Origin of the sequence: Flavobacterium arcticum (assembly GCF_003344925.1) — a bacterium.
Classification (GTDB): domain Bacteria; phylum Bacteroidota; class Bacteroidia; order Flavobacteriales; family Flavobacteriaceae; genus Flavobacterium; species Flavobacterium arcticum.
This window is the reverse complement of record NZ_CP031188.1, coordinates 1643604-1874289: the sequence shown is the minus strand read 5'-3', so window position 1 is coordinate 1874289 and position 230686 is coordinate 1643604. Positions and strand designations below refer to the sequence as shown.

Below are 230686 nucleotides of genomic sequence, written 5' to 3'. Positions count from 1 at the left end.
AAAGACCCGTATATATTACCCGAAAGAGAGTAATCTTTCTCGATTTCTAGGTTATTATTATAAAATGTACTTGAAACAGTTTCAAAGCCTTTACCATTATTTAAATAATATGCGTAGTTGAAATCTGAAACCCTAATTACTAAGTCAGGAAGTCCATCATTATTGACATCTATAAAAAGTGCAGCTATTCTCGCTGTACTGTAAGAAGCTCCAAAACCCGCAGCAAAAGAAGAATTAGGTGTAAAAGAACCTCCAATTCCCGCACCAACTCCTACATTATTTCTAGTACTAGTAAAAAGGCTATCACCATACCCAGAGCCCCATGTTACCTTTTCACTAAATCCATAACCTGTATTCAGCCAAACTTCAATAGTTCCCTCATTATTAAGTTTAACCTTATCGGGTAGTCCATCTCCGTTCATGTCCACCCATTGATTAGAATCATATGATTTACCATTACTAGTATTTATACCAGAATTCACACTTGTATTTGTGCGATTAACACTCCCATTAACTATTCCATTTTGATTTGTAGGAGCTGTAGAACTTGGTTTAATAGGAAGTGTAATACCCACAGTAAAATCTTCACTTCTATCCCCAGACACAAAATTGTCCTCATTGTCTATCGGAGTCCCCGATAAAGCTCCAAGCATATTGGTAAATTGAATCCTGCCATCAGTAATAAGGTCTGGATGACGATCTCCATTTAAATCCAAATATTGATTCAACACTCTCGAAGTCGCTTTACTCTCAGTAGCAGACCCCACTGAATAACTACCTGATAAAGATGTCCCTTTTGATACGCTCCGTTGTTTTAATGCTATAAAAGTTCCTGTTTCATTAAGTAGTATATCATCTTCATCTACGTATATTTCATGCAAATTCCCTTCACCAAAACGACCAACAGTGGCTGTTAATACATCATTATTATTAAAGCCGTATATAGCATTTATAATACTTTTATTTACATATTTATTATTTTCATTTTCCTCATTATAAAAAGTATAGCGTATAGAAGATGTCCCTCCTGGTGCTGTTACACTACTAGGATCCATTTGAGGATCTATATTTTCAATACCTGAAGTCTGACTTTCATAATCAAACAAACTAACATCAATAGGCAAATCACCAAAAGGAGTTGCCGGATTATTTAAGTTAGTAATTTCTCCTTCATCATCACGTTCAAATTCCATTCCTCCATTATAGAGGAATTGTCCCCACCCACGGTAGGTAGCTCCCAAGAATATAGGTGAAGAAACCATAAAAGGAGCATCTACAGTAATTGGAGTAAAACTATAATTACCTGCATAAGGGTCCAATGCCAGTGTCATTGAAGTATTATTATTCAATGCTACCCTTCTATCGTTAACATAAAAGGTACTATATATTGTACCTGATCCATCTACAATATCTTTCATTTGTGCTCTGTAAAAAAGACAGGTGTAATAAGAAGAGTTAGTAGCCAAGGTGGGGTCTAATACATCATTAATATTTTCCGATTTCGTAAAAATATAATCATTTGTTGGTAATCTATATATATAAAAAACTTTATGATCTCGGAATAGACTAACGGTATTTCCTATTTTCTTTTTAACAACCCAAGTCACTTTTACAGGAAACTCTTCATCATTGAGCCCGTTTAATAAAGAACCTGTATTTTGATCGAAAAAAGTATGCGTTAAACGCATAAATTTTTTATTAGGATCAGCTAATACATCTGCTTCAGTAGGACTTATCAATTCAGAATCATAACTAGAAAACCAATACTTTGACTGATTTACATTATCATCGTAAGTATGATAACTTACAGGTGGGTAAATTATTTCTGAAGGATTTGCGTTACTTATTATAGATGGTCTCCAATTAATAGTACTCCAATCGACATTAGAGTCACTTTCAGCATAAAAAAAGTATACATCTCTATATCCCTCCGATGCATCTAACTGATCCGAAATGCTGTTAAAATCCCATACAAAAGTACCTGAATTATAATTAAGCTTTCTTGTCCATTCGCCTTGTGGTGATTCACTTCCATCACTATAATCAATACGAACTTTTTTTATTATAAATCGTATATCATCTGAGAATTGACCTGGTGCAAAATTACCATTAAGAAGATTAAATTTCAAGGTTACGGATGTACTTCCATCATCTATAGATACTCCTCCGTCATTATTCATCATAAAATCAGCTTCTGCATCAAAAATGCCTATAGCTTTTCCATTTTCATCTATTACAGATGAAGAATTGTCATGTGTATATGGCATTGCTGATGTATCCGTATAAATTACTCTAGGATTCCATTCTATTTCTCCACCATAACCATAATCGAGATTATGTATCCTAAAAAAGATAATATCACCTTTGCTTACTGATATAAAATCACCGTTAAACGTATTAAAGTCAAAACTATTCGTTTGCCCTGCATTTACCAGACTTGATGTATGTAAAATATCAGTCCCGTTGTTATTAGACTTCTCAATTGTTAATCTAAAATTATTTGCATTTTCACCATCGTTATTCTTAGCTATTAATGTTGCCTGATTTTCAAATCTTACAGTACCATCATATGGAGCTCTCCATACTTTAACATGGTCAAACTGTGAGTGCTCTTCTCTTAACTCATCCATTGTCTCAAGATGAAGATCTGGTATTATGGAAGAGTTGATACTTCCTGGAACAATTTTATTCTCTGACAGGCTTACATCATCATCAAATTTTCTATAAGAACTGTTCGTTGATAAGGGAGCAGTTATATTAAATTTTATACGATTTCCTCTCATCATATCTGGCAGACCATCACCATTAAAGTCAGTAAAGTAATTTTCTGTCATAGATGATGTTTTGCTCCAACTTCCACCGATACCAAACCCAAATGCATTAGCATCTACTCCTTTACCATTAGTTTTAGAGTTTGTTTTACTTAATGTATTAATGTCATCAATCAAGTATGAGGTTCCAAACCCTGTGCCTATATTAGGTCTATAATATATTCCCGAACCATCTTCATAAACCTTATCGGGCAGTCCATCACCATTTATATCAATAAAACTAACTTTTGTATCTTGATTGCTCCAGCTATAATCAACAGCCCCCCCTATAGTATTATTAGTACTAAATATATCAAACCCTACACCGAAACCTGCTCGCAGTGCTATAGACCCTCCTGTAGATGTCGAAGTTCCAAGAGGTGATCCATCTGGTATGATAGAAGCCATTTGCTGCAAAGGAGCTGGTATGTTACTACTACTACTATTCGCGTTCCATGCAGTACTGCTCGAATTAATTATAGCATCAGTATTTGGATCAATATCATCATGATACTCAATAGTGTTTGAGTAGAATAATGAGTTGGTTTTATCATACTCTGATATTGTAACGAGTTGGTGCTTTTTAAAGGCTTTTTCTTCATAATCAAATTTATAAGACCGTATCCGTTGAGGACTTTGCCCCGATTCGTTAAAAGATATATGAATTTCTGTAAGTAAGTCATCTACAATATTTAAATAACCATTACGCCCATTAATTATTACATCGCTTCGGTTTATTGTATTACCTCCTAAAGTATATTGATTCCTTTTAAAATCTACCATATAATGGCTTTGACCTGTAATAGAACTCTCTGGGTTGAATAAAGTATATTTAATATTACTTAAATAAAAATATTTTGCCTCAATAGATGAGTTTGAAAAGGGGTTTGAAATAGAAGAAGCGTATTCGTATAGGGTATAATTACCATAAGTATCTAAGGTAGCTTTTAAAGCCCAATGAGTTATATTACTATTACTGTTACCAACCCGTATTACTGAATTATTATCAAATTGATATTGGCTTAATTCGGTATTATACCAGCCGCCATAAAAACTTTTATTCCCTTGTTTATCTGTAACTTCCCACCAATAATTATTTGGATGGTTACCATGACGTATTATGAGATTATAAGCCCCTTCTTTTCGCTGATAAAACCTTCTTTCGTCAACCCTATCTATATCATTATCCCTATGAGGATTAGTATATTCTGTACCATTTTTTAACACTAAATCAGATCCATTTAAAGAATATATTTCAGACTCATTATCAAGATCAAATCTGGGCACACCCCATTTTGTATTTATAGAGATTGCAGGTGTAGCTAAGTTCCAGCCTAGTCCCATCCAACCATTACCTGCTTCACTACTATATGATATATTTAACGAAGGTTGCATACCACCTCGTCCCTGAGGTACTTTTATAGGGAAACCTGTAGTTACAGTACCATTGCTATTTGGGCTTGGTGGGGCAATGCTAACTACGCCAGCAGTAGGATCAGCATACTTCATATCACTAATCATCGTAGGGGCAAAGCTACCTGTTTCGGGAGAATCAGGTACTTTAATTACTCCATTAATATAATCGGTATCACCTTCACTTGTTATAGATGATATAATCTCATTATTTTCATAGTCAAGGCTGTCTACTGCTAAAGCTTTCCAGCTTTTCTGTTTTCTATCAAAATAAAAAGTCTTTACATCTTTTACAGTATAACCATCTGGGATTTCAGTATCATTATATTTCAAATGAATTTGAATAGGCATACTTTCTCCTTTTGAACTTTGCTTAATTCTATAAGCAGAAAAATCACCACCAGTTACTATTTCAATATCATCATTTGCAACCCTTATGTCTTTAAATTGAAGTCCTTGAATTAAAAATTCATTCTCATTAGTTAAGTTAGTTTCTATATTATCTTTTATAGCGATACAAATACTTTCATAAGATAGTGGAGCTGATAGTAAATTTTTGTATAAATAATTTTGCGAGGCATGAATATCAGTATTATTAGCAACAAAAATAGGTTCTACCTTACTTTCAACTACAGAAACAATAAAATTATTATTGTTTTGCGCAACTTTATATGAAATATTCAGTTCTTTTAAATTTTCGGGTATTTCTGAAAAAATATGCTCAAAAACTCCGTCTATAACTGGAATAGAATACCCTGAAACTTCTACAGAATTTATCTCGGAGTTTGAAACTATACCTTGCAAATAATATTTGCCTGCATATTTTGACGCTTTAACTTCACTAATTTGTGAAGTATTGTCAATTGGCTCTAATCCAATCCTGATGTTTTTTATCTTATACTGGTATGTACTGTTTGCTCGTCTATTAAAATATATTTCATTTCTCCCTGATTGAAGTTGACTAACTGGGACTTGTTCCTTAACAGTTACCCATTCATTTGAAAGCTCTACGACTTGTCCGCCATAAGCACTATGGTTATTTATACTTTTAGTAGTCTGAGAGGCATTTTTTACCCCATAAACATCATATAATAATGTAGCTTTATATTTGTCGGTATTAATATCATTGGGCAAATCAATACTAAAGAAATTATCATACGGATTTTCACCTTCTGAAATATTCAGTTTTCCGATTACACCATTTTTTTCTATAGCATAGTAGACTGTGGCCGTTTCACGATATACCTCCGAGTTAGATGTTTTGTTATTATGACTATCGTCATAATTTGGAATAACATTATTAAAAGGCGTTACCTCCTCTTCGTTATATGTTTTATTATATCCGTTACCTTGAGGTAAATAAATTTTTGTAGTATTATAGTTTGCAATTGCACCTTGTAAAGGCTGCGAAAACAAAATCAAATTACTTAAAACAGAACTAAACAATAGTTTTACAAAAGCTGATTTTCTTAGCTTATTGAAATGATTTGTTGGCATGATTGTCAGATGGATTATTTTATAATAACTTGATTAGTAACTGTTCCTTCAGAAGTTGTAGTCCTGATTAGATAATTTCCTGAAGATAATAGTATAAGTGGGAGTTTATAGCTTGATTCACCTTCGATATTCTCCTGATGTAATATGGCACCTGTAGCACTGAAAATTTCTACAGTTCCTGTAAAAATTTTGCTGCAGCTAATTTCATAATAAAAAGTTGTGCTATGTTCTACTGGGTTAGGATATACTTTAGTCTCTAGGGTTACTAATGGAGTGGTTTCTTCAGATACTTCAGGTTCATTATTTTCAGTAGAGGAAAGCCTACTTTCTGTAGGAGATATACCTCTTATATAGGTGTTTTTGACTAAACCAAATATATTACTTGTAGAACAACCGTTATTTAGATTAGTTATAACCAATTCATAGTCTATAACAGCCGTTCCCAAAGGGTATGGGTTACTCTCGTCTGTATAAACTTGGACTGCAGGATCATATAAGCCTATAGATTGCCCGTCTAAGTACCATTCGTAACTAACATTAGGGTTAGTAACCATTAAAGAACCATCTATTATTGCTCCTGGACATTGATAAATTGGGTAGTCAGGACCCGCAGTTGGTGAACACTGGTTGTTAAGCTGAGATATTAAGTCTAGTTCAATACCATCTAATGGACTTACAACATCTACATTTAGTACAATTTCATCTCCATTTCCGTCCTGTATAGTTACAATATTATTACCAAAATTGACTTCATCAATAAAAATATTTTCAGAATTACTTGCTGTAAAAATATCAGTAGTTACATCAGCATTAGCATTATGTATATGCACACTATATGTATTTACTCCTCCACTTAAATTAAGTGTAATTGAACCTGTATTCTCTCCACATGAGCTTTGCGGTAAAGCAGTTGCGGTAAAATCGTAACTAAGCGTAATCTCATCCCAATCTTCACATATATGGTTACCGCTCATTACTTCAACCCTATAGGTACCTGGCTCAGTAGCTAACAATAATGGATCAAAATATTCAAGTAACTCATTATTAAAATACCATTTATATGTTGCATCAGGGTCGCTTTGACTAGCATCAAGTGTTACTTCCTGTAGGTTTTGATTCAATACTATATCATTACCAAAATCAACATCTATTTGCTCTAAATCAACTTCTATTGTTGTATTTGCTTCATTACTATAAGAATCTATTACATGAACGGTATAGGTGTCAGAAGCTATAGCATCAAAAGTCATAGTGTTTTGATTTATATCGAAAGTTTCATCATAACCCGATGTGTTAGTTATATTAACATAATAAGGTGCTAGCCCTCCTGTAATTACTACATTAGATTTGATGATTTTGCCATCACAATCTGGCTCAAACCGAACCTGAACAATCATCTCAGGACCTACCCCAAAAGTAAATTGATCATAAATATTATTGTCAGTGTCAAAAAACACATCTTCAAAGTAACCAATATCAATTCCAGACATACTTGCAGTTTCATAATAATCAACATATTGACTATTAAAGTCAGACACCTGCTGGTTATTGACATCTTTATCGTGCAACATCCAGAGTTTTAATGTAGGATTATCATTTAATGCTTGTTTTAATACACCTAGTCCAACTCCTAAATAAAGTTCAAAATAAACCGGAATATCAGTTGCTTTCTCACCTGTATTTTGAGACAACCACTTTGTGTTGAGTGTACGGACATTAAAATCATTTACAGTCTGTAAACCATCTGTCTGATTATTATCTCCAAAAACAATAAAATTATGATCATCATCAATACTAACAAGTTGTTGTTTATCAGGATTCGATGCTTGCAGTTCACCTACAGATGCAATTAGATAATTTTTAAAATGTGAACTTTCACTTTGTAGTTGATTGAGTCCTGAAATGTCATCTCTTCCGATACCAAAAATGCGGTTCCAAAACAATGTGTTCTCTTTATTCCAGAAAATTATATTTTTAGAATCTCTGTAATTCGTAGCCCCATTTTGTATGAGAGTTACACCATACTTTAGAGCAAGATATGATTCGACTCTATTACGCTGATTATATGTAAGCTCAAAAGGAAAAGATATAAATTCAGGGAAATTTCCTGAAAAATATTCAGCTAATACTGCGGGTATGTTTTCTTCTTGATTAGGAGGATTGACATAGCTCTTTCCAATAGAAAACTCTGTTTCACCTTCCTTACCGTAGCTTTTCAACTTATTGTTAAGTTGGTATAAGTTCCACTTGTAAAAATTTATATACACTTTATTGCGCTCATACGTCAAAACGTTTTTATTAATAAGCCCATTTTTATCAGAAAAATCAAACCGATTACCTACAGGAGGACTTGTTATAGGGGGAGTATATAAATCAGGAGTCCATGCTGTAGTAATATGTGAATACGTTTCTTCATCTTCATTTGGTAAAGGCTCTTTTGGCTCTCCTACAAAAAAGATATTTCTTGCTGTAGTATTTTCTAAAGGTGCTTTATAAAAAAGGCATAGTTGGGTAGTCGTAAGCGAAGGATTAAAATTAAACAAACTGTTTTGTTGATCCTGCATACAGGTTTTTAAAATTATATAATTGTAATCTGTACTATGATTTTTAAAGAGAGAGGTCGCTAAATGATCATGATTTACCATATACCACATCTCTGCACCTGCAACACCTCCTGGGAAACATTCCTGACTCTGAGTTTGAGAAAAAGAGTTTAAGGTAAATAAAAGGAATGTCAGAATTGAATTTGCAAGGTATTGTTTCATAAGTAATAATTTGTTGGAGAATTATAAGTTCGGCAATTCTAATGAATTCCTACGAGCCTCACAAGGTTTAAGTTAAAATTTAATTAGCGGTAACATTATTATAATAATTTGTTAAAAAACATAATAATTATAAATAATAAACACAGAGTATGTTTTAAAAAATACAGAACTTAATAAACTCATAGTAAAACACATAATAAAAACTATGTGTAATATTTTCATACTAATACAAAAATGCAAACGCACTAAATGGTATGTAACTTTTTGTATTTCTAATTCTGTTATAGAAAACCATATAGGGTATAAACGAAAAAAAAAATCATTAATCAATTCTTATAAGGATTTTTCATATTAACTTCCCACTATAATTCATTGGGTAGTTTGTTGCAATAATATGAGTTTGCATAATGTGAGTTTTTTTTAACGCATCCCCCTAAAACAGTAATGGCGTGAAACATACATCTTTTATGATGCAGCTTCACGCCTATATTGTATTCTCGATATGCTATTTGTGACTCCGAAGGGATTCGAACCCCCAACCCTCAGAGCCGAAATCTGATATTCTATCCAGTTGAACTACGGAGCCATTTTTAGATTCTTTTGATAAATATGATTAAATATTTTATATCAATCAACTAGTCTGACAATCTAATATTCTATTTATACTAACGATTTCTTCACTACTGTAGATATCGTTTTACCATCCGCTTTACCAGCAAGATCTTTAGAGGCTATACCCATAACTTTGCCCATATCTGCCATACCAGAGAAACCATTATCAGCAATAATCTTTTTAACAATCGCTTCAACTTCTGCTTCAGACAATTGTGCTGGCAAAAATTTTTCAATAACAACTACTTGTGCCAACTCAGGGTCAGCAAGGTCTTGACGCCCTTGTTCTATATATATAGCAGCACTATCTTTACGCTGTTTTACTAGCTTTTGCAGTAACTTTATTTCATCTTCTTCAGCAATTTCTTCTTTAGAACCACTTTCTGTTTGCGCAAGCAATATGCCCGATTTTATAGCTCTTAATGCCTCTAGTGCCACAGTATCTTTTGCTCTCATAGCATCTTTCATAGCAGCCATGATATCTGTTTGTAAACTCATAGGGTACAGTTTTATAAATTATGCCAGCGAAGATAAAAAAATAACCCGAAAATAACATTATATTTTCGGGTTAAGAATAAGGTTGAGTTAGTTAATCTACGTTATCATGAAGGAACGAATTGTTAGATCGCAACTGTATATCATCGTTACTATCTGTCCCTAATGAAAAGCGTGATTTACTGTTGTCTACTCTCGATTCATTTAAGTCGATACCCATTCGTTTATATGCAGGTTCTTTCTCTATCTCATCGACTTTAGATGAATTGTTATGGAATTTATAATTAAATTCTTTCATCTTTTTCCTGCGCTCTTCTGCTCTTACTCGAAGTGTTTCCTCTATAGTCATTTCTACAGGAGAAATATCCTCTTGTAAAGAAGATTTAGACTCTTCTGGTTGCGCTGTTTTCTTAAGCGTAAAATTCATCTCTTCGCTTACAGGCTCTTCTTTTTTAGCTTCTGGCTTAGATTGTAATAGCTCATTTTCTTTTTCAAGATAATCTTCAAGTGAGTAGCGCACTACCCCTGTTTGATTTACCTCTGTAACAGGAACTACACGCACAGGCTCATTTACCTTTATGTCGCGAGTTTCTTCTGTAAGCTCAAAAAAGTGTTTGTCTTCTTGGTTTGCTTTAGCTGCTACTGGCTCAAAAGGAAGTTGTATTTGATCTTCTTTTTCTACAATTACAAATTCAGGTTCATTTACTTCGATCTCCCTAATATCTTTTACTTCTTGTGCTTCAACCTCTGCTTTTGGAGAAACTATTTCAAAAAACACATCCAAACCATTAATAAACTCCGAAGACGGCATTTCATCTGCTTCCGCCTTCGCTTCAGGCTTTTTTTCGGTTACTTCATCCTCTAGAGAATAAACCACCTTTTCCTGCTCCTTAACAGGTTCTTCTTCTTTAACTTCCTCCTTAACATTTTCAGTAGCTGCTGGTGCAGAAAAATCAAATGAAGGCAATGATGATTTTTTTGATAAATCAGTTACCAACTTTTGCTCTTCTTCAAGCGCATGTATTATTTTTTTAGGCTCAGTATTTACTATCTCATCTTGCTGCTCCACGTTAAAACCTGTAGCAATAATAGTTACAGCAATAGACTCACCCAAGGTTTCGTCTTCACCCACACCCATAATAATGTTAGCATTAAAGCCAGCTTCTACCTGTATGTGGTCATTAATTTCACCTATCTCATCTATTGTAATCTCGTTAGTACCTGAAACAATAAGTAACAATACATTTTTAGCACCTGTTATCTTATTATCGTTAAGTAACGGCGAATCTAGCGCGCTTACTATAGCATCTTTTGCACGACTTTCTCCCGTAGCAACAGCCGACCCCATTATAGCTGTACCACTGTTAGACAGTACTGTTTTAGCATCTTTAAGGTCAATATTCTGCGTATAGTGGTGTGTAATTACTTCGGCAATACCTCGTGAGGCTGTTGCCAATACTTCATCTGCTTTAGAGAACCCTGCTTTAAAACCAAGGTTACCATAAACTTCTCTTAGCTTATTATTATTAATAACAATTAAAGAGTCTACTTGTTTTCTAAGCCTTTCTACTCCGGATAACGCTTGTTCGGAGCGAACTTTGCCTTCAAACTGAAAAGGTATAGTAACAATACCTACAGTAAGGATATCTCTTTCCTTAGCCAGTTGTGCTATTACTGGTGCAGCACCTGTACCAGTACCACCACCCATACCTGCTGTGATAAATACCATTTTGGTATTTGTATCTAGCATTTTCTCTATTTCTTCTATACTTTCTAATGCAGCTTGCTGTCCTACTTCAGGATTGGCACCCGCACCAAGCCCCTCGGTAAGATTTACACCAAGTTGTATTTTATTTGGCACACCTGTGTTTTCTAATGCCTGAGAATCGGTATTACAAACTATAAAGTCTACACCTTTAATTCCCTGCTTAAACATGTGGTTAATTGCGTTACTACCGCCCCCACCTACACCAATTACTTTGATAACGTTTGACTGATTTTTTGGTAAATCAAACGAAATGCTTCCAAAATCTGAATTGCTCATCATATCCATCGGGTTTTTTTATTCTGCGTTATCTAAAAAATCTTTAATCTTATCTATATACTTATCGAAAAACGAACGCTTTACGCGCTTTTCTGTCGACTCTACTTCTTCTTCACGTTCCTGTGCTATTGCCTTTTCAAGCTCCTTTTCTTCAAATACAGGCTCTTCTATAGTAGTAGCCACAGGCTGCTGTGAAGCAGGTTTTTGTAACTCTACAAGAGGTGTTGCACTCCTTGTATTGTTATGAATACTATTCATTACTAAACCTACTGCTGTAGCATAAAGTGGGCTTGATATCTCCTCGTCAGAGTCACCTGCCAAATGCTCATTAGGATAACCTATACGGGTATCCATACCTGTAATGTACTCTACGAGTTGCTTAATGTGCTTTAACTGCGAACCGCCACCAGTAAGCACTATACCCGCTATCAGTTTTTTGCGAGGGTCTTCATGTCCATAAGCTTTTATCTCAGCAAAAACCTGCTCTACAATCTCTACCACACGGGCATGAATTATTTTAGAAAGGTTTTTAAGTGATATTTCTTTTGGCTCACGCCCTCTTAACCCAGGAATAGAAACAATTTCATTATCCTTATTTTCTCCTGGCCATGCTGAACCGAATTTCACTTTTAGCAATTCTGCTTGTTTTTCTATAATAGAACAGCCTTCTTTAATGTCTTCGGTTATTACATTACCTCCAAAAGGTATCACTGCCGTATGACGGATGATACCATCTTTAAAAATTGCCAAATCAGTAGTACCACCACCTATATCGATAAGTGCTACACCAGCTTCTTTCTCTTCTTGACTCAAAACTGCATCTGCCGAAGCAAGTGGCTCAAGTGTAAGTCCCGAAAGGTCTAAACCTGCACTTTTAATACATCTGCCGACATTACGTATAGACGATGCTTGCCCTACTACTACATGAAAGCTAGCCTCTAGCCTACCGCCATACATACCTATAGGCTCTTTTATTTCGGTTTGCCCATCTATTTTAAACTCTTGTGGCAATACATGTATAATTTCTTCTCCTGGCAACATTGCCAATTTGTGTACCTGATTGATAAGCAAATCGATATCTTCTTCACCTATAACTTCTTCTGGGTTATTCCTACTAATGTAGTCGCTATGCTGAATACTACGGATATGCTGTCCCGCGATACCCACTACTACATCGTTTATTTTATAACCTGAGTCTGCCTCAGCTTCTTGTACCGCCTCTTGTATCGACTGTATGGTTTGGGTAATATTATTAACAACACCTCTAGCCACACCAAGGCTTTTAGATTTGCCAACGCCCAAAATTTCCAACTTTCCATATTCATTTTCCTTGCCTATCATTGCAACAATTTTTGTTGTTCCAATATCTAAGCCTACTGCAATGCTGTCTTTTTCCATATCCTATTTTTTGGTGCACACAACCTGTTGTGTAAATTTCAGATTTATTGTTTTGTACTGCCCTATCATACTATCCTTTGTAGCATCTTGTACAAATGCCATATAATTCTTAAACTTTCTTTCAATATTAAGTGGTCGCCCAAACATTATATCATAGTTATACCCCCTGCTCATCATCTTCAGGCTACCATTAGGGTTCACTTGTATACCAATAATGTTTTTCTTTAAGAAATCGTTGTTGAACAAATACAACAAAAGCTCCCGTAGCTTTTTACTTTCTATTTTATCTACCGCACCCGTTACTAACGGAACACGTGCTGTATAGCTTTCAGAAAGTGGCATTTTATCGCCATTACGATCAATATAATATGAATTTGAATTTTCATACACTCTCGCAATCGGCGTTTTTTGCCTTATCACCGCCTTCAATTTCCCGTCTATTGTAGCGTAAACCTCTGCTTTCTCAATCATTGGATTATCGTCAAGAGACTTTTCCAGCTTATTCAAATCTAATTTATCTTTCCTTACATCCGTAACGTTGACATAATTTTGTATCAACAACTTATTAACTTTATCACGGGTTATAAAATACTCCGTTTCTTCAAATGTTATTCCCGCTTCTTTTAGCCATCTTGTCTCGTTTCGTTTTCCCGAAAAAGAGTAAAGGAAAACTACCACAAGTAGCATAACTACAAGCCTTACGTTATTCCAATTAATTTTTTTCATTCAAAACTTTTTTAATTTCAGGTACTAATTCCCCAATATCCCCCGCGCCTATGGTAACAATTACCGAGGCATCGTTTTTTTTCAATAAAAGCAGTAAATCTGCCTTACTCACTAACTTTTTGTTAGGGTTCTCCATCATATCTAACAGCCATTGCGAAGTCACTCCCTCAATAGGCAGTTCGCGTGCTGGATAGATATCCAACAGCACTACATTCTCGAAAGCAGAAAGACTCTTGGCAAACCCTTCTGCAAAATCTCTTGTGCGGCTAAAAAGGTGCGGTTGAAATATTGCTAATATTTTCTCTTCTGGGTATAATTCTGTTACTGCCTGGTGTACCGCATCTATCTCTGTAGGGTGGTGTGCATAATCGTCTATATACACCAACCCTTTTTCTTTTATCTGATATGAAAATCTGCGTTTTACTCCTTTAAATGATGCTAATGCAGCCACAATTGCACTTGTTTCTACCCCATAGGTAGCTGCCATAGCAAATGCCAACAAAGCATTACTAAGATTGTGCCTACCTGGTAAGGCAAATTTCACTTCTTTAACCGTCTCGGTTGGGGTTACTATATCAAATACATACCAACCGTTTTGTATGCTAATGTTGTTAGCAACAAACTGTGCATCATCTTCTATGCCTACTTGTACTGCCTCTAACGGAAGACCCGTAGGCACAAAAAGGTGTTTCTTATTTTCAACTTTAGCAGCAAATTCTCTGAAAGAATCTTCTATTGCTGCTGTATCACCATATATATCTAAATGGTCTGCATCCATACTGGTTACACATGCAATATTTGGGTGTAGGTATAAAAAAGAACGATCAAATTCATCTGCTTCTACTACCGTAACCGTTTTACCGCTACCAATAAGATTAGTATTATATCCTTCTACCACACCGCCTAAAAATGCGGTAACATCTACTCCGCTTTTATACAACACGTGACCTAATATACTGGATGTTGTAGTCTTTCCATGTGTACCTGCTACTGCAAAACAATAAGTCCCCTTAGTTATAACACCCAATACTTCTGCACGCTTTTTTATATTGAAGCTATTAGCAACAAAATAATTCCATTGTATATGGTTTTTAGGCACGGCAGGAGTAACTACTACCAGCGTAGTCGCTGTATCAAGAAAAGCTTTATCAATATGCTCTATTTTATCATCAAAATGAATTGCAATACCCTCTGCCTCTAATGCATTCGTCAACTGCGTTGGGGTACGGTCATAACCTGCTACATTTTTGCCTATGTGCTTAAAATAGCGCGCTATGGCACTCATGCCAATACCGCCAATTCCTATAAAATAGACATTATGTATGTTATCTAATTGCATATTCATTTTTAACTTCTTCGTTGCTAAACTGTTTACTTTTCAAGCAACTTTATTATCTCTTCTACTATATCGTTAGTGGCATTAGGCTTGGCGAGTTCCTTTATACTCTCGCTGAGCTTTTGCCTTTTCTCTTCATTCTTTAACAAATCTTCAAACACAGGTTGAAACTGTGTATCTAACTGGCTTTCTTTCAGCAACAATGCTCCGTCTTTGTTAACTATTGCTTCGGCATTTTTCGTTTGATGATCTTCAGCTACATTTGGCGAGGGTATAAACACTACTGGTTTGCCTACTATGCATAGCTCTGAAACCGACGATGCTCCTGAACGCGATATAACCATATCGGCAGCTGCATACACCAAATCCATTCTATCAATAAATGAAAGCACTTGCACGCTCTCTCTTTCTCCATAATGGCGGTACTCTTCAAAATAGAATTTACCACACTGCCATAGTACCTGTACATTTTGCGCCTCTAGCCATGTTAGCTCTTTGGCGATAAGTTGGTTTATACGCCTTGAGCCAAGACTACCCCCCAATACTAATAAGGTTTTCTTTTCAGGGTCAAGTCCATAAAACGCTATAGCTTCTTTTCGTTTTTCATCTATCGATATAAGGTCTTCGCGTACAGGGTTACCTGTTACAACAATCTTCTCTTTGGGAAAAAATCGTTCGAGACCTTCATAAGCTACACATATTTTTTGAGCCTTTTTAGCCAACCATTTATTAGTAATACCTGGATAGGAATTTTGCTCTTGCACTACCGTTGGCACATTAAGCGATTCGGCTGCCCTTAATAAAGGACCACTTGCAAAACCACCTGTACCTATAACCACATCGGGTTTAAATCCTCTTACTATTTTACGCGATTTAAACAAACTACTTATTAACTTGAAAGGAAACATAGCATTATCTAGCGTCAGCTTTCGCTGAATACCCGCTATCCAAAGTCCTTTAATTTCATAGCCTGCCTGTGGTACTTTTTGCATCTCCATTTTATCTTTCGCACCTACAAAAAGTATCTCGCAGTCAGGAAAACGACGCTTCAATTCATTTGCAATAGCTATAGCAGGATAGATATGTCCTCCTGTACCACCACCACTTAATATGAATTTTTTATTGCTCATTTTCTATTCTTCTTCTATTATATATTTACCAAAACCTACTTACCCATTACGGCACTCATAGGGTTTTTACCTTTATCTTTTATACTGTAAGATGGTTCTTCAACATCCGTTGCTTGCGCTTCCTCTTCTTGTTTTTCTCTCAGTATATGTTCATCTATTATTTGTTTCAAGGCTGCATCACGCTCTTCTTTCTCGGCTAATTCTTGAGCAACCTCTTCTTCTTTCTTCGTTACACTTATAATGATTCCTATAGCGATACAAGTCATCCAGATAGAGCTACCTCCACTACTTATCAATGGCAGCGTTTGTCCTGTTACAGGCAACAACTCTACGGCTACACCCATGTTAATAAGTGCCTGAAATATTATTGGGAAACCAAGTCCTACTATGAGCAGTTTACCAAACAGACTATTTGTTTTGTGTGCAGATACTAAAAATCTAAAGAAGAGCATTAAGTATAATAGTAACACCGCAAGACCTCCTACTAAACCATATTCTTCTACAATTATGGCAAATATAAAATCGGATGATGACTGTGGCAGAAAGTTCTTCTGTACACTTTTACCGGGCCCTAAGCCATATACTTGACCTGTAGCAATGGCTATTTTTGCTTTTTCTATTTGATAGTCATCTTCATTGGGCACATCGGTAGTAAAGCGTTCTATACGGCTCATCCAAGTATCTACCCTATTAGGCATTGCTTTTGGAAAAGCTATAGCAAACAGTACAAATAATGTAAGCCCTGTTACCCCTATACCTATTATCATTGCCAAATAACGCATAGGATATTTACCAACAAAAACCAACATACATACCATAGCAAACATAAGTGCTGCCGTAGAAAAGTTAGCTGGTAATATTAATGCTAGTATTATAAATACTGGAATCCATAGCTCAAAAAATGATGATTTGAAGGTAAATGGTTTATCTTCAATCTTAGCTAGGTAACGCGCTACATATACCATGAGCACTATCATAGCTAATGCCGATGTTTGGAAGGTTACCCCTATAAACGGAACTTTTATCCAACGGCTGGCATTTGCCCCGCCTATAACTGTACCTTGCATGAAGGTAAATAGCAGTAACAAAGCGACTATAGGCATTGCTATTTTAGACAACGCCCTGTAGTAATGATAGGGTACTTTGTGCACAAAATATATTAATGCAAAACCAATAAATATATGAACAAGGTGTTTAACCAAATAACCAATGGTAGAGCCCTTGCCTATTACGTACACAAGATTAGTACTTGCGCTAAAAACAGGCATGAACGATATAAGAGCTAGTAGCATTACAAACGACCAGATCCCTTTATCTCCCTTTAAGTTATTGATTAATTCTTTCATTTTAACTTTAGCTTATCGCTTATTGTATAGTAAAGCTATCTTTACCGATTGCTTCGTCGTACCTACTCGCAATGACGGTACTTATAAGTTTTGTACAGCAGCTTTAAACTGTCTGCCTCTATCTTCATAATTTTCAAACAAGTCAAAACTTGCACATGCTGGCGATAACAATACTGTATCGCCTTTTTCGGCAATCTTTTGAGCAATTTTCACTGCCTCGCTCATACTTGTAGTTTCTACCATTACATCTACCACATTGCCAAATGCATTAATTATTTTTTGGTTATCTACCCCAAGGCATATTATTGCTTTTACCTTTTCATTAACCAACTGCATTAATTCGTCATAGTCGTTACCTTTATCTACACCACCTACAATCCATACAGTAGGAGTTGTCATACTGTCTAGCGCAAAAAACGTAGCATTTGTATTTGTTGCTTTACTATCATTTATGTATTGTACATTTTGTATTTTAAGCACTTTTTCTAAACGGTGCTCTACACCCTGAAAATCAGAAAGACTTTCCCTTATGGTTTGTTTCCTGACACGCATAAGTTTTGCAATTGCAGATGTTGCCATAGCATTCTTTACGTTATGATTTCCTTCTAATGATAATTCGTTTATTGGCATCTTAAATTCCTCCTCGTTTATATTGCTTAAAATTGTATTCTGTTCTATATATACCCCTTCTTTATTGTTGCCCGAAAGCGAAAAGGGTATTTTTTTTGCTTTAACTGTATTTTGTTTTAACCACTTTGTTATTGCTTCATCATCGGCATCATATATCAAATAATCATCTTCTGTCTGGTTCTTTGTTATCCTGAATTTTGCCGCGATATACAATTCATAATTATATTCATATCGGTCAAGATGATCAGGACTTATATTTGTTATTACCGCTATATGTGGCTTATAATTGACAATACCATCTAATTGAAAACTGCTCAACTCTAACACATAAGCATCATGCTTATCATCGGCAACTTGCCAAGCAAAACTCTTACCTATATTACCTGCTAGTCCTACGTTTAACCCAGCTTGTTTTAGCACATGGTACGTTAACATGGTGGTCGTCGTTTTACCGTTACTACCTGTAATACCTATAGTTGTTGCTGTTGTAAATTGAGCTGCAAATTCTATTTCAGAAATTACAGGTACACCCTTCTCTTCTAACAACTTTACTATAGGTGACTTATCTGGTATGCCTGGGCTTTTCATCACTACATTAGCATTTAATATCAGTGCCTCGGTATGCTTTCCTTCTTCCCAGTCTAGTTTATTAAGTGCAAGAACTTCTTTATAACTTTCTTTTATCTTTCCAAAATCAGATACAAAAACTTCATATCCTTTTTTCTTACCGAGTATCGCAGTACCCACACCGCTTTCTCCGCCTCCTAGTACTACCAGTCGTTTTGCCATACTATCTTAGTTTTAATGACACTAGCGAAAATATGGCTAGCATTATGGCTATAATCCAAAAACGGGTAACAATTTTGCTTTCGTGATACCCCTTCTTTTGGTAATGGTGATGCAAAGGCGCCATCAAGAAAATCCGTCGCCCTTCACCAAATTTTTTCCTTGTATATTTAAAATAACTTACCTGTAGTACTACCGATAAATTCTCTGCTAGGAATACTCCACATAATATTGGAATAAGCAATTCTTTTCGTACTGCTATTGCCAGTACTGCTATTATACCACCTATGGTAAGACTACCTGTATCGCCCATAAAAACCGATGCGGGATAGGTGTTATACCAAAGAAACCCTACTAGTGCCCCTACAAAAGCCGATATATAGACCGTCATTTCTCCCGAGTTAGGTATATACATTATATTCAAATAATTAGAGAATATAATATTACCCGAGACAAAGGCGAATATACCCAGCGTGAGTACTGCTATTGCAGATGTTCCTGCTGCGAGCCCATCTATACCATCTGTAAGGTTAGCACCGTTAGATACTGCTGTTATAATGAATATTACAACAGGTATGAATATTAGCCATGCAAAATCTTTATAATTATCGCCCGCCCATGAAAGCAGCTCGGCATAATCAAACTCATTATCTTTAAAGAACGGAATAGTTGTGGCGGTAGATTTTTCTTCTGTTGGCATTGACGAAAAAGTAGTTTGTTCTGTTGCAGCATAAATATCTACTTTAGAGGTATCTGTACGCACTGTAACACCTGGGTGAAAATAAAGCACATAGCCTACTATAAGCCCTAGACCTACTTGACCAATAACCTTAAACTTCCCTTTAAGCCCTTCTTTATCTTTTTTAAATATTTTTATATAATCGTCTATAAAACCTATTGTTCCCATCCATAGTGTGGTAACAATAAGTAGCATTACATATATATTATCTAGCTTAGCGAGCAATAGTACTGGTATAAGCGTAGCTACTATAATAATAAGCCCTCCCATAGTGGGTGTACCTGCTTTTTGTGTTTGCCCGTCAAGACCCAAATCTCTTACAGTTTCACCTATTTGTTGTCTGCGTAAAAAGTTGATTATTTTTTTACCAAAAACAGTAGAAATTAGCAACGATAGTATAACCGCCATACCCGAACGAAACGTAATGTATTGAAAAACACCCGCCCCTGGAATATCTAATTGTTTGTCTAAGTATTCAAATAAATAGTATAGCATACGCTTATTTGTTTAGTTGTGCTAATAGCTCTGTTACAGTTTCCATATCATCAAAATGATTGCGGATACCTTTAATCTCTTGATAGGTTTCATGCCCTTTACCTGCAATGAGTATAATATCATTAGGGCTTGCCAGTTGACAGGCTGTTTTTATAGCTTGTTTCCTATCTACAACTGCTATTGTTTTTTTATAATTTTGAGGTTCTACCCCTTTTTCCATATCTTCTATAATCGTCTCAGGCACTTCATTTCTAGGATTGTCTGATGTAAAAATCACCTTATCACTCATAGACGATGCTACATGCGCCATAATAGGGCGTTTGGTTGTATCTCTATTACCCCCGCAACCTACTACCGTAATAAGTTGTTCATTTCTAGTACGTATAGCATCTATAGTTTTTAATACATTTTCTAACGCATCGGGTGTGTGAGCATAATCGACTATGGCTGTTACTTTGTTTTCTGAAACAATAAATTGAAAACGTCCTGAAACACTTTCTAGCTCACTCATTAACCGTAATACTTCTTGACTTTCTAAGCCTAAGTTTACCGCAGCACCATATATTGCTAACAGGTTATAGGCATTAAATGTACCTATAAGCTTTACCCACACTTCCTGCTCGTTTATTTTTAACAACAACCCTGATAGTTGGTTTTCTAATATCTGAGCCTTATAATCGGCATAGGTTTTTAATGCATAGGTTAACTTTTTTGCTTTTGTGTTTTGCAACATCACCATACCGTTCTTGTCATCACCATTAATCAATGCAAAAGCAGTAGTAGGTAACTCATCAAAAAATCGCTTCTTTACATCTCTATACTCTGCAAAACTGTTATGATAGTCTAAATGATCGTGCGAAAGATTTGTAAATATTCCGCCCACAAAGTGCAACCCTGCTGTCCTGCTTTGATGTATGCCGTGCGAACTCACTTCCATAAAACAGTACTCTACACCCACATCTGTCATTTCTTTCAAATACTTGTTTATAGTAAGCGAATCGGGGGTGGTGTGTGTGGCTTTATATTCAGTATCACCCACCATTATTTTAACAGTAGATAATAAACCTGTTTTATAGCCTGCATTTTTAAATAACTGATATAGTAACGAAGCTATGGTAGTTTTACCATTAGTTCCCGTTACCCCTACTAGCTTTAAGTTTTTAGATGGCGTATCATAATAGTTAGAAGCCATAAATGCTAATGCTTCTTTTGAGTTCTTAACTCTTACATACGTAACCCCTTCAACTTCGTTTTCAGGTAATGTTTCGCACACGATGGCAACAGCACCTAGGCTTATTGCTTTTTCTATATAATCATGCCCGTTAGACTGTGTCCCTACTATAGCCACGAAAGCATCTCCAAATGATACCGTTCTAGAATCAAAAGTTATGGCATTAACCATTACATCGGTAGTGCCTTTTACGGCTTCGATAGCAGTTTTATATAATATGTCTTTTAATACCATCATAATAAATTCAGCACTATAGTTTGACCTTTTCTAAGTGGCTCTCCTGACCTTACAGATTGTTTTTTTACCTTACCCATACCTGTTACTTGCACATTAACTCCCATATTACCTAATAAGGCAACGGCATCCATACCACTCATCCCTGCAAGGTTAGGCATAACGTCTTCTGTGTTTTGAGCCTTTTCGTAATAAGAAGCATATAATTGCTCTTGTGCTTCTATTTCTTTGTCTAGCTTTTTTATCTGGTTGGTAGACGGCACATCTGTAAATATCTTTTGGGCTATTCTTTTAAATACAGGTCCCGATACATCGGCACCATAATATCCTTTTCTAATACTAGGCTTATGTATAACTACTATACAAGAATACCGAGGTTCATCGGCAGGAAAATAACCTACAAATGATGATGAATAATACATATTATCGCCTTTACCTCTACCATAATTAACCTGTGCTGTACCCGTTTTACCTGCCATTGAAAAGTTAGGCGAATATAATTTTGCACCTGTTCCGCGTTTTACCACGTTTGCCAGCACATCTTTTACTTTATCTATTGTTTCCTGCGAGCATATTTTTGGGTTTATTACCTCTTTATCAAAGTGCTTTATGGTTTTATTCCACTCTTTAATGTCCTTTACAAATAGGGGGCGCACTAACTCACCATCATTTGCTACAGCATTATAAAATGCTAATGTTTGTAATGGCGTCATCGAAACTCCGTAACCAAAGCCCATCCATGGTAAGGAAAGCTTTGACCATCTTTTATCATCAGGGTTTGGTATATACGGTTTACCCTCTCCTATTATAGAAACCCCTAAAGGTTTATCTAAACCAAAATTGCTAATATGACTTAAAAACTCTTTTGGATTATCTTTATAACTATCATAAACTGCCTGTACTAATACCGTATTAGACGACACCTCGAAACCACGTGCTAAAGATATTTTACCATAACCACCTCTTTTAGAATCTCGTATCTTACGATTAAAATATAGTACCTCTCCATCATGTGTATCATACACCTCGCTGGTATCAACTTTTTTATCTTCTAATAAAGCAATAAGCCCTGCAAGTTTAAATGTTGAACCTGGCTCTTGCGACTCACCTACTGCATAGTTTACCGTTTCGTAATACGAACTATCTTTAGCACGACCAAGATTAGATATCGCTTTTACATACCCTGTTTTGGTTTCCATAACCACTACACAACCATGATCGGCTTCATAATACTCTAACTGCTTCAATAAGGCGTGATGTGCAATATCTTGTATATACACATCTATAGTAGATATTATATCACAACCATCTACAGGTTCTATTTCGTTATCATCACTTATAGGCTTCCATTGGTTTTTAGATATTTTTTGCATCATGCGCTTGCCATTTGTACCATTAAGATACTGTGCAAAAGCTCCCTCTATACCTACCTCTAGGTTTTCTCCCGAATAGCTTAACCTCTCATACCCTATGGTACGCTCGGCAATTTTACCTATTGGGTGCTCTCTTATTGTTTTTTGTTCTGTAATTATTCCGCCTTTATAAGCACCTAACTCAAACAGCGGAAAACTTTTAATACGTATATACTCAGTATAGCTTAATCCTTTTGTAATAAGCAGGTATCTATTTTTAGTATTACGTGCTTTAGTTAATCTATTATAATAGTATAATGAAGGCTTACCCAACATTACCGAAAGTGAATCGGTAAGAGCAGGAAGGTACTCTTCAAAATTTTCTTTCTTTGGTGCAAGCGCATCAAAACGAATAGTGTAATTAGGAATAGAAGTAGCAAGCAAACTACCATCTGCCGAATACACATTACCTCTATTAGCAGGTATAGTAAAGTTGCGCACAGTACGCTCACGAGCAAGCTGACGATAGTAATCGCCCTCTACCCATTGTATGTTGGTGAGTTTTACAGCAACAAGTATAGCCATCACAAAAATTGCGAAGGCTACCAAGTATATCCTGTATGATATTTTTTTATCATCTACTCCCATAACTTACTAAGTGTACTTTTCTGTTCCTCTTTTACTACTTTTATTTTTTTGGGCGGTACCGATGATGGGTATATTTCTCTTTGCTCCATCTTTCGCGCCACAGTCGATTCCATTTTAAGTTCCATTAATTCAGAACGTCTGTCTACAAATTCTGAACGAAGTACTTTTACCTCGTTTTTTAATGCTTCAATACGGTGTATTTTCTGCTCATAATTATGAGCATTAGCTATCATAAGCATGGCTATAAGAACCAAAAACACAATGAAGCCCCAGTTTTTCATTGAGCCTTCATCTACTAGATATTTTGCTTTTAATAAACCGTAAACTCCACCCTTCATAACTATTTTTTTTCTGCCACTCTTAGTCTTGCGCTTCTCGCTCTGTTATTTATCGCTATTTCCTCATCTGTAGGCATAATAAGTTTCTCTATACTTTTAAACGGTACCTCAAAGTTGCCATACAAATCACGTTCGGGCTCTCCTTCAAACATACCGTTACGCATATAGCGTTTTACCAACCTATCCTCTAAAGAGTGGTATGATATAACACTAAGCCTACCTCCAGGCTTTAGCACATCTAACGACTGTAACAAAAATTCTTTCAGCGCATCTATTTCTTGGTTCACCTCTATACGAATAGCCTGATACATTTGTGCTAATATCTTGTTACTCCTATGCGCTGGAAGAAAACGACTCAATACTGATTTTAACTCTTCAGAATTTCTAATTTCTTTCTCCGCTCTTGCGGTAACAATAGTATTTGCTATTGCACCTGCATTTTTAAGCTCTCCGTAATCAAAAAACATTTTTTTCAACTGCGCTTCTTCATATTCATTAATCACACTATAGGCGCTCACATCATTTTTCTTACTCATACGCATATCTAACTCCGCCTCAAATCGAGTAGAGAAACCACGCTCTGCAACATCAAATTGATGCGACGAAACACCAAGGTCTCCCAGTATACCATCAACTGCTTTTACACCATGAAATCGTAAATACCTTTTTAAAAATCTAAAATTCTCAGGTATTAATACAAATCGCTCATCATCTATCACGTTAGCCTGAGCATCCTCATCTTGGTCAAAGGCAAATAGCTTTCCTTTCGTCCCCAAATGTTTCATTATTTCTCGCGAATGCCCACCACCCCCAAAGGTCACATCTACATACACACCATCAGGCTTTATTGCAAGCCCACCTACAGTTTCTTTTAATAAAACAGGATTATGATATTCCATTTTCATCATCATTTATATTCCCCATCACTTCTTCAGCCAGATCTGCAAAATCAACCACTGAATCATCAATAGACTGTTCGTATTTTTCTTTATCCCAAATCTCCACGATATTCACCGCAGAAGACAACACAATTTCTTTATCAATACCCGCAAAAACCACAAGGTCTTTCGGTATCAGTAATCTACCAGCAGCATCAACTTCTATGATTTTTACACCCGCAGTAAATCGCCTTATAAAATCATTGTTCTTTTTAACAAAACGATTAAGTTTGTTGATTTTTTGCATCATTTTCTCCCACTCCGCCATCGGATACAACTCTAAACAAGACTGAAAAACCGAACGCTTTAAAACAAAACCATCATCAATACCCACAGCTAATTGCTTGCGCAAAGGAGCAGGCATCATCAGCCTTCCCTTCGCATCTACCTTACATTCGTATGTTCCTACAATGGTATTCAAGCAGTTAGATTTATCTTGATTATAAAGCAAATATATACATTATTTACCACTTTTCTCCACTTTACCCCACTTTGTTAATAAGTTTTACCACACACCTCCCACCACCTCTAAAAACAAAGCTATATAGCTAACAGGCAGGCATTAAAAAAAATTAAGAGCACGATAAAAAGGGCAAAAAAGCCTTTATTATTCATCAATAATACACCTAGTAAAACACTCACTATTTAAATGCCACATAAGCCAAAAACAACACTCTTTGACGCTGCTCAACAAAAACACATAACAACCTAAAAACAAGATTATTACACAAGGTTATCGACAAAAAAAGAATGCAAGCATACAAAAGACTGTATGTTAAACATTAAAATCATATATTTGTGCTACCTGATATAGTTTATAAACCAAGATGCAAAGCACAAATAAAGAGGGTAAGTACAGCTACTATGAAGTAGGAGAAGGTACACCCATAATAATTTTACACGGCCTAATGGGAGGACTAAGCAACTTTGACGGTGTTGCTGAATATTTCCCTAAACATGGCTACAAAGTAGTTATACCCGAATTACCTATATATACTCAAAGCCTATTAAAAACAAACGTAAAAGCGTTTGCTAAATGGGTTAAAGATTTTATTACCTATAAAGGGTATGATAGAGTTATATTACTAGGAAATTCGCTAGGTGGGCATATTGCGCTATACCACACTAAAATGTATCCTGAAAAAATGCTGGGACTTATTATAACCGGAAGCTCAGGACTATATGAAAGTGCTATGGGAGATAGCTACCCAAGAAGAGGTGATTATGATTACATACAGAAAAAAGCAGAAGCTGTATTTTATGACCCTGCTGTAGCCACTAAAGAAATTGTGGACGAAGTATATGCTATGGCAAACGACAGGCTAAAACTAGTTAAAACCCTTACTATTGCCAAAAGTGCTATACGCCATAATATGGCTAAGGATTTACCAAAAATGCACGTTCCTACCTGTATAATATGGGGTAAAAACGATAATGTTACTCCACCAGAAGTTGCGACAGAATTTCATGAATTATTACCTAACTCTAGCCTCTACTGGATAGATAAATGTGGGCACGCAGCAATGATGGAGCACCCTGACGAGTTTAACACCTTAATGCATGAATGGTTAAAGAAAACCAACTTTACAAAAAAACTACCCACACAAGAAGATACAGACGTATAATTTATTTACACGTCTTATTAACTATAAAATTTTATAATGAAAATTAATACTTCCGAATTTATAATAAGCAATTCTGATGTTAGTAAATGCCCAAAAGAGCCTTTGCCAGAATATGCTTTTATTGGTCGGTCTAACGTTGGTAAATCCTCTCTTATCAATATGCTTACAGGGCGAAATAGTCTTGCTAAAACATCTGGTAAACCAGGAAAAACCCAACTAATAAATCATTTTAAAATAAACGAAAATTGGTTTTTAGTCGATTTGCCTGGCTATGGCTATGCAAGAGTATCTAAAAAAACAAAAGAGGTATTTCAGGGGTTTATTACTGATTATTTCGAAAAACGAGAACAGTTAGTATGTGCTTTTGTATTAATAGATATTAGGCTAGAAGCACAAAAAATAGACCTTGAGTTTATTACCTACCTTGGTGAAACACAAGTTCCTTTTTGCATTATATTTACCAAAGCAGACAAAATAAGTCGTCATAAAATAGCTCAAAATGTAGCTGCTTACCGAAAAGCATTACTTGCTAACAATTGGGAAGAAATGCCACAGCATTTTGTAACATCATCTACTGAAGGTACAGGGCGCGACGAATTATTGCAATATATTGATGATGTAAATCAGGGTATATTCAGCAATCAGGACTTTGTTTAAAAACGTTTTTCCATAAAAAAGTTCGTAAACGTTTGCCCGTTATGTTCTACCTGTTGTTCTCTCACTACAGTATAACCACGTTTTAAGAAAAAAGGTTGTGCCGTAATAGATGCTGCCACAGTTATTATAGTAAAACCTTTTTCCTGAGCATATTCTTCTATAGCAGTAGCAATTTTTGTAGCTACTCCCTGCCCTTGATAGTCTTTATGCACAAACAAGTGGTCGAAATACCCTGTATTATCCATATCGCCAAAACCACAAATAACACCATCACATTCTGCCACCAGCGTATAATGTTGCGATAGTTTTACACCCCATCGTTCAGCATCAATACACTCAGGAGCCCATGCGTTAAGCTGTGCCTTAGTATAATCTTTAGCATTTATGGTATGTACTGTATCTCTAAACAGATTTACAATATGAGATATATCCTCACTTTTGTAATTACGTAATATACTATTCATTATAAAACAGTTCTTTTAAACAAAAAAGCGGCAGTTGCCGCTTTTTTGTTTACTTATTTTTACTCCTTTTTCAGTTCGAGTTTCTCGGCAAAGTAATCGCAAAAATCTTTCATAGTGGCGGTCATTTTTTTATCACCTGTAGCACGCTCAAAAGTATCGGACATAGAAACCAATGTTTGGTGGAAAAATATTTTCATTTCATCCACAGGCATATCCTTAGTCCAAAGATCAATACGCATACTCTCTTTCGCCTTATTATCCCATACTGATAGCATTATTGCTTTCGATTCTTCGTTTTCTACGCCGCCGTCACGAGCTGTCCAATGTAGTTTTTCGGGCACTCTGTTTTCGTCGAGTGTTATATCAAATTTTATTTCCGATTTAAGTTTCTTAGTATCTGGCATTATTTCTTGGGTTTGTATTTAGAATTTTCAAAAATGGTTTTGGCATCCATCGCCAAAAGCTCCTGCAAAGTTACATTTTTATTATTTTCTGCATAGGCACGCACTATTTGCCAACCCAACCAACGCCCCAATCTTCCAGGCGACTCATTATCAAGTTCTAAGTAGAATTTAGAAAAAGGTGCAGGGTTAATAAACCTAGGAGCTAATTTAGAATCGGTATCATAAAGTAAATTTTTATCGACAAAATAACGCCACATTTCCGATTCGTTCTCTTGTGCCCATTGTAAGTGCTCGGGTGTATAGCCTATTTTATCGGCATCGGTAATACCTGGCAGTAACAAATCTTGCATATATAGCTCTTTACCATAATATACCATTAGTGCTAGTAAAGTTCTATCGCGTGGCGGAGCTATTTTACCTGAAACAAATGATGTTGCTACATCGGGCAATATTTGCGAAGGAGTAAATTGTAGAACTTTATAGCGCGGTAACTCTTCATAATCATATAAACTATTATCAGCGCCTAGGTAAAGACTTAAAGGTATAAGCACAAACCCTTGAGCGTATATTGCTTTTGTTTGTAAGTCATCAGAAACAAGCGTTATCACTTTAGGACTTTCAAAATTGGGGTAATAGTATTTTATGTGTTTAAATAATTCTTCAAAATCTTTTTCAAGCCCATTTACAGTGGGGAATTTTCGCTGTACTTCATTATATAACTCCAACTGAAAAGTATCGCGCATCATCTCTAACCACACCGCATCTTCATTACCTTCAGGAAAGAAATATGGGTATTCGCTCTTCAATTGCGGAAGATCATCTGGTGTACCCCCAAAAAACTTTTTTTCAAAACGGTCTATGGTAACTTTCTCAATAGGTATTGCTGCTATTTCACTTTCCTTTTTATCTTCTTCTTTGCATGAAACTGCAATTACCAAAGCGGCAACTATCAACACAAATTTCTTCATCTTTATACTATTATTTTGTAATCTTATTAGGATTGACTCTCTTTAATTTTTGTAATTTTATCACATTAATCGTGCAAATATACATCTCCTAATTTATAAACATATACTTAATATGCATACCGATAACGGATTTAAAGCTGAAGCAATAAACAATTATATAGTAAACTGGTTACGCGACTATGCAACTAACGCAAAAGTAAAAGGTTTTGTTGTGGGCATATCTGGCGGTATCGATTCTGCACTTACCTCTACTCTTTGCGCTCAAACGGGGTTACCTACACTTTGCTTAGAAATGCCCATCCATCAGGCACACAGCCACGTGCAACGCGCCAAAGAACATATAGCACAGCTTAAGGCTAACTATAGCAACGTATCGGAAATAGAAACTGACCTAACCCCTGTTTTTGAAACATTTCGCAAACAAGTACCGGAATCGGAAAATGAACACCTTAATAACCTTACACTCGCCAATACTCGTGCGCGATTAAGAATGACAACGCTATACTACTTTGCAGGAATAAATAATGCCTTAGTAGCAGGAACAGGCAATAAGGTTGAAGATTTTGGAGTTGGTTTTTATACTAAATATGGCGATGGTGGTGTAGACATAAGCCCAATTGCCGACCTAATGAAAAGTGAAGTTAGAGCATTGGCGAAAAATATAGGAGTACCTCAAAACATTATCGAAGCAAAGCCTACAGATGGGTTATTTGGGGATGATCGTACTGATGAAGACCAACTAGGAGCAAGCTATGAAGAGCTAGAATGGGCAATGCTAGAAGTAGAAAAAGGAGCCCAAGCAGATAGCTTTACTGGTAGAAAAAAGGAAGTCTTTAACATTTACATAAGACTTAACACTATTAACCAACACAAAATGAGACCTATACCTGTTTGTGAAATTCCAGAAAATTTGAAATAAAATTCTTTCATTCACAATACTTTAAGATTTAATACAATTTTAATTACTAACTTTACTATCAAGTTTTTAACTAAAAGATTGTAAGCTATGATTAAACTTTGCCTAGCAGATAACCACCCTGTTGTACATCATGGGATGAAATCCTATTTTAAAGAAAATTCAGAATTCAGTTTTGTTGGTGTAGTAAACAATCTGGATAATCTGCTTGATATATTATCTAAAAAAACAATTGATACGGCTATTATAGATTTGGAACTAGAAGGACTTACTAGCATTAGTGATTTAAAATTGATTGTTGAAAAATTCCCTGACACAAAAATCATTCTGTTTACCAATCTTTCAGAGCAAATTTATGCGCCCAATGCATTAAAAGCAGGTATATCTGGTTATGTGCATAAAAGTGCTAAAATGGAAGTGCTTGAAAATGCTATTCGTAAAGCAGTAGAGGGCGAAATAGTATATAGTGATACTGTGAAGAAAAACCTTGAACTACTTAGTAAAGGTAAAAAATCAGAACGATTGTACCGTAAACTTTCGTCACGCGAAATTGAAGTATTGCGTTATTTAAGTGAAGGAAAGAAAAATAAAGAAATTGCCAAACTACTCGACCTTAACGAGAAAACAATAAGTACTTACAAGCTACGATTATTAACTAAACTACACGTAACCAATCTTGTAGACTTGGTAAATAAAGCAAAAACACTAGAGATAGTTTAACCTGAAAATTACGGCATATAGAAAACTACTACTTTAATTTATACTAATAAAAAGAACTTCTTATCCTGCTTATCTTTCTAGATAAATAGTTTATAAGCATATTATAATCTTTTACATTCATTAATATCTCCATATTATCGGCTTCGGGACTTACTTGTAGTTTTAGATCCTGTATTAGTTTACCTAACAATAGCCAACGTAAGTCTATAATATGCTCGGTAGTATAAGTAGCGACCGCCATCGATTTTTCTTTTACAGGTATCTGTTTCTTCTCTTCCCACTCGTGCAGGTAATACTTTTCATCTTGCATATAAACATCTGTTGCTACAAATTGTAATTCTGATGGTAGTGTATTCAAAAAAGTATCTACACTTAGCTCTTGGTGTGTCAAGTAATGATCTACAATTGCTTTATATAAATCTTTAAAAACAGGATTGGTAAACTCTATTTCATCTTCTTGCAGGTTCAGGTAAATACGCTCATACACCTTAACGGTTTTACGCTCTGTTTCTTCATACTCTTTACCAAACTCATCATACTTTATATAAACATCTTCAAAATCCTGCTCTGTACTACCATATAGCAATAATATCTCTATAATTTTGCGTTCTAGCGCATCTTGAATGTTTATAGTTTGGCGTGGTTGCTGAGTGCCTTCATTAACAGGCTGCATGGCTTGTGCCTTTTGCTGTTCTTTCTGTTTTTTTCCTGTATCCGCAATATCCTTTTGTAACAGCTGTGCCAATGTGCTCGCTAACACCTGTTCAGATATATCCATAATACGGGCGCACTCCTGTATATAAACTTCGCGCTGTATCCTATCGGGTATTTTAGCAATACTGGTAACCATATCGCGAATAAGCCCTGCTTTTTTTACAGGATCATTTTTAGCTTCATCTACTAATAAAGACGCTTTAAACTGTATAAAATCTTTAGCGTTAGTATCAAGATATTCAACTAACTCATCATGCGTACTTTTCTTCGCAAAACTATCAGGATCTTCACCTTCAGGAAAAGTACAGACTTTTACATTCATACCTTCTTCGAGTATCAAGTCGATACCCCTAATAGAAGCGCGCAGTCCCGCAGCGTCCCCATCAAAAAGAACGGTTATATTTTTAGTAAGCCTGTTTATTAATCGAATTTGGTCGGGTGTTAATGCCGTTCCTGATGATGACACAACGTTTTCGACACCTGCCTGATGCATCTGTATTACATCGGTATACCCTTCTACTAAGTAACAATTGTCTTGTTTGGCAATAGCTTGTTTGGCGTAGTATATACCATATAGCACTTTACTCTTGTGGTAAATGTCACTCTCGGGCGAGTTTAAGTACTTGGCTGCCTTTTTATCGTTACCCAAAATACGACCACCAAAGCCAAGGACACGACCAGACATACTCTGAATAGGGAACATTACCCGACCTCTAAAACGGTCGATATGCCTGCCGTCTTCTTTAATAATAGTAAGTCCTGTTTTATCTAAAAATTCTTCTTTGTAGCCTTTACCTAACGCCTCTTTAGTGAAAGCATCCCATATCTCGGGAGAATACCCAAGTCCGAATTTTTTAATAGTATCACCTGTAAAGCCACGTTCTTTAAAATAAGAATATCCTATTGCCTGCCCTACATCGGTAGTAAGCATGGTAGTATGAAAATACTTTTGAGCAAATTCAGAGACCAAGTACATACTTTCTTTTTCATTAGCCTGTTCTTTATCTTGATCTGTTTGCTCAGTCTCCTCTATTTCAATATTGTATTTATTAGCAAGATAGCGGATAGCTTCGGGGTATGAAAAGTGTTCGTGCTCCATTAAAAAAGCTACCGAATTACCTCCTTTGCCCGAGCTAAAATCTTTCCATATCTGTTTTACAGGCGATACCATAAACGATGGTGACTTCTCGTTACTAAACGGGCTTAACCCCTTGAGATTACTACCTGCTCTTTTGAGTTGTACAAAATCGCCGATAACCTCCTCTACACGGGCGGTTTCAAATACAGTATCTATGGTGTTTTTAGAAATCAAGACTTTCGGTATTTTTTCTAATAAAGGTTAGCAAAGATACACAGTTTAGCGGAAACAGGGCGTTTAATTTAACCTCATGCACTCTTATGGTTACCTGCCAGATTATCAATCAGTCCGTTAAAAATAAAGTAGTGAAATGGCAGTACCGAGTACCAATAGAGCCTACCCCAAAGCCCCTTGGGACGAAATACAGCACGCTGGTGCAGTATACCATTATCTATTTTAAACTCTAGCCATGCTTCTCCTGGCAACTTCATCTCAGCATATAGTAATAATCGCTTTTCTTCACGATCTGCAAAGAGCACCCTCCAAAAATCGAGGGCATCACCTGCCTGTATTTTAGAAGCGTGCGTACGCCCCCTACGGATGCCTGTACCACCAAATATCTTATCAACAAAGCCTCTTACTTGCCATAAAAAATTACCGTAATACCAACCTGTATTACCTCCCAATGCCCAAATACGGTTAAGTACTTCTTCTTCATTAGTAATACTACGTTGTTTTACATCTTTTAGACAGCCATATTTAGGTATGCTTACATAGTTAGACAACTTACCTTTAAAGTGACTACTTACCATGGCATCTTTCCAGCTCGATGTAATAGTATCGTCTTCTATCTTGGTAAAAGCTTTTTCTACCGCTTTACGATAGGTTATGGGCCGCACCCCTAAAAGTTCAGGTAGGTTATTAGGTCTACCTACAATTTCTATCTTCATACTATCTACAAGCGATACAGCTAGTTTATAGGATGTAGAGGTTACAAAATATAACCAATAGGACGATAAGCGAGGCGTCATAATAGGTAATGTACATATATAACGCTTTAGTCCGCGAACATTAGCAAAAATGAGTAACATTTCTTTATAGGTCAATATATCAGGACCGTATATATCATAGTTTTTATTGTACAGCTCTTCCCTACCTGCTGCCTTAGAAAGGTATGCCAGCACATCGCGTATGGCTATGGGTTGCGACTTCGTATTGAGCCATCTTGGTGTTATCATTACAGGTAACTTCTCTATTAAATCGCGGATTATCTCAAAAGAAGCACTACCACTACCTACTATAATACCTGCACGCAATGTAGTAAGTGCATATTGCCCCGCTTCAAGAGTTTCTTCTACTTGTTTTCTAGATTGTAGGTGTTTGGAGAGTAAATCTTCATTTACAATACCGCTCAAATAAATAACTTGTTTAACATGGGTAGATGCAATGTGTTTTTTAAAATTAGCAGCACAAGTAAGTTCTAAGTCTTCAAAATCGTCAGAAGCTGACATAGAGTGCATAAGATAATAAGCAACATCTATATCTTTCGGGATTTTTATGGCATCGTCACAAGTCAAAAAGTCGATTTCTATAAAACTGATATCAGGATGGTCTTTAAACTCATCAGGAATTCGGTTAAGATCGCGTACACAGCAAACGAGTTCATAATGTAACTCCAACAAAAATGGTATAAGTCGTTTCCCTATATATCCTGTAGTCCCTGTTACTAGAATCTTCATTTACTTAATTTTACCTAAATATAGGCACAAAACAGCAAAGGAGCTATTTAACACTTGTTATAATAAATACAAAATATTATTTATTTTCTAACTCACAAGACTCTTCGTCTAGCTCTACCTCTATGGTATAATGTGAAAAAGGATACTTTTTAAGAATAGTTTTAACAGCATTTTTTATTTTCAACACCTCGCTAAAAGAGGTTGTATTATTTATTTTTACATGGACTGCAAAAACATGATTTTCACCCTCTAACGACCAAATATGCATATGATGTAATGACAAGACATTTTGAACCTGTAATATTTCATTTTTAAGCTTTTCAGGGTCTATATCATAAGGTGTACCCTGTAGCATTATAAATAAGGTTTCTTTAAGACGCTTTATTACATTATATAAAATATACAGTGTAATACCCAGTGAAAGGAGAGGATCGAGATAAGGCGCATCTACAAACATCATGACTATAGAGGCTATAAGTACAGCAACCCACCCCAAAACATCTTCTATTAAATGCAAGCTCACCACACGCTCATTAAGCGTTTTACCTCCGCTTAACTTAAAAGCAGCATAGCCATTTACAACAATGCCTATTATTGCAAAAATAAACATACCTTGTGCATTAGATTCTTCAGGGTTCATTAATCGTTGTATGGCTTCGATAATAATATATACCGAGCCACCAATAAGCACAAGACTATTAACAAAAGCTCCCATTAGGGAAAATCGGTTATAACCAAAGGTAAACTTATTGTTAGGCTTTTTTTTAGAGTATTCGTTAAGATACCAAGACAGCCCTAACGAAAAACTATCGCCCAAATCGTGTAGTGCATCTGAAAGGATTGCAACACTGTTTACATACAACCCACCCACAATTTCTAACAACGTAAAGCTAAGGTTTAAGAAAAAAGCAAGCTTTAGACTTTTACCTGAATTATCATGATGATGAGAGTGGTTATGTGACATTGTAATTTTTACTATAAAAATAAGAAGTTTCAATCACGACACCTATAAACAGAAAGAGAATTTAAGCATTGAATTAATCTTGATATACTTCAAGAACAGGCAGTGCTGTATTATTGAAATCCCAAAAAGCAAGATTCTCAGTCGCCGAACCGTCTGTTGCTGTAGGACCATTAAAAGCAACAAGCTCTGCACCCCAATAACAGAACCCTATACCTTTAGACTCTTGAGCTATTATTTGCTTTATTTTCTGTAAATATTCTTTTTGCCCTGTAGCTGTTGGGGTATACTGCGGTAACAATTGGTCTTCGCTACCTATAATATTATTAGTATAATCATTCCAATCTAATGTAAACGGATAAGCCGTTTCAGCAATAACAATCTCTTTATTATACTGATTAGCAAGGGTTGTTATATTATTTTGAAATTCTGTGAGGTCTTTACCATGCCAAACGGGATAGTAGGATAATCCTATAATATCGTAATCAAGTTCTATTAATTCTGAATAAAAACTTTGCGCTCCCTCATATCCTGCATAATGGAGTATTATTTTGCAATCTTCACTAGTATCCCTCACAGCACTAATACCTTTACTCAACAAAGTTGTAAACTGTGACAAGTTAGTAATGTTGCCTTCTGGAAAAAGAAAACCACTATTAATTTCGTTCCCTATCTGGATATAATCGGGTTGTATTTCTGTAACTATTTGCGCTGTATAGTTATACACTTCTTGTTGCAATGTTGCAAAATCTAGATCTTGCCATACTACGGGTTTTGTTTGACTGCCAGGGTCTGCCCAAGTATCAGAATAGTGCACGGTAAGCCATACTTTCATACCCATACTTTTTACCTCACTAGCAAAAGCTTTCACTTCTTGAAAACTAGAATGGTTATCCTCAGGGTTTTTCCACAGCCGTATTCGTATGGTGTTTACCCCTGCATTTTTTAATGTAGTAAGCATATCTTCGGAGTGTCCTGCTGTATTAAGCATCTCAATACCCGACTGTCTTACTTGTGGTATTGATGAAGCATCGACTCCTTTGATGAAAAAAGAAGTTTCGGGTAGTTGCTCCTGTTGTTGCGTTGCATCATCTGATGAGTTGCAGGAAGTAAACAGTATAAATGCAAGTATATAGGATAAACATCTTTTCATAACTGTAAAGGTATAAAAATAAAAAAGTGCTCCCATTGCGCGGAAGCACCTCTTATTCAAAGTACAAAACTAACCCTTAACTTTTTAATTGAAATCAAATCTTATGCCAAGAGACAAATTATTCTGATCAATATCATTATTTTGGAAAATAGGCTGTAAATCATATTTTGCATATAAACTTATATCTCTATACCCTACATAAGCACTTACACCATATACAAAATCGCTCACATTAAAATCGCCTTTCTCTTTATCCTTTTGTCTATTCCCATTTTCTTTATATTTTAATATCTGTTTCTCTTTTACATTTACTCCAGCATATCCTCCTAGACCTACCCTGAAACTATTATGACTCGGAAAATACACCTTTTCATCGCCTGTGCGCTTTTTAGTAAAATCGAACTCAAGATGTACAGGCACAACAAGGTTTACATAACGTAAGCGTGACACTTTAAGATCAAGCCCTGAATCTTCAAGATATGTTTTCCCTCCTTCACTTACAAATTTCTTATTATCGTCAGGACGAAGGTTATTGTATTGTAATGACAAACCGTATTTAGCACGAAGTAAGTTGTTCTCCTTAAATATTCTTGTATTCCATGCTACACCCCATTCATAAAAATCAGAACGCCATTTGTAATTATCTGTATCTATCTCTCCGTCTACCACTACACGATTAACACCTAAAGCAAATACAAATTGTGATGTAGTTCTTTTTGGTTCGTGCTTTTTATATCTGGTAATAGTATCGGATTTAGAGCCTTTACTATAACTAAATACTCCAAACGTACGTGTAACCCTAGAATCGTCTACTTTACCATCTACTTTATCTTTTACTAATTGTGTAAGTTTTTCTTCTTCTGCCGTTACCCTTACCTCAATATTTTTTGCTCTCTTAGTGGCATATTCCTTTTTGCGAGCATCGGCTTCTTGTTCAGATATTTCATTATTCTCAAGCATTTTATTTACCTGCTCTACTTCCATTTTAAGAGAGTCTTTTTGCTGCTTAGTTACTTCTTCTATATTTTTAGATATTTCATGCGCCCTTTCTTCAAAAGTTTGAGCATTTAATTTGGTTACGAGTAGGCATAATGATGCCACTACATAAAAAATAACTGTTTTCATGTTCTGATGATTTTGGTGTTTTTGATTATTGATTTTGCTGATAGTTTCTATTAGCTACCGAAGTTTTTATTGCATTATAATTTTTAACGGCCGATTGCAATACTTTACTTCTGAAACTCTCATTAAGTTCTCCCTCTACAGATGAAAGCAATGAGTTAGAATCTATTGTTATTGAAGATTTATTCTTTTTAGGTGTTATGCTACTTTTATTATTACTTTTCTCTACCGACGCTAGTAGTTCGTCTGGATTTATAGTTATACCTTTCTTAGCCTTTTTCATTACTACTTTATCTGTAGTAACATTTGATGCTAAAGCAGCTTCAGGAGCTTTATACGCTGTTGCTGCTGTTTCAGGCTCTTCTTTACCAGCTATATTATTTTGATTTGTGTTATAAATAGATTTTTTTTCTATTCTTGAAGCAGGCTGTGTTATTGTAGCTATACTTTTTTGCTGTTTTATAATATTATTATTCACTACATTTCCAACCTCAACATTCGGCTCTGTAATTTCTGTAGATTGTAACGCTCCATTTTCAATATTCGGTTCAGTTGTAGTAGTAACCACAGCATCCTCTATTATTACACCATCATTAGTCTCTTTTTCTTGTTGTAACAAAAATACTCCAATGGTAAAAAACACTATAAATGAAGCAGCCATATACAACCAAGTTCTTTTCTTACGTTTTGGTTTTTTCTCTTCGGCAACAGTAAGCATTGCATCTAACCTATCCCATACCTGCGCCGAGGGCTGTACAGTTCGCTTTGCCAGCTTATTTTTAAATTCTTGTTCTATTTTATTCTGTTCCATTTTCATAACTCTTTAATTTGTCAACCTGCCCTCGCAGCATTTTTCTGGCATGCGATAACTGCGATTTCGATGTTCCCTCGCTAATGCCTAGCATTTTTGCAATTTCTTGATGTTTATACCCTTCTATAGCATACAGGTTAAACACCATTTTATAACCATCTGGCAAACTGTCTATCAAGGTTTGTATTTCATCTACCGAGAAATGACTCTCTATATTGTTAAAACTATCCTCTGTAAAAAACTCATCTTCTAAGAAGCTAACTTTTTTTTGTACTCGTAGGTAAGAGATACATTCGTTTACCATAATCCGTCTTATCCATCCTTCAAAGCTGCCTTTATGTTCAAACTTAGCTAAGTTGGTAAACACTTTCATGAAAGCCGTAATCATGATATCTTCTGCCTGCTGCACATCTTTTATGTACTGCCTGCACACCCCAAGCATCTTGGGAGCATGTTGCGAGTACAGCTTCTGCTGTGCATGCCTGTTGTTACCAATGGCTTGCTTAATAGTATCGCGTTCTTCTTGATGTAATTTTATTACTTTCAAAACTTGCTTGTTAGTTGGTGTCGAAGTATTAATTATAGACTTCTATTAACATAGACGATAATAGGTTTAAAATAGTTGCATTATATGTATAAAAAATAACCATCCACATCATTTATCCTTAATAATCAAAACATTAACTGTTTTTTAATTTTAATTCTTTTTACAATACCATCTCGTTTTATTGTTAAAACTTGTTCTGAATTGTTTGCTAAAAAGTTTAAAAAATATTCCCTGCAATCACAATACTCGTTACAAGGTATTGTTTTGTTATCTATTGTTTTTATTTCATCACCTGGCAACAGTCCTTCTCTGGCTGCACTACTACCCTGATACACCATACGCACTATAAGTTTATCATTCTCAAAAACAGGAAAATAACCAAATGTTTCCCACCCCTCTTTATGTGCTTTCCCTTTAATAGGGGTAAGATACAGTTCGCTATCTGCAAAGTTTAGAGTAACAATATAGTCCTCAATTATCTGACACCCTAACATAGAGGTACGTGTACTGGTAGAAAAAAACACTGGCTTATTTATTAATTCAGCAGCACCTATTTTTATACTACTGCCATTAAAAACATAAGTAGAGTCTTTCCTAACTCCATTTACACTCTCTGATTCCGAGCCGTATACTTCTCTAATTCTTTGAGGGTCTATAAAAATGGCATCTCTAATATTCAACTCTAAAGGGTATCCTGCTCCTAAGTCAAACAACACCTCTCTGTTCTTACCATTTATATCGATTAAAATATAAGGTTGTTTTCTACTATTTAACCTAACCTTACATTTAATAGCACCTTTTAAAGATAATTTATCAAGCTCATCGGTTACTATAATTTTTTGGTTCAAAACATCTATTTGCCATATATATTTCTCTATAATACTAGCCCCTATAAGACCTCCGTTTAAACATGATATTGTTGGCGAGTTACTAACATCCATAACCAGCGTACCAACATCTGTAAATGTAAGTGGTCCTATTTTTAATGTATCTGTCATTACAAGGTTTACAGTACTAGTCAATTTATTACTACTACCTACATTTATTTGTGTTAAGACAGGAAAATTATTTTCTCCCTGCATTTTTGTAGTAATCATATTAAGACCTCCAGTATCAAAAGAGTAGTCGTAAACTTTACCGCCTACATCAACTTTTAAAACAATTCCTGAAGCATTATAATCAAAGGGAATTTCATGATAAAAATCTTTATCAGATATTTCAACAGTGTTTATCCATTTTTTTATTTTCCTATCGGATTGTGAATAGACACTTAACGAAATGACTAGAATTAAAATTGAGTATAATTTATTCATAGTTAGAAATCTTTGTAGATATAAATGTGGGCTTTCAGAAGGTTTAAAACTACAAAAAATAAAAAAAGCTGCTCCGTTAAGAGCAGCTTTAAGAACTATAATTATAACTTTTTAGTTTTTAATCAATTTTTGTGTTGCCACTTTACCATCTATCACAGCATTTATTACATAAATACCATTTTGAAGTTGTGCTACATTTACAGTAGTAGCGTTAGCATTTGGTGTAACTTTCATTACTTCCTGCCCTAACAGGTTGTGTATTGTAACTGTTTCTATATTACTAGCACTATTAAGATTTACCATCTGTGTAGCCGGGTTAGGGTACATAGTAAAATTACTAGCCGTAAAGCTATCTGTTGCCGCTGTAGTTGTAGTGTGGAAATAAACATTATCTATAAATACAGTAGATGTGCCGTTGCTAGAAATAATTAACTGTGCAATATGGTCTTTATTTACAAGCCCTGTAAAATCTGACAATGGGATGCTATAAGACAGCCATTCGCCTTGTGTTGGGTTATCATATACTACTTCATGCTCTGTATCATCGCCACCATCATAAGCTCCATCAGCACCAAAATCTACCAGCTTAATTCGAAGTTGTGTAAAATCTGAAGACCATACATTTAAATTAAAATGTGTCATATCCGTAGCATCTATTTGCATCGCTACTGTTTCTATACCTGCATAGCTCAGATTCGTGTATTTTTTAGTATCGTTACCCTCAATTTGTACCTCTACTAACCCTCCAGATGACCATTCTGTTAACCAAGTATCAACAGTAACATCAGTATACACCCCACTAAACATAGACATTACCTGAGCTTCATCTACTGTTGGGTCGGGTGCTGCAACCATCGGTTCATCAGTACCACCATCATCAACACCAAAAGAGATATTATCAAAATAAGCTACTGTTCCATAAGTTCTTGGGTTGCCCGAAAAATCAGGAAAAACAACAATTTGGTCAAATGGTTCTGCAAAAGCACCTATTAAAAAAGATAAGTCAAACGTTAGCTCTTCCCATTCATTAATAAGCGTGTTAGGTATTTTCATTTCTCCTTGTGCTGCACCCGAAGGTGTTACTAGTTTAATACCTACATCGCTAATAACCGATTTATAAACCATTATTGTTATGGTAGAATTATCGGCAGTTAAAACAAAATCATCCATACCTATATCGTGCGATGTTTCGCATCCTGCCCACGGCATACCTGTTTCTAGCGCAGTAAACTCTGCAACTGTAGACGAAGTATTAATTCCTGACATATTAGGATTAGCTACAAAACCCAATACTGGATTAGTATCGTTTTCAAAAACATTCCAAGTGTAATCTAATCCAGCTCCACTCGTTTCAAAATTAATGGTTTGCTGTGCATTTGTAATTACTGTAGCAAAAAGCAACGGTAATATGGAGTAAATTTTTTTCATATTTATAATTTTATGTTTACGGTTGTCAAATTATAAATAAAAAGACACCATCAATAAAAATTACACAATACAAATACCATACAATAATGAAAAATGTAATTTTTAGATCAAAAAATCACACTATAACCAATAAAAACAGAGGTTTAGAATATATCTAACAATAAGGCAATACTAATATACAACGTTGTTGTTGAGGTTATGTATAGGCAAAAATGGTAATTGTAGAGGTGTGTAAGAGGTGAGATAATTATTTTTTACGCTCTATAACATAATTAACCATCAATACAAGCGCATCCTTATAGGGAGATGAAGGATATTCTGCTAAAAGCAAGAGTGCTTCTTCACGAAATTGAGCCATTTTTTCTTCGGCATAAGTAAGCCCACCTGCTTCTTTTACAAAAGTAATAACTTCCTTTACACGCTTTTTATCTTTATTATGGTTCTTTACCGAATTGATAACCCATTTTTTTTCAGCTTTAGAACAATTATTAAGTGCATAAATAAGCGGAAGTGTCATTTTTTGCTCTTTAATATCAATCCCAGTAGGTTTGCCAATCGCATCATCAGTATAATCAAAAAGGTCATCTTTTATTTGGAATGCCATACCTATAAGTTCTCCAAAACGACGCATTTTTTCGGTATGTTCACTTTCTGGAGCTACAGAGCAAGCCCCAAGTGCACAGCAAGCAGCTATAAGTGTTGCTGTTTTTTGTCGTATTATTTCATAATAAATATCCTCAGTAATATCTAGCCTACGTGCTTTTTCTATTTGTAAAAGCTCGCCTTCGCTCATTTCCCGCACCGCTACTGATATAATTTTAAGCAAGTCAAAATCGCCATTATCTATAGACAGCAATAATCCTTTAGATAAAAGATAATCGCCAACCAATACTGCAATTTTGTTTTTCCATAAAGCATTTATAGAAAAAAATCCTCGTCTTCGGTTACTATCGTCTACTACATCATCATGAACAAGAGTTGCAGTATGTATTAATTCTATTACCGATGCTCCTCTATAAGTACGCTCGTTAACCTTACCATCACTAATCATTTTAGCCGTAAGAAAAACAAACATAGGTCGCATTTGTTTCCCCTTACGATTTACTATATAATACGTTATACGGTTTAGCAATGCTACGTTTGAAGACATAGATTCATGAAACTTTTTTTCAAAAAGTTCCATTTCTCTAACTATGGGGTGCTTTATTTGTTCAACGATTTTCATTGTGCCCAAAGATACTACAATTCAAAAATTATATTTTTTAAAAAACGTAAAAAACTCTGATTTTTTTTTTTTGATAATATCCTATAATGGCTACATTTACAGCTTAACAAAATTTTAACCAATTTAATCATGAAAAAATTCTTGTCTAGGACATTATTAGTAATAATTGCTCCTCTGATATTTACCAGTTGTGCATCTATATTAAACGGTAAATATCAAAAAGTTACAGTAAAAACCTCTTCATCAGACTCTAAAGTATATGTAGATAATGAATTACAAGGCACTGGTAAAAGTGTAGTTACCAAAATGAAGAGAGATAGAGGTGTAAAGCAGATAAAAGTAGAACGTGATGGATATAGAACCGACTACAAAGCCCATTTTCAAGATAGAAAATCAGCTTTATATATAATGTCATGGATTCCATTTGGGGTTCTTTTATACCCTCCTTTCATGGATGTGGGAAATAAAGCATATAATTATCCTAAAGAAGTAAGTGCTGGGAAAGATATGGAAAAAATCCATCAGAGATCTGATGATGAAAAATATGTTTATCTTAAAAATACAGCTTTTGATGTTAAGAAAGATGACATTAAGTTTACTGTTATAAAACACCGTAACTTTAAGAAAAAGAAAGATAAATTTAAAGACAAAGGTACTGGTACAGAAGATATTAAATTTGACAACTCTATTTTTAGCGAAGCTGTAACCGAAGTACTTAAAAATAATAATTATATAGACACAACAAATACTATTTTTAGAAGTAATACTAACTCTCTATACCTATCGGCTAAAGTAACCAAAGTTAAGTTTGAAAATGTATATGCATTTGAGGCTAAAATTTACATGAGATATCTTGTTACTAAATTGGATATCGAATGGGAAATATTTGACCTTTATAGTCAATCTAAATACAAACATACTTATAAAAGCAAATCTGGAGAGTTTGCTATGAACGAGGATGCTATGAGAAATAGTATTGAAGATGCAATATCTGCTTCATTCTATGAATTGATGGACTCTAAAAGTATGAAAGAACTGATAGAGCAAAAAGAAACAAAAGAAATTAAACTCGAAAAACTACAGCTAATTAAACCTAACCCTATCGCTGGTCTTGAAGAAGCTATGGAGGCTACTGTAACTATAAAACACAAAGACGGACATGGTAGCGGATGTTTTGTTACTAATGATGGTTATATTTTAACTAACTTTCATGTAGTATCTACTAACGATAAAATAACAGTTATTACTAAAGACGGTACAGAGTATGATGCAAAGATTATTCGTAAAAATGAGTACTCTGATTTAGCACTTATAAAAATTGACACTAATAACGAGTTTGCGTATACACTGCCTATAGAAAAGAACTATAACATAGGGCAAGATATATTTGCTATTGGTACTCCAAAATCTATAGAACTTGGTCAGTCGTTAAGTAAAGGTATTATATCAGGATTCCGTACTTATGAAGACAACCAAATGATACAAACTGATGCCAGTGTAAACGGTGGTAACAGCGGAGGTGCTCTTGTAAGTAAAGACGGAAGCTTTATAGGAGTTGTAAATGCTAAAGTATTTGGTGTAGGTATAGAAGGACTTGGTTTTTCAATTCCTGCAGAAACAATATTCAAAAATCTTAGTATTACATACTAAGATTTTAAAAAATAAGTATAAAAAAGCGGCTTAAAGCCGCTTTTTTATTTTCTAAAATAACCATTAAATATTAAGAAACAGTACCTTCATTTTTATTAGCAAGTTGCCCACAAGCGGCATCTATATCTTTACCACGACTACGACGCACCTTTACTACAATATCATTTCGTTCTAATGCTTTTATATAATTATCTATTGCCTGGGTATCAGCCTGCTGAAATTCGCCATCATCAATAGGGTTATATTCTATAAGGTTAACTTTACAAGGCACATACTTACAAAACTTTACCAGTGCATCAATATCTTCTTTTCTATCATTAATATCTTTCCACACTACATATTCATAAGTTACACGACTTTTAGTCTTACTATACCAATACTCTAAAGATTCTTTTAAATCTTTTAAAGGGAATTTTTCGCTAAAAGGCATAATGCGCGATCGCACCTCATCTATACCTGAGTGTAATGAAACGGCTAATTTAAACCGTACTTCGTCATCTGCTAGCTTCTTTATCATTTTTGGCACTCCCGATGTAGAAACGGTAATACGCTTTGGCGACATCCCTAAACCTTCGGGCGAGGTTATCATATCAATAGCTTTAACAACATTGTTATAATTCATAAGCGGTTCGCCCATACCCATAAAAACAATGTTAGATAATGGTCTGTCGTGATATAAGCGACTTTCGTTATCTATAGCTACAACTTGATCGTAAATCTCATCAGGGTTAAGATTCCGCATTCTTTTAAGGCGTGCAGTAGCACAAAAGTTGCAATCAAGGCTACAACCTACTTGGCTAGATACACAGGCTGTTGTTCTTGTTTTAGTGGGTATTAATACCGACTCTACAACAAGCCCATCGTGCAATCGTACTGCATTTTTCACAGTACCATCGCTACTCTTCTGCATCTGGTCTACCCGTATGTGGTTAATAACAAAGTTATCTTCTAGTAGTTTGCGGGTGGCTTTGGATACATTGGTCATATCTGTAAAGCTATGCGCCCCTTTGTTCCAAAGCCACTCGTAAACCTGATTACCTCTAAAGGCTTTATCACCTTGAGCAACAAAAAAATCGCGTAATTGTTCTTTTGTTAGTGCTCTAATATCTTTCTTCTCCGTTTGCATGGCGCAAAGGTAGTAACTATTTACTAATTAAACGTTGAGCTTATTTTTACTCTTTAACCAGTTTAAAATTAGCCGCTTTACCCGTAGCATCTGTAACTTGTAGCATATAAATACCATCGGCAGCCGATGCTATATCAAGCTTGCTTTCGCCTGTGGCAAATGTACCACCAGCTACTACCTGACCAAGCATATTATATAACTGGTAATTTATAACAGAGGTATCCTCTACAAGTATATTAAAGATACCCGAAGAAGGGTTAGGATATACTTTAAATGTGTTTTTAAATATAGGTTGAGTTACAGCAAGGTTAGGGTCTAGACTAAAAGTTACCGATTCAGTCTCATCAAAACTACCTCCTTGTACTATAGTATTGCCTCCTGTAGCAAGTGAATAGCTACCATTACCATTAGAACAACATATACCATCGCCAAAAGTATCGTTTATTGTAAACGTATAGCACCCTCCTGTAAGGTTAAAAGTTTGGTTAAATAATTGATTCGAGTTAAGGTTTGTACCACTATACAAAACAGTTCCACTTTCATTAGTAAGCTGCCAAGAAGTCTCATAACCATAATTATCTGTTTGTAATGTAAAATCTACATCAGCTAGTGCATATATGTTTACATCAAATATTTCAGTAGCAACGTCATTTTCAGTATTTTCATCTGTTATGCCATTAGGCTCGCTTAATGTAACTGTAAAAGTATTTTCGCCATTTACTGTTATTATTTCGGGTAGCTCTACATTATCACTTTGCCCTGTACTAAGAGAACCACTCCAGTTATATAGTATAGGTTCGCCATCGTTTAACTGATAAGTTACTTGTACTGTATTAAGTTGATTAGTACCCGAGTTAGTTATTTTTACTATTGGTGTTATAACAGTATTACAAATATTGTCGCCAAGGTTTTCAATAGCTACTTTTGCATCTGTATTATAAATTATTCCTTGCGGATAGTAATCTAACGTTACTGCATTTGTATTACCTGGATCGAGCCACTCTTTAAGTCGTTGTGATGATGTTGAACCTTGATTCCATGAAATACCAAACCTACCATAAATATCCTGTCCCCCATTATCTGTAGTACCACTACAAGCAGCAGTACCAGCATATAGTTGTCCTATAACCCTACCATTATTATCAAATAAAGGCGATCCAGATGACCCTCCTTCGGTTACACCTAAATCCCAATCATTAATTTGCCACATATACTCTCCTCCAGCATTAGTTAATGTAGGAGCATCATAATCTCTACATGTCTTCATAATATCTCCTGAGGGGTGGTGTATCCCGAAAGTAGAAGCAGGAGCTACATCACTCCTGTCCCATCCTGCCCATGTAAGATCCCATTCACTTGGTAAATTTGCTGTAATTTCAACAAGACAAAAATCAGACGCTGCACGTCTTGCCTTTAGAGTTGCTCCACTTGCCGTTTGAAGGTATGAAGTACTATTAGTACTATTAGTATTACTTGCACACACAGGAACAGGGCTTATCCAGTTGAAACGGAATGCCCATTGTGCAGGGTTAGAATAACAGTGATTTGCAGTTAAAAAATAAGGTGTACCATCGTTATTGGTATTATTAACCAAAGCTCCCGAACAAAACCCCGAACCGCCCACAACTATCATTGCCACAGCTTTCTTGTTTATCTCTTTAAGGTCTTGTATATCATTAATAACACAATCTACATCATAATTACAGGCTCCTGAATCATTAAGATCTTGTGTCGATTTTGCATAGCTCTCACCTGTACGGTAACCGTGTATTAATTTAAATATTTCTAGTTTACCTTGCCCTGCAACAGCAGCAGGCTCATAATACTCTAGCCACATATCTTCGCCCTCTACAAGCCAAGTACCTAGTACACGTTGTTCGTTATTTTGGCGAGCATCGTATGCTCCAAGTAAATTTTTATGATCATTACTATATAGGTAAAGATTAGCACCATCGGGCATATAAAAATCACTAAATAAAAAGTTCATAGTTTTTGCTCCTTTAGAGTAAAAACGTATTCTCCATATTCTACTACCATCTTCTAGGGTATACCAGTTACCACTATTTTCAAGATTATAATCTACAATAAATTCATGACCAAACCTCCAAGGTATATCTTTCCTGTTTTCATTAGCTTTATCTTCTTCCTGCAATGCTTTCAGGTCAAAATCGGGCATGTTTATTGGCGCTACTTGCTCCATATTTCGTAATTTCCAACTCATTGGCTTACCTTCATTAGTAACCTGTGCTTGAGCTAAAACTGCTATTAGTAAAAAGTATAGCGTAATTTTAAATTTCATAATAATAATTTATAAAGGGGTAAATATAAAAACGTAAATTTAATATTTTTATAAAGAATACAGGTTCTAACATTAAATTAATGTAATTATTGCCTTAATTATTATTTTTACCTAAAATATTAAAAATATGCACTTTATTTCAGATGATTTAGAAAATTATTCGGCAGAACATAGCCAAAACGAACCTGAGCTTTTAGTACAGCTTAATCGTGAAACACACCAAAAAATATTACAACCCCGAATGCTTAGCGGACATTTTCAGGGTAGGGTACTTAGTATGTTGTCTAAACTAATAAACCCGAAAAACATTCTAGAGATAGGCACTTATACTGGCTATGCCACTCTATGCCTTGCAGAAGGTCTTGCTACAGATGGTACTATTGACACTATTGATATTAACGAGGAGTTATACGATTTTCAGAAGAAGTATTTTGACCGTTCACCATGGAACGAGCAGATAAAACAACATCTAGGCAATGCCTTAGAAATCATCCCTAAACTTGATAAAAAATTTGATTTGGTTTTTATAGATGCCGATAAAGAAAACTACATCAACTATTTTCATTTAATTGTACCCTTTATGAACAAAGGCGGTATTATATTAAGTGATAACGTTTTGTGGAGTGGTAAAGTTCTTGAGCCTGCAAAACCAAAAGATACTAGTACAGCGGTTTTAATAGAATATAACAAACTACTGAAAGATGACCCAAGGGTAGAAACTGTATTACTACCTATTAGAGATGGACTTACCGTGAGCAGGGTTATTTAACCCTGTTTTGCTTGCGTAAAGAACTTGCCTCTTAAATAGCGGTAAAGCACTAATACCAAAGAAGCAGTAAAGATACCCCAAGCAAAACCTGATAAAATATCTAGAGGGTAATGTAAACCCAGATAAATACGGCTATAAGCAAATACTAAAGGCCATAAGAATATAATGTATAACCACTTAGACTTAAAATAAGGCTTCAGTACTTTATATAGGAAAAATGCTGATGCCATAGAGTTAGAAGCGTGCCCAGAAAAGAAACTAAATGAGCTTCTATGTTTTACAATTCTTATTATATCTTTAATATCTGGAGCATTGCATGGTCTAAATCGCTGAAAATAATTTTTAGCTAAATTAGTAGTTTGATCAGTTATCGTTATTAATAATGCTATCATTACAATAGCAAGTATAGCATGACGCCAACCTAAATTTTTAAAAACAAGGTAAAAAATAACAAGGAATAAAGGAATCCAGTTAAACTGTTTGGTAAGAAATAACCATAAACCATCCCAACTTTCTGAACCAAGACTATTTAAGTAAACCAGTACATCACTATCAAATTGCAGTAGCCAATCTAGCATTATCTCATTCTTTTTATAGGTCCAGATATATCTTCGATATCTTCTTTTATTTTATTAACCTCATCGGTCATTTCTTTAGAGATATCATCCGTACCAATATCGTTAAAGGTTTTTTTAATATCCTGTACATCGGCACTTTTATGTATTTCGCTTTTTATATCATTTGTTGCATTTTTAAGCTGTTGCATTCCTTTACCTAATGTACGCGCCATCTCGGGCACTTTATCAGAACCGAAAAGCATTAGTACTACAAGTATTACGAAGAAAAGTTCTCCTCCTCCTATTCCAAACATAACTTAAAAATTTTAATACAAATGTAAATATATTTACGATGTTTTACTGCCCTAATACTTATGTTTTACCTGTATTTTAATTTTATTTAACTATAAACAGGCTAATTATCCCCAAACTGGTCAAATTTAGATTGTACTGCTTGAGCAGGCCATACATTATTATTTATATCAATATCGGCTGTTTTTAGCTCAGGGTCAACTGTTATTTTCTTTATCGGTTTTTCGGTTGCAAACACACGTGAAGCTGTTTGATTGTTTTTCCTCCATATTTGTGCAGGAAAATGATAAGACTCAGTTGTACCATCTTCAAACTGAAGCTCTACCAATATCGGCATAAACATTCCGCCTGGCTTATTAAACGTTACCTCATAAAAATACTTTGGCGACTTTAGTCTTGCTCTTTCGGCAGGTGTAAACTTTTCTTCTACATACTCTTCAAGATCTTTAACATTCTCAACAGTAAAAGGCTTTTTAAGTTTCTTACTTACATCATCACCTTCAGGAATCATATATACATATTTTGTATCAGCATTAGACCTATCAAATCGGCTTCTTTTACCTGTCTTTTTCTTATCGCTATTTGGTTTTTTATCTGATACATAGTATTGCTTTACATCAGCTATACCTATATCTACATAGTCAGTACTATAAAACCATCCACGCCAAAACCAATCTAAATCTACTGCCGAAGCATCTTCCATTGTCCTGAAAAAATCCTCGGGAGTTGGGTGTTTAAACTTCCATCTATTTGCATAGGTTTTAAAAGCATAGTCAAACAACTCCTCGCCCATTATTGTTTCTCTAAGAATATTAAGTCCTGTAGCTGGCTTGGCATAAGCATTAGACCCAAACTGGTGTATTGCCTCAGAGTTGGTCATTATCGGCTCTAAGAAATTTTGATCGCCACTCATATAAGGCACTATCTTAGCAGCAGGACCACGACGCGAAGGGTAGTTTTTTTGAAACTCTTGCTCTGTTAAATATTGTAAAAAAGTATTAAGTCCCTCATCCATCCATGTCCATTGACGCTCATCAGAGTTAACAATCATCGGGAAAAAGTTATGCCCTACTTCGTGAATAATAACACTCATCATACCATACTTTAGCTGCTCGCTTGTAAAACCATCTTTATCAGGACGACCATAGTTCCAGCATATCATAGGGTACTCCATACCTTGTGACTCGGCAGATACCGAAACAGCTTTAGGATAAGGATAATCAAAAGTGTATTTAGAATACGTTTTTAGTGTATGTGCTACTACTCTTGTAGAGTTTTCGCCCCACAACGGGTTACTCTCTTTTGGGTATATCGATATTGCCATTGCCGTTTTACCCGAAAGTTGTACTGCCATAGCATCATATATAAATTTTCTTGAAGTAGAAAAGCCAAAATCGCGAACATTTTCTGCTTTAAACTTCCATGTTTTCTTTTTGGTGCTGTGCGTTTTTTCTGCTTCTATAGCCTCCTCTTGCGTAACTACTACAACAGGCTTATCAAAACTTTTAGTAGCTTGCTCATATCGTTTTAATTGCGCAGCAGTAAACACCTCTTCACGATTTGTTAATAATCCCGTAGCCTCCATAATATGATCGGCAGGAACAGTAATATTTACATCAAAATTTCCGAATGGCAATGCAAATTCACCCCCACCCCAAAACTGCATATTCTGCCAACCTTCTACGTCATTATATACAGCCATACGAGGGTAAAACTGTGCTATAACATACAAGTTATTATTTTCTTCTTCAAAACGTTCGTAACCCGAACGCCCACCTACAACAAAGTAGTTATTTATGTTATACCACCACTTTATAGAAAATGATATTTTTTCGCCCGACTGTAATGGTGCGGGTAAATCAATACGCATCATGGTTTGATTGATGATATAACTCATTGGTTTACCATTAGCATCTTTCACATACTCTATTTTAAAGCCTCCATCAAATGATTCTTCAAGATAGGTACGACTAAAATTTTGCGTACTATAGGCTGTACCTACACCCTGACTATTAGCAAGTGGCGATTTAGAATCGGGTGCTTTGCGGTTTTGGTCGAGCTGTACCCATAAATAATCTAATGCTTCGGGAGCATTATTATGATATGTAATTGTCTCATTTCCGTATAGCTTTGTATTTTCATCATCAAGCTCTATATCTATTTTATAATCGGCTTGTTGCTGATAATAAGCTGGCCCTGGTGCACCCGATGCCGTACGAAACATATTAGGTGTTGCCATTTGGCTGTACATTTGGCTAAACTTGTTATTATCAGTATGCCCTGGTTCGCGTGGTGTTTCTTGTGCAGTTACCTGTATTGCTGCCAATAGCGACAGGAAGTATAAAGTTTTTCTCATCATCAATTTAGTATTCTAATAAGCCTTCAGGTTCTTCAACTGTAAGTAAAAGACTTTTTTTAGTATCGTTTATGTTAGTGTGTATCATGTTTTGCTGCTCTGCATACATATCGAACAGCGTAGTGTTTTTTATATCTAATGTTTGTATACCACTAGGCACTGGTATAGTATAGTAACATACTAAAACATCATCTTCAATTTCTTTACCTAAATATTTTATGGGCTGTAAATCGCCGTTAACTTTTACTTTTATCTTTTCGGCAAAATATATTTTGAGGTATTTTTTAGCTTCAGGAATTTCACGCGATGTACCGAGATAAAACTTTTTGTCGTACTTTTTTTCAAAAGCAAGCTCTAAATCATCTGTAAAAACACGGGAAGTCATTTGGATAACGTTCTTTTCAGGAACATAATCCATTTGAAATATAGCTACGTAAAATTTATGTATATCCGCTGATGAAAGACTAAATAATATAAACATCAGGAAGACGAACCTTGTAATCTGCTTCATTTTCCAAATGTAATAAAAGTTAAACTTTTATTATATCGATTTTTAAATATTCGCTTTTTATGAAATTTAGAATGATTTTAGCACTAAAAACAACTTTTTAGTTTTTACTTGTAAAGCCACTAAAAGTAAGAAAACAATACCGTTTTAATCTTCTTTAGTCAGTTGCACAAGATACTTCTCTGCCAATACATGCATTAAAAATTTTACTTGCTTATCATTCTTAGCTTTTAACGCTCCTGAGAAATCCTCATTTTCAACACAGTAATATAAAAAACCTTTTACATACTCTTTTGGTATTTTATATTCTGCGGTAATTTGTACTTCATCATCATAAAGGTTATCTGTCATTTCTAACACCTGCTCTTTACGTTCGGTTTCCAATTCCTTTTTAAGCATTTTTGTACGCCCATTTATTGCATTTATAATAGGATCTAATGGTAAAGAGCCTCCCAAAATACCAAGCAGATGAATCGGCTTAAAATCTCCCGCTGTTTTAAGCCTACGCTCGGCAGGAGTATATTGTTTCTGACCTTTAGGTACAAGCCCCAAAGACTCCTCATCAATAGCACCATATTTATCAAGCACTACTTCATTAAGCTCATAAGCCTGTAAAGTAACCGTTACTACAAAAGGTTGTTGTTTAAAAGACTCTTCTTTCAATATAAATTCGCGTGTTATAATACTGGGGCTGTAAAAAACAAGCCTATCTCCTACTTGGGCAGTAATACTAAAATTACCAGTAACACCTGTTCGCGTTTCTGTTCCTGTGGTAGCGTTAATAACATATATATTACTAATAGGGTTTTCGCCCACCGCAACCTTGCCATTTAATACACCTCCATCTTGAGAGAAGATTACAAGAGGTAAAAACAGTATGTATAATAACACCCATCTATTCATCTTTAAGTAACTTTAAATATTTAGCAGCAATACCATTTAATAAAAAACGGGCTGCCGCATTATTACCTTCTTTCATAGCCTGAGAAAGCTCGGGGTCTTCTACAGTATAATATAAAAACCCCTCTACATACGCTATAGGTATTTTCATCTCTTTAATAATCTCTTCTTCTGTACATATACCGCGCAAGTTATCTAGCATCTGTTGTTTTCGTTCTGTTTCAAGCTCTTTTTTAAGCATTTTTGTACGTCCCGTTATCGCATTTATTAACGGGTCTAATAAACCGCTTGTTGCTGCAAAAACCCTTCTTTCGGCAACAGTATATTGTTTTTGGTCTTTAGGCACTAGTCCTAAAGAAACCTCATCTATAGACCTGTCCCTGTCCATTACTACCTCATCAAGCTCATAGGCTTGTGCGTTAACTGTTATAACTAAGGGTTGATTATCAAATGACTGTTCGTTTAATTTAAACTTGCGGGTGGTAATATTCGGGCTGTATATTACCAATTCATCTCCAGACTGTGCATCAATAGTAAAATTTCCATTGGCATCTGTCTTTATTTCGATAGCGGCAGTGGTATTAATGACAAAAACACCATTAAGACCCGCATCGCTTACTTGTACACGACCATTAAGCGGTACACGCTCCTGTGCATTTAATACAACGGGACAGACCACAAAAATTACTAATAGAAGAATATTTTTCAAAAAAGTATAATTTTTTAATTGATTGATGCTATAACTAAGGTAAGACAAATAGTGAAATATTACTGTTAATTACTCCTCAAAAAACATACCGCCTACTGCATCAAATCTTTGTAACTTTACCTTTTATTACTTTTACAACAAACGAATGAAAAATTTAATTATTGCAAGCACCTCTACATTACATGGCGGTAGCTACCTAGATTATTTATTACCTACGCTAAAAAAACATTTCGAAAATTGCAGCACATTACTTTTTGTGCCTTATGCTCGCCCAGGGGGCATAACACACGAAGCATATACCGCAAAGGCTGCCGAAGTTTTTGCTAAGTTAAATATTACCGTAAAAGGCATACATGAATATGAAAACCCTATAGAAGCAGTACAACAAGCCGAAGGCATCTTTACAGGTGGAGGCAACACCTTCTTACTCGTAACACAATTGTACAAGACAGGTACAATGGACGCTATTGAAAAAGCAGTAAAACAGGGTACACCTTACCTCGGTACAAGCGCAGGCAGTAACATTTGCGGACTCACTATGAATACCACTAATGATATGCCTATTATTTATCCGCCGAGTTTCCAAACACTAGGATTAGTACCATTTAATATCAATCCACATTATCTTGATCCGTTACCAGACTCTACCCACATGGGCGAAACACGCGAAACACGAATAAAAGAGTTTCATCAGTTTAACACACAACCTGTGCTGGGATTACGTGAAGGGAGTTGGCTGGATGTTAAGGGCAGTACTATAACCCTGAAAGGCGAACTACAGGCAAGACTATTCAAACAAGGGCAAGAACCCGAAGAAATAGAAACTGATACCGACTTATCTTGGTTAAAATAAAAATAATATGGCAAAGAAACTAGACAAAATAGTAGTGGTAGATATAGAAGCTACCTGCTGGGAAAACACAGTACCCAAAGATATGGTGCATGATATTATAGAAGTAGGTATTTGTTTACTAGACATACATACAGGAGAAATTACAGACAATCGCGGAATACTGGTAACACCTGAACGTTCTACCGTAAGCCCTTTTTGTACCGAGCTTACGACTATAACACAAGAAATGCTTGATAAAGAAGCTGTGCCTTTTAAAGAAGCTTGTAGCATATTGAAAAAAGAATACTTAACGCAAAGTAGGGCTTGGGCAAGTTTTGGTGCTTATGACCAAAAACAATTTACTAAGCAATGTGATGCTACAGGAGTAGGCTATCCGTTTGGTCCATCGCATATTAATGTAAAAACACTTTATGCACTAAAACAACGACTAGGACATGAGCTAGGTATGGCAGGTGCTTTAGAACATCTTGACATCCCTTTGGAAGGCACACACCATCGCGGTGTAGATGATGCTAAGAATATAGCTAAAATATTGCGGTGGATACTTAACAACTAATAACCAAAAAACCCGAATCGTTTGATTCGGGTTTTTGCAGAGCGGAAGACGAGGCTCGAACTCGCGACAACCAGCTTGGAAGGCTGGAGCTCTACCAACTGAGCTACTTCCGCATTATTGTGGTGCAAATATAAGCAATATCTTTTTTTAGATGCAAGCTTTTTTTGAAAAAAAATTAATACTCGAAACATCTTTAACGTAAACATTTTATTACTAATTCATTATAAAATTAAAAACCGTAATGCAAAGCATAAAAGAACTAAAATCTATAGAAACTTATGCCGTTAGGCAACCTGTTTTACGTCCTGGACTGCCTGTAACATCATGTGTTTTTCCTAATGACGACCTTAACACTACTATACATTTTGGTATTTATGATAACAATAGCCTTGCAGGCATAGTATCTGTATTCGAAAATTCAAATAAATTGTTCGCAGAGAAAATACAATTCCAGATACGCGGTATGGCAATACTACCAGAACATCAAAAAAAAGGACTGGGCGAAAAACTTGTTAAAAAAGCAGAAGGATATGCAAATAGCAAGAATGGGCAGCTACTATGGTTTAATGCAAGAGAAGTTGCGGTAGGTTTTTATAAAAAAATGGGCTACCATACTACTGGTAACCCGTTTGATATTGAAGGTGTAGGTATACACTATGTGATGCACAAACAGCTATAGGTTTATGACAATAACTTTGATGCTTGTAAGTATTTGTTTGTAGGGTGGTATATAAACAAACAAGATTTACCCGTAATAAGGTTAATAATCTCTTTGTTTAAATGGTTAGGCAACGCTGGGCATCCCAAACTTCTACCAAGTCTTTTGTTTTGAGCAATAAAACTTTTACTAACATAGTCAGCAGCGTGCATTACTATAGCACGAGAACGTGCATTACTATTAATACCAGCCTCAAGCCCGTCAAGACGAAGTGACTCGCCGTGCTTACCTTTATATATTTCGCCAGTAGCATAAAAACCAAGACTACTTTTATAAGAACTAGATGTATTAGAAAAGGTAGTTGCAAACTCATTACCACTATTGCGCCCGTGAGCTACATAAGTATTGTATAGCACCGTTTGGGTTTCCATATCAATTATCCATAATCGTTTATCGTTAGACGATTTACTAAAGTCTATAACCGTAAGTAAGTCTTTCTTTATTTCTCCCAGTGCTTTTAGTTTATTAAAACCATTTAATGCTTTAGCAAAGCAAGTAAAATCAGGTAATGTAAGCGAGTTAGCATCAAGGTTTTTATATATACTTTCTGCACTTAGCACTTTACCTTCAGTAGCTGTTGCAATCACTTTTTTTACATCTAAAGCTGAAATAGTATTTGTAGTAGTTGGACTAGTAACAGAAAAAAATATAAAGAAAATAGAAGTAAAAAAGTTATTAATCATAGCTGTGGGGTATTTTATAAGGTTGCTAAAATAGTAAAGGAATTGTTAAATCAAAACTACAACACCGTTAAAATCAAATATTTAACATTTTAGCGTATCATAACAAATTTCACCATAATCTCTCGTTCAGAAACGTATAAAATTTATTATTATTGTATTCACTTAATAAAATGTTAATTTTACACTTTCAGCCTATATAGAGCAAACACTATACCAAAGATTAATGAACTATTTAAAAATCAGCACTTTAATTATTTTTATGTTAATTTATTCTTGTGTTTTAGCACAAAAAAAAACGACTACAGCGGTAAGAATTACCGAAAAAATAATTATTGAGGGTAAGCTTGATGAAAATGTTTGGAACACAGCACAAGATGCTACTCAGTTTATAATGTATGAGCCTGATAATGGTAAGGTTGAAGATACTGAAAAGAACACTATAGTAAAAGTACTTTATGATGATGAAGCTGTATATTTTGGTGCAATACTACATGAAAAACCTGAAAATATACTTCGTGAAATAGCCCTGCGTGATGATTTTAAAACTGCCGACCATTTTGGTGTATATATTAACGGCTATAATGATGGGCAGCAGGATTTTCGTTTTTTTGTAAGTGCTGCTGGTACACAAATGGATTGTATTGCTACACAAAGCGACGAAGACTACTCATGGGACGGTATATGGTACAGTAGTGTAAAAATAACCGATGAAGGCTGGGTAGTCGAAATGAAGATACCCTACGCAGCTATTCGGTTTTCTGGTGAGGGAGAGCAACTTTGGGGACTCAATTTTTATAGAGAAGTACGCCAAAATCGACAACGATTTTTTTGGAATCCTGTAGATCGTAATATTGGGTCAGCTATCGTGCAAACAGGTCAGCTTGAAGGTATAAAAAATATAAAACCACCTACCCGATTATTTTTCATTCCTTACTCATCGGCATATGTTTCTAATAACGAAAATAAAACCGAGACTACTTTTAAAGCGGGTATGGATATAAAATATGGCATTAACGACTCTTTTACCCTCGATGCTATTTTAGTGCCTGATTTTGGGCAAACGGCATTTGATGAAGTTGTGCTTAACCTTGGACCTTTTGAACAACAGTTTAATGAAAACAGACCTTTTTTTACTGAAGGTGTAGATATATTTACAAAAGGAGATTTACTATACACCCGAAGAATAGGCGGACATCCATCAGGTAATGTTACATTACTAGAAAACGAAGAAGTTATAGAAACACCAAACACCGTAAACCTTATTAATGCCCTTAAAGTCTCAGGGCGCACAACTAAAGGACTTGGTATAGGGGTAATGAATGCCGTTACCGAAAGAACGTATGCCACAGTACGAAACACTACCAAAGGTACTACCCGAAAGGAGCTTGTAGAACCGCTTACTAATTATAGTGTTGTAGTGCTCGACCAGCGTTTCCGTAAAAACTCATCGGTATCATTTGTAAATACTAATGTTACCCGAAATGAAAATTTCAGAGATGCTAATGTGAGTGCTTTGGTTTATAACCTCAACACAAAAGCTAACACCTATAACCTTTCGGGCGATTTTAAATATAGTACCATTAATGATGTGGTTAACAAAAATGGCTACAGCTCTTACGTTAACATAGGGAAAACAAACGGTAAATATAGGTATAGTGCTTCTAGCTACTATGTGTCTAAAGATTTTGACATTAACGACATGGGTATCATTTTTACTACTAATTATTACAATTTTGAAAGCAATGCCAGCTATCGTATAGTAAACCCTACAAAGCATTATAATACATTTCAGTTAAACGGAAACTTATATTCTGAATTCCATAATACCACGGGTAAACTGCAAGATAGCTATGCAGAATTAAGCGTAAGCTCTACCACACGAAAAAATGATTACATAGGCTATGGTATACAAGGAAAACCATTTGACACCTATGATTTTTACGAACCGCGCATCTCGGGGCGTTTTGTAAAAATACCTAAAAGCGTTTATGCTTATGTTTATTTTTCGTCAAACTACAATCGAAAGCTTGCTATCGATATACAGCCTGAAATATGGATTAGTGATGAAGAAAACCGAAATTATTACGGACTAGAGTTTAGCCCTCGTTACCGTTTTAATAATAGACTACAAATGATATACAGTTTTAATTATGGGCTAGATACTAACAATAAAGGGTGGGTAGCTTTTGAGGGTGACGATATTGTATTTACTCGTCGTGATAGAACTGTTATTACCAACAGTCTTTCAGGCAAATACTCTGTGAGCAACAAAATGACTATAAATTTAACTGCAAGACACTACTGGACATATGGAGAAAATTTAGAGTATTTAACACTCGAAAACAACGGTGAACTGACTGAAAACAGTACCTTTAATGAAAATAAAGACTTTACATATAACAACTGGAATTTAGACCTTTCGTACACATGGTGGTTTGCTCCTGGTAGCCAATTATCTTTTTTGTATCGAAACAATGCCGTAGGAAATTTCATGTATGTAAATCGTAATTACACTAAGAATATTGATCATCTATTTAATAACAACCTTAACAGTATTTTTTCGGTAAGCTTGCGCTATTATATCGACTTTAATACTGCTAAAAACTGGATTTAACACACTTACATCATGAACAAAAAAGTAATTTTGATGATACTCGATGGCTGGGGGAAATCGCCCGACCCAAAAGTATCGGCAATAGACAATGCCAACACTCCATTTATTGACAGTTTATATAAAGACTACCCTAGTGCATCACTACGAACGGATGGTCTTAACGTAGGGCTGCCAGAAGGACAAATGGGCAACAGCGAAGTTGGGCACATGAACCTTGGTGCGGGGCGCATTGTATATCAAGATTTGGTTAAAATAAACCTTGCCGTACAAGAAAAAACTTTAATTAAAGAAAAAGCACTAGCCGATGCATTAGCCTACGCTAAAGAAAACAATAAAAAAGTACACCTATTAGGTTTAGTTTCTGATGGCGGAGTACACTCGCACATAGAGCACTTAAAAGGACTTGTAGATGCCACAGAACAATACGGACTAGACAAAGTATACATCCACGCCTTTACCGACGGGCGTGATGTTGACCCGAAATCAGGAATAAGTTTTATTGCCGATTTAGAGAACCATATAAAAGACACCAAAGTACAGCTTGCCTCTGTTATAGGACGCTACTACGCGATGGATCGCGATAAGCGATGGGAACGTGTAAAACTGGCATACGACCTGTTGGTTAACGGGTTGGGCATACCATCTACTAACGCTATAGACAGCATACAAGAAAGCTATAACCAAGACGTTACCGATGAGTTCATTAAACCTATAGTAATGACTACCGATGGCACTAACCCTATAGCAACTATAGAAGAGGATGATGTTGTTATATTCTTTAACTTTAGAACTGACAGAGGAAGACAACTTACTGAGGTATTAACCCAGTTTGACATCCATGAACAGAATATGCATAAAATGAACCTGTACTATGTTACCATGACTAATTATGATGATAACTTTAAAGGTATGCATGTTATATATGATAAAGATAATATTACCGAAACGCTGGGCGAGGTAGTTGCCAAACATGGCAAAAAACAAATACGTATAGCAGAAACTGAAAAATATCCGCATGTTACCTTTTTCTTTTCAGGTGGTCGCGAAGAGCCTTTTGAAGGTGAAAAACGCCTACTTTGTCCATCGCCAAAAGTAGCTACTTATGACCTACAGCCAGAAATGAGTGCTTATGAGCTGAAGGACGCACTTGTACCAGAATTACAAAAAGGCGAGGTAGATTTTGTATGCCTTAATTTTGCCAATGGCGACATGGTGGGACACACAGGAGTAATGGAAGCAGCAATTAAAGCCTGCGAAGCCGTAGATGACTGTACCAAACAAGTTATTGATGCTGCACTTGCTAATGACTATACCACTATTGTTATTGCCGACCACGGTAACTGCGAAACTATGATAAACCCAGATGGTAGCCCTAACACGGCACATACTACTAACCCTGTACCTATTATTTTAGTAGATAAAGAACTAAAAACAATAAACGATGGTGTATTGGGCGACATTGCCCCAACCATATTACAACTTATGGGTATACCACAACCCGAAGCTATGACAAGGCATTCATTGCTGTAATAAACAGCACTTTTTATAAACACAAAAGCCTGTTCACAATAAATGAGCAGGCTTTTGTATTTACATAAGAATCATAAAAAGTATATTATGTTGTTTTTTTATTAAATTTAGAAAACTAAAAAAATTATTATGCCCAACAATAACGAATTCTTAGATCGATTAAATGATGTAAAAAGCATGATTAATAATCTCGATCTCACAATGTTCAGAAACGGAGTTGAAAAAGAACTATTTAAACTTGTTGAGAAAGAATTAACTGAATTTAATAATGAAGTATTAGATTGTATTGATAACATACAAAAATATTATCCAGAGCATCAAAAAGTATTAGAAGAGCTATCTAAAAAAAATAATATTGGTCTATTCTTTTATGAATATGAACAATTCTTGGATAGTTCACAAGATCCATATATGGGTTTAAGCAGGTTTACAGATTCATTTAAAAAATTAAAAGATGTTTATTACAGTAAAGTAAAGAATTTAGTTGAAAAATCTCTAAAAGAAATAGATTTCTCACAAACACAAAAAATTAAAGATAAATTAAGTGAATTAGAAAACGAAAATGAACTATTAAGCAGAAAAATAGCTGAAACAGATATTTTAAAAACAGAACAAATTAGAAATAAATTAAATGAGTTAGAGAATCAAAGTGAATTATTAAACAGAAAAATAGCTGAAACAGATGTTTTAAAAAATTCATTAGAACACCAACTAAATGAGCAGAAAGAAAGATATGAATCTGTTAATACAAAGCTGGAACTGGAAAAACAAGAAGACATTTATGGAAAGATAGCAAATAACTATAACAAAAATGCACGGTGGTGGCTGTTTGGTATTGTAACATCTATAGGGTTTCTTGTAAGTCTCATTTTCTACATTAAAGAAAACTTTTGCTTTGATATTTCTTGCTATGGTAATATAGAATTAAGCACATATAACACAATTTGTTCGGATTGTGGAGAACACATTCTTTGGCTTGAAATTTTCAAATCCATATTTTTTAGGATTTTGATAATATCACTCAATATTTATTTAATCACTTTTTGTGTTAAAAACTATAATGCTTCTATGCATAATAAAACAATTAATGAATTACGTCAAAATTCTTTTGCATCAGCGCTTCATTTTTACAACACAACAACCGGAGACAAAAAAGATGAAATATTACTTAAAGCAGCTGATTCTATTTTTAGTCATAGAGCTACCGGATATCAAGGCAAAAACAGCGAACCGCAAAACTCTTTTATACAGAATATAATTGACAAAGTAACACCTTCAAAATAAAAAAGCCTACAAAGCATGACACTTTGCAGGCTTTTCAACAACCACTATTTTAGGCATCTAAAAAAACAACCTAACTATTAAACGCATCAAAATACTCACGAGCTATGGCTTCTCTATGATCAGGATGCGCTATATTGATAAGCGCTTCGGCGCGCTGTTTTAATGTTTTACCATACAAGTCGGCAATACCATATTCGGTAACGATATACTGCACATGAGAGCGCGTAGTAACTACGCCTGCACCTTGTTTTAAGAAAGGTACAATTCTATTCGCCCCCTTTTTTGTGACAGATGGCAGTGCGATAATTGCTTTACCCCCTTCGCTAAGTGCAGCGCCACGAATAAAATCCATTTGTCCGCCTACACCAGAGTACATTCGGCACCCTATAGAATCGGCACAAACCTGACCCGTCAAGTCAACCTCGATAGCTGAATTAATAGCAACCATTTTTTTATTTTTTCGGATAACAGATGTATCATTTACAAAAGACGATTCACGCATTTCTATAAAAGGGTTATCATCTACAAAATCATACAGTCGTTTAGAACCTATTAAAAATGTAGCAAGTGCCCTACCCCTTACTGTCCCTTTATAATTACAATTAATCACACCGCTTTCTATCAAGTCTATAACCCCATCCGAAAACATCTCGGTATGCAACCCCAAATTTTTATGATTTGTCAGGTTTGCCAAAGCTGCATTAGGTATAGAGCCTATCCCCATTTGTAAAGTGCTTTCATCTTCTATAAGCGAGGCTACATGAATACCTATCTTAGCTTCTTGCTCTGTTATAGCATCGGGCTCATGCCCATATATTGGCATATCTACCTCTACTAAATAATTAATTTCAGATACATGAATTACACCATCGCCAAAGGTGCGTGGCATTTGTGAGTTTACCTGTGCCACTACATAATTAGAATTTTCTATAGCAGCAACAGTAGCCTCTATAGATACCCCGAGAGAACAATACCCGTGATTATCGGGTGGCGACACGTGTATGAAAGCTACATCTAATGGTAATACATTTTTACGGAATAGCCTTGGCAACTCACTCAAAAACACAGGCGTATAAGAACCATTACCTGCTGCCAGTGTATGTCTTACATTTTTCCCGATAAAAAAAGAATTTACATGAAAGCTATTACTAAACTCAGGGTTTGCATACGGCGCTTCACCTTCGGTGTGCAAGTGACATATTTCTACATTATGCAATTCACTAGCCCGTGCTGTCAAAGCTTTTGTTAATACCGTTGGGGTTGCAGCAGCAGCTTGTATATATACCCTATTATTAGATTTTACAATTTGTACGGCTTCTGCCGCAGTAACATATTTACTCATACCTAAAAAATTTATTACAAAATTACAGTCTATTACAAATACAAAACATGATATTTCTCAGTTAAAACCAAGTTCAACAAAATATAATTAAAAGTTAAAATTTCTTTATTAATAGTATTACTATTATATTTGCGTTAAACAATTTCATTCATGAAAACATTCCTTTCAAATATAAAAATTCAGGTTAATGACAAGATTTATGTAAAAGATCCTGAAACCTCAGCATTAGGCAGAAAAATTATAAAGGAAAGCATCCTACTTATTGATGAGTTAGGGTTTGATAATTTTACTTTCAAAAAATTGGGCGAACGAATAGGGTCAAACGAAAGCTCATTGTACCGATATTTTGAAAACAAGCACAAACTATTAGTCTACCTATCATCTTGGTACTGGAGCTGGATGGAATATAAACTTATTTTTACAACAGCTAATATACCTGACCCTTTTGAAAAATTAACAAAAGCCATAACTATAGTTACTGAAAAAATTGAGGATGACGAAAGTACAGCTCATATAAATGAATCTATATTAAATAAAATAATCATTACAGAGTTCTCTAAAACCTTTCTTACTAAGGAGGTCGACGACGAAAACCGCGAAGGCTTCTTTCTTATCTATAAAAGAGTAATTAGAAGAATAGTAGCGATTGTAAAAGAGGTAAACCCAAATTATCCTTACGCCGAGAGTTTAGTTAGCACTACTATAGAGGGTGCATTGCATCAACACTTTTTAAAAGATCATTTTAAAAGTATAACAAACTGTAATGAAGAAATTAGCCCGTGTACATTTTTCTTACACTTGGTTAGTAATATCATAAAAAAATAAATAGTCATGACACCATTAAAACGATTTTTCAACTTACTAAAGTTAGATAAAAAAGACGTTACTCAAATACTCTTTTATGCTGCATTTGCTGGTCTTATAAGCCTCTCATTACCACTAGGCATACAGGCTATTGTAAACTTTATACAAAGTGGTCAAGTAAGTGTGTCTTGGATAGTGCTTATTGTTGTAGTAACAGGAGGGGTGGCCTTTGGCGGTATCTTATCGCTTATGCAACTCCGAATTACCGAAAATTTGCAACAAAAAATATTTGTGCGTTCCTCTTTTGAGTTTGCATGGCGTTTCCCTAAAATGAAATTTAACGAGCTCTATAACCATTACCCACCAGAGCTTGCCAATCGTTTTTTTGACACCTTGTCTATACAAAAAGGAATCTCAAAACTATTGCTGGATTTTTCATCGGCTTTATTACAAATTAGTTTTGGTATAATCTTACTTTCGCTATATCATCCGTTTTTTATACTCTTCGGGATGCTTTTAATAATCTTATTATATTTTATCTTTAAATTCTCATTTGCTACAGGGCTTGACACTAGTATGAAAGAATCTAAATTTAAATATAAAGCCGCTTACTGGATACAGGAAATAGCACGAAACAATAGCAGTTTTAAAAAGCAACTTAATTTTAATTATGCGCTTACCAAAAATGACAACCTAGCAAATGATTATATAAACTACAGAGAAAAACATTTTAATGTTATAAAGAAACAGTATTCACAATTAATCATCTTTAAGGTTATCATCACAGCGGGGTTACTATCCATTGGGGGTTATTTGGTATTACAACAACAAATGAACATTGGGCAGTTTGTTGCTGCAGAGATCATTATTCTTTTAGTAATCAACTCTGTCGAAAAAATAATTATAGGGCTAGAAACTTTTTATGATGTGCTTACCTCAATAGAAAAAATAGGACAAGTAGTAGATCTAGGCATAGAAGAACCATCGAAAATAAAAAATACAACACCACAAAAACACTTAACATTAGAGATGGATAACATTCAGTATCGTTATCCTGATTCTGATAAAAATGCACTTAAAAACATATCGCTTTGCATACATCCTGGCGAAAAGATATGTATTAGTGGCGGGAACGGTTCAGGAAAATCTACATTAGTACGAATGCTATCGGGTTATTTACAACCCGATTATGGAGCATTTTATATTAATGATGGTAGGTTTAATAAAATTGACAAAGACCTATATCGCTCACAAACAGGAATTATAATACAGGGCGAAACCCCATTTGAAGGTACAATATTAGAAAACATAACGTTTAACGACCCTACTATAACCCCCGAAACGCTTCGCTGGGCTTTAGATAGCGTTCGTCTTTCTCCTTTTATAAAAACACTACCACAAGGGCTAGATACCCAAATACATCCTGATGGTAGACAATTATCGGCATCAAATGCACAAAAAATATTACTAGCAAGAAACATAATACATAAACCAAAAATACTATTCTTAGAAGATCCTACAGATAAAATGGATAAGCCTACCGCAAAAGCAATAATTGATTTTCTTTTTGCCAATGAGCACGAATGGACTGTTATTGTATCGTCAGTAAACAATTACTGGAAATCGAAATGTGACAGACAAATTATAATGAGTAACGGAGAAATTGTAGAAGACCTTAAACTTTAAATGCGATGTTAAATATATCTGACAATAACCAAGTATATATAACCAAAGGGAAGTATAAAACGGTAGACAACCTTGTAAACCGACCACATTATAAAATATTAAATAAACTTATAATTGTTTTATCAATTGTAGGGCTTATAGCTCTTTTTTTACCATGGACACAAAACATATCTGGGTCTGGATCTGTAACCACCTTAAAGCCTGACCAACGACCACAAACAATACATAGCGCTATTGCAGGACGTATAGAGAAATGGTATGTGCAAGAAGGCGATTTTGTACAAAAAGGTGATACTATCCTTTTCATATCCGAAACTAAGGATGATTATTTTGACCCTAACCTGATAGCCAATACCAAACAACAGGTAGATGCTAAAAAAATGGCGGTAGATTCTTATAGTGGAAAAGTAGGAGCGCTCGAAACACAAATGGGGTCTTTAGAGAGAGAAAAGAACTTAAAACTAGAACAAGCTCAAAACAAGATAAGACAGTCAGAACTAAAGGTAAAAAGCGACAGTATGGATTTAGAGGCGGTAAAAACACAGCTTCGCATTGCCGAAACACAGTTTAAACGAGCGCAACAACTTAATGGCGAAGGACTAAAACCGCTTACTGATGTAGAAGAAAAAAGATTAAAACTACAAGCATCTGAAGCTAAAATAATTACACAAGAAAATAAATTACTTGCTGCAAAAAATGACCTGATTAATTCGAAGGTAGAAATTAACCGTCTTATGGCTGAGTATGCCGAAAAAATATCTAAAGCAGACAGTGATAAGTTTACTGCACTTAGCAACAAGTATGATACCGAAGCACAAGTAAGTAAACTAGAAAACCAATATGTAAACTACAGTATTCGTAATGGTATGTATTACATAAAAGCCCCACAAACAGGGTATGTAAACCGTGCATTATTAGCAGGACTTGGCGAAACCATTAAAGAAGGTACACCTATAGTAAGTATAATGCCTTCGGGCTATGACATTGCTGTAGAAACCTATGTAAACCCTATGGATTTACCACTTATAAGTAAGGGCGAAAAGGTAAGAGTATGGTTTGATGGATGGCCTACCATTGTATTTTCAGGATGGCCAGGAATGTCTTATGGTACTTTTGGAGGGCGTGTTGTGGCAATAGAAAACTTTATAAGCCCTAACGGGAAATATAGAATACTTATAGCCCCAGATAACGACGAACAAAAGTGGCCCGAACAGCTTAGTATAGGCGCAGGAGCACAAACCATAGCATTACTTGATACCGTACCTGTATGGTATGAAATATGGAGAACCCTAAATGGCTTCCCTCCTAATTATTATAAATCAATAAACGGTAGCGAAAACACTAAAGATAAAAAGTAAAACAATGATAATAAAGAGTTATACCTACTGCTTTTTAGCATTCTTTTTATGCCTAATTACTGTTAATGCGCAAGATTTTGACAGTAACACACTCACGTTTAATGAGTATTTGGGGTATGTGAAAAAATACCATCCTATTGTAAAACAAGCCAACCTAGAGATAGACAAAGCACAAGCAGGACTAATGCAGGCACGTGGTGGTTTTGACCCAAAAATAGAAGTAGATTATAACGAAAAAGACTTTACAGACAAAGAGTATTACTCACTACTTACTAGTAGTTTTAAAATACCAACATGGTATGGCATAGAGGTAAAAGCGGGATTTGATAACAGCGAAGGCATTTACTTAAACCCACAAAACACTACTCCAAACCAAGGACTTACATCGCTAGGCATTACCGTACCACTTGGACAAGGACTTTTTATTAATCAACGTATGGCAGATGTAAGAACAGCAAAAATACAACTGCAACTTAGTGATGCTGACCGAAAACTAAAAGCAATTAATGTACTTTATGATGCCGCAGCAGCTTACTTTGATTGGAAAAAAAGCCATAATGAAACTGTACTGTATGAAAATTATTTAACCTATGCCCGCACGCGCTATAATGGTGTATTGCAACTTATAGAGCAAGGTGACAAGCGGGCTATAGATAGTATAGAAGCAGGCATAACCGTAAAAAACAGAAGATTAAACTTAGAAAATGCAAAGCTAAAACTTGCCAAAGCAAAACTAAAACTTGCTAATTACCTCTGGATTAATGATATACCTATCGAACTAGAAGATACCCTACTACCAGAAGAAAACCTTATGGCTACGGTAAAAGAAACCTTAAAAACCAATAATCTTATTACCGAAACCACAATGGTAGATAATCATCCTAAGATAACCTCACTACAAAGCAAAGCGGCTATATTAGAAGTAGAGCGAAAACTACAGGCAAACATGCTATTACCTAAAATAGATGTGGGCTATCATTACCTATCAGAACCATCAAACTTTGACAATTATCGTTTTAACGATTATAAATTCGGGGTCAACTTTGCCTTTCCTGTTTTTTTGAGAAAAGAAAGAGGAAAACTAAAGCTGGCAAAACTAAAAATACAAGACACAAAACTAGAAATTGATAATGAACGTTTGAACCTAAAAAATAAAATTGAGGCACAACAAACAGAAATTACTTCGCTGCAAAAGCAAAAAAACATAATTGATGAGCTTGTAGAAAGCTACTCGACAATGTTACGTTCAGAAGAACGATTGTTTTCTTTTGGAGAAAGCTCATTGTTTCTCATCAACTCGCGCGAAAATAAACTAGTAAGTTCACGCATAGAGCAAATAGCTCTTGAAAACCGTTATCTACTATCAAATGCCGAACTGTTTAAAATAATGGCTAATCCTGATTAAATAATTTTAATTAGTTACTTTTGCAGACTGAAAATTGATGCAATGATTATACCTAAAACACAAGAAGAAATAGAACTAATGCGCGAAAGTGCATTAATTGTTTCTAAAACACTTGGCATGATAGCCACCGAGATAAAACCTGGAATAACTACACTTCAACTAGATAAACTTGCCGAAACTTTTATAAGAGATAACGGTGCAGTACCTGGTTTTTTAGGACTATACGGTTGCCCATCTACCCTACTTACTAGCGTTAATGAACAAGTAGTACATGGGTTACCAACTAATAGACCTATTGAAGAAGGCGATATTGTATCGGTAGATTGTGGCGCTATTAAAAACGAATATTATGGCGACCATGCCTACACATTTGAGATAGGCGAGGTAGCAGAAGATACTCGAAAACTACTTAAAATAACTAAAGAATCGCTTTATGAAGGGATTCGTGAATTTAAGATAGGAAATCGCGTAGAAGATGTAGGCAATGCTATACAACGATATACTGAGGCTCATGGTTATGGTGTAGTACGCGAACTTGTAGGACATGGTTTAGGTAAAAAAATGCACGAAGACCCAAATATGCCAAACTATGGTAAACGTGGTAAAGGTAAAAAGTTTATAGAAGGTATGGTAGTTGCCATAGAGCCAATGATAAACATGGGTACTAAAAACATAAAAACACTTAAAGACGGCTGGACTATAGTAACCCGCGATGGTAAACCAAGCGCACACTTTGAGCATGATGTAGCCTTAGTAAACGGTAAGCCAGAACTGCTTTCTACTTTTGCTTATGTATATCAGGCATTAGGCATAGAAAGTGATGAAGAAAATGAATTCAGAGCTACACCGCTAGTTATATAATTTTCATGAAAAAATTATTCAGACTAGTACTAAATACTATACCAAGACCACTACTTATAAGGCTTAGCTATGTAGTGCGCCCTGTTTTGGCTTTAGCCTTAAAAGGCAATACCTATACTGACCCTATAGACGGCAAGGGTTTTAAAAACTTCTTGCCTTATGGCTACGGGCATCAACGTAATAATGTATTGTCGCCAAGCACTCTTTCTTTAGAAAGGCATCGCTTGTTATGGTTATATTTAAAAAACGAAACTGATTTTTTTACTGCTCCTAAAAAAGTATTGCATTTTGCACCTGAACAAGCATTTTATAAACGCTTTCGTAATCAGAAAAACCTAGATTATACTACTACCGACCTAAACTCGCCACTCGCAGATGTAAAAGCAGACATTTGTAACCTGCCTTTTAAAGACAATAGTTATGATATGATATTGTGTAACCATGTACTGGAACATATTCCTGACGACACAAAAGCAATGCAGGAACTATATAGAGTATTACGACCTGGCGGTATGGGCATTTTCCAGATACCACAAGATCTAAACCGTGACGTGACTTTTGAGGACGACAGCATTACCGACCCAAAAGAGCGTGCTCGTATTTTCGGGCAATATGACCACGTAAGAGTATACGGTCGTGATTATTTCGATAAATTACGTAGTATAGGCTTTAAGGTCACCGAAGAAGATTATACCAATAAAATACTCCCACAAGATGTAGTGCGTTATTGCCTAGCCAAAGGCGAAATAATACCCGTTTGCTTTAAGGGTTAATATTACTATGCAAAGTATTCTTGTTAAGTGGCTAGTATAATATATTTAGTATATTTACGTTCACGAAAATAAAACGTTGCTGTAATGATTAATCCTTTTTTCCGGTCATTTAAAATAGTGCTGTTGCTGTTAATGCCCTTTATAATTAATGCGCAAGTACAACAAGAAACACCACCACCATATAATATAAAAACGGTTTCGTTTAGGCAAAACGACGAAAATGTTTATCCATTTTTTAAGCTTGGAGAATCTTTCCAGCTTACTTTTGATGATCTTTTTGGTAATGAAGCAAACTATTATTATTCGCTTACACACTGTAATTACAACTGGACACCTTCGTCGCAGCTTTCTATTAACGATTATATAGAAGGATTTGATAATCAAAGAATACAAAATTATCAAAACTCCTTTAATACACTACAAATCTATTCGCGCTATACGCTTTCTTTACCTAATAAATTTACCCGAATACTACTCAGCGGAAACTATATGCTGAAAATACTAAATGAAGACCGAGAGGTTGTATTTACTCGAAAAATCATCATTTATGAAAACCAAGTTTCTGTACCTATGCAGGTAAAAAGGACAAGAAACATGGAGCATAGAGAAGAAAAACACAACCTTGATTTTTCTATAAAAACAGAGGCAATAACCTTCCAGAGTCCATTGCAAAATGTAAAAGTGGCACTTTTTCAAAACGGGCGCTTAGATAATGCTGTATACAACATTAAACCACAATACACCATTGGTAACGACCTTATATATAGGTATGACAAAGAAACACAGTTTTGGGCAGGTAATGAATACCTATATTTTGACAACAAAGATATACGTAATGCTGTAAACAATGTATTGCGAATAACAGCAGGCGAAATTTACAACAATATATTATATACCAACGAGGCAAGAGCCAACAAACCTTACACTTATTTCCCTGACATAAATGGCAATTTTTTTATAAACAACACCAGACTAAATGTAGAAAATGTAAATCTTGAGTCGGATTATGCATGGATGTTCTTTAGTCTAAAAGCTCCTGCTTATTTCGGGAAACAAGATATTTATGTGTGTGGTATGTTTAACAATTATGCCAAAACAGAGGAGTATAGAATGGAATATGATAGGGAGACTGCAACGTATAAGAAAGCCATTATGATGAAACAAGGGTTTAATAATTATATGTATGTAGCTGCCGATAAGCGTGGCGTTATAAATGAAGAAGATGCTATAGATGGTAACTTTTACCAAACAGAGAATGATTATACCATACTTGTATACTACAGACGAAATAGCGAACGTTATGATAGAGTTATCGGTATAGGATCTGCAAATTCTGAAAACATTATTAATTAATTTTCAAAGAGTTAAAACAACATTACTGTTAATTTAATATTTGAAACATTACACTACACTATTTAATTTTGTACCTTTGAGAGGGTAAAGCATTTTTTATGGTATCACAAATAACAAGAGGCATTAAAATATCTGTTTCCACTAGTTTTGAAGGGACATACTTCAAGAATTACAGAATACAGTTTGCCTTCAGCTACGAAATTACTATAGAGAACCAGAGTAAAGACTCTGTACAACTTAACACGCGCCATTGGGAAATATTAGACTCACTTAATGATCTCGAAACTGTAGATGGCGAGGGCGTTATTGGTAAAAAACCAGTATTAAAACCAGGCGAAAAACATATTTATAGCTCTGGTTGTCTTCTTGCCTCACCCTTTGGAGCCATGAGAGGATATTTTAATATGGTTAACTTTACTTCTACCCGTTCTTTTAAGGTTATTGTGCCTACTTTTAGGCTTAGTGCTCCTTTTGCACTAAATTAACAATATCTTTATATTACACCCTTTTCGTTACTGTATTTGCAATTATAAGAACAATAATTTCTTGTATATTTGCGATACGTTAATTTTTTAATACTTTATAAAAACACTATATTATTATGCCAAAAGGAATTTATAATGTACCAGATGCGTTTAACGAACCTGTATTATCTTACGCACCAGGAACTAAAGAGAGAGAGCAAGTACTTGCCACCTTTAAAGAAATGTATGCTACTACTGTAGATGTACCTATGTATATAGGCAGCGAAGAGGTACGTACAGGGAAAACACAAACAATGAACCCTCCTTTTGACCATAAAAAAGTAGTGGGTACTTACCATGAAGCAGAAAAAAAACACGTAGAGCAAGCTATTGATGCTGCACTCGAAGCTCGTAAAAAATGGGCGAGCATGGCATGGGAACAAAGAGCTGCTATATTTCTTAAAGCTGCAGATCTTTTGGCAGGACCATATAGAGCAAAAATAAATGCGTCTACTATGATAGCGCAAGCTAAAACAGTACACCAAGCAGAAATTGATGCTGCGTGTGAGTTTATAGACTTCCTACGTTTTAATGTAGAGTTCATGACGCAAATTTATGCTGAACAACCGATATCATCTGAAGGTATTTGGAATAGACTAGAGCACCGCCCATTAGAAGGTTTTATCTATGCCATTACACCGTTTAACTTTACCGCTATTGCTGGTAACTTACCTGCTGCACCTGCCCTTATGGGTAATGTAGTAGTATGGAAGCCAAGTGCTGCACAAGTATATAGTGCTAACATAATTATGGAAGTATTTAAGCTTGCTGGTGTACCAGATGGCGTTATTAATATGGTGCATGGTGACCCTGTTATGATAACAGATACACTTATGGCAAGTCCAGATTTTGCTGGAGTACATTACACAGGTTCTACAACTGTATTTAATGGTATTTGGGCAAAAATAGGTGCTAATATGGGTAAAGGTATTTACAAAACATACCCTAAAATTGTAGGCGAAACAGGTGGTAAAGATTTTATAATTGCACACCCTTCATCTATCCCGGCGCAAGTAGCCACAGGACTATCAAGAGGCGCTTTTGAGTTTCAAGGACAAAAATGTTCTGCTGCATCAAGAGCTTACATTCCTCAATCAATTTGGGGTGCAGTAAAAGAGCATTTAGTAAACGATGTTAAGTCGATGAAAATGGGCTCTCCAGAAGACCCTTCGAACTTTATTACATCTGTAATACACGAAGCTTCTTTTGATAAATTAGCGAAATATATTGACGCTGCAAAAGCAGCTAACGATGCAGAAATTATAGTAGGTGGTACTTATGACAAATCTGAAGGATATTTTATAGCTCCTACAGTTATTGTAACTACAAACCCACAGTATGAAACAATGTACACAGAGCTTTTTGGCCCTGTACTTACTATATATGTATATGAAGATGCTAAATGGGAAGAGACATTAAAATTAGTTGATGAAACCTCTCCTTATGCATTAACAGGTGCTGTATTTAGCCAAGACCGTTATGCTATAGAACAAGCTACTAAAGCACTAGAGAACTGTGCTGGTAACTTCTATATTAACGATAAGCCGACAGGTGCAGTAGTAGGTCAGCAGCCATTTGGTGGCGCTAGAGCATCAGGTACTAATGATAAAGCTGGTTCTATACTTAACCTATTGCGTTGGGTATCGCCAAGAACTATAAAAGAAACTCTTGTAACCCCTACAGATTACAGATATCCTTTCTTAGGAGAATAATACCATATTAGTCATTGCGAGATAACGAAGCAATCTAACAACTCTAAAAAAAATCCCCAAATTGATTATTTGGGGATTTTTTATTTCACTATATCAAGCACAAATCAATCTAAATAGACTTACAGATTGCTTTATAGTGTAATCCTATTTTCATCGAAAAGGTGTACCACTTTCATTATTTCAAAAAATTCATCGTCAAATTCAAATCTATTTAAACAGAAAGCTCTTACCTGTATAAGTAAGAGCTTTTTATATTTAAATATAATCTAAAAATCTATTTAGAGAAATTAACTTTTCTTCTTTAAGTTTTTAAGAATTTTCCTTTCTAATTTCTTGTCCATATCCTTCATTAGCTCCTCAAGGGCACTCTCACACATAGGCAATATTTCACTCGAGTTCAATATGGGAATACCTCCAACACTTAGTACTTTTTGTTTAGAATTTGCCCCTTCTCTTATTACAAATATTTTTTCCCCTTCTTTATCATATACAGCTATACGCATTCTAGCTCTTATTTTAAGTAATGGACCAACTGTAGTAGGTAAAAGATCGAAGCTAAAGCTTACATATATTATTCTGTCTACTTTATCTTTAAATATTTCAGCCATTCCCTCTTCATTTGCTTTACCAAGCGCACCTTCATAAATAGCTTTATAGTCGCCATAAGTTAAAAGTCTATCGTTTTCTTTTGTTTCTACACCTAACATACTAGGTACAAAATTCACGTACTCCGGATCATTTGTCACCTCATCTTCTGGTAGAAAATCATACTGAAAATCTTTTGCGTACTTAGTAAAAAACTGATCGTGAAACTTGTTTAGCAATGGTTCTAAATTAAAATCAGGATCTTCACTAAGATTTAAAACCTTTTCTAATATAGCGCCTGTACCCACTCCAGAAATTTCAGAAAACCCAACTACTTTATTGGTGTAAAAAGTTACTACTGCTGCTTTCTCTACTTGTGCTTGTACATTCGCACAAATAAAAGACATTACCAATAAAAGAGTAAATTGTTTTATTCCTTTCATAATTTTTGTTTTTTTGTTTTGTTATTTTTTTAACACTTGCCAAAACTAAATAAATACTAATTATAAGCAACTATATGACATGTAAACTTTTAGATAAAAAACCAAACAATAGTTAATCGAAGTTATATTGCCGTAAAATTTAGGATTATTAACCACCTAAATAAAAAAACTACACCTTATACTTCATAGCTAAGTGCACTACTTTTTTGGTTTCAAAAAACTCATCAGTAAATATAGTCTGAAGTATTGCAAGCAGTCGCCTTTAATAATCTTCAATTTTCTTTACTCTCTATTTGGTTGTATCAAATAATTATTTTTATTAAAAAAATAATTAACTTATTATTAACATTTATTATCTAGCAATTTACGTAAGTTGCTGATTATTAACTAAAAAATTATTCATTATGAGAAAATTGTATTTACTCTTATTTATATTTAGCTTTTGGAACATAGCTCATGCAGAAAGATGTGGCTGTGGTGAAAAAAAGGACGGACTAACTATTGAATATAGTGTCTTAGGCTCAGGTCAATTAGAATCAAAGTGTTGTGAACCAGGACTTGTTCTTACCTCACTTGCACAACCTGCTATATCTATGACTTGGAGAGACAATGGTAACGGTACATACACTATTACAAGTACAACCGTATATGAAGACCCAAATGAAGCACAAAACGACTGCTGCCCTGATAATGCAGCTTAAGCACAAAACATTTAAAGTATGAAATATAAGTATTTATACATAGTAATATTTGCAGCAACACTAATTAGCTGCAGTGAAGATAAAGCAACAAATTCGAATGATACTGATTTAAACCAAATATCATTACGAGCTGAAAATGCAGAAAAGGGTTCCGTACCTGAAGGAATGTTTATAAAAAAGGTTCTATCAGGTCAACAAGAAGTCGAAACACTCAGCGATTTGATAACACTATACAAGCAAGATGTAAATTTATCAAAAGGTAGTGATTATGATACCAATCTAAAAAATATGTGGATGATTTTAATTTACAAACCACTAATTAGTGAAGGTACGGAACAACAAAAAACATTCTTTATACACGAGCAATTGACATTAGACCATAATCTACCGCATTTAGAAAAATTTGTTAACCTGTTATTGTCTACGGAAAGTATTGATACAAATGAAAAAGACCTAATATTTGAAAAGTTTTTCAGTATAAATAAAACCGCTATAAATTCAATCATTTGGAAAAATCCCGAAGAGAAAGCAGAAAAAAATCAAGAGTTAGTAATGCTGGGGCGCAATTATGGCTTAATTAATAAAAGTCTTTAAATTTAGATGATAGAGTCGCTATAAGCGACTCTATCATCTAAATAGTGACTTGATAAAACAGTTGCTTTTTAACAAGTTGGCAAAACTACTAACTCACACCTTATATTTCATAGCTAAGTGCACTACTTTTTTGGTTTCAAAAAACTCATCAGTAAAATAATCTGATAAATTGTATAACGTTACTTTCTGGAATACTTGTAACTCCTCTGTAAGGTCGCCCCCTTTCAGGTATAGTACACCGTTTGGCAAATCATGATTTTGCTCTTTTTTCACCTTACCTCTAACCCATTTTACAAAATCGGGCATATTCGTTACAGCACGACTCACAATAAAATCAAATTCTCCTATAACATTTTCAGCGCGTTTTTGTTCCGCTTCTACATTGGTAAGACCAAGTGCAGCGGCAACTTCTTGTACTACCTTAATTTTCTTAGCGATAACATCTATCAAGTAAAAATCAGTTTCAGGATATAGTATTGCCAGCGGTATACCAGGAAAACCACCTCCAGTACCCACATCTAGAACAGTTGCCCCTGGTTTAAACGGCATTACTTTTGCTATACCTAGCGAGTGTAGTACGTGTTTTGTATATAAAGCATCAATATCCTTGCGCGATATTACGTTTATTTTTGCGTTCCAGTCCGTGTATAGTGCTTCGAGTTGTGCAAATTGTTCTAACTGAGTTTCGGTAAGGTTTGGGAATTGCCTGATTATCTCCTGCATTATTTTTAATTTTTAACAAAAGTAAGCATTTCACATAACAAAATTCGATCAATTTACATGCTTAAATACGCATTAATAACTACCTTTGAAAACTATAGAATTTTTTACATTAGATTATGAACATAACCCCTCCCGTATTCTCTAAAAGAGACTCCATAAAATTTTTCAGGACACTTAACAAGCGTGTAAACGAATACTTTAAGGAAAATAACCTTAAAAAAACTGGAAACTGGAAACTACACCTTAAAACCATAATAATGTTTGCTGCGTTACTAGCGCCTTACTTTATATTGCTAACCCTTAGCATACCTGTTTGGGGGCAATTATTGCTCACCATTCTTATGGGTATAGGTATGGCTGGTATAGGTATGAATGTAATGCACGATGCTAACCATGGCTCTTATTCTTCTAAATCGTGGCTAAACGAAATTATGGGTGGTAGTATTTACCTATTGGCAGGTAATGTTTACAACTGGCAAGTACAACACAATGTATTACACCACACCTATACTAACATTCATGGACATGACGAAGATTTAGATGCTGGTAGAGTGATTCGTTTTACGCAACATGCTAAATGGATGAAACTCCACAAGTTTCAGCACTACTACTCTATATTTTTATATGGTTTACTAACCTTTAACTGGGCATTGACTACCGATATTAAACAAATGAGAAACTATATTAAAAGAGGTTTATCTTACGGTAAATTTCGTAGTCCTGTAAAACAATGGACGGTACTTGTAGTAACAAAATTGCTTTATGTACTAGTATGGTTTGTAGTACCAATGTTATTAGGCATAGTATGGTGGAAAGTACTTATAGGCTTTTTTGTAATGCACTATACAGCCGGATTAATATTAAGTGTTGTTTTTCAGTTAGCACACGTAGTAGAAGAAACACAAAACCCTGTCCCTGATGAAAACGGTGAAATGGAAAATACTTGGGCGGTACACCAATTGTATACTACTGCTAACTTTGCTCCTAAAAACAAAATTGTAAACTGGTTTACGGGCGGACTTAACCACCAGATAGAGCACCATATTTTCCCGAATATAAGCCATATACACTATAGCGAAATTGCTAAAATTGTAAAAGAAACGGCGCGCGAACATAACCTGCCATATCATGAGTTTACAACTATGCGCGAAGCTGTAGCAGCCCACTTTAAACATTTAAAAGAACTGGGTATGAAACCAGCTCTTAATTAAAACCTAAATATCTACTATAACAATGAATGTGCTTTCTGACAGAATTAACAACCTATCTACATCACAAACCCTTGCTATGGCTGCCAAAGCCAGAGAATTAAAAGCAGAAGGGAAAGATATTATCAGTTTAAGTTTGGGTGAGCCCGATTTTAACACACCCGACTTTATTAAAGAAGCAGCCAAAAAGGCTATTGACGAAAACTACAGTAGTTACACACCTGTAGATGGTTATGTAGAGCTTAAAGAGGCTATTTGCCGAAAATTTAAACGAGATAATAATCTTGATTATAAATCATCGCAAATTGTAGTATCTACAGGAGCAAAACAATCATTATACAATATTGCTCAAGTAATGCTTAACGATGGTGACGAGGTAATACTACCTGCACCATACTGGGTTAGTTATTACGAAATTATAAAACTATCTGGCGGTGTACCCGTGGTAGTACCTACATCTATAGATACTGATTTTAAAATGACTGCTGAGCAACTGGAAGCAGCCATTACACCAAAAACAAAAATGATGTGGTTTAGCTCGCCATGTAACCCAAGTGGCTCTATATACAGCAAAACAGAGCTTACTGCACTTGCCGAGGTCTTGAAAAAACATGATATCTATGCGGTATCAGATGAAATATATGAGCACATTAATTTCGCAGGAGATTATTGCAGTATCGGTTCAATACCAGGTATGCTCGATAAAACAATAACAGTTAATGGTGTAGCGAAAGCATTTGCGATGACAGGCTGGCGTATTGGTTACATAGGTGCTCCAGAATTTATAGCTAAAGCATGTACAAAAATACAAGGGCAGGTTACTAGTGGTGCTAACAGTATTGCACAGCGCGCTACTATTGCTGCTGTAGATGCCGACCCAAAAGTATTAAAACATATGGTTGATGCTTTCCATAAGCGTCGTGACCTTGTTATTAGTCTGATGAATGATATACCAGGTTTTAAAAACAATGTTCCTGAAGGGGCTTTTTATGTATTCCCAGATATTTCTGCATACTTTGGTAAAACGCTAAAAGGAGTAGAAATTAAAAATGCAGATGACTTCTCGATGTTCTTATTAGAGCATGCCAATGTAGCTACTGTAACAGGTGAAGCTTTTGGTAACCCACACTGTATTCGTTTCTCTTACGCTACCAGCGAAGAATTACTTACAGAGGCTTTACGAAGAATAAAAGAGGCTGTATCTTAAATTAAAGTATATTATAATATAATCCCGCTTCGGCGGGATTTTTTGTTTTTATACCCTTACTACTCTCGAATAAAATCATAACAGCTAAAAACTTTGTATTTTTGCTTCCACACAACAACAACACAATGAACAAAAAGATACTTTTATTAGGCTCGGGCGAACTGGGTAAAGAATTTGTAATTGCTGCACAGCGCATAGGGCAAACCGTTATAGCCGTAGATAGTTATGAAAATGCACCCGCTATGCAGGTAGCACACGGTTTTGAAGTTATTAATATGCTTGACGGAGAAGCTCTGGACGCTATAGTGGCAAAACATCAGCCTGATTTTATTGTTCCTGAAATAGAAGCCATTCGCACTGAACGCTTTTATGACTATGAAAAACAAGGCATAACAGTAGTACCATCGGCTAAGGCAGCCAACTTTACTATGAATCGTAAAGCAATACGCGACCTTGCTGCTAAAGATTTAGGCTTGCGTACAGCTAACTACCGCTACGCAACCTCAGCACAAGAGCTACAAGATGCTGTAGCAACAGTAGGGATGCCATGTGTGGTAAAACCACTAATGTCATCGTCTGGCAAAGGACAATCTACCATTAAGATTGAAGCTGATATTGAAAAAGCATGGAACTATGCTGTAGAGGGTTCGCGTGGTGATGTGGTAGAAGTAATTGTAGAAGCTTTTGTAAACTTCCACTCAGAAATCACACTACTTACCGTTACCCAAAACAACAACCCTACGCTTTTTTGCGCTCCTATTGGACACAGGCAAGAACGTGGAGATTATCAAGAAAGTTGGCAACCTGCAAGAGTATCTGATACAGATATGAAGGAAGCACAAGACATGGCTCGTAAAGTAACCGAAGCCCTTGGTGGTGCAGGTATTTTTGGGGTAGAATTTTTCCTTACAAATGAAGGTGTCTATTTCTCTGAATTATCACCAAGACCACATGATACGGGTATGGTAACGCTTGCCGGTACACAAAATTTTAATGAATTTGAGTTGCACTTACGTGCCATATTGAGCTTACCTATAGCCGAAATTACATTAGAAAAAGTAGGTGCAAGTGCTGTAATAGCAGCATCAGAAAACAGTAACAACCCAAGTTATACAGGTTTTGAAGTCATTGCTGCATTACCTAAAACAGATTTCAGGATATTTGGAAAACCAACATCGCGACCCTACCGACGTATGGGAGTAGCTTTAACTCATGATAGCTTAAACACCCCTATAGAAACCATAGTAGAGAAAGCAAAAAAAGCTGCTGCATTAGTTAAAGTAATAAGCTAATTATTATATTATAAAACCCCAAAAGTATTTACCTTTTGGGGTTTTTATTTAAGAAAGTCAACTTACCGTTTCGATTAACGAAGTAAGTAATCTAATCTTTTAATTATTGACTATTTTTTAATTACCTTAAGACTAGTAGTATTATTTATTTTTATCAAATATATTCCGTTTGAAAAACCTGATAAATCTACCTTAATTGTATTTTGGTTTGAATAATTATTTTGAAACAAGACTTGTCCTTGCATAGTAACTATTTGAACACTTTCTATTAAAAACTTATCGTTAGACACATTAAGTAAACCTGTGGTTGGGTTAGGGTATATTTTTAATTCTGAATTAAAACCATCAAATTGCCCCACACTTAACACCTCTTCATTATTAGCATTAAATGTTGGCGATTGTATGACAAAATCTCCTGTTCCGTTAGGAACTCTAGCATACCCCATATCAGTTGTTTGTTCTCCAAAAGTAACCGAATCTACAATAGTTCCATCAGGGTAAGATAAAACACAGTTTTCTCCCCCTGCAGAGAATTTAAAATCAGCATGTAAACCTTCATCATCTAGATCTTCATCAGCCCAAACAATTAAATAAGAATAAGGTTCAATTGTTGTTCCTGTAGGAAATTGCCATTTCAATAAATTTGTTTCCGAATCAGTTGCATACAAATTGTCTAGACTTAAAGTATTTGCTGTATTGTTATATAATTCAAACCAATCATCATAATCGCCATTATCATCTGCGGCAGTCGTTGAGTTAGATGCCATTATTTCATTTACAACTAGTTCCCCTGCATTAATAGTGGGATATGATGCATTAATACTATAAAATTCATGCTCTGCTCTTTCTGGAGAAAACTTACCTATATTGTCATTTTCGGCGTAGATATAATATTGAAAAGCTGCGTTGCTAACTGTTATAAAAGCACCATATACATTATCTCCAGCAGCACCGTCATCATGCGCCCCGTCATCGTACATTAATACTTTATTAAAAATTTCAAGTGTATTAGAACGATAGCCTAAATATACTACATCAGAATTTGTATTAGTAATTGTTGCAGTTATTGAAACTGTACTACCAACTTGCGGACTAGATTCTGATTCGGTAACATTCGATATACTTGGCTGTGTAGCAGTAAAATCTGACAAGGCTGACAGATAAGTATCTCTACCTCCCATAAGGTTACTTAACCCTGGAGCAGTATTCATGTCTACAGAAACATCTGTTGATAAATTTGTAGTAATATTAGATTGATAATTAAATTTATTAGAATCAGTAGCCACATCAGCACTTATTAAAGCTTGCATTGCTTGTGCGTCTGTTAAATAACTTCCGCTAGAAACTACTTCATTTAAAATAGTTTTATAGTGCGCTAAATATTTTTTCTTATAAGTAGGAACAGCTAATAGTTTTTGTACTAAAGGCCAAGTTGATTCTGTAGAATGTAATAAATGAGATAATTGTTTCTTTTGTGTTGTAGAGTTCAAATTGGTTGTTCCTGTCATACCAAACACTCCAAAACTCATATTTAAATCCCATACTATAGGGTTAAACTGACCATTATCTGATTTATACAGATAGTAATTTTGCTTAAACTGACCTATATAACTATCTATATTTACAATAACATTATCGAAAGCAAGCATCCACAAAGCCCTGTCTACATCTAGAACACTTTCTATCTCTGAAGTATTGGTTGATGTTGTTGTAGACAATATACTTGTTAAATTAATTAAATCATCCCACCCTTCATCAGATTTCATTTCATATGCCGATTCATAACTAGCACTATTAGTACCTAGATATTGTAAAGTAGGTAAATTAGTAGAACTAGGACCAGCTCCACCTGGGGGGCTACAACTAAAAAAAGCATTTGTTTTAGAACCAAAACGATTATCAACAAATTTTTTAGATATAGATTCTACATTAGTGTAAAGCCCTATGTAACTTCCGTTAACATATACTTTTGCAAAATTTGCTAAAGGAGCATCCATGTAATCTTGTAATATTTTATAAGCCAATGCCTCTCTTACAAATGATGGGTCAAAAATAACATTGCTTAATTTTATATCTGTATACCCCTCATAGTCTTGATCTACATAGGTATCTAGCTCAATATGAAAAGGGTTTTTAACTTGATTAGCATTATAAGAGCTATTCCCTTTATATTTCACTCCAACATTTGTAAATGCTGTGCCGTTAATAGATACAGATTCTGCCGAAATATAATCGTCCGAAGGTTCGGCAGCATCTAACAAAGCATCCCAATTACTTTCGGCAAAAGTAATTTCTATCACCTGTATAGTGTTTAAATCATACAAACCTTGCCCAAACATAATGCATGAGCTTAATAATAACAGTAGTAATGTTATTCTTTTCATTTTATTTCATTTTTAAAGTCTAAATAGTTTAGACGAAAAAAAGATAGTATTCCTGCGCGATTAAAAAATAACATTTAAGAAAACATCTAATAATATAGGAAAAAAGCTATACATTTGGTTAAAATTATTTACAGCAAGTATTTGTTTGTTTATAAAAAATACTATTTTTACCCCAAACAGTAACAATTAATTAATTATGAAAAAAAACATTTACAAAAGAAATCCTTTAATGCTATTTGTAGCACTATTATCAATGACTATGCTAGTTTCTTGTTCAGGCAACGGTCCTGAAGGTGTAGCCAAAAAATTTCTAGAACTTACTAATGAAGGCGAGTTTGGTAAAGCAAAAGAGTACTGCGATGATAGTACTGCTGCACTTATAGGCATGGCAGAAAACATGGCTAAAGATAAGGTAGAGGACATGAAAGAACAAAATGTAAAAATTGAAATTCTTTCATCTGAAGTTAATGAAGAAGGTGATAGAGCTACAGTAAAATACAAAAAAATTGAAGAAGGGCAAACAGCCGAAGATACTGCTGAGAAAGAAATCACACTTAAAAAAATAGACGGCGACTGGAAGGTAAGTATCGATAAAGAAAGTATGAAAAAAGAAAACTAATTACAGAGGCAATCTATAAATTAGTACCAACTTATTCTATAAAAGCAATATCAGATGAAAAAACTATTTTTTATTTTGATATTGCTTTTTTGTTTGCTTGCTGGTAGTTATAAACTGTTTTTCTATTTTGATCATCAATCTGAGGTTAGAGGACAAACAAAAAATAAGACTGTAACACGCCTCAATAAAGACGAACTCAAACTTATTAAAGAAGGAGACTTTATATTGCGAAAAGGTTTTGGATTTTTTAGTGACTACATTTCTAAAAACTTAAATGATGGCGATATTGATGTTACTCATGCAGGCATTATTATAAAACAAAACGATTCGCTATTTGTAATACACTCTCTTTCATCTGATGTGAGCGATATCGACGGAGTACAAAAACAACCCTTAAGTGACTTTCTTCTATATTCTGCTCCACATAAAATAATAGTGACACGTATAAAAAGTACAGATACTATTTGTGGTAAAAATATTGCCAAAAGAGCAAATTATTATTTAGAGCGTAAAGTGCCCTTTGACCATCATGGAGATTATGACGACGAAGAGAAACTTTACTGTACAGAAATGATATGGAAAATATTAGAAAAAGATTTACATATTGTTACTATACCTATAGTACCCAAAGCACGAAAAGATTTCTTCTACTCTATGATGCCAATGTATAATACTGAATATTTCGATATTATTATCAATCAGTATAAAACTGACAATTATAAATAAAAAGCGCAACCATCTAGGTTGCGCTTTTATATTAGTTTTTTATCTTTTTTACTTCTTACTCCCTAGATTAAGATTATCAAACGTTGAAACATTAATTACTTGCTCTGCATCAGTATCAAACGAAATATCTATACTATCTCCTACTTGGGTAATAGGTAACTCATTAGAGAGTTGCGACGACCCTATAAATATTTTTGCCGAACCATCAACTGTAAAATAATAAAAGCTATTACCACTTTTAATATCGCTCTGTATACGTTGCACAACAGTAGTAAGCGTGTTTTTATCACTAATGGCATTAGGATCAATACTATTACCCGTCATGTTATATACGTTTTTAAATGCCATCATAGCTTCGTTCATAGTGTTACCCACTCCTACTATAGTATAATCGGTTATAGCTACCATAGCATACATCTTTACTAGCCCGCCACCATCTTTTAATGTCATTACATAAGTAGGAATGTTATTTATAGTATAAGGCACTGGCATAGATGCATTGTAGCCTTTCTCTTGAACTTTGCCTTCTGCAGATCTTCGTGCAGCATATTCCGTTGCACCACCCTGATGATAATAAGTTGTCTCTTTAGTACGGGTATCTACAAGTACAAATCCTACTGCCGACTCATCTTTACCTACCGATGTAAGCCCCGTATACCAATATGGTCGTCCATTTTCGCCATATACTAGTGTAAGTCCTTCGGTAATTTGTAATTTGTTTTCGTTAGCAAAGTTCCAATATCCATGTACATATTCTCCCCAATCGTTTAATTGATCTTCTATAAAATTTTGTGGTTGTATTCTATCTACCCAATCAGGAGTTTCACTTACACTATACTCTTGTATCGCTCCCGTTTGTGCATCCAGCACTACTACTCCCACAGCATTATTACCGCCAAAGCCTATTTCTTTCTTATATTTAGTTACTACCCAGTACGGGTTACCATCGTCATCAATCTCAAAGGTATAATCTTCAAGACCTGTAGTTGCATAGCCATTAAAGTAAAGATAGCGTTCCATTTGGCTCATAAAAAAAGCTTCACTTTGATATTTAATTTTTAATGGTTTTCCGTTAATCGATTGTACTAACTGCACATCACGCTCATTAGTAGCCGAAACAAGCACATAACCATCTGTACCCTCACTATTATTAAGCCATTTAAAAAAACCAGTATGCAATAGTGGTGCAACCCAGTACAGCTCGTCGCCTACTTTTTGAATTGTAAAATGCCCTAAGGTTGCTTTACTACCCAAAGCAGGGTCAGATCCTAATATTTTTTCTCCCAAAAGATAAGCAAGCCTTTCATCTACCACACGCACTTTGTTTATTGCCAATGGTGCAATGTGATTAGATATTTCTTTACCATCTTTTACCTCACCTATAAGCTCTCTATAGGCTTGGTTATGAAACATAGCCGAACTCGTTATTAGTGGTGCTAAAGTAACATATGCTATAAGCAAAAGCACAACAGACCATAACAGACGGTGTATTCTAGTAAATCTAAAATTAGCTTTATTATTTTTGGTCTCTACACGTGTAGTTAAGAAAATACCCGTAATAATAAGCAATAATAAGGCAAACGGAACCCCTATAAAGCCATAGTTAATAACAGGATGACCGAAATAAAATATTAAAAAAGCTAAAGCAGTAAGAATTATTATAGATAAAGATTTTTTCATGAAACTATTGTTTACTTATAGGTATATAAAAGTACCATATTGTTACAAAAAAGTCTAAAAGTTGTTACTGCTATAAAATTAGTTATTTTTGCTACAGCAAATCAAACTGAAACAAAATATGAAAGCATATGTATTTCCTGGGCAAGGAGCCCAATTTACTGGAATGGGCAAAGAACTATATGAGAAATCTGATGAGGCAAAAGCTTTATTTGAAAAAGCGAATGAAATTCTTGGTTTCCGCATTACCGATATTATGTTTGAAGGTACTGCTGATGAATTAAAAGAGACTAAAGTAACCCAACCTGCAGTATTTTTACACTCTGTAATACTCGCAAAAACATTAGGAGCCGATTTTAAACCTGATATGGTAGCAGGACACTCACTAGGAGAATTTTCTGCATTAGTAGCTGCGGGAGCATTAACTTTTGAAGACGGATTAAACCTAGTTTCTAAAAGAGCAATAGCAATGCAAAAAGCTTGTGAAATAGCACCCTCTACCATGGCGGCCGTTTTAGGACTTGAAGATAAGATAGTAGAAGAAATATGTGAAAGAACAGAAGGGATAGTAGTCGCTGCTAACTATAACTGTCCAGGGCAATTAGTAATCTCTGGCGAAACTCCTGCTGTAGAACGTGCCTGCGAAGCCTTAAAAATAGCTGGTGCAAGAAGAGCGTTACTTTTACCTGTAGGTGGCGCCTTCCACTCGCCAATGATGGAGCCTGCACGCGAAAAACTAGCCGATGCTATAGCGGCAACTACTTTTTCAAAACCAATATGCCCTATATATCAAAATGTAACTGCTACAGCGGTAATCAATCCTGAAGAAATTAAAGAAAACTTAATTGTACAACTTACTGCACCAGTACGCTGGACACAAAGTGTACAAAACATGATTGCCGATGGCGCTACACTATTTACAGAAGCAGGACCAGGTAATGTACTGCAAGGTTTAGTCAAAAAAATAAACAAAGAGGCTCAAACGGCTTCGGCATCGTAACAGACTAAATACCATAAAAAACAAAACCCGCATTTATAATGCGAGTTTTGTTTTTCTATATAAGTATATTTTATTTACCTCTTACCTTTTGTTCCCATTTCCATGCCGAAGCTAATGCTTCTTCAATTGGCAACTCAGCTTTCCAGCCCAGTACATCATTGGCTTTGGTAGTATTGGCATAAGCCTCGGTTATATCACCTTCTCTTCTACCTACAATTTTGTAGTTTAGTTTTTTTCCGCTTACTTTCTCAAAAGCATTAATAACTTCAAGTACCGAGTTTCCTTTACCCGTACCTAAATTAAATGTTTCTACTTTATCAACGTTCTCATTATTCACCAATCTTTTTAAGGCTTTAACGTGTGCTTTAGCAAGATCTACCACATGAATATAATCACGAATACACGTACCGTCAGCCGTTGGGTAATCATCTCCAAAAACAGATAACTGCTCTCTTAACCCTATCGCTGTTTGCGTAATAAATGGTATTAAATTTTGTGGTGTCCCTTTTGGCAGCTCCCCAATCTCGGTAGACTCATGCGAGCCTACAGGATTAAAATAACGTAATAATATTGCATTAATACCTGTTACTTTTGTAGTATCAGTAATAATCTCTTCACCTATTTGTTTAGTATTACCATAAGGCGACATCGCTACTTGTATTGGTGCATCCTCTGTTATAGGCATTTTTTCTGCCTGACCATAAACGGTACAAGAAGAGCTAAAAATAAAATGAGCTTTATCTTTATTTTGCAACTCTTGCAAAAGGTAAACTAATGTTCCTAAGTTGTTTTCATAATAAAGTAAAGGGTTCTGAACACTCTCTCCTACTGCTTTTGATGCCGCAAAATGTATTATACCCGAAACATCATTATGTTTTTTAAAGAATTCCTGAACCGATGCTTTCTCGCGAAGGTCTATCTGTTCAAAATCTGGTTTTTTGCCTGTTATAGCTACTATACCATCTAGCACATCTAAAGATGAATTAGAAAGGTCGTCTATAATTACTACTTCAAAACCTTCATTTTGTAGTTCGACTACAGTGTGCGAGCCTATAAAGCCAAGCCCGCCAGTAACAAGTACTTTCATTAATTGATAGTTTTATTGGTTGGTTTAAGTATAAATTTGTTTAATAAAAATTGTAATAATAATACTGCTGGTATGCCCGTTACCCACAGAAACGTAAATATTGAAAATTGATATCCCCCACAATTTATTCCTTCGTTGCCACTCTCGTTCATCCTTTGTGCTGCTATAAACGGATATACCGCCATTAGAATCACAAAAAAAAGATAAGACAAATTTCTAAATAACTGTTTCCAGTAGTTATTAGAAAATGTCTTTATCAAGAGATTTATAGAAAACTGTAACAATAAAAAAGCAACTAAGTCAAACATACTAAACGCTTAAAAACTCAAGAATAGTATCCGTTATAAACTTTATTTGCTCGTCATCTAGCTCGGTATGCATTGGTAACGATAGCACCTCTTTTACCATTTGATTGGTTACTACAAAATCGTCTTCGTTATATTTAGCATCAGCATACGCTTTTTGGCTGTGTAACGGTATTGGGTAGTATATAGCACACGGAATCCCTTTATCTTGCAAGTGTTTCATTAGTGCGTTTCTATCGGCATTTAATATTCTCAATGTATATTGATGAAATGCATGGCTATCATCAGTTCCCTTTATTAATGGTGTCACAATATCGGCATGCCCTGCAAAAGCAGCACTATATTTATGTGCAGCAGCAAGGCGGGCTTTATTATATTCGTCCAGCAAAGGTAACTTAGTGTTTAACACTGCTGCCTGTACACTATCTAGTCTTGAATTTACACCTACCACATCATGATGATAACGCTCATACATACCATGGTTTACTATACCACGTAGTTTGTAGGCTAGTTCATCGTCATTAGTAAATATTGCTCCACCATCACCATAACAGCCTAAATTTTTAGACGGGAAAAATGAAGTTGAAGCTACATGACCAATACCTCCTGCTTTTTTCTTAGTTCCGTCGGCAAATGTATAACTTGCACCAATAGCTTGTGCATTATCTTCTATTACGTAAAGGTTATGTTCTTCGGCAAGCGCCATAATATCCTCCATATCTGCAACCTGCCCAAACAAGTGTACAGGCACGATAGCTTTGGTTTTTGGTGTTATCACATTGCGTATCGCTTCTACCGAGATATTAAACGTATCTGGCTCTACATCTACTAATACAGGGGTAAGTTGTAGTAAAGCAATAACCTCTACAGTAGCTGCAAATGTAAAATCGGCAGTAATAACCTCATCGCCTGGTTTTAAATCTAACCCCATCATAGCTATCTGTAGTGCATCCGTTCCGTTAGCACATGGTATTACGTGCTTTACACCAAGATATTCTTCAAGATTTTTTTGAAATTTATGAACCTCTGGTCCATTAACATAAGCTGTATTATCTAACACTTCCTGAATAGAAGCATTTACAGTATCTTTTATTTTATCATACTGACCTTTAAGGTCAACCATTTGTAGTTTTTTCATATCCCTAAAACAATTATTGTATAGTATAAAATTGCTACTACAAAAATAGGTAACTAAAGTGGTTGACACCTCATAAAAAACAAATGTTTTTTATAGTTTAAAATTTCTAGAAACGGGTATTTGTTCATTATTGGTTAAGATAATACCCTTAGAACTTGTAGTCTTTATATAATTGGTATTAACAATATAAGACCTATGGCATTTTACAAAATTAGGAGGAAGTTCCTCTAACACTTCCGAAATTTTACCTCTTATAAATTGTTTTTTTCCTTCAAAAGGTATAAAATTAAGGTAATGATCCTCCGATTTTATATACATTAAATCACTAACATGAATTTTTACTTTATTCTTTAAAACTATATGTTCTTCAATTACCAGTTGTTTTACTTTTTCTAATTGTTCAATGGTCTTTATATGCTCTGACTCGATGCCTTTCTTTTCCTGCTCTATTTTTTTACGTTTTACATCTACTTTTTTCCAACGAACAAAAGAGTATAGTGCCAACAGAAACACTAAAAACAATATTACACTATAGGTTACCCTATGCTTATTATAACTCAACAATGCTCTTTCTAAAGCAGTTATTTTCTTGTCTTTCTTTTCTACATCATATTTAACCGTAGTTTCATGCATTTTTACATTTTGAAGTCTATCTTTTATAACTCTATCTAGAGAATCATGCAATCTTTGATACTTTCTTCTTTCTATATCATTATCCAGATAGTCATAGGCTTCTTCTAGTTGACTATAAAGCTTTCGTAAAGCCTTACCTTTGTAATACGGCACTACATCTTTAGCTTTTAAAAAATAAGGTATTGCTTTTTGATAGTTCTCCTCTAAAAAATACGAATTCGCATAGTTATGATAATACCCATAGTTTTCGTAGGCATCATCTATTTCATCAATATATATTTTTGATTCATCAAGGTAGAAGCGGGCTGAGTCACATTGATGCATTGTGTTTTTTAATGAACCAATATTGGAATATAGTTTTGCTTTTATTAAATTATTATCAGCTGTATTAGCATATCTTAACGCTTTTCTAAAAAGGGAATATGCCCTATCTAAATATTTAACATCACCCGTTTCATCATAGGTATAGTAATCATCCTTTGCCAACTCAGCAATAACATAAGCTTTGTGTAATGGAGAATTGATACTATCAGCATAGTGTTGATACTCTTCAAAAAGTGTATTCCCATAATTTCCATAATACTCTTGAGCAGATATTATTTTATGCGCTTCAAGTGCAATTTGTTTTGAAAAGTGTACATTACCCAATGCCTCAAAAGCTTTTTTTGATTGTATAAAATATTCAAAACCAACTTCTTCTTGATTTAGATAAGCATGACATTTACCTAATATATAATAGTTTTTTGCAGCCTCATAAGGTGTAACTAAAGTAATCCTAGCAAGACTATCAATGGTCTTACTAGGATTATCAACCATAGGTTGGGTAATAAAACTATCTACTTGCTGCCCATTACTAATGGCACAGAAAAAGAACAATAGTATTATTTTTATATTAGTCAACTATCTTCTAAATTTTAGCGTTAATACCCCACCATCTTTCGTAAAACGAGGACCTGGTATAATAGGTATAATTGGGTTTATAGGGTTATCAAAAAGCACTTCAAAATCCTGATTTCTGCTGTTCCAATAAATATTGAAAATTGTAAAATCAATATCTTGAACCTCTGTATACTCAAACGTATTTAAATAAGTTTGGAAATACTTCTTCATTGCTACAAATTCATCTTTATCTCCTTCATTCATAATCATTATTCTTACCTCTCCCTCTTCCCAATTAGCAAATTTATCATCTTGAATTGTAGTTTTAATATTCATAGAGATAGAAGCTGGCGTCCCTTGTGTATCACTATCGTTTCCACCATCGCCTTTATGATAACCAAAAACAATTCCTTTGAAACCATTTTGTTCAATAATATAACTATGTCCTGAATACTTAAAAGCTGCATCAGTGACATTTATCACCAAATCAACATCAATACTTTTTTTATCTATGCTTAACATTAAATCTTTAGAACTCCCCCTGTTGAGATACTCTTTTGGATTAACTGTAGTAATCGTTGTCATTTTTTTCATAATTATTTAGTTTTTAAAGATTTAAAATTAGTAAATATTTACTTTGGTTTAATTTAATAATTGTATTCCTACCATAACCTTATCAGATAAAAGACTATCATAGTTAGATATAGATTTTGAAGTTATAGAGATAGTAACCTTACTGTTTAGCATAATACCTACAACTACTTTACCCCAAAAAGCAGGTTTATCAAACACTTTTTGCAGCCCAAAATCATCCCTAAAATTATTCGTGCCACTTATCCACCCATATTCAGCATTTACAAAAAAGCCAAACTTTTTCTGGTCGGTAGTAAGTGCTAAATATGCCGATGCATTGACACCATACTTTACATCAGTTGCTTCTACATCACTACCAACACCTTCAATATCAGAAGAAAATCGACCATTTAAACTTATAATCTCTAAGAAATTAGTACTAGTGTAAGCGTGTACTGGTAATTGGGCATTTAAATAGAAATTACCTCCACCGTTTATTATACGCTGCAATTCATCCTGTTGTTCTTCTTTGGTAATTTCTGAAGAATCTTCTTCTGTAGCTTCATCATCTTTATCAGAGTTTGCATTAATTACCGTACCAAATGCTAAACGAAAAGGACCTAAATAATCACTTAGCAACTCACTTTGTACTGTAGTATTATCAAAAAGTAATGAAACGTTATTCAGGTAATTTGTATGAATATTATCTTCATCATAAAACTCTTGAAAGAAATACATCTTGTTATTTTGATCCCATGAAGGAAACAATCTAATCTTTTTATTTTTCTCTTTTCTTAATTTCGAAATATGAGCTCTTAAAGCAATTAGTCTTGCTCGATTAGCCTTAATTGAGTCTGTTAATATAGTTGCACTTTCTTTACCTACTTCAAATCGCTTCTTTTCGTATGCCGAAATAGAATCCCTATACTTATCAACAGTTAACGTATAGCTGTCAATATAGTAAGAATAATCTGCTATTGTATACCCCTTAGTGTCTTGATTAATCAAGTCTTCATCATTTGATATACTATCATCATTAATTTTTTCAATAAAACTTGCTCCATTTGTTTTCAAATTAAAAGGATTGAGTGCTTTATTACCTTTAAAAGTAGGGTTTACACTTGGTATCTGTCCATAAAAGGCACAATAAACAAGTAATAATAATAGTGTAATTTTTGTTTTCATAATTAGGTAGTTTAATTTTTTGTTGTTTTTGAATTACACTCCAAAATTGCTGTATATCAATATTATAAAAAAATAAATGTCGTGAATTGCATGAAAGATGACGCGAAATGCAGTACTCAATAACCCTTATAATCCAAATAAAGTGTAAAGTGTAGTTTTCATTAAACCGTAAGGCAAAAAAAATTGCTGTATTTTAGCACCTCAATACTATACCTATGTTTTTTCTGTATAATTTACTCACCCATATAGCTGCTCCTATACTAAAGATAGCAGCACTTTTCAGTCCGAAAATGAAACTGTTTGTATCGGGCAGGAAAACAGTTTTTTATACCCTCGCCGAAAAAATTCAGCCTAACGATAAAACCGTGTGGTTTCATGCGGCATCATTAGGCGAATATGAGCAGGGACTACCCGTAATGGAAAAAATAAAGGCAAAACATCCTAACCATAAAATAATTGTGACGTTCTTTTCGCCATCGGGGTATGAGGTACGAAAAAACACCAAAGCTGCCGATGTAGTCGTCTATTTACCGCTCGACACCAAAGCCAAAGCAAAAAAGTTTATGGACTTGACACACCCTGAACTGGTATTCTTTATTAAATATGAGTTTTGGCCTAACTACCTCAACGAAATAAAAAAACGTAATATTGAAGCCTACCTTATCAGCGGACTGTTTCGTGAAAAGCAAGTTTTCTTTAAATGGTATGGCGGATTTTACCGTGAAGCATTACAAGCCTTCAACCACTTATTTGTACAATATGACAGCTCTAAAAAGCTACTGCAAAATATAGGCTTTACTAATGTAACCGTAAGTGGCGACACCCGCTATGACCGCGTAAGCGAAATACTGGAACGTGACAACACGCTACCTTTTATCGAAGAATTCATCGACGGGAAAACCACGATAGTGTTTGGGAGTTCGTGGCAAAAAGGCGAAGCTATGTTTGTCGATTTTATAAACAACTCAAAAAACACCAAACTAATAATAGCACCTCATACCATTGGCAACGATCATATTAGCGAATTACAAAACAGCATTACCAAAAAAACAGTACTATTTACCGAAATGGAAGGTAAAAGCTTAGCCGACTATGATGTGTTCATCATTAATATCATTGGTATACTAGGCAAAATATACAGCTATGCCGATGCTGCCTACGTGGGTGGTGGGTTTGGTACAGCGGGACTGCACAATATATTAGAGCCCGCTGCTTTTGGTGTACCTATAATTATAGGACCCAACCACCAAAAATTCCCTGAGGCGGTTGCCTTAGTACAAATGGGTGGTTGTATAGCCGTAAAAGATAAAGCCGAAATGGAAGAAGCACTCAGCTTACTTGCCTATGACGATACTTATCGCACAGAAAAAGGACACATTGCCGGAACGTTTGTAAATATGAATAGAGGGGCTGTTGATACTATAATGAAGAAAATAACAGACTAATGGCTGAATTTAAACCCATAGCACAACAAGACATTGAGGTAGTTACCGGAATGATGCAAGAATTTTACGGTATTGACAATTACCCTATGGATATAGAGAAATCAAAAAGGCTGTTGAAAGAATTTATTGTGAATGATGCACTGGGCAGTGGATGGCTCATAGTCCAAAAAGGGCAACCTGTAGGGTATGTTATACTCACTTTTGTATTTAGTTTCGAGTATGGCGGGCGCATTGCTTTTTTAGATGAGCTGTTTATCGGTTCAGGGGCACGAGGATTTGGGCTGGGTAAAAAAACGCTCGATTTTATTCACAGCGAGACAAAAAAACTGGGGGTTAAAATAATTTACTTAGAAATTGAACCGCACAACGAAACCGCACGCAACCTATACCTTTCTAAAAACTATACTGAACACAACCGTAACTTGATGAAACTGGTAGTGGAATAGTTGGAAAACGTTTAAAAGATTCTTCCTTCGTCAGAATGACAAACTATCTATGTCATTCTGACGAAGGAAGAATTTATAAAAACCATCAACATGTCTTAAAGAAGTACTTATTTAGGCATTATTTTAGTAGTAATGGCAATCCTATTCCAACTATTTATAACAATAATATCCATTAATACTTTTGCAATATATTCTTCTCCTAGCAAGCTAACGGCGTTATTATAAACTTCGTCAGATACTCCGCCGCTAATATTTGTTGCCTCCTCTGTAAGGGCTAAAATAGCTCTTTCTTCTGGTGTAAAAAAAGTAGTATCTCTCCAAGTACTCAAAGTATAAATACGTTGCTCTGTTTCACCATTTTCACGAGCATCTTTAGTGTGCATATCTAAGCAAAAAGCACAACCATTAATTTGTGAAGCCCTTATTTTTATAAGCTCCTTATGTGTTTTTGTAACCCCTGATTTGGCAAAATATCCCTCGAAATCCAATACCGCTTTCCATGCCATTGGATTTACTTCGTGTAATCTAAATCTTGTTTCCATAAAAAATACTTTTGTTATTATTTATAAAGCAAAAGTATCGCACAGTAATGATAAAAAACTTAAACTAGATCAAGAAATAAAACTACTTTTTCTTAGCTCTCAGCCTACTTAAAAACTCAGGTGTCATACCCAAAAATGAAGCTAGCATATACTGTGGTATACGCTTTACAAACTCTGGAAAATCTCTGTTCATTACCCTATACTGTTTTTCTCCTGTATAACTAAAAATATAATGAATACGGGTAAGTTGTGCCGAGTAAGCTCTTTCTAGCACTAGTCTAAAGTAACGTTCTAGCTGTGGTATTTTTACAAACAATTCCTCTTGCACGTCCTTATTAAGCACTACTATCTTAGCGTCTTCTGTGGCTTGCAAGTAAAACCCCGATGGTTTCCCCGCTCTCAAACTCATATAGTCGGTTATCCACCAGTTTTCTATACCAAATTGTATTGTTTGCTCTGCACCCCTACAGGTTATAAGATAAAGCCGAAAACAACCATTGAGAACAAAGTAGTTATCACAGCATACCTCACCTGCTTTTAGCAAGTGTTCTTTCTTTTTTACCTCTTTTATCTCTAATGCAGTAGTAAGCAATGTTACTTCTTCCTCAGTAAGCGTAATATAGTTACGCATATGCGCTATCATTTCAGAAAACATAATACAGGATATTTGTAACGAAAGTAACAATTTCGAAGATAAGAATACTCAAATAATGCTATACACCGTCATTGCGAGTGCAGTGCAACGGAGCGTGGCAGTCTTTGTTAGTCATAAAGTAGAAAGTAGTAAAAGATTCTTCCTGTCGTCAGAATTACAAGCCGTACTAGCATTGCGAGCATAGTGCGACGGAGTAATTCCTCTTAGACTTAAATAACTATTTATTGAAAGACATTAAAAAAGCATTCTTATCCTGTATTTTATTTTCTTTCTTTTTAAAGTCAATTATAAGTCGCTTATAATCCATATTGTCTAATATGTTTACATCTTCCATTATAAAGCTATAACATACCCCTCCATTAAACAAACTCAACCTTACCTTTAAATTATCCCCATATTGATGGAAAAATATATTGTGAGTATCTTCTAACGAATCAATTAGATCATCCTTCCGTTCTATTTCCCCTATTACATGAGTCTCTCCATTTTTCACAAAAGACTTAAACTTATCGAAATTAAAATTAATCGAGTTTGGAAAATAATGTAATAAGCAATTCAATATTATCTTAGCCATTGCTCGTTCAGCTTTCAAAAGATCAAAATTAAACCCTACATATACAATTCCATTATCGTTTACAATTTTGCTATAACTATTAATATTTACTGGTCTAGAGGTGAAAATTAAAAACTTCTTAAGAAACCTAACGGCATCAACCACAGATATAGCTCTGATTATAAGGTTCTTTTCATTATCTAAAAATATGCGAGGTTTTAGATAAGGAGATAGCTCATGACTATCTAAAACATCCAAAATTACAGCCTTATTAATTCTGGAAGAAGATTTTAGAGTTTCAGATGAAATTAGGTTTTCTTTAATTTGAAATTGAACGTATGAGGTACAATCATCATCTTTCTCTGGAAACTTTAAAATCATTTTTAAATTATTCTTTTTCCACTTCTTAACCTTATCAGTTAATTGATAAATATCCTCTTTTAAAGTACCTTCAATATGAAATTTTAACCCTATTTCAATTATTTGAGGTTTTAATTCAATTTTAAAATCATCATATTGATTAACTTCATATACAATTTTATTGAGTTCATCAAAACTTAGTAAAGTCTGAGCTTTAAAATAGTTTCGACTATGCTTTTTCTTTGAAGAAATTCCTGCTACGCTGCGCATTAAATTCGCAATTCCTTTTCTATAAAGTTCACCTTCCAATTTTGAAAAGTCATGATTACATTTCTCACAAACACAGCTCATATAAATATTTTGTCCACCTAAACCATCAGGAAAAACGTGTTCAGTGTTTTTAATATAATTTTCAGAACAGTAAAAACACTTATATTTATTCATTTTTATTTCAATTTAAGATACTAATTTAAGTAAAACTATATCAAATTAAACACATTAAACTACCTGTTTTTACCTCATCTCAAATTTTCCTATCTTGCAGGCTACTTAACTCAACAAACAATGATGAAACTATTACGCTTACTCGTATTACTATTAGCACTACCCGTTGCTGCACAACAGGGCGGTATGTGGATACCTTCCTTACTAAAAGGAATGAACGAAAAAGAAATGAAAAGCCTTGGCATGAAAATGTCGGCTTCAGATATTTATGATGTAAACAACTCTAGCCTAAAAGATGCCGTCCCGCACTTTAACGGAGGTTGTACATCGGAGGTTATATCATCTCAAGGACTATTGCTTACCAACCACCACTGTGGTTATGGCGAAATTCAGGCACACTCTACTATAGACCACGATTACCTTACTGATGGGTTCTGGGCTATGACCATGGAAGAAGAGCTACCTAACCCTGATATGGAGGTTACTTTTATAGTTCGTATAGAAGATGTAACCAACCAAGTGTTAGAAGGTGTACCTGCATTAACCAGCGAAGAAGACAAGCAGAAAAAAATACAAGAAAACATATCTAAACTTAGTAACTCGTTACCTAAAGAGAAGTATCAGGAGAACAAAATCCGTACGTTTTATGAGGGTAACCAGTATATGCTATTTGTAACCGAAACGTATAAAGATGTGCGTTTGGTAGGTGCTCCGCCATCATCAATCGGTAAGTTCGGTTCAGATACCGACAACTGGGTGTGGCCACGCCATACAGGCGATTTTTCGCTATTCCGTATCTATGCTAACAAAGACAACCTGCCTGCTGAATACTCTGAAGACAATGTACCTTATACCCCTAAGCACTTCTTCCCTATCTCATTGGGTGGTGTAAAAGAGGACGATTTTACATTAGTGTTTGGTTACCCTGGGCGTACGCAAGAATATTTACCTGCCGTTGCTGTACAACAAATAGTAGAGGTGCTAAACCCTGCCAAAATAGGAATTAGAGATGCTGCACTAAAAGTAACCGATGGCTTTATGCGTAAAGACAAGCAAATTAAAATACAATATGCTTCTAAATATGCAAGTATTGCCAACTATTGGAAAAAATGGATAGGCGAATCGCAGGGGCTTACAAAAAGTAATGCCGTAGCCGTAAAAAGAGCTTTTGAAAAAGATTTTCTTGCCAAAGCCAAAAAAGCAGGCAAAATGGAAGAGTATGGCAACCTGTTTAACGATTTTGATAAATACTATGCAGAGATAGAGCCATATCAGCTAAGTAGAGATTACTTTATTGAGGTAGCCATCCGTAACACTGAGCTACTTACCATTGGTTACAAACTGTACCAACTAGAGCAAGTATACAACACAAGAGGCGAGCAATCGTTTACTGACAGAAAAAACAACACCATTGCATCGTTAGAAAGCACCTATAAAGATTACAGTAAGCAAGTAGACGAAAAAGTGTTCGAACAGCTTATTGCACTGTATGCCGAGAAATCGCCAGCGCAATTTGTTCCCGAAGAACTAAAAAATAAAGACTATAGCGCATTTACAAAAGAAGTATATACGCAATCGAAAATAACAAGTTACGAAGGGGTTAAAAGCCTACTATCGGGCGACGCAACAACTATTTTAGAGCAACTAAACAACGATAAAGGTTATCAGGTTATAAAAGCCATGATGCAAGCCTATATCGAAAAAGTAGCCCCTAAATATCAAGAAATAAGCCTAAAGATAGATGCACTGCAACGCACCTATATGAAAGGCATACTAGAACTAAGCCCAAAAGATGCCCGTATATTTCCTGATGCAAATAGCACTATGAGAATTACCTATGGACAGGTAAAAGGCTACGAACCAAGAGATGCAGTATATTATGAGCCTGTAACCTATCTTGATGGTGTTATGGAAAAATATGTACCAGGCGATTATGAGTTTGATGTTCCGCAAAAACTTATTGAGCTATATAACAATAAAGATTTTGGCGTTTATGCCGATAAAAACGGAAAAATGCCTGTATGTTTTATAGGTACAAACCATACCACAGGTGGTAACTCGGGTAGTCCTGCTATAGATGCTAAGGGTAACTTAATAGGGCTTAACTTCGACCGTGTTTGGGAAGGCACTATGAGTGATATATATTATGACCCTTCTATTTGTCGTAATATTATGGTAGACATTCGCTACGTATTGTTTGTAATTGACAAATATGCAGGCGATAAACGTCTTATTGATGAGATGAAACTTGTAAATGTTAAAAAAAAGTAAACCCAAAAACAAGACAATAAATCTTTTACGAAATACAAATTGCTAATCGCTAAGAAGATTTAGTGATTAGCAATTTATACTTTACAAAAAAATAGTACCAAAAATTACTAAAAACGCAAGGTAATACGCTGTATTTCAATAACTGAAGATTTTTAAAAAAATTATCAATAAATATTTTGGGATATTAAAAAATTTATATCTTTGTTCCGAATTAATAATTAACCTTTATAATTTAGTAAGATGAAAAAAGTTGTTTTAAGCATGGCTCTAGTTGCTATGATGAGTGTTTCTTTCGTATCATGTAAAGAAAAAGCTAATGAAGCTGAAACTGAAATGGAAGCTGCTGCTGACGATGCTACTGAAGCTGTTGAAGAAACTGCTGAAGATGCTACTGAAGCTGTTGAAGAAACTGCTGATGAAGCTGGTGCAAAAATGGATTCTATCCATGAAGAAGTTACTACTGAAGAGCACGCTCACTAATAACTAGTCAGTTAAAGTATTTAAAAGCTCCGCAATGCGGGGCTTTTTTTATACGCTATATTATCACCTTAAATAGTTTAGCGCAAAAACGACTACTAATAAACATCAAGTAACACATAACCCCTTTTGGCACAACGCAAAAATTTTTGTTTTATAGTCAGCAAATAATAAAAAAGCTCCGCATTGCGGAGCTTTTTTATTATGCCGTGTTATACCTCTAAATTATTCACCCTTGTAGGCTAATGTTTTCCACATGGTATCTATAAGATTTCTACTCGCTTCAGAATACTCCTCAGTAGATATCATTGTTAAGACAAGAATCCCTGCATCCCTACTCCCAATAGAAGCGACTTCATATATACTAGTATCACCTTTATACGTGAGTACTGCTTTACCCACTTCTAGATCTCTACCCGATTTCATTTTAAACACATAATCTTCTCTACGTATTTCATAACCATAATCAACACTTTCTTTAACAACCTCATTCAACATAAGCTCATTAAGCATTTCAGGATTAATGCCATCATATTTTTGTATAATAAAACCCGACCCTTCAGCTGTCATTACCATTACTTGCGAAATTCCGCTTTCAAGATCTACTCTTGATGCTTTAAAATCTTTACTGTATTTAAAACTAAAAAGATCATCATTATAAGTTAAGGTATCTTTAGAGAAAACTTTAAACGCAACTTTTTTACCTCCTACAGTAGTTTCATAATCCCGATCGAGAGCAATAGGCATTACCTTGCCGTTAATCTCAATTAAATAATCTTCTTGTGCACTAACAGCAAAAGAAATGAAAAGTAAAAAGCAGAAAAATGGTAATTTTAGTTTCATAAGAATCGTTATAATTATTAAGGTTTCAAATATAACTCAAAAGTTATAGACTTCACTATTAACTAAACATCAAAAAAATAGGCATAAAAAAAGCCCCGACACTGTCGGAGCTTTTTTGTACTCGAGGCGGGACTTGAACCCGCACGGGCATTACTACCCACTGGATTTTAAGTCCAGCGTGTCTACCAATTCCACCACTCGAGCATAACAGGTAGCTGTTAGAGCGAAAAACGGGATTCGAACCCGCGACCTCAACCTTGGCAAGGTTGCGCTCTACCAACTGAGCTATTTTCGCATTATACAATTGCTGGTTTTTATTTCAGTATTGCGAGTGCAAATGTAGCACATTTATTTATTCTTGCAAGGGTTTTTATAAAAAAAATAAAACAACCACGATAACATTCTGGTAACGTTAGTTTTAAAAAATAACTTTTTTTATTAACAGAAATCATTAATTGTAATACGGTAAAAAAAACACCCTATTTAAAACAGCAACAAATCTATTTATTAATTGCTACAGGTTCTTTATTCTCATTCAGCGCTACAAAAGTAAAATTGCCACTTATTGCTTTCTCTCTCCCTTCAGAGTACATATTCTCTACATAAATCTCTACGTGTACCTGCAAACTGGTATTCCCTATCTTAACCACTTTACCTATAAACTCAGCAAAAGTACCCGCGGGTATAGGCTGCTTAAAGTCAATACGGTCACTACTTACCGTTACCACACGCTGACGACTAAAACGAGTAGCCGTAATAAAGGCAACCTCATCCATTAACTGCATGGCTGTACCTCCAAAGAGGGTATCATAATGGTTAGTGGTATTTGGGAATATTGCTTTAAAAATATGGGTTTCTGATTTCTTGATTCTTTCTTCTAGTGTCATATACTTTTTATTTAAATTATTGTCTGTTTGTAAAGCTCTTACCGAATTTCACAATGCTTTATATAGTATAGGTACAGATAGAAAGGGACACAAAAAGGTATAACATACCCTGTTGTTTTTCAACCAATAACTTCAATCGCGAAAGCATTGTCAAGTTAGTACGGGCAGGTATCCTGACTTGTAACATTTTTACCGTCCTTCCCATCCCATTAAAGACAGTGGACAACACAGGCAAAAACTTTTAGGTTACTTACAGTTGCGCGACAGTTCGTGATTTCCACACGATTCCCTTTTTATTTTGGCTCTCACCAAAAACCTATACTATTTGAAAAGAAATAAAGTAAAGAACTATTTGGCAAAAATAACGAATAATAAAGCTGTTATAGCGTTAATAGATAAATTTATGCTACTTCGTTAGCATTCGTTTTATTTCGTTTAGCTTCATCAATGCCTCTACAGGAGTCAGAGTGTTAATATCGAGGTTTACAATCTCTTCTTTTATCTCTTCCAGTAATGGGTCGTCTAGGTTAAAGAAACTAAGTTGCAGTTCCTCTTTTTCAGATGCTTTCACATTAGATAATGCCTCGCCCGAATGGTCTTTCTCTAGCTTTTTGAGCAGCTTTTGTGCCTTTTGTATTACGGTTTGGGGCATACCCGCCATTTTAGCCACATGAATACCAAAACTGTGTGCCGAACCGCCTTTTACCAATTTACGGATAAACAGCACGGTATCTTTCAGCTCTTTTACCGATACATTATAGTTTTGTACGCGTTCAAAAATATCCTGCATTTCATTTAACTCATGGTAATGTGTCGCAAATAACGTTTTGGGCTGTGCCGGATGCTCATGTAAAAACTCGGCTATAGCCCATGCAATCGAGATACCGTCATAGGTACTTGTACCCCGCCCTATCTCATCGAGCAATATTAGGCTGCGGTCAGATATATTATTCAATATACTTGCCGTTTCGTTCATCTCGACCATAAATGTCGATTCGCCCATCGAAATATTATCCGAAGCCCCTACCCTAGTAAATATTTTATCTACCGTACCCATGCGCACACTTTCGGCAGGCACAAAGCTCCCCATTTGTGCTAGTAGTACAATAAGTGCTGTTTGCCTTAATATCGCCGATTTACCCGACATATTAGGACCTGTAATCATTATTATTTGTTGTGAAGCCCTGTCGAGATAGACATTATTAGTAATATAAGGCGTCCCCACAGGTAACTGTTTTTCTATTACAGGGTGGCGACCTTCTTTAATATCAAGCTCAAAACTATCGTCTATTTCGGGACACACATACTTGTTTTCTATTGCCAGTTGTGCAAATGACATAAGACAATCTACTTGCGCTATTAAACTCGCATTGAGCTGTACAGGTTTTATATAGGTAGCTATCCACACTACAAGCTGATCAAACAATTGTGTTTCTAGTTGGTGTATTTTTTCTTCTGCACCTAATATTTTGGCTTCATATTCTTTTAATTCTTCGGTAATATAACGCTCGGCATTCACGAGTGTCTGCTTACGAATCCATTCTGCAGGCACCTTATCTTTATGCGTATTACGCACCTCTATATAATACCCAAAAACATTATTAAAGGCTATTTTTAATGATGTAATACCTGTGCGCTCGGCTTCTCGTTTTTCTATTCCTTCTAAGTACTCCTTACCTGAATAAGATATACTACGCAACTCGTCTAACTCAGGATGAATACCTTTTGCAATAGCATTACCTTTATTTATAGATACGGGAGCTTCGGGATTTAAGGTTGTTTTTATTTTCTCGCGAAGCAAGTCGCAACTGTGCAGGCTATCACCAATGGCTTTCAGGGCATCATCCTTGCTTTCTAACGCTAGTTGTTTAACGGGTATAATAGCATCGAGTGAGTTTTTAAGATTAACTACTTCACGAGGCGACACCTTGCCTGTAGCAATTTTAGAGATAAGTCTTTCTAAATCGCTTATCTGTTTTACCTGTTGTTGTATTTTTTGTAATACATCGTTATTACCTTTCAAATACGTCACTACCTCATGACGCGCTCTTATCTTATTCCCATCTTTTAAAGGTAAGGCAAGCCAACGCTTTAATAACCTCCCTCCCATTGGCGAAAGCGTCCTATCGATAACGTCCAACAGAGTAACCGCATTAAGATTATTACTATGGTATAGTTCGAGATTACGAATTGTAAAACGATCCATCCATACATAAGCATCTTCGGCAATGCGCTGAATTGCTGTTATATGTTGCACCTTGTTATGCTGCGTTTCGGATAAGTAATACAATACCGCACCCGAAGCAACAACGCCCTCTTGTAAATCTTCTATACCAAAACCTTTAAGGGAATTCGTACCAAAATGAGTAGTCAAGCTCTCAAAAGCATAATCTTCTTTATATACCCAATCTTCTAAATAAAATACATGATAATCGTCGCCAAAGGTTTCACGAAAGTTTGCCTTTTCATTCTTAGCTACCAGTACTTCGCTAGGGCTAAAATTTTGCAGCAATTTATCAATATACTCTTCATTACCCTGCGCGGTAAGAAACTCACCCGTAGAAACATCTAAAAAAGAAATCCCTACATTTTTTCGTCCAAAATATACCGATGCCAGAAAGTTATTCGATTTCGATTGTAACACCTCATCATTCATAGAAACCCCAGGTGTAACTAGTTCAGTAACTCCACGCTTCACGATGGTTTTGGTCATCTTGGGGTCTTCCAGCTGGTCGCATATTGCCACGCGCAACCCTGCTTTTACCAACTTTGGTAAATAAGTATTTAACGAATGGTGCGGAAACCCTGCCAATGCTGTTTCGGTTTCGCTACCTGCACCTCGCTTAGTTAGTACTATACCCAGTATTCCGGCTGCCCTTACAGCATCTTCGCCAAAGGTTTCATAAAAATCGCCCACACGAAACAACAAACAAGCATCAGGATACTTTGCCTTTATGGTGTTGTACTGTTTCATCAACGGGGTTTCTTTCGCTTTTTTTTCTTTGGCTGCCAATGGAATACTTTTTTAATTACTAAAAGGCGAATTTAATCAAAATACCAAAAACTAAACAGTGATGTTTGTAATTGGTGGATAAGTAAACCAAATAGATTGTTTATTTTTGCTTTTTACCGATTTATTACCATGAGAAAACTAGAAAATAGCGAACTGGAAAGGAAGAGTGTTGAAGATTTTAAAAATTCCGAAAAAACACCCCTTATCATAATATTAGATAACATTAGGAGTCTGCACAATATCGGTTCGGTCTTCCGTACGGCAGATGCTTTTCTTATCGAAAAAATATACCTGTGTGGCATTACCGCTGTACCGCCAAATAAAGAAATTCATAAAACAGCATTAGGCGCAACCGAAACTGTTACTTGGGAACATAGCAACGATGTGCTAGATGTTATTACATCACTCCAAAAAGAAGATGTAGAAGTATGGGCAATAGAGCAGGTAGAAAATGCTGTTTACCTTAATGACTTTATGCCCGAAAAAGGTAAAAAGTATGCTGTTGTTTTTGGGAATGAGGTTAAGGGGGTATCGCAAAAAGCAATCGAATTGTGTAGTGGTAGTATCGAAATACCACAATTAGGTACTAAACATTCCCTCAACATATCGGTTAGCGCGGGTATTGTTGTATGGGATATCTTCCAAAAAAACTATACAAAACACAAGGTCTAAGTATAATTGGCTACATTTATACATTCTGTTTTTTATATTTACAAAATGAATAATTTTAGCCACACTTTTTTAAGAATAAATAACTTAAAAGAATTCTTTTTTGCAATATTGTTTTTTATAACGTTTTCGCAGATTACTAATGCGCAAACTAACGAAGCTCCTGTATTAACCGCAACAGGAGATCAAATATATTGCCCTGGTGAAAATTTAAATATAACAACAACTTTTAATATAACTGATACTGATGATACTGCTACCGAAGCAATATACATACAAATATCATCAGGTTATGAAAACGGAGAAGACCTACTTTCGCTTACAGGAACACATCCAAACATTACTAGCTCTTGGAATGTAACTACGGCAAAACTAAGCCTAACAGGAACTACAGGGCAAGATGTATCTTATACAGACCTTATTGCTGCTATAGAGGACGTAGTATATACTAATAGTGCTACTAACCCAACACCTGGCACAAGAACCTTTTCTATAACAGTGGGGCAAGCCAATTATCTTGAATCTACAGATCATTATTACTTATATATTGCCGAACTAGGTATCAACTGGGTAGCTGCCAGAGATGCTGCCGAAGCAACAACTTACTATGGCTTACAAGGATATCTCGCTACTATATTATCTGAAGATGAAGCACTATTAATTGGCGAGCAAGCATTAGGCACAGGATGGATAGGCGGGTCTGACAGCGCAACAGAAGGTGTATGGCAATGGGTTACAGGTCCAGAGGCAGGAACTACTTTTTGGAACGGAGATGTTAACGGTAGCACCCCAAATTATGCTTTTTGGAATACAGGAGAGCCTAATAATCTAGACAATGAAGATTATGCACATATCACAGCTCCCGGTGTAGGAGTACCTGGATCATGGAATGATTTATCTATTGCTGGTGGTCCAAATGAATATATGCCTCAAGGCTATATAGTAGAATATGGCGGTATGCCTGGCGATCCCGTTTTACAATTATCGGCTACTACTACTATTTCTATTCTCGGAATTACCAGTACCGCAGCAAACTCTGAATGTAACAGCGGCTCATTAACACTATTAGCTGGTGCTGGCGTTAATGATGTTTACTGGTATACCAACGCCACAGGAGGCACACCAATACATACAGGAACAAGCTTTAACACGCCTACTATTACCACTACAACTACCTATTATGTATCGGCTTATGACGAAACTTGTACTACAGCACCTAGAACACCTATTGTTGCCACAATATACCCACTACCCACGGTTACCGCAGGAACAACACCTCCTACTATTTGTGGCTCAGGAACATCTACATTGGAAGCAACAGCGTCTAATGGAGTAATAAACTGGTATGATGCTCCAACAGGTGGTACACTTATAGATACAGGCAATAGTATTACAAGTCCATCTATAAGTACAACTACAACTTTTTATGCCGAAGCTGTAAGTAGTGATAACTGTATATCGGCAACACGAACAGCAATAACCATAACAGCAACGCCATTACCCACAATAACAAACTTTACTACACCACCTGCATTGTGTGGTTCAGGCACAGCATCGCTTAGTGCTATACCATCGGGAGGGACTATAAATTGGTATGATGCACCAACAGATGGTACACTTATAGGTACAGGTACCACTATTACCAGTCCTACTGTCACTACTACCACAATATTTTATGCTGAAGTACTAAATAACGATTGTCTTTCAGAAAACCGTACAGCAGTTACAGTAACTGTAAACCCATTACCTACTATTACAGTAGCTACAACCGAAGTATCACTTTGCGAAGAAGGTATTACCACACTCGAAGCAATACCATCTGACGGAGTAATTAACTGGTATGACACTGATACAGGAGTAACTGTACTATTTAGTGGAAATGAATTTGAAACACCCTTTCTAACCGAAAACACCACATATTATGCCGAAGCAGTTAGCACAACCAACTGCATATCGGCAGAACGTATTGCAGTAACTGTAATAATAACATCATTACCAACCGTAACTACTGAAGTCGACATAACAGCTTGTTTTGGGAGTACTGTAACACTAGAAGCCACACCATCGACAGGTACTATAAACTGGTATACCGATGCTACAGGGGGCACACCTATAGCTACAGGAACAGCTTTAACCACAACCACACTAACCGAAGATACTGTATATTATACCGAAGCAGAATATAATGGTTGCCCATCGGCAGAACGAACGGCAATACATATAACGGTAATTCCGCTACCCGAAGCAGGGGACGATGAAACCATTTTGTTTTGTGAAAATGATACTGCTTTATTAGATGCTCAAATCGAAGGTGATGTAACCTACCTATGGGATTCAGGAGAAACTACTCCCCAAATCACTATTGACGAAGCAGGAATTTATACCGTAACCATTACCAATACCTCTGAGTGTATAGATACACAAACCTTTACTACTGATATTATTCTTGCTCCAGATATTGATGTTGTACAAATTCGCAATACTGATGAGGCTACCATTATTATGGAAGACAACACACAAGACTATGAATACTCTATTGATGGTATAAATTATCAATCGTCACCTATATTTAGAGGATTGAAAGATGGCATATATGCTGCTTATGCTCGTTCATTAAACGGTTGTGGTTTAGATATAAAAACATTTAGAGTACTACTGGTACAAAAATATTTCACCCCTAATAACGATGGTATTAATGATGCTTTTACTATAGCAGGTATGGCAACTGCTTATCCGCAGGCTACGGTAACAGTGTTTGATCGTTATGGTAAAATAATTACAGGGTTAAACCGATATAATCGTGAATGGGACGGTACTTATAACGGTAATAAACTACCCGCTACAGATTATTGGTATATTATACAACTAAATAGTACAAGCCCCGAAATTAAAGGTCATGTTAGCCTTGTGCGCTAACTAATTGCTGTATCAGCTCTTGTAACTGCTCAGGTGTATTTACGGTATGGTCAGGTGGTGTTTTGGCTATCGCTTCTGCTGAGTCATAACCCCAGCTTACCCAAACTACAGGAATACCGCATTTGCGACATGCTGTAACATCACGTGCTTCATCACCTATATAAATTACCTCATCGGGCTGTAATTTTCTATCTTTTAAAAGTCTCCTTAGCAATACATCTTTACCAAACACTTTACTTGAGGTGTAAATTTCAGGAGCTATCACTACCTGTATTTCAAAAAACGTTTGAATATTTTTCTTTGCATTGGTAGAAGCTATAGAATAAGTATAATCTTTAGTTTGCAACGACTTTAATAATGTTTTCATCCCTTTGTTAAACTGTAAATTATCTATCGAGGCATGAAATTTTTTAATCAGGTAAGTAGCAACAAAAGGAATTTTATATAATGGTATGCCTAAATAATAGCAACGTTGTTTTATAGTAAGACTACGCAGGTAGTGTATATTTTCAGTATCCAAAAGTATATAGCCTTTTTGGCTAGCCAATTCATTATATAACCCAATAAATATAGCTTTCGAGTCAACGAGTGTGCCATCAAAATCGAATACTATCAATTTTGCTTTCATATCCCTACTGCTTTAACCTTGTCTGTATTTGGTCAAGAACCCAAATATAGTCTTCCTGATTTTTCACAAAATCTCTATCAGACACATCTAGTATCAAAACATTTAATGTGGGTTGTGAGTTAATATAATCAAGGTAACCTCTGTTTATTTTTTCAAGATATTCAGGTTTAATATCCTGCTCATAGTCGCGCCCACGTTGCTGTATGTGTTGCAATAACCTATCGGTATTTTGGTATAGATATACATATAAGTCGGGCTTAGGCATTTCTTTATAAATAATATCAAACAGCTTACGGTATAACCTATATTCGTCTTCATTAAGGGTAACCTTAGCAAAGATGAGCGATTTAAAAATATGATAATCGGCAACTACAAAATCACGAAACAGGTCAAACTGCGCCAAATCATCCGAAAGCTGATGATAACGATCGGCAAGAAAAGCCATTTCTAGCGAAAAGGCATAGCGGTTTTGGTCTTTATAAAACTTGGGTAAAAAAGGATTATCGGCAAAACGTTCTAACACCAATTTAGCATTAAAATCTTCTGCTATTTTACCCGATAGCGTAGTTTTCCCCGCACCAATATTCCCTTCTATAGCAATATAGTTAAGGCTCTCAGGGTTATATTCTTGTAATGGTAAAGGTAATGTTATCAGCTTTTCGCAACGGCTTTCGTCTGGCGAAGTCGTAATGAGTTCCGTTATATTTTTATGACTTACAGGATGCTCCCATTGTGGCGCAACATCGCGTAATGGGTACAGTACAAAATTTCGCTCCTGCATTCTAGGGTGTGGTACAATAAGACTATCTGTGGCCACCACCTCATCATTAAAGGCTACGATATCAATATCTATAACACGAGCAACATATCCCTTACCCTCTTGCCTTATACGCCCTGCATACTCTTCGGCTGCTAGGAGAGCTTCGAGTAATACTTCTGGGGCTTTATGGGTATGTACTACAATAGCACAGTTATAAAAATCATCGCTCTCAAAACCCCAAGCAGGTGTTTCATATACTGCCGAAACTTTTATTACAGTAGCGATATGGTTATGAATATACTGTACACACGAGACAAGATGCTGTTGCCTGTCGCCTTGATTACTACCTATAGATAAAATTGCGTGATTTTGAAACTTCATAAGAAATGCAAAGTAAATAAAACAATTTTAAATGCGAGCAGCATTATGCAACGGTATCAATAATTTTTTAATGATGCAGTCAAATGTAATAATGACTGTAACATAATGTGTATTTTTGCTACTTATACCTAAAATTTAAATAGTATTTATATGCAGTTTTTAAAAAATGTACTGTCAACGGTAGTAGGACTTTTCCTTTTCTGCCTTTTGTTCTTCCTAGTTATAATCATTATTGGCGTTGCCGCAGGTAGTGGTAGTGACGATGTGGTTACTGTAAAAAAGAACTCTGTTATCGAGTTAGACATTAGCGAAGTAACTAATGATTATGCCGGTATTTTTCATAGTGATGATTTTAGTTTTCTAAACTCTGAACCTAAAGAAGGACTTTTTGATGTACTAAAAGCTATTGATGCTGCACAAACAGATGATAAAATAAAAGGTATTACGCTAACCAATAGTACTACTACATTGGGTATGGCACAAAACAAAGCATTGAGAGATCGTCTTGAAGCCTTTAAAAAATCAGGAAAATTTATAGTTGCTTATTCTGACACCTATAGTCAGGCAGATTATTACTTAACGTCTGTAGCCGACACTATTTATTTAAACCCTGTTGGTGAAATGGAATTTAAAGGACTTTCATCTGAAGTTATGTTCTATAAAGACCTACAAGAAAAAACAGGAATTAAAATGGAAGTTATTCGTCACGGTAAGTTTAAAGCTGCTGTAGAACCTTTCCTTAGTAATGAAATGAGTCCTGAAAACAGAGAACAAATAAGTACATTACTCAACTCAGTATGGGGCACTATAGCATCAGAAATTGCTGAAAGCCGTAACATACCGCTAGATAGCATTAACAGCATTGCCGATAATCTTTCGGCACGTACGCCTGATATGGCAAAAGCGAGTAAACTTATTGACAAAATAGGCTATATTGATGAGTTTCAAGATGGCATCCGTCATGCGCTAAAAATAAAGAAAGACGAAGAAATTAACACGGTTAGTATATTAGATTATGTAGAGGCTAATCAGTTTAAAGACCTACTTTCGGGAGCCGAAGATCAAATTGCCATTATATATGCACAAGGTGAAATAGGAAGCGGTAAAGGCAACCTTACTAGCATTGGCGAAATATCAATGCGCAAAGCCCTAAAAGCAGCCGCAGATAACGATGATATAAAAGCTATTGTATTGCGTGTAAACTCTCCTGGTGGTAGTGCCCTTACATCTGACTTAATATGGAGAGATATAGAACTTGCTAAAAAGAAAAAACCAGTAGTAGTATCTATGGGTAACCTTGCTGCATCTGGCGGATATTACATATCATGTAATGCCGATAGAATTTTTACCGAACCTACTACTATAACAGGCTCTATAGGTGTATTTGGTGTATTACCAAACTTTACAGAATTGTCTAAAAACATGGGCATTCATACTGAGCAGGTAAACACCCATAAAAACTCGGCAGGCTACAGCGTGTTTACTCCGCTTGAAGATAACACAAGAGAAATGATACAACAAAGTGTAGAAAGTGTTTATGATACTTTTATTACCCGCGTAGCAAATGGCAGAAAAATGACCAAAGAACAAGTAGATGCTTTGGGACAAGGTAGAGTATGGTCGGGTACAGATGCTGTTAAAAATGGACTTGCCGATGAGCTTGGCGGGCTTGATGATGCCATAGCTTATGCTGCAAAACTAGGTAAAACAGAAAATTACAGCACCAAAAACTATCCTGAATATGAACGTAACCTTGAAGACTTTTTCGCAAATGCATCGGGCTTACCTTTTGCACAAAGCAAAGAAGAGTTTATTAAAGAGGAACTAGGCGAAGAAAACTATCAGGTTATTGAGCGTATAAGACGTGCTAGCCAACTAAGAGGCACACAGGTTATTATGCCTTATGAAATAACCATTCGATAATTTACGTTAGTATCTTTTTAACTTTCTTATATAGGTTTCTTTGTACCTTTATGGCAAAATATAACTAAACTATGGTCAAAAAAATTTTAAAATGGACTGGCATCATTTTGCTAGTACTTATCATCGCATTAATAGCGGCTCCTTTTATATTTAAAGGAAAAATAAAATCGATGGTTGCAAAAGCTATTAACGAACAAGTAGACGCTACCGTTTCCTTTGAAGATGTGAGCCTTAGCTTGTTTAGCGATTTCCCTATGGCAAGTGTAACAGTTGATAAGCTTAGTATTATCAATAAAGCTCCTTTTGAAGGTGACACGCTTGTATATATGGGGCAAATTGACCTTAGTATGTCTATAAAAGAATTATTTAAAGGTGAAGGCGAACCTATTAGTGTAAAATATATACATACAAAAGATGGTATTGTAAATATCCTTTTTAACAAAGACGGTATTGGTAATTTTGATATCGCTCTTAAAAATAACGAAACTGAAGATGATACTACCGAAACATCTGAAAGCACGCCTTTTGCACTAAACATGCAAGACTATAGTGTCGAAAACTTGCGTTTCCGCTACTTTGACGAAAGCTCTAAAATAAACATGGTTATTGATAGCCTATACCATGAGGGGCACGGTAACTTTGAACAAAGTAAACTTGACCTTGATACCAAAACCTCAGCCAAGCTGACTATGGACATGGACAAGACCAACTATATGCGCAATGTATCTTTAAAGCTGGATGCAGTATTAGGTCTTGACCTTGAAAATAGCATTTATACCTTTAAAGAAAACAAAGCACTGATTAACCAATTACCATTAGAGTTTGATGGTAGCGTAGCTATGATAGAAGAAGGGCAAAAAATTGACCTTACATTTAAAACGCCAACCTCATCGTTTAAAAACTTTTTAGGATTAATACCTGAAGCTTATTCAGGCAGCTTAGAATCAGTTAAAACTGAAGGTGATTTTACTATAGATGGAGAAGTAAACGGGCTATATAGTGAAACTACAGTACCTAAATTTAATATTGCTATAGCATCTAACAATGCTTCATTTCAATATCCTGACCTACCAAAATCAGTACAAAACATTGTTATAGACACTAAAATTGTAAACGAAACAGGCTTACTTAACGACACGTATGTAAACCTTGATAAACTTTCGTTTAGAATAGATCAGGATGTATTCGACGCTAAGGCTACAGTTCGTAACATAGTAGAAAATGCTCTTGTAAATGCAGAGCTTAAAGGAACTATTAATTTAGGTAATTTAGGCAAAGCCTACCCTATAGAAATGGATGTACCATTATCTGGTATATTAAAAGCCGATGTTGCTACTAAATTCGACATGAAAGCGGTAGAAAACAGTCAGTATGAAAAAATTGACAATCGTGGTAGCCTAAGCCTTTCAGGCTTTACTTATTCGGGTGATGGTTTACCAAAACCAATAGAAATAACCCAAGCTAGTATGCAGTTTAACCCAAGTCGGGTAACCCTAAGCGCATTTAATGCTAAAACAGGTCAATCGGATATTGCTATTACAGGTACACTAAATAATTTTTATGGATTTATGTTTAAAGACCAAACCTTACAAGGTAACTTCAATATGAATTCTAACCAGTTATTAGTTGCTGACTTTATGGCTCCTGAGCCTGTTGCTACTGCAAAAACAGAGGGAAGTAAAGAAGAATCTAAAGAAGGCGAAGCAGCAAAACCTACAGCTACTACAACATCAGAAGCCGTTAAAATACCTGCTTTCCTAGATTGTACCATAACTGCAAAAGCAAATACTGTAGTATATGATAACCTAAACATGAAAAATGTATCGGGTAAAATGATTATAAAAGATGAAGCCGTTACACTAGAAAACCTTAAAACAAATATGTTTGAAGGACTAATAACAGCAAACGGAAATATATCTACAAAAGGTGCAGTACCTACTTTTAAAATGAATCTTGATCTAAACAAAGTAGATATACCACAAACATTTACGCAGCTAGAAATGCTAAAATCTATAGCGCCAATAGCAGGAGTAATTACAGGTAAACTAAATACTACCATTAATGTTGCAGGTAACCTAGACAGTAAAGAAATGACACCTGACTTAAACTCATTAACAGGTGGGCTTGACGGGCAATTATTTAACACTGCCGTTAAAGCAGAGAACTCTAAAGTATTAAGTACTCTTAGCCAAAATGTAAAATTCTTAGACATGAGTAAGCTAAAGCTAGATAACCTAAAAGCTAATCTTACCTTTGAGAATGGTAAAGTAAACATCAAACCTATAAACTTAAATTATCAGGATATTCCTATTCAGGTAAGCGGGCAACATGGTTTTGATCAATCTATGAACTATGATGTAGTACTAGATGTGCCAGCAAAATACTTGGGCAGCGAAGTAACTAAACTAATAGGCTCTCTTAATGATACTGATGCAAGTAAAATAAGCGTTCCTGTTAATGCCGTTATTACAGGTAACTTTACTAATCCTAAAGTAAGTACCGACTTATCTAAATCGGTTACTAACCTTACCAAGCAGCTAGTTGCACAGCAAAAAGACAAGCTTATTAACCAAGGAAAAGATAAGATAAAAGACATGTTAGGTCTTGGTAGTAATAACTCTGACAGTACTAAAGCGCCAGTTCCTACTACAACAGAAGAAGCTAAAGAACAGGCAAAAGAAAAAGTAGAAGAAACTAAAGAAAAAGCTAAGGATAAAGCAAAAGACATTATTGGCGGATTCCTTAATAAAAATAAAAAAGAATAAGTAATTCACTTATTCTTTAAAATAAAAAAATCCCTGTAGTTACACTACAGGGATTTTTTTATTATCTCTTTACTATAAAGTTACACATTGAGCTGTACTACAAACCCTTCGTAAGTACGTACATTAAATACAGTACCATCTTCAAATATAAGATATTGCCCTTTTACACCTATCAACTTACCACTATAAGCAGGAGTCTTAGTAAGATTTAGGCTTGCTATCTTTTTAGGGTAGTCTAGCACAGGGTAGTCTAATGTATAAAGCTGTTCTTTAGTCTCTTTAAAATAAGGCTTTACTTCATCAGGCAACCATTGTTCTACTTCTGCTCGTTTAGCTGCTAAGTCAGCAGGTACCACATTATTCAACAACATTTTTTTCCAATTAATCTTGTCTCCCATATGGTCTTTTAAAGCAACCTCGGTAATACCCGCTAGGTATCGGTTAGGTACTTCTACAAGGGGCATTGCTTGGCTTGCCCCTTGATCTATCCATCGGGTAGGCACCTGCGATTTTCGGGTTACCCCTACTTTTATATCGCTAGACGAGGCTAAATATACAACATGAGGCTGCAACTGTACTTTCTGTTCAAACGCAAGGTCTCTGTCTGCTATACCCAAATGAGCCGTACTTAATTCGGGCTTCATGATCCAGTCACCCGCAGCAGGAGTGCTATAAAAACAATCATAACAATACCCCATTCTAAAAATTTTCTTTTTCTTACCACAGTTCAAACACTGAAAACCTAAAAAATTTAATTCGATATCGCGCCCTAATAACTGGTTCACATTTAAAAAGCTAGAATCGAAAACCAAATAGTACTGAATAGGGCTGCCAAATTCGGTTTGCATTTTTGTGAGTACACCTTCGTATTGCATAGAAAATTTAGTATTTTTATGGGCACTAAGATACTATAAATATGCCGTTGCCCATAATCAATTCAATAGCGTCGTGGATACTAAAGAAACGCATCCACGATATGGAGTTGTTTCTCAAATACCCCAATGAGGTACAGGAGGAACTACTCATGAACCTTATACGTACGGCAGAAAACACAGCTATAGGTAAGAAACATGGTTTTGCATCAACAAAAAGTTACAACACTTTTTCTGAACGCGTACCTATATCTACTTACGAAGATTTAGAGCCACTTATAGAACAAACAAGACGTGGCGAACAAAATGTTTTTTGGTCAAGTCCCATAAAATGGTTTGCAAAATCGAGTGGTACTACCAATGCTAAAAGTAAATTTATACCCGTAAGCCCTGAATCATTAGAAGATTGCCATTATAAAGCAGCAAAAGACCTGCTTTGTCTCTACCTTAATAATAATGAGGAATCGCAACTCTTTACAGGAAAAAGTCTAAGGCTTGGGGGCAGCAAACAACTCTATGAAGACAATAACACTTTCTTTGGCGACCTTTCGGCAATACTTATAGACAATATGCCTATTTGGGCAGAGTATAGCAGTACACCAAGTAATAAAGTATCGCTAATGAGCGAATGGGAAACGAAACTATCTGCTATAGTAAACGAAACCATAAACGAAAATGTAACCAGCTTTGCAGGCGTACCCTCATGGATGATGGTGCTCATAAACAAAATACTAGAAGAAACAGGCAAGAGCAACCTGCACGAAGTATGGCCTAACGTAGAGGTTTATTTTCATGGTGGTGTAAGCTTTGAACCTTACCGTGAGCAATACAAGAAAATACTGCCAAAAAGCGGCTTTCAATACTACGAGATATATAATGCCTCCGAAGGCTTTTTTGCCATACAGGACGCTAACGATAGTAACGAGCTACTACTAATGTTAGATTATGGCATTTTTTATGAGTTTATCCCTATGGATACTTTTGGGAAGCTCAACCAAAGAGTTATTCGTCTTGCCGAGGTAGAACTAAATAAAAACTATGCCATAGTAATAACTACCAACTCTGGGTTATGGCGCTACCTTATAGGAGATACTGTACGGTTTACATCTATTAGCCCACACCGCATAAAGGTTACAGGACGTACAAAGCATCATATTAATGTATTTGGCGAAGAGTTAATGGTAGAAAATACTGATAAAGCAGTTGCTAAAGCTTGCAAACAAACAGGCGTAGAAGTTATTGATTATACTGTTGCCCCTATATTTATGGAAGGCAGAGAAAAGGGCGCACACGAGTGGTTTATAGAATTTAAAAATGCTCCTGAAAACCCAGAGCAGTTCAGGCAATTACTAGATGAAGCCCTACAAAGTGTAAATTCTGATTATGAGGCGAAGCGCTATAACAACATGACACTGAATCCGCTTGTACTGAATGTAGCACGCCCAAAATTGTTTTACGATTGGCTAAAAGCACAGGGCAAACTAGGCGGACAACATAAAATACCTCGTCTTTCTAACGAAAGACATTATATAGAGGAGCTAAAAGTTTTACAGGAAAACAGTAAAGCATCTACTGGTATGGCATAAATATTGCTTAGCTTTAACAACAAGAATATCAGTTAATTAAATTTATTCTACTACTTTTGTTTTAAAGAAAAATTAAAATAAGCCATATGAAAAAGAATTATGTATTATTAGCAGGCGCCGCACTAATGTTTTTAACAACTGCTTGCGGACCTAAACTACACCGCTACAGTTGTGGCGGAAGAAAACGATGCATTAGTCAAAATAAAAAAATTGACAAAACACAAAAAGCTGAAAAGCAAGTAGCAATTACTCAAAAACAAAACACTGCTGTCAGCAGATAATAAAAAAAAGACCTCTTCCATACGAAGAGGTCTTTTTTTTATTACTGTATAAATATAACTTATTACGAAGCTGCTTTAAGTCGCTTTAATAAGTTTTTATTAAGGTGATGCTCTACATATTCTTTATCTACATATAGCTCTTTATCATCTGAGCTTGGCAGCTCATACATAGCATCGTTTAATATTGCCTCGCAAAGTGAGCGTAACCCCCTTGCCCCAAGCTTATACTCTAATGCTTTCTCTACAATATAATCTAGCGCATCTTCAGATATGGTAAATACTACCTCATCCATAGCAAAAAGCTTTTTATATTGTTTTACTAATGCATTTTTAGGCTCAGTAAGTATAGCTCTTAATGTTGCTTTATCTAAAGGATCCATGTGTGTAAGAACAGGAAGCCTACCTATTATTTCAGGTATTAATCCAAAATCTTTTACATCTTTAGGAATAATATATTGTAATAAATTCTCTTTATCTACATTATCGGTACCTTTTGAAGCGCTATACCCCATAGCTTGGTGGTTTAGCCTTTTAGAGATAACACGATCGATACCATCAAAAGCACCACCTGCTATAAACAATATATTTTGAGTATTTACCTCTATAAACTTTTGGTCAGGGTGTTTACGTCCACCTTTTGGCGGTACATTTACTACCGTACCTTCTAGCAACTTCAGTAATGCCTGCTGCACACCCTCTCCCGAAACATCTCGAGTTATAGATGGATTATCACCTTTACGGGCTATTTTGTCTATTTCATCAATAAATACAATACCGCGTTCGGCTTTGTTTACATCATAGTCGGCAGCTTGCAATAGCCTTGTTAAAATACTCTCTACATCTTCACCCACATAACCTGCTTCGGTAAGTACCGTAGCATCAACTATAGTAAGTGGCACATTAAGCATACGAGCTATTGTTTTGGCTACAAGAGTTTTACCTGTACCTGTTTGCCCTACCATGAGTATATTACTCTTTTCTATCTCAATATCCTCATCATCTTGTTGCTGCATTAATCGCTTGTAGTGATTATATACTGCAACTGCTAGCACCTTTTTGGTTTGGTCTTGCCCTATTACATATTGGTCTAAAAACTCACGTATATCCTTTGGCTTTTTAAGCTCAAGGTCGCCATCAACAAGCGATGCTCCGTTTTGTTTTAGTTCTTCTAACACAATGCCGTGCGCCTGCTCTATACACCTGTCGCATATATGAGCATCAATACCTGCTATAAGCAAGTTGGTTTCGGGCTTTTTCCTGCCACAAAAAGAACATTCTAATACTTCTTTTGCCATATTTTAAAATTCATTATCCAATTAGCAGTGGTTTATACCAACTACCAATTGGATAACGTAAAAAGTTAATCGGTTATTTTCTACTCTCTTATAAGTACTTCATCTATCATTCCGTACTCTTTTGCTTCAGGAGCTTTCATCCAGTAATCGCGCTCGCTGTCTTTATGTACTTTCTCAAAAGTTTGTCCTGAGTGTGTCGAGATAATTTGGTATAATTCCTCTTTCAGCTTCAACATTTCGCGAAGGTTAATTTCCATATCTGTTGCTACACCTTGCGCTCCACCAGATGGCTGGTGTATCATTACTCTTGAGTGTGGTAATGCCGAACGTTTCCCCTCTGCTCCTGCACATAAAAGTACTGCCCCCATAGAAGCTGCCATACCTGTACATATTGTAGCTACATCGGGCTTTATATACTGCATAGTATCATACATACCTAAACCAGCATATACGCTACCTCCTGGTGAGTTAATGTATATCTGAATATCTTTAGACGCATCTACACTTTCTAAAAATAATAGTTGTGCTTGTACGATGTTTGCTACTTGGTCGTCTATACCTGTACCCAAAAAGATAATTCTATCCATCATTAATCGTGAAAAAACATCCATTGCTACCGCATTCATCTGACGTTCTTCTATAATATTTGGAGTAAGCCCCGTTGGTGTTACACGGTTTACCAGTTTATCGTAATATAAGTTATTTATGCCCTGATGTTTGGTGGCATATTTTTTAAATTCTTTACCGTAGTTCATACTTCAGTTTTTTAGCAATTGTTAATTAAAGAAACAAAAAGCGCCAAACCTTAAATAAGGATGACGCTCAAATATACTCAATTTTTACGAAAATTATTCACCATACATTTCTTTAACGAAATCTTGGTAAGTAACTTCTTTTGTTTTGTATTTCACGTTTTCTTTAAACAGGTTAAGCATTTTTTCGCTCATAACCTGATCTGAAAGCCTTTTAACCTCTTCTTGGTCAGAAAGCACTCGTGCTACTATATTTTCAACATCCTCATCAGTAGGGTTCATTTGCCCAAACTGTGCCATTTGCTTTTTAATAATCTCAGTAGCATAAGCTTTAAGGTCTTCAAAATTAATTTGAAGCTTGTTATCGTTTACAATTTTACCCTCAATAAGTTGATAACGTAAACCATTTTCTGATTTTGCATACTCTTCTTCTGCTTGTTCAGCAGTTAAAGGAGTTTCTCCTACAGTTTGTATCCATTTTTTAAGGAACTCAGTAGGAAGATCAAATTTAGTACTACCTAAAAGCGATTCGGTAACATCGTTAAGGAATTTTTGATCTGATTGCTGTACAAATTGTTGTTCAGCATCTTGTTTTATTTTCTCTTTAACTCCTTCTACAGATGTTACATTACCTTCTCCAAAAAGTTTATCAAATAACTCTTGGTTAAGCTCTGCTGGCTCTGTAGTATTTATTTCTTCTATAGTAAAGTTTACATCAATTTCAAGACCATGTACATCGTCATGCTCTACTTTAAGGTGCTCCATTAGTTTATGGTCGTCATCAAAAAGTCCTTTTGTAGAAACAGTAACTACATCACCTACTTTTTTACCAATAAATTTCTTTGCAACGGTTTTAGTTTTAAATGCCGCTGTATTAATAGTTACTTCATTATTAATACCTTTCTCTTCATTAGAGAAAATGCCACGCATATCATCACCTTCTGCTACTTTATCTTTAGGAACAAGTTTACCATATTGTTTCTGTATACGCTCTACTTGCTCATCAAGCATTGCATCATCAGCAACTATAGTATATTTTACAATCTTGTTTTTTGCAGCAAGATCTACAGTAAACTCAGGAACAAGACCAAGCTCAAATTCAAAAGCATAATCATCAGTATCCCAATCAAAATCTTCAGTAACCTTAGGTAACGGGTTACCTAGTATATCTAGTTTCTCTTCAGATATATATTTATTTAATGAAGATTGAAGTACTTTGTTTACTTCCTCAAGCAATACAGCTTTGCCATATTGTTTTTCTATAAGGCTCATAGGTACAGCACCTTTCCTAAAACCAGGAATATTAGCGTTTTTTCTGTAATCCTGTAAAACTTTATCTACTTGTGGCTTATAATCGTCTTTAGTTATAGCTACTGTAACAACTGCGTTTAGTGCATCTATCTGCTCTCTCGTAATGTTCATTATCTAAAATTGTTTAAATACCATAAAATTATGGCTTGCAAAATTATAATATTTTTACAAGCCATCCAAGTTTTTACATTTATTGTATTGTTACTACCGCATTAGTGCATTGCGCTTTAGGATTTTTCTCTATCAGACATCCCTGATACTAATGACTGGCAAAAAGAAAGCACAATACTAAACAGTAGCGCGCTCCAAAAACTGTTTACAGCAAAACCAGGAACTAAAGTATCGCAAAGCATTATGATAATAGCATTTATTACCAGCAAGAATAACCCAAGTGTTAGTATGGTGGCAGGCAATGTAAAAAGCACAAGTATTGGTTTTACAAAAATATTTAGCAAACCTAAAACAAGTGCTACTAATAAAGCTGCCATCCAGCCTGTAACAGCTACACCATGTAATAAATAGGATAATAACAGTACAAAAACAGTAGTAAAAAATATTTTTATAATCGTATTCATTTTTTTATATATAAAAGTGTGTTTTGTAAAATTAAAAAAAGCACCCCAAAATCAGGGTGCTTTTTTTAATTTATTATAGACTTTAACTCTTAATTAGTAGGTAAAACTGTTGCAGAAGGGAAATTACCTGCATTTATTTGTGGCAACTTGGCATTATAATAATCGTTTATAACTTTTATAATTTCGTTAGCCACTAAAGCATACCCTCTCGCATTTGGGTGTACCCCATCAAGTGAAAACAACACTGTACTAATGGTCGAAGTACTAAAATAATCGGCAGTATAAAGCTGCCCATCCTCAGTTCTTAAACCACTAACAAGCTGTGTCATTATAGCATTCATATCGGCAACAGCAAGATCATTAGCTTGTGCTATACCCCTTATAGTTTGATTAAAACTTGCCGTAGCCTCTGCAACCATAGCAGCTTCACTAGCCGTAAGTACATGCTGATCTTGTAACGGATAAGTTATACCAAAAACATTAAACGGAGCAGGAGCACCTGCAGGAGCTGAACCAATAACCGAACGCGTACTTAATAGAACCAAATCACTTGAAGTAGCTTGCCTTGCCTGTCCATATACTGAACCTACAAATTGTGCCAACTCGTTAGAAAAGCCTCCCTGAATTAATGCACCTGTTAACTGTGCAGAAAGATCTGTTAACGACTCATCTACTATAAGTAAAGGACTAGTCCCTACTGTAGATAATAGTGAAATTCTATCAGACTGCCCTAGAGCAGCCAAAATTTGTACTATAGGACCATAAAGTTGAGCATTAAGCCCTTCTATAGTAGCCTGCCCTACAGCAACATCTCCATCACCTAAAAGCGCTGGTGTAACAGGGTTATAGGGCACTGTTGTAAAAAACGGAATAGAAGTAACATCTGGTATTGTAGCAACAACACCTTTTGCACCACCAGACATAAGTGTAGTGGTTATTTGCGAATATACACCCGCAAATACTGTAGGATCGGTAATATCATTAAAGCCATAAGTCGTAGGGTCAAAATTTCCAAGCTGATTAACACCTAAACCACCCGATGTAGCAAAAGCCAAAACATCGTTACTACCTATCCAGTTTGTAAAAAACGTTGGGTTTTTAGACATAGCATCACCTAACACTGTAGCTGTAGCTGATGTAGCATGACGAACAAAATATGGATTAGCCAATCCAAACTCTAAGCCCGCAGCATTACCATAGCCAGGAGCTAAAAGGTGAAATGATTTTGCACCAGGAACCCCCATATTATTATAAGCAGTTGCTTGTGGTGTTAATGTTATGGTAGATGTGCCTGCTATAGGTTCAGGACCACCTGCAGAAGCATCAATAATTAATCTTGTGCTATAAATACCACTTATACCTCCAAGGTTATTTACATCCTCTTCATAAGAGGGTTGTGTAAATGCACCACCACCTGCTACAGCAAACTGCTGCGCCATTAGGTTCGGGAAAGAGTATGACTGCCCTACGCGCGACATACTACCATCCATATAACCTGCAGTAAGCGAATTACCTATTGCAACATAGGACGTAAAATCGGCATCGCCCGAATTATAGCTACCATTGGTTACTTCATTTTCAAATTCTGGTTCGCAACCGGCAAACATAAATGCCAGTACGGATAAGCATATAAATTTATTTTTCATCTTCATCTTTTTTTTAGAAACTGTATGTTAAACCAACGCCCGGAGAGAATACCACATTTTTATACGTACCACCAAAAGAAACATCATCTTGTGTACCCTCTGAGTAGTGATCGTATGAATTGTCAACTTCATCAAAGTGAAGGTAAAGGAACGAAAAGTCAACACCTAATTTTTTATTAATTTGGTATGTTAAACCACCTGTAAAGCCCATAGAATCGTTTCTTGGCGTTTCAGGAGCAAAATAACCATCTTGTACAGGGCTTTCATCAAAGTACCAACCTGCACGAAAAGCAAATTTCTCATTAGGTATATATTGTGTTCCCACTCTATAAGTACTTGCATCTTTATAGTTACGAGGATTTACCGATGTTGGTGTACCATTGCCAAAGCTAACATCTAGTGACTCATAAGCATGCCAGTAAGCACGGTTATAATCTACAGCAACAAGCCATTTATCAGTCAGTTCATAAGAGAATCCTACTGAAACTTCAGCAGGAAGCGGAAGATCGGCATTAAAAGTGGTGTTAGCATATGTACCTTGTGCAAAAGCAGGAAGGTCATTAAAAGTAGCATCGCCATCGCGTGCCTCCATAGTAATTTCAGAACGATAGTTAAATCCAAGCATTAACTTATCTACAGGCTTAAACATAAAACCTGCTGTCCATCCCCAAGCTGTTACACCCGATGCATCAATAGTAAGATCAGATCTTTCTCCCGCTTCGTTAGTAAGGCTTCGTGTAAGATTCCTGTTAAAGTTTACACTACCACTTACATATATAGGACCACCACCTACACTAAGCTTATCGCTTATCTTTACAGATATAGAGGGTTGTACATATATAGCTTGTAAATCTATATTGTTTACTAAGTGTGAACCATCCCAGTCTTCATCCCATTCTACTGAGCTACCATAAGGGGTATATACAGCAATACCTGCCGATAGCCAATCGTTTACTCTGTATGATGCATAGACACTAAATGGTGTTCCGAAGTTCTCGGTAGAAGATTTCCAGTTATACGTTTCGTTCTGGAATTTAGTACGAGCAAAAAGCGCATTGGCACCAACCGATACATTAAAACGGTCTTCAAGGAATGCCATACCCGAAGGGTTAAAGAACAACACTTCGGCACTGTTTACAACAGCTACCCCAGTATGCCCCATGGCCAACTGCTTTTGTCCTTGTAGGGCTACACGATATCCTCCTGCAAAAGCTGAGGAAGCTGTTAAAGCCGCAATTGTTAAAGATAATAGTTTTCTCATTGTCATAAAAATGTGTTAGTTTTTCATTTCATAATCTTATTTCAAAATTAGCATAAAATATGAATTATACAATATTTTTAGACAATTTATTATGCAATCATAATATTTATTATCTAAAACAATAAATCATAAATTACACAATTCACAAGTATTACTGTTAAAATATTGATTTAATCTAACACATTAGTCAAATCTACAAAAACAACAACCTTACATGATTTACTAATAAAAACTTAAATACTAACCAATTGAAGATATAATATGTACCTTTCTGATAGTAAAATACAAAAAATGCATTTTTTAAAGAAAACCGCTATTATAGTAGCCTCTATTACTGTACTATTATTACTTATAAACTTTGGTATAAGTTATTGGGTGACACAAAAATTACCCAAAATTCTACAATCTGAAAAAGATTTCCCATACAACATAAACTATGATGACATCGATGTACGCCTCATTTCAGGAAGTTTCACGATACACAACGCTTACCTTGCACCTAAGGACAGTTTGAGCACAAAGAACAAAGGCACTTTTGGGAAAATAAAACAGATAGAGGTCGAACAATTTAACCTATGGGCACTATTATGGCAAAACCACATTAAAGTTAAAAGCATAACTATAGACAGTCCTGAAGTAATATTATATCATAAACAAAAAAAACACGCTACTCAAGATAGCTTTATAAAACCTTTAAAAAACACCATTACTACTCAAAGAATAACGATAAAAAAAGGAAAACTACGCATACTAGACTCTTTGCAAAATGTTACTGTAACAGCAAGCAATATAAATTTTAAAATAACTAACACTACAATAGACAGCGCCTCTGTTACTAAAGAGATACCCGTAAGGTACAAGAATTACAGCTTTAGCTGCGATAGCCTACTATACAAAGTAAATAAGTTCTACACTATAACCCTTGCGCATATAGAGAATAATGAAGGTGTTTTTTCTGCATCCGATTTTAAACTTATTCCGCAACAAAACAGAACTCAGTTTAACAACAGTATACCTGTAGAGCGTGATCAGTTTACCATAACAGCTGCTAAAATTGATATCCCTGAAAATGACTGGGGTTACAACAGCGACACACTATTTGTACACATCCCTAGACTAAACATTGAAGAGGTAGACGCAAATATATACCGTGGTAAAATGGTAAAAGATGACTTAAAAACAAAAAAACTGTATAGCCAAATGCTTCGTGAGCTTGATTTTGACTTAAAAGTAGATACTCTAACTCTAAAAAAATCAACGATAGTTTATGAAGAGCAACTAAGCTATGACAAACCATCTGGAAAAGTTTCTTTTTCTAATTTTGATGCAAGCATATACAACCTTTATAGCCCTGTGGGTAAAAAAGAAATACCCGATACCACAATAGATGTACAAGCTCTGTTTATGAAACAAGCCCCTTTACAAGTGCATTGGTTTTTTAACATCACCGATGCATCAGATGCTTTTACTATACAAGGAAAACTACAAAAGCTAGATGCTACAAAACTTAATGCTGTAACAAAAGGACTAATGAATGCCAAAACATCGGGCAATATTAATAAAGTAGATTTTACATTTAACGGGAATCGAGAAAAATCAACAGGTACTTTTGCTATACATTATGACAACTTAAAAGTTGAAATACTCAAAAAAGATAGTAATGATAAAAACGAACTACTATCTATATTTGGTAACCTAATTATAAAAAACAACAGCAACAACACTATGAAAAATACTGATGTTGCTGTCGAACGGGTAAAAAACAAATCGGTTTTTAACTTTTTATGGCTCTTTATACAACAAGGGTTAAAAAACACGGCACTCCCCTCTTTATTTACAACCAATAACGACTAACATTAAGCAAGAAACGCCAATGTTGCTGCAAGAAAATCTTTCGGATTTTCGGCATGTAACCAGTGGCTTGCATTTTTTATAGTCACTATCTCGGCATTCGGAAAGTGCTTTTTAATACCATCAATATCTTTATCGCGTATGTAACTTGAGTTTTCCCCTCTCAGGAAAAGTGTATCACCATTATAAACAGCACTCTCGGGTACTGCCTCACCTATAGTGTCAGGGTTTTTGGTAAATACATCAAGGTTAAACCTAAAGGCAAGCTGCCCTTTGGTTTTCCAATACAGGCTTTTCATTAAAAACTGACGTGTACCAAAATCGGGCACATACCCTTTAAGCACCTCCTCTACATCGCTACGCGAAGGTTTTTGAGAAAAATCGACAGCTGCAAGTCCTGCTAATATCTCTTGATGATGTGGTCTGTAATATTTAGTACCAATATCGGCTATTATAAGCTTGTTGAGCTTTTCAGGGTATGCCATGGCAAAAAACATAGCCACCTTACCACCCATAGAGTGCCCCATCAAGTCTATCTTGTCTAAATTATGCCCTTCGCAGTACTCGTACACATCCTGCTTCATAGCATCATAATTAAACTCTTCCGAGTGGAAGCTTTTACCATGATTTCGCATATCTAAAGCATGCACCTCATAACCTTTCTCAGCATAATCGCCTGAAAGAGTTTTCCAATTGTCTGACATTCCTAAAAAACCATGCATTATCACAAATGGTTTTCCTGTTCCTTCTATTCTTGATTCAAGCATATTCTATTTCATTTTTTGCAAATACATATTCACTACATTCTCTAAACCTAAATATAACGATTCGGCTATCAAAGCGTGTCCTATAGAAACCTCTAATAATCCTGGAATATTTGCTGCAAAATATTTTATATTATCAAGACTTAAATCATGCCCTGCATTTATCCCTAACTCAAGCTGATTCGCTATTTTAGATGCTTCAACATACGGCTTAATACCGTCTTTATTACCTAAACCATATTGGTGTGCAAATGCTTCGGTATAAAGCTCTATCCTATCGGCACCTGTAACCTTTGCTCCTTCTACCATTTCTGGCACAGGATCTACAAATATAGAAGTACGTATACCGTTTTGTTTAAACTCCTGTATAACCTCTTGTAAAAAAACTTTATTTTTAATGGTATCCCACCCTGCATTACTTGTTATAGCATCATCTGCATCAGGTACAAGTGTTACTTGTGTTGGCTTAGTTTCAAGCACTAAATCGATAAACTTCTTTACAGGGTTTCCTTCAATATTATATTCAGTATATACTACTGGTACAAGATCGCGCGCATCTTGATAACGAATATGTCTTTCGTCTGGTCTTGGGTGAATCGTTATCCCCTGTGCACCAAACTGCTGTACATCGGCAGCTACTTTTAATAAATCGGGTACATTACCACCTCTAGAGTTACGTAACGTGGCTATTTTATTTATGTTTACACTAAGTTTTGCCATATCTTTGTTAAATGTGTTTTGCCTTACAAAAATACAAACTTAAAAAGGCAGAATATCCTTATTTTTTGATTATTTTGCATAAATAAAATCATTGCCTGCATGATTGATATTACAGATTTTATCAATAACGACATAAAACCTTTGCGCACAAACGATACTATCGCTACTGCGCAAGATTTATTTGCCGAGTATCCATTTTCGCATTTTCCTGTCATAGAGAATAATGTATACATAGGCGCTGCTAATGCAGAGGATACCGAGCTAATGGATATTGAGAAAAAAATAGATGAAAATCGTTTTTCTTTCGGTCGCTTTTTTGTTAGAGACACCACCATTTGGCTCGATGTGCTAGAGGCTTTCGCTAAAAACGAAACCAACATTATGCCTATACTAGATAACAACAATACTTATTTAGGCTATTATGAAATAGGCGACATAATACGTTTCTTTCACGAAACGCCTTTTCTAAAAGAAAATGGTGGCATATTGGTAGTAGAAAAAAACATGCTAGAATATAGCATGAGCGAAGCTGCACAAATTGTAGAAAGCAACAATGGCAAATTACTAGGACTTTTTATCTCTGAAGCTAATCTTGAAAAAGTACAAATAACGCTAAAAATAAACATGGGAGGTCTTAGCGAAATTATACAAACCTTCAGGAGGTATAATTATGAAATTATATCTGAACATCAGGAAGACACCTACCTGAACACATTAAAAGATCGAAGCGACTATTTGGACAAATACCTGAATATTTAATTATCATATATGAAAATTGCTGTTTACGGACAATATTATAAAGATAATACCGAAGATATTATAATAAAGGTGCTAGAGGTTTTAAATAACCACAATGCAGAAATTGCCTTTGAAACTAATTTCTACAATGTACTTATAGAAAACAACTTTCTAAACATTACCTATCCTACTTTTGCATCTCATAAAGAACTAGAATCTGGTTTTGATATGTTTATAAGTATTGGTGGCGATGGCACTATGCTAAGAGCAGCTACCTTTGTGAGAGACAAAAACATACCTATACTGGGTATTAATGCAGGGAGACTCGGTTTTCTTGCCACCGTACAACAAGAAGATATAGAAAAACTACTACCGCTTATTTTTACAAAAGAGTATAAAATATCGTCAAGAACATTACTCTCACTAAATTATGAAGGGAAAGATAAAGAATTAGAAGATCTTGATTATGCCCTTAATGAAGTTACCGTTAGCCGTAAAGATACTACCTCTATGATAACCATAGAAACCCGACTTAATGGTGACTACTTAAACTCCTATTGGGCAGACGGACTTATAATATCTACCCCCACAGGCTCTACAGGCTACTCACTTAGTTGTGGCGGACCAATACTTACACCAGATGTAAATAGCTTAGTAGTTACCCCTATTGCACCCCACAACCTTAATGCGCGTCCGCTTGTAATACCCGACGACACCGATATAGAATTAATAGTCTCTAGCCGAGAAGAACAACATTTAGTATCGCTCGATTCTAGAATAATAGCTATAGATGTAGAAACCAAACTTTGCATCAAAAAAACAGATTTTAAAATTCATTTGGTAGAATTTCCGCAAGAAAAATTCCTCGATACGCTTCGCAAAAAACTTTTATGGGGCGAAGACAAAAGAAATTAAACCAAGATTTTTGCCCTATATATATACTACACCGCCTCTTCTTTCGTTTTCAAGACTGTATTATTTTGCTAAAATATCTATATATGAACGTAAAATGATTAATGTAAGGGATTTTAGAAATCTATATTGTTATATTTGCACCCAATTTTGAACGAATGAACCGGATTTTTTTTGTAATAGTATTAATCTTGATGAGCGTAAAAACGAAAGCTCAAATACACGAGTTTGGTGTATTTGTTGGCGGCAGTAATTACATTGGCGATGTTGGTCCTACAGACTATATTGCTCCAAGTGATGCGGCATTAGGTTTAATGTACAAATGGAACCGAAGCCCAAGACACTCATGGAGAATATCTTATACCTATGGTAAAATAAGCTCTAACGACATCGATTCCGATGTGTCTGGACGAAAACAAAGAGGCTATGAGTTTGAGAATAGTGTAAAAGAATTATCTTTAGGGCTTGAATTTAATTTTTTTGATTTTAACCTGCATGAGCCAGATTTAAAGATGACACCATATGTGTATAGTGGTTTAAGCTATTTCAGGTATGAAGAAAAACGTATAGAAAACGGAAGAGTTTATACCGGAGATGGTGCTGGTGGTATAGCCATACCCATGGTTGTAGGTATTAAAACTAACGTTATTGAAAATTTTATAATAGGATTTGAAGTGGGCGCACGATATACATTTACCGACAATCTAGACGGAAGTAACCATCCAGATTATGAAGAACTTAGTTTCGGTAATCTCGAAAGTAACGACTGGTATGTTTTTACGGGCTTTACACTAACCTATACCTTTGGTAACAAACCTTGCTACTGCGCTAACTAATTTTATGAATCAACCTACAACAATAAATACTGATAAGCTACCAAAGCACCTTGCCATAATTATGGATGGTAATGGGCGATGGGCTAAACAAAAAGGTATGCTTCGTGCTTTTGGGCACGAAAACGGAACTAAAGCCGTTAGAGAAACGGTAGAGGTATGTGCAAAACTAGGTATAGAGAACCTTACACTATATGCTTTCTCTACAGAGAACTGGAATAGACCAAAGCTTGAGGTTGACACGCTTATGAAACTATTGGTAAGCTCATTAAAAAAAGAGCTCTCTACGTTACAAGAAAATAGCATAAAACTAAACACAATAGGTAATACACAACAACTACCCGAATCAGCAAGGAAACAACTTACTGATGTTATGGAACTTACCAAAGACAATAGCAGAATGACACTTACGCTTGCCCTGAGCTACGGCTCTCGAGAAGAAATAGTATCTGCTGTAAAAGCAATAGGCGAAAAAATAAAAACCAATAACCTCGAAATATCAGACATAAGTGAATCTACCATAAACGAGCATTTATACACCAACAACCTGCCAGATGTGGATCTTGTAATAAGAACCAGTGGCGAGCAACGCATTAGTAACTTCTTGCTATGGCAAGTAGCCTATGCAGAGTTTTATTTTACAGACATTTTATGGCCCGATTTTAGGGAAAAAGATTTACATGAAGCAATTATCAGTTATCAAAAAAGAGAACGCAGATTTGGAAAAACCAGTGAACAAATTAAATAAGTCAATGTTTCAAAAGAGCATCCTATTACTTTTTGGCTTTTTATTACTTGCAACAGGCAATATTGCCTTTGCTCAGGAAACTAATGGGCTTGAGCCTGGCAAAGAATATATACTTGCCGATATTACCGTTTCCGGAAAAATAAGTTATAACGAGAATACAGTATTAACCTTTACGGGTCTTGAAAAAGGACAAACAATACACGTTCCTGGCGAAGAGATAAGTGCTGCTATTAAAAAACTATGGCAGTTAAAGCTTTTTAGCGATATTAACTTCTATGCTAATAAAATAGAAGGCGATAGCCTATACTTAGAACTAAGTATAAACGAGCTACCTAAACTTAGTGACGTAAAAATACAAGGTGTAAGAAAAGGAAAGCGCGAATCGCTACTTAAAGACACACAGCTTACTAAAGGTAAAATTGTTAACGAGAACCTTGTTACCAATACTAAAAACTATATAGAGAATAAGTTTAAAAAAGATGGTTTTTACAGAACCAAAGTGGCTATAAATGTTATACCAGACAGTACTAATACTGTAAAAATGGTAGTAAATATAGACAAGGGTAAAAAAGTAAGAATCTCTGATATTAATATAAGCGGAAACGAGCAATTATCTGACCGTAAGATTAAAAAAGCAATGAAGAAAACCAAAGAAAAAGGTTTTCCTAATCCATTGCGTTTATTCTCACCTTCTAAGTTTACCAACGAAAGGTATAAAGAAGATCTTGCTAACGTAATTGAAAAATATAAAGAAAAAGGATATCGCGATGCTCGTATAACCGCAGACACGGTAGTATATAACCCTAAAAACAATAGGGTTGCCATAGACCTTACTATGGAAGAAGGAAATAAATATTACTTTGGTAATATTAAATTCTTAGGTAACTCGGTTTATACCAACCAACAATTAAACCGAATATTAGGTATTAACAAAGGAGATGTATACAATAGTGTACTACTACAAGAAAGAATAGCTAACCCTAATAAGCCTGATGGCGAAGACATTACCAACCTATACCAAAATAATGGTTACCTTTTCTCTAACATAAATGCAGTAGAAGTAAAAACCTACAACGATACCATTGACTTTGAGATAAGAATAACCGAAGGTCCTATAGCTTACTTTAACAACATTACTGTTGTAGGTAATGATAAAACTAACGACCGCGTTATTTATCGAGAACTTACAACAAGACCAGGGCAAAAATGGAATAAAGAAGAGGTAGTAAATACTATAAGAGGGCTTGGTACGCTAGGCTTCTTTGATGCCGAAACTATTCGTCCAGACGTTAAAAACCCAGACCCTGCTAGTGGTACTGTAGATGTAGAATGGCATGTAACAGAGAAAGGTTCGAGCCAAATAGAACTACAAGGTGGTTATGGCGGCGGTGGCTTTATTGGTACACTAGGACTATCGTTTAATAACTTCTCTATAAGAAACATCTTTAATAAAGAAGCTTATAAACCTATACCTATGGGCGATGGGCAAAAGCTATCGCTAAGAGCACAGGGTAGTACTTATTTCCAAACCTATAGTTTCTCTTTTACAGAACCATGGCTTGGCGGAAAAAAACCAATACAGTTATTCAGCTCACTATCTCACAGTAAACAATACCTATACAATTTCCAAACGAGAGATGTAAACAGGTCACAAAGTTTTACCATATCATCTATTACTATGGGGCTTGCAAAAAGGCTTGGTGGTATAAGCGATAGGGTTACGCTTTCGCACTCATTAACATTCCAGTATTACAATCTTAATAATTATAACACTGGGTTATTTACCTTTGGTAATGGATCTTCTCGAAACCTTGCCTATACTATAGAACTTAGTAGAGATAATAGAGGTAACAGCCTTATATACCCTACTTATGGATCATTATTTAGCGTAAGTTTTAGAACAACATTACCATACTCTTTCTTTAACGGTATAGACTATGGCGACCTTGGAAACCAAGAAGCATACAAATCAAAAAACAACGGAGACCCATATCAAATAGAAGCGGCAGATGGTAGTATAGTACAAGTACCTAGTGGAGCATACCTTGATGAAGACGGTTATCCTGTAGGCTCTTACCAAGATGCAGCGGCAGACCCTGCAAAAGTTGACCAAAAGAAATTTAACTGGTTAGAATACTACAAAGTTAAATTTAAGGCAGACTGGTACACGCGTCTATATGATAAATTAGTGTTCCGTTCTCTAGCAGAATTTGGTTTCATGGGTGCTTACAATTCAGATCGTGGTTTAGTACCATTCGAAAGATTCTTCTTAGGAGGTGACGGTCTTGCTAACTATGCACTTGATGGTAGAGAGGTAATTCAGTTAAGAGGTTACCCTAACCAAGCATTATCATCTAATAGTGGTGGTACAGTATATAATAAGTTTTCGTTAGAATTGCGCTACCCAATAACATTAAAGCCACAAGCTTCGATATATGTTCTTACATTTGCAGAAGCAGGAGCATCTTATGATGAATTTGCAGAGTACAACCCGTTTGCACTTAAACGTTCGGCAGGTTTTGGTCTAAGAGTGTTTATGCCTGCATTTGGATTATTAGGTATTGACTTTGGTCATGGTTTCGACCCATTACCAGGTAGTACTCAAAAGAACGGTTGGGAAACCCACTTTATCATTGGGCAACAATTTTAAAAAACTGGCATGATATTTTCTAATACGTAATTGTTACAAGTTATGAAAAAGATATTTTTAGTATTATTTACAATTTTTGCAACAGCAACAGCAACAGCCCAAAGAGGGGTGAAAATTGCCTACATTGACATGGAGTATATTCTGGACAAAGTATCAGATTATGCCGAGGCAAAAAATCAGCTAGAGCAAAAAGCACAAAAATGGAAGCAAGAAATTGAAGTCAAAAGAAATGACATCAATAAACTAAAAGAAGGATTAAAAACTGAAAGAGCATTGCTTACAAAAGAGCTTATTGAAGAGCGCGAAGAAGAAATTGCTTTTCAGGAAAAAGAACTACTAGATTATCAGCTAAAAAGATTTGGCCCTACAGGCGATCTTATCAGCCAAAAATCAGTTCTAGTAAAACCAATACAAGATCAAGTTTTTACCATAATTCAGGATTTAGCCGAGGCTAGAAACTATGATTTTGTTTTTGACAAGTCGTCAGATCTTACTATGCTTTTCGCTGCAAATAGACACGATATAAGCGACCTTATAGTTCGTAGGCTTACTAGAGCTGCAAAACAAAGCCAGCTTACTAGTAAAGAACTTAAAAAACTAGAATCAGAAGAAGCTCAAGAAGATTTAGAAGCTGATCCTGAATACCAAGCAAGACAAAAAAAGCTAGAAGATAGAAAAGCCGAAAGACAACGTATTATAGATGAGCGTAAAGCAGCACAGGAGGCTAAACGAAAAGAATATCAAGAAAGACGTGAAAAGCTGCTACAAGAAAGAGAAGCTAAAAAAAATGAACGAAACGGTGTTAAAACCACAGATACAGAAGATAAAGGCGATGTAAACTCTACCGATGATCCTGCTCCTACAGAGGGAGATGATGCACCACAACCTAAGAGCAATACTACCGAAAATAACGATAAGCAAACTGCTGCCGAAGCAGCACGCGAAGCAAGAGAAAAGAAACTGGAAGATAGAAGAAAAGCTGCTGAAGAGCGAAGAGCAAAAATATTAGCCGACAGAGAAGCTGCTAAAAAAGCACGAGACGAAGAAAGAAATAAGAATAACACACCTGAAACAACCGATACAGAAACAACTGACGAAGAGTAAAAACAAAAATTAATATAAATACCTTAAATGATGAAACAATTAAAATCTTTATTAATCGCTACAATACTTTTTATTGGAACAAGCCAAGCCGTTTCTGCACAAGCTAAAGTAGCACATATCAATGTAACGGAGTTAATGGGCGCTATGCCAGAAATGAAAGCTGCTAATACTCAGCTTGAAAATTATGGTAAAACGTTTGATAACGAGTATAGAATTATGGTAGAAGAGTACCAAACTAAAATAAAAAAATACGACCAAGAAGCTGCTACTGTTAGCGATGCTATAAACGAAACTCGCTCGCAAGAGGTACAAGAAATGGGTAATAGAATACAACAGTATCAACAAACAGCTTCTAAAGATATGCAGAAGAAACAAGAAGATATACTAAAACCTATTCTTGAAAAAGCAAAAGCTGCTATACAAAAAGTTGCTAAAGCAAAAGGGTACCAATATGTGCTTGACTCTACTGTAGGTAGTGGCGTTCTTGTAGCAGACGGACCAGACCTTCTTGCTGATGTTAAAAAAGAACTTGGTTTCTAAAAAAAGATTAAAACATCATATATAACTAACGGCTCTATAACAGAGCCGTTTTTTTATTATTTTTGCTATATGAATAACAGCATGAAACCTATTGGTCTATTCGACTCGGGCATAGGAGGCACATCTATCTGGAAAGAGATACACAGCCTTTTACCTGATGAGAACACCATATACCTTGCTGATAGTAAAAATGCTCCCTATGGGCAAAAAAGTAAAGATGAGATAATAGACCTTAGTATTAAAAACACTGAGTATCTATTAAATCAAAATTGTAAACTTATTGTAATAGCCTGCAATACTGCAACAACCAATGCCATAAAAGAATTAAGAGAAAAATATGATGTCCCTTTTATAGGTATAGAACCAGCAATTAAGCCCGCTGCATTACAAACAAGAACTCGAACTATAGGAATACTTGCCACCAAGGGTACGCTTAACAGTGTGCTTTTTCATAAAACAGTAGCAGCATTTAAAAACCTTACTGTTATAGAACAAGTAGGACATGGCTTGGTGCAGCTTATAGAAGAGGGCAAAATTGGAGGTAATGAAATAGATGAGTTACTACAACTATATCTCAACCCTATGCTAAAAGCCGATATAGACTGCCTAGTGCTTGGTTGCAGCCACTACCCTTACCTTGTTCCACAAATAAAAAAAATACTCCCTAAAAGCGTTAAAATAATAGATTCGGGACTCGCTGTTGCAAAACAAACAAAAACAGTATTAGAAAAATATGAATTGCTAAATACAGGAATACAAAAAAGCAATCAAGTTTTTTACACCAATGCTAATCCCGAGGTTTTAACAACAATAGTTAGTAAAGAATATATCGTACTGAAAAAGGATTTTTAGGCGTTTTACTTAAACCAAGAAGAATACATCACATAATTACCCGAAATACGTTCTATTTCACCTGCAAAATCTGAAGTATTAATATCTTTCACCTTTTTTGCCGGTACACCAGCATAGATAGAACCAGATGCTACAACAGTATTTTGAGTAACAACTGCACCAGCAGCAATTATCGAATTGCTTTCTATAACGCAGTTATCCATAACAATAGCTCCCATACCTATTAATACATTATCTTTTACTGTACACCCGTGCACAATAGCATTATGCCCAATAGATACATTATTACCAATAACAGTTGGATGTTTCTTATAAGTACAATGTATAACAGCACCATCTTGTATGTTTACCTTGTTACCTATATGTATATAATTTACATCGCCACGTAAAACAGCATTAAACCATATACTACACTCTTCGCCCAAAATAACATCGCCAACTATAGTTGCATTTTCTGCAACAAAGCAATCTTTGGGTATTTGCGGATGCTTTCCATTAACTTCTTTTATAACCATAATCTAAAATATAAAAAAAGTCCCGATAGGCTATATCGGGACTGAACTAATAATAATATTACTTTATAATTAATTAACTGCAGGACAGTTACAATCATATTTCTCTCTCTTACAGAATAAATTAACACCTAATGTTAACTGGTGAAAACCACTATTGTCAAATTTAACATCTCCTGTTAAATAAGAGTAAGTATAAGAAATCATGAAGTTGTTATAATTTATGCCTATTATAGGTGTAAAATATTGTAAGTTTTGATCAGCAGCTCCTCCATTACTATCAACATATTGAGCACCATCTAAACTTCTTCTATAAGATAAACCTCCCCATACTCTACCAGAGTCTATCTCCTTATAAAGTTTAAGATTTATATCTATCGTTTTTTCTTTTGTTTCATCTACAGCTTGAAACATTATAGACGGTTCCCATTGCAATGCATCTTGAAAACCAAATACATACCCCATACTAAAGATATACTTCTTAAGGTTATCGCTTTCAATATCAGTATATAAGTCTCTTTTACTTGCAATAGCATTCTTAACCGTAAAATGAGTATAAAAATCTAGATAATGATAAGATGCACCTATATCAATATTAAAGTAAGAATCTTTCTGCTTCATTCCTCCTTCAACAATTGGATCAAAATCTTCAAATTCTGTTTCATCAAGACGGCTCTGTACCAATCCTGCACTCATACCAAAAGATAATTGATTAAGATCATAATCACTTCTTGAAAAACGAATATGGTGAGCATAAGTTAACTTTGCTCCTGTTTGTGAATGATAACCATTTTTATCATTAAAAGCTATAATACCAATACCAGATTGTGGACCCACACTACCATTAAAACTTAATGTTTGTAATTGAGGCGCATCATCCTGCCCAAACCATTGTTGGCGAGCTGTAAGTCGTATTTTAGCACAATTTGCCGCCCCTGCCATTGAAGGGTGTAATAAATAATAGTTGTCTGATAAATAATCGGAATAAACAGCTATACCCTCTTGCGAAAAAGACAGCTGTGCTATTAACAATCCAAAAATTAAATAAAATTTTTTAAAATTCATGTTGACCTTATCGTTTAATGAAAAATGCGCTTTCCTTATATATTGTACTACTTCTATCTGCTACAAACAACATTATTCCTATATCTTTCTAATATCATAACTTACAGGAGGTAATATTTATTGCTACAATTTTTTACATAGCGGTCAAATATATAAATTTTTGCGTTAGGTTGGTAATTTAAAACTAATAATATTAAAAAATGCCGCCAATAATGACAGCATTTTATATTTAAAGCCATTGATTATCTCTTAAGCGCAAAGTGAGCTTTAAACTCTCTAGTTACCATTCGTGTCACTTCACCTGTAACAGGCTCGTCAGCTTGGCTGGTGTAATATACTGCTGTTACATCGGGATCGTTGAAGGTTACTTCTGAATCGCGGGTGGTTAAATCAAAGGTTTCTACGCCTTCAGGATTGTTGTAGTCACATTGGGCATAGTCCGAGAGGATTGGAGTGGTAGGTTCTGGGTATATTGTTACTGTAAAACTACCCTCGCCAGTACAATTGTTAGGCGTACCTGATTCAGCATATACATAAATAGTTTGTGTAGTAGTAATTAGGTCTCCTTCACTTAGCATAGTACCTGTACCTCCCATACCTGTAAAGTAATTACCTAGGGGTAATACTGGAAGAATATAATCATCTGCTGCACAAGCAGAAGCATCTGCTGGAACTTGTACTACAGGTGTTGGTGTTATTGTAATATCAAAAGAAGTAACACCATAACAGTCTGTATTTTCGTTATTTGTAAGACGTACATAAATTGTTGTTGTTCCTACAGTAGCAAGATATGTCTCAGGATCAGTAATTTCTCCTACATTATCCTCTGCATCTTCGAGTGTTAAGTAATAAGTAACTTCATAATCATTAGGATTTAAACCATTTAGAACAGTACCATCCATACTGGTTAAATCAAATAACTCATCACCACTATTATCTGTATCACAAAGTTGGATATCTTCTGGTACAACAGGAATTGGCGCAGGATTTACGATAAGGTCTAATGCAATATATGTTATACAAGTTTCATCTGGAGCATCTTCTTCTACTACTCTAAAGTAAACTGTTTGGTTTTGAGTTTCATCTGTATCATATATAGGATATGTAAGCGGATCAATATTTGCTTCTGCATTTGCTTGTGTTCCGTGCATTGAAATTAACAAATCAAGATCTGGCGACCCATTTACTATTTGATTTACTTGATCTGTAAGATCAAATGTAGCCACATCATCAGGATCTTCTAATTCGCAAATTGAAACAGGGTCAGAAGAAAAATCTATTGAAGTAGGCATAAACGATACTATAATATCAAAAGGCGTTATAGCAAATGCATTAGGATCATTATTATCCTGAACTCTTACATATAATGTTTTTGTATTATCCGTAAAATCAATAGGTGTAGTAGTATAATTTGAAGGATCGGCAATAAACTCACCTCCATCTTCTGCTCCTGTAAGCGTTTCATGATAACTAACAGTATATTCGGCAGGGTCTAACAATGTGCTTAAAATATTACTATTAGCTGCTACAAGGTCAAAAATTTCCTGAGAATCATGTGGCGCCGCTTTACATAGGTATATATCTTCTGGTTGCGTAAGCACATAAAGCTCAAAAGAGGTAATTGTTACACAGTAACTTGCATCATTATTTATTGTAGCATATATGGTTTGACCATCTTCGCCTTCGTATGCATATGGTGGCCATATTGCTATAGCCTCATCTGTACCTAACCCATCAGGAGAATCAAAATAATTCATATAGTAAAACTCAGAGTTTGGAACTCCACTAAGTACTAACTCATCGTTCTCTGTAAGATCAAACAGTATAGGATCTGTACCATTAGTAAAGAAAAGTAAATCAGCAGGCTCATTATATTCTACCTCAGGTATTACTTCTACTATTATAGTATCAGTAAGTTGACAATCAGGGTCTGAAATAAAAGAAGCCAATACTGTATATTCTCCAGGCTCTGTAACTGTAATAGAAGTTTCTGTTACAGGCATTCCGTCATCGCCTAGGATAGTCTCTCCTTCATACTCCCATTGGTATACAAAGTTTGGATTTTCTGCATCAACACTTAACTCATATTCTTCGCCCTCGCAAAGTGCTGTTCCAGCCACTAGTGTTAAATTATCAGGTAATTCTGGTTGCCCAATATCGAAACTACCTGCAGCAAGGAATACAGCAGAGTCAAAAGCGGTATCATTATAATCGCCTATTGCCAGTTTTATTTTATAACTATGTCCTGCAATTACATCTGATGAAGCTGTCATTACAATTGTTTGCCCCAACATATTAATAGCTGAATTCGCAGGACTTGGAGGATTGTACTGACCAAAGTAAGTTACGTTTGCCGAAGTACATCCTGCATTATATAATGAATTTCTAATATTAGTTACCGATACTGGTATAGTAGTACCTGGTATAACAGCAAGATTAACGTTAGTAACACTACCATCAGTTAAATCGGTAAGTAAAAACGCAAATACATCACTAAAGCCACACTGATATGTACCGTATTCATTAGATGCAAAAAGGAAATCGAAACTCATTGTATCAGTAAGCGGTACAAAATCAAACTGTATATAGGTTACATCGTTAATACTACCAAAGTTACCATTAGCTTGACTTACTGCTAAAAGTTCAGCATCTCCCGTGCCTGATGCTACAGATGATGTAGTAGGGTTATTGTATTGTCCCTCACTAAGCTCTGCATTACCACAACGTAAAATAATACCACTCTGTATTGGGAAATTAGAGTTATTTCCTTCAAAATAACCTATACCAAAATTACCATTAAGGTTTCCTGCTGACCAGCTAATGTTAGAAACATTTACACAATCTGCATCTATAAGTATATCTTCTACAAGTTCTGGTACTGTATAAGCAAATTTATCTACGGTAACAAAGTCTTCTGCACGCTCATCAGTATCTACACATGTAGGACAACCTGGCTCAGGATCTGGAGTATCACTATTAACTGTTACTGTATTTACTAAATTAAGACTTTCTTCATAATCATCTGGCACAGCAATAGTAACCACATATTCTAATGATCCGCCTGCCGGAAGTACTGGTACAGATGTAAGAACTTCACCTTCTCCGCTGGTACCCTCTCCTTGCCAAACTAACACGTCTATATCATAAGGTGCTGGGTCATATACTACAACATTATATGCATCACTAGGACCTGGATTAGTTACTGTAATTGTATATGTCACATTTTGTCCCGCAACATATGTATCTTGATTATCTGTCTTTAATGTAACAATATTTGCCTGTGGGTTTGGTGTGGCTGTATGTACACAGTCAGGACAATCTGGTGTAGGGTCAGTCGTGTCACTAGTTACTGTAACCTCATTAGTAATATCTGTAGCTTGATCAAAATCACTTGGCACAGGTATAGTAAACTGATAAGTTACTGTAGTATTAGGCGACATTGTTGCTATAACGTCATTAAGATCTCCAGTACCACTTGTTCCGTTACCATACCATACTGCATCTGTAGCTGTAAGACCAGCAGGAACTATATCTTGAACAGTAACATTTGTTGCTGCTCCTGGTCCTTGGTTTGTAACTGTTATAGTATATACAGCATTTGTACCAGCTGTATAAGTAGTACCTGAAGCTAGTGTTTTTGTAATTAAAAGATCGGCATTTATATTTGTACTATAATCTGTATCAATACATTCATCGCAAGTAGTATCAGGATCAGTAGTATCTGATGTTACTGTTGTCTCGCTACTTAAAGCATCAGTATAACCTACAGGAACATCAAGATTTATAGTATATGTAACTGTTTCGCCAACTGCAAGCACAGGAATAGTATCATCTAAAGCGGTATCTGTTCCCGATGAGCCGTTGCTACCTGTCCATGAAAAAGATGATATTCCTACAGGAATAGCATTTTGCACTACTACGTTATGAGCTTCGGTAGGACCATTATTAGTTACTGTAACCGTATAGATAGATGTTGCACCTTCGGTATAAACATCTTGATTGTTTGTATTAACTACAACAATATCAGCCAACAGCTCTTGGGTGTCAATATCTATACAGTCTGTACAAGAAGTATCAGGGTCATTATCACTTGTTACTGTAGCTTCGGTAACGAGGTCGCCACTAAAACTTTCAGGCACAACAAGAGTAATTGAATAAATGATACTTTCGCCTGCATTAAGTGTAGGGACGTTTAAGTCAAGAGGTACATTATCTCCGTCAGGACCATTACTTGCTATCCATGAATATTCTGTTATGCCATTTGGTATATCATATACTACATTAATATCTTGTGCTGTAGCAGGACCATCATTAGTCACTGTCATTATATATATCACTTCTGTCCCTGCTGTGTATGTTGTTTGGCTATCTGTATTTGTAACAACCAAATCAGCCTCTGTACCTGGACTGAAATCTACATCGCTATATTGATTATTGTATGGGTTAGTATCAGCAGTATCACTACTTACAGATGATTGTACCGTTATTGACGGATTGAAAAAAGGAGTAGGAACACCAAGTGTTATAGTATAAACCACACTTTCGTTTACTGCCATGGTAGCAATAAGATCTTGTAAATCTACATCTGTTCCCGATGAACCGTTATCTCCTACCCATGAAAATGCCACTATGCCCGAAGGGATAGCAACATCTACTGTAACATTATCTGCCACAGCAGGACCATTATTAGTAACTGTAACGGTATATATAGTATTAGAACCTTCAACATACGTTCCTTGTCCGTTAGTAACTATTGTTTCAATATCTGAACTAGTAGCAGATGTATCTATATCTACACATTGCGAACATGAAGGGTCAGGATCTGTACTTCCTGTTGTTACAACAGCTTCGCTAACAAGATCGCCAGGGAAATTTGCTGCTACATCAAAGCTAATAGTATAAGTAACTGTTTCGTTTACACCTAATGTATTGATAACATCAGATAAATCAGATGTACCAGATGTACCGTTATCTCCACTCCATGAATAGGATGAGATAAATCCTGCCGGTACAATGTTATTTACGATTATATTATTCGCCACTTGCGGTCCTACATTGGTTACTGTAAGCGTATAAACCGACTGTGCGCCGGGTGCATAATATTGTTGATTGTTTGTATGTACTACCACTACATTTGCTACTGGTGGTGAATCTACATCTGAACAAGGTGCACAAGATGGAGTTGCATCTATAAAAGAGCCTGTAACGTTTAACTCGTTTGTAAGATCTCCTGTATAAGAAACAGGAACATCAAGCGTTATTGTATAGGTTACTACTTGACCTATAGGTAAATTTTGTATTGTATCAGAAAGATCCACATCTGTACCTGATGTACTATTACTACCTGTCCAAGAAAAAGACGTTATTCCGGCAGGAATAGCATTAAAGACATTTATAGTAGACGCTACCTCGGGACCATTATTTACTACAGATACTGTATAAACAAGTTGCTCTCCAGGCGTATAGTTTTCCTGATTATCAGAGTACATTACCTCAATATCCGATTGGGTATCGTATGTAACCTCTACTTCAGGAAGTGTATTATTATTACCAAAACTACCTGGTATTTTTATATTTATAGTGTATGTAACCGTTTCATTGACACCCAATAAAGGAATAGTATTATTTAAGGCAATGTTGGTACCAGCAGTACCATTACCTTCCCACCAAAAACGATTAATACCCGGTGTGATAACTATACCTGTAGGTATATCATAAGATACATTTACGTTTTGCGCTGGGTCAGGACCATTATTGGTTACCATCACAGAGAACGTAAGGGTTTGCCCCGCAGTATACTCATAGTCTGGGTTAGTATTAAAAACAACAATATCAGATTGTGCATGCAACCCTATTGTTCCTAAGACTAATAGTAGAGTTAGTAGTAATTTTTTCATATAGCGAATTTTTAACGTACAAATGTTTAATACAGTAATAATTTTTTCTTAAATAAAAGTTATTTATATAAAACTTCAAATATAAATATTCAGTAACACTTTAGCTGCTAATTTCATAAAAATCACAAATTCTTTCATTTTTTTTAAAAATAACAACCTTATTACATTTAATAACAAGTGAATATTCAATATCCCTACCTTCTAATTCATTTTTTTTTAGCTTAATTTTGTGGAAAATTAAAAATCATGGAAAAAATAAACATAAAACCTACGCAAAATGCTGATATCATGAAATTTGAGTTCAGTAATTTTATTGCAAAGGGAAATAACTTTGAGTATAAAAATATAGACGAAACAGCTAACTCTCCCTTAGCAAAACAATTATTCTATTTGCCTTTCGTAAAATCGGTATATATATCGGGCAACTTTATAGGTATCGAAAAATACTCTATTGTAGAGTGGGGAGATGTACAAGAAGATGTTGCCCAACAAATAGAAGACTTTGTGAATAACGGAGGTATTATAATTACAGAAGACACTGCGGCTAAGAAAAAACTACCTGTTACTATTTATGTAGAAAGCACTCCTAACCCTGCGGTAATGAAATTTGTTTACAACAAACTACTTACCAAAGTACCTGCAGAGTTTAAAAACATAGACGAGACAGCAGCATCGCCACTAGCTCGCGAGCTATTTAAATTACCTTTTGTAAAGGAAGTGTTTTTTGATGAAAACTATATTTCTATTACTAAATATGACGTTGCTGAATGGGAAGAGATAACTGCTGAAACGCGTTCGTTTATAAAAACATTTATTGAAGAAGGTAACGTGGCAATAGATGAATCGCTTATACAAAAAACGCCTGAAGCTGAAAAACAAGAGGAAGCTTATTTTGATGCGCTCGATGTAACATCGCAACGTATTATAAACATACTAGAAGAATATGTAAAACCAGCCGTAGCTGGCGATGGTGGTAATATTGCTTTTGACTCTTATGATGAGAAAGAAAAACGTGTAAAAGTAATACTGCAAGGTGCTTGTAGCGGATGTCCTTCATCTACCTTTACCCTAAAAAGTGGTATAGAAAATATGCTAAAGGATATGCTTAATGACAATGACATTCAGGTAGAAGCACTAAATGCTTAATTTAAAAAGTTTAGTTCACAAAAAATCCCGCCTTATAGCGGGATTTTTTATTTATACATTCTTTAGGTTTATAACCTCTTGTTCTGTTAGAAAACGCCAGTTGCCTCGCGGTAAGTTTTTCTTAGTAAGCCCTGCATAAGAAACCCTATCTACTCTTAGCACATCATACTTAAAACTTTCAAAAATAGCTCTAACTACCCTTACATTTTGGGTACGTAGTTTTATACCTATTTCATTTTTCGATTCGTTCTCAATATAACTTACCTCATCTATAAAAAGCTTATGACCATCTAGAGTCACACCTTGACTCATTTTCTCCATATCATCATACTTAAAATTCTTATCCAATGAAACTTGGTATATTTTAAATGATTTTTGATTAGGTAATGAAAACTTACGAAGCATATCAGAATCGTTAGTAAATATCAAAAGTCCTGTTGTGTTTTTATCCATCCTACCAATAGGCTGCAACTTTGCTTTGGTAGCATTTCTTACAAGCTCCATTACATTACGCATATCCCTATCTTCATCTCCCGAAGTACTAAAGTTCTTTGGTTTATTTAGTAGTAAATACTCTTTCTTTTCGGGCATAATTGTTGTCCCGTCAAACTCTACTTTATCAGTAAGTTTTACCCTGTGTCCCATCTCGGTTATCACCTGCCCGTTTACCTTTACATTGCCCGATTGTATGTAAATATCGGCATCTCTTCGTGAACACATCCCCGAATTAGAAATATATTTATTAAGCCTTAATTCATCTGGGTTAGAAGCAGTTTTAGGCGCAGAAGGAGTTTCTTTTTTAACAAAAGGCTTTCTACCCTGTAACGGTTTGCTACCGCCAGTTGTTTTCTTTACAAACCCTCCAGGTTTATCTCCCGATGGCTTGCGTGTGCTATTACTTCCAGAACCTGTAGGTCTTCCGGGTTTCTTTCTATCATTACCTCCTCTGCCTGAGGTATTTCCTCTACTGCTATTGTTACTCATTTCCTATTATAATTTTTGCAAAGATAGTATTAAATAACCGATAATAGTTTCCTGCCATGCACTAATACTGAAGGTTCTATGAGTATAATAGAAAATACTCCTGCCACAATGAGCAATTTCAGTATATTATGCAGTTGCAAATATTGTTTTTGGGTTTCGGCTTTCCATAATTGGAATAAAAAATAAATTATAACAATCATACCTGCATAAAAGTAAATATCCATGTAGCCTACACTATATACATCTATAAGTAAGTATACAGGTATAATGGTAAGAAATGTTAGTAATGTAATAATTTGTTTAGATACTTTCTCTCCAAACATTACAGGTATAGTACGATAATTATTAGCCAAGTCACCTGTAAGGTTTTCAAGGTCTTTAATCAGTTCACGGGTAAGTATAAGCAGGTATAAAAAGGTAGCATGAGCAAAAATAACTTCATAGAAATTTTTGAAATACATTAATATTCCAAAAAAAGGTAATACTGCAAGAAATGCAGCGGTAAGATTGCCTATAACAGGATATTTCTTGAGTTTATGCGAGTAAAACCATATCAGGAAAATGTATGTTGAAAAAAATAGCACGGCTCGCCACGAAATTAAAAAAGCAAGTAACGTTACTATAAAATTAAGCACAAAATAAACCTGTAGTTTTGTTTTTTGACTTACCAATCTATCTAACATCGATTTTTTAGGACGATTGATAAGATCTTTTTGTGCATCGTAAAAATTATTGATGATATAACCCGAAGCTATAGTAAGTGATGATGCCAGTACTATAATAAATAAGTTAGGGTCGAGTATAACATCTAATGCTCTACTATCTTTATCTAATATAAATATAGCAGAGAGGTATTGTGCTAAAGCAATAACAGGAATATTGTAACCCCTCACTACAGAAAATAAACTAAGGGTTTTCATCAGGACTAATCGTGTTTTCCTTGATGCCATAAAAGAAACAAATTAAAATTTATTAAAACTGGTAAACTACTTCCAGCTTATGGTCTTTTAATGCTTCTTTTGCTTTTTGTATATCTTGGGTAAAACCTAGTATGTAACCACCACCACCAGAACCGCAAAGTTTCAGGTAATAATCGTTAGTCTCTATACCTTTTTGCCATAGTTCATGAAACTGCTCAGGTATCATTGGCTTAAAGTTGTTAAGTACAACTTTAGATAATTTTTTAGTATTAGCAAACAACGATTTAAAATCGCCATGTAAAAAATCATCTACGCAAGCATCAGTATATTTTACAAACTGTTTTTTAAGCATATCGCGAAAACCTTTCTCTTTAAGGCTTTCCATAAATATAGAAACCATAGGAGCAGTTTCGCCTACAATACCAGAGTCTAGTAAAAACACCGCACCCTTACCATCGGTTATTTGGCTTGGTATGCCAGTAGCCTCTATATTATCTTTCGAGTTTATTAGAATAGGAATACTCAAGTAACTATTTAGTGGATCTAGCCCTGAACTTTTACCATGAAAAAATGACTCCATTTGAGCAAATATTATTTTCAGTGCTAGCAGTTTCTCACGGGTAAGATTTTCAAGAACCGTTATTTTATTTTTAGCATAACGATCGTATATAGCCGCAACAAGCGCACCACTACTACCCACACCATATCCTTGTGGAATGGTAGAGTCAAAATACATCCCATCAGCTATATGCCGATTAAGAGTATCAAGGTCAAATGTTACTAATTGAGGATCTTCATTTTGCAATGCTTCAAGATGATCTGCAAAACGTTTTAAATTGGCGTTTGATTTTACTGCTTCGTCAGATGTATTATCATCTCTCTTAAGCGCACCATTATAAAAATTATACGGTATAGACAATCCTTTGGAATCCTTAATAATTCCGTACTCTCCGAAGAGTAGTATTTTTGAGTAAAACAAAGGTCCTTTCATCGAGGATAATTTTTATTAAAGATAATCAAAAAACGGTTACTACTAAAATTTAATATTTTACCGCACCTGTGCCAACTATATCACAAAGGTACTGACTGTTTTGACAGAATGCAACTAATTCATTCTTAATAAATTCTAAAACTTTCACACTATTACTTTCAGGATAAAGCACATGTACATTAGCACCAGCATCGAGTGTAAAACAAACAGGAATACCTGTAGCGGCTCTAAATGCCCATATCTTGTTTATAATTTCGAGCGTATTAGGCTTCATTAGTATAAAATAAGGCATCGATGTCATCATCATAGCGTGCAGGGTTAGTGCCTCACTTTCTACTACTTCTATAAAGGTTGCTACATCTCCACTAACTAATGCTTCTTTTATTTTAGACAGATTATCGTGTGCTTGTGCAAAACGCTGCTGTGCAAACGGATGCCCATGCATAAGGTCATGCCCTACTGTACTAGAAACTTGCTTTTCGCCTTTATCAACTAACAAAATAGTATCTTGATAATTTTTAAAATTTTCATGAACTATATACGGAAAAGTAACCCCATATAAGTTTGAACTTTCTGAGAAATCGTTATGCTCACCCCAAACTACCACATTACCCTTTACACTTCGGCAAGCACTACCGCTACCCAACCGTGCTAAGAAAGATGCTTTTTTATAAAAACAATCATCTGTCATATCAGGATTAAGCAAGTGCTCTAAGCTCATAAAGTTCATAGCCAACGCTGCCATCCCTGAAGCAGATGAGGCTATCCCCGAACTGTGCGGAAATGTATTTTGGGTATCTATCGTAAAATGATAGTCTTTAAGAAAAGGTAAATAGATGGCTACACGTTGTAAAAACTTTTCAATTTTAGGTCGGAAGCTTTCTTTAGGCTGCCCTTCAAAAAGTAAATCGAAAGAAAAGTCTTCATTATTATTGCTTTTCTTTTCAAAAGTAAGCTTTGTTATAGTCTTACAATTATTCAGCGTAAAGCTAATAGAGGGGTTTGCAGGGATTTGGTTTTCCTTTTTTCCCCAGTATTTTACTAATGCAATATTACTAGGTGCACTCCACTCAAAACTCCCCTTATTGGCAGTATTAGTATAATCTTTAGGGATAAAATCCTTTTCAGAAAGCATATCTTAAAATTTATGCAAATATAGTTTTTTGTAGGTACATAAAGATTTAGTTTACTAATTTTGGTAAAAAGTAAGTCATGCATCGAATACTGAAAATAGTTATCATGGTGGTTACCTGTGTTGCGGTAGGCTACCTATCGGGCGAAGTAACCCGCGAAAGCGTAGCAACATGGTACCCTACCCTAAAAAAACCATCGTTTAACCCACCTAACTGGATATTTGCTCCTGTTTGGGGTGTACTTTATGTTATGATAGGGGTTGCAGCAGGGTTAGTATGGACAAAAATTGATGACCAAAAAGAAGTAGTCAAAAAAGGACTCTCTTTCTTTGCCATACAACTCGGGCTAAATGCTTTATGGTCTTACCTGTTTTTCGGGTTACACAATCCGCTAATAGCTCTTATCGAGATAGCATTACTTTGGTTAATGATATACGAAACATTTATACAATTTAATAAAGTAAATAAAACAGCAGGTTACCTGTTTATTCCTTATTTACTTTGGGTGTCATTTGCAATGGTTCTTAATGCCTCTATATGGTGGTTAAACAGATAGAAGATATATTTTTACTTTTTATACAACACCCCTTTAATTTTTAAAGCAACACCTCTACAGTCATTGCACAACCAATAAATTAGTAGTAAAATTAAATTTTTCATAAAGTAATTTTTTATTTCTCATAATACGTGTTATAATTATAAAACAGTTTAGCTAATGTTTTATTTTATTATTACCGCTATTTTTTACATTCATAATGTATTACAAATAAAAAAGCCTCAAAATGAGGCTTTCTAAACATAAAACCCAACAAACAATTAATTTTTTAATATTATATACCAATCCCACTCAGCTGGATTACCAACACCTACACCTGGGGTGTATAAAAACAAGTTTACTTTAGCATTAGGGTTATTAATACGGTATTCTTGTACAAGTTGTAAATTATCAATAGCATCCCAAATAGCATTATAATCTATTGTCTCAGGATAGTAACCAAATTCACTATATTCTACCAACTCAAATTCATCCATATTTGGCATAGGTGTTGGCTCTGTTACTGTGGTAAAAGATGCAGAAACATTAAGCTCTTCAGGGTACGTCATCTCACCTAGTCCTGCCCATACAATAGTTCCCGAAAAAATAGTAGCATTAGCTTCCTCATACTTAAGTGTAATGTCACCAAAGTCTCCTGGTTCATTGTAGACAGAGCTAATAGTAAAACCTTCGACATCATTAAAAGTCAACTCTTTACCCCCTTCAAAGGTATTTGTTTGTAAGTCTACTTTGAGTAGTAAAACATTATTCTCTGATGGGTATTGCAAAGCATTCCCAGAGTCGTCAGAGCATGCCATAATAGATAATGACAAGCCTAGTAATAAAATTAAATTTTTCATAACGCGTTTTTTGATTTGTTTATACACTATAGATACATCCAAATCAAAATAGTTGCGTCAAAAATTAAATTATCTATTACTTATAGCTTCTGCTGCAATAAAACCTCCTGTCCATGCATTTTGAAAATTAAAACCTCCGGTGATGGCATCAATATTAAGTATTTCACCCGCAAAATATAACTTCTCGACTATTTTGCTTTCCATCGTTTTAAAGTTAACTTCTTTAAGCTCTACACCTCCTGCGGTAACAAATTCTTCTTTAAAAGTACTTTTACCGTTAACCTGAAATTCTCCAGCCACTAGCTGACTAGCAAGTTCATTAAGTTGTTTACCCGAGAGGTCTGCCCATCGTGTTACATCGTCAATACCCGAAGCTGTAGCAAGGCTTTCCCACAGTCGGTTAGGGAAATCAAAAGGCGATTTCTTTGCAACTAGTTTTTTAGCTTGCTCTTGCTTTAATGCTTTTAGTGTATCAAGGCACTCCTCATGGGTAACATCGTCTAGCCAATTAACTTGTAGTATAAACTGATAGTTTTTTGCTGCTAGTTCGCGTGCTCCCCATGCCGAAAGACGCAGGATACCAGGACCACTCATTCCCCAATGGGTTATTAATAAAGGCCCTGAAGCTTCGAGCTTACTCCCTCTTACCTTAACGGATGCTAGAGCAGCAACTCCCATTAGGTTTTTTATTCTATTGTCTTTTATATTAAATGTAAATAACGATGGAACAGGCGGCACTATGGTATGCCCATATTCTTCTAGCATCTGCCACATTTTAGGATTACTGCCCGTAGTCATTACAAGAGTTTCGCACAAATAAGTATCGCTTTGGGTATCTATTTTCCAATGATTTTCTGCCTTGAATATCGATTGTATGCTTTGCCCTGTTATAACCTGTATTCCAAGTTTTTTTACGGCATCTTGAAAGCAGTCTATAATAGTTTGCGAACTGTCTGTAACAGGAAACATCCTTCCATCTTCTTCTATTTTTAATGCTACACCATGTCGCTCGAACCACTCGATAGTATCGCCACTACAAAAACGATTAAAAGGTCCCCGAAGCTCTTTTTCGCCACGAGGATAAAACTTCACTAAATCATTAGGTATAAAACAAGCGTGTGTAACATTACAACGCCCACCTCCCGAAATACGCACCTTACTAAGCACTTCTTTACCGCGCTCCAATATGGCAATTTTCACATTAGGGTTAGCTTCAGCAATATTAATGGCTATAAAAAAACCTGCTGCCCCTCCACCTGCAATTATTATATCAAAACTCTTACTCATAAACGTTCGGGATAATCAGATATAATACCATCTACTCCATACTTCTTTAGCCGTGCTATATCTTCTAGCTCGTTTACCGTCCAAGTATAAATTTTAAAACCTGCCTCACGAGCACGTTCTACATTGGTTTCTGTAAGCAACGAATAATGCGGATGTATCGCTTTTGCCGAAAACTCTACTGCCCAGTCCCAAGCCTGTGCTACACTTGCTTGTGTTAACACACCAAGATGCACATTAGGGTTTAACTCACTCATTTGTTTCAACTCTTCGTACTGAAAGCTAGAAACTATAAAATCCTCATAACTATACCCTTTCTCTTCCACATATTTCCTCAATAATTCAGCAAGAGGTTTTGCCGTATAGCGACCTTTCATTTCTATATTAATAAAACATTTGCTGTGTAAAAGCTGTAACACCTCATCTAGCGTAGTTATACTATGATCTTCTTCCACTTTTAGTGCTTTGAGTTCTGCTAGCGATAGTTTATGCACTTCTCCTGTACCATTAGTAGTCCTATCTACAGTAAAATCATGAAAAACAACCAGTTCGCCTGTAGCACATACGTGCACGTCGAATTCAATAGCATTTACACCCAAATCGAGTGCTTTTTCAAATGATGCTAGTGTATTCTCGGATACATGTCCTTTTGCTCCTCTATGCCCTATTTTTAGCATTGCTGCCATAATAAAAAGTTTTGGGTAAAGATAGTCTTAAAAACCAAAAAAGCACAAACCTTACAGTTTGTGCTTTTAGGAAACAAATATTATTTTTATTTATTTTTTCACTACTTTAATGGTTTGAACAGAAGTTCCTGAATAAATTCTTGCAAAGTAAATACCTGCTACAAAAGCATCAGTATTAACTATTGCTTGAGATGCTGCAAAAGTATTTGTATAAACTACTTTACCTGTAACATCTATAACCTCTGCTTTATCTATAATAAGACTACCTGCATCAAAGTTCCAAACCGTACTTGACGGATTAGGGTAAACATTCACATCATTACTCGAAAAGCTTGCTGTACTAGCAGTAGTAGAAGCAAAATTATAAGCGCCTGTAGTTCTATTAAAAGTCACATCATACGTGCCAGCAGCAATAGGAATATTTGGCGAATCTCCCTCTGTAGAGCCAATACCTGAAGGGAAATCTGTACTACCCCAACCTGGATTCCAATCATTGTTCAATCTGAATTTACCTTCACCCCCAGCAGATGTAAGCATGTAAGTATAGTTTACACCATCTGTAGTAGCCATCTCAGTATCTGTAGTCCAGTCTACAACACCATCACCTATCATACTGATAATAACAAAGTCAAAACTGTAGGCTTTAGTATCAAGATTAAAAGAAATATTATAACTGTTAGCTAAAACAGGTATTTGTTCATTTTCTACTGCTGTACCTGTAGGGAAATCACTGCTTCCCCATGTAGTAGTATCATCAACAGAAAAAGCAATATCACCAGCTTCCAGCATTACGTTATTGGCAGTATAAGTAACACCATCTGTAGTAAACATAGGGACATCCATAGCATCTATCACAAGGTTAACTTCACTAAGCCCAGTAGCTACAAAGCTATACTCTAAAGTTTCCAAATTAAAGGTAACATTATAAGTACCATCGACAGCAGGAATATTAGATCCATTTAATGTTGCAGTACCAGCTGGGAAACTACTGCCACCCCAATTTACTGGCCAGTCATCATCTTTCCTAAACTTAACTCCAGGATCAACTTCAGGAACTGTAATAACCACATCATTTAAGGTGTAAATAATACCATCGGTAGTCATCATGTCGGTGTCCGAGTCCCACCCCGTAACGGTAGAACCTCCCAATAACCCAATGTTGTCAAACTGCGCAAACGTTATAGTCGTAGAGGCGCACATTGCTACTAAAAAAAATAATTTTTTCATCATAATAAAAATTTTGGTTAATTAATAAAGTTTAAAAAAAAGTAAAAAACACCCCCTGCACTTAGGCGCAGGGGGTTGAGTAATATTATTCTGTTAGTATATAGTATTGCCAAGCTGCAAATTTATGCTCTTGACCTTTTTCAAAGGTTACTTTCTCTCCTGTCATGTAATTGGTAAAAGTCCCATTTACAGGCAAAGTAAAAGTTTTAGACGATTTAGAAAGGTTAGCTATATACCAAACCTTTTTACCGTCTTTTTCTCTTTCAATAGCAAATACATTTGCATCATCTGATGTTTTTATACGATTGTAAGCGGCGGCTTTTTTACCTCCATTAAGGGCAACATCATTGTTTTTAAGTTTACCTAGTTTTTCATATACACCATACATCTTTTTCTTCTCGGTCGGGATACTGTCCTTTTCAAAGAATTTAAGACGACGGTCTATGTCATACTCCTGCCCCGAATAAATAAGTGGCATTCCTGGCACCATATAAGTAAGTGCTGCAAAAGCCTCTGCACTTTCGCCCATTCTTTGTATAGCGCTATCATTCCATGCGTTTTCGTCATGGTTACTAGTAAAGTTCATCATAATATCTGTACCATCATACATACTGTCTTTCTTTACCATATAAGCATCAATGGCTGCAACCGTTTTATCTCCTTTGGCAATATCATTCATTACATGATGTAAATCCCAGCCATAACCCATATCAAATATTCCTTTAAAAAGGTAAGGCTTATTAGACTCCATTAGCATGAATAATGGCTTTTCTTCTTCAAGTTTTGGCACTGCATACTCCCAAAACTCTGTAGGTACGTTATCAGCCACATCACAACGGAAACCATCAATATTATGTTCTTTTACCCAAAAAAGAAGTTCGTTTTTCATTGGCTCATAAAGCTCTTTACTTGCGTAGTCTAAATGTGCAACATCTGTCCAGCCCCAGCTTTCTCCTGTTTCAGGATTTAAAGGGTCAGTAACTTCTCCTTTAGCATTTTTCTGATAATATTCAGGGTGCTCGGTAATCCATTTATGATCCCAACCTGTGTGGTTTGCAACCCAGTCTAGTATTACATACATACCGTTATCGTGCGCTGTTTTTACAAGATTATCAAAATCTTCCATAGACCCCATATCAGGGTTTACAGCGGTATAATCAGTAATAGCATAGTAACTACCCAAATATTTTTCTTTCTCTTTCGGGTCTTTAATATCTTCTATAGAAAGATCGCCTGTTGCTTTTCTTCTTTTCATAGAGATAGGATAAATAGGCATTACCCATATTACTTTTACCCCTAATTCTTTTAGCTGCGGAATATCTTTAGTAAATGCATTTAATGTCCCCTCTGGTGAGTAATGACGGATGTTAGCTTCATATATCACGCTGTTTTCCATCATCGGAGCCATCTCATCGGCTATTTCCGTTTGTGCTACCTCAGCAGCTTCTTGTTCTTTTTTATCATCCTTACAGCTAATAAAAGCCGTTAGCATTATCCCTAATAAAATTGTTTTTTTCATTGGTATTATTCTTACGTTTATTATTTCTCTTCTATTAATAGTATATCAAATGCTGTATCAAACTGCACCTTGCCATTCTCCACCTTTGTCGTTTTACCTGAATAAGCATCGCGTACTGCTGTACCATCAGCAAAAACATCGCCTACCGTAACAGTCTTTACTCCTTTAGGTAAATCAAGCCCCACTACTACGGCATCGCTATAATCTCCTTTTGCATAGGTTCGTTTAAAGACATAAGGCGACTCGCTTAACATTGTGTGTACACCTGCACCTACTGACGGGTGGTTTTTTCGGAATTTACCCAGCTTTTGCCAATGCGCTAAGAGTTCTTTTGTTTCGGGTTTGGTTGTGTCTTCCCAGTTCATAAAAGAGCGTAAGGTAGCATCGCCTTCCGTTCCTTGAATATCGAGTGACCTAGCGGTTTCATCGCCATAATATACCTGAGATATACCTGGTGTAAGTAATAGTATTGTACCCGCTTCGTATGTTTTGACTCTTTGTTTATCGAACGGAGCACCATCATCATGCGAGGTCATATAGTTTACTATCGTATTACCCCCAAAGTCATTATACAGTGTTTGTGAATATTGATTAAATATTTCTTCTTTAGATTTTTGTGCTGCATCCCATTTCATTTGAAAGTTTATCAATGCATTAAAACCATTGTCGTAATAGTTTACTTTCTTGTCGCCAAAATCAAAATATTGCCCTGTTGATATACCATAATTATATACCTCGCCTACGGTAAAAAATTCATTATCATCTAACACTTTTTCAGGGTTGTTTTTTTTCCAATCGGCAAAAGCAATAACACATTCCTTGCTAAAATCTGCCCAAACATCTTCGCCCAAATGCTTTACAGTATCGGCACGATACGCATCTACACCATAATCACGTACATAATCAGTCAACCATTTAATGATGTAATATTTTGGTGCTCTCGGGTAACCTGTACGATCAAAAAACGCATCAAGTTCTTTAACCTCTTGCTTGTAGCGCCCTTCTGCTTTCCATTTGTTTACCAGCATTTCGGGCAATGCTACTTCTTCATTGTTTTCTGTTCTTACATCTGGTAAATTTTTAACCAATGTGCAAGTTGTGGTGTTTTCATAATTGTTATACTGGCATTGTGGTCCAGTACGTACCCAGTCATTAGGATAAACAGCATCCATATCAGTTACTGGTCCTGTATGGTTTATTACTCCATCTAAAACTATTCTGATATCATGCTCGTGTGCTTTTTCTACCAGCTCTGCTAAGTCCTTTTGTGTACCAAAGTTTGGGTCGAGTGCTGTCCAGTCTTTTGCCCAGTATCCATGAAAAGCATAGGTATTGCCTGTGCCCTCATCGGTAGCATCATGTATTTGTTCTACTACAGGCGTAAACCAAATAGCATTGATGCCCAAATCGTCAAAATAGCCTTCGTCAATCTTTTGGATAATACCTTTTATATCTCCACCTTCAAAACCGCGTAATTCCCCCGTCTCTTTTGTTCTATTTAAAGTAATATCGTTACTTTCATCGCCATTATTAAAACGATCAGTCATTAAGAAATATAGGTTTGCTCCGCCCCATACAAAAGGTGTTTCGGCTTGCTGCACTTCTTTTTTATCAGAAGCACAGCCCGATAATAATGCTAGTACTGCCAGTGCAGGTATAATAAGTTTTTTCATTTATAATAACTTGTGTTTTATAGTTTGGAATCCTCCACTTTCTATTTCAACAGGAAACAACTTTACAGTTCCTCCATCATGAATATAAAAAGTCAATTTTCGCTTTATGGGTTCATAGTTTCTTCCTGCTTCCGAAGTCACATCAATAAACACCTGCCCTCTTCTAATTTTAGCATCGAAATGTAAAATTTCATACTGCCCTTTAGCATAAGCATCAGGGGTCGTTCCGTCATCATCATAAAAAATACGACTGCTTTCTTTTACGGTAGGGTCTAAATAATAATGTATTTCTAACGCCTGCCCTGTATAATCTTCGGTAGATTGCATTGCTTCTGCCGAGGTAACTATAAAACCCCCTCCTTTATAAAAATGAGGTATCTCGTTTTGTTTAATTGTTATACTCTGTGTTGTACCACCTTCATAATGTTGTTTTTCATTATACCAGCTATTACCTTTCGGGAAGTAAACCTCTCTTTGGGTTATACCTTGTTGCATTACGGGAGCTACTAGAATATCATCACCCCATAGGTATTCATTTGAAACAGCGTATAAATCTTTATTATCTGACTCATCAAAAAATACAGGACGCATTAATGGGTAACCTCTTTCGCTATTCTGGAAAGCTAGTGTGTAGTTATACGGCAACATTTTATAACGTAATTCTATGGCTTGCTTTGCTAATGCTTTTACTTCGGGTTTTCTAAACACAGGCTCGGCAGGTACAGCTTCTTGTGCATGGGGTCTAAATATCGGCTGATAAACACCGTACTGTAACCAGCGCACGTACAACTCATCATCAATATTATCGCCTGCAAAACCTCCTAAGTCAGAGTGCATATACCCCATACCTTGCATACCCATTTGTAGTGCTATTTCGGGTTGCGACTGCAAACCTCCCCAACTCCTGCCTACATCGCCGCTCCAAGGTATCATACCATAACGTTGCGAACCCGAATAGCCCGCACGCATAAGTATAAATGGTCGTTGGTTTGGGAAATCTTTTTTATATCCTTGTGTAATAAGGTTTGCCCAGTTGTGTCCATAAATATTATGTACCTCATCAGCACTGCCTCCTGCATGTTGCACATAGGATGGGTGTACTTCGGGTTCTCCCAAATCGCCCCACCATCCATCTACACCTCTATTAACTAAATCTTTATATATATTCCAAAACCAAGAACGTGCTTTTGGTTTCCATAAATCTATAATTCCTGTGTTTCCAAAATAAAACTCGTATGTATAAGGCTTGCCCATAGCATCGGTAGCCAATACATCATTCGCTACAGCTTCTTGCCAACGGTTACTGGTAGTAAGTACAAAAGGCTCTGTAATAAGTACTGTTTTCACATTTTGCCTTTTTAAACCTGCCATCATCCCTTCAGGAGTAGGAAAACTATCGCGCTCAAACATCAGGTTACCCATTGTGCCTTTCATTTCTTTACCAAACCAATATAGGTCGAGTACTACAGCATCTAAAGGGATTTGCTCTTCTCTAAACTTACTAACTACATCTCTTACTTCTTTCTCGGAATGATACCCGAAACGGCTGGCAAAATTACCGAACGTCCATCGTGCAGGCATAGGTTGCCTGCCTGTTAACATTGTATAGTTTTCAGTAAGGCTATACCAATTATCGGCAGCAATTACCTGATAGGTTTTGCGTCCGCTAATAGTTTCATACTCCAGCGTATTATCTTTTTTACTATCAAGGTCAAGCCAGCCAATAGGTGCATTATCAAAATGCACTGCATATATTTTTGATGACATTACAAGTGGCATAGTAAAGTTCATTAACTCTGACTTGTCGCCATAACCATAGTGTGCCTTGTTGTATAATTCTAAACGATTACCCCTACGATTCATACCTAAAGCACGTGCGCCACCACCGTATAGTGATTCATCTGTATCAAGATTAAATGTAATAGCCTCAGTACTGTCTTTCTTTACATAGCCCTGTTTTTCAGACAACAGTAATTTATCTTTATAATAATAGCTTATTTTAAACGGTTCGGTTTCTATAACCACCTCAACACCCTTTGTAGTGTAGGTTATTTTGGCTGCACTTTCTTTAAGCTTCACATCTGTTTTTTGCGGTAGTAAAATTACAGCATGTGACTGCGCTTTATAGTCTTGCTCTTTTGGTATAAAGGCAGTTTCGACTATGTTTTCAGAATAAGGGGTGATGATATACGTACCATCATTCATAGTCAACTCTAAACGGTCGTCAAAATGTTGCGTGCTTTGCAGCTTACGTGAAACGTTTTGAGCCGTTACTAGTGTAACCAGAAAAAGGAATAATATGCTAAAAGTATGTTTCATGTTTTTATTGTAATTCAAGTATTAAAACCGATTTAGGTTGCATCGTAATATCGTTAGCTATATCTATTGCTTTACCCCCCAATACATCCTTACCTTTTTTATACTTCTTTAGGTTTTCGGCAAAGCGAGCAGTACTTACTGTTTGTACTTCATTACTATTATTAAGTAACACCATAACCGACTCGTTATCATTATGACGGAAATAAACATATACATTATTTTGCGGTAAATAATGTGTGGTTTCACCCATATGGATTACCTCTTTACCTTTTCTCCAGTTGAATAGCTTTGCAGAGAAATCGAACCATTCTTTTTGCTGATTAGTACGCCCGCTTGTTGTAAAGGCATTGTTTGTATCGCCTTTCCATCCGCCTGGAAAATCCCTACGGATGTCGCCATCTCCTCCTTTTGCTTTATCGCCTGCCATACCTATTTCTGTACCGTAGTAGATCTGAGGTATGCCTCGAACGGTGGCTATAAGTGTCATTGCCATTTTATATTTATTGAAATCGTTTTTATAGATTTCGTTAAATCTCGCCGTGTCATGGTTTTCGGCAAATACTAAAATATTGTTGATATCAGGATATAAAAAATCATTAGTGAAATTGTCATACACTTTTTGCATACCAGAGTCCCAACTTGATTTATCTTCATTGAAAACATTACCTATAGCATCATGCAGAGTAAAGTCCATAACGCTTGGCAGGTAGGAATTATAGCTTTGTATTGCTGCTATTTTACTGTCTTTTTGCCAATATGCCATTTGCGCTTGGTCGTGCATCCATACTTCGCCTACTATATTAAAATGTGGATATTCATCCATAATGGCTTTTGTCCATTTTGCAATCCCCACTTTATCATTATACGAATAGGTATCTACACGAAAACCACCTAAATCGGCATACTCTATCCACCATATCGCATTCTGTGTAATATATTTTAAAACTAACGGATTACTTTGGTTTAAATCGGGCATTTCGCTTACAAACCAGCCATCCATACAGTACTTAGTATCTATTTTAGATGCATTTGGGTCAAACTGCGTAGTCATTCGGTAATTGCTCTGTGCATACCCCGGAAATTGGTGCACCCAGTCATAGCTTGGTAAATCTTTATACATCCAGTGCTCACTGCCCCAGTGATTCGTTACATAATCAAGTATTAACTTCATATCTCTTTTCTTCAACTCCTGAGAAAGGCGTACATAATCCTCGTTAGTGCCATAACGTGGATCTATTTTATACACATCCGTTTGGGCATAGCCATGATATGATCCTCTTGAATGATTATCCTCACAAAGTGGCGTACTCCATAATGCTGTTGCGCCAAGTTGTTCTATATAATCGAGATTATCAATAACCCCTTGAATGTCGCCCCCATGCCTTCCGAAAGGTTCATTTCGATTGGCTTTATCTTCCATTCCTTTCACATTATCATTATCAGGATTACCGTTAGCAAAACGGTCGGGCATTATCAGATATATAAGATCTGAAGAATCAAAACCTGCTCTTAAAGCAGAATCTTCTCTACGCTGTTTTAATGAATATTTGTGTGTAAATGCTACCTTGTTTTTGTTTCTAAATGTGAAAACAAAATCAGAGGCAGGAATATTTTTAGTGTCTATGGTAACGAAAACATAATTGGGGTTTTCAGTCTTTACCACATTATTTATAATAATATTATCCGATACTGTTGGGGTATATCGTGCTATGTCTTTACCATAGAATATTATTTGCAACTCTGGATTGTGCATATCGCTCCACCAAAAAGGCGGTTCTACACGGTCTATCTGTGCGAAAGCCGTTCCGCAAATAAAGAAAAGTAGATATAGTAATTTTTTCATTTCTTACTTATTTTCTGCAAGGCTTCTTTACCCTGTAGGTATTTACATAACTAAAAAAACCTACAAGGTCTTACAGACCTTGTAGGTTAAAAAATAAAATTAAACTGTAACCAATGCGTCGGGTTCTACCCGTACTTCTTTACCATTTACAAAAACAGTAAGCTGTTTGTCGCCCTCTAATGTAAACTTGGTTTCTGTTGCGTTTATGGATACTTTTAATATCTGATTTCTAAAATTAATCTTGAAAGAATACCCCTGCCATTGTTCTGGTATTCTTGGTTCGAAATGTAGCGTATCATTCTTAACACGCATTCCGCCAAAGCCTTCCACAATACTCATCCATGTTCCTGCCATACTAGTTATGTGCAAGCCTTCTTCTACTTCTTTGTTATAATCATCAAGGTCTAAGCGCGATGTCCTTAAATAGAACATATAAGCCTGTTCCATTCTACCTAATGTTGCAGCCTGTATAGAGTGTACACATGGCGAAAGTGATGATTCGTGTACCGTTAACGGTTCATAGAAATCGAAATGTTTTTCTAGTTGTTCTTTGTTAAAATCATCTTCAAAGAAGTAGAAACCTTGTAATACATCGGCTTGTTTTATGTATGGCGAGCGCAATATCCTGTCCCAACTCCATTTTTGGTTTATTGGTCGTTGGCTGCGGTCAAGTTCGCTTACCGGCACAAGCTCTTTATCTAAGAAACCATCTTGCTGCAAGTACACACCATGTTCTTCCGAATAGGGGAAATACATATTATCTGCTACCTTCTTCCATTGTTGTAATTCGGCATCATTCAGGTTTACTTTAGCCATTATACGGCTGTAATCTTCATTGTATTCTTCTTTTACCTTCGCTATTTGCTCTATAGTATAGTCAATACACCATTTCGCTATGTAGTTGGTATAAAAGTTATTGCTTATGTTATTTTCATACTCATTTGGTCCTGTAACACCAAGTATCATGTACTTGTTTTTGTGCGATGAGAATGTAGCTCTTTGTTGCCAAAAACGCGCTATACCAATAAGCACTTCAAGTCCTTTTTCGGGAATATAACTATAATCGCCCGTAAAACGGTAATAGTTATACACTGCAAAAGCAATAGCGCCGTTACGGTGAATTTCCTCAAAAGTTATTTCCCACTCGTTGTGGCATTCTTCGCCGTTCATGGTTACCATTGGGTAAAGTGCTGCGCCGTTGGTAAAACCTAATTTGACTGCATTTTCAATAGCTTTTTCTAAGTGTTCATAACGATAAGTAAGTAGGTTACGTGCCACTTGCTGGTCTTTAGTAGCCATATAGAAAGGAATACAATATGCCTCGGTGTCCCAATAGGTACTACCACCATACTTTTCGCCTGTAAATCCTTTAGGACCTATATTCAGCCTTGCATCTTTACCTAGGTAGGTTTGGTTCAATTGGAAAATATTAAAGCGAATACCTTGTTGCGCTTTTACATCGCCATCAATGGTAATATCTGCCATCTCCCATATTTTAGCCCATGCCTCTTTTTGCTCAGCTAGGAGTGCATCATAGCCTTTGGCTTGTGCTGCATCAATTACATTTTGTGCTGCCTCAACTAGTTTATCTGCTGTATGATTTAATGACACCGTATAACCACCTAACTTAACGATAGATGTTGCTTGCCCCTGTGCAGCATCTACACTATAGGTAAATTGTACTTTATCATCAGTAACTTTTACGTCTACAGGAGCTATATCTACATTATTACCTGCCTGCTGTAGGCTATTGTGCATATAGGTAGCTACATCAAAATGTGTTTTAAACGTTCTTGCTGTTACAAAAGCAGCATTATCGCTATGCTTTACAGCTACAGGTTGCCAAAACTTCTCTTCCCAGTTAGTATCTTCATTAGTAACACCTGCATCTACATAGGGGCTAAATGTTATTTTTGCAGCTCTATTTATTGGTGTTACATCATATTTTATTACACCCAGCTCATCTTCTTCAAGCGACAAAAATCGGGTAACGTTTACCGCTATAGCTGTACCGTTTTGCAATACCGCCTCAAAAGAACGGTTGTACCAACCTTCTTTCATATTAAGCTCACGCCTAAAATAGTTTACCTGCTCGCAAGTGTTTAGGTCAAGTGCTTCTCCGTTTATAGTAATATCTATACCTATCCAGTTAGGAGCATTCAATACTTTTGCAAAATACTCCGGGTAACCGTTTTTCCACCACCCTACTTTAGTTTTGTCTGGGTAGTAAATACCTGCAATGTAGCTGCCCTGAAAAGTATGTCCTGAATAACTTTCCTCAAAATTGGCACGTTGCCCCATGGCTCCGTTACCTATACTGAATAAACTTTCAGATGATTTTACTCTCTCTGCATCAAATCCTTCTTCTATTATGGACCAATTATCCGGTACTATATAATCCTGGTTCATTTTTATTTATTTACTAAGTTTTGTAAAAATGTAGTATCTATTTCTGTAAAATTGTTAAAGTTGTAATGGGCTTCGTGTAGTACGGCTTTTTCGCCTATACCTACACTTACCATTTGGGCAGCATTGGCTGCCTGTACTCCCGCCACCGAATCTTCAAATACAATAGCACCTTCTGAAGGCATATTGAGTTTTTTTGCAGCCTGTACAAAAACTTCGGGGTCGGGCTTTGCGTTGGTAACATCGTTACCATCTACTATAGCATCAAAGTAGCTGAGTATTTTTACTTTTTCGAGTATCGGTCTGGCATTTTTACTTGCCGAGCCTAATGCTATAGGTTGATTATTTTGTTTTAAATAGTGTAATACCTGCATCACACCATCCAGTATTTCGCTTTCATCCATCTTGTCGATGTACGTTAGGTAATCTTCATTTTTTTTCAGCAATAGGTTATCTTTTTCTTCTTGTGTGATGGTTATATTTCCTATTGCCAGTATAATTTCGAGCGAGCGTATGCGACTCACTCCTTTAAGTTGTTCGTTATGTTCGTGTGTAAAATCAATTCCCAATTGTGCTGCGATTTTTTGCCATGCCAAAAAGTGGTATTTGGCTGTATCGACTATCACACCGTCAAGATCGAATATGAATGCTTTCTTTTTCATTCTGTTTTTTTATTCTTTAATATCAATTTTCTTTTGTGTAGAGACTCCAAGAGTCAGTAAACCTGCAAGTATCATAGAGAAACCTCCTACTATAAGAGCGTAAACAGGTTCGCTGTCAAAAAACTCTGAAACTAAGAAGCCCAGTATTGTTCCTGCTACTATTTGCGGCAGTACCACAAAAAAGTTAAAGACTCCCATATAATATCCCATTTTAGCTGATGGTAAAGAGCCGGAAAGCATAGCATAAGGTATAGAAAGAATACTTGCCCAAGCTATACCTACGCCAACCATTGCCATTAACAAACCTGTGTTATCTGACACGAAGTAAATAGAAATTAACCCTAAACCACCGGCAATAAGCGCCAGCATGTGGGTAAATTTATTACTAGTGTGCTTAGCTAGTACTGGTAGTAAAAATGCTACCGCAGCAGCGACCCCGTTATAGACTGCAAACATTACATTAACCCAGTCGGCTGCATCATTATAAAGTTTTGAAGTAGTATCAGCAGTACCAAATACATGACCGGTAACCGCTTTTGTAGTATAAATCCACATTGAAAACAGAGCAAACCAGGAAAAAAACTGCACCCATGCTAACTGTTTCATTGTTTTGGGCATGTTAAGCAAATCTGTTATTATGATCGTGAAACCATTTCTTATACTTCTTTTACGAAGTTGTGAGACAATAGTAAACAGTAACCCTACAACCAATATTCCTACCGTAAGGATATATAGTTCTTTATGATCATTAGCATCACTGCGGGAGTTTATAGTATATACATAATAAGATCCGGCAGCGCCGAAAAGTGTAAATAACAAGCCGTATATCATTTGTTTTTTCTCAGATATACCTTTGGAAATTTCAGCTTTTTGCGGATTTGCTTGTAGTAATTTTGCTTGCTTTGCTTTTTCAAAGGCTTCCAATTCTTCCGGTGTGTATTCTTTGGATTTAAAAACAGTCCACAATACTGTAAGCAGAAAAACAATACCGCCTACATAAAAAGACCATTTTACTGATGGTGGTATTATTCCTTCGGGAGCAGTATTCGCTATACCGAACCAATTGGTAAATACATAAGGGAGCGCAGAGCCTACAACAGCACCTGTACCAATAAAGAAACTTTGCATGGAAAAGCCGAGAGTTCGTTGTCTGTCAGGCAAATTATCACCTACAAACGCACGAAAAGGCTCCATAGAAATATTAATAGATGAATCCATTATCCAAAGCGTACCTATCGCTATCCATAGGGTAGGCGAGTTAGGCATCATGAAGAGTGCAATTGCAGAGAGGATAGCTCCTACAAGAAAATAAGGTCGCCTGCGTCCGAGTTTAGTCCAAGTTCTGTCGCTGAAATAACCCACTATGGGCTGTACAATTAAACCTGTTAAAGGTGCAGCTAACCAATAAAGACCAATCTTATCCACATCGGCTCCAAGGGTATCGAATATTCTGGACGTATTGGCATTTTGCAAGGCAAAACCAAACTGTATCCCCAAGAAACCGAAACTCATGTTCCAGATTTCCCAGAAACCTAATTTACGCTTTTCCATTATCGTAATTTAATGATTTATAATACGATAAGCGTGTTATGGCTTATCAAAGACTTATTGTGTGAAGTGAAGTTATAAGCTTTGATAATATTGACAAATATATAGTTTTTTTGTTCTTACAACATTTTTATTATAAAAAAAATTCCGACACAATGGTCGGAATTATATCTTTATAATATTGATAATTAGTTTTTTACACTAAACTACAACGTTGACGTAGATTCTCTAAGCACCAACTCTGTTTCTATCAATTCAGTAGTATATTGCTCGTTTTCCTCCTCCATTTCAAGCCTATCAATAAGCATTTTGGCAGCCCTACCTCCCATTTTTATACCGTTTTGGCTTATGGTAGAGATACTTGGCGTAGAAAATTGCGATATAATACCATCGGTAAAACCAATTACCGATATATCATCGGGTACTTTCATTCCCATTTTATTAGCAAGTTTAATAGTAGTAACCGCAAATAGCTCGTTTACAGCAAAAATAGCATCGGGTTTCTTATCTTCTAATAGCTTTTCTATTTTAGAAGCACAGTTCTCTATATCTTCTATCTTTACAATCATGTCCTCATTAACCTGCATATCATGATCTATAAGTGCATTAATGTAACCGTCTGTCCTTAACTTACCTACACTAACATAATCTACTGTAGTAACAAGAGCTATTTTTTTAAACCCTTTTTCTATAAAAAACTCAACAGCCCTGTAGGCTGCAAGCTGGTCGTCTATTATTACTTTATCACAAAGCACCTCGTTAGTAACTCTATCAAACATTACTACGGGCATACCTTGATTAATAGCCTCTTCAATATGATGAAAATCTTTCTTTTGTTGGGTTTCTTTAGATAGTGACATGATAAAACCATCGGTACTACCACTGGCTAGCATATCCATATTAATCACCTCTTTATCAAAAGATTCATCAGATAAACATACTATAACATTATATCCATTCTCGTTAGCAACCTGCTCTATACCGCTAATAACAGTAGCAAAAAAATGGTGTACTATTTCGGGTATTATAATGCCTATAGTTTTTGTTTTTCTGTTTTTAAGACTTAGCGCAATATTGTTAGGACGATAGTTGTAGAGTTTTGCAAAAGCTTGCACTTTTTGACGGGTATCTTCACTTATTTCTGGACTATTTCTAAGGGATTTTGAAACAGTTGATATTGATACATCAAGCTCTTTTGCAATTTGTTTAAGCGTTACTTTTCTTCTCATTGTGAAACTGTAAACTGTTATTTTGTAAATAAAGATACTTTTAATTTTTATTTATAGCAATTATGATACTGAAATTGTAGTAAATAAGAAAAGTTTTCAACACGCAAACGTTTTCGGTAGGAGTCTATCACGAAAACGTTTTTTTGTTAACATATTTTACATAATTTTAACATTCGAAGTGAACTTATAAGCAAAACAAAAAGCAAAATTAACTTAAACAACTTGTATGAAAACAATGTACCAAAAGTTCTTACTTTTATTACTTATGTTGCCGTTAAGTGTACTCGCCCAGAGCACATTAACAGGTAATGTGAGCGATAGTGCTACCGGACAGCCCATTCCGGGAGTAAACGTAATAATAGAGGGCACTACTAACGGCACTACTACCGATATAGATGGTAAATATACCCTTATGGGGGTAGCCGAAGGTAACCGTATCGCATTCAGCTTTATAGGCTTTGCCAATCAAACAATAGAATATACAGGACAAGCCACTTTAAATGTAGTATTACAAGAAGATGCAACACAACTTCAAGAAGTAGTAGTTATTGGTTATGGTACTACTACAAAAAGAGATGCAACAGGATCATTAACCACTGTAACAACAAAAGACTTTAATAAAGGTGCTATTACAAGTGCCGATCAATTACTTACAGGTAGATCTCCAGGTGTAAGAATCACTAGTGCAGGTGGTCAGCCAGATTCTGCACCAAACATCAGAATTCGTGGAGGTAGCTCACTAGGAGCGCAAAACAATCCGCTTATTATTATAGATGGTATTCCATTAGATTTTGTTAACCCTGCAGGGGTAAGCAATCCTTTATCTCTTGTTAATCCTAATGATGTAGAGTCTTTTACAATCCTTAAAGATGCTTCTGCTACTGCTATATACGGATCAAGAGCCTCTAATGGTGTAATTATTATTACTACTAAAAAAGGTACATCTGGAACTCCTAAATTTAACTACAACGGTAGTGTAGGTTTTAGTAAAGTAAATGACCTTATTGATGTAATGGATGGCCCTACATACACAAGGTTTATTCAAGAATATTACCCTAGCCTTACGGATAAATTAGGGATAGATGACCCAACAACAAATGCTGTAGACAACCCTGCTACTCCAGAAGTAGAAGGAAGAATATTATCTGACACAAATTGGCAAGACCAAATATTTAGAACATCAATATTCTCAGATCATAACTTTAGTGCTAGTGGTAGCCTTTTTGGTAAAGTACCCGCTCGTGCTGCTGTAGGTTATACTAAAAGTGAAGGATTACTTAAAACTAATGACTATGAGCGCTATAGTGCTACAGTAAAACTAACACCTACATTTTTAGATGATCATTTAAAAGTAGATGTTAATGCAAAAGGTTTTTGGGTAAACAAAAACACTGTTGACGAAGGTGGCGCCATAGGTGGTGCGCTTAACATGGATCCTACAAAACCTGTTTATACTACAGGCGACGTTAATAATTTTGGTGGTTATTATCAAAACACTACAAATGATGATCCAAGAAAACTTGATGGTCAGTACAACCCTGTAAATTTATTAAACGAAAGAGAACGTCCTGAAAAGGTAAATAAATTATTAGGAAATGTACAGTTTGACTATAAAATGCATTTCTTACCCGATTTAAGAGCTATTGTAAACCTTGGTATTGAGGCATCGCGTGCAGATATTCGTGAAGAATATGGACAAAACTCTCTAGCTACTTATCAGTATGATAATGTAAATGATGCTTTCTTATTTAACCCAGGAGTAAACTACAGAGAAACACAGCACATTACCAATAAAACATTTGATACTTACTTAGCCTATACTAAAAACCTTACTGGCCCTGTAACGCGTATTGATGCACAAGCAGGACACTCGTACCAAAGTTTTGTAAACGATGGTTACAAATCGATATACCAGTACAACGTTAACACAGGTATAAGAGAAGAAAGAATTAATGAACAAAACCCAAACAACAGATATTATAATAAAACAGTACTCGAATCATTTTTTGGACGTGCTAACGTAGATTTATTTGATAAATACCTATTTACCTTTACATTAAGAGCAGATGGGTCTTCTTTATTTAAAAAAGACGACCGTTGGGGCTATTTCCCAGCAGCAGCTTTAGCGTGGAGAATTACTGATGAAGATTTTATAAAAGATGTTTCATTTATAAACAATCTTAAACTTCGTTTAAGTTACGGACAAACAGGACAACAAGACATCACAGGTATTGCAGGATATTACCCATCATCGGCATTATTTAGTCCTGGAGATCCAAACAGCCAATACTTACCAGGTGTTAGTACTTACAGTGCTAATCCATTTAACGATAAGTTAAAATGGGAAGTTACTACTACTTATAACGTAGGACTTGATTTTTCATTCTTTAAAAATCAGCTTGTATCGGGTAGTGTAGATGTTTACAAAAAAGTAACAGATGATTTATTAGTAAAATCTTTTGTACCACCAGGACAATACCTTACTAACCAAATTACACAAAATGTAGGTAGTATGGAAAATAAAGGTATAGAAATAGACCTTAACCTAAGACCTATAACTACAGATGATTTCTCTTGGGAAATATTAGGAAACCTGTCTTATAACTTTGGTGAGATAAAGAGTCTAAACAATACTACTTCTATTATTGCTACAGATGGAGGGATCCCTACAGGTACAGGTCAAAACCTAGCCTATCATAGCGTAGGGTCGCAACCACACTCTGCTTGGGTATACGAGCAATTATATGATAGTGATGGTCGCATTATACCAGGAGCTTTTAAAGACCGTAACGGTGATGGTCAAATCACTAATGATGACAGGTACTATGAAGCACTTCGTCCTAATTGGACATTTGGTTTCGGTACTAACTTAAACTATAAAAACTTCGACTTTTCTACTAACTTCCATGGACAGTTTGACGGGCAGGTTTACAACTCTGTTAAATTATTAGGCGGTTATACTGAAAGAGTTGTACCAAATAACTCAAACAGTCTTAATAACGTACTTGATTTTTATAATGGTGCTGCAGACCCAAGAGTACAAACAATACTTGATCCTGTACCATTCTCTGATTATTATTTAGAAAGTGCTGCATTTTTAAGATGTGATAATATTACTATAGGTTATAGATTTAATGAGCTTGTAAAATCAGCGTCATTACGTGTATATGCTACTGTTAATAATGCCTTTATCATAACTGATTATTCAGGAAAAGATCCTGAAAACTTTAATGGTATCGACACTAACTTTTATCCGCGACCAAGAACTTACAGCTTTGGTGTAAATCTTGACTTTTAATAAAAATAATTGAATATGAAAAATTTTAATAAAAAGATAATTTTAGGAATAAGTGCATTAGTACTGCTCTTTGTTTCTTGTACTGATGACCTTGATACAAAACCTAAGGTAGAATCGTCATTAGAAAACCTTTTAGCACAGGATCCTAATGCTGTAGAAGGGTTACTATCAAAAATGTATGGCACCTTTGCACTATCAGGAGCTAGTGGACCAGGAAGTTCTGACATTAGCGGACCCGATCCAGGTGAAACTGCTTTTTTAAGAAGTATTATTAACCTGCAAGATTTTACTGCCGATGGTATGAAAAACCGTTGGGGCGATGATGGTCTAGACCAACTTACTACAACATCAGACTGGAATGGTAACAACAAATTCTTCAACTACCTATATGACAGAGTATATTATATAGTGCCACAAACCACTAATATTATATTAGCTTTAGATAATGTAGATGTAGAAAATGAAGCGCAAATTGTGAGCGAACTACGCTTTATACGATCACTTGCTTACTATTACATGATAGACTGTTTTGGTAAAGGTGTTATTGTTAATGAAAGTAACTATGGTAGTACAGCGCCGCTAGAAGAAGCTACAAGAACAGAAATGTTTGAATATGTAGAGAGTGAACTACTTGCTATAGAAACAGATATGCCTGTATCTAACTCTTATGGTAGAGCAAATAAAGCTGTTGTGCGTATGCTATTGGCTAAACTATACCTTAATGCAGAAGTATATACAGGTCAAAATCGTTATGACGATGCGCTTACCTATGTAAGCCTTGTAATAAACGAAGGAGGCTATACACTATCAGACAACTTTGTAAGTAACTTCTCGGCAGATAATGATACTTCTACCGAAATCATATTCCCTTTAATAGCAGATCCTGTTGTTAGCCAGAGTTATGGTAACACAACATACATTGTGAATGGTTCTTTAAGTACTGAAACAATGTCTATAGTAGACTTTGGTGCTACTGGAGGATGGACAGGACATAGAGCCACAAAAGCTTGGTACTCATTATTTGGTGACTTAGAAACAAGTGCAGATAACAGAGCTGAACTTTTCTGGACAGAAGGTCACAACTATGAAATGGAAGACTACAAAGAGTGGGTAGATGGTTACCCTTCTACTAAATTTAGAAACACTGCATTTAACGGAGCTTCGACAGCAACAGAATTTTCACCTACAGATTTTCCGTTATTTAGGTTAGCAGATGCTTACCTTATGTATGCAGAATGTGTAAAAAGAGGTGCAGCAGGCGGATCGGAATCGCAAGCACTTGATTATGTAAATGATGTAAGAACAAGATCTAACGCTACTGCTATAACAGCAGCAGATCTTACTCTAGATTTTATTCTTGACGAAAGAGCAAGAGAACTTAACCTTGAAGGACACAGAAGAACAGACCTTATCCGTTTTGGTAAATTTACAGGAGGAAGCTACCTATGGCCATGGAAAGGTGGTGCAGTAGGCGGTGCGGCTATCCCTTCGGCATACAACGTGTTCCCTATTCCACAAAGCGCATTGGAAGCAAACCAAAACTTAACTCAAAACACAGGTTACTAATCTTAATACTCAAAAAATGAAAAAAATATTTAGTTTATCAATTCTATCATTATTGTTTTTATCAATAATGTCATGTAGTACAGATGACAATAAAATTATAGTCGAAGAATCTACAAACCCTGTAATTCTTGCTCCTGAAGATGGTGCAAATATAATTCTTAACCCAGCTACTGATGCTACAACAGCACTTACACTTGTTTGGGATCATGCTGCTTATAGCGTAGATACAGAAATAAATTATACAATAGAAGCAGCTGTAGCAGGAACTGAATTTGCTGCTCCGGTTGTAATAGCAAGTACTACAAGTCGTGTTGTAGCACTTACTGGTGCAAACCTTAGAAGTTTATTAACTAATGCTACTGACGATGTTGATGCACCAGGACTAGGTCTTGTTGATACAGAAGATGCTAACATTGAAGTAAAAGTTACTGCAACACTTGGTAATAATGACGATTTACCAATGGTTTCTGAACCAATTGCACTTAGCGTAACTTTTCAAACTGGAGATGTTGTTATTGTACCTGAAGATCCTGCACTTTTCTTAGTAGGTGCTCCACAAGCGTATTATGGTCTTGATGCATGGGATAATGTTACTGCAATACCAATGCGATACATTGGTGATGGAGAAACAATGGTATTTGAAGCCTATGTAAAAGCTGGAACTGATGATGGTTTTAAACTTATTGGCGAGCAAGGTACTTGGGATAACGGTAACTATGGTACTATAGATGGTGCACAAGATGGTAACATTCATAATGATGGTGGAAGTGGCGATATTAAAGTTGCTGAAACTGATGGCGAAGGGTTATACTACGTTTGGGTAGATATTGACAACCTTGAATACAAAGCTGTAAAAATGAATTGGGGTATTATTGGTGCTGCAACTCCAGGTGGCTGGGATGGCGAAACAGCAATGACTTATGACTTTGCAAGTAACACATATAGTATTACAGAAACATTGATTGCTGATAACATGAAGTTAAGATCTAAAAATACAGGTGATGCTGCTTTTGGTGACGAATGGGCTTTTCAAATAGGTGCTGATGATACAGTAGCATATAACACTGGTGCTGGCGACATAGCTGTTGCAGCAGGAGAAGCTACTATTGAACTAGTTATCGAGTTTGACGGTACAGTTACTGTAACTGGTATATAAATTATTAATAGCTAAAGGGCTAGCATAAAGCTAGCCCTTTTTATATTTAAATTACTATGAAAAAATTTACTTTTCTATTTCTATTATTCAGCTTAGTTAGCTTTGCTCAGGTAACCACTACCCCTTCACCGGCTATTGCCTCAGGGTCAGTTACCCTATTTTTTGATGCAGCAGGCACGCCCCTAGCAAGCTACACAGGAACTATATATGCCCATACAGGAGTAACTGTAGATGGCGAACAATGGCAAAACGTTATTGGCGACTGGGGTAATAATACTAACCAGCCAGCATTAACACTAGTATCTGGCACTACTTACCAATTAGAAATAACTCCAGATTTATATACTTACTACGGTGTAGCAACATCTAGTACAATTACAGAAATATCTGTAGTTTTTAGAGCTGCAGAAGGCGCTCCCCAATCAGACGATTTATTTATAAATGTAGGTTCATTTCAAGTAAACCTTACTTCTCCAGAAGAAGATAGCGCTACATTATTAAGCTCTGGTGCTGCATTAAACATTACTGCTACTAACACAGGTGGTAATGCTAATTATACACTACTATCAAACGGAGCAACTATTAACAATAGTAATGATGCGACAAGCTATTCTTATAATCACACAAACATCACATCAAACCAAAACTACGAGTTAGTAGTTACTCAAGGCGATAATACTATAACAAAAAAATTCTCTGTCGTAGTTAACCCTAACACAGTTACACAGGCTATGCCTGCAGGAGTAAGAGATGGTATAAACTATGATGATACAGATGATACAAAAGCAACACTAGTATTAAATGCTCCATATAAAGATTATGTATATGTTGCAGGAAGCTTTAATAACTGGCAGCCAACATCGGCTTATGCCATGAAAAAAGACGGTGCAACAGGTAAATATTGGCTAGAAATTACAGGACTTACTCCTGGCGAAATAAACTCTTTCCAGTATTGGGTGGTAGACGAAACACCTTTTACAAATTCGCCTGCAATGGTTAAAACCGCCGATCCTTTTTCTACATTAGTATTATCTCCATTTGACGATCAATACATCGAGGCTTCTGTTTACCCAGATATGCCTGTATACCCTGCAGGACAATCTTTTGAAGTATCAGTACTACAAACAGCTCAAGTTGCTTATAACTGGCAGGTTACTGATTTTGAAAGACCAGAGAAAGAAGATCTTATTATATATGAACTTGTAATAAGAGATTTTAATCAACAAAAAACATGGCAATCGCTTACAAATCAGCTTGAATATTTAAGAGACCTTAATGTAAATGCCATAGAGATTATGCCTGTTATGGAATTTGAAGGTAATATTTCTTGGGGTTACAACACTGCTTACCACATGTCGTTAGACAAAGCTTATGGTACAGAAGAGTCTATGAAACAGTTTATAGATGCTTGTCACCAAAACGGTATTGCTGTAATACTAGATGTAGCACTTAACCACGTTTATGGTCGCTCTCCATTAGCACGCATGTGGGTAGACGATCCAGATGGCGATGGCTTTGGTAATACAACTACCGAGAATCCTTATTGTAATGTTGTTGCTACACACACCTATAGTGTAGGTACTGACTTGAACCATCAATCAGAGCTAACACAATATTATAGCGAAAGAACTATTGAACATTGGATGAATGAGTTTAAGATAGACGGATTCCGTTGGGATCTTACAAAAGGTTTCACACAAAACTGTAACACCAGCGACCAAGGCTGTACCAATGCTTATCAAGCAGACAGGGTAGCTATACTAAAACAATACTCTGATTACCAATGGGCTATAGACCCTGATTTTTATGTAATTTTTGAACACTTAGGAGGTGTACAAGAAGAAAAAGAATGGGCAGACTACCGTGTCGATGAAGGTAAAGGTATAATGCTATGGGGTAAATTTACAGAGGCATACAGTCAGAACTCTATGGGGTATGCCGAGAATAGTAACTTTAACAACATGGATTTTGAAAACAAAACTTTCCAACAACCAAGACTTGTAGGTTTTGCCGAAAGTCATGATGAGGAAAGACTTATGTTTAAAAATCTTGCTTATGGTAATAGTGCTGGTGACTATGATGTAACCGAAATGGCTACAGCATTAGAAAGAATGAAAGCAATAGGCGCAGTACTATATACTATACCTGGTCCTAAAATGCTATGGCAATTTGGCGAGTTAGGATATGATTACAGTATTAACTATTGTGAAGATGGAACAATTGATGATGCATGCCGTACTAACCCTAAGCCAATACCATTTGAACTTGGATATAACAGTGATGCTGACAGAATGGGCGTTTACAACTCTTGGGCAGATATCATCAAACTAAGACGTACTAACCCAGTATTCCATACTAATACATTTACTATAGACTCTGGCGACCTTACACCAAGAATAGACATTTGGAATGATGATCTTGCCGATGGCGAACTTAGTAGTATAATAGTACTTGCTAACTTTGATGTTACAGCACAAACAGTAGACACTTTCTTCTCTACTACAGATGACTGGTATGATTTATTAAATGACGATGCCGTTATAAGTGGTTCAGTATCGACAATTACACTACAGCCAGGAGAGTTTAAAATCTTTGGTAACGTACCTGCAATACTAAAAGCAGAAGAACATAGCACACAAACAGTAGCAGCACTTTACCCTAACCCCACAACAAACAACTTTAGCATAAACATACCTACAGCTCAAGTAGAAGTATATGCATTAACAGGTCAGCTTGTAAAAAGGTTTAATGGTGCAGCAGCAAATACCTCTTTTGATGTAGAAGCACTTAATGATGGTATTTATTTTGTAAAAATCACAGATGATGCAAAACGTGTTAGCACCATCAAATTAATAAAAAAATAAAGATTAGTTGAGTTAGTTTTTTTTATGTTAATCTCAAGAGGTCTTCTGCGTGAAGACCTCTTGTTTTTTTATATAAAGATTAAATAAATAATAATTATGAAACATTTATTCAAAATAAAAACACACCTTTTTACAATAGCACTCATCACTGTTGCTTTATGCAGCAAGCTATCTGCTCAGGATATAAATGTGCAGTTTATAGTAAACATGAACTACCAAGCAGAGCTTGGTAACTTTAACCCTGCAACACAAAGTGTAGACGTAGCAGGAACGTTTAACGACTGGGGGGCAACCCCAACAGTACTTACAGATGCTGACACCGATGGCATATACATCACTACAGTAACACTACCTGTAGGGAGTACAATACAGTTTAAAACCCGAATAGACGGACAATGGGATGGTACGGAAGAATTTACCGATGGCGGTCCTAACCGAATTTATACGGTTGACCCAAATGGAATAGTAGAATATTGGTATAATGATGCTTTACCACCTGATTTACTGTATGTAGCCATTGCAACATCGGCACCTGTAGTGCAACCAAATGAAGTTGTGCAATTTACAGACCAGTCATTAGGAAACCCTGTGAGTTGGAGTTGGAGCTTCTCTGGAGGTGTCCCCGAAACTTCAGAGGCACAAAACCCTATAGTAACCTATACTGAAACAGGCAGTCATAATGTTACCTTAACTATTACTAATGAAGATAACGAAACTGCAACTACTACTTTTGAGAACTTCATTAGAGTAGATGCTATGGAAACACAGTGGTGGAATGACCGCGTTTTCTATGAAGTATTTGTTCGTAGTTTTAAAGATAGTGACGGCGATGGTAACGGCGACCTGCAAGGGCTAATAGATCAGCTAGATTACCTTAACGATGGTAACCCAGATACAACAACCGACTTAGGTATAACAGGTATATGGCTAATGCCAATACAACAGTCACCATCCTATCACGGGTATGATGTTACTGATTATATGGCTGTAGAAGATGATTATGGGAATAACACCATTTTTGCCGAATTTATGGAAGCAGCACACGCAAGAGGTATAAAAGTAATTATCGACTTGGTAATGAACCATACTTCAAGTGAGCACCCTTGGTTTATAGAATCAAAAACACCGAGCTCAGATAAGCGCGATTGGTATATTTGGGAAGATGAGCCAGGCACCCCAGGACCATTTAGTAATAATGCATGGTATGCCCATAACGGCTACTACTATTATGGTGCTTTTTGGGATGGTATGCCCGACCTTAATTTTAATAATCCAGATATACATGAAGCCTTTGAGGATATTGCCGAGTTTTGGTTAGCAGATATGGATGTAGATGGGTTTAGACTCGATGCTGTAAAGTTTTTATATGAAAATAACACCACTGCACAAAACACTCCCGAAACGATAGCGTATTGGCAGGAATTTAGAGCGTTTTATAAATCGGTAAAACCTGAGGCTTTTGCTGTAGGTGAAGCTTGGGACATTAGCCAAATAGCAAGTGAATATGTAAATAATGATGGACTAGACTATTGTTTTGAATTTGATACTTCTTTTGATATACTCGATGCTCTTAATAACGGTAATGCTACAACATTAGAAAACCAACTAGTTTTGAATATGCAAAGCTATCCGTTTTTGCAATTCGGTAGTTTTTTAACCAACCATGATACCGATCGTACTATGAGTGTTTTTGAAAATGACATTCCTAAAGCAAAAGCAGCAGCAACATTATTACTTACACTACCCGGTATACCCTATATATATTATGGTGAAGAAATAGGCATGACAGGAGTAAAACCAGACCCAGATATAAGAACTCCAATGCAATGGAATAATAATACCAATGCAGGTTTTACAACAGGCTCACCATGGCACTCGGTTAATACTGACTATACCACTAAAAATGTCGCTGCACAACAAGCGGATGATAATTCTTTATGGAATCATTACAGAAGCCTAATTAGCATAAGAAATAATGAAAACGCACTAAAAAGAGGTAATTATAGACCTGTTACCAGTACATCGGCATCAATATTATCATTTATGCGCCAGTATGAAGATGAAAATATTATTGTGGTAGCAAATGTAGGCTATACAACACAAGATGTTACACTATCGTTACCCTACGCCGAGCTTATCCCTGGTAACCATGTACTGGATGAAATGCTTGGCGGTAACCCTGAACAAGTAACAGTAGGACCCACAGGAGGTTTCGCAGAGCTTACTATTACTGTTCCCGCAAAAGGTGTATATGTATATAAAATGGATAATGCGCTAATTACAGATAGCGTATATTTGGCTAAAACAGTATTATACCCTAACCCTACTACAAATCAGTTTACCATTACTACCGCTACAAATAAGGTGATGCTATACACCCTTACAGGGCAGCTTGTAAAAACCTATTCGGCACAAAGTAGCAACTACAAATATGATGTTAACGGATTAGATAGCGGTATATACTTAGTAAAGATAATAGATACTAATAATAATGAAAGTACAGTAAAACTAGCAATACAATAATATCTCATGTAGTTAATGTACAAAGAGGCTTCCAAATGGAAGTCTCTTTTGTTATATATATCTTAAACCTAATTACAAAACAACCTACAACTTTTATATTTGAAGACTTAATATGAAAATGACGATACTATGAAACGAATGACAATTATAATAGTCACCGCCTTTTTAATGACAATGTGTAGCACACTTAAAACAGGTGGCAATAGCACCGATGACACTAAAAAAAGACCTGATGTTCAATATCGTGATGATTTTAAATCGGCGAATGCTACAGAGAGAAAAGCATTGCTAAAAAGCTTAAAAGCAGAAGCCGATAAATATTCAGTACTAATACTAACACAAAACTATAAAGGCGAAAAAATAATTGTTAGCAACAGTAAGAAAAAAATACATAACGACTATACCATATCTAACCTTAAAACAGGTTTAGCAAGACTACTTCGTATAGATAACACACTGGATACTAAAGTATATGACAACCTTACCAAAAAGGAAACCATTATAGAAGCTAAAGAAGCTACTAAACATAAATATATTTATGTAATGAAAAACCCAGGTGGTAAAAATCCTTTTACTATAACGTATAGTAATACTTTAAGACCATTAGAATAGTAAATCACATCTTATACACAAGAGTTGGCTAAACCACATGACTCTCATAAAATTACCTTAAAAATAATATTTTTTATACACGTTTGAATTTCTGATAAATAATTGTACTTTTGCACTCCCTTTATTGGGGACGGAATGTTTAATTAAAATTATTTATTGTGAACACATTAAGCTACAAGACAGTTTCAGCTAACAAAGCGACCGTTCAAAAAGAATGGATCGTTGTTGATGCTGAAGGTCATAATTTGGGCCGTTTTGCTTCTAAAGTTGCGATGCTTTTAAGAGGTAAATACAAACCAAATTTTACACCGCACGTGGACTGTGGAGATAACGTAGTGGTTATCAACGCAGAAAAAATCAACCTAACTGGTAACAAACTGGAGGAGAAAACTTACATCCGCCACACAGGTTACCCAGGAGGACAAAGAACTTTAACTGCTAAAGTTGTACAGGCTAAGAACCCTGCAATATTAGTAGAGAGAGCTGTAAAAGGAATGCTGCCTAAAAACAAACTTGGTGCAGAGTTATTCCGAAATTTAAATGTATATGTAGGAACTGAGCACAAACATGAAGCACAGAAGCCTAAAACCGTTAACCTAAACGACTTAAAGTAATGGCAACTATCCACAAAATTGGTAGAAGAAAAACCGCTGTTGCCCGTATTTACCTTTCAGAAGGTACTGGTAAAATCACGGTAAACAAAAAAGAATTTGAAACTTATTTCCCAACACCAACTTTACAGTACAAAGTAAGACAGCCGTTAGCAATGACGGAAAATGTTGAAAACTTTGATGTAAAAATCAACGTGTACGGAGGAGGTTCTACAGGTCAAGCAGAAGCTGTAAGAATGGCTCTTGCAAGAGCTATGTGCGAAATTGATGCTGAAAACAGAATCATTTTAAAACCAGAAGGTTTATTAACAAGAGATCCAAGAATGGTAGAGCGTAAGAAATTCGGACAGAAGAAAGCGCGTAAGAAATTCCAATTCTCTAAACGTTAATACACTATTATCAAGCATTGCTTGGTATTGGTTCATTTTTATTATTGAATTTAAAAAAACAAGTTGTTGTTGCCCCGCTGAGGCGAAGGGTTAGTTTAGCATCTAAATGGGCAGGGCCGCAAAGTCGCCACCTGAACATTGCTTACTCAACAGAACGTAAACTATTACAAAAATGGCAAATAAAGTAGAAGTTAAAGACTTACTGGAAGCAGGTGTACACTTTGGACACATGACCAGAAAATGGGACCCAAACATGGCTCCTTACATCTATATGGAGCGTAATGGCATACACATTATCAATCTATATAAAACTGCAGCAAAAATAGAAGAGGCCAACGAAGCCCTTAAAAAAATTGCTGCATCAGGCAGAAAAGTTTTGTTTGTTGCTACAAAAAAACAAGCAAAAGATATCGTTGCTGAAAAAGCAAAAGCAGCTAACATGCCATACATCACTGAAAGATGGCCAGGTGGTATGCTTACAAACTTTGTTACTATCCGTAAAGCTATTAAAAAAATGGCTGCTATTGATAAAATGAAGAAAGACGGTACATTTTTGACACTTTCTAAAAAAGAACGTCTACAGGTAGATCGTCTTCGTGCAAAGCTTGAAAAAAACCTTGGTTCTATTGCCGATATGACAAGGCTTCCTGCCGCGTTATTCGTTGTAGATATTAAGGCTGAACACATCGCAGTAAAAGAAGCTCAAAAATTAAACATTCCAGTTTTTGCAATGGTAGATACAAACTCTGACCCACGTCAAGTAGAGTATGTAATACCATCTAATGATGATGCTTCTAAATCAATCGACAAAATTTTATCTTTAGTAACTGGTGCAGTTATCGAAGGTCTTTCTGACAGAAAATCTGAAAAAGAAGACCAAGACAACAAACCTGCAGAAGCGGCTGCTCCTGCAACTACAGAAGCAACACCTGCTGCTACTAAAGAATAAATAATAACATTACAATAAAGTCGTTGTGCTGATATATGTTTACTTTTGTAGCCATTATTAGCATAACGACTTTAATTATTAAACAAATAAACTCTTTTCAAAATGGCAAATATTACTGCTGCAGACGTAAATAAATTAAGAAAAGTTACAGGTGCCGGTATGATGGACTGTAAAAAAGCTTTAGTTGAGGCTGAAGGTAATTTTGATATAGCTATAGAAAACCTTCGTAAAAAAGGACAAAAAGTAGCTGCTAACAGAGCAGACAGAGAGTCTACTGAAGGCGCAGTTATTGCTGCCATAAACAGTGACAATACATCTGGTGTTGTTGTATCACTTAACTGTGAGACTGACTTTGTTGCTAAAAATGAATCTTTCGTAAAACTAGCTACAGATCTTACAAACCTTGCACTAAACTATGCTACAAAAGAAGATTTCCTTGCTGCCGATTTTAACGGTATGACTGTAGGTGATAAACTTATTGAGCAAACAGGTGTTATTGGTGAGAAAATAGAAATTGGTGCTTTCGAAAAACTTGATGGTGCTTTTGTAAACTCATACATACACGCTGGTAACAGAATTGCTACTCTTGTATCTCTTTCTGCTAACGTAGAAGGTGCTGAAGAAGCTGCAAGAAACGTAGCTATGCAAGCTGCTGCAATGAACCCTATCTCTCTTAACGAAGATGGTGTTGATGCTGCAACTATTGAAAAAGAAATAGAAATAGCTAAAGACCAACTTCGTGCAGAAGGTAAGCCAGAAGCAATGCTAGATAATATCGCTAAAGGTAAAATAGGTCGTTTCTTTAAAGATAACACACTTGTTAACCAAGACTATATTAAAGACGGTAAAATGAGCGTTTCAGGTTATGTAAAATCTGTAGATGCAAGCTTAACTGTTACAGGATTTAAAAGAGTTGCTCTTGCTTAATTAAAAAGTAAAAGCAAACTATATAAAAAAACCCTGAACCAATTGGTTCGGGGTTTTTTATTTAAAACAAACAACAAACTATAAATATATATGCATTAAACTAATGCACCATCAAAAGTTTCTTTTATCTCATCTATTACCACTTCGCCTTTTACAATATTAAGCCCCCTTCCTAAGTCAGGATATTTGCTACAAGCAGCTTCCCAGCCCAAATTAGCCAGCTTTAATATATAAGGCAATGTAACATTAGTAAGTGCAAGTGTACTAGTATAAGGTACTGCTCCTGGCATATTAGCTACACAATAATGTACAATATCATGTATTATATACGTAGGATCTTCATGCGTAGTAGGGCGTGTCGTTTCAAAACACCCTCCTTGATCTACAGCTACATCTACCAATACAGTACCAGCTCGCATATCTTTTAGCATTTCGCGGGTAATAAGATTAGGAGCTTTTGCACCGGGTATTAATACCGCACCTATTATCAAGTCGTGCGTCTTTATATGTTTTTTAATGTTATATACACTCGAAAATTCGGTAACTACATGAGGCGGCATAACGTCGTTTACATAACGTAGCCGTTTCATATTAATATCTAACACTGTAACATGTGCCCCGAGTCCAGCGGCCATCTTTGCTGCTTGTACACCTACCACTCCAGCCCCAAGAATTAAAACACGACCTGGCGGCACACCTGGCACACCCCCAAGCAGTACTCCCCTGCCCTTTATAGGCTTTTCAAGATGTTTTGCACCTTGCTGTATTGCCATACGTCCTGCCACCTCACTCATAGGTGTTAATAATGGCAGCGTACCCTCATCATCTTGTACGGTTTCATAAGCAATACATATCGCTCCGCTTTTTATCATAGCTCGCGTCAACGCCTCGCTAGATGCAAAATGAAAATAAGTAAATACAATTTGGTTACGCTTTACTAAAGGGTATTCTGATGCAATAGGTTCTTTTACTTTTACTATCATATCAGCCATTGCATATACAGCCTCAATAGTTGGCAGCATAACAGCACCTACCTCACGATAATCAATATCTGCAAAGCCACTACTCTCACCTGCAGTTTCCTGAATGTACACTTCGTGTCCGTAATTCACCAACTCAAATGCTCCCGCAGGCGTAAGCCCTACACGGCTCTCATTGTTCTTTATTTCTTTAGGAACCCCTATTTTCATGGTAAATAGTTTATCTATTGAAACAAATATACACAACACACCCCCTATATTTATAGCTACTATATATTTTTAGTGATAATTTACTTATCGTGTATATAAAAAATCATTTTGAAAAAACAAATTACCTTTTTTGATTTTTGTTCAACTTTTACTCCTATTTAAAATAGAAAATTTTAACTATTAACCATTTTCACATTAAGCAAATAAAAATCATTTGGCAGTAATTGATGAATTATCAGAATTAGACGTTCTTTGTAAAATATACTAAATAGTATTTTTTCATGAAAAAGGCAGCAGCAACACGACTCAATATTCTTCAAAAAGCATTTGAGTTAATTTATTCGAAAGGATATCAAACCACAAGTATCGATGATATATTAGCAACAACACAGTTAACGAAAGGTGCATTTTATTACCACTTTAAAAACAAAGACGAAATGGGAGTGGCTATAATTAACGAATTAATGAAACCTGTGTTAACAAATAACTTTATAGAACTTTTAGAAAATGAAAGAAATCCTTTAGATGCTATTTATTCCCTAATGCACAGTCTATTATTAGAAAATGATTTCCTTAAAGTTGAGTTTGGCTGTCCTGCTGCCAACTTCACTCAAGAGATGACACCTTGGAATAACGATTTTAGTAGTGCTCTAAATGAAATTACTCAACAATGGAATAACGTGATGATAGGCGTTATAGAAAAAGGAAAAAATAAAGGACTCGTTAGATCCGATGTAGATGCAAAGCAGGTAACAATGTTTGTAATATCTGGGTATTGGGGTGTGCGAAATTTCGGAAAATTAGAGAACAATAAAAATGCATATTTACCTTATTTAAAGGAGCTAAGAAACTATCTCAATACATTAAGATAATTTTTATTCTCAAAAACATACCAATCGGTTTGTTTTTTTATTTAACTTTACATCGTCAATCAAAAACCGATGTATCAAACACTTCTATTTCTCCACAACTTTATACGATGGCTTGTACTTGCAAGTTTACTCTTCGCAATTTATAGAGCATACAAAGGGTATGTTTCTAAATCTGTATTTAGCAAAGCAGACAATGCTATACGACACTGGACTGCAACCATAGCCCATATTCAATTAATGATAGGAATGGTGCTTTACTTTCAAAGCCCTATTATTAAGTACTTCTTTTCAAATTTTAAAACAGCAGTAAAAGTATAGACCATACATTTTTCGGACTTATTCATAGTTCGTTAATGTTAATTGCAATTGTATTAATTACAATAGGCTCTTCTCTATCAAAAAGAAAAGAAGCAGACAAGAACAAGTTCAAAACAATGCTTTTTTGGTTTTCAATATCGTTAATCATCATTTTTATAGCTATTCCATGGCCGTTTTCACCTTTTGCTAACAGACCTTATTTTAGATAATATGATACAACTATTCAAAACAAAAATTGGAAGACTACGAATTATTGGTTTTCTTGAAGGAATCTCTCTATTGACTTTAATTTTCATTGCAGTACCAATGAAGTACTGTTTTGACAACCCCACGTTGAGCAAAAACCTTGGCCCAATACATGGGGCAATTTTTTTACTATTCTTGCTTAATGCCCTTAGTATTGGCATTGAACAAAAATGGAAATTAAAAACAACCAGTAAAATTTTAGTTTCTTGCTTTATCCCTTTCGGAACTTTTTACATCGACCATCAAATTTTAAAAAAAATTAAGCCGTAAACTAATACATACAATATAGCCTCTACATTTTTCTCACCTTTTTTTGATAGCTTTATCCTCTTGATATAAAAAACTAAGAAATGAATAAAAAACGCTGTGGCTGGTGTGAAGGCAACGCACTATATGAAAAATATCATGATGAAGAATGGGGCAAACCTGTTCATGACGATACTATATTATTTGAGTTTCTATTATTAGAAACCTTTCAGGCAGGACTTAGCTGGATAACAATACTCCGAAAAAGGGAAAATTTCAGGAACGCTTTTGATGATTTCGATTACAAGAAGATTGCAAAATATGAGCAAGATAAAATAGATGAACTTTTGCAAGATGCGGGCATCATTCGTAATAAACTAAAAGTACACGCAGCCGTAAGCAATGCACAAGCGTTTATAAAAGTACAGGATGAGTTTGGTAGTTTCTCAAAATATTTTTGGAATTTCACGGACGGGAAACCTATCGACAATAAATTTGAAACACTTAAACACGTTCCTGCCACTACTCCGCTATCTGACAGCATTAGTAAGGATATGAAAAAGCGCGGGTTTAAATTTGTAGGTTCTACCGTAATTTATGCCCATATGCAAGCTACGGGTATGGTAAACGACCATGTATTGGATTGCTGGACGCGTAGTTAAGTTGCTGAATTAGAATGGAAGTTTGTATCTAGAAAAATATAACCAAAAAGCCTTCTGCAATGCAGAAGGCTTTTTTATCTAATAAATCCTAAAAATAAGAATTAGTATCTGTAATACTCAGGTTTAAATGGTCCTTCAACAGGTACACCGATATAAGCGGCTTGATCTTCTCTAAGTGTTTCTAGCTCTACGCCTAGTTTTGCAAGGTGTAATGCTGCCACTTTTTCATCAAGGTGTTTTGGTAACATATATACTTCGTTTTTATAGTTTTCACTATTTTTCCAAAGCTCTATTTGTGCCAATGTCTGGTTAGTAAACGAGTTACTCATTACAAAACTTGGGTGTCCTGTAGCACAACCAAGATTTACTAATCTACCTTCGGCAAGGATAATGATATCTTTACCATTAATAGTATATTTATCTACCTGTGGTTTAATTTCTACTTTACTAGCACCATGGTTTTTGTTTAACCAAGCTATATCTAGCTCATTATCAAAGTGACCAATATTACATACTAAAGCTTTATCTTTTAGCATCTCGAAATGACGCCCTACTACAATATCTTTATTACCTGTAGTAGTTATAACAATATCAGCATTACCTATAACAGTTTCTAGTCTTTTCACTTCAAAACCATCCATAGCAGCTTGTAGCGCACATATTGGGTCAATCTCGGTAACGGTAACAATAGAACCTGCACCTCTAAACGAAGCCGCAGTACCTTTACCCACATCGCCATAACCACAAACTACTACTCTTTTACCTGCAAGCATAAGGTCAGTTGCACGACGCACAGCATCAACAGCACTTTCTTTACACCCGTATTTGTTATCAAATTTCGATTTAGTAACCGAATCATTAACGTTTATAGCTGGCATAACCAGTGTACCATTCTTCATTCTTTCATAAAGACGGTGTACTCCTGTAGTAGTTTCTTCAGAAAGTCCTTTAATATTTTTAGCTAACTCTGGGTAACGGTCAAATACCATATTGGTAAGATCTCCTCCATCATCAAGAATCATGTTAAGCGGCTCACGATCTTCTCCAAAGAAAAGTGTTTGCTCTATACACCAGTCAAATTCTTCTTCGTTAAGCCCTTTCCAAGCATATACCGGTATTCCGGCAGCAGCTATAGCAGCAGCAGCGTGGTCTTGTGTAGAGAATATATTACATGAACTCCAAGTAACATCTGCACCAAGAGCTACAAGTGTTTCTATAAGTACAGCAGTTTGTATCGTCATGTGCAGGCAACCTGCAATACGTGCGCCTTTAAGTGGCTGCTCGTTTTTATACTCCTCACGAAGTGCCATTAGTCCAGGCATTTCGGCTTCGGCAAGCTCTATTTCTTTTCTACCCCATTCTGCAAGGGCGATATCTTTTACTTTGTAAGCCACGTAGGGCACAGTTTTAGTACTCATGAATATTGTATATTTGTATTATCAAGATTTATGCAAATTTAGCGAATTCCTGCATAACCACATAGCTTTAAGAATAATTTAGGCTTTGTTAAAAGTTATAAGCATTTGAAAAACAATAAAATAAATTCTACCACTTACAAATACTCTAATGCCTCTATATAAATTTGTTACCCTAAATGATGACACACAACTACTGGTCTGGAAAATTACCGAAAGCCACGATGCACTTTTTGAGCAAGTACGTCTAAAAGATGTTTGTTTAACCCGTGTAGATGGTATGAAAAGTGAACAACATCGCAGAGGTTTCTTAAGTGTTAGAATGTTATTACAAGAAGCTGGATATACTGATTTTGATCTTTATTATACCGATGATGGCAAACCACATCTTAAAAATGGTAAAAATATATCTATTACTCACTCTCATCAGTTTTCGGCAATTATAATAAGCTCACGAAATGTGGGTATTGATATAGAAATGCAGCGCGAAAAAATAATGAAGATTGCCTGTAAATTTTGTAATTCGGAGTTTAGCTACCTACAACCTGAACGAAAAGACCATTATATAAAAATGCTTACCGCAATATGGGGCGTAAAGGAAGCCTTGTTTAAAATGATATCATTACCAGGTATTAGTTTTAAAAACCACATTGATGTTGATGCATTTATGCTTAACGATGCTAACGGCACGGCAACTGTAACTTTTGAAAAAATGAATACTAACTATACTTTTTTATTTGAAGAAATAGAAGGCTTTACTTTAGTGTATAGTTTTGAAGCAACCAATATATAAAGCCTACTTATTATAATGAACGAAATTTTAGATTTTCTTTTTAGTCAATATAAAGACTATAGCACCCTAAACATTTGTCTAGAGGCAATAGCCTCAGTATTCGGCGCTTTAAGTGTTGTTTATTCTGCCCGCAATAGTATTCTTGTTTACCCAACAGGAATTGTAAGCACTGTTATTTTTACCTATATGTTTCTTCAATGGGATTTATATGGCGATGTAATCATTAGTTTCTATTATTTTATTATGAGTATCTATGGATGGATGCTATGGAGTAGAAAAGACAAGCAGGATGACAAGCTTCTAGAAATAAATCAAATGACTGCAAAAGACGTAGCCAAATGCATACAAATTTTTATAGTTTCTGTTATATTTGTAGCAATTGTATTTATTTATAACAATAAGTTTACATATTGGTGGGCTTATGTAGATACTTTTACAACGGGACTCTGCTTTGTAGGTATGTGGCTTTTGGCAAAACGAAAAATTGAGAATTGGATTTTCTTAATAATTGCCGATATAATTGCAATACCTCTTTTGTTCTACAAAGGAGCAACAGTTACCAGCATATTTTATATATTTTTAACTATTGTTGCATTTATAGGCTATTTTTCATGGAAAAGAACATTACAAAACCAAATACAAGCATCGTAAATATTATTATTTATGCCCCAACCAGCACAACTGCTAGTTTAGTTTCAGAAGCTATTGAATCAGAAGAAAATCTAGGTAATATGGCAATAACTAGAGTACTAGACATTGAGAAAGCAATGTCTAAAAAAAATAAATTTGCCGACCATAAAATAATAGTTATAGCTACACCAGTTATAGAAGACGATAAAACAAAAGAACTTATTGCTCTTTTAGATAGAAACAATAGTAATTATATTACAATTATAGCAGATGGAGATATGCTTGCATTAAATGCAAAGAAAGCTATTAACGATCTTAAAAAAGCAATATCCCTTGGCTTTACTATAAAAGATTATACAGATATTTATAATAGAGGTATAAGTATAGAGAAAATAGAAAACCAAATAAATACTTTTATAAATGGCATTAATAAAATAACCCTAAAAAAGCCTGCTGTTATAAACGATGGTATTTTTAAATTACCCAAAAAATCGGCAGAAGACTACGCGGCTTATTTTGAAAGTAAAAAAGACAATTTTAAACTTACCAAGTTTGTACCCGCATCGGGGGCAGCTACCCGTATGTTTAAATTCTTAAACGAATTCATGGTATGTTTTAACCCTGAAGAAGATACTATAAACGCTTATATAAACAGAAAAAAAGACACTGCACTTAATACTTTTTTGGTAGGGTTAGATAAATTTCCGTTTTTCAATGCTATAGTAGATGTCGTAAAAGAAAATCCTAATTATAACGATTGGAGCAAAAGCACACGTGCTTACAACTTTATAAAGACGATGTTGCAAGACGAAAGGTTTGACTTTGCTAACAAACCAAAAGGTATACTCCCTTTCCATCAATATGATGGTTTCATTGCCACTCCAGTATGCGAACACCTTAAAGAAAGTGTTGCTTATAGCGAGTCGCAAAAAAAGAGTAATGTACATTTCACGATATCCGAAGAACATCTAGATGGTTTTCTAGATGCTATAACAACATCAAAAAATGCTGTAGAAAAAGAATCAGGCACAAGTATTGATTTTAGTTTCTCGTATCAACATAAAAAAACCGACACCCTTGCTGTAGACATGAACAATGTACCGTTTAGAGAAGATAACGGTGCTATATTATTTAGACCCGGTGGGCATGGGGCACTAATAGAAAACCTCAACAACCTTGAGGCTGATATTGTTTTTGTAAAAAACATAGACAACGTAAGTCATAACAATATAGAAACAATATCACTATACAAAAAAGCATTAGCAGGTAGTTTAATAGAGCTACAAGAACAACTATTTATTTACCTACATCGCATAGACGAAGGCAATGTTAGTGAAGAAGAAGAAGTAAAAGAAATATTTGAGTTTGCTAAAAAACAACTTTCGCAACATATACCTGCCGATGTATCGAAATTCACGCATGAAAACAGGGTAGAATATGCGCGCCAACTGCTTAATCGCCCTATACGAGTATGTGGTATGGTAAAAAATGAAGGCGAACCTGGAGGCGGTCCGTTTTGGGTAGAGGAAGAAAAAGGAAAGCTATCGCTACAAATTGTAGAAAGTTCGCAAATAGACATGAAAAATGCCAACCAAAAACTAATTTTATCACAATCGACACACTTTAACCCCGTTGATCTTGTGTGCGGATTAAAAAATTATAAAGGCGAATATTTTAACCTTAACGAATATGTAGACGAAAACACAGGTTTTATAGTAACTAAAAACCGTTTGGGTAAAGATGTAAAATCATACGAATTACCTGGGTTATGGAATGGTGCTATGGCAGGATGGATAACTGTTTTTGCCGAAGTACCTTTAGATACGTTTAGCCCTGTAAAAACCGTAAACGATTTATTAAAACCGGCACACCAGCCACAATAAAGTATTGTAGATTTTAGATTGATTCTGAAATCTAAATTTTAGAATTTAATCATGAACAAAGAGCTCATTATACAAGAACTTGACTTTAAAGCAGTACGCAGTAGCGGTGCAGGCGGACAAAATGTAAACAAAGTAGCCAGCAAAGTAGTACTTAACTTTAACATACAAGAATCTAAAGCTTTAACAGAAGAGGAGAAATTATTAGCAACTACAAACCTTGCTAATAGGTTAACAAACGAAGGTATATTAATCCTGAATTGTGACGAAGACCGTAGCCAAATACGCAATAAAGACATTGTTATTAAGCGTTTCATCCAGATAATGGATGGCGCACTTGTAGTACCCAAAATTAGAAAGCCAACACGAATACCAAAATCGGTTATCAAAAAACGACTTAAAAATAAAAAGAACCTTTCTGAGAAAAAACAGTTGCGCAAACCACCCGAACATTAAAACAAGACCATTAGATAGTTTGAATATTAGATTACAAGACTATTATATATATTGCTATTCTAAAAATTCAATATTCTAAAAATCTAAGTTATCCATCAAAAAAGTTTTACTACTTTTGCGCCGTCTCAAAGGGGTGCCTAATATATCAGGCTGAGATCATACCCAAAGAACCTGGGCGGGTAATGCTGCCAAGGGAAAAAGACCAAGAGTAAAGGAGTGCACGCCTCTACTTAAGGTTATAACAAATATTAATTTTTAACAAAACCAGGAATAATTGCCCCTTTTATTCGTAAACATTATTTACGGATGAAACTTTTATTCAATCATTTCAACAGGAAAAAGAAAAACATTTTCCCGTTAGCTTTAAGCTTTTTTGCAATGGGTGCTATGGCACAAACAGTACCAGAGCAACAACAAGACTCTACAAAAGCACCAGACTACAAACTAGAAGAAGTATTGCTACAAGCAGTACGAGTAACGGCACAAACACCTGTAACATTTAGCAACATTAGTAAGGAAGAAATTGCTCCTCGTAACTTAGGGCAAGACATACCCTTATTGCTTAACTTTTTACCATCTGTAGTTACCACTTCAGATGCTGGTAATGGTATAGGTTATACAGGCATACGAGTACGTGGTGCCGATGCTAGCCGTGTAAACGTTACTCTAAACGGTATACCGTATAACGATGCAGAGTCGCACGGGTCATTTTGGGTAAACATGCCCGATTTTGCCTCGTCTGTAGAGAATATACAGCTACAACGTGGTGTAGGTACATCTACTAACGGAGCAGGTGCATTTGGCGCAAGCCTTAACTTGCTTACCGATGGGTATAGCAATGAATCTAGCGGAGAAATCTCTAACTCTTTTGGTAGTTTTAACTCTCGCAAGCATACCGTAAAATTCAGCACAGGGTTAATGAACGATCGTTTTGAAATAGCAGGACGACTATCTAACATTGCATCTGACGGGTATCTTGATAGAGCAGAATCTGACCTAAAATCGTACTTCTTGCAAGGAACATATGTATATGGTTCTACCTTAATAAAAGCCTTAGTATTTGGTGGTAAAGAACGTACCTACCAAGCATGGAATGGTATAGACAAAGCTACTTTAGATAGTGATCGTCGTTTTAACTCATCAGGAATTTATACTGATATTGAGGGTAATATACGCTATTATAAGGATGAGGTTGATAACTACCAGCAAGACCATTACCAATTGCATTGGAATGAAAAACTGAATAATAACTGGAATACTAATATTGCTCTGCATTATACTAGAGGTAAAGGCTATTATGAAAACTACCGTGATAATGTACCTGTGGCAGGATACCCTGGCATTGGGGCTACAGAGATGGTAGACTATTATGGCGAGATTGCTCCAGGATCTGACCTAATTACACGCAAGTGGCTAGACAATGATTTTTATGGTACTACTTTCTCTGCTAACTATAAAAATAACGGTTTAGATGTTGTATTTGGTGGTGCATGGAACAAGTATGAAGGCGCACACTTTGGCAACATTATTTGGGCAAGAAACTCGGCAGGTGTACAACCATACGACAAGTATTATGATAATGATGCAGAGAAAACAGACTTTAATGTATTTGCAAAAGCTAATTATAACTTAACCTCTAAATTTAGCCTATTTGGAGATATGCAGTACCGTACTGTAAACTATAATGCTAGTAATGTACTAGAAGATGCTTCTGCACCAATACCTGTAGATGATACTTTTAACTTTTTTAACCCAAAAGCAGGTCTTACTTATATAGCTAACGATAATAACAGTATTTATTTCTCTTATGCTCGTGCTAACAAAGAACCTCGCCGTACTGATTATGAAAGTGGAAGTGTTAAACCAGAAAGCCTTAATGATTTTGAGCTAGGTTGGCGTTATAAATCAGGTAGAAACCAACTGACCATAAATGGATATTATATGCAATATAAAGATCAGTTGGTACTAACAGGTGCGCTTAACGATGTAGGTTCGCCTATATATGCAAATAGTGGCGATAGCTACAGAATGGGACTAGAAGCCGAAGCTACTTTATTTCTTACAGACAAATGGGTACTGCGCCCTAATGTGGCACTAAGTGATAATAAAAATGTAGATTTTTATAACGAAGGTGATAGTGGGCCTGAAAACTTAGGTAATACCGAAATTGCTTTTTCTCCAAGCATTATAGCAGGTAACCAATTAATATATATACCTACTAAAAACTTTCAAGTAGCACTATTGTCAAAATTTGTAGGCGAACAGTTTATGGATAACTACGAATCGAGCAACTCAAAACTAGACAGTTATTTTGTGAGCGACTTAAACATCTCTTACGAAATTAAAACAAAATCGATATTTAAAGGTATTGTGCTTAACGGGCTAGTAAACAATATTTTTGATGAAGAGTATGTGTCTAACGGTTATATGTATGGCGACCCATACTACTACCCACAAGCTGGCATCAACTTTTTAGTAGGTGCAACACTTAAATTTTAAAAAATTTAAATTAATTCATATTGCTATTTTAATTTAAGTTATCCTGCCACTGTACAGTGGCAGGATTTTTTTATACTTATTTGGGTCTTCAGCAATTTCTTTAAGTACCCTATTTCGTTTCATTAAAAATTTACGCATATAGCGTTCTAGGAATAATACATCGGCAAGTTTACCTAAAATTCCCAAAGGACTTTTGTACTTAAACACATCAGTCATTAGCACTTTATCCCCTATTTGTTTAAAGGTGTGCTCATGACGCATAGCTGCAAAAGCACCTTTTGTCATTTCATCTGCAAAATAATACGGTTCTTCAAATTCAGCTATAACAATACTAAGCCTCTGATTAATCCCAAAATGTCGGGCTTGCCAAGTAACACTCTCTCCAAGACCTATCAGCCCTGTAGTTTTTCCTGCAATCGCCTTTTCATTCGTTTGTGAAGCTGAAACCAAATGTAGATCTATACTCTGCGAAAGATTAAAAACAACCTGTATATCAGCAGCGATGTAGGTTTCTATTTTTATAACAGGCATTAGTTAGAAACACGTATCAAGCTAGGATTGATAACATCTACCCTATACTGTTTTAAAGGATATTCTTTTCCTTCGCTCTGCCCATTAAAAAGACTATACTCCGATTCATCACAAGGGCATACCGCCATAATACCATTCAGCGTCATTGCAGAACATGATGCTATTTCTTGATTCGGACAAGTAGACTCATAAGCCACATAACCACTTCCTGTATTCATAACAAAAATTCCAGTAATACCCACTCCAGCCTGATCTATATAAACAGGGTTTGCCGTAAACTGTAAATTAGTATACAACGGTAAATCCATATTAATATCGATAGAAAAATTGTAATTAGGCAAATACTTGTTATTATTATTAACACTATCACTACTGCAACCGATAAATATCGGAAATAATAAAATCACTAAAATATATTTAGTTATACTCATAAATTTCTACTTAATAATTATGAAACAAATTTAAATTAATTAACTTTGACAAGTGCCATTGCACACAGTAATAAAACAGACATATTAAAAAAATATTATCTTTGCAGAAAGAAATCCCGTCCTGAATGGGATTTTTTCTATTTATATAAATGATGAAGTTATGAGTACAGTATCTTATTACACAGCAGAAGGATTAAAAAAGTTAAGAGATGAGCTGGATCAGCTAAAAAGCATAGAACGCCCAAAAGCTTCTCAGGCTATAGCCGAGGCGAGAGATAAAGGAGATTTATCTGAAAATGCAGAATATGATGCTGCAAAAGAAGCTCAGGGATTATTAGAAATGAAAATTTCTAAAATGGAAGAGGTACTCTCTAATGCAAGACTTATAGATGAGTCGCAACTTGACCTGACTAAAGCTTTAGTACTATCTACCGTGAAAATTAAAAACCAAGCCAACGGCATGGAAATGACCTATACGCTAGTTGCAGAAAGTGAAGCTGACCTTAAGACAGGTAAAATATCAGTTACATCACCTATAGGCAAAGGACTTTTAGGAAAATCTGTAGGAGAGGTTGCCGAAATTAATGTTCCCAATGGTGTTTTAAAATTTGAAGTGCTTGAAATATCAAGAGCATAACCATAAAAACAAAACTGTATGAGCTCTATATTCACAAAAATTGTAAACGGCGAAATACCTGCATATAAAATAGCAGAAGATGATAACTTCTTGGCTTTTTTAGATGTTAACCCTAATGCAAAAGGGCACACGTTGTGTATTCCTAAAAAGGAAATAAACAAAATTTTTGACATGGACGAAGCACTGTATCTTGGATTGATGCAGTTTAGCTATAAAGTAGCTAATGCTATAGAAAAAACAGTTCCCTGTAAACGTGTAGGCATGGCTGTTGTAGGACTAGAAGTACCACATGTACACGTACACCTCATACCGCTTAACGAAATGGATGAAATGCGATTCATTGATAAAGTAAAACTGGAAAAAGAAGAGTTTGAAACAATAGCAGCTAGTATTAGCAAAAACATGTAGCAATTACATTGTAATACTAAGCGCTACTAATTATATAACAAAAAGCAGGAAATAAATTTTCCTGCTTTTTTACTTTTTAGGAAAACTTGCCTGCATAATAGTACCCTTACCTACTTCGGAGCTTAATACTTTTATTTTACCTTTATGGTATTCTTCTACAATACGCTTGGTTAACGATAGCCCAAGCCCCCACCCTCTTTTCTTGGTAGTAAAACCAGGTTCAAAAACTTTTTTAAATTGCCCTTTTGCCATACCCTTACCAGAGTCGCAAACTTTAATTTTTATATATTTTTCGCGATCTTCTATAATTACATCTAAACTACCCTTGCCCTTCATAGCATCTATGGCATTTTTCACTAAGTTTTCTATTGTCCAACTATGCAATTCAGGGTTAAGCATTGCCATGACAGGATAGTCGGGTGCCGAGAAGTTAAACACAACCTGTTTAGATGCTCTTGCTTTTAAGTAATCAAAAGATTTTTCTGTTTCTGCTATAATATCGCGCTCTTCTAGTACAGGCTCTGAACCTATTTTAGAAAAACGCTCGGCAATAGTTTGCAAGCGACTTACATCCTTTTCTACTTCTGTTACGGTCGTTTCATCTACATTATCTATTTTCATTATCTCTATCCACCCTAGCAATGATGATAATGGTGTGCCTATCTGGTGGGCTGTCTCTTTTGCCATACCTGCCCAGAGCCTATTTTGTGCCCCTGCTTTTGTTGCTCTGTAAAAGTTATATACTACAGCTCCAAAAAGCACAATAATAAGCGCAAGAGCCATAGGGTAATATTTAAGCACATTCAATAATGTAGAATTACCATAATAAACATACTGTACTTCGCCTGGCAAATATTCTACCGTAAGTCTATTGTTATCTGCCTTAAATTTTTCTAGTAGTTTGTATGCTTGGATAGAGTCTTTAACAATATTACCATCTAAAATAGCAGGATCAATATTTTTCGACTTTTGTATTACTCCTCTAGCATCGGTCAAGATAATAGGTATAGTAGTATTGTTATTAGTAATACTGTTAAGCGTCTCTAGCGCTTTATCTTCAGTAGGACTAAATATAGCCTCTGTAGCACTAGACCAAAGCTCCATTTTCATTCGCTCTTCATCTTTAAACAACTGAAAAAGGTAGTAGGTATTCCATAAAATAAGGATAACAATAAGGAATGAGCTAACTATAATTACCGAACGGATAATGCTCCTTTTATCTGAAAATTGCATAGAATAAATTTTGAGGCTTAAAGATAGTAAAAGTTAACTGTGCTAAGTAAACATAAAAGGTAGTAACGCAGTAAGAAACCATTTTAGTATTAGTTATTAACATAAGAGGTTAAATTTCGAACAGCCGTTTTTTAGTACTGGCAGAAAAAGTATCTTTGTACAAAACAACTACTGTAATGCTTAGTATTGATCCTAAAGAAATACCTACCGCAAAACTACAGGGCTACCTGCAAGGTGCTGTAGGACCAAGACCTATTGCTTTTGCCAGTACACTGGACAGAAACAATGTGCCAAACCTTTCACCTTTTAGTTTTTTTAATGTGTTTAGTGCTAACCCGCCTATACTGGTGTTTTCACCAGCACGTAGGGTAAGGAATAACACCGTTAAACATACGCTTCTCAATACCGAACTTAATCGTGAGGTGGTTATTAATGTAGTTAACTATGCTATAGTACAACAAGCATCGTTATCGAGTACTGAATATAGCGAAGGTGTAAATGAGTTTGAAAAAGCAGGACTTACCATGCTACCTAGTGATGTGGTAAAACCTTTTAGGGTTAAAGAATCGCCCGTACAGTTTGAGTGCAAAGTGAATGATATTATAGCATTAGGTAACGAAGGCGGGGCTGGTAACCTAATTATATGCGAAGTAGTAAAAATACACGTAGATGAAGCCATATTAGATGAAAATGGCGCTGTAGACCAGACTAAAATAGACCTAGTATCGCGTATGGGTGGCAACTGGTACAGCCGTGCTAACCAAGGACTATTTGAAGTAGAAAAACCTCTTACCACATTAGGCATAGGGGTAGATAGTATTCCTAGTTTTGTAAAAGAATGCGATCTTTTTAACGGTAACGATCTTGGTAAACTGGGTAATGTAGAAACACTACCTAATGATAATGAGATAGCCCAATTTATAAAAGAAGATTTTGAAATAAAAGCACTCCTTAGTGCTGACGATGCTGATAAAAAATATAGAATAGCAAAACAATATCTTGATAATAACGAAGTGCTAAAAGCATGGAAAGTATTACTAGCAGAAAAGAATTTTTAATATATTAACGATGGCTGCCTTAGGCAGAAAATAACAAGGAGAATTATGGAAGTTTCAGGAAGAATTAAGATGATTGATGAGACCAAAACATTTGGTAGCAACGGATTTAGAAAAAGAGAAGTAGTAGTTACTACTGACGAGCAATACCCACAGCATATAATGGTAGAGTTTACACAAGACAAATGTGACCTACTAAACAGCTATAACGTAGGCGAACCTGTAAAAATATCTATTAACCTACGCGGTAGAGAGTGGGTAAACCCACAAGGCGAAACCAAATACTTTAACTCTATACAAGGGTGGAGAATAGAAAAACTACAGCCCGAAGCACCAGCAGGTGGTGGCTACCAAGCTGCACCACCAATGCCTCCCAGCTCGCAAGATTCTTTTGAGCCAGCAACAAACTTTAAAGAAGAAGATCACGACGATTTACCTTTCTAAACAAGAAAGCACCTATAAACAACAAAACCTGAAGTTATTGACTTCAGGGTTTGTTGTAATATATTAATGAGCTACTTGTATGCTAACATCTACTTTTAAAGCAGCACATTCCCAGCGACGTTTCCACCCAGAGGTTGCATCAGCACGAGATAGGGTAACATATTTATCTTGACCATTGCATAGACAACTAATAGAAAATTCATTTTTATTCCCACTACCAGATATTCGCCTAACACCTATAAATAGCTGTTTTTGACTCTTAATATTAAGTCCTGAAACATTTATAACCACCTTACCTATATATTCTTTACCTATATGTATAGGCATAGCATCATGTACTATCTTATCTCCTGGAGTACCACCTTCATTCACTTCATATACCACAAACTCGAGTTCGGTTTCTTTAAAATGCTCTAATTGATCTTTGTATGAGCTGTATAACCCATTAAAATTAAAAGAAATAGATTCTAAATATCCATCAGGCAAATTTTCTAGTAAGGTTATTATCTCAAAAGTATTCCGCATATCCTCAGCATAATAGCACGCCCCTTTTAGTTTTATAGTTTTTATTCGATATTTAGTATGCTCTTTTTTTAAAACAACCTCTGCCATCTGTATAGTATCTTTTTCCATATTAAACACCTGAGAAAAGCTCATAGAGGTCATTACAAGAAACAATACTACAATAAAATATTTCATCGAAAATAGTGTTATAAATTAAACACCGAAAGGTATAATCATTTTCATTACACCCCTCTTTTTCCTGCCAATTATTTTAAAAAAACATATACTATTAAGTTTCACTATTTATCACCATAAACGAATGAAACGACGTAACAATTTTATAAATTTGATATTTAATTAAAATTTAATTAACCATGTATTTCCTTTCGCGCGAACTTTATTTCCCATCTGTTTATAATGCTTCTCCTGAGGGCATTGTAGCTATTGGTGGCGATTTAACTACCGAAAGACTATTATTAGCCTATAGAAGTGGTATATTCCCTTGGTTTGAAGACGACGAGCCAATACTATGGTGGAGTCCGCCAGAACGCATGGTACTCTTTTTTGAAGAGCTAAAAATTTCTAAAAGTATGCGCAATGTAATTAATCGTGGTATTTTTAAGATTACTTACAACACTGCTTTTAAAGAAGTAATAACCAATTGCCGCAGCATTAGCCGTAACGGGCAGGACGGCACTTGGATAACAGAAGACATGATACAGGCTTATACTCGTTTACATGAGTTAGGTTATGCAAAATCAGTAGAGGTATGGCAAGATAACGAGCTTGTAGGTGGCTTATATGGTATAGATTTAGGCACTGTTTTTTGTGGCGAAAGTATGTTTTCTAAAGTATCTAATGCCAGTAAAATAGCTTTTATAGCACTGGCACAAAAACTAAAGCGTGAAAATTACCGTATACTAGATTGCCAAGTACACAACTCGCATTTAGAAAGCCTTGGAGCAAGAGAAATAGACCGAGAAACATTTATAGAGATAATAACCAATTAAAAATAGTAAACAAATGAAAACAATTAAAAAATATTATGAGGTTTTTGCGCTCATGATTACCCTACTCTCCTTTTTCCTTTTTAGGCAAGAGGTGTTTAGCGTAAACACTTATTTAATAATAGGAGGTATAGTAGCACTTTACTTTGTACCTGTAAAAATGATAGCTGCCATAGTTAGTCTAGAAACCAAACAAACAGGTTTAAAAGTAACATCGTCAATTATTATAACAGCTATTATAGCTGCATCATTAATTGCGGTAAACAACAAGCATTTTTCTGGAATAAGTACTATTGTTTATACATTAGCAGGTATTAACATCATTTTCATGATTTATGCTTTCTTAAAAGATCAGGAACGCAAATTATTTTTATTGCACATGGTCATGATTCTACTAACATCGCGATTAGTAGCTTTTTTATAGTATCATAACTATTTCTTGAAATACAATTTAATGTATTAAATTTGTGTCGTGAAAAACTTAATATACTTTTTTTACGCCATTTTACTTGTTGCGCTATCATCGCTTTATTTTAGCATCAATGCAGTAAACATAAGCGATAATACTAATAAAAAGCCTAAGGCAAAGATAACTGGCAATAGCCAAGAAAAAAGTTATTCTTTCTCAAAGGCAACTATTCTGTATGCCGCACAATTACCCCAGTTAGAATTTACTAGAAATTCTTTCAAAAAGCTTCCAGCTAATCTTAAAAACCCTTTTACAGCACTTTTAATTAATAACAGCGCTGTAAAAGAACACTGGTTACAAAACGGTAGTAATTATTTTTTATACTCAAAAAATATTATTGTCCGCTACCGAAAATCAGACCTCATTTTCCCCTTCCATTATTTTTGGTAAAACTATACAAACAATCGTTTTACAAATCTTAAATAACAACAGGGTCTTGCATACGCAATGACCTCATAACGCATTATATACAATATTAAAAACAATGGAAACAGGAACAATTATAATAGGGATTGCTATTTTTATCCTTATTTTTATACCACTCGTATTAGCACAAACCAAAAGAAAAAATGAAGAAAAGGTAATATTAAATAAATTATTAAAGACTGCAAAAGACAAATGGTGTACCATAGAACAATATGATATATGGAACCAATCGGCTATAGGAATTGATAGTACCAATAAAACACTCTTTTTCATAGAAGCTCCTACTAAAGAGGCTGTACAAATAAACCTTAATACAATAAAGCAATGCCGTATAGTAAACGCTAGCAGAGTATTAGAAAACGAAGATATAGAGCCAATGGCTGTCCGTAAGTTAGAACTTTCTTTTATAAAAACTCATCCAGAAGATGAAATCCGTATTTTATTTTTTGACGCTAACATTAGCTTACAGGTAGATGAAGAGTTGAAGCTCATAAAAAAGTGGCATATTATTATAGCTAAAACGCTTTAAATAGTAAACAACAAAAAACCCGCTCTTGTATTAAGAGCGGGTTTTTATATAATTTTTCTTTTTCTTATGTCTTAAGCTTCAAATGGAACTACAGATACAAAAGACTTATCATCTCTTTTTTTCTGGAATTTCACAACACCGTCAACTTTAGCATGTAAAGTATGATCTTTACCCATGTAAACATTTTCACCTGGGTTGTGTTTAGAACCTCTTTGCCTTACTATAATGTTACCGGCAATGGCAGCTTGACCTCCATAAATCTTAACACCTAAACGTTTCGATTCTGATTCTCTACCATTCTTAGAACTACCGACACCTTTCTTGTGAGCCATGATGTTTTAGTTTTAATTGTTAATATTATTCTGCAGCTTCTTCAGCTGCCGCTTTTTTCGTTGCTTTCTTTTTTGCTCCCGGAGCAGTAATGCCCGAAATAGAAATTTGAGTTAAAGACTGACGGTGTCCGTTTTTAACTTTGTAACCTTTTCTTCTTTTCTTTTTGAAAACGATTACTTTATCTCCTTTTAAGTGCTGAAGCACTTTGGCTTCTACTGAAGCTCCTTCTATAGCGGGGGCGCCTATAGTCACATTTCCGTTATCATCAAGTAAAAGAACTTTTGCAAATGTAATTGCATCTCCTTCTTTACCTTCTAAACGGTGAACGTAAACTTTTTGGTCTTTGCTAACTTTAAATTGTTGCCCTGCTATCTCTACGATTGCGTACATAACAATATGGTTTATTAAAATTTTAAGGTTGCAAATATACAACTATTTATTAATCAATCAACACCTTACAGTAAATTTTATCAGAAAAATTACTCTTATAATAGTCTGATTATCAATTCATGAAAAAAATCTTAGATTTATTGTAACAAAATGCCGAAATTGCGTACCAATTATCAAAATCAAAATAATTATTAATTTTTATGAGAAAATCTTTAATGGCTTTGGGCTCACTTCTCATGCTTGGCGGAGTAGCATCGGCCCAACAAGTAGCATTTGAGGAATATGATCTAGACAACGGGATGCACGTTATACTGCACCAGGACAAAACAGCTCCTGTTATTATTACTTCGGTAATGTACCACGTTGGTTCTAAAGACGAAAACCCTGAAAGAACAGGTTTCGCACACTTTTTTGAGCACCTTTTATTTGAAGGTACTCAAAACATCGATCGTGGTGAATGGTTTAAAATAGTTACTGCTAATGGGGGTAATAACAATGCCAACACTTCTGACGACAGAACGTACTACTACGAAGTATTCCCTTCTAACAACTTGGAGCTTGCCATCTGGATGGAATCAGAAAGGCTTATGCACCCAGTTATTAACCAAATTGGTGTAGATACACAAAATGAGGTTGTAAAAGAGGAAAAAAGACTACGTGTAGACAACCAGCCTTATGGTAACCTTATTGCAGAGGTAAAAAGAAACATGTTTGTAAACCACCCATACCGTTGGGCAACCATCGGATCTATGGATCACCTTGATGCTGCAACATTAGAAGAGTTTCAGGCTTTTAACAAGAAATTCTATGTTCCTAACAACTCTGTACTTGTTATAGCTGGAGATCTTGATATAGACCAAACAAAAAAATGGGTAAACCAATATTTTGCACCAATACCTAAAGGAGCACCTGTTAACCGTAAAACGTTTAAAGAGGAACCTATTACAGAAACACTTCACGCTACATATGAAGATCCAAATATCCAACTTCCAATGGTTATTGCTTCATACAGAACGCCATCTATGAAAACAAGAGATGCGAGAGTATTAGATATGATTTCTACTATACTTAGTGATGGTAAGAGCTCTAGAATGTACAAAAAAATAGTTGACGAAAAGAAGATGGCTTTACAAATAGGAGCTTTCAACTACAGTCAAGAAGACTATGGTTTGTATATGGTATATGGTATACCAATGCAAGGATTTACAGCTGAAGATATTCTTAAAGAAGCTGATGAAGAAATTGTAAAACTACAAAAAGAGCTTATCTCTGAAAAAGAGTTTGAAAAGCTGAAAAACATTTACGAAAGCAATTATGTAAATAGTAATGCAAGCGTAGAAGGTATTGCAAGTAACCTTGCTACTTATTACATGCTGTATGGCGACGTTAACCTTATTAATACTGAAATAGACATTTATCGTTCTATTACAAGAGAAGAAATAAGAGATGTAGCTAAAAAGTACCTTAACCCTAACCAAAGGTTAATACTTGACTATGTACCAGCTAAAGACAAAGCACAAAACTAAGCAACAAAATATCATGAAGAAAGTTATATATATATTAGCCGGCTTGTTTTTATCTATTACTATGCAGGCACAAGACAGACCAATGCCAAAACCAGGACCAGCTCCTACGGTAAATGTGGGCAAACCAGAAACATTTACACTTAAAAACGGACTTAAAGTACTTGTGGTAGAAAACCATAAACTACCAAGAGTATCCTATACCCTTACTATGGACAATGCTCCGTATGCCGAAGGTAATAAAAAAGGAGTTGCCGATATGACAAGTGCCCTTATGGGTAGTGGTACCACTACAATGTCTAAAGACGACTTTAATGAAGAGGTTGACTTTTTAGGCGCAAACATTAACTTCTGGGCAGAAGGTGCTGCTGCAAGCGGATTATCTAAATACTCAAAAAGGATGATGGAGCTTATGGCTGATGGCGCACTAAACCCTCAGTTTACTCAAGAAGAATTTGACAAGCAAAAAGCTCAAATTTTAGAAGGACTTAAATCTAACGAAAAAAGTGTTTCTGCCGTAGCTTCAAGAGTAACTGATGTTCTTGTATATGGTAAAGCACACCCTAGAGGAGAATACCTTAGCGAAGAAACATTAAACAATGTTAGCCTTGCTGATGTAAAAGCAAACTACAACACTTACTTTGTTCCTGAAAAAGCATACTTAGTAATTGTTGGTGATGTAAAATTAAAAGACGTTAAAAAACAGGTTAAAAAGCTATTTGGAGACTGGACACCTAACACAGCACCAAACATTAGCTACAGCGACCCTAAAGACGTACAGTATACTCAAATAAACTTTGTAGACATGCCAAACGCTGTACAAAGTGAAATATCTGTTATAAATGTGGTTAACCTTAAAATGACAGACAAAGAGTACTTTGCAGCACTACTTGCTAACCAAATACTTGGTGGTGGTGGTGAAGGAAGACTTTTCCTTAACCTTCGTGAAGCTCACGCTTGGACATACGGTGCTTATTCTTCTATAGGATCAGGTAAATATGTAACATCGTTTAGAGCATCTACATCTGTAAGAAATACAGTTACTGATAGCGCTATTACTGAAATTCTTAACGAGGTTAAGAAAATGAGAAACGATTTAGTATCTACTGAAGATCTTAAAAATGCAAAAGCAAAATACGTAGGTAACTTTGTTATGCAAATGGAAAAACCATCTACAGTGGCTAGTTATGCACTAAGAACGCAAACACAAAATCTTCCTGAAGACTTCTACGAGAACTACATTAAAAACATTAATGCTGTAACTCCAGAAGACGTAAGAAATGCTGCTAAAAAATTCTTCCTTGCAGATAAAGCAAGAATTGTTGTTGTAGGTAAAGCTGGTGATGTATTAGAAGGGCTTGAAAACTCTAAAATACCAGTATTCTACTTTGACAAATGGGGACAAAAAACAGAGAAACCTGTAGTTAACAAGCCTATTCCTGCTGGTGTAACTGCAAAAACTGTAATGGCAGATTATATAAAAGCTATTGGTGGAGAAAAAGCTGCTAAAGGTGTTAAAACAATATACACAAAATCTACAGCTACTGTACAAGGTGCACCTGTTGAGCTTATCATGAAAGTATCTGCTGACAAAAAACAATTTGTTGAAATGAATGTTATGGGTAATACTATGATGAAACAAGTAGTTAACGACAAAGGTGGTTACATGGTACAACAAGGTCAGAGAATGGATATTCCTCAAGAAGAACTTGCAGACCTACAAGCTAGTGCAGTACCGTTTGAAGAGTTAATGCTTATGAGCAAAGACGGAATAACAGTATCTGGTATAGAAGCTATAAATGGTAATGATGCTTATGCTGTTAAAAACGGAGATCTTACGTATTACTATGATGTAAAATCTGGTTTGAAAGTAGCAAAAGCTGAAGAGCAAGAGCAAATGGGACAAAAAATGACCCAAATGACTTACTACAATGATTACAAAGAAATAAAAGGTGTGAAAATACCTTACAATGTAATTTTGAATGTAGGTATCGAAATTAACCTTACTGTTAATGAAGCAAAAATTAACGAAGGTGTTACTGCTGCTGATTTCCAATAAGAAATTATAATTCAGGTTATATTATAAAGGCTGCCCAATTGGGCAGCCTTTACTTTTTATATAATAACTCTTATTTTACTATTCCTTTACTTTCTTAGAAGAAAAGTAAACGCCCAGCAATATTATAGCCGCTCCTAAAACCTGTAATGGCGACAATGATTCGCCATCAAACAAACCCCAGCCAAAAGCCACAACGGGTATCATATAAGTAACCGATGAAGTAAATATAGGCGACGAAATATGAATTAGCTTAAAAAAGATAATATTAGCAATACCAGTACCTACTATACCCAATACAGCCACATATAACATAGCGTTTTGTGTTTCGGGCTGAGTAACTACATCTGCAAAGCCAGAAGAAAAAAGTATGGCTAATGCAGGTAAAATTATTACCGCAAAATTACCCGTCGAAATACTTAGAGGACTAACGTCTGAAAGATATTTTTTAACCAAATTTATATTAACCGAATAGCACAATGCTGCCACCACAACATAAAGTGTATAATAATAGTTTTGATTTGGGTTATCTATAGCTCCTTTAAATACTAGCAGTGCACACCCTACTAAACCTATAAGAACCCCAAATAATTGTCGCTTTTGAAAAGACAGCCCAAACACTGCTGCACCTATAATTAGTGTTCCTAATGGTGTTAAGGAGTTTAATATAGCAGTTATAGAACTATGTATCTCTGTTTGTGCAATAGAGAAAAGGTAAACTGGTAAAAATGTACCAAACAATGCGGTAATAGCCAAATACTTCCACTTACCTCTTGGTATATTTCTTAAACTTTTAAAACCTACTATTAATAAAAATAAGGCACAAAAAATAATGCGGAGTGAGCCTAACTGAAAGGGGGTTAACCCCACAAGACCACGTTTTATAAGGATAAAAGAGCTACCCCAAGTAATTGACAGTATGATAAGTAAATACCACTTTAGGTGTTTTGACTGCATAAATTATTTTTGTTTCAAAATTCTAACAATAAAACCAGATAACAAACGTTTTTTACTAAATTTGTAAATGCTCTCTATAAGAGTTATTTATAACAAAACTTAATACTATAACATAATGAACTTAGCTAAAAACATTTCCTTATTTGCCGTTGTGGCATTACTTTCTGTAAGCTGTAAAAACACTGCTAAAGAAGCTCCTGTCGAAGGCGAAAACGAAGCTCCTGTAATAGAAAACACAACTGGAGAAGAAACTGTTGCAAATCTTGAAACTACTACTTTTAATATAGATGGTATGACCTGTGCTATAGGCTGTGCTAAAGTAATAGAAAACAAACTTGCAGGTCTTGATGGTGTGCAAGAAGCTAAAGTAGATTTTGACAACAAAACAGCTACTGTATCTTTTGACGCAGGAAAACAAACTCCCGAAGCACTTGTTGAAACAGTAGAGCACATTGCTGATGGTGCTTATAAAGTATCTGACGTGAAAAACTCTGGTGATAAAGCACAACTTTATAAAGCTGACCAAGAGCCAGAGAAAAAGAAAGATGCAAAAGCAGAGAAAAAAGCTAAGAAAGCAAAAACTAGTAAAGAAACTAAAAGCGCTAAAAAAGGATGCTGCTCTGGTGCAAGTAAATGCGGCGGAGAAAAAGAAAAAGCAGGAAGTCTTTAATTTTTATCCAAAACTAATAAATAAAAAAGCAGCCATTTGGCTGCTTTTTTATTTATTTTATCACTTCTTCCACTTAATAGTTTCCATAATATTTTTCATATCCTCCTTAATGTAAGCTACTGCTGGCATTAATGAATCATAATTCGGACGCGTATTAAAATACACCGATCCTGTAAGAAAATGATCTGTACTATCGGTAATATAAAACTGTGCATTAGTAGCTGCATTACCCCCTACTTGATAGAACATTCCGTAAGTAGCATTCAACTCATTAGCAAACGGCTGTTCTTGTATACCATCGGCTTTAATAACGTGTTCATAAGTTAGTTTTTGAGCATCGCGCAACAACCTCTCTATATCTCCCGAAACAGGCTTGTATGTAATATATATACTTGCTTTCATGTTAGGATAGGTCAAAGTAAAATTGCAATTACCTTTATCTTTAATTATAGACTGTGAGTTAAAAGCAAAACTATAAGGGCATTTGCCTTCATATACTACATAGTCTTCTATAGGGTAATCTAGCCTTAAAAAGGCTTTTGGTTTAGGCATAATAGCCTCGCTGTCGCCACACGATGTAAACAGTGCACAAAATGTGGCTGTTATAGCTATTGCAGCTATTTTTTTTATACTCTTCATTATTGTAGTGTAACCTTTATTTGCTTTATTCTTCTCTTATCAACCGATTCTATGGTAAAGATATTGCCATTAAAAGTAATTTTTTGTGCTTTTTTAGGAAAATTCCCCGATATCTCAAGTACAAACCCTGCAAGGGTCTCGGCTTCACCTTTAGATTCTTCAAAAATTTCTTCCTCTACATCCGTAATACGATAAAAATCTTTAAGGCTTATTTTACCATCAAAAAGATAGTTCTTTTCATCTATTTGCGAATAGATAATATCCTCGTCATCAAACTCATCACTTATATCGCCTACTATCTCTTCTAATATATCTTCTAACGATATAAGTCCCGATGTACCACCATATTCATCTACCACTATAGCAAGGTGGTTTTTCATACCTTGAAATTCTTTAAGCAGGTTATCTAGTTTTTTATTCTCAGGTATAAAAAATGCCTCTCGCACTAGTTCTTGCCATTCAAAAACATCTTTATCAATGTGCGGTATTAAGTCTTTAATAAAAAGCACACCAACAATCTGGTCGATATTTTCACGAAAAACAGGTATACGCGAAAAACCGCTTTCAACTATTTTAGGAAATATTTCTGAGAAAGTCTCTTCTATATCTAACGCAAAAATATCAATTCGCGGACTCATTACCTGTCGCACATCAGTATTACCGAAAGTTACTATTCCTTCTAATATTTTTTGTTCTTCGGCAGTAGCATCTCCATAATCTGTAAGCTCTAAGGCTTGCGAAAGCTGATCTACAGATATACCCGAAGGCTGTACGTTAAACTTTTTATGTAAGGCTAGTGTAATTTCGCGCATGGGTACACTTATAGGCGAAAGCAATTTATTAAGCACAAAAAGTAAATAAGCAACACGCGAAGAGAATGTACGATTATTTCGGGTAGCATATACTTTAGGTACTACTTCGCCAAAAAGAAGTATTAAAAATGTTATAACCGCAACTTCTACTGTAAACTTAAGGTATGGTATAGATATACCATAAAAAAGACTTTCGGCAAACCTGAAGAACAGTATAATTATAGCAATATTTATAAACGTATTGGTAATAACAATAGTGGCTAGCAGTTTTTTAGGTCTTTCTAGTAAAGACACTAGCATATTACCCTTTTTAGGGTTCTTTTCGCTTATTATATTAATATCCTCTGGCGACAGCAAAAAAATAGCCACCTCGGTACCAGATATAAAAGCAGAACAAAAAAGAAGGAATATAATACCCGCACAACCTATAATAAGGTCATAATCATATAATAATATACTGGAGGGGTCGGGGTCCAAAGGTGTAAGTTTTAGTTAAACAATTAAAATGGCAAGTCATCATCTGGTGCAGGTGCTGGCACATTTGTATTATAGTCGGTTGTAGGCTTAGCTGGCTCGCTTGCCTGTTGCGGTGTAGTTTGTTGTTCTTGCTTATTCGTGTCAAGTTCTTTTTTAGTGGTAAGAAATGTAAACTCTGTAGCCTGTATTTCGGTACTATATCGTGCTATGCCGTCTTCGCCTTGCCACTGTCGTGTTTTTATACGACCTTCTATATATACTTTATCTCCCTTAGTAAGGTACTTTTCGCATATTTCGGCAGCTTTATTACGCACCACTATATTGTGCCATTCAGTAGAGGTTACCCTTTCATTAGTCTGCTTATTTATATAAACTTCGTTAGTAGCCAACGGAAAACGCCCAATGCAATTTCCTCCTTCAAAATAATGCATCTTTACATCATCGCCCAAATGCCCTATAAGCATTACTTTGTTTAGCGTTCCACTCATAACTATTGTTTAGTATTTACTCAAAAATAGTAAAATTTAGCATCAATCCCAATGCTTCTCAATAAAATTATGAACAACAATAGGGAACGGGTATTGCTTTATTTTATCACGATTCATTGCGCCCGTAACAACAGCATTTGTTACCACTTCCCAAAAGCGTATATGCAAGTGTTGGTGCGATAATTTGTGCACAACAGTATCTACTAATAGGCTTACATTTTGGGGTATAAAACCTAGACCTTCATAACCACAAATTGTTTTACTCATTTCTTGCTCGGGTACCGCCGTCTCTGTTTCTATCAAGGGAAACTCATATAAATTGTGCCATATACCCTTACCCGAACGCTTGTTAACAACACTACTACCGTTCGCATCTTTTACTACTATATAATTAAAGTAACGATTAGTAACTTTAGTTTTTTTAAGTTTTACAGGCAATACACTTACTTTACCTGTAGTAAAAGCAACACAATCTGCACTAAAAATACATGCAGCACAATCAGGACTTTTAGGGACACATTGCAGCGCTCCAAACTCCATCATTGCTTGATTAAACTCTGATGCCTTGTCGCGTGGTAAATACTTTGCTGCTAAAGCCCTAAATTCAGCCTTTGCTGGAGATGATGAAATATCGGTCTCGATACCAAAATAGCGCGAAAGTACCCTATATACATTACCATCTACCACAGGAACAGGCTCACCATAACATATAGAGGCTATTGCCGCAGCAGTATAATCGCCTACTCCCTTTAATTTTAGCAACTCTTTATAATTATCTGGAAATATACCATGAAGCTCATAAGCTATGTACTTAGCTGTAGCGTGTAAATTTCTTGCACGCGAATAATATCCCAGCCCCTGCCAGAGCTTTAAAACCTGCTCTTCGGGAGCGTTAGCAAGGTCGTTTACAGTAGGAAAGGCGGTTATAAACTTAAAAAAATAAGGCATTCCTTGTGCTACGCGTGTTTGTTGGAGCATTATTTCGGATAGCCAAACCGAGTACGGATGACTATTTTTGCGCCAAGGCAAATCACGTTTATTATGTAAATACCATTGTATTAGATGCTTAGAAAAATCCATTGTTGTTAGTAAGTTAGCAAATTTAAAAGTTTATGTTATTAAATTTTAATGCATTAACGTTGAAATATTGTTTATTTAATTCCTATATTTGCACACTCGAAAAAAATACATACAAATATAAATTTAATAAAGAAAATGACGAAAGCAGACATCGTAGCAAAAATCTCCGAGAAACTTGGACTTGAAAAAGGAGATGTACAAGCAACAGTTGAGTCTTTTATGGAGGAAGTAAAAAACTCTTTGGAAACCGGTGATAATGTTTATTTGAGAGGTTTTGGAAGTTTTATAATCAAAACTCGTGCTGAAAAAACTGGTAGAAATATCTCTAAGAATACTACTATAAAAATACCTGCACACAACATTCCTGCATTTAAACCTGCAAAAATATTTGTTGACGGTGTAAAAACGAATACTGAAGTAAAATAACAAAATTTATTTATTAACTTAAACCCTTAGACACTATGCCAAGTGGGAAAAAAAGAAAAAGACATAAGGTAGCTACGCACAAAAGAAAGAAAAGAGCGAGAGCTAACCGCCACAAAAAGAAAAAGTAGTATAATACTACTTTTTCTTTTTTTTAGAAAAAGTTAAAGTTCATTGAAAATGGATGTAAAGACAAACAAGAAGTAAAAGATAATAGATTTATGCAGTATGAATGAGTCTATTATCTTTCACCTCGTTGTTATAAAAATCTTTTCACAAACATCCGCCGGGTATAACTACCTGTAAATTATTGTTTAATCCATCTGCTTTATAGTTAACAACTAATAGCTAACAGTATACAGTTTTTGACTGTAAAATGCTAACTGTGAACCGTAAACTATCGCGGATAAAAATGTACAGTGTGAACAAAGAATTAATTATTCGATCTGGTTCTGAAGCCGTAGATTTTGCCTTATTAAAAGATGGAAAACTAATAGAATTACACAAAGAGAAGGAAGACAAAAACAAGTTTGCTGTAGGCGATATTTTTATTGCCAAAATCAGGAAACCTGTAGCGGGACTTAATGCTGCTTTTGTAAACGTAGGCTTCGAAAAAGATGCCTTTTTACATTATCATGATTTAGGACCAAACCTACCTTCTTTAATGAAATTCACAAAACTTGTAAGCGCAGGTAAAATAAAAGATTTCTCACTTAAAAATTTTCCGTTCGAAAAAGAAATTGACAAAGATGGCGTGATTACTGATGTACTCAGTGCTAACCAGTCAATACTTGTTCAGGTGGTAAAAGAGCCTATATCTACCAAAGGGCCACGTATAAGCTCTGAGCTTTCGTTGGCAGGACGTTATGTAGTGCTTGTACCATTTTCTGACAGGATTTCGATTTCACAGAAAATAGATTCTAAAGATGAGAAAGACCGCCTAAAACGTCTGGTACAATCTATCAGACCCAAAGGTTTTGGCGTTATTGTAAGAACAGTAGCCGAGGATAAAAAAGTAGCCGAACTGGACAAAGACCTGCAAAACTTGCTGGATAAATGGACAGCTTTGTGCAAACGTATTCCTGGTGCACATCATCCTAGCAAAGTACTAGGCGAAGTAAACAAAGCTTCCTCTATACTGCGTGATGTTTTTAACGATACCTTTACGGGTATCTATGTAGATGATGAAGACCTGTTTTATCAAACTAAGGACTATCTGCAGGAGATAGCTCCCCAAAAAGCCAACATCGTAAAACTGTACCAAAGCAGAGAATTGCCTCTTTTTGAAAAATATAACATAGAAAGGCAAATAAAAACCTCGTTTGGTAAAACTGTTTCTATGAGCAAAGGAGCTTACCTTATTATAGAGCATACAGAAGCACTACACGTTGTAGATGTGAATAGTGGTAACCGCTCTAACAAAGCCCTTAGCCAAGAAGGTACCGCCCTAGAAGTAAACCTTATAGCTGCTGCAGAAATTGCAAGACAACTAAGGCTTAGAGATATGGGAGGCATTATCGTAATTGACTTTATAGATATGTCTAGTGCCGAAAACAGAAAGAAGCTCTACGACTTTTTAAGAGACGAAATGAGCGACGATAAGGCAAAACACAAGATCCTGCCTCCGAGTAAATTTGGACTTGTTCAAATTACCCGACAGCGCGTACGGCCTGAAGTAAATATCAAAACACGGGAAGAAGACCCTAATAATGAAAATGGGGAGATTGAAGCTCCTATACTAGTGATTGATAGAATTACAGCCGACCTTGAAAGAATTATAAAGAGTAACAAAAAGATAGTGCTAAATGCACACCCTTTTGTTGCTGCATACCTTACTAAAGGTTTCCCATCTACACGTTCAAAATGGTTTTTTGAACATAAAAAATGGGTAAAAGTAATACCTCGTGACGCTTACACGTATTTAGAATACCGCTTTTATGATAGCAAAGGAAACGCTATCGCGACAGAATAACAAAAACCGCCCTAACAAGATGTTAGGGCGGTTTTTTGTTTTTAAACATCATCAATATACCTTATAAATTATTATATTAGCTATCATTAACACTTAAAAAACATCCAGTTATGGGCAAATTTGTAATTACTAAAAGAAAAAACAACGAATTTCAGTTTAACCTTAAAGCAGGCAATGGGCAAACTATTCTTGCTAGTGAAGGCTATAAAGCAAAATCGAGTTGTGAGAACGGAATTGAATCTGTAAGACGTAATTCGCAAGATGATTCTAAATTCGACCGAAAAGAATCTTCAAACGGTAAACCTTACTTTAACCTAAAAGCTACTAACGGTCAAATTATTGGCACAAGCGAAATGTATGAAAGTGTAGCCTCTCGCGATAACGGTATAGAGTCTGTAAAGAAAAACGCTCCCGATGCTACAGTAGACGACCAAACGGTATAATTATTTAATAGATTAATATAAAGAAGCCCCTTTTAATAAAATGGGCTTCTTTATATTAATCTACACTACAATTCTCAGAAGTTAAATAGTCCCCATTAGTGCCACTAATTGGATTTTGATTACCATATATATAAGCATGACCTGTATTTATATTAAGCCTTAGTTGAAACACATCCAATAGAGCACATAAATCTACTAAAGATTCATTATTAATCACCTCTATATTACCCTGAAAGCTTGTAACATTTTGCAGCCCATCTAAGGTTTCTAAACTATTATTTTCTTTAATAATTACACCTCCACTTTGAAACGTTACCCCTGGAGTATAATCGCCTTTAACCTGATTTAATCCTGAAAGATGGGAAATAGAGGTTAAAGATTCATTATCTACAATTGTTATAGATTTAGACTTTGTAACGTTTTCGAGCCCCTTTAAAGAAGTCATATTATCATTATAAAAAACATTAATCAGCTCAATATTTGTGATTTGCTCAAGCCCCTCAAAAGAAATCAAAGATTCATTAAAAGTACAATCCAATGATTTCATTTTTGAAACATTAGAAAATGCTTCTAATGAATTAATAGATACTGATTTTAAAATTAAATTTTCTATTTCTTCCAAATGATTTAATCCTGCAAGCGATGTAAGACTTGGCAAAGACCTAAAAAAACCATTCCGTAATTTTTTCACCTTACTAATTGAATTTAAATCAGTTAAAACATCACATCTCTGTATTTCTAAATCAGTTATATCTTCACAGTTTTCAAGCCCTGTAAGAGAAGTTAAAGAATGACATTGTCTAATATCCAAAACAGGAAGTTTAGTTACATTCTCTAAACCAGAAAGACTTTGAAGACTCGGATTTTCAATAATTTGTAAACCAAGGGAAGCAGTTTCATAACTATCAAGATTTACATTTTTATCAAACCTCTTTAATGATCGTAACCCTTGTAAATCTGTAATATTAGTTTTACTTATCAATATATAATCAACCTGTTCTATATTATGCAACCCTTCTAAAGAAGTTATATCCGGCACATCCTGAATCAACAAATAGCCCACCTTCTTCAAGTTTTCGAGCGGTAGCAAAGAAGTAATATCACTATTTTGTGAACCTATAGTTAGTGTTCCGACAGACTTATAACCAAGAGACCCAACAGAATCTATTTCTGCTTGCGTAGGTAGATATAAACTAATTGCGTCTAAATTTTCATTTACTGGAGTTTCAGAATCATCATCATTGTTACAGGAAAAACTCAATATCGCAACAAATGCAAATAATAATAAAGTTGTCTTTTTCATAATTAATTAGTTCCTAGCTAAATTAAATAAAAAAGACTACACTTACTGTTAAAGTCTTTTTTTTACTCTTCTGTTTTTTACCAAATCCTTAAATCTGCCCTATATACAGCAATAACTACCATTACATAAAAAAAATCCTTACTTTCGCAAATTGATTATTATAAGGACTAAAATGAGCAAGAAGTTTACTGAATATAAAGGACTTGACCTGCCTACTGTTGCAGGAGAAGTACTAGAATTTTGGAAGAAAGAGAACGTTTTTGAAAAAAGTGTAAGCACCCGCGAGGGTAAGCCACAATATGTATTTTATGAAGGACCACCATCTGCAAATGGACTCCCAGGAATACACCACGTTATGGCGCGCGCCATTAAAGATATTTTTTGCCGTTACCAAACCCAAAAAGGCTTTCAAGTAAAACGTAAAGCAGGATGGGACACTCACGGACTGCCTGTAGAGCTAGGTACAGAGAAAGAACTTGGTATTACTAAAGAAGACATTGGTACAAAAATATCTGTAGAAGAGTATAACGAAGCGTGTAAACGCACCGTAATGCGCTATACCGATGTATGGAACGACCTTACCGAAAAAATGGGCTACTGGGTAGATATGGAAGACCCGTATATTACCTACAAACCAAAATACATGGAAACGGTATGGTGGTTACTAAAACAGATATACGACAAAGGACTTATTTATAAAGGTTACACAATACAACCTTACTCGCCAAAAGCAGGTACAGGGTTAAGCTCGCATGAAGTAAACCAACCTGGTGCTTACCGCGACGTAACTGATACTACTATAGTAGCACAGTTTAAAACTATTGCCGATACTTTACCAGAAGCCTTTAAAGGCTTCGGAGCAATAGATTTCATGGCATGGACAACTACACCTTGGACATTACCTAGTAATACTGCCCTAACCGTAGGTCCAAAAATTGATTATGTATTAGCTAGAACATTTAACCAATACACCTTTGAACCTATCAATGTAGTATTAGCTAAAAGTCTTGTTGGCAAGCAATTCTCTGGTAAATACTTTGAAAGTACCGAAGATGCAGACTTTGAAAACTACACGTCGTCAGATAAAAAAATCCCTTACCAAATACTAGCCGAAGCCAAAGGTAAAGACTTGGTAGGTGTAAAATATGAACAACTATTACCCTATACATTACCATACCAAAACCCAGAAAATGCATTCCGTGTAATAGCAGGTGATTTTGTTACTACAGAGGATGGTACAGGTATAGTGCACACTGCCCCTACCTTTGGTGCAGATGATGCCAAAGTAGCCAAAGAAGCGCAGCCAGAAATACCACCAATGCTTGTACTAGATGCTAACGGTACTGCCGTACCACTGGTAGACATGCAAGGGCGCTTTATAGAGGGTATGGGAGACCTATCGGGTAAATACGTAAAGAACGAGTATTACGATAAAGACGAAGCTCCAGAAAAATCGGTAGATGTAGAGATTGCTATCCGACTAAAAGAGGAGAATAAAGCCTTTAAAGTAGAAAAATATGTGCACAGTTACCCACACTCATGGCGTACTGATGAGCCGTTACTATACTACCCACTAGATAGTTGGTTTATTAAAATAACCGATGTTAAGGAGAAAATGTTCGACCTTAACGAAACCATCAACTGGAAACCCAAAGCTACTGGTGAAGGACGTTTTGGTAACTGGCTTAAAAATGCTAACGACTGGAACTTATCGCGTTCACGCTACTGGGGTATTCCGTTACCAATATGGCGTACGGAAGACAAAACCGAAGAAATGATGGTAGGCTCTGTAGAAGAGCTATACAACGAAATAGAAAAAGCTATCGCTGCGGGTGTAATGACCGAGAATCCGTTTAAAGGATTTGAGGCAGGTAACATGACCGAGGAAAACTACAGCTTAGTCGACCTACACAAAAATGTAGTAGATGCTATTACGCTGATTTCGCCATCTGGTAAGCCAATGCAACGTGAAGCCGACCTTATAGATGTTTGGTTTGATAGTGGCTCTATGCCCTATGCACAATGGCACTATCCGTTTGAAAACAAAGAATTAATAGACAATAATACCGCTTTCCCTGCTGACTTTATCGCAGAGGGAGTTGACCAAACCCGTGGATGGTTTTATACATTACACGCCATAGCAACTTTAGTCTTTGATAAAGTAGCCTATAAAAACGTAGTAAGTAACGGGCTGGTGCTTGACAAGAGCGGACAAAAGATGAGTAAAAGACTAGGCAATGCCGTAGATCCTTTTACTACCCTTGCCGAATATGGTCCTGATGCTACCCGTTGGTACATGATAGCCAATGCTAACCCTTGGGATAACCTGAAGTTTGACATAGAAGGTGTAGCCGAAGTGCGAAGAAAATTCTTCGGAACACTATATAATACCTACTCGTTCTTTGCGTTATATGCTAATATCGATAACTTTACGTATGCAGAACCAGAGATACCAATTGCTAAAAGACCAGAGATAGACCGCTGGATATTGAGCGAACTAAACACACTTATAAAAAATGTAGATAGCTACTATGCCGAGTATGAACCTACCAAGGCTGCACGAGCAATATCTGACTTTGTGCAGGAAAACCTGAGTAACTGGTATGTAAGGCTATGCCGTCGTCGTTTTTGGAAAGGCGAATATGCTGAAGATAAAATTGCAGCATACCAAACACTATATACCTGCCTTGTAACAGTTGCTAAACTAGGATCGGCAATAGCACCATTCTTTATGGACAGGCTTTATAAAGATTTAACACAGGCTTCACAGTCAGAAGGCTTTGAGAGTGTACATTTGGCGGAATTTCCAGCCTATGCTGATAACTTTGTTGATAAATCGTTAGAAAGCAGAATGGAGAAAGCACAAACAATATCATCGTTAGTGTTATCACTCCGAAAAAAGGAAATGATAAAAGTGCGTCAACCACTGCAAAAGGTAATGATTCCGGTACTTGATGCGAAGCAGAAAGCTGAGATAGAAGCCGTTTCAGAATTGATAAAAGCAGAGGTAAACGTAAAAGAAATAGAGTTGTTAGACGATGCTTCGGGCGTACTAGTTAAACAGGTTAAGCCTAATTTTAAAGCATTAGGACCACGTTTCGGGAAAGATATGGGATTGGTTTCCAAAGAGATACAAAATTTCTCACAAGAACAGATCGCTATTATAGACAAAACTGGAAGTATCGATATTGAAATTTCAGGAAAAAGTATTAATTTAACATCGGGAGATGTGGAGATTTCTTCACAGGATATAGAAGGGTTATTAGTAGCCAATGCCAACGGAATAACCGTAGCGCTAGACATAACTATAACCGAGGTTTTAAAGAAAGAAGGTATAGCCCGAGAGTTGGTAAACAGGATACAAAATTTGAGAAAAGATTCAGGTTTTGAAGTAACCGATAAAATAAAAGTATTCCTTAAATCGGATGAAGCACTGCAAAGTGCGGTAACAGCAAATGAGGATTACATAAAGTCGGAAACACTTACCGAAGAGTTGATATTTAAGAATGAGATTACAAACGGAATAGAAATAGAATTTGATGATATAAAAACCTTAGTATTAATTTCAAAATAATTGGAATATGGTAGATGAGCAAATACGATACTCTGACGCTGATTTAGCGGAGTTCAGAGAATTAATCACAAAAAAAATAGATAAAGCCCAAGCTGATTTGGAGCTTATTCGTAGTGCGTATATGAATGACCTTAACAATGGCACCGATGATACATCGCCAACATTTAAGGCTTTTGAAGAAGGCAGCGAAACAATGAGTAAAGAGGCAAACTCTCAACTTGCTATCCGCCAAGAAAAATTTATCCGCGATCTTAAAAATGCACTTATCCGTATTGAGAATAAAACATACGGAATATGTAAAGTTACAGGAAAGCTTATTGGTAAAGAAAGGTTAAAATTGGTACCACATGCTACTATGAGCATAGAAGCCAAGAATTTACAACGATAATATAATAATTGCCGCCTATATAGGGCGGTTTTTTTACCGAAAGACAATAAGTCCGAAGTTATAGTAAAAAAGATGGTATCCTTTAGGATTAATCATCAATTTCTGTATCTTCGGACTTCTTATAATAAATCAGGATTATTTAATTATTTCACTTATTTTTGTCCGTAAAAATCTTAGAATGTCGCTAAAGAAAGCCTATATCATTGCCATAATTGTATTATTAATAGATCAGATTTCTAAAATATATATAAAAACAAATTTCAAACTTCATGAATTTGTAAATGTTTTAGACCTTGAATGGTTTCAAATAAACTTTATTGAAAATGATGGTATGGCATGGGGTGCACAAATACCAGGCTCTTATGGTAAGCTAATATTAACCCTTTTCAGGATTGTAGCTGTTATAGGTATAGGCTGGTGGTTGCAAGACTCTGTAAAGAAAAAGTATTCTAACTACCTTATTGTTCCCATCGCGCTAATACTTGCAGGAGCTTTTGGTAATATAATCGACTCCGTTTTTTATGGTATTATTTTCGACTACAGCTCTGAAAACCATATAGCCACACTATTCGCCGAAAAGCCATACGGAACACTTTTTCATGGTAAGGTAGTAGACATGTTTTATTTTCCTATTATTAAAGAAGCACATTTTCCCGAATGGATACCTTTTATAGGAGGAAATGAATTTTCTTTCTTTAATGCTATTTTTAATGTAGCTGATGCTGCTATCTCTATAGGTGTAGGTATATTGATTGTTTTCAACAAAAGAGCTTTCGCGAAAAGCAACGATACAGTAACCGAATAATTACTGCGATACTATTTCTATACGTCTATTAAGTTCATTACCATTCTCATCGGTAATAGTAATATAATATTTTCCTGTTTTGGCTTCTACAGGCATTTCATGAAACGTTTGTGTTACACCCAGATACCTGTCATTTAAATACCAAAACACCTTTGCATCAGGGTTAGTATGCGCTGCTTTTAGTATAAAAGGCTGTAGCTTACCACTAAAATCTTTTGTGAGATAAATTTTTCCGTTATCTTTAGGATAAATAAAGCCCATAGTAGTACTCATCGCTCCGTTACAATCACTACGAAATGGTGGCAAAGTAGCATAATCGATATGTTGTTTTTTATAATACCATTCCATTACAGGGGGCAATACAAACCACGATTTGGTTATCATATCACTCACACTTTCGCAACTACTATTTACCTGATATTGCGCTGTAGCATCGAGGTTAACCAACCTATGATAGGGGCATACATCTGTATTTTTACCTGTTATAGGTATCCATTGCTTTACAGCGGGGCAATGCTCCCCTGCAAGATGACCACTTTGCTTGCATATATGAGCCTCTTCCAAATCATTAAGCGGTGCTTTAAACCATGGCTGACGTGGCAACAGGTTAAACACATCAAACAACATAGGAGCAGCACTCCCCACCCCCGTAAGCGATGGTCTACCCTCGCCTGACGCATTACCTACCCAAACACCTACTACATAACGCGGACTTGTACCGATAGCCCAAGCATCGCGACCACCAAAGCTCGTGCCCGTTTTCCATGCAATTTCAAGCGAGGAATCATAAAAACGCCATGCCTCATCACCTTCAGGGCGGTTTACCTCCTTCATAGCGTTATAGGTAAGCCATATAGCTCCTGCGCCAAGCTGGGGTTTATTAAAAGTTTCCTTTCCAAAATTTCGCTTTACTTTACTGTCCCAGTTGAGTTCAGCAAATTCATTTTTACGGTATTTAGCATCATGCGTCGTAAAATGGTTGAGTGTACCCGTTAGTCCCGCGTATGTTCGGCACAAATCCCAAAGGTTCGACTCGGCACCACCCAAAATCAGTGATAACCCGTAATGGTTCGGGTGCTGATTAACATCTCGCAATTTAAAACGTTGCAACTGTTCGTAAAACCGATATACACCAAAATCCTGCAACATGAGTACAGCAGGTATATTCAGCGAACGCGATAAAGCCTTTTGTGCCGGCACAGCACCATCGTAGGTATGATTATAATTCTTGGGACTATAACCCGATATCTGTGTAGGTATATCGGCTATTAGCGTATTTGGTAACAGTTCGCCTGCATCGAGCATACTAGCAAACAAAAAGGGTTTTAATATACTCCCCGTACTCCGCGGAGCTGGGATAATATCTACATCTTTTTGATGGAGCTTATCCGTGGGCGAGTTACCTACATAAGCAATAATATCGCGGGTTTCTACATCTACAACCAGTACAGCAAGGTTATATACTTCGGTTTGTCTGTATTCGTTATAATAACGTTTCGCTATTTGGTTTACACGCTGTTGCAGTACGCTCTTTACTGTAGTTGTTATACGATGTCCTTCCTGCGATTTTGCAATGTTTTGTAAAAGATGCGGAGCGGTTTCGGGTAAGTCAAACGGCTTTTGAGGGAGTTCTTCTTCTAATGATAATTCGTAAGTAGTTTTATCAATTACATCCTCCGTATATAGTTTTTTAAGTAACCTGTTGCGTTTGTTGCGTAAATCATCCTGATTACGCCCTGGATAGATGAGTGCGGGAGCATTAGGCAGTACCGCCAATGTAGCCGACTCTGCCCACGAAAGTTGATGCGGCTGCACGCCAAAGTACCGCCATGATGCCATTTCTAACCCTACAACATTACCCCCATAAGGCGCATGGGCTGCATATAACCCTAATATCTCGTCTTTAGTATCGCGAAACTCCAAACGGGTAGCGAGTATTAGCTCAGTTAATTTTTCGATATAACTACGTTTTTTCCCTTCTCGGGAAAGTCGTATTACTTGTTGCGTTAGTGTACTACCTCCGCGCACTACTTTACCTGCTTTATAATTCTGCTTTATAGCATTTATTATAGAAACAGGATTGAAACCGGGATGGCTGTAAAAATGCTGATCTTCGAAATAAACAATACACTTCCTGAATTTATACGGCACACTGTCCTGCTCAGGAAAACGCCATTGCCCGTCCTTTGCTATACGCGCGCCTAAGAGTTCGCCCTCGCTGCTTTCGATAACCGTTGCATACGGATTATTAAAAAGCTGTTTGGGCAGGCAGCAATAATACCATACTAGCAAAGCGAGTGCGATAACCGATTTTATTTTGTTCTTTTTAATCCAATCTAAACTTAACTTTAGCACATTTACTAAATGAATTTATTAATTAAATAGACTTTTAATTATAATATAAATTATAAATAGCAATGGGAAATACATGAAAATATGGTACTTAAGTTTAACTAGTATATAAAATTCTATCTTAATTAACTTAATATCAAACCATGACAACTTGAAATAATCTGATTTCGCAGTTGTAAACATATCAAAATCTATAGAAGTATGATTTTCATACTTCTGCAAAATTTTTTCATATTTTTTTGAAACCCTAGATATTCTATCTTCCTTATTTTGTATTGTATCAAATGTTTTAATCATTCTAAGCTCATTATATAGTTCCCCTACTTCTAATGAACATTGATGCAACTTCTCTGATTTTATTGCATATTCTTTCGATGTTTCAAAATGTGTAAAAACTAAAATCAATATTGCTATAGATGTAGTAATAAATGCAACATATTTTTCATAATCAAATCCAGAAATTTTTATTTCATATGCGCTAAGAAGTCCAATGATTATCAAGTATGCTGATAGGTACGCTAAAGTACGTGATGATAATTCATGCTGTATTTTATTTCTTCTACTTGCAGAAAAACGAGCTCCTTTTGTTGTCCAAAGCTTATAATTTAATTCGACTCCAAAATCTTTTTTTAAATAGGGCGCAATAGAGTTTTTAAGCCTCTTTATTCTCCTAGCTCTAGCTCTCTTTTTAAAATATAATTCTATTTTATTCATATCAAATTTTTATTTCACCACATTTACCCATTGCCCTTTGGTACGGGCTAAAAAGTCATTATCATACATTGCTTCGCACTGTACACCCGGTAGGTAATAATGACCTAGATAACTGGCATTAAGCAGTACTCTGAATTTTTTAGATTCATGAGCCTTTAATGGGAAGTAAAAATTAGCCCTATCATCTCTAATATCAATATAATCAGCTTTATTATCAGCAAACGCACCAAAGTCGGTAAAGCGAGTATTTACAATTTCCCACCCTGACGGTATTATCTGCGTAAGCGCAATATTATCAACATATTCGCCTTTTTGGTTCAGTACGGTTACTTCGGCTACAAATTCTGTTCCCTGTGCCAACTGCGACGGATTAATGACATTACCCTCCCTATTTTTAAAGGTAATAACAGTACTAAGTCCTCTATTTTCTTCCTGTTCTTGTCCTACAGGCAATATGCCGCTATAAATAACTTTTACATAGAGTGTACCCTCTTTGTTATTACGTATTGCTACGGTATTATTACCCGAAGATTGCAATACCCTGTCAGCAAATGTTTTGCCTGTCTTTATAGTCTGTGTTTTACCCTTGGTAGTATAAGCTACATCAATACCTTTAGTCCCATTAGATTTTGCAAACTTGGACATTGAGTACAGGCAGTATGCCGTTGTTTGGGTACTCATCCATTGGCGCGATGACATTTTATCGGCAAGCTGGTTGGCAATACGGAAAGCCTTTTCTTTTTCTCCTAACAAAATAAGTGTTTCGAGTGCCATAGCCCTATTACGTTCGGGGGAGCCATAATAGTAATAGCGGTAACCTTGTGTATTTATATCAAGCGAGCTTTGGTTGAGCAGTGCCAAGCCTGCACTTTTTTGTCCTGCAAGGGCATAGGCTGCTGCCAGTCGTAATTTTGAATCGTTAGAAATACCTTGCGTTTCGCGCAGCCTATTCATTGATGATAAATCGGGCGAACCCGCCAATGCCAAAGTATATAATCGGTATGCTTGTGCAAAATCATTATGATAATAACTATCATAACGCCATTGCCTCGCCGTTTTCTTTTGATAGCTCAACCATTGCTTTTTAGCATTTAACGGCAATGTATAGCCTTTTTTCTCTGCTTCTATAAAGAAATGACCTACATAACTAGAACCCCAATCGTTAGGATGTGTACCTCCTGACCAATAGGCAAAACCTCCGTTACCTATTTGGTAGCTTGCTAGTTTTTGTATTCCTGCCGATACATTGCGCTGTATGTCTTGTTTTCTTTTTTCATCAATATCGGCTATATCGGTTAGGTACAACTGCGGGAATACACTTGAGGTTGTTTGTTCTAAGCAACCGTGTGGATATTGTATTAAATAATCCAGCCTACGGTTAAAGTCGATTGATGGGAATGACGATACTTCTAGTCTTGCCTTGTTACTACCCGCTACACCAAAAGCTTCCCAATCAATAGTACCCGAAGCTCCTGCTTCTATTACCAGCTCTTTAAAGTTTTGGGTAACAGGGTTCGGGTTCATTATATCGAGTTCTACATCGTAACTTGCTTTTTCGCTACCCGATTGTGCTGTAACAGTTACTTTACCAATGCCCGTTACATTACCTACTTCAAGCTCAAAATAAGCTATTTTTTCATCAGGCTGTGCAAACGATACAGTTTGCGAAGCACTACCCACTACTTTCAGTCCATTATTAGTTTTTACCTGTAAGGTTACATTTTTAATATTATCCTCCATCGCGAAAAGCGTCACGGGAAGCGTCACTTTTTCACCTGGTGTAATTTTTCGCGGAAGCGATGCCAACAACATTAACGGACTGCGAACAGGCGTAGTTTTCTCGATACTACCATAAGCACTCTTATCTTCATTAGCAGCCACTACCATAGTACGTACTGAGCCTATGTATTTAGGTAAGGTTATATTGTGGCTTTGTGTTTCGCCTTTTTTAAGTGTATAAGGCCCCATATAGATAACCACAGGCTTAAAACGGTTGGCCTTTTTAGCCTTACCTCCGCCAAGATCTTCATCTCCCCCTATGCTGAATACTTGGTTTACCTTACCGCCATATGCGCCTATTACATCATCATAAATATCCCATGTTTTTATGCCCAATGCTTCTTTTGCATAAAAAGCATCCCAAGCATTTGGGGTTTTAAAACGGGTAAGGTCGAGCAAGCCATCATCTACAATAGCTACCGTATAAGTCATAGCCTTGCCTGATTTCTCACTTACTTTTATAGTAGCTTTCTGCTCTGGTTTTAATACCGAAGGCATACTTATTTGTGGTTCGAGAATCGTGTTTTTATCTACCACTTCTATTGGTACAATACCATACATTCGTATAGGTGCATCATTCTTAGTAGTGGCATGAGGTTGTAACAACGTAACATTTACATATACATTCGGAGCCATTTTTGCGGTTATCGGTACTTCTACTTTTGTTTCGCCTTTAGCAGTGCTTGCCCAATAGGTTTCCACCACTTCAGAGCCATTTTCTATTGAGATAAGTGCACGTCCTCCTTCACTTGACGGGAATGTAACTACGGCTTTTTCACCAACCGAATATTTTTCTTTATCGGTAGCAAATACCAGCATAGCCGCTTCTTCTCCGCCTCCGCTTTTTGTACGCCCTGACCAGTATGACCAGTCCATATATACGGTTTCCCCTGCCGAGTGTCCGCTTTCTACATCGGTTACACGGACTAAATAACGCCCCCAGTCGTTTTCAGGTACATTTAATATAAATGATGCTTTACCCTTAGCATCGGTAGTTACGGTTTTAGAATAATAAGGTACGTTAGATAATGCCGAATTGTATGATGACACATTATTATGTGTGGCATCCCACCACCAACGCCATTTTACATTATATATACGTACATCTACTTTGCGGTTAGGTTCTACCTTTCCGTTTTCGGTAAGCGACACAATAGTAAAACGGTTGTCTTTTCCTGTTTCAATCATGCCATATTTGTTTGGTTCAGGCATTTTTACCCCTACATAACTTTTATATGGCGAATAAGAAGCCGTGATAACATCGGTACTAAAATCGCCGCCCTTTTCGTAGGCTTTGGTAATAATAGCAGCCTTTAGCATCCCTGGTGCACTTGACTGTAACGATGGTTTTAGTGTTACCGTTGCTTTACCAGTAGCATCTACCTTACCGGAATAGATGTTTACTTCTTCAGTTGTAAAAGTTTGTGCAGGGTCATCAAAAATATAATTAGTATATCCCTTAAAACTTGTTGCATCTTTCATAAACTTAGCCTGCATTTCTACCTTTAGGTCTTTTGCCACAGCACCGTGCAACCAAGTTACTTCAAGGTTTGCTGTGTTATTTTCGTGAGCAGAAAGCACTTTACCCTCAAAACCATTTTTTATTTTCAGCCTGTTAGGCTTTATAGTTTCTATCTTTATACGCTTATAGAACTTAGCTCCTCCTACAGCTACTACAGCTTCCCAGTTACCTGTTGGGGCATTAGCCTCTGTAGGTACTATAAATTTATAATGATTGTTTTCGTTATATGTTTGTACTGCTTGGTGTATCAACTTACCATTAGGGTCGCTCAGTTTTAATTTTATAGGGTGCGAAGGCGGTAATTTTGCTGCTTTATCATTCAGTATAAAACCAATAAACAGCGTATCACCTGGTCGCCACACACCACGCTCGCCATATACATAGCCTTTAAGCCCTTTTTGCAGGCGTGTACCATCTACATCATAATTACTTACTGAAAGCGAATTACCATCGCCCATTTTCACGTAAGTGGTGTTATTATCTTTCTTCACTATAGCAAAAAAAGCACGTTTGTCTAACGATAGTTTTGCTGTACCCTCGCTGTCAGTATCTGCCGAAGCTATTTTTTGTTGTTGAAAGTTATAGACCTCTATTTTCGCTCCGCTAATAGGCTTGGTAGTGGTAATACTGCTTACCGCAAAGAAATAGTTACTGTTTTCGCCTCCTTTGGCAATAACACCCAAGTCGCTCGCCAATACATTAGTCGCTATTTTTTTATTATAAAAATACGACTTGCTACAAGGGTCGTCGCGCTCGCTCCAGTTATAAGCGTAGTCATAGTCGTAATAATTATAATACTCGTTATCAAAGTTCGAATAGAATTCAGCATCTTCATTCTCATCCTCCTCTTCGGTTTCGGCTTCATCGCTACTTGTTCCGCAACGGTATAAAGAGTACGATTTTTTTATCGATAGCTCTACTCTATATATCGCCCCTGGTTCAGGATTTATTAATGAGGAAAGGTCGAGCGCATACGGATTCCAACGGCTGTAATTAGCCATTTTATCATTGTTAAGTACAATTTTCTTTTTAGCTATGGGCAGGGCAACTTTACGTAAGTTATTCGCTCCGTTTATATCATTATCTTGTAAAAACTGTAATACATTGTTTTGATAAATGCGATATACCTTTACATCTACTGCTTTTAGGTTAACCGCCTGAAAGTTGATTTTTAAATTGCTTGATGTAGGTAATATTGTTCCGCTTTTAAGGAACTGCACTTCGGGTTTCTTTTGTTCAAAAAGTACGCGTGCTGAGTGCATCGCTTTTGTTTTATACCCCTCAATACTTTCTATACCCTGAAAAACCTCGACCAAACGTGTACCTGTAAGTGGTTCTCCAAAAAACACTTTAAGCAAGTTACCATCTACGGCATACTTGAGGTTATTGGCATTTTCTACCGCTACAAGACCATCAAAGTTTTGGTCTTTGCGTAAAGGATCAGAAAAATTAATGAATAACGACTGGTTATCACCAGGACCTATATCCATACTAATTACCTTAAAGTTGTTTTTACCCGCAATTTCAAATTCTTCTACACCTGCTTTTTCTATGCCTATGGCTTCGCCGTTCCAATGTATTTGTATTTTGCTATCGTCTATTTTACGTTCTATACTGTCTATCACAAAAAAGAACTCTGTTGCATCACCCTTTTTCATATCAAACCTTATGGGTAGCTGCTTGCCTTCTTGCTCTGCCCTCACCAGTTTTTTCGCCGTCTTGGCATCCATAACATCACTGGTATTCAGTACTCCGTTTAGGTACTGAAAATCTTTACTATACGATTGCAGGTCGAGCGTAGTAACTTTAAAGTCTTGCTCTAGTGTTTTTATCCTAAAATTAAAATCCTTTAAGTTTTTAGGAACATCGGTAATTTTAGAAAGGTGCAGGGTAACGCGATACTCTTTATTCTCCTCTAGTCTTTCGTCAGGGCGAAAAGCTATAGTATTACTACCTACCAATAATACCTTACCATCAATACTTGGTGAGATGCTAAAGTAGTCGTCATCTAGTTCTTTATCTAACTGCCAATCATCGTTAGTAAAAGTAAGCCCTACCTGAATGTCTGCTTTTGTAGAAATTAACCCCGATGTATAATTGTTAATATATTCGCCATACAACGATGGGTCGGAATCAAAATCTTCTCCTGATTTTTTAGAACAAGAAACAATGAGCAGTGATACTGCAAAGAACAGCAGTAGTTTAAGGCTTTTCATAATTGGAAGGTTTAATGCGTTGGCAACTATTGTTTTATAGCTTAACATGATAACAAAAGCAGCATAAAAATATTGTACTAAATTTATGATTAATTTTTTAAAGACCGTAGTCGAAGTACATTTTTAATTACCTCCTCTTTTTCTTAAAAAAAGAGGTCACTAAGTCGCTACATTCCTCTGCCATTATACCGTGAACTACTTCGGTTTTTGGGTGCAGTTTTGTACCCATAGCCCTATACCCACGTTGCTCGTCTGAAGCTCCGAAAACAATTTTAGAAACCTGACTCCAGTATAATGCCCCCGCGCACATTTGGCAAGGTTCGAGCGTTACATAAAGTGTACAGCCCGTAAGGTATTTACCTCCTAGAAAATTTGCCGCTGAGGTTATTGCCTGCATTTCGGCATGTGCCGTCACGTCGTGCAGTAACTCCGTAAGGTTATGACTTCGGGCAATTACTTTATCATTGATTACTACCACCGCCCCTACAGGAATTTCGTCTTTTTCAAAAGCGGTTTCGGCTTCTTGCAAAGCCTTTCTCATAAAATAGTCGTCGGTAAAAATATTTTCCATAAGCACAAAAATACGATTATCAATAATTTAAACGTTATCCTTACACAACCAATCTCCTTGCTTATGAACAATTACAAAATTTCTATTCCCGAACCGTGTAATGAAAATTGGGGTGAAATGACCCCAAACGACACAGGTCGTTTTTGCGATAATTGTAGTAAAACTGTCATTGATTTTTCTAAAATGACTGATAATGAAATAAAAAATTACCTCATCGCCCAAGAAGGCAAAAGCGTTTGCGGGCACTTCCGTACAGATCAGGTAAAACGTATTACTATAACTATTCCCTCTCAGATGCTGTTTTCGCAGACACAGTTCCATAAAATATTCTTATTAGCATTGTTGTTTACAATGGGAACTACACTGTTAAGCTGTTCGGATAATGCAGGAAACAAACAAAAAATTGAAAATGTAGTAATTGAGGAAGAAGAAGCAACGACAGTTGTTCAGGATATTGATAATATTACTATTGAAGACTTACCTCCACCACCTATACCTAAAAAAGGAGAATTTATGGACGGAATGGTGGTTTATGAACGTGACAGCGTTCCTAAATGCAAAACAATAAAAAAACCTGAAGGACTACCAACACTCACTACAGTAGGTGAAGTTGCTCTTGACTTTGAGCCTAAAAAAGAGGAAAGCAATCACATTCAGGGTGATACTATTATAACACCTCCGCAATAAGTAACTCAAAAGGAAATATTGTATTTTTGCACCCATGCAAAAGCTACTCGACACCATACAATCGCCTAACGATTTACGCAAACTAAGTTCCGAACAGTTGCCACAACTTGCCAGCGAGTTGCGCGATTTTATTATCGATATTGTTTCGGTTAAAGAAGGGCATCTTGGCGCAAGCCTTGGTGTGGTAGAACTTACTATTGCTTTACATTATATATTTAATACTCCTAATGACTTATTGGTTTGGGATGTAGGGCATCAGGCATACGGACACAAAATACTTACCGAACGTAAAGATAAATTTGACACTAACCGCCAATGGGGTGGTATAAGTGGTTTCCCAAAACGTAGCGAAAGTGAATATGATACTTTTGGCGTTGGGCATTCCTCTACATCTATTTCGGCAGCATTGGGTATGGCAATAGCTTCTAAACTGCAAGGCGATACCGAGAAGTGCCATATAGCGGTAATAGGCGATGCGAGTATTGCATCGGGCATGGCGTTTGAGGGACTTAACCATGCAGGTGTTACTGATGCGAATTTATTAGTTATACTCAATGACAATGCCATAGGCATAGACCCCAGTGTGGGTGCGCTTAAAAACTACCTTACCGAAGTAAAGGAAGGGCGTAACCCACGGCAAAACAACATGATAAAGTCGCTTAACTTTGATTACACAGGTCCTGTTGACGGGCATGATTTAAACGCTTTATTAAAAGAATTAGACAGACTAAAAGCTATAAAAGGTCCTAAGTTTTTACATATTATTACCACCAAAGGCAAAGGGCTAAAACAAGCCGAAGAAGACCAAGTAAAATATCATGCACCTGGTAAATTTGACAAAACAACGGGCGAAATATTACCCAAATCAGATGAAAACCTACCGCCTAAATATCAGGATGTTTTTGGACTCACCTTAGTTGAACTTGCCAAGCAAAACGATAAAATTATAGGCATTACGCCTGCTATGCCATCGGGTAGCTCTATGAAGTTTATGATGGAAGCTTTCCCTGATAGAGCTTTTGATGTAGGCATTGCCGAACAACACGCCGTAACTCTTGCGGCAGGTATGGCAACACAGGGCATGACTGTATATTGTAATATATACTCTACATTTTTACAACGTGCTTACGACCAAGTAATACATGATGTGGCACTACAAGACTTGCCTGTTATTTTTTGTCTTGACCGTGCAGGACTGGTAGGCGAAGACGGTGCGACGCATCATGGGGTTTTTGATATTGCCTATCTCAACTGTATTCCTAACATGATTGTTTTTGCTCCATTAAATGAGCGCGAACTACGTAATATATTATATACTGCTCAATTAGGGTTACCGCACTCTATAGCCATACGTTACCCACGCGGAAGAAGCGAAAACACCAACTGGCAACTGCCTTTTGAAAAAACTGAAATAGGTAAAGCTATTCAATTACAAAAAGGCTCACAAGTTGCTATACTCACTACAGGGACTATTGGTAATAATGTAGCTAAGGCACTTGCCCATATAGAGCATCCTGAGCAATTTTCGCACTATCACTTTGGGTTTATAAAACCATTAGACAAAAAAGCCTTGCAAAATATCTTCAATACTCATGAAACTATTATAACGGTTGAAGATGGTTGTGTTACAGGAGGGTTTGGTAGTAGTATTGCTACCCATGCATTAAATATCAATTATAAAGGAACTGTAAAGATTTTAGGCATTCCTGATGTATTTATACAGCATGGAACTACAGCACAACTACAACAATACTGTGGTATTGACGTTAAAAGCCTAAAAGAAATTTTTGCAGCTTACCTAAAATAACGATTTTTGCACCGCATCTATTAAAAACTACACATTTAATGAAGTTTAAAATCTGTTTTACAATACTATTGCTATTAGCATTTATGCAGAACATACATTCGCAAGTTATTGCCATTACCCTACCCGACTCTATTACTTATTGGGAAAAAACGAATAAAGTAGGGCTTGATGTGTCTCAAATTGCTTTTGTAAACTGGAGCGTGGGTGGTAAT

General features: G+C 35.8%; 191 protein-coding genes, 4 tRNA genes and 1 riboswitch (2 of these 196 only partly in view). Of the genes, 89 read left to right on the top strand and 106 right to left on the bottom strand.

Annotation, left to right across the window (positions count from 1 at the left end; translation table 11 throughout):
- The 17 genes from DVK85_RS08440 to mraZ all read right to left on the bottom strand — a co-directional run.
- Positions 1-5720: the 5' portion of a SpvB/TcaC N-terminal domain-containing protein gene (locus DVK85_RS08440; RefSeq protein ID WP_114678019.1), read on the bottom strand. The gene continues 4783 nt to the left of window position 1, outside the view; the window shows 5720 of its 10503 coding nt (coding positions 1-5720); its start codon is at positions 5718-5720; its stop codon lies beyond the left edge, outside the window.
- Positions 5721-5734: 14 nt separating this feature from the next.
- Complete coding sequence (locus tag DVK85_RS08435) at positions 5735-8485, bottom strand: T9SS type A sorting domain-containing protein (protein WP_114678018.1); 2751 nt, start codon at positions 8483-8485, stop codon at positions 5735-5737.
- A gap of 512 nt (positions 8486-8997) precedes the next feature.
- Positions 8998-9071, bottom strand: a tRNA-Arg gene (locus DVK85_RS08430).
- Between the two features lie 74 nt (positions 9072-9145).
- On the bottom strand, positions 9146-9595 hold the full coding sequence (locus DVK85_RS08425; RefSeq protein WP_114678017.1) for a GatB/YqeY domain-containing protein: 450 nt from the start codon (positions 9593-9595) through the stop codon (positions 9146-9148).
- 91 nt (positions 9596-9686) lie between these two features.
- Entirely contained in the window at positions 9687-11639 is a 1953-nt protein-coding gene (gene ftsZ, locus DVK85_RS08420) for a cell division protein FtsZ (protein ID WP_114679020.1), read from the bottom strand.
- A 15-nt stretch (positions 11640-11654) separates the two neighbouring features.
- Positions 11655-13034 (bottom strand): cell division protein FtsA, encoded by a 1380-nt coding sequence (gene ftsA, locus DVK85_RS08415; RefSeq protein ID WP_114678016.1) that lies wholly within the window; start codon positions 13032-13034, stop codon positions 11655-11657.
- A 3-nt stretch (positions 13035-13037) separates the two neighbouring features.
- Positions 13038-13760: a cell division protein FtsQ/DivIB gene (locus DVK85_RS08410; protein WP_114678015.1), complete on the bottom strand. Its 723-nt coding sequence runs from the start codon at positions 13758-13760 to the stop codon at positions 13038-13040.
- Positions 13747-15099 carry a UDP-N-acetylmuramate--L-alanine ligase gene (murC, locus tag DVK85_RS08405; RefSeq protein WP_114679019.1) on the bottom strand — a complete coding sequence of 451 codons (1353 nt, stop codon included), beginning with the start codon at positions 15097-15099 and terminating at the stop codon, positions 13747-13749. The genes DVK85_RS08410 and murC overlap by 14 nt, the downstream gene beginning before the upstream one ends.
- A 32-nt stretch (positions 15100-15131) precedes the next feature.
- Entirely contained in the window at positions 15132-16226 is a 1095-nt protein-coding gene (gene murG, locus DVK85_RS08400; RefSeq protein WP_114678014.1) for an undecaprenyldiphospho-muramoylpentapeptide beta-N-acetylglucosaminyltransferase, read from the bottom strand.
- Positions 16227-16261: 35 nt separating this feature from the next.
- The gene (locus DVK85_RS08395) at positions 16262-17572 is read right to left on the bottom strand and encodes an FtsW/RodA/SpoVE family cell cycle protein (RefSeq protein ID WP_114678013.1); all 1311 of its coding nucleotides are present in this window, start codon (positions 17570-17572) and stop codon (positions 16262-16264) included.
- A gap of 81 nt (positions 17573-17653) precedes the next feature.
- Complete coding sequence (gene murD / locus DVK85_RS08390; protein ID WP_114678012.1) at positions 17654-18991, bottom strand: UDP-N-acetylmuramoyl-L-alanine--D-glutamate ligase; 1338 nt, start codon at positions 18989-18991, stop codon at positions 17654-17656.
- Between the two features lies 1 nt (position 18992).
- The gene (mraY, locus tag DVK85_RS08385) at positions 18993-20222 is read right to left on the bottom strand and encodes a phospho-N-acetylmuramoyl-pentapeptide-transferase (RefSeq protein ID WP_114678011.1); all 1230 of its coding nucleotides are present in this window, start codon (positions 20220-20222) and stop codon (positions 18993-18995) included.
- Between the two features lie 4 nt (positions 20223-20226).
- On the bottom strand, positions 20227-21690 hold the full coding sequence (locus DVK85_RS08380; RefSeq protein ID WP_162845336.1) for a UDP-N-acetylmuramoyl-L-alanyl-D-glutamate--2,6-diaminopimelate ligase: 1464 nt from the start codon (positions 21688-21690) through the stop codon (positions 20227-20229).
- Complete coding sequence (locus DVK85_RS08375) at positions 21687-23687, bottom strand: penicillin-binding protein (protein WP_114678010.1); 2001 nt, start codon at positions 23685-23687, stop codon at positions 21687-21689. The genes DVK85_RS08380 and DVK85_RS08375 overlap by 4 nt, the downstream gene beginning before the upstream one ends.
- Positions 23678-24025: an FtsL-like putative cell division protein gene (locus DVK85_RS08370; RefSeq protein WP_114678009.1), complete on the bottom strand. Its 348-nt coding sequence runs from the start codon at positions 24023-24025 to the stop codon at positions 23678-23680. The genes DVK85_RS08375 and DVK85_RS08370 overlap by 10 nt, the downstream gene beginning before the upstream one ends.
- A gap of 2 nt (positions 24026-24027) precedes the next feature.
- Positions 24028-24936: a 16S rRNA (cytosine(1402)-N(4))-methyltransferase RsmH gene (gene rsmH, locus DVK85_RS08365; RefSeq protein ID WP_205431369.1), complete on the bottom strand. Its 909-nt coding sequence runs from the start codon at positions 24934-24936 to the stop codon at positions 24028-24030.
- Entirely contained in the window at positions 24911-25384 is a 474-nt protein-coding gene (gene mraZ / locus DVK85_RS08360) for a division/cell wall cluster transcriptional repressor MraZ (RefSeq protein WP_114678008.1), read from the bottom strand. The genes rsmH and mraZ overlap by 26 nt, the downstream gene beginning before the upstream one ends.
- Before the next feature lie 406 nt (positions 25385-25790).
- Between mraZ and DVK85_RS08355 the strand changes: the two genes are divergently transcribed.
- Positions 25791-26588, top strand: coding sequence for an alpha/beta fold hydrolase (locus DVK85_RS08355; RefSeq protein ID WP_114678007.1), 798 nt, complete (start codon positions 25791-25793; stop codon positions 26586-26588).
- 36 nt (positions 26589-26624) lie between these two features.
- Positions 26625-27245 (top strand): ribosome biogenesis GTP-binding protein YihA/YsxC, encoded by a 621-nt coding sequence (gene yihA, locus DVK85_RS08350; protein WP_114678006.1) that lies wholly within the window; start codon positions 26625-26627, stop codon positions 27243-27245.
- Here yihA and DVK85_RS08345 read toward each other — a convergent pair.
- Genes DVK85_RS08345 through gldB form a run of 3 tightly spaced genes read right to left on the bottom strand, consistent with a single transcriptional unit; the run spans position 27242 to position 29081 of the window.
- Positions 27242-27709 (bottom strand): GNAT family N-acetyltransferase, encoded by a 468-nt coding sequence (locus tag DVK85_RS08345; protein WP_114678005.1) that lies wholly within the window; start codon positions 27707-27709, stop codon positions 27242-27244. The genes yihA and DVK85_RS08345 overlap by 4 nt on opposite strands.
- 59 nt (positions 27710-27768) lie before the next feature.
- A complete protein-coding gene (gene gldC, locus DVK85_RS08340; protein WP_114678004.1) occupies positions 27769-28113 on the bottom strand; it encodes a gliding motility protein GldC in 345 nt (114 codons plus the stop codon).
- Positions 28113-29081, bottom strand: coding sequence for a gliding motility lipoprotein GldB (gene gldB, locus DVK85_RS08335; protein ID WP_162845337.1), 969 nt, complete (start codon positions 29079-29081; stop codon positions 28113-28115). The genes gldC and gldB overlap by 1 nt, the downstream gene beginning before the upstream one ends.
- 112 nt (positions 29082-29193) lie before the next feature.
- Between gldB and nadE the strand changes: the two genes are divergently transcribed.
- Entirely contained in the window at positions 29194-30000 is an 807-nt protein-coding gene (gene nadE / locus DVK85_RS08330; protein WP_114678002.1) for an NAD(+) synthase, read from the top strand.
- An 87-nt stretch (positions 30001-30087) separates the two neighbouring features.
- Complete coding sequence (locus tag DVK85_RS08325; protein WP_114678001.1) at positions 30088-30717, top strand: response regulator transcription factor; 630 nt, start codon at positions 30088-30090, stop codon at positions 30715-30717.
- A gap of 43 nt (positions 30718-30760) precedes the next feature.
- Here the strand turns inward: DVK85_RS08325 and dnaG are convergent, their stop codons facing one another.
- The 10 genes from dnaG to DVK85_RS08275 all read right to left on the bottom strand — a co-directional run bounded on the left by dnaG (position 30761) and on the right by DVK85_RS08275 (position 42808).
- Complete coding sequence (dnaG, locus tag DVK85_RS08320) at positions 30761-32743, bottom strand: DNA primase (RefSeq protein ID WP_114678000.1); 1983 nt, start codon at positions 32741-32743, stop codon at positions 30761-30763.
- A gap of 74 nt (positions 32744-32817) precedes the next feature.
- Positions 32818-34248: an SDR family oxidoreductase gene (locus tag DVK85_RS08315; protein ID WP_114677999.1), complete on the bottom strand. Its 1431-nt coding sequence runs from the start codon at positions 34246-34248 to the stop codon at positions 32818-32820.
- 76 nt (positions 34249-34324) lie between these two features.
- Complete coding sequence (locus tag DVK85_RS08310; RefSeq protein WP_114677998.1) at positions 34325-35212, bottom strand: cation diffusion facilitator family transporter; 888 nt, start codon at positions 35210-35212, stop codon at positions 34325-34327.
- Between the two features lie 73 nt (positions 35213-35285).
- Positions 35286-36362, bottom strand: coding sequence for a glycoside hydrolase family 53 protein (locus DVK85_RS08305; RefSeq protein WP_114679016.1), 1077 nt, complete (start codon positions 36360-36362; stop codon positions 35286-35288).
- 84 nt (positions 36363-36446) lie between these two features.
- Positions 36447-37487, bottom strand: coding sequence for a hypothetical protein (locus DVK85_RS08300; protein WP_114677997.1), 1041 nt, complete (start codon positions 37485-37487; stop codon positions 36447-36449).
- Between the two features lie 25 nt (positions 37488-37512).
- Positions 37513-38295, bottom strand: coding sequence for a hypothetical protein (locus DVK85_RS08295; protein WP_114677996.1), 783 nt, complete (start codon positions 38293-38295; stop codon positions 37513-37515).
- Complete coding sequence (locus DVK85_RS08290) at positions 38282-38842, bottom strand: RNA polymerase sigma factor (protein WP_114677995.1); 561 nt, start codon at positions 38840-38842, stop codon at positions 38282-38284. The genes DVK85_RS08295 and DVK85_RS08290 overlap by 14 nt, the downstream gene beginning before the upstream one ends.
- Before the next feature lie 125 nt (positions 38843-38967).
- On the bottom strand, positions 38968-40155 hold the full coding sequence (locus tag DVK85_RS08285; RefSeq protein WP_114677994.1) for an aspartyl protease family protein: 1188 nt from the start codon (positions 40153-40155) through the stop codon (positions 38968-38970).
- Positions 40156-40266: 111 nt separating this feature from the next.
- A complete protein-coding gene (locus DVK85_RS08280; protein WP_114677993.1) occupies positions 40267-41583 on the bottom strand; it encodes a T9SS type A sorting domain-containing protein in 1317 nt (438 codons plus the stop codon).
- A gap of 247 nt (positions 41584-41830) precedes the next feature.
- The gene (locus DVK85_RS08275) at positions 41831-42808 is read right to left on the bottom strand and encodes a polyprenyl synthetase family protein (protein WP_114677992.1); all 978 of its coding nucleotides are present in this window, start codon (positions 42806-42808) and stop codon (positions 41831-41833) included.
- A gap of 129 nt (positions 42809-42937) precedes the next feature.
- On the opposite strand from DVK85_RS08275, the gene DVK85_RS08270 reads away from it, so the two are divergent.
- Positions 42938-44458 carry a S1C family serine protease gene (locus DVK85_RS08270; protein ID WP_114677991.1) on the top strand — a complete coding sequence of 507 codons (1521 nt, stop codon included), beginning with the start codon at positions 42938-42940 and terminating at the stop codon, positions 44456-44458.
- A 70-nt stretch (positions 44459-44528) separates the two neighbouring features.
- On the opposite strand, the gene rlmN is transcribed toward DVK85_RS08270, so the two are convergent.
- On the bottom strand, positions 44529-45584 hold the full coding sequence (gene rlmN, locus DVK85_RS08265) for a 23S rRNA (adenine(2503)-C(2))-methyltransferase RlmN (RefSeq protein ID WP_114677990.1): 1056 nt from the start codon (positions 45582-45584) through the stop codon (positions 44529-44531).
- 46 nt (positions 45585-45630) lie between these two features.
- A complete protein-coding gene (locus DVK85_RS08260) occupies positions 45631-47883 on the bottom strand; it encodes a T9SS type A sorting domain-containing protein (protein ID WP_114677989.1) in 2253 nt (750 codons plus the stop codon).
- A 127-nt stretch (positions 47884-48010) separates the two neighbouring features.
- Here DVK85_RS08260 and DVK85_RS08255 point away from each other — a divergent pair, with 127 nt between their 5' ends.
- A complete protein-coding gene (locus DVK85_RS08255; protein WP_114677988.1) occupies positions 48011-48652 on the top strand; it encodes an O-methyltransferase in 642 nt (213 codons plus the stop codon).
- Here the strand turns inward: DVK85_RS08255 and DVK85_RS08250 are convergent.
- From DVK85_RS08250 to DVK85_RS08225, 6 genes are all read right to left on the bottom strand, one after another.
- The gene (locus tag DVK85_RS08250; protein WP_114677987.1) at positions 48649-49230 is read right to left on the bottom strand and encodes a phosphatase PAP2 family protein; all 582 of its coding nucleotides are present in this window, start codon (positions 49228-49230) and stop codon (positions 48649-48651) included. The two genes, DVK85_RS08255 and DVK85_RS08250, sit on opposite strands and share 4 nt — an antisense overlap.
- Complete coding sequence (locus DVK85_RS08245; protein ID WP_114677986.1) at positions 49230-49523, bottom strand: Sec-independent protein translocase subunit TatA/TatB; 294 nt, start codon at positions 49521-49523, stop codon at positions 49230-49232. Before DVK85_RS08245 ends, DVK85_RS08250 begins: the two co-directional genes overlap by 1 nt.
- Positions 49524-49624: 101 nt before the next feature.
- Complete coding sequence (locus DVK85_RS08240; protein WP_114679015.1) at positions 49625-51877, bottom strand: M1 family metallopeptidase; 2253 nt, start codon at positions 51875-51877, stop codon at positions 49625-49627.
- Positions 51878-51884: 7 nt separating this feature from the next.
- Complete coding sequence (locus DVK85_RS08235; protein ID WP_127960574.1) at positions 51885-52388, bottom strand: DUF6702 family protein; 504 nt, start codon at positions 52386-52388, stop codon at positions 51885-51887.
- A 144-nt stretch (positions 52389-52532) separates the two neighbouring features.
- Positions 52533-53288 carry a hypothetical protein gene (locus DVK85_RS08230; protein WP_114677984.1) on the bottom strand — a complete coding sequence of 252 codons (756 nt, stop codon included), beginning with the start codon at positions 53286-53288 and terminating at the stop codon, positions 52533-52535.
- On the bottom strand, positions 53281-53994 hold the full coding sequence (locus tag DVK85_RS08225) for a hypothetical protein (protein WP_240339605.1): 714 nt from the start codon (positions 53992-53994) through the stop codon (positions 53281-53283). Before DVK85_RS08225 ends, DVK85_RS08230 begins: the two co-directional genes overlap by 8 nt.
- A gap of 145 nt (positions 53995-54139) precedes the next feature.
- On the opposite strand from DVK85_RS08225, the gene pepE reads away from it, so the two are divergent.
- Entirely contained in the window at positions 54140-54847 is a 708-nt protein-coding gene (gene pepE, locus DVK85_RS08220; RefSeq protein ID WP_114677983.1) for a dipeptidase PepE, read from the top strand.
- A 7-nt stretch (positions 54848-54854) separates the two neighbouring features.
- A complete protein-coding gene (locus DVK85_RS08215) occupies positions 54855-55403 on the top strand; it encodes a 3'-5' exonuclease (RefSeq protein ID WP_114677982.1) in 549 nt (182 codons plus the stop codon).
- A 40-nt stretch (positions 55404-55443) separates the two neighbouring features.
- Here the strand turns inward: DVK85_RS08215 and DVK85_RS08210 are convergent.
- Positions 55444-55516, bottom strand: a tRNA-Gly gene (locus tag DVK85_RS08210).
- 128 nt (positions 55517-55644) lie between these two features.
- On the opposite strand from DVK85_RS08210, the gene DVK85_RS08205 reads away from it, so the two are divergent.
- Entirely contained in the window at positions 55645-56082 is a 438-nt protein-coding gene (locus tag DVK85_RS08205) for a GNAT family N-acetyltransferase (protein ID WP_114677981.1), read from the top strand.
- Between the two features lie 2 nt (positions 56083-56084).
- Here DVK85_RS08205 and DVK85_RS08200 read toward each other — a convergent pair whose 3' ends face one another.
- Positions 56085-56804, bottom strand: coding sequence for a murein L,D-transpeptidase catalytic domain family protein (locus tag DVK85_RS08200; protein WP_114677980.1), 720 nt, complete (start codon positions 56802-56804; stop codon positions 56085-56087).
- A gap of 259 nt (positions 56805-57063) precedes the next feature.
- On the opposite strand from DVK85_RS08200, the gene DVK85_RS08195 reads away from it, so the two are divergent.
- The 3 genes from DVK85_RS08195 (at position 57064) to DVK85_RS08185 (ending at position 62232) form a co-directional block, all read left to right on the top strand.
- Entirely contained in the window at positions 57064-59418 is a 2355-nt protein-coding gene (locus DVK85_RS08195; RefSeq protein ID WP_240339606.1) for a DUF5916 domain-containing protein, read from the top strand.
- Positions 59419-59430: 12 nt separating this feature from the next.
- Positions 59431-60948, top strand: coding sequence for a 2,3-bisphosphoglycerate-independent phosphoglycerate mutase (gpmI, locus tag DVK85_RS08190; RefSeq protein WP_114677978.1), 1518 nt, complete (start codon positions 59431-59433; stop codon positions 60946-60948).
- Between the two features lie 129 nt (positions 60949-61077).
- Complete coding sequence (locus DVK85_RS08185) at positions 61078-62232, top strand: hypothetical protein (protein WP_114677977.1); 1155 nt, start codon at positions 61078-61080, stop codon at positions 62230-62232.
- Positions 62233-62302: 70 nt separating this feature from the next.
- Here DVK85_RS08185 and DVK85_RS08180 read toward each other — a convergent pair whose 3' ends face one another.
- The gene (locus DVK85_RS08180) at positions 62303-63574 is read right to left on the bottom strand and encodes an acetyl-CoA hydrolase/transferase family protein (RefSeq protein WP_114677976.1); all 1272 of its coding nucleotides are present in this window, start codon (positions 63572-63574) and stop codon (positions 62303-62305) included.
- Between the two features lie 150 nt (positions 63575-63724).
- Between DVK85_RS08180 and DVK85_RS08175 the strand changes: the two genes are divergently transcribed.
- The 9 genes from DVK85_RS08175 to pruA all read left to right on the top strand — a co-directional run bounded on the left by DVK85_RS08175 (position 63725) and on the right by pruA (position 74050).
- The gene (locus DVK85_RS08175; RefSeq protein WP_114677975.1) at positions 63725-64399 is read left to right on the top strand and encodes a TetR/AcrR family transcriptional regulator; all 675 of its coding nucleotides are present in this window, start codon (positions 63725-63727) and stop codon (positions 64397-64399) included.
- A gap of 6 nt (positions 64400-64405) precedes the next feature.
- Positions 64406-66064: a peptidase domain-containing ABC transporter gene (locus DVK85_RS08170; RefSeq protein ID WP_114677974.1), complete on the top strand. Its 1659-nt coding sequence runs from the start codon at positions 64406-64408 to the stop codon at positions 66062-66064.
- A 5-nt stretch (positions 66065-66069) separates the two neighbouring features.
- Complete coding sequence (locus tag DVK85_RS08165; RefSeq protein ID WP_114677973.1) at positions 66070-67422, top strand: HlyD family secretion protein; 1353 nt, start codon at positions 66070-66072, stop codon at positions 67420-67422.
- 4 nt (positions 67423-67426) lie between these two features.
- On the top strand, positions 67427-68827 hold the full coding sequence (locus DVK85_RS08160) for a TolC family protein (protein ID WP_114677972.1): 1401 nt from the start codon (positions 67427-67429) through the stop codon (positions 68825-68827).
- A 42-nt stretch (positions 68828-68869) separates the two neighbouring features.
- On the top strand, positions 68870-69688 hold the full coding sequence (gene map / locus DVK85_RS08155; RefSeq protein WP_114677971.1) for a type I methionyl aminopeptidase: 819 nt from the start codon (positions 68870-68872) through the stop codon (positions 69686-69688).
- Positions 69689-69693: 5 nt separating this feature from the next.
- Positions 69694-70461, top strand: a complete 768-nt coding sequence (locus DVK85_RS08150) for a class I SAM-dependent methyltransferase (protein ID WP_114677970.1) — start codon at positions 69694-69696, stop codon at positions 70459-70461.
- Between the two features lie 132 nt (positions 70462-70593).
- Positions 70594-71814: a type IX secretion system plug protein gene (locus DVK85_RS08145; RefSeq protein ID WP_240339607.1), complete on the top strand. Its 1221-nt coding sequence runs from the start codon at positions 70594-70596 to the stop codon at positions 71812-71814.
- Between the two features lie 98 nt (positions 71815-71912).
- Complete coding sequence (gene apaG, locus DVK85_RS08140) at positions 71913-72299, top strand: Co2+/Mg2+ efflux protein ApaG (protein WP_114677968.1); 387 nt, start codon at positions 71913-71915, stop codon at positions 72297-72299.
- 116 nt (positions 72300-72415) lie between these two features.
- Complete coding sequence (gene pruA / locus DVK85_RS08135) at positions 72416-74050, top strand: L-glutamate gamma-semialdehyde dehydrogenase (RefSeq protein WP_114677967.1); 1635 nt, start codon at positions 72416-72418, stop codon at positions 74048-74050.
- A 287-nt stretch (positions 74051-74337) separates the two neighbouring features.
- On the opposite strand, the gene DVK85_RS08130 is transcribed toward pruA, so the two are convergent.
- The gene (locus tag DVK85_RS08130; protein ID WP_127960573.1) at positions 74338-75078 is read right to left on the bottom strand and encodes a hypothetical protein; all 741 of its coding nucleotides are present in this window, start codon (positions 75076-75078) and stop codon (positions 74338-74340) included.
- A 404-nt stretch (positions 75079-75482) separates the two neighbouring features.
- Here DVK85_RS08130 and DVK85_RS08125 point away from each other — a divergent pair, with 404 nt between their 5' ends.
- Both DVK85_RS08125 and DVK85_RS08120 read left to right on the top strand, forming a co-directional pair.
- Positions 75483-75779, top strand: a complete 297-nt coding sequence (locus tag DVK85_RS08125) for a hypothetical protein (protein WP_114677965.1) — start codon at positions 75483-75485, stop codon at positions 75777-75779.
- A gap of 18 nt (positions 75780-75797) precedes the next feature.
- Positions 75798-76373 (top strand): hypothetical protein, encoded by a 576-nt coding sequence (locus DVK85_RS08120; RefSeq protein ID WP_114677964.1) that lies wholly within the window; start codon positions 75798-75800, stop codon positions 76371-76373.
- Positions 76374-76466: 93 nt separating this feature from the next.
- On the opposite strand, the gene rsmG is transcribed toward DVK85_RS08120, so the two are convergent.
- Positions 76467-77096, bottom strand: a complete 630-nt coding sequence (gene rsmG, locus DVK85_RS08115) for a 16S rRNA (guanine(527)-N(7))-methyltransferase RsmG (protein WP_114677963.1) — start codon at positions 77094-77096, stop codon at positions 76467-76469.
- A 116-nt stretch (positions 77097-77212) separates the two neighbouring features.
- On the opposite strand from rsmG, the gene DVK85_RS08110 reads away from it, so the two are divergent.
- From DVK85_RS08110 to purT, 3 genes are all read left to right on the top strand, one after another.
- Positions 77213-78307 carry a fatty acid desaturase family protein gene (locus DVK85_RS08110; protein ID WP_114677962.1) on the top strand — a complete coding sequence of 365 codons (1095 nt, stop codon included), beginning with the start codon at positions 77213-77215 and terminating at the stop codon, positions 78305-78307.
- Between the two features lie 22 nt (positions 78308-78329).
- Positions 78330-79511, top strand: a complete 1182-nt coding sequence (locus DVK85_RS08105) for a pyridoxal phosphate-dependent aminotransferase (protein WP_114677961.1) — start codon at positions 78330-78332, stop codon at positions 79509-79511.
- 125 nt (positions 79512-79636) lie between these two features.
- Positions 79637-80803: a formate-dependent phosphoribosylglycinamide formyltransferase gene (gene purT, locus DVK85_RS08100; RefSeq protein WP_114677960.1), complete on the top strand. Its 1167-nt coding sequence runs from the start codon at positions 79637-79639 to the stop codon at positions 80801-80803.
- A gap of 110 nt (positions 80804-80913) precedes the next feature.
- Here purT and DVK85_RS08095 read toward each other — a convergent pair whose 3' ends face one another.
- Positions 80914-83187: a CotH kinase family protein gene (locus DVK85_RS08095; RefSeq protein ID WP_114677959.1), complete on the bottom strand. Its 2274-nt coding sequence runs from the start codon at positions 83185-83187 to the stop codon at positions 80914-80916.
- 196 nt (positions 83188-83383) lie between these two features.
- On the opposite strand from DVK85_RS08095, the gene DVK85_RS08090 reads away from it, so the two are divergent.
- Together DVK85_RS08090 and DVK85_RS08085 are read left to right on the top strand one after the other, a co-directional pair.
- On the top strand, positions 83384-83806 hold the full coding sequence (locus DVK85_RS08090; protein ID WP_114677958.1) for a nuclear transport factor 2 family protein: 423 nt from the start codon (positions 83384-83386) through the stop codon (positions 83804-83806).
- 54 nt (positions 83807-83860) lie between these two features.
- Positions 83861-84532 carry a YiiX/YebB-like N1pC/P60 family cysteine hydrolase gene (locus tag DVK85_RS08085; protein WP_114677957.1) on the top strand — a complete coding sequence of 224 codons (672 nt, stop codon included), beginning with the start codon at positions 83861-83863 and terminating at the stop codon, positions 84530-84532.
- Between the two features lie 48 nt (positions 84533-84580).
- Here the strand turns inward: DVK85_RS08085 and DVK85_RS08080 are convergent, their stop codons facing one another.
- Positions 84581-86212, bottom strand: coding sequence for a hypothetical protein (locus DVK85_RS08080; RefSeq protein ID WP_114677956.1), 1632 nt, complete (start codon positions 86210-86212; stop codon positions 84581-84583).
- A gap of 118 nt (positions 86213-86330) precedes the next feature.
- Here DVK85_RS08080 and fabD point away from each other — a divergent pair, with 118 nt between their 5' ends.
- Positions 86331-87209, top strand: coding sequence for an ACP S-malonyltransferase (gene fabD, locus DVK85_RS08075; protein ID WP_114677955.1), 879 nt, complete (start codon positions 86331-86333; stop codon positions 87207-87209).
- Positions 87210-87279: 70 nt separating this feature from the next.
- Here the strand turns inward: fabD and galE are convergent, their stop codons facing one another.
- From galE to DVK85_RS08045, 5 genes are all read right to left on the bottom strand, one after another.
- Positions 87280-88296 (bottom strand): UDP-glucose 4-epimerase GalE, encoded by a 1017-nt coding sequence (gene galE, locus DVK85_RS08070; protein ID WP_114677954.1) that lies wholly within the window; start codon positions 88294-88296, stop codon positions 87280-87282.
- Positions 88297-88605: 309 nt separating this feature from the next.
- Positions 88606-89739 carry a DegT/DnrJ/EryC1/StrS family aminotransferase gene (locus DVK85_RS08060; RefSeq protein ID WP_114677952.1) on the bottom strand — a complete coding sequence of 378 codons (1134 nt, stop codon included), beginning with the start codon at positions 89737-89739 and terminating at the stop codon, positions 88606-88608.
- 90 nt (positions 89740-89829) lie between these two features.
- On the bottom strand, positions 89830-91272 hold the full coding sequence (locus tag DVK85_RS08055) for a LytTR family DNA-binding domain-containing protein (RefSeq protein ID WP_114677951.1): 1443 nt from the start codon (positions 91270-91272) through the stop codon (positions 89830-89832).
- Positions 91273-91845 (bottom strand): hypothetical protein, encoded by a 573-nt coding sequence (locus tag DVK85_RS08050; RefSeq protein WP_114677950.1) that lies wholly within the window; start codon positions 91843-91845, stop codon positions 91273-91275.
- Between the two features lie 48 nt (positions 91846-91893).
- Complete coding sequence (locus DVK85_RS08045) at positions 91894-93009, bottom strand: hypothetical protein (RefSeq protein ID WP_114677949.1); 1116 nt, start codon at positions 93007-93009, stop codon at positions 91894-91896.
- Between the two features lie 215 nt (positions 93010-93224).
- Between DVK85_RS08045 and DVK85_RS08040 the strand changes: the two genes are divergently transcribed.
- A complete protein-coding gene (locus DVK85_RS08040) occupies positions 93225-94454 on the top strand; it encodes a 3-deoxy-D-manno-octulosonic acid transferase (RefSeq protein ID WP_114677948.1) in 1230 nt (409 codons plus the stop codon).
- Complete coding sequence (locus DVK85_RS08035) at positions 94454-94900, top strand: GNAT family N-acetyltransferase (RefSeq protein WP_240339608.1); 447 nt, start codon at positions 94454-94456, stop codon at positions 94898-94900. The genes DVK85_RS08040 and DVK85_RS08035 overlap by 1 nt, the downstream gene beginning before the upstream one ends.
- A gap of 107 nt (positions 94901-95007) precedes the next feature.
- On the opposite strand, the gene DVK85_RS08030 is transcribed toward DVK85_RS08035, so the two are convergent.
- From DVK85_RS08030 to DVK85_RS08020, 3 genes are all read right to left on the bottom strand, one after another.
- The gene (locus DVK85_RS08030) at positions 95008-95442 is read right to left on the bottom strand and encodes a carboxymuconolactone decarboxylase family protein (protein WP_114677947.1); all 435 of its coding nucleotides are present in this window, start codon (positions 95440-95442) and stop codon (positions 95008-95010) included.
- 82 nt (positions 95443-95524) lie between these two features.
- Positions 95525-96097: a Crp/Fnr family transcriptional regulator gene (locus tag DVK85_RS08025; RefSeq protein ID WP_114677946.1), complete on the bottom strand. Its 573-nt coding sequence runs from the start codon at positions 96095-96097 to the stop codon at positions 95525-95527.
- Positions 96098-96314: 217 nt separating this feature from the next.
- Complete coding sequence (locus tag DVK85_RS08020) at positions 96315-97454, bottom strand: HNH endonuclease (RefSeq protein WP_114677945.1); 1140 nt, start codon at positions 97452-97454, stop codon at positions 96315-96317.
- A gap of 123 nt (positions 97455-97577) precedes the next feature.
- Between DVK85_RS08020 and DVK85_RS08015 the strand changes: the two genes are divergently transcribed.
- Positions 97578-99725 (top strand): S46 family peptidase, encoded by a 2148-nt coding sequence (locus tag DVK85_RS08015; RefSeq protein ID WP_114677944.1) that lies wholly within the window; start codon positions 97578-97580, stop codon positions 99723-99725.
- Positions 99726-99965: 240 nt separating this feature from the next.
- Positions 99966-100205 (top strand): hypothetical protein, encoded by a 240-nt coding sequence (locus tag DVK85_RS08010; RefSeq protein ID WP_114677943.1) that lies wholly within the window; start codon positions 99966-99968, stop codon positions 100203-100205.
- Positions 100206-100427: 222 nt separating this feature from the next.
- Here the strand turns inward: DVK85_RS08010 and DVK85_RS08005 are convergent, their stop codons facing one another.
- The 5 genes from DVK85_RS08005 to mutS all read right to left on the bottom strand — a co-directional run bounded on the left by DVK85_RS08005 (position 100428) and on the right by mutS (position 104945).
- Complete coding sequence (locus DVK85_RS08005; protein ID WP_114677942.1) at positions 100428-101045, bottom strand: hypothetical protein; 618 nt, start codon at positions 101043-101045, stop codon at positions 100428-100430.
- Between the two features lie 118 nt (positions 101046-101163).
- A tRNA-Leu gene (locus DVK85_RS08000) sits at positions 101164-101249 on the bottom strand.
- 18 nt (positions 101250-101267) lie between these two features.
- Positions 101268-101340, bottom strand: a tRNA-Gly gene (locus tag DVK85_RS07995).
- A 205-nt stretch (positions 101341-101545) separates the two neighbouring features.
- Entirely contained in the window at positions 101546-101932 is a 387-nt protein-coding gene (locus DVK85_RS07990; RefSeq protein ID WP_114677941.1) for an acyl-CoA thioesterase, read from the bottom strand.
- Positions 101933-102078: 146 nt separating this feature from the next.
- Positions 102079-102267: riboswitch (cobalamin riboswitch) on the bottom strand.
- Positions 102268-102338: 71 nt separating this feature from the next.
- The gene (gene mutS / locus DVK85_RS07985; RefSeq protein WP_162845338.1) at positions 102339-104945 is read right to left on the bottom strand and encodes a DNA mismatch repair protein MutS; all 2607 of its coding nucleotides are present in this window, start codon (positions 104943-104945) and stop codon (positions 102339-102341) included.
- Positions 104946-105074: 129 nt separating this feature from the next.
- Here mutS and DVK85_RS07980 point away from each other — a divergent pair, with 129 nt between their 5' ends.
- Both DVK85_RS07980 and DVK85_RS07975 read left to right on the top strand, forming a co-directional pair.
- Positions 105075-105617 carry an RNA methyltransferase gene (locus DVK85_RS07980; RefSeq protein WP_114677940.1) on the top strand — a complete coding sequence of 181 codons (543 nt, stop codon included), beginning with the start codon at positions 105075-105077 and terminating at the stop codon, positions 105615-105617.
- Between the two features lie 45 nt (positions 105618-105662).
- Complete coding sequence (locus tag DVK85_RS07975; protein WP_114677939.1) at positions 105663-108530, top strand: Ig-like domain-containing protein; 2868 nt, start codon at positions 105663-105665, stop codon at positions 108528-108530.
- On the opposite strand, the gene DVK85_RS07970 is transcribed toward DVK85_RS07975, so the two are convergent.
- Together DVK85_RS07970 and folK are read right to left on the bottom strand one after the other, a co-directional pair.
- On the bottom strand, positions 108514-109158 hold the full coding sequence (locus tag DVK85_RS07970) for an HAD hydrolase-like protein (protein ID WP_114677938.1): 645 nt from the start codon (positions 109156-109158) through the stop codon (positions 108514-108516). The two genes, DVK85_RS07975 and DVK85_RS07970, sit on opposite strands and share 17 nt — an antisense overlap.
- 4 nt (positions 109159-109162) lie before the next feature.
- A complete protein-coding gene (folK, locus tag DVK85_RS07965) occupies positions 109163-110299 on the bottom strand; it encodes a 2-amino-4-hydroxy-6-hydroxymethyldihydropteridine diphosphokinase (RefSeq protein ID WP_114677937.1) in 1137 nt (378 codons plus the stop codon).
- Between the two features lie 150 nt (positions 110300-110449).
- On the opposite strand from folK, the gene sppA reads away from it, so the two are divergent.
- The gene (gene sppA, locus DVK85_RS07960; RefSeq protein WP_114677936.1) at positions 110450-112222 is read left to right on the top strand and encodes a signal peptide peptidase SppA; all 1773 of its coding nucleotides are present in this window, start codon (positions 110450-110452) and stop codon (positions 112220-112222) included.
- Between the two features lie 71 nt (positions 112223-112293).
- On the top strand, positions 112294-114987 hold the full coding sequence (locus tag DVK85_RS07955) for an AsmA-like C-terminal region-containing protein (protein ID WP_114677935.1): 2694 nt from the start codon (positions 112294-112296) through the stop codon (positions 114985-114987).
- 80 nt (positions 114988-115067) lie between these two features.
- Here DVK85_RS07955 and DVK85_RS07950 read toward each other — a convergent pair whose 3' ends face one another.
- The gene (locus tag DVK85_RS07950) at positions 115068-115862 is read right to left on the bottom strand and encodes a DUF2797 domain-containing protein (RefSeq protein WP_114677934.1); all 795 of its coding nucleotides are present in this window, start codon (positions 115860-115862) and stop codon (positions 115068-115070) included.
- A 41-nt stretch (positions 115863-115903) separates the two neighbouring features.
- Here DVK85_RS07950 and DVK85_RS07945 point away from each other — a divergent pair, with 41 nt between their 5' ends.
- Both DVK85_RS07945 and DVK85_RS07940 read left to right on the top strand, forming a co-directional pair.
- Positions 115904-117445 (top strand): GH3 auxin-responsive promoter family protein, encoded by a 1542-nt coding sequence (locus DVK85_RS07945; RefSeq protein ID WP_114677933.1) that lies wholly within the window; start codon positions 115904-115906, stop codon positions 117443-117445.
- An 86-nt stretch (positions 117446-117531) separates the two neighbouring features.
- A complete protein-coding gene (locus tag DVK85_RS07940; RefSeq protein WP_114677932.1) occupies positions 117532-117726 on the top strand; it encodes a hypothetical protein in 195 nt (64 codons plus the stop codon).
- 62 nt (positions 117727-117788) lie between these two features.
- On the opposite strand, the gene clpX is transcribed toward DVK85_RS07940, so the two are convergent.
- From clpX to DVK85_RS07910, 6 genes are all read right to left on the bottom strand, one after another.
- A complete protein-coding gene (clpX, locus tag DVK85_RS07935; RefSeq protein ID WP_114677931.1) occupies positions 117789-119021 on the bottom strand; it encodes an ATP-dependent Clp protease ATP-binding subunit ClpX in 1233 nt (410 codons plus the stop codon).
- 80 nt (positions 119022-119101) lie between these two features.
- Positions 119102-119776: an ATP-dependent Clp endopeptidase proteolytic subunit ClpP gene (gene clpP, locus DVK85_RS07930; RefSeq protein ID WP_114677930.1), complete on the bottom strand. Its 675-nt coding sequence runs from the start codon at positions 119774-119776 to the stop codon at positions 119102-119104.
- 93 nt (positions 119777-119869) lie between these two features.
- Entirely contained in the window at positions 119870-121195 is a 1326-nt protein-coding gene (tig, locus tag DVK85_RS07925; protein ID WP_114677929.1) for a trigger factor, read from the bottom strand.
- Positions 121196-121311: 116 nt separating this feature from the next.
- Positions 121312-121659 carry a phage holin family protein gene (locus DVK85_RS07920; RefSeq protein WP_114677928.1) on the bottom strand — a complete coding sequence of 116 codons (348 nt, stop codon included), beginning with the start codon at positions 121657-121659 and terminating at the stop codon, positions 121312-121314.
- A gap of 89 nt (positions 121660-121748) precedes the next feature.
- Positions 121749-123305: an SGNH/GDSL hydrolase family protein gene (locus DVK85_RS07915; protein WP_114677927.1), complete on the bottom strand. Its 1557-nt coding sequence runs from the start codon at positions 123303-123305 to the stop codon at positions 121749-121751.
- Between the two features lie 13 nt (positions 123306-123318).
- Positions 123319-124566 (bottom strand): OmpP1/FadL family transporter, encoded by a 1248-nt coding sequence (locus DVK85_RS07910; protein ID WP_114677926.1) that lies wholly within the window; start codon positions 124564-124566, stop codon positions 123319-123321.
- 291 nt (positions 124567-124857) lie between these two features.
- On the opposite strand from DVK85_RS07910, the gene DVK85_RS07900 reads away from it, so the two are divergent.
- Positions 124858-126420: an AsmA family protein gene (locus DVK85_RS07900; protein ID WP_127960572.1), complete on the top strand. Its 1563-nt coding sequence runs from the start codon at positions 124858-124860 to the stop codon at positions 126418-126420.
- A gap of 2 nt (positions 126421-126422) precedes the next feature.
- Here DVK85_RS07900 and DVK85_RS07895 read toward each other — a convergent pair whose 3' ends face one another.
- Positions 126423-127184: an alpha/beta fold hydrolase gene (locus tag DVK85_RS07895; RefSeq protein ID WP_114677924.1), complete on the bottom strand. Its 762-nt coding sequence runs from the start codon at positions 127182-127184 to the stop codon at positions 126423-126425.
- Between the two features lie 3 nt (positions 127185-127187).
- Entirely contained in the window at positions 127188-127901 is a 714-nt protein-coding gene (locus DVK85_RS07890) for a pyridoxine 5'-phosphate synthase (protein ID WP_114677923.1), read from the bottom strand.
- Between the two features lie 99 nt (positions 127902-128000).
- On the opposite strand from DVK85_RS07890, the gene DVK85_RS07885 reads away from it, so the two are divergent.
- From DVK85_RS07885 to murI, 8 genes are all read left to right on the top strand, one after another.
- The gene (locus tag DVK85_RS07885) at positions 128001-128660 is read left to right on the top strand and encodes a CBS domain-containing protein (protein ID WP_114677922.1); all 660 of its coding nucleotides are present in this window, start codon (positions 128001-128003) and stop codon (positions 128658-128660) included.
- A 9-nt stretch (positions 128661-128669) separates the two neighbouring features.
- Positions 128670-129554 (top strand): NAD kinase, encoded by an 885-nt coding sequence (locus tag DVK85_RS07880; protein ID WP_114677921.1) that lies wholly within the window; start codon positions 128670-128672, stop codon positions 129552-129554.
- Between the two features lie 155 nt (positions 129555-129709).
- Positions 129710-130387 (top strand): type IX secretion system protein PorG, encoded by a 678-nt coding sequence (gene porG, locus DVK85_RS07875; RefSeq protein ID WP_114677920.1) that lies wholly within the window; start codon positions 129710-129712, stop codon positions 130385-130387.
- Between the two features lie 4 nt (positions 130388-130391).
- On the top strand, positions 130392-131132 hold the full coding sequence (locus DVK85_RS07870) for an isoprenyl transferase (protein WP_114679010.1): 741 nt from the start codon (positions 130392-130394) through the stop codon (positions 131130-131132).
- Positions 131065-133782 carry a BamA/OMP85 family outer membrane protein gene (locus tag DVK85_RS07865; RefSeq protein WP_205431381.1) on the top strand — a complete coding sequence of 906 codons (2718 nt, stop codon included), beginning with the start codon at positions 131065-131067 and terminating at the stop codon, positions 133780-133782. Before DVK85_RS07870 ends, DVK85_RS07865 begins: the two co-directional genes overlap by 68 nt.
- 42 nt (positions 133783-133824) lie before the next feature.
- Positions 133825-134886, top strand: coding sequence for an OmpH family outer membrane protein (locus DVK85_RS07860; RefSeq protein WP_114677919.1), 1062 nt, complete (start codon positions 133825-133827; stop codon positions 134884-134886).
- Positions 134887-134916: 30 nt separating this feature from the next.
- Positions 134917-135426: an OmpH family outer membrane protein gene (locus DVK85_RS07855; RefSeq protein ID WP_114677918.1), complete on the top strand. Its 510-nt coding sequence runs from the start codon at positions 134917-134919 to the stop codon at positions 135424-135426.
- A gap of 69 nt (positions 135427-135495) precedes the next feature.
- A complete protein-coding gene (gene murI / locus DVK85_RS07850; protein WP_114677917.1) occupies positions 135496-136278 on the top strand; it encodes a glutamate racemase in 783 nt (260 codons plus the stop codon).
- A gap of 5 nt (positions 136279-136283) precedes the next feature.
- Here the strand turns inward: murI and DVK85_RS07845 are convergent, their stop codons facing one another.
- From DVK85_RS07845 to DVK85_RS07835, 3 genes are all read right to left on the bottom strand, one after another.
- Positions 136284-136793 carry a gamma carbonic anhydrase family protein gene (locus DVK85_RS07845; RefSeq protein ID WP_114677916.1) on the bottom strand — a complete coding sequence of 170 codons (510 nt, stop codon included), beginning with the start codon at positions 136791-136793 and terminating at the stop codon, positions 136284-136286.
- A gap of 69 nt (positions 136794-136862) precedes the next feature.
- Positions 136863-137855, bottom strand: coding sequence for a PorP/SprF family type IX secretion system membrane protein (locus tag DVK85_RS07840; RefSeq protein WP_114677915.1), 993 nt, complete (start codon positions 137853-137855; stop codon positions 136863-136865).
- A 242-nt stretch (positions 137856-138097) separates the two neighbouring features.
- Complete coding sequence (locus DVK85_RS07835; RefSeq protein WP_114677914.1) at positions 138098-143752, bottom strand: choice-of-anchor L domain-containing protein; 5655 nt, start codon at positions 143750-143752, stop codon at positions 138098-138100.
- Between the two features lie 246 nt (positions 143753-143998).
- Here DVK85_RS07835 and DVK85_RS07830 point away from each other — a divergent pair, with 246 nt between their 5' ends.
- Positions 143999-144898, top strand: a complete 900-nt coding sequence (locus tag DVK85_RS07830) for a NifU family protein (protein WP_114677913.1) — start codon at positions 143999-144001, stop codon at positions 144896-144898.
- Positions 144899-144949: 51 nt separating this feature from the next.
- On the opposite strand, the gene DVK85_RS07825 is transcribed toward DVK85_RS07830, so the two are convergent.
- Genes DVK85_RS07825 through DVK85_RS07810 form a run of 4 tightly spaced genes read right to left on the bottom strand, consistent with a single transcriptional unit; the run spans position 144950 to position 148928 of the window.
- Positions 144950-145882, bottom strand: a complete 933-nt coding sequence (locus DVK85_RS07825) for a pseudouridine synthase (protein WP_114677912.1) — start codon at positions 145880-145882, stop codon at positions 144950-144952.
- Between the two features lie 29 nt (positions 145883-145911).
- Positions 145912-146832 (bottom strand): geranylgeranylglycerol-phosphate geranylgeranyltransferase, encoded by a 921-nt coding sequence (locus tag DVK85_RS07820; protein ID WP_114677911.1) that lies wholly within the window; start codon positions 146830-146832, stop codon positions 145912-145914.
- 22 nt (positions 146833-146854) lie between these two features.
- A complete protein-coding gene (locus tag DVK85_RS07815) occupies positions 146855-147793 on the bottom strand; it encodes a mevalonate kinase family protein (protein WP_114677910.1) in 939 nt (312 codons plus the stop codon).
- 49 nt (positions 147794-147842) lie between these two features.
- Positions 147843-148928, bottom strand: a complete 1086-nt coding sequence (locus tag DVK85_RS07810; protein ID WP_114677909.1) for a diphosphomevalonate/mevalonate 3,5-bisphosphate decarboxylase family protein — start codon at positions 148926-148928, stop codon at positions 147843-147845.
- Between the two features lie 77 nt (positions 148929-149005).
- On the opposite strand from DVK85_RS07810, the gene DVK85_RS07805 reads away from it, so the two are divergent.
- Entirely contained in the window at positions 149006-149482 is a 477-nt protein-coding gene (locus tag DVK85_RS07805; RefSeq protein ID WP_114677908.1) for a TspO/MBR family protein, read from the top strand.
- Between the two features lie 260 nt (positions 149483-149742).
- Here the strand turns inward: DVK85_RS07805 and DVK85_RS07800 are convergent, their stop codons facing one another.
- From DVK85_RS07800 to DVK85_RS07745, 12 genes are all read right to left on the bottom strand, one after another.
- Positions 149743-150321, bottom strand: a complete 579-nt coding sequence (locus DVK85_RS07800; RefSeq protein WP_127960571.1) for a hypothetical protein — start codon at positions 150319-150321, stop codon at positions 149743-149745.
- 69 nt (positions 150322-150390) lie between these two features.
- A complete protein-coding gene (locus DVK85_RS07795; protein ID WP_114677906.1) occupies positions 150391-151608 on the bottom strand; it encodes a BaiN/RdsA family NAD(P)/FAD-dependent oxidoreductase in 1218 nt (405 codons plus the stop codon).
- Positions 151605-152291: a glycerophosphodiester phosphodiesterase gene (locus DVK85_RS07790; protein WP_240339610.1), complete on the bottom strand. Its 687-nt coding sequence runs from the start codon at positions 152289-152291 to the stop codon at positions 151605-151607. Before DVK85_RS07790 ends, DVK85_RS07795 begins: the two co-directional genes overlap by 4 nt.
- A 90-nt stretch (positions 152292-152381) precedes the next feature.
- A complete protein-coding gene (locus DVK85_RS07785; protein ID WP_114677905.1) occupies positions 152382-153521 on the bottom strand; it encodes a T9SS type A sorting domain-containing protein in 1140 nt (379 codons plus the stop codon).
- 82 nt (positions 153522-153603) lie between these two features.
- Entirely contained in the window at positions 153604-155037 is a 1434-nt protein-coding gene (locus DVK85_RS07780) for an alpha-amylase family glycosyl hydrolase (protein WP_114677904.1), read from the bottom strand.
- A 20-nt stretch (positions 155038-155057) separates the two neighbouring features.
- The gene (locus DVK85_RS07775) at positions 155058-156710 is read right to left on the bottom strand and encodes an alpha-amylase family glycosyl hydrolase (RefSeq protein ID WP_114677903.1); all 1653 of its coding nucleotides are present in this window, start codon (positions 156708-156710) and stop codon (positions 155058-155060) included.
- Positions 156711-159029 (bottom strand): glycoside hydrolase family 31 protein, encoded by a 2319-nt coding sequence (locus tag DVK85_RS07770; protein ID WP_114677902.1) that lies wholly within the window; start codon positions 159027-159029, stop codon positions 156711-156713.
- Positions 159030-159033: 4 nt separating this feature from the next.
- Entirely contained in the window at positions 159034-160872 is a 1839-nt protein-coding gene (locus tag DVK85_RS07765) for a glycoside hydrolase family 13 protein (RefSeq protein ID WP_114677901.1), read from the bottom strand.
- Positions 160873-160971: 99 nt separating this feature from the next.
- Positions 160972-163281 carry a glycoside hydrolase family 65 protein gene (locus tag DVK85_RS07760; protein ID WP_114677900.1) on the bottom strand — a complete coding sequence of 770 codons (2310 nt, stop codon included), beginning with the start codon at positions 163279-163281 and terminating at the stop codon, positions 160972-160974.
- Between the two features lie 2 nt (positions 163282-163283).
- Positions 163284-163940, bottom strand: coding sequence for a beta-phosphoglucomutase (pgmB, locus tag DVK85_RS07755; protein ID WP_114677899.1), 657 nt, complete (start codon positions 163938-163940; stop codon positions 163284-163286).
- A 9-nt stretch (positions 163941-163949) separates the two neighbouring features.
- Positions 163950-165491 (bottom strand): MFS transporter, encoded by a 1542-nt coding sequence (locus DVK85_RS07750; protein WP_114677898.1) that lies wholly within the window; start codon positions 165489-165491, stop codon positions 163950-163952.
- A 203-nt stretch (positions 165492-165694) separates the two neighbouring features.
- Positions 165695-166717 carry a LacI family DNA-binding transcriptional regulator gene (locus DVK85_RS07745; protein WP_114677897.1) on the bottom strand — a complete coding sequence of 341 codons (1023 nt, stop codon included), beginning with the start codon at positions 166715-166717 and terminating at the stop codon, positions 165695-165697.
- Between the two features lie 226 nt (positions 166718-166943).
- On the opposite strand from DVK85_RS07745, the gene DVK85_RS07740 reads away from it, so the two are divergent.
- From DVK85_RS07740 to tsf, 10 genes are all read left to right on the top strand, one after another.
- Complete coding sequence (locus tag DVK85_RS07740) at positions 166944-170015, top strand: SusC/RagA family TonB-linked outer membrane protein (protein ID WP_162845342.1); 3072 nt, start codon at positions 166944-166946, stop codon at positions 170013-170015.
- Between the two features lie 15 nt (positions 170016-170030).
- A complete protein-coding gene (locus tag DVK85_RS07735) occupies positions 170031-171581 on the top strand; it encodes a RagB/SusD family nutrient uptake outer membrane protein (protein WP_114677895.1) in 1551 nt (516 codons plus the stop codon).
- 16 nt (positions 171582-171597) lie between these two features.
- The gene (locus tag DVK85_RS07730; RefSeq protein ID WP_114677894.1) at positions 171598-172737 is read left to right on the top strand and encodes a SusE domain-containing protein; all 1140 of its coding nucleotides are present in this window, start codon (positions 171598-171600) and stop codon (positions 172735-172737) included.
- A 56-nt stretch (positions 172738-172793) separates the two neighbouring features.
- The gene (locus DVK85_RS07725; protein ID WP_114677893.1) at positions 172794-175601 is read left to right on the top strand and encodes an alpha-amylase family glycosyl hydrolase; all 2808 of its coding nucleotides are present in this window, start codon (positions 172794-172796) and stop codon (positions 175599-175601) included.
- 96 nt (positions 175602-175697) lie between these two features.
- The gene (locus DVK85_RS07720; RefSeq protein ID WP_114677892.1) at positions 175698-178124 is read left to right on the top strand and encodes an alpha-amylase family glycosyl hydrolase; all 2427 of its coding nucleotides are present in this window, start codon (positions 175698-175700) and stop codon (positions 178122-178124) included.
- Between the two features lie 129 nt (positions 178125-178253).
- Positions 178254-178736: a hypothetical protein gene (locus DVK85_RS07715; RefSeq protein WP_127960570.1), complete on the top strand. Its 483-nt coding sequence runs from the start codon at positions 178254-178256 to the stop codon at positions 178734-178736.
- 158 nt (positions 178737-178894) lie between these two features.
- A complete protein-coding gene (gene rplM / locus DVK85_RS07710; RefSeq protein ID WP_114677890.1) occupies positions 178895-179350 on the top strand; it encodes a 50S ribosomal protein L13 in 456 nt (151 codons plus the stop codon).
- Positions 179350-179736, top strand: a complete 387-nt coding sequence (gene rpsI, locus DVK85_RS07705) for a 30S ribosomal protein S9 (protein ID WP_114677889.1) — start codon at positions 179350-179352, stop codon at positions 179734-179736. Before rplM ends, rpsI begins: the two co-directional genes overlap by 1 nt.
- 172 nt (positions 179737-179908) lie before the next feature.
- On the top strand, positions 179909-180685 hold the full coding sequence (rpsB, locus tag DVK85_RS07700) for a 30S ribosomal protein S2 (protein ID WP_114677888.1): 777 nt from the start codon (positions 179909-179911) through the stop codon (positions 180683-180685).
- A gap of 102 nt (positions 180686-180787) precedes the next feature.
- Positions 180788-181612: a translation elongation factor Ts gene (tsf, locus tag DVK85_RS07695; protein ID WP_114677887.1), complete on the top strand. Its 825-nt coding sequence runs from the start codon at positions 180788-180790 to the stop codon at positions 181610-181612.
- Positions 181613-181707: 95 nt separating this feature from the next.
- Here the strand turns inward: tsf and ald are convergent, their stop codons facing one another.
- Entirely contained in the window at positions 181708-182802 is a 1095-nt protein-coding gene (gene ald, locus DVK85_RS07690; RefSeq protein ID WP_114677886.1) for an alanine dehydrogenase, read from the bottom strand.
- Between the two features lie 281 nt (positions 182803-183083).
- On the opposite strand from ald, the gene DVK85_RS07685 reads away from it, so the two are divergent.
- The 4 genes from DVK85_RS07685 to DVK85_RS07670 all read left to right on the top strand — a co-directional run bounded on the left by DVK85_RS07685 (position 183084) and on the right by DVK85_RS07670 (position 185146).
- Positions 183084-183674, top strand: a complete 591-nt coding sequence (locus DVK85_RS07685; RefSeq protein WP_114677885.1) for a TetR/AcrR family transcriptional regulator — start codon at positions 183084-183086, stop codon at positions 183672-183674.
- A 69-nt stretch (positions 183675-183743) separates the two neighbouring features.
- Entirely contained in the window at positions 183744-183992 is a 249-nt protein-coding gene (locus DVK85_RS13665) for a hypothetical protein (RefSeq protein WP_240339611.1), read from the top strand.
- A gap of 210 nt (positions 183993-184202) precedes the next feature.
- Positions 184203-184508 carry a DUF3817 domain-containing protein gene (locus tag DVK85_RS07675; protein ID WP_114677884.1) on the top strand — a complete coding sequence of 102 codons (306 nt, stop codon included), beginning with the start codon at positions 184203-184205 and terminating at the stop codon, positions 184506-184508.
- Between the two features lie 80 nt (positions 184509-184588).
- Positions 184589-185146: a DNA-3-methyladenine glycosylase I gene (locus DVK85_RS07670; RefSeq protein WP_114677883.1), complete on the top strand. Its 558-nt coding sequence runs from the start codon at positions 184589-184591 to the stop codon at positions 185144-185146.
- A 101-nt stretch (positions 185147-185247) separates the two neighbouring features.
- Here DVK85_RS07670 and ahcY read toward each other — a convergent pair whose 3' ends face one another.
- Positions 185248-186564, bottom strand: a complete 1317-nt coding sequence (gene ahcY / locus DVK85_RS07665; RefSeq protein ID WP_114677882.1) for an adenosylhomocysteinase — start codon at positions 186562-186564, stop codon at positions 185248-185250.
- A 148-nt stretch (positions 186565-186712) separates the two neighbouring features.
- Between ahcY and DVK85_RS07660 the strand changes: the two genes are divergently transcribed.
- The 5 genes from DVK85_RS07660 (at position 186713) to DVK85_RS07640 (ending at position 192819) form a co-directional block, all read left to right on the top strand.
- On the top strand, positions 186713-187354 hold the full coding sequence (locus DVK85_RS07660) for a 4'-phosphopantetheinyl transferase family protein (RefSeq protein ID WP_114677881.1): 642 nt from the start codon (positions 186713-186715) through the stop codon (positions 187352-187354).
- 15 nt (positions 187355-187369) lie between these two features.
- On the top strand, positions 187370-188005 hold the full coding sequence (gene pnuC, locus DVK85_RS07655; RefSeq protein WP_114677880.1) for a nicotinamide riboside transporter PnuC: 636 nt from the start codon (positions 187370-187372) through the stop codon (positions 188003-188005).
- Entirely contained in the window at positions 187966-189867 is a 1902-nt protein-coding gene (locus tag DVK85_RS07650; protein WP_114677879.1) for a DUF4301 family protein, read from the top strand. The genes pnuC and DVK85_RS07650 overlap by 40 nt, the downstream gene beginning before the upstream one ends.
- A 51-nt stretch (positions 189868-189918) precedes the next feature.
- On the top strand, positions 189919-190320 hold the full coding sequence (arfB, locus tag DVK85_RS07645) for an alternative ribosome rescue aminoacyl-tRNA hydrolase ArfB (protein WP_114677878.1): 402 nt from the start codon (positions 189919-189921) through the stop codon (positions 190318-190320).
- A gap of 306 nt (positions 190321-190626) precedes the next feature.
- On the top strand, positions 190627-192819 hold the full coding sequence (locus DVK85_RS07640; protein ID WP_114677877.1) for a TonB-dependent receptor: 2193 nt from the start codon (positions 190627-190629) through the stop codon (positions 192817-192819).
- Between the two features lie 33 nt (positions 192820-192852).
- Here the strand turns inward: DVK85_RS07640 and DVK85_RS07635 are convergent, their stop codons facing one another.
- Together DVK85_RS07635 and DVK85_RS07630 are read right to left on the bottom strand one after the other, a co-directional pair.
- Positions 192853-193350 (bottom strand): SRPBCC family protein, encoded by a 498-nt coding sequence (locus DVK85_RS07635; RefSeq protein ID WP_114677876.1) that lies wholly within the window; start codon positions 193348-193350, stop codon positions 192853-192855.
- Entirely contained in the window at positions 193350-193658 is a 309-nt protein-coding gene (locus tag DVK85_RS07630) for a Rieske (2Fe-2S) protein (RefSeq protein ID WP_240339612.1), read from the bottom strand. The genes DVK85_RS07635 and DVK85_RS07630 overlap by 1 nt, the downstream gene beginning before the upstream one ends.
- Positions 193659-193941: 283 nt before the next feature.
- Here DVK85_RS07630 and greA point away from each other — a divergent pair, with 283 nt between their 5' ends.
- Together greA and DVK85_RS07620 are read left to right on the top strand one after the other, a co-directional pair.
- Positions 193942-194418 carry a transcription elongation factor GreA gene (gene greA, locus DVK85_RS07625; RefSeq protein WP_114677875.1) on the top strand — a complete coding sequence of 159 codons (477 nt, stop codon included), beginning with the start codon at positions 193942-193944 and terminating at the stop codon, positions 194416-194418.
- 18 nt (positions 194419-194436) lie between these two features.
- The gene (locus DVK85_RS07620; protein ID WP_114677874.1) at positions 194437-194826 is read left to right on the top strand and encodes an HIT family protein; all 390 of its coding nucleotides are present in this window, start codon (positions 194437-194439) and stop codon (positions 194824-194826) included.
- 69 nt (positions 194827-194895) lie between these two features.
- Here DVK85_RS07620 and DVK85_RS07615 read toward each other — a convergent pair whose 3' ends face one another.
- Positions 194896-196059, bottom strand: a complete 1164-nt coding sequence (locus tag DVK85_RS07615) for a sensor histidine kinase (protein WP_114677873.1) — start codon at positions 196057-196059, stop codon at positions 194896-194898.
- A 176-nt stretch (positions 196060-196235) separates the two neighbouring features.
- Between DVK85_RS07615 and DVK85_RS07610 the strand changes: the two genes are divergently transcribed.
- Positions 196236-197117, top strand: coding sequence for a flavin reductase family protein (locus DVK85_RS07610; protein WP_114677872.1), 882 nt, complete (start codon positions 196236-196238; stop codon positions 197115-197117).
- A gap of 45 nt (positions 197118-197162) precedes the next feature.
- Positions 197163-197558, top strand: coding sequence for a DUF3127 domain-containing protein (locus DVK85_RS07605; RefSeq protein WP_114677871.1), 396 nt, complete (start codon positions 197163-197165; stop codon positions 197556-197558).
- 63 nt (positions 197559-197621) lie between these two features.
- Here the strand turns inward: DVK85_RS07605 and DVK85_RS07600 are convergent, their stop codons facing one another.
- A complete protein-coding gene (locus DVK85_RS07600; RefSeq protein ID WP_114677870.1) occupies positions 197622-198257 on the bottom strand; it encodes a hypothetical protein in 636 nt (211 codons plus the stop codon).
- 179 nt (positions 198258-198436) lie between these two features.
- On the opposite strand from DVK85_RS07600, the gene aat reads away from it, so the two are divergent.
- The 4 genes from aat to DVK85_RS07580 all read left to right on the top strand — a co-directional run bounded on the left by aat (position 198437) and on the right by DVK85_RS07580 (position 200493).
- A complete protein-coding gene (gene aat, locus DVK85_RS07595) occupies positions 198437-199072 on the top strand; it encodes a leucyl/phenylalanyl-tRNA--protein transferase (RefSeq protein WP_114677869.1) in 636 nt (211 codons plus the stop codon).
- 13 nt (positions 199073-199085) lie between these two features.
- Complete coding sequence (locus DVK85_RS07590; RefSeq protein WP_114677868.1) at positions 199086-199493, top strand: hypothetical protein; 408 nt, start codon at positions 199086-199088, stop codon at positions 199491-199493.
- Positions 199494-199541: 48 nt separating this feature from the next.
- Positions 199542-199928, top strand: a complete 387-nt coding sequence (locus DVK85_RS07585) for a hypothetical protein (protein ID WP_114677867.1) — start codon at positions 199542-199544, stop codon at positions 199926-199928.
- A 94-nt stretch (positions 199929-200022) separates the two neighbouring features.
- Positions 200023-200493 carry a hypothetical protein gene (locus tag DVK85_RS07580; protein ID WP_114677866.1) on the top strand — a complete coding sequence of 157 codons (471 nt, stop codon included), beginning with the start codon at positions 200023-200025 and terminating at the stop codon, positions 200491-200493.
- 71 nt (positions 200494-200564) lie between these two features.
- Here DVK85_RS07580 and rpmA read toward each other — a convergent pair whose 3' ends face one another.
- Positions 200565-200825 (bottom strand): 50S ribosomal protein L27, encoded by a 261-nt coding sequence (gene rpmA, locus DVK85_RS07575; RefSeq protein WP_114677865.1) that lies wholly within the window; start codon positions 200823-200825, stop codon positions 200565-200567.
- A gap of 25 nt (positions 200826-200850) precedes the next feature.
- Positions 200851-201216 carry a 50S ribosomal protein L21 gene (rplU, locus tag DVK85_RS07570; RefSeq protein WP_114677864.1) on the bottom strand — a complete coding sequence of 122 codons (366 nt, stop codon included), beginning with the start codon at positions 201214-201216 and terminating at the stop codon, positions 200851-200853.
- 200 nt (positions 201217-201416) lie between these two features.
- On the opposite strand from rplU, the gene DVK85_RS07565 reads away from it, so the two are divergent.
- Together DVK85_RS07565 and DVK85_RS07560 are read left to right on the top strand one after the other, a co-directional pair.
- Positions 201417-202742, top strand: coding sequence for a M16 family metallopeptidase (locus DVK85_RS07565; RefSeq protein WP_114677863.1), 1326 nt, complete (start codon positions 201417-201419; stop codon positions 202740-202742).
- 13 nt (positions 202743-202755) lie between these two features.
- On the top strand, positions 202756-204798 hold the full coding sequence (locus DVK85_RS07560) for a M16 family metallopeptidase (protein ID WP_114679007.1): 2043 nt from the start codon (positions 202756-202758) through the stop codon (positions 204796-204798).
- A 78-nt stretch (positions 204799-204876) separates the two neighbouring features.
- Here the strand turns inward: DVK85_RS07560 and DVK85_RS07555 are convergent, their stop codons facing one another.
- Positions 204877-205752, bottom strand: coding sequence for a DMT family transporter (locus DVK85_RS07555; RefSeq protein WP_114677862.1), 876 nt, complete (start codon positions 205750-205752; stop codon positions 204877-204879).
- Between the two features lie 115 nt (positions 205753-205867).
- On the opposite strand from DVK85_RS07555, the gene DVK85_RS07550 reads away from it, so the two are divergent.
- On the top strand, positions 205868-206422 hold the full coding sequence (locus tag DVK85_RS07550) for a heavy-metal-associated domain-containing protein (RefSeq protein ID WP_114677861.1): 555 nt from the start codon (positions 205868-205870) through the stop codon (positions 206420-206422).
- A 60-nt stretch (positions 206423-206482) separates the two neighbouring features.
- Here DVK85_RS07550 and gldD read toward each other — a convergent pair whose 3' ends face one another.
- Genes gldD through mutY form a run of 4 tightly spaced genes read right to left on the bottom strand, consistent with a single transcriptional unit; the run spans position 206483 to position 209918 of the window.
- Complete coding sequence (gldD, locus tag DVK85_RS07545; RefSeq protein WP_114677860.1) at positions 206483-207061, bottom strand: gliding motility lipoprotein GldD; 579 nt, start codon at positions 207059-207061, stop codon at positions 206483-206485.
- A complete protein-coding gene (locus DVK85_RS07540) occupies positions 207061-208350 on the bottom strand; it encodes a gliding motility-associated protein GldE (protein ID WP_114677859.1) in 1290 nt (429 codons plus the stop codon). Before DVK85_RS07540 ends, gldD begins: the two co-directional genes overlap by 1 nt.
- A 23-nt stretch (positions 208351-208373) precedes the next feature.
- Positions 208374-208838, bottom strand: coding sequence for a single-stranded DNA-binding protein (locus tag DVK85_RS07535; RefSeq protein ID WP_114677858.1), 465 nt, complete (start codon positions 208836-208838; stop codon positions 208374-208376).
- 42 nt (positions 208839-208880) lie between these two features.
- The gene (mutY, locus tag DVK85_RS07530) at positions 208881-209918 is read right to left on the bottom strand and encodes an A/G-specific adenine glycosylase (protein ID WP_114677857.1); all 1038 of its coding nucleotides are present in this window, start codon (positions 209916-209918) and stop codon (positions 208881-208883) included.
- Between the two features lie 105 nt (positions 209919-210023).
- On the opposite strand from mutY, the gene DVK85_RS07525 reads away from it, so the two are divergent.
- The 3 genes from DVK85_RS07525 to DVK85_RS07515 all read left to right on the top strand — a co-directional run bounded on the left by DVK85_RS07525 (position 210024) and on the right by DVK85_RS07515 (position 212756).
- Complete coding sequence (locus tag DVK85_RS07525; protein ID WP_262510436.1) at positions 210024-210344, top strand: HU family DNA-binding protein; 321 nt, start codon at positions 210024-210026, stop codon at positions 210342-210344.
- Between the two features lie 418 nt (positions 210345-210762).
- On the top strand, positions 210763-212313 hold the full coding sequence (locus DVK85_RS07520) for an Rne/Rng family ribonuclease (protein ID WP_114679006.1): 1551 nt from the start codon (positions 210763-210765) through the stop codon (positions 212311-212313).
- 110 nt (positions 212314-212423) lie between these two features.
- A complete protein-coding gene (locus DVK85_RS07515; RefSeq protein WP_114677855.1) occupies positions 212424-212756 on the top strand; it encodes a YegP family protein in 333 nt (110 codons plus the stop codon).
- A gap of 55 nt (positions 212757-212811) precedes the next feature.
- Here the strand turns inward: DVK85_RS07515 and DVK85_RS07510 are convergent, their stop codons facing one another.
- Positions 212812-214059 carry a hypothetical protein gene (locus tag DVK85_RS07510; protein ID WP_114677854.1) on the bottom strand — a complete coding sequence of 416 codons (1248 nt, stop codon included), beginning with the start codon at positions 214057-214059 and terminating at the stop codon, positions 212812-212814.
- A 172-nt stretch (positions 214060-214231) separates the two neighbouring features.
- On the opposite strand from DVK85_RS07510, the gene ileS reads away from it, so the two are divergent.
- From ileS to DVK85_RS07495, 3 genes are all read left to right on the top strand, one after another.
- Complete coding sequence (gene ileS / locus DVK85_RS07505; RefSeq protein ID WP_114677853.1) at positions 214232-217633, top strand: isoleucine--tRNA ligase; 3402 nt, start codon at positions 214232-214234, stop codon at positions 217631-217633.
- A 7-nt stretch (positions 217634-217640) separates the two neighbouring features.
- Entirely contained in the window at positions 217641-218021 is a 381-nt protein-coding gene (locus tag DVK85_RS07500) for a TraR/DksA family transcriptional regulator (RefSeq protein WP_114677852.1), read from the top strand.
- A gap of 178 nt (positions 218022-218199) precedes the next feature.
- Complete coding sequence (locus tag DVK85_RS07495; RefSeq protein WP_114677851.1) at positions 218200-218826, top strand: lipoprotein signal peptidase; 627 nt, start codon at positions 218200-218202, stop codon at positions 218824-218826.
- On the opposite strand, the gene pbpC is transcribed toward DVK85_RS07495, so the two are convergent.
- The 4 genes from pbpC to DVK85_RS07475 all read right to left on the bottom strand — a co-directional run bounded on the left by pbpC (position 218827) and on the right by DVK85_RS07475 (position 227980).
- The gene (gene pbpC / locus DVK85_RS07490; RefSeq protein WP_240339613.1) at positions 218827-221181 is read right to left on the bottom strand and encodes a penicillin-binding protein 1C; all 2355 of its coding nucleotides are present in this window, start codon (positions 221179-221181) and stop codon (positions 218827-218829) included. It lies immediately after the preceding gene.
- Positions 221182-221199: 18 nt separating this feature from the next.
- Positions 221200-221892 carry an SLATT domain-containing protein gene (locus DVK85_RS07485; RefSeq protein WP_114677850.1) on the bottom strand — a complete coding sequence of 231 codons (693 nt, stop codon included), beginning with the start codon at positions 221890-221892 and terminating at the stop codon, positions 221200-221202.
- 9 nt (positions 221893-221901) lie between these two features.
- Positions 221902-227409, bottom strand: coding sequence for an alpha-2-macroglobulin family protein (locus tag DVK85_RS07480; protein ID WP_114679004.1), 5508 nt, complete (start codon positions 227407-227409; stop codon positions 221902-221904).
- Positions 227410-227536: 127 nt separating this feature from the next.
- Positions 227537-227980: a nucleoside deaminase gene (locus DVK85_RS07475; RefSeq protein ID WP_114677849.1), complete on the bottom strand. Its 444-nt coding sequence runs from the start codon at positions 227978-227980 to the stop codon at positions 227537-227539.
- 63 nt (positions 227981-228043) lie between these two features.
- Between DVK85_RS07475 and DVK85_RS07470 the strand changes: the two genes are divergently transcribed.
- The 3 genes in view from DVK85_RS07470 to DVK85_RS07460 are tightly spaced (at most 38 nt apart) and all read left to right on the top strand, a layout consistent with a single transcriptional unit that may run on beyond the window.
- Positions 228044-228667, top strand: a complete 624-nt coding sequence (locus tag DVK85_RS07470; protein ID WP_114677848.1) for a hypothetical protein — start codon at positions 228044-228046, stop codon at positions 228665-228667.
- 34 nt (positions 228668-228701) lie between these two features.
- Positions 228702-230474: a 1-deoxy-D-xylulose-5-phosphate synthase gene (locus DVK85_RS07465; protein ID WP_114677847.1), complete on the top strand. Its 1773-nt coding sequence runs from the start codon at positions 228702-228704 to the stop codon at positions 230472-230474.
- A gap of 38 nt (positions 230475-230512) precedes the next feature.
- Positions 230513-230686 carry the beginning of a DUF3078 domain-containing protein gene (locus DVK85_RS07460; RefSeq protein WP_114677846.1) on the top strand. It continues 774 nt past the right edge of the window, so only the first 174 of its 948 coding nucleotides appear in the window; its start codon is at positions 230513-230515; its stop codon lies beyond the right edge, outside the window.

What these genes read in the sequence shown, in the direction of transcription:
- DVK85_RS07785 (WP_114677905.1), bottom strand. Translation starts at nt 153,521, where the DNA reads ATGATGAAAAAATTATTTTTTTTAGTAGCAATGTGCGCCTCTACGACT.
- mutY (WP_114677857.1), bottom strand. Translation starts at nt 209,918, where the DNA reads ATGGATTTTTCTAAGCATCTAATACAATGGTATTTACATAATAAACGT.
- DVK85_RS08020 (WP_114677945.1), bottom strand. Translation starts at nt 97,454, where the DNA reads ATGAATAAATATAAGTGTTTTTACTGTTCTGAAAATTATATTAAAAAC.
- DVK85_RS07950 (WP_114677934.1), bottom strand. Translation starts at nt 115,862, where the DNA reads ATGCAATACGAAGGTGTACTCACAAAAATGCAAACCGAATTTGGCAGC.
- gldC (WP_114678004.1), bottom strand. Translation starts at nt 28,113, where the DNA reads ATGCCAGATACTAAGAAACTTAAATCGGAAATAAAATTTGATATAACA.
- DVK85_RS07515 (WP_114677855.1), top strand. Translation starts at nt 212,424, where the DNA reads ATGGGCAAATTTGTAATTACTAAAAGAAAAAACAACGAATTTCAGTTT.
- DVK85_RS07860 (WP_114677919.1), top strand. Translation starts at nt 133,825, where the DNA reads ATGAAAAAGATATTTTTAGTATTATTTACAATTTTTGCAACAGCAACA.
- purT (WP_114677960.1), top strand. Translation starts at nt 79,637, where the DNA reads ATGAACAAAAAGATACTTTTATTAGGCTCGGGCGAACTGGGTAAAGAA.
- gldB (WP_162845337.1), bottom strand. Translation starts at nt 29,081, where the DNA reads ATGAAGAAATTTGTGTTGATAGTTGCCGCTTTGGTAATTGCAGTTTCA.
- DVK85_RS07900 (WP_127960572.1), top strand. Translation starts at nt 124,858, where the DNA reads ATGCATTTTTTAAAGAAAACCGCTATTATAGTAGCCTCTATTACTGTA.
- DVK85_RS08250 (WP_114677987.1), bottom strand. Translation starts at nt 49,230, where the DNA reads ATGCTAGATTGGCTACTGCAATTTGATAGTGATGTACTGGTTTACTTA.
- DVK85_RS08425 (WP_114678017.1), bottom strand. Translation starts at nt 9,595, where the DNA reads ATGAGTTTACAAACAGATATCATGGCTGCTATGAAAGATGCTATGAGA.
- DVK85_RS08235 (WP_127960574.1), bottom strand. Translation starts at nt 52,388, where the DNA reads ATGAAGCAGATTACAAGGTTCGTCTTCCTGATGTTTATATTATTTAGT.
- DVK85_RS07770 (WP_114677902.1), bottom strand. Translation starts at nt 159,029, where the DNA reads ATGAAACATACTTTTAGCATATTATTCCTTTTTCTGGTTACACTAGTA.
- DVK85_RS07480 (WP_114679004.1), bottom strand. Translation starts at nt 227,409, where the DNA reads ATGAAAAGCCTTAAACTACTGCTGTTCTTTGCAGTATCACTGCTCATT.
- DVK85_RS07640 (WP_114677877.1), top strand. Translation starts at nt 190,627, where the DNA reads ATGAAACTTTTATTCAATCATTTCAACAGGAAAAAGAAAAACATTTTC.
- DVK85_RS07650 (WP_114677879.1), top strand. Translation starts at nt 187,966, where the DNA reads ATGGAAAAGAACATTACAAAACCAAATACAAGCATCGTAAATATTATT.
- DVK85_RS07605 (WP_114677871.1), top strand. Translation starts at nt 197,163, where the DNA reads ATGGAAGTTTCAGGAAGAATTAAGATGATTGATGAGACCAAAACATTT.
- DVK85_RS07775 (WP_114677903.1), bottom strand. Translation starts at nt 156,710, where the DNA reads ATGAAAAAACTTATTATACCTGCACTGGCAGTACTAGCATTATTATCG.
- DVK85_RS07635 (WP_114677876.1), bottom strand. Translation starts at nt 193,350, where the DNA reads ATGCCTGTTATAAAAATAGAAACCTACATCGCTGCTGATATACAGGTT.
- DVK85_RS07990 (WP_114677941.1), bottom strand. Translation starts at nt 101,932, where the DNA reads ATGACACTAGAAGAAAGAATCAAGAAATCAGAAACCCATATTTTTAAA.
- DVK85_RS07715 (WP_127960570.1), top strand. Translation starts at nt 178,254, where the DNA reads ATGAAACGAATGACAATTATAATAGTCACCGCCTTTTTAATGACAATG.
- DVK85_RS07780 (WP_114677904.1), bottom strand. Translation starts at nt 155,037, where the DNA reads ATGAAAAAAACAATTTTATTAGGGATAATGCTAACGGCTTTTATTAGC.
- ftsZ (WP_114679020.1), bottom strand. Translation starts at nt 11,639, where the DNA reads ATGATGAGCAATTCAGATTTTGGAAGCATTTCGTTTGATTTACCAAAA.
- DVK85_RS08180 (WP_114677976.1), bottom strand. Translation starts at nt 63,574, where the DNA reads ATGAGTAAATATGTTACTGCGGCAGAAGCCGTACAAATTGTAAAATCT.
- DVK85_RS07500 (WP_114677852.1), top strand. Translation starts at nt 217,641, where the DNA reads ATGGTAGATGAGCAAATACGATACTCTGACGCTGATTTAGCGGAGTTC.
- DVK85_RS08375 (WP_114678010.1), bottom strand. Translation starts at nt 23,687, where the DNA reads ATGGGAGTAGATGATAAAAAAATATCATACAGGATATACTTGGTAGCC.
- DVK85_RS08435 (WP_114678018.1), bottom strand. Translation starts at nt 8,485, where the DNA reads ATGAAACAATACCTTGCAAATTCAATTCTGACATTCCTTTTATTTACC.
- DVK85_RS08105 (WP_114677961.1), top strand. Translation starts at nt 78,330, where the DNA reads ATGAATGTGCTTTCTGACAGAATTAACAACCTATCTACATCACAAACC.
- DVK85_RS07725 (WP_114677893.1), top strand. Translation starts at nt 172,794, where the DNA reads ATGAAAAAATTTACTTTTCTATTTCTATTATTCAGCTTAGTTAGCTTT.
- DVK85_RS08185 (WP_114677977.1), top strand. Translation starts at nt 61,078, where the DNA reads ATGCCCAACAATAACGAATTCTTAGATCGATTAAATGATGTAAAAAGC.
- aat (WP_114677869.1), top strand. Translation starts at nt 198,437, where the DNA reads ATGTATTTCCTTTCGCGCGAACTTTATTTCCCATCTGTTTATAATGCT.
- DVK85_RS07895 (WP_114677924.1), bottom strand. Translation starts at nt 127,184, where the DNA reads ATGCTTGAATCAAGAATAGAAGGAACAGGAAAACCATTTGTGATAATG.
- DVK85_RS07910 (WP_114677926.1), bottom strand. Translation starts at nt 124,566, where the DNA reads ATGAGAAAACTATTATCTTTAACAATTGCGGCTTTAACAGCTTCCTCA.
- DVK85_RS07740 (WP_162845342.1), top strand. Translation starts at nt 166,944, where the DNA reads ATGAAAACAATGTACCAAAAGTTCTTACTTTTATTACTTATGTTGCCG.
- DVK85_RS07795 (WP_114677906.1), bottom strand. Translation starts at nt 151,608, where the DNA reads ATGAGTAAGAGTTTTGATATAATAATTGCAGGTGGAGGGGCAGCAGGT.
- DVK85_RS07565 (WP_114677863.1), top strand. Translation starts at nt 201,417, where the DNA reads ATGAGAAAATCTTTAATGGCTTTGGGCTCACTTCTCATGCTTGGCGGA.
- yihA (WP_114678006.1), top strand. Translation starts at nt 26,625, where the DNA reads ATGAAAATTAATACTTCCGAATTTATAATAAGCAATTCTGATGTTAGT.
- clpP (WP_114677930.1), bottom strand. Translation starts at nt 119,776, where the DNA reads ATGAACTACGGTAAAGAATTTAAAAAATATGCCACCAAACATCAGGGC.
- DVK85_RS08315 (WP_114677999.1), bottom strand. Translation starts at nt 34,248, where the DNA reads ATGAAGATTCTAGTAACAGGGACTACAGGATATATAGGGAAACGACTT.
- DVK85_RS08240 (WP_114679015.1), bottom strand. Translation starts at nt 51,877, where the DNA reads ATGAGAAAAACTTTATACTTCCTGTCGCTATTGGCAGCAATACAGGTA.
- DVK85_RS07980 (WP_114677940.1), top strand. Translation starts at nt 105,075, where the DNA reads ATGAGAAAACTAGAAAATAGCGAACTGGAAAGGAAGAGTGTTGAAGAT.
- DVK85_RS08110 (WP_114677962.1), top strand. Translation starts at nt 77,213, where the DNA reads ATGAACATAACCCCTCCCGTATTCTCTAAAAGAGACTCCATAAAATTT.
- DVK85_RS07955 (WP_114677935.1), top strand. Translation starts at nt 112,294, where the DNA reads ATGGTCAAAAAAATTTTAAAATGGACTGGCATCATTTTGCTAGTACTT.
- ahcY (WP_114677882.1), bottom strand. Translation starts at nt 186,564, where the DNA reads ATGAGTACTAAAACTGTGCCCTACGTGGCTTACAAAGTAAAAGATATC.
- DVK85_RS08130 (WP_127960573.1), bottom strand. Translation starts at nt 75,078, where the DNA reads ATGAAAGGAATAAAACAATTTACTCTTTTATTGGTAATGTCTTTTATT.
- DVK85_RS07830 (WP_114677913.1), top strand. Translation starts at nt 143,999, where the DNA reads ATGGAAAAAATAAACATAAAACCTACGCAAAATGCTGATATCATGAAA.
- DVK85_RS07885 (WP_114677922.1), top strand. Translation starts at nt 128,001, where the DNA reads ATGATTGATATTACAGATTTTATCAATAACGACATAAAACCTTTGCGC.
- DVK85_RS08040 (WP_114677948.1), top strand. Translation starts at nt 93,225, where the DNA reads ATGTTTTTTCTGTATAATTTACTCACCCATATAGCTGCTCCTATACTA.
- DVK85_RS07670 (WP_114677883.1), top strand. Translation starts at nt 184,589, where the DNA reads ATGAATAAAAAACGCTGTGGCTGGTGTGAAGGCAACGCACTATATGAA.
- DVK85_RS08005 (WP_114677942.1), bottom strand. Translation starts at nt 101,045, where the DNA reads ATGAAACTAAAATTACCATTTTTCTGCTTTTTACTTTTCATTTCTTTT.
- DVK85_RS08120 (WP_114677964.1), top strand. Translation starts at nt 75,798, where the DNA reads ATGAAATATAAGTATTTATACATAGTAATATTTGCAGCAACACTAATT.
- DVK85_RS07720 (WP_114677892.1), top strand. Translation starts at nt 175,698, where the DNA reads ATGAAACATTTATTCAAAATAAAAACACACCTTTTTACAATAGCACTC.
- DVK85_RS08355 (WP_114678007.1), top strand. Translation starts at nt 25,791, where the DNA reads ATGCAAAGCACAAATAAAGAGGGTAAGTACAGCTACTATGAAGTAGGA.
- DVK85_RS08245 (WP_114677986.1), bottom strand. Translation starts at nt 49,523, where the DNA reads ATGTTTGGAATAGGAGGAGGAGAACTTTTCTTCGTAATACTTGTAGTA.
- DVK85_RS08195 (WP_240339606.1), top strand. Translation starts at nt 57,064, where the DNA reads ATGTTAATTTATTCTTGTGTTTTAGCACAAAAAAAAACGACTACAGCG.
- DVK85_RS07610 (WP_114677872.1), top strand. Translation starts at nt 196,236, where the DNA reads ATGCTTAGTATTGATCCTAAAGAAATACCTACCGCAAAACTACAGGGC.
- DVK85_RS07535 (WP_114677858.1), bottom strand. Translation starts at nt 208,838, where the DNA reads ATGAGTGGAACGCTAAACAAAGTAATGCTTATAGGGCATTTGGGCGAT.
- DVK85_RS08030 (WP_114677947.1), bottom strand. Translation starts at nt 95,442, where the DNA reads ATGGAAACAAGATTTAGATTACACGAAGTAAATCCAATGGCATGGAAA.
- DVK85_RS08090 (WP_114677958.1), top strand. Translation starts at nt 83,384, where the DNA reads ATGAAAAAAAACATTTACAAAAGAAATCCTTTAATGCTATTTGTAGCA.
- mraY (WP_114678011.1), bottom strand. Translation starts at nt 20,222, where the DNA reads ATGCTATACTATTTATTTGAATACTTAGACAAACAATTAGATATTCCA.
- DVK85_RS07815 (WP_114677910.1), bottom strand. Translation starts at nt 147,793, where the DNA reads ATGAAAGGACCTTTGTTTTACTCAAAAATACTACTCTTCGGAGAGTAC.
- DVK85_RS07660 (WP_114677881.1), top strand. Translation starts at nt 186,713, where the DNA reads ATGCCTCTATATAAATTTGTTACCCTAAATGATGACACACAACTACTG.
- murI (WP_114677917.1), top strand. Translation starts at nt 135,496, where the DNA reads ATGAATAACAGCATGAAACCTATTGGTCTATTCGACTCGGGCATAGGA.
- DVK85_RS08035 (WP_240339608.1), top strand. Translation starts at nt 94,454, where the DNA reads ATGGCTGAATTTAAACCCATAGCACAACAAGACATTGAGGTAGTTACC.
- DVK85_RS07940 (WP_114677932.1), top strand. Translation starts at nt 117,532, where the DNA reads ATGAAAAAGAATTATGTATTATTAGCAGGCGCCGCACTAATGTTTTTA.
- DVK85_RS07550 (WP_114677861.1), top strand. Translation starts at nt 205,868, where the DNA reads ATGAACTTAGCTAAAAACATTTCCTTATTTGCCGTTGTGGCATTACTT.
- DVK85_RS07865 (WP_205431381.1), top strand. Translation starts at nt 131,065, where the DNA reads ATGAAGCAATTATCAGTTATCAAAAAAGAGAACGCAGATTTGGAAAAA.
- DVK85_RS08395 (WP_114678013.1), bottom strand. Translation starts at nt 17,572, where the DNA reads ATGAAAGAATTAATCAATAACTTAAAGGGAGATAAAGGGATCTGGTCG.
- DVK85_RS08345 (WP_114678005.1), bottom strand. Translation starts at nt 27,709, where the DNA reads ATGAATAGTATATTACGTAATTACAAAAGTGAGGATATATCTCATATT.
- murD (WP_114678012.1), bottom strand. Translation starts at nt 18,991, where the DNA reads ATGGCAAAACGACTGGTAGTACTAGGAGGCGGAGAAAGCGGTGTGGGT.
- DVK85_RS08015 (WP_114677944.1), top strand. Translation starts at nt 97,578, where the DNA reads ATGAAACTATTACGCTTACTCGTATTACTATTAGCACTACCCGTTGCT.
- DVK85_RS07825 (WP_114677912.1), bottom strand. Translation starts at nt 145,882, where the DNA reads ATGAGTAACAATAGCAGTAGAGGAAATACCTCAGGCAGAGGAGGTAAT.
- DVK85_RS08025 (WP_114677946.1), bottom strand. Translation starts at nt 96,097, where the DNA reads ATGTTTTCTGAAATGATAGCGCATATGCGTAACTATATTACGCTTACT.
- DVK85_RS07600 (WP_114677870.1), bottom strand. Translation starts at nt 198,257, where the DNA reads ATGAAATATTTTATTGTAGTATTGTTTCTTGTAATGACCTCTATGAGC.
- DVK85_RS07915 (WP_114677927.1), bottom strand. Translation starts at nt 123,305, where the DNA reads ATGAAAAATAAATTTATATGCTTATCCGTACTGGCATTTATGTTTGCC.
- DVK85_RS08085 (WP_114677957.1), top strand. Translation starts at nt 83,861, where the DNA reads ATGAAAAAACTATTTTTTATTTTGATATTGCTTTTTTGTTTGCTTGCT.
- DVK85_RS08380 (WP_162845336.1), bottom strand. Translation starts at nt 21,690, where the DNA reads ATGATGGTATTAAAAGACATATTATATAAAACTGCTATCGAAGCCGTA.
- DVK85_RS08095 (WP_114677959.1), bottom strand. Translation starts at nt 83,187, where the DNA reads ATGAAAAGAATAACATTACTACTGTTATTATTAAGCTCATGCATTATG.
- DVK85_RS08310 (WP_114677998.1), bottom strand. Translation starts at nt 35,212, where the DNA reads ATGTCACATAACCACTCTCATCATCATGATAATTCAGGTAAAAGTCTA.
- DVK85_RS07855 (WP_114677918.1), top strand. Translation starts at nt 134,917, where the DNA reads ATGAAACAATTAAAATCTTTATTAATCGCTACAATACTTTTTATTGGA.
- DVK85_RS08410 (WP_114678015.1), bottom strand. Translation starts at nt 13,760, where the DNA reads ATGAAAAAAATTAATTGGAATAACGTAAGGCTTGTAGTTATGCTACTT.
- DVK85_RS08175 (WP_114677975.1), top strand. Translation starts at nt 63,725, where the DNA reads ATGAAAACATTCCTTTCAAATATAAAAATTCAGGTTAATGACAAGATT.
- DVK85_RS07560 (WP_114679007.1), top strand. Translation starts at nt 202,756, where the DNA reads ATGAAGAAAGTTATATATATATTAGCCGGCTTGTTTTTATCTATTACT.
- DVK85_RS07765 (WP_114677901.1), bottom strand. Translation starts at nt 160,872, where the DNA reads ATGAAAAAATTACTATATCTACTTTTCTTTATTTGCGGAACGGCTTTC.
- DVK85_RS08060 (WP_114677952.1), bottom strand. Translation starts at nt 89,739, where the DNA reads ATGAAAAAACTACAAATGGTTGACCTTAAAGGTCAGTATGATAAAATA.
- rsmH (WP_205431369.1), bottom strand. Translation starts at nt 24,936, where the DNA reads ATGATGATGAAAATGGAATATCATAATCCTGTTTTATTAAAAGAAACT.
- DVK85_RS08205 (WP_114677981.1), top strand. Translation starts at nt 55,645, where the DNA reads ATGCAAAGCATAAAAGAACTAAAATCTATAGAAACTTATGCCGTTAGG.
- DVK85_RS07580 (WP_114677866.1), top strand. Translation starts at nt 200,023, where the DNA reads ATGGAAACAGGAACAATTATAATAGGGATTGCTATTTTTATCCTTATT.
- nadE (WP_114678002.1), top strand. Translation starts at nt 29,194, where the DNA reads ATGCATACCGATAACGGATTTAAAGCTGAAGCAATAAACAATTATATA.
- DVK85_RS07920 (WP_114677928.1), bottom strand. Translation starts at nt 121,659, where the DNA reads ATGAATACGATTATAAAAATATTTTTTACTACTGTTTTTGTACTGTTA.
- DVK85_RS08170 (WP_114677974.1), top strand. Translation starts at nt 64,406, where the DNA reads ATGACACCATTAAAACGATTTTTCAACTTACTAAAGTTAGATAAAAAA.
- clpX (WP_114677931.1), bottom strand. Translation starts at nt 119,021, where the DNA reads ATGGCAAAAGAAGTATTAGAATGTTCTTTTTGTGGCAGGAAAAAGCCC.
- DVK85_RS07945 (WP_114677933.1), top strand. Translation starts at nt 115,904, where the DNA reads ATGCCGTTGCCCATAATCAATTCAATAGCGTCGTGGATACTAAAGAAA.
- DVK85_RS07630 (WP_240339612.1), bottom strand. Translation starts at nt 193,658, where the DNA reads ATGGATTTACCGTTGTATACTAATTTACAGTTTACGGCAAACCCTGTT.
- DVK85_RS08010 (WP_114677943.1), top strand. Translation starts at nt 99,966, where the DNA reads ATGAAAAAAGTTGTTTTAAGCATGGCTCTAGTTGCTATGATGAGTGTT.
- DVK85_RS08150 (WP_114677970.1), top strand. Translation starts at nt 69,694, where the DNA reads ATGAAAAAATTATTCAGACTAGTACTAAATACTATACCAAGACCACTA.
- DVK85_RS08230 (WP_114677984.1), bottom strand. Translation starts at nt 53,288, where the DNA reads ATGAATAGATGGGTGTTATTATACATACTGTTTTTACCTCTTGTAATC.
- DVK85_RS08045 (WP_114677949.1), bottom strand. Translation starts at nt 93,009, where the DNA reads ATGAAAACAAAAATTACACTATTATTATTACTTGTTTATTGTGCCTTT.
- pruA (WP_114677967.1), top strand. Translation starts at nt 72,416, where the DNA reads ATGCCAAAAGGAATTTATAATGTACCAGATGCGTTTAACGAACCTGTA.
- pepE (WP_114677983.1), top strand. Translation starts at nt 54,140, where the DNA reads ATGAAAAATTTAATTATTGCAAGCACCTCTACATTACATGGCGGTAGC.
- DVK85_RS08080 (WP_114677956.1), bottom strand. Translation starts at nt 86,212, where the DNA reads ATGAAAAAATCTTTATCTATAATAATTCTTACTGCTTTAGCTTTTTTA.
- ileS (WP_114677853.1), top strand. Translation starts at nt 214,232, where the DNA reads ATGAGCAAGAAGTTTACTGAATATAAAGGACTTGACCTGCCTACTGTT.
- DVK85_RS08255 (WP_114677988.1), top strand. Translation starts at nt 48,011, where the DNA reads ATGCACTTTATTTCAGATGATTTAGAAAATTATTCGGCAGAACATAGC.
- folK (WP_114677937.1), bottom strand. Translation starts at nt 110,299, where the DNA reads ATGAAGTTTCAAAATCACGCAATTTTATCTATAGGTAGTAATCAAGGC.
- DVK85_RS07870 (WP_114679010.1), top strand. Translation starts at nt 130,392, where the DNA reads ATGAATCAACCTACAACAATAAATACTGATAAGCTACCAAAGCACCTT.
- DVK85_RS08270 (WP_114677991.1), top strand. Translation starts at nt 42,938, where the DNA reads ATGAAAAAATTCTTGTCTAGGACATTATTAGTAATAATTGCTCCTCTG.
- gpmI (WP_114677978.1), top strand. Translation starts at nt 59,431, where the DNA reads ATGAACAAAAAAGTAATTTTGATGATACTCGATGGCTGGGGGAAATCG.
- DVK85_RS08325 (WP_114678001.1), top strand. Translation starts at nt 30,088, where the DNA reads ATGATTAAACTTTGCCTAGCAGATAACCACCCTGTTGTACATCATGGG.
- DVK85_RS13665 (WP_240339611.1), top strand. Translation starts at nt 183,744, where the DNA reads ATGTATCAAACACTTCTATTTCTCCACAACTTTATACGATGGCTTGTA.
- DVK85_RS08260 (WP_114677989.1), bottom strand. Translation starts at nt 47,883, where the DNA reads ATGAAATTTAAAATTACGCTATACTTTTTACTAATAGCAGTTTTAGCT.
- rplU (WP_114677864.1), bottom strand. Translation starts at nt 201,216, where the DNA reads ATGTACGCAATCGTAGAGATAGCAGGGCAACAATTTAAAGTTAGCAAA.
- DVK85_RS07470 (WP_114677848.1), top strand. Translation starts at nt 228,044, where the DNA reads ATGAACAATTACAAAATTTCTATTCCCGAACCGTGTAATGAAAATTGG.
- DVK85_RS07730 (WP_114677894.1), top strand. Translation starts at nt 171,598, where the DNA reads ATGAAAAAAATATTTAGTTTATCAATTCTATCATTATTGTTTTTATCA.
- DVK85_RS08145 (WP_240339607.1), top strand. Translation starts at nt 70,594, where the DNA reads ATGCCCTTTATAATTAATGCGCAAGTACAACAAGAAACACCACCACCA.
- DVK85_RS07485 (WP_114677850.1), bottom strand. Translation starts at nt 221,892, where the DNA reads ATGAATAAAATAGAATTATATTTTAAAAAGAGAGCTAGAGCTAGGAGA.
- DVK85_RS07495 (WP_114677851.1), top strand. Translation starts at nt 218,200, where the DNA reads ATGTCGCTAAAGAAAGCCTATATCATTGCCATAATTGTATTATTAATA.
- pgmB (WP_114677899.1), bottom strand. Translation starts at nt 163,940, where the DNA reads ATGAAAAAGAAAGCATTCATATTCGATCTTGACGGTGTGATAGTCGAT.
- rsmG (WP_114677963.1), bottom strand. Translation starts at nt 77,096, where the DNA reads ATGCAGGAGATAATCAGGCAATTCCCAAACCTTACCGAAACTCAGTTA.
- apaG (WP_114677968.1), top strand. Translation starts at nt 71,913, where the DNA reads ATGGTATCACAAATAACAAGAGGCATTAAAATATCTGTTTCCACTAGT.
- DVK85_RS07805 (WP_114677908.1), top strand. Translation starts at nt 149,006, where the DNA reads ATGCATCGAATACTGAAAATAGTTATCATGGTGGTTACCTGTGTTGCG.
- DVK85_RS08280 (WP_114677993.1), bottom strand. Translation starts at nt 41,583, where the DNA reads ATGAAAAAAATTTACTCCATATTACCGTTGCTTTTTGCTACAGTAATT.
- DVK85_RS07975 (WP_114677939.1), top strand. Translation starts at nt 105,663, where the DNA reads ATGAATAATTTTAGCCACACTTTTTTAAGAATAAATAACTTAAAAGAA.
- murC (WP_114679019.1), bottom strand. Translation starts at nt 15,099, where the DNA reads ATGCAATTAGATAACATACATAATGTCTATTTTATAGGAATTGGCGGT.
- DVK85_RS07890 (WP_114677923.1), bottom strand. Translation starts at nt 127,901, where the DNA reads ATGGCAAAACTTAGTGTAAACATAAATAAAATAGCCACGTTACGTAAC.
- DVK85_RS08305 (WP_114679016.1), bottom strand. Translation starts at nt 36,362, where the DNA reads ATGAAAAGATGTTTATCCTATATACTTGCATTTATACTGTTTACTTCC.
- DVK85_RS07675 (WP_114677884.1), top strand. Translation starts at nt 184,203, where the DNA reads ATGATACAACTATTCAAAACAAAAATTGGAAGACTACGAATTATTGGT.
- sppA (WP_114677936.1), top strand. Translation starts at nt 110,450, where the DNA reads ATGCAGTTTTTAAAAAATGTACTGTCAACGGTAGTAGGACTTTTCCTT.
- DVK85_RS07745 (WP_114677897.1), bottom strand. Translation starts at nt 166,717, where the DNA reads ATGAGAAGAAAAGTAACGCTTAAACAAATTGCAAAAGAGCTTGATGTA.
- rpsI (WP_114677889.1), top strand. Translation starts at nt 179,350, where the DNA reads ATGGCAACTATCCACAAAATTGGTAGAAGAAAAACCGCTGTTGCCCGT.
- rpsB (WP_114677888.1), top strand. Translation starts at nt 179,909, where the DNA reads ATGGCAAATAAAGTAGAAGTTAAAGACTTACTGGAAGCAGGTGTACAC.
- DVK85_RS07620 (WP_114677874.1), top strand. Translation starts at nt 194,437, where the DNA reads ATGAGCTCTATATTCACAAAAATTGTAAACGGCGAAATACCTGCATAT.
- DVK85_RS07760 (WP_114677900.1), bottom strand. Translation starts at nt 163,281, where the DNA reads ATGAACCAGGATTATATAGTACCGGATAATTGGTCCATAATAGAAGAA.
- DVK85_RS08215 (WP_114677982.1), top strand. Translation starts at nt 54,855, where the DNA reads ATGGCAAAGAAACTAGACAAAATAGTAGTGGTAGATATAGAAGCTACC.
- tig (WP_114677929.1), bottom strand. Translation starts at nt 121,195, where the DNA reads ATGAACATTACGAGAGAGCAGATAGATGCACTAAACGCAGTTGTTACA.
- DVK85_RS07845 (WP_114677916.1), bottom strand. Translation starts at nt 136,793, where the DNA reads ATGGTTATAAAAGAAGTTAATGGAAAGCATCCGCAAATACCCAAAGAT.
- DVK85_RS07800 (WP_127960571.1), bottom strand. Translation starts at nt 150,321, where the DNA reads ATGAAAAATTTAATTTTATTACTAGGCTTGTCATTATCTATTATGGCA.
- DVK85_RS08275 (WP_114677992.1), bottom strand. Translation starts at nt 42,808, where the DNA reads ATGAAAATCGTTGAACAAATAAAGCACCCCATAGTTAGAGAAATGGAA.
- DVK85_RS08300 (WP_114677997.1), bottom strand. Translation starts at nt 37,487, where the DNA reads ATGAAAACAGTTATTTTTTATGTAGTGGCATCATTATGCCTACTCGTA.
- DVK85_RS07810 (WP_114677909.1), bottom strand. Translation starts at nt 148,928, where the DNA reads ATGCTTTCTGAAAAGGATTTTATCCCTAAAGATTATACTAATACTGCC.
- DVK85_RS08160 (WP_114677972.1), top strand. Translation starts at nt 67,427, where the DNA reads ATGATAATAAAGAGTTATACCTACTGCTTTTTAGCATTCTTTTTATGC.
- DVK85_RS07615 (WP_114677873.1), bottom strand. Translation starts at nt 196,059, where the DNA reads ATGCAATTTTCAGATAAAAGGAGCATTATCCGTTCGGTAATTATAGTT.
- DVK85_RS08165 (WP_114677973.1), top strand. Translation starts at nt 66,070, where the DNA reads ATGTTAAATATATCTGACAATAACCAAGTATATATAACCAAAGGGAAG.
- DVK85_RS07510 (WP_114677854.1), bottom strand. Translation starts at nt 214,059, where the DNA reads ATGAAAAAGACAACTTTATTATTATTTGCATTTGTTGCGATATTGAGT.
- DVK85_RS07840 (WP_114677915.1), bottom strand. Translation starts at nt 137,855, where the DNA reads ATGAATTTTAAAAAATTTTATTTAATTTTTGGATTGTTAATAGCACAG.
- rlmN (WP_114677990.1), bottom strand. Translation starts at nt 45,584, where the DNA reads ATGCAAACGGAGAAGAAAGATATTAGAGCACTAACAAAAGAACAATTA.
- DVK85_RS07820 (WP_114677911.1), bottom strand. Translation starts at nt 146,832, where the DNA reads ATGGCATCAAGGAAAACACGATTAGTCCTGATGAAAACCCTTAGTTTA.
- ftsA (WP_114678016.1), bottom strand. Translation starts at nt 13,034, where the DNA reads ATGGAAAAAGACAGCATTGCAGTAGGCTTAGATATTGGAACAACAAAA.
- DVK85_RS08125 (WP_114677965.1), top strand. Translation starts at nt 75,483, where the DNA reads ATGAGAAAATTGTATTTACTCTTATTTATATTTAGCTTTTGGAACATA.
- DVK85_RS07465 (WP_114677847.1), top strand. Translation starts at nt 228,702, where the DNA reads ATGCAAAAGCTACTCGACACCATACAATCGCCTAACGATTTACGCAAA.
- fabD (WP_114677955.1), top strand. Translation starts at nt 86,331, where the DNA reads ATGAAAGCATATGTATTTCCTGGGCAAGGAGCCCAATTTACTGGAATG.
- DVK85_RS08370 (WP_114678009.1), bottom strand. Translation starts at nt 24,025, where the DNA reads ATGAAGGGTGGAGTTTACGGTTTATTAAAAGCAAAATATCTAGTAGAT.
- DVK85_RS07835 (WP_114677914.1), bottom strand. Translation starts at nt 143,752, where the DNA reads ATGAAAAAATTACTACTAACTCTACTATTAGTCTTAGGAACAATAGGG.
- rpmA (WP_114677865.1), bottom strand. Translation starts at nt 200,825, where the DNA reads ATGGCTCACAAGAAAGGTGTCGGTAGTTCTAAGAATGGTAGAGAATCA.
- galE (WP_114677954.1), bottom strand. Translation starts at nt 88,296, where the DNA reads ATGAAAGTACTTGTTACTGGCGGGCTTGGCTTTATAGGCTCGCACACT.
- tsf (WP_114677887.1), top strand. Translation starts at nt 180,788, where the DNA reads ATGGCAAATATTACTGCTGCAGACGTAAATAAATTAAGAAAAGTTACA.
- DVK85_RS08295 (WP_114677996.1), bottom strand. Translation starts at nt 38,295, where the DNA reads ATGGAACAGAATAAAATAGAACAAGAATTTAAAAATAAGCTGGCAAAG.
- DVK85_RS07880 (WP_114677921.1), top strand. Translation starts at nt 128,670, where the DNA reads ATGAAAATTGCTGTTTACGGACAATATTATAAAGATAATACCGAAGAT.
- arfB (WP_114677878.1), top strand. Translation starts at nt 189,919, where the DNA reads ATGAACAAAGAGCTCATTATACAAGAACTTGACTTTAAAGCAGTACGC.
- pnuC (WP_114677880.1), top strand. Translation starts at nt 187,370, where the DNA reads ATGAACGAAATTTTAGATTTTCTTTTTAGTCAATATAAAGACTATAGC.
- DVK85_RS07735 (WP_114677895.1), top strand. Translation starts at nt 170,031, where the DNA reads ATGAAAAATTTTAATAAAAAGATAATTTTAGGAATAAGTGCATTAGTA.
- DVK85_RS07685 (WP_114677885.1), top strand. Translation starts at nt 183,084, where the DNA reads ATGAAAAAGGCAGCAGCAACACGACTCAATATTCTTCAAAAAGCATTT.
- DVK85_RS07970 (WP_114677938.1), bottom strand. Translation starts at nt 109,158, where the DNA reads ATGAAAGCAAAATTGATAGTATTCGATTTTGATGGCACACTCGTTGAC.
- DVK85_RS07475 (WP_114677849.1), bottom strand. Translation starts at nt 227,980, where the DNA reads ATGGAAAATATTTTTACCGACGACTATTTTATGAGAAAGGCTTTGCAA.
- DVK85_RS08285 (WP_114677994.1), bottom strand. Translation starts at nt 40,155, where the DNA reads ATGAATAAATTATACTCAATTTTAATTCTAGTCATTTCGTTAAGTGTC.
- gldD (WP_114677860.1), bottom strand. Translation starts at nt 207,061, where the DNA reads ATGAAGAGTATAAAAAAAATAGCTGCAATAGCTATAACAGCCACATTT.
- DVK85_RS08200 (WP_114677980.1), bottom strand. Translation starts at nt 56,804, where the DNA reads ATGATTAATAACTTTTTTACTTCTATTTTCTTTATATTTTTTTCTGTT.
- murG (WP_114678014.1), bottom strand. Translation starts at nt 16,226, where the DNA reads ATGAGCAATAAAAAATTCATATTAAGTGGTGGTGGTACAGGAGGACAT.
- DVK85_RS07750 (WP_114677898.1), bottom strand. Translation starts at nt 165,491, where the DNA reads ATGGAAAAGCGTAAATTAGGTTTCTGGGAAATCTGGAACATGAGTTTC.
- DVK85_RS07790 (WP_240339610.1), bottom strand. Translation starts at nt 152,291, where the DNA reads ATGGCAGCAATGCTAAAAATAGGGCATAGAGGAGCAAAAGGACATGTA.
- greA (WP_114677875.1), top strand. Translation starts at nt 193,942, where the DNA reads ATGAGTACAGTATCTTATTACACAGCAGAAGGATTAAAAAAGTTAAGA.
- DVK85_RS08050 (WP_114677950.1), bottom strand. Translation starts at nt 91,845, where the DNA reads ATGAAAAAAATGACAACGATTACTACAGTTAATCCAAAAGAGTATCTC.
- map (WP_114677971.1), top strand. Translation starts at nt 68,870, where the DNA reads ATGATTATACCTAAAACACAAGAAGAAATAGAACTAATGCGCGAAAGT.
- porG (WP_114677920.1), top strand. Translation starts at nt 129,710, where the DNA reads ATGAACCGGATTTTTTTTGTAATAGTATTAATCTTGATGAGCGTAAAA.
- ald (WP_114677886.1), bottom strand. Translation starts at nt 182,802, where the DNA reads ATGAAAATAGGGGTTCCTAAAGAAATAAAGAACAATGAGAGCCGTGTA.
- DVK85_RS07590 (WP_114677868.1), top strand. Translation starts at nt 199,086, where the DNA reads ATGAAAACAATTAAAAAATATTATGAGGTTTTTGCGCTCATGATTACC.
- DVK85_RS07555 (WP_114677862.1), bottom strand. Translation starts at nt 205,752, where the DNA reads ATGCAGTCAAAACACCTAAAGTGGTATTTACTTATCATACTGTCAATT.